Genomic DNA, 230,686 nt, shown 5'->3' on the forward strand with positions numbered 1-230,686 from the left:
TTATCATTGAAGCTACATCTAAACCTGAACATCCTGCCAAAGCAGATAACATTAAAGCTTTAGGTCTTAATCCATCTCCATTTCCTCCATCGTCTGGACTTGCATCGATAATTAATTCTCCTGCTGGATTCGTAGAATGAAATTGCATATTCTTTTTCCAGGTAGTAATTACGGTATTTGTAGTTCCCATTTATATGAATTTAAAGTGAACTTCAAAAATACGCATTCTACTAAGAATACACTTTGTTTTTATAGCTGCTTCCTATAAAATTGTTTTTATTTTTTGCTGAAAAACGGGTAACACAGTGGCTTCAAACCACTTATTTTTTGCCATCCAAAAACGATTGGTAGGTGAAGGATGTGGAATTGGAAAAATCTCTGGAAGGAAATCATTATAGTTACGTACTGTTTCTGTAAGATTCTTATGAAACCTGTCTCCCAAATAATTTTTCTGAGCATACTGTCCAATTAATATTGTTAACGATACATTTTGCATCTCGCTCAATACTTTGTCATGCCATTGCGGTTTACATTCTGGCCTTGGAGGTAAATCTCCAGTCTTACCTTTGCCAGGGTAACAGAATCCCATTGGCATCACGGCAACTTTTTTAGTATTATAAAAATCTTCTTCGCTAATTCCCATCCAAGAACGGAGCTTTTTCCCACTTGCATCATCAAAATCTTTACCACTATTATGCGCTTTAATTCCTGGTGCCTGACCAATAATTAATATTTTGGCTTCTTTCGATACTCTAAGAATCGGTTTTGGAGGTAAAGGCAGAAAATCTACACAGACTTGACATTTACTTATTTCATGTAGCAGCTTTTCCATATCCCCAAGGTAAGCATATTATTTATTCTCCCAATGAGTTTAATACTAGGAGATTAAATCTAATCATGAAATTACCGTGTTTTTTGGCAACTATTTCTTTCCAGCAACCACCACAACAAACTCTCCTCTTGGTGCATTTTCTTCAAAATGTTGGATAAGCTCTTTTACGGTTCCCCTTATTGTTTCTTCATGTAGTTTTGTAATCTCTCTGGAAACGGAAGCCATTCTATCTTCTTCTAAATAAGTAGCAAAATCTTTTAAGGTTTTTAGAAGCTTGTGAGGAGATTCATAAAAAATCATAGTCCTTGTTTCTTCAGCTAAAAATTTAAGTCGTGTTTGACGTCCTTTTTTTACGGGTAAGAATCCTTCAAAAATAAATTTATCATTTGGGAGTCCGCTATTTACTAAAGCAGGCACAAAAGCTGTAGCTCCAGGCAAACAATCTACTTCAATACCTTTTTCAATACATGCTCTTGTCAAAAGAAAACCAGGATCGGAAATTGCAGGTGTTCCAGCATCACTAATTAAAGCTACTGTAGTTCCAGATAAAATTTTATCACAAATACCATCAACCGTTTTATGTTCATTATGCATATGATGACTTTGCATATGTGTCTGTACCTCCAAATGTTTTAAAAGCTTCCCACTGGTACGAGTGTCTTCAGCAAGAATAAGATCTGCTTCTTTAAGCACTCTAATAGCTCTCAATGTAATATCTTCTAAATTACCGATTGGTGTTGGAACAATATATAATTTGGACATAGCGAATCCTACAATGTAGATTTATAATTTACAAACACTCAGATTTAATATTGAGTGCCTTTGTTTCTTGTTTTTACATACTACACAAATTAGTGTTATGCTGTAAACGATTACAAAGGTAAAAAGGAATTAAAGAACAACCCTCTTTTAATTTTTTATTATCCATGGACGCACTTGCCTTCCTAAAAAATACGAAACCATTAAAAGCACCAATGCAATTATAGCTCCCATACCTTCGCCATCTCCTAATACATAATGGGTAATAAAAGCTAATACAAAATTAAAAAACAATCCTGCATATGCCCATTCTTTAATGGTTCCCTTTATATTCGAAAGGATTGCAATGACTCCTAATACTTTTCCTGTTATTAAGATGTAAATAAGGTATTCTGGATAGTTATAACTCGCTAGCATTCCTTGTACCATTTCAAACTTTGAAATGTACATATAAATAGCGTTCATTAATAATAAGGACAGCAGACCTGTGGAAACCCAATATAGTATTCTTTTAACTTTCATTTTTTTATAGATCGAATTAAAGACAAATAACGCACTATTGCAGTTGATTTTAAATGATAAATTACGAAAATTTGTTTTCTATAATTTCTAAAAAACGATTTTCATAGGCTTCTTTTCCTTCCCAATTATTATAGTCTGGTTTTATCATTGTAGTTATAAAACCTCTTGCATCCTCAAAAGTATCCATGGTACTTATTTGAGAAACTACTCTTATATAATCTTCATTGCTATTATTAAAAAGATGCTTTACAAATGCAAGTTTATCATTTAAACCTATTGCCAATCCAGATTTTAACTGATGATTTCTAGAACGCACTTTTTTCTCTACAACCGAAGTTTCTTTAATCTTTGGAGTCACCAAATCCATATCTCTTTTTACAAAAGTAGGATCGGGTGTAATTCCAGACAATAACTCTTCCAGAGATTCTGCTTCCGGCATTTCTTGAACAATATCCCGAATAGAATCTATAACGGGAGTCATTATAGCATCTTCATGTTCATTAGGGTTTGATTCCGGAACATCGGAATTTCCTTTTAAAACTGAATTTGCTAATACTTCAAACCTATCTGCAACTTCACTTTTTACATCAGAAGATTGGAGTTCTCCAAAATGATCTTCCACATATTTTAAAAGTGTAAGTTTTTCGTACAATTTTTGGGCATCCGACTGTAAAGCGGCTAAATCTCTTTTTCCATTCTGCCTTATTATTCGTTGGGATATACCTATTAATTCTGCTTCTAATTTCTTCTTCATAGTTAATATTATAATTTAAGTGCTGTCTTTCAACAGTAAGCACAAATTTTTATAATTATAGTTACTAAACACGCATAAAAGATAGCTATTTTTTTAATATTTTTCGGTGTAAATCCTTTTAAAAATAAAACTAAATGCGAGTAAGTAAATATAAAAAAACTTAATTTTTGTTGATATTATTTCTGCTTTCTTAAATCCAACTTTAAATATTTGCTTAAGTTTGTTTAGTTTTTCTAGAGAAGGGAATTCTTTCCTTCTCAGTATAGAAAATTACAAGATGTTTCTCGAAAATACAGTAAATCATAAAGAGCAATTTGGCTGGATAGAAGTCATCTGCGGATCGATGTTTTCCGGTAAAACCGAAGAATTGATTCGTAGGCTCAAACGCGCCCAATTTGCAAAGCAAAAAGTTGAGATTTTCAAACCTTCCGTAGATATTCGCTATGATGAAGATATGGTAGTTTCTCATGATTCTAATGAGATCCGTTCTACACCTGTTCCTGCTGCAGCGAATATCCGCTTATTAGCCGATGGTTGTGATGTAGTTGGTATCGACGAGGCACAGTTTTTTGATGATGAGATTATATCTGTATGTAACGATCTTGCCAATAAAGGAATTCGTGTGGTTGTTGCAGGATTAGATATGGATTTTAAAGGAAATCCCTTCGGTCCGATGCCTGCACTAATGGCTACTGCCGAGTATGTTACAAAAGTACATGCCATTTGTACACGTACAGGAAATCTTGCTAATTATAGTTTTAGAAAATCTACAAACGATAAATTAGTATTATTAGGGGAAACGGAAGAATATGAACCTTTAAGTAGAGCTGCTTTTTTTAAAGCAATGTTACGAGAAAAGGTACAAAAAATGGAAGTTAAAGACCCCGAAGAAATTATTTCTAAAGAAGCTGTAAATAACATTAAGGATGACAAACATTCAGGAGACAACATTGGAAATTAGTCTTCCAGCACTTACTAATAATTACAAATTTCTACGTTCAAAATTACAAGAAACTACCAAATTAATGGCGGTAGTAAAAGCATATGCCTACGGAAGTGATCCTGCAGAAGTAGCTTCTTTTTTAGAAAACTTAGGAGTAGATTATTTTGCCGTTGCTTATACCGATGAAGGGATAACTTTAAGAAAAGTAGGAGTTACTAAGCCAATTTTAGTGCTGCATCCGTTGCCTGTACATTTTAAAAAAATAATAGATTATAAATTAGAGCCTAGCATATATAGCTCTTATGTTTTAAATGCATTTTTAAAAGCTGCTGAAAAAGAACATGAGTATCCTGTACATCTTAAATTTAATACTGGATTAAATAGACTTGGTTTTACTTTGGATGAAGTCGATGCTATCACTGATACATTATCAGAAAATAAAGAACTTAAAATAGCTTCTATATTTTCCCATTTAGGGGCTTCAGAAGACCTTTCTGAAAAAGAGTTTACACTGAAACAGATTCATACTTTTAAAGAAATTGCCGAGAAATTACTTTCTAAACTGACTTACAAGCCAATGTTACATATTCTAAATACTTCAGGAATATTAAACTACGCTAAAATTGCAGAGTTTGATATGGTGAGAAGTGGAATTGGGCTCTACGGTTTTGGAAATGATGTTCGTTTTAACAAACACCTAACTCCTGTAATCTCTTTAAAAAGTGTCATCTCTCAGATTCACCATATTTCTGCAAATGAAAGTATAGGTTATAATAAAGGTCATATTGCAAAAACAAACATGAAAACAGCCACCATTCCGATTGGTCATGCAGATGGTATTGGAAGACAATACGGAAAGGGAAAAGCTTTTCTTACAGTAAATGGCGTTAAATGTCCAATTATAGGAAACGTTTGTATGGATATGCTAATGATAGATGTTTCTAATGTGGATTGTAATGAAGGAGACGAGGTTCTCGTTTTTGGAGAGCATCCCACTGCTAGTGAATTTGCTGCCACCGCAGGAACTATTTCTTATGAACTTATAACGGCAATTTCGCAACGTGTAAAACGAAAAATTATATTATAGTAGACCTCATTTAATTATAATCCTTACGCATCATAACTATAAAATGATTTAATACGAATTCATCATTACGGAGTAAATAAATTTGGAATGACTCAAGCAGACAAATACTTTGAATCATTTTTTAAATATTTTGATATTATTACCTAAAAAATCATCCGTTTAAAAACTATTAAAAAAATTTATATCTTTAAAAGATACTAATCAAGTAATCAAATAACATGGGATTTTTTAAAGATTTTAAGTCTTTCTTATTGAAGGGAGATATAGTAAACTTAGCCACTGCGGTAATTGTAGGTGGTGCATTCGGTAAAATAGTTACCTCCTTTACAAAAGATGTATTAATGCCACCAATAGGTATGCTCCTTGGAGGTGTGAAATTTACAGAGTTAAAATATGTACTAAAAGAAGCTGTTGTAAACGGAGACGAAGTCGTTTCTGAAGCTGTTACCATTAATTACGGAATTTTTATCCAAACTATTATGGATTTTATCATTATTGGTTTCTGTATTTTTATGATTCTAAAGGCTTACGAAAAGTCTAAAAAGAAAGAAGAGGAAGCTCCAGCAGCACCTGCAGGACCAACTCAAGAAGAGTTATTAGCTGAAATTAGAGACGAATTAAAAAGACAAAACACTAAATAATATTTCTTCTATTTCTATAAAAAGTAACAAGGATGCCACCTGCTTCTAAAGTAGGTGGTTTTTTAGTGACAATCTTAAATGTTATTTTTATAACAATCTGTTATATTTTTTTGAAGTTTTGCATTTTAGCTTGTACACATGTGAATATTAATTACTTTTGTCTTTCAGAATGAGAATTAATTAATCGGTTAATACACCATATTAATAAGATAGAAAATGAAAATAGCCGTTGTAGGAGCAACCGGAATGGTTGGAGAAGTAATGCTTAAAGTTTTAGAGGAACGCAATTTCCCTATTACAGAATTATTAGTTGTAGCATCAGAGAGATCAGTAGGAAAAGAACTTTCTTTTAAAGGAAAAACATATAAAGTAATCGGTTTACAGGATGCCGTTGCTGCAAAACCAGACATCGCTATTTTTTCAGCTGGTGGAGGAACATCTTTAGAATGGGCTCCAAAATTTGCTGAAGCAGGAATTACGGTAATCGATAATTCTTCAGCTTGGCGTATGGATCCAACAAAAAAATTAGTTGTTCCAGAGATCAATGCTAATGAGCTTACAAAAGAAGATAAAATTATTGCGAATCCAAATTGCTCTACTATTCAATTAGTAATGGCATTGGCTCCGTTACACAAACAATATAAAATGAAGCGTGTTATCGTTTCTACTTACCAATCTATTTCTGGTACAGGTGTAAAAGCTGTAAAACAATTAGAAAACGAATTGGCGGGTGTAGAAGGAGAAATGGCATATCCTTATCCTATCAATCAAAATGCATTACCTCATTGTGATGTTTTTGAAGAGAATGGATACACTAAAGAAGAAATGAAATTAGCTCGTGAACCGCAAAAAATATTAGGAGATAAATCTTTTGCTATCTCTGCAACAGCGGTAAGAATCCCTACTTCTGGAGGACATTCTGAATCAGTAAACGTACAATTCGAAAGCGATTTTACATTGGCAGACGTTCGAAGAATATTAAACGAAACTCCAGGAGTCGTAATTCAAGATAATCCTGATACAAACACTTATCCAATGCCAATCTACGCACATGATAAAGATGATGTTTTTGTAGGGAGAATCCGTAGAGATGAATCGCAGCCAAACACTATAAATATGTGGATTGTAGCAGATAACTTGCGTAAGGGTGCCGCTACAAATGCAGTACAGATCGCTGAGTATTTACTAGAAAATAAATTGGTGTAATTAGGATACCATAAAAATATGTTAAAAAAGCCCTTGATATTAAGCTATCAAGGGCTTTTTCTTTAAATTATCATCGCTAATTACTAATCTAAACATAATGAAGAAACTCATCACTTGTGTGGTGGTTGCAACAAGCATTTTAAGCTCGTGCGACACTACAGAAACTAAAAAAGATTTAACATTGAAATATCCCGCTACTAAAAAGGTAGATACCGTAAACACATATTTCGGTACAGAAGTAAAAGATCCATACCGCTGGCTTGAAGACGATCGCTCTGATGAAACTGCAGCATGGGTTAAAGATGAAAATGAAGTTACCTTCGGATACCTAGAAAAAATTCCATTTCGAGATCAGCTAAAACAACGTTTAGAGAAATTATGGAATTACGAAAAAATATCTGCTCCCTTTAAAGAAGGAGATTACACCTATTATTATAAAAATGACGGACTACAAAATCAATATGTAGTATACCGCAAAAAAGGAGACGACGGAACTGAAGAAGTATTTCTAGATCCTAATACTTTTTCTGAAGACGGAACAACCTCTTTAGGTGGATTGAGTTTTTCTAAAAGTGGAAAGCTAGCTGCTTATTCAATTTCTGAAGGAGGAAGCGATTGGAGGAAAGTAATTATAAAAGATGTAGAAACTAAAGAGATTGTTGAAGATACTATCGTTGATGTAAAATTTAGCGGACTCTCTTGGAAAGGAGACGAAGGTTTCTTTTATTCTAGTTACGATAAGCCAGAAGGAAGTGAACTTTCAGCAAAAACAGATCAGCACAAATTATACTATCATAAGTTAGGAACTTCCCAAAAAGAAGATCAGCTTATATTTGGGGGTACAGAAGCCGAAAAACACAGATATATTGGAGGAAATGTTACCGAAGACAATAATTACTTACTCATCAGCGCTTCAATTTCTACTTCTGGAAACAAATTGTTTATTAAAGATCTTACCAAAGACAATTCCCCTTTAGTACCGATTATAGAAACTACGGAAAGTGATACCTATGTAATCGAAAATGAAGGGTCTAAACTTTATTTAGTTACGAATTTAGACGCCCCTAATAAAAAGATAGTTACTGTTGATGCATCAAATCCAACTCCAGAAAATTGGGAGGATTTTATTCCTGAAACAGAACATGTTCTAAGTCCGAATACAGGAAGCGGTTACTTTTTTGCTGAATATATGGTGGACGCCGTTTCTCAAGTAAAACAATACGACTACGAAGGGAAATTAATCCGCGAAGTTAAGTTACCTGGACTCGGAAGTGTTGGTGGCTTCGGAAGTAAAAAAGAAGACAAAGTAATTTACTATTCTTTTACCAATTACAATACACCAGGAAGCACCTATACTTTTAATCCTGAAACTGGAGATTCAGAAGTTTATTGGACTCCAGAAATCGATTTTAATTCAGACGATTTCGAATCGAAACAGGTTTTTTATACTTCTAAAGACGGAACTAAAGTTCCTATGATTATCACCTACAAAAAAGGAATTGAGCTTAACGGTAAGAACCCAACGATTCTTTATGGTTACGGCGGATTCAATATTAGTTTAACACCATCCTTTAGCACGGCTATGGCTGTTTGGTTAGAGCAAGGTGGTGTGTATGCTGTTCCAAACCTTCGTGGAGGTGGAGAATATGGTAAAAAATGGCATGACGCAGGAACTAAACTTCAGAAGCAAAATGTTTTTGACGACTTTATTACAGCTGGAGAATATCTTATCAAAGAAAATTATACTTCATCAGATTATTTAGCAATACGTGGTGGATCTAATGGAGGTTTATTAGTTGGTGCAACTATGACACAGCGTCCAGATTTAATGAAAGTGGCATTGCCTGCGGTTGGTGTTTTAGACATGCTGCGTTATCATACTTTTACTGCTGGAGCCGGTTGGGCATATGATTATGGAACTGCAGAAGACAATCAAGAAATGTTTGAATACTTAAAACAATATTCACCTGTTCATAATGTAAAAGAAGGAACTAAATATCCTGCTACCCTTGTTACAACTGGTGATCATGACGATCGTGTGGTACCTGCTCATAGTTTTAAATTTGCCGCAGAATTACAAGAGAAACAAAGTGGAGAAAATCCTGTTCTTATAAGAATCGAAACCAATGCTGGACATGGAGCAGGAACTCCTGTAAGCAAAACAATCGATCAATATGCAGATATTTTTGGATTTACTCTTTATAATATGGGTTATGAAGAATTACCAAATAAAGCTGCATTAAAAGAATTTAAAAAATAAATATATAGAACGTGATTAAAAAAATAAATCTATTATCTGCATTCTTTATAATTACTAGCGTTTTACACGCACAAACTGATAAAGAAGTTATTGATAAAATTGTAAATGAAGCTTCTCAAAATTCGCAATTAAAAGAACTAGCCTACGAACTTATGGACGGTATTGGTCCGCGTTTAGTAGGGACTCCACAGATGCAAGAAGCACACGATTGGGCTATTAAAAAGTTTGATTCTTGGGGAATTTCTGCTGAGAACGAAAAATGGGGAGAATGGAAAGCTTGGGAACGAGGAATTACACATATCGACATGGTATATCCTCGTGTAAAATCTATTGAAGGAATGCAATTGGCATGGAATCCAGGAACTTCTAGTAAAGGTGTTACTGCGGAATTAGTAGTGCTCCCTTCTGTTAAAGATTCGCTAGCTTTTGATAAATGGTTAAAGTCTGTTAAAGGTAAAATTGTAATGGTTTCTATGAACCAAATTACAGGAAGACCAGATGATAACTGGGAAGAATATGCAACACCAGAATCTTTCGAGAAAATGAAAGCGGAGCGAGATGCTTTAGAAGAGGCTTGGCAAACTAATATGAGAAACTCGGGCTATACTTCTAGAACACTTCCTGAAGCATTAGAGAAAGCAGGTGCTGTAGGAATAGTGCAATCGTATTGGTCTAAAGGCTTTGGAGTAAATAAAATTTTTAGCGCTCGAACTAAAAAAATTCCAATGGTAGATGTTGCTCTTGAAGATTACGGAATGCTATACAGAATGGTAGAACACGGAGCAAAACCTCAACTTAAAATTGTAGCTGAAGCTAAAGATCTTGGCGTAGCTCCTACCTTTAATACTATCGCAACAATTAAAGGAACCGAAAAACCTGATGAATATGTTATTCTTTCTGCACATTTCGATTCTTGGGATGGAGGAACTGGTGCAACAGATAACGGAACAGGAACTATAACAATGATGGAAACAGCAAGAATCTTAAAGAAACTGTATCCTAACCCAAAACGAACTATAATTATTGGTCTTTGGGGAAGTGAAGAGCAAGGTTTAAATGGTTCTCGTTCTTTTGTAGAAGACCATCCAGAAATAGTAAAAAATGTACAAGCTGTATTTAATCAAGATAACGGAACTGGAAGAGTTGTTAACCTTTCCGGGCAAGGTTTTTTACATTCTTATGAGTATTTAGGAAAGTGGCTTAAAGCAGTTCCTAAAGATGTTACAAAACATATCGATACACATTTTCCTGGAACTCCGTCTAGAGGAGGCTCCGATTATGCATCTTTTGTAGCTGCTGGTGCTCCTGCTTTTTCATTAAGCTCATTAAGTTGGTCGTATTGGAATTATACATGGCATACCAACAGAGATACTTATGATAAAATTGTTTTTGATGATGTTCAAAATAATGTTATTCTAACTGCTATTTTAACTTATATGGCTAGTGAAGATCCAGAAAAAACATCAACAGAAAAAAGTGTTTTACCAATTGATGATAAAACTGGAACTCCAAGAGAATGGCCTTCTCAAAAAGAGCCAACTAGAAAAGGTGGTTTAGATTAAACAATACCATTTTTAGAATAAAAAAAGGTTTATTAAAGAGATCATATTTAGATTTTTTTAATAAACCTTCTTTTTTATACAATCCTTCCTTCTTTAAGCTACACCTCTTTATTCTACTTCTTATATTTGCTAAAACCTAATATCTATGCTCGAAGTAAAAAAGGTATCCTTTCAATATCACGAAACTCCTATTTTAAAAAATATAAACTTTACTTTACAAAAGGGAGAACACTTATCTATTATTGGGGAAAGTGGCTCTGGAAAAAGTACTCTATTAAAGATTATATATGGACTTTATCATTTAGAGAAAGGAAAACTCTTTTGGAATAAAACGCCAATGTTAGGACCTAATTATAACATTGTTCCTGGAGAGCCTTTTATTAAATATGTAGCCCAAGATTACGATCTTATGCCTTTTATTACTGTGGAAGAAAATATAGGGAAGTTCCTATCTAATTTTTATCCTCGGAAGAAGAAAAAAAGGATTGCAGAGCTTTTAGAACTTGTTGGTATGACAGCATATGCTAAGATCAAACCAACAGAATTAAGTGGCGGACAACAACAGCGCGTTGCCTTGGCAAAAGCTTTAGCAAGAGAACCTGAATTGCTTTTATTAGACGAGCCTTTTAGTAACATTGATAATTTTAAGAAAAATCAGTTAAGGCGTGATATTTTTGGATACTTAAAGCAAGAAAACATCAGCTGTATTACTGCCACTCACGATAATACCGACAGCCTCTCTTATGCGGATATTACAATGGTTTTAAAGCAAGGGAAATGCATTGCGTTAGACAATCCTGAAACGCTTTATAAAACGCCTAAAAATAAATATGTAGCCTCTCTCTTCGGAGAAGTAAATGTGCTTCCTCTGAATTTATTTTCCAAGGAGGAAACAAGTAGTAAGAAAGTTTTATTATATCCACATCAATTGGAAGTAACTAATGCTTCAGCAATAAAAGTAAAGGTTAAAAAATCATATTTTCAGGGAACTCACTATTTAATAGAAGGTATTAGAAATAGAAAAACGATCCTTTTTAATCACACAAAAGAAATTCCAGTAGATAAGGAAGTAAATATTAAAGCAGTTTACGAGTTTTAGAAGAATTGAAAAATCAATAAAAAAGCCGACATTTAAAACTTATTAAATGTCGGCTTTTAACCTAAAACTTACTTATATTTTCTTAGTTAGCAGGCTCTATTTCCGCTAGCTTTTGAGAGTACGTGTACGTAACAACAATTTGAATTTGCTGTCCGCTTGCATCTGTTGCAATCCCAGAAGTTTGAACTGTATATTCTGTTTCTTCTGCATTGAACTCAAGAGTTTGAATCGACTCATAACAGTTTGTAACAAGACCAAGCGTTGTTCCTCCAAGCTTCCAACTTCCAGAGAAATCTTCAGTAGCTTCACAATCTTCAACTACACCCCCTTGCTCATATGTATAAGTTCTATCAGAATTAAAAGTGTACACTATATCATTCTGACATTCTGTTTGTTGAGCATAAATATCTGTACTTGGGTTGTCTTCCTCATCATCAGTTAAATCGATCTCTTCATCAGATGTTATTCCTGTTAACTCCCAACTTCCTACAAAAGTAGTCTCTTCATCAGAAAGAGCTCCTGTGTAATCTGGTGTACAACTTACAGTATCGTCGTCATCACAACTAATAAATAATCCTGTTAGCGCTACAAATAATGATGCAGCAATTAATTTTCTTGTTTTCATTAAGGTTTTTGCTTTTATGTTATGCTATATATAATAGAAGCAAAGCTTAAGAAATGGTTGCGTGGAAGATTGTTAATTTTTTAAACTAATAGAATGATTAAGGAAAGTTCACTTAGAATTCTACTAATAAATAGCTTGAATTTTTATATTGGAAGTTTGAAAAGTAACCTCATCATCAATCCCTTTTCCTAATAAAAGCTTTCCGATTGGAGACTGTGCAGAAATACAATATACATCTGTATTATCTATGGTTATCTGACCTAAAGAAACGGATATAAAGTAGTTAACGACATTTGTTTGCACCAAGCTTCCCATTTTTACGGCTTTTTCTGCTGAAGTATTCCCGAAATTAATTCTCGAAAATGCATGATGCATCATCTCAACTTCTCGCAAGCGGTTGCCAGCTTTCTCTCTTTCCAACTGAAGCATAGCACGCCCTGTTTCATGCTTATCTCCAGCACTGCTTTTAGTTTCGGAAGCAAAAGATTCTTCTATAGTTGCAATTGCCTTTTGAACTTGATACAACCGTTCATTTAAAAGTTCTTGGCATTTATTTACTAACTGCTCTTTAATGCTTTTCATTATAAGAATTTATTCAAAGATAAGGGAACATAGGCATATTATAAACACTATATAACTATCAAAGCTCTACAACAAAATTTTCCTCTCTTAAAACTGTAGAATTATTACTATATTCAATATCTTTAAAACTACACCGCCAAAACTAATTTATAAAATGGAATTCTTACAAACTCTTTACCAGGAGATTATAAACTTTCTTGGAGTTACGCAAGCATGGGAAATTCTCCGAGAAGGTAATTACGAAGCTCTTAAAACATACAAAGGATTTACGGCTTTTATACATCCTATTATTCCCATTCTAATAATTTTAGAATTTATACTTGGGCTAATCTATAAAAAACCACAAACAAAAGTATACAAAGTAAATTTCCTAATCTATGTTTTCAATCGTATAATAGGGAGATTTATAGCCATTGCTATGGTTACACTCATTATAGGGAGTTTACAAAAATATGCTCCTTTCCAAACCTCCCTTACATGGTATTGGTTTATATATGGATATGTAGTTTGGGAATTCGGTCACTTTTTATATCATTATTGGGGACATAAAGTACGGTTATTTTGGTGCTTACATTCTACACATCATGCTCCAGAAAACATGAATCTTTCTGTTACTCATGCGCATTTTTTCTTAGAAGCTCCATATGCAGATGCTATACGTACAACCGTATGTATTCTTGCTGGAGTACAACCAGAAATGCTATTAATAATTATGCTTATAGATGGAACATATGGAGCTTTTATTCATATTGGAGAGAATTTATTAAAAGACGGTAGACTTGGTTTTTTAAACAATATTATCTTAACACCATCTCACCATCGGGTACACCACGCTAGAAATCCTTTATACATGGACACCAATTTCTGTAATCTTTTAAACATATGGGATAAAGCCTTTGGAACATTTCAAAATGAAGAAAAGGAGGTTAAAATTGAGTATGGAATAACTAGAGAAATGGATTCAGGCAACTTTGTTGATGTTTACTTTGGAGAAATTATTGCACTTTGCAAGGATATTTATAAAGCTCCAGGGATTAAAAATAAAATTTTGTATATCGTAATGCCACCAGGTTGGAGCCACTCTGGAGAGCATAAAACAGCAAAAATAGCAAGAGAAGCTTATTTAAATAACAAGTAAAAGTTCTTATAAATGGGCTTAGTTAAAAATATGAATCCCAATTACTTTTAAAACACTCAATATTCCAAGTCCTAATGTTAGTAATACAATTATGAGTCCCAATACATTTTGAAAAAAGGTATTCTTATATGATTTTAAAATAGAGGTTCTATTAACTGCCCAAAGTAAAAAAACTGCAATTATTGGTAGTAAAATTCCGTTTGAAATTTGTGCTATCTTTATAACTTCAATTGGCTTGATTCCGAATGACATAAAAATAACTCCTAGAATTACAATAAACATCCAAACGGATTTAAAGCGTTTATCTTTCATAGAAGCATTCCATCCAAAGCAACTATTAGCAACAAAAGCAGCCGCTAAAGGAGCCGTAATTGCAGAAGTTAATCCTGCTGCAAAAAGACCAATTCCCATAAAATATTTAGCACTATTTCCATAAATAGGCTCTAAGCCTTTTGCTAAATCTAATACATTTTCTATCTGTAAATTTTGTGTTTTAGCCGCAGTAATCATTATAGCTATAGAAACCATTCCTCCCAAAGAAATAGCAAGGAAGGTATCTCTCCGAGCATATTTTAAATCGCTCGCTAAATGCCATTTTTTACTCACCAATGAAGCGTGTAAAAACAAATTGTAAGGTACAATAGTCGTTCCAACCAAAGAAATTATAGTCAAGAGGCTGTCTTTAGGAGCTTTTGGAACGAAGAGTCCGTTAATAATATCCATTATATTTGGCTTGGTAACTATTGCTGTTAGCATAAATGATATACTCATTAATAACACTAAAGAAACTAGAATTTTTTCTATCGATTTATAGTTCCCTATATAAAGAAATACAAACGCTAAAATTCCAATTATTAACGGGTAAAAACTTGTATAAGTAGTTCCAAATAATGCTTGAAGACCTAATGTTGCCCCACCGATATTTCCGCCTTCATAAGCAGCATTTCCAATAACAATAGCTCCTAAAATTAAAGCTATAACCAACCATTTTAACCAAGGTTTTTCGATTTCTGTGGCCACCACATCTCCCAATCCCTTTTGAGTGATGATTCCTATTCTTGCGGCCATTTCTTGTAGAATTATGGTTGCTACAATAGAGAATAGCATTGCCCATAATAGCGAAAAACCAAAAGTATTTCCAGCCAACATACAAGCCGTAACTGTTCCAGGCCCAATAAATGCCGCTGCAACCAAAACTCCAGGACCTATTCTTTTAAACATCTATTCGCTTACATGGTTTAAAGAATACAATGCAAAAGTTCCTAACCAATGCGTTCCGCTATAATTATCATCTACAATATTTGGAAGCGAATAATTTATATGCTGATTTGCAATGTTTTTTAAATGCGAATATTCTGGTAAACTCTCTGCAATACCATAAAGACACCAAGCACGACTAAAGTTCAAACCATCTAAATGAACTAATTTACCATCTGCTCTGTCGCCAACTTTACCTGGTTCTAATTCGAAGTTTTTATCAGCTAATTGAGGTAGGAAATTATCAATCCATATTTTAAAATCGTCCTTGTTATATACTTTTCTTACCAAGTTTGCTTCCTCTAAACATGGGGAAAGAAAATCATGACCACTAGGCTCCCAAGTAATCGGACAATCAACATCACCTTTATAAAAACGATTTACAGTTTCTGTAATACTTTGCTTGAATTGATTATTTCCAAGCGTGTTTGCATAATCCCAAGCCAAAGACAATCCGAAGGCAGTATTAGCATGCTCTCCAACGCGAATTGGATAATTTAATTTTGGCAGAAATGTTATATAAGCATTTACAATATAATCTGTAAGTGGTTGTAAATTTGCCTCTAGTTCTTTTGCCATAGGATCATTCCAATTATGTAACTCTTCAACAAGTTTTAGCGTCCATGCCCAACCATAAGTACGCTCAAAAGAAGCGTTCCCTTTCATCTTAAAATAGGCAACCTCAGCTTCTATATTCTCTTTAGAGATATTTGCTTTTAACTTCTCTCGGATAGAAGATGCATTTTCTAAATTAGGAAACTGCTTAAGAAGCGAAATAAGCGACCAATGTCCATGAACTGAAGAATGCCAATCGAAGCATCCATAAAAGGCAGGGTGCAACTTCTTTGGTGTTGCTAAATGTGTACTATCTTCTAAAGTTTGATTTAGCTTATTAGGAAACTCAGTTTGCATACATTCCAAAGGTAAAGAAGCAAGTCTATTTGCTTCTTCTATATTTAAAACAGGCGTAGGTGCAGTTTCTATAGTTGTTTTTTCTGAAGTCTTAGCATCTTTACAAGCAACCGTAAACGCAAGTATAATTAAAAGACAAAAGAGTGGTTTTTTCATTTTAAAAGATTTCATTATAAACTGTTGATTAGTGTCATTATTATATGATTCGTAAATATAAACTTTTATTTATAGTTACTTTTATTTTCATTTTGAAGATTGAAAGCACCGTAATATTCCATCTGCTTTAAAATCCATTTTTCCCTTTGTTCAATGTAACTTGTAGCTGGAGAAGCCCTTAAAACTAATGGATTTGGTAGTATGGAAGCAATCGCAGCAGCCTCTAACTTAGACAGCTTGCTAGCGCTTTTATTAAACCAAAATTTTGAAGCAGCTTCAGCTCCATAAATTCCATCCCCCATTTCGATACTGTTCAAGTATACTTCTAGAATACGTTCTTTACTCCAAAGCTGTTCTATTAAAAAAGTAAAATAAGCCTCAAAACCTTTCCGAAGCCAACTTCTCCTAGGCCATAAAAAAACATTCTTTGCTGTTTGCTGACTAATAGTACTGGCTCCTCTTAATTTTTTTTCTTCTGAAGTATTTCTTATTACTTTCTCTATGGCTTGTACATCAAAACCATTATGCTTTTCAAACTTTTGGTCTTCACTACAAATAACAGCTAATTGAAGATTTTTTGAAATATTATCCATGGACACCCAATCGTGTTCCCAAACTAATTCTTGTTGCTTTTCATTCTGTTGATAAGCACGAATTGCCATTAATGGAGTTACAGGAACAGGAAGCCATTTGTAGAGCAAAACCCAAATAACAGAGATTGCCACAAACCACAAAAAGCATTTAAAAAGAAAGCGAAATATCCTCATATACCTGTAAAAATAAAAAAACCCGTATCAAATGTATTAAATGATACGGGCTTATATTATAATAATCTGCAAGAAATTTATTCTTCCTCTACTTTAGGTTTCATTTTGAAATCCTCCATAAATTTAGTTGTATAATTTCCAGCGATATAATCTGGTTCATCCATTAATTGTCTATGGAAAGGAATTGTTGTTTTTATTCCTTCAATTACAAACTCATCAAGAGCACGCTTCATTTTATTGATAGCTTCTTCTCTAGTTTGCGCTGTTGTAATCAACTTTGCAATCATAGAATCGTAATTTGGAGGAATTGTATACCCACTATAAACGTGCGTATCTAAACGTACTCCATGTCCTCCTGGAGCATGTAATGTAGTGATCATTCCTGGAGAAGGTCTAAAATCGTTGTAAGGATCTTCCGCATTAATTCTACACTCTATAGAATGTAACTTAGGCGTATAATTCTTTCCTGAAATTGGCACTCCAGCAGCCACAAGAATCTGCTCACGGATTAAGTCGTAATCTATTACCTGCTCGGTAATTGGATGCTCAACTTGAATACGTGTATTCATTTCCATGAAATAGAAATTCCTATGTTTATCTACTAAAAACTCTACAGTTCCAGCTCCTTCATATTTAATATATTCTGCTGCTTTAACTGCTGCATTCCCCATTTTTTCACGGAGTTCATCCGTCATAAAAGGAGAAGGAGTTTCTTCTGTTAATTTTTGGTGACGTCTTTGTACCGAGCAATCTCTTTCTGAAAGGTGACATGCTTTTCCGAATTGGTCTCCTACTACTTGTATTTCTATATGGCGAGGCTCTTCAATAAGCTTTTCCATATACATCCCATCATTACCAAAAGAAGCAGCTGCTTCTTGTTTAGCACTTTCATAGGCTTTCTGTAAGTCTTCTTCTTTCCAAACTGCACGCATCCCTTTACCACCACCACCGGCTGTAGCTTTAAGCATAACAGGATACCCCATTTCTTTAGCTAATTTCTTGGTTTGGTCTAAAGATTCTAAAAGTCCTTCTGATCCAGGAACCGTAGGTACCTTAGCATCATTCATAGTTCTTTTAGCACTTGCTTTGTCTCCCATTCTTTCGATCATCTCAGGGCCAGCACCAATAAACTTGATACCATGCTCCTTACAGATTCTCGAAAAGTTAGCATTTTCAGATAGAAATCCGTAGCCAGGGTGAATAGCATCTGCATTTGTAATTTCTGCAGCAGCTATAATACTAGATATTTTAAGATAAGAATCTTTACTAGGCGCTGGTCCTATACAAACAGCTTCATCTGCAAATCTAACATGCAGACTTTCTTCATCGGCCTTAGAATATACAGCAACTGTTTTGATCCCCATCTCTTTACAGGTTCTAATAACACGAAGTGCTATTTCTCCTCTATTTGCGATCAATATTTTTTTAAACATCTTCTGAAATTTTAATTTTTGAATTCTAAATTTTTAGGTTTTGCGAATGATGGGTTATACACCTTCATTCTACAATTTACAATTCTAAATTTCTTATGATGGATCTACCAAAAATAATGGCTGATCAAATTCTACTGGAGAAGATTCATCAGCTAATACCTTAACAATTTTACCTGAAACTTCAGATTCTATTTCATTGAAAAGTTTCATCGCTTCGATAATACATAAAACATCACCTACTGCAACTGTATCTCCAACTTCTTTGAAGTTAGGCTTGTCTGGTGAAGGTCTTCTATAGAAAGTACCTATAATTGGCGATTTTATGGTAATATACTTGCTGTCGTCTTCTGTTGCCGCTGCAGGTGCTTGTCCTGCATCTGCTGGTGCAGGTGCTGGCGCTGCTACAGGCTGTGGTGCCATTCCCTGTTGCATTGGCTGATTTACAGGTATTTGTTGAACATAAGTAGTGTTGTCACTTCTTTTTTCATCATCTCCTGTTCTAATAGTAATCTTCACATCCTCCATTTCAAGCTTTACTTCGCTTGCTCCAGATTTTGCCACGAATTTTATTAAACTTTGAATCTCTTTTAAATCCATGATTGAGTTTTGTTAGTTTTGAGTTTATTATTATGAGTTATATGCCCATTTTAAATAAATGGACCCCCAGGTAAATCCACCTCCAAAGGCTGCAAATACTAAGTTATCACCTTTTTTAAGCTGCTTTTCGTAATCTCTAAGCAACAAAGGTAATGTAGCCGAAGTTGTATTACCATAGTTTTGAATATTAACCATTACTTTAGAGGGGTCTAAATCTACACGATTAGCAGTAGCATCGATAATACGCTTATTAGCTTGATGCGGTACTAACCATTGTACGTCTTCTTTAGTAAGGTTATTGCGGGTCATTATTTTTTCTGCAACATCTGCCATATTAGAAACGGCAAATTTAAATACTGTTTTTCCGTCTTGGTAGACAAAATGTTGCTTATTTTTCACGGTCTCTTCGTTTGTAGGAAGGCGAGAGCCTCCTGCTTCGATTCTTAAGAAATCTCTTCCGATACCGTCACTTCTCAAATATTCATCTTGTAATCCGAGTCCTTCTTCATTTGGTTCAAAAAGTACTGCTCCAGCACCATCACCAAATATAATACAAGTTGCTCTGTCTTCATAATCTATTATTGAAGACATTTTATCAGCTCCAATAAGAAGAACCTTTTTATAGCGTCCGCTTTCAATGTAGCTTGCCGCTGTAGACATTCCAAACAAAAAACTAGAACAAGCTGCTTGCAAATCATAAGAAAAAGCATTTACAGCTCCTATTTCTGAAGCTACAAATGCAGCAGTAGCAGATACAGGCTGATCTGGAGTTGCAGTTCCTACAATTACCATGTCAATCTCATTAGCATCAACTCCACTTTTTCTAAGCAGGTCTTCCGCAGCTTTTATAGCCAAGTAAGAAGTTCCCTGTCCTTCTTCTTTTAAAATGCGCCTTTCTTTAATTCCTGTTCTGGAGGTTATCCATTCATCATTTGTATCAACTAAGGTTTCTAGTTCCTTATTTGTTAATATATAATCGGGCACATATGCTCCTACAGCTGTAATAGCTGCTTTAGGTCTATTCATAATTCGCTTAGTTTTTATCAAAAACGTGCAAAATTCGATGAAAATTAATCAAAACTACTAATTTTCGATCAAATAGTGGTGCAAAATAGGGTGTTTTTGACTTATAGAAAAATTTTGAATAAAAAAACTCTCACTTCTGTGAGAGTTTTAACTTTTTACTAAAATTTTGCTTTACGCTACTTCTTCTACAGTGTTATCAATAAGAACTTGACCTCTGTAATAAAGTTTACCTTCATGCCAGTGAGCTCTGTGATACACGTGTGCTTCACCCGTTGTAGGGTCTGTAGCGATCTGAGGAGTAGTAGCTTTGTAATGCGTTCTTCTTTTATCTCTTCTTGTGCTGGACTGTCTTCTTTTAGGATGTGCCATTTTAAATATTATTTATCCGTTAATAGTTTTTTCAATTGATCCCATCTTGGATCTGTTTCTCCGTCGTTACTTTCTTTTTCTTCTTTTGGTTGAAACGCTTCCAGTTTCTTTAAAGTCTCTGTTGCCAATGTTCCGTCTTCTACTCCCGGATGAATCCTTTTATTAGGAACCGAAAGTACAATCATCTCATAAATGTATTGTGCTACATTTATTTGATGTTCTGAATGTGGTATAATAAGGATCTCTTCATTATCATCATTATACTCTTCTCCAAACTGAACCAACAGATGCAATTTCCCTTTTACTTCTTGATCGTAAGGCTCATTGGATAAATCACAATAAACATTTACAGACCCATTTGCTTTAAAGGTTAATTCCAACATATTACTCTTTTTGTCTAAAGTAAATTTAACAGCTACTGCTGCATCATTAAAATCTTCAAACTCAAAAGCATCAAAGAACTTTTTGTCTATTTCAAAGTTGAACTGGTGTTTCCCTTCCTTTAATCCTATAAAAGGAATGTCAAACTCCTTTAATTTCTTCATTTTGAACATCAGTTTTAAAAGCCTATACCTCAAGTATAAGGCGGGTGCAAAGATATAAATTTTTATTTATGATAATAATGTTATTAACTTTTTTTTGTTTATAACTATTATTTCTCTCAACGCTATAGCTCATTCCCTTTTAGAACACTAGAAAACACTAGCGTTTAGAGGTGATTGGCTGATATAAATGTCATCTTAAAATAGGACTGTAATTTACATACATCCTTTTTAATAATTGGTTTTCTTACAATTATTTATCAAAATAATTGTTTTAAAAACTCACTTAAAAGCAACTAGTTCCTGTCTGGAGTTTTTCTACTTATCTTTTTTAATGGATTTGCTGTTAACTCCTTATATTCTTCTCTATTTTTAAAGATAGTTATTGCCGTGAACACAGCCTCTTCAAACGATTTATGATTTGCTTCTCCCTTTCCTGCTATTTCAAAAGCAGTTCCATGATCTGGTGATGTTCTCACTTTAGAAAGTCCAGCAGTATAATTTACTCCTTTACCAAAAGAAAGTGTTTTAAAAGGAATAAGACCTTGGTCGTGGTAAGAAGCTAAAATAGCATCAAAATTAAAGTGCTGACCTGAACCAAAAAAGCTATCGGCAGCATATGGCCCATAAACCAATTTCCCTGTATCGTTAATTTTGGTAATAGCTGGACGTAAAACCTCATCATCTTCTTTTCCTATTACTCCGTTATCTCCCGTATGTGGATTTATCCCTAAAACAGCAATTTTCGGTTTACGCACTTTAAAATCTTGCACTAAAGAGTTGTAAATCTTACTGACTTTTGTTTCTACTAACCTAGCTGTGATTTTTTTACTGACGTCTTTTACTGGAACATGGTCTGTTAACAAGCCTACTTTTAGAGTATCCGTTACCATAAACATTAACGCTTCTCCTTCTAGTTCTTTGGCTAAATAATCTGTATGCCCTGGGAAATTAAACTCTTCCGATTGTATGTTGTGTTTATTAATAGGCGCTGTAACCAATACATCTATTTCATCATTTTTTAAAGCTTCGACAGCTGCTTTTAATGATAAAAACGCATATTTCCCACCTTCTTCTGTTTCTTTACCTGGCTCTATATTTGGGGTTTCCTTCCAAACATTAACAACATTTATTTTCCCTTCTACTGCTTTATTAACAGTATCTATACCATTATATGCCAGCTCCATTTTAAGCATTTTACGCTGGTAGTTTATAACCTTTGTAGAACCAAAAATTACAGGCGTACAAAATTCTAACATTCTACTATCTTCAAAAGTTTTAAGAATTACTTCGCAACCTATACCATTTAAATCTCCAATGGAAATTCCTACTCTTATGCTGTTATCTGCTTTCATTTTGCTTGCTTTGTACTTGTAACAATTAGTTTATAAAACACCTATTGCGGATTATCGTTATCTTTAGTAGGTTTGTTTAATTGTATTCGACTATAAGGAATACATGCAAATTTAATTAATAAATATACAAATGTTTACGGGAATTATAGAAGAGTTGGCACGAGTTACAAATATTGTACAAGAAGCAGATAATTTACACCTTACTATAAGGAGTACAATTACAAACGAACTAAAAATAGACCAAAGTGTAGCTCATAATGGTGTATGTCTTACTGTAATTGCTATTAATGGCAATGAATATACAGTTACTGCTATTAAAGAAACCCTAGACAAAACTGCTATCGGTAAACTTGCTATTGGCGATGAAATCAATTTGGAGCGTGCCATGAAAATGGGAACACGCCTCGACGGACATATTGTACAAGGCCATGTTGACCAAACTGGGATTTGTAAAAATATCTCTCAAGAGAATGGTAGCTGGAGATTTACTTTTACCTACGATACTTCTAAAAATAATGTGACCATAGAAAAAGGCTCCATAACTATAGACGGCACTAGCCTCACAGTTGTAGATTCTAAAACCGATGAATTTAGCGTTGCAATAATTCCTTATACTTTTGAACATACCCGTTTTAAGAATTATAAAATTGGAGATGAAGTAAACCTTGAATTTGATGTGATTGGGAAATATGTATCTCGATTAATGGGATTACAGAAATAAGCGTTTTATATTCATTCTTATTAAATATACACACCAATTTAGACTCTATTATTTATTCTTTCTTGGATGTTGTCTCGTATCAAAAACTCTAACTATATAAATATGAGTGTTCCCTTCCCTGTAAGTTATCTTACAATGGTGACTTATAAGTTTACGATAATCGAACTTTAGGTGCGTAAAAGTTTCATCTACTGCACCTATTTTTAAAGTATCTACATTATTATTTTGCAATATCTCCGTGCTTTTACGTAGTTCAGTAGCTATTTCCCTTGCTTTACCACGCCCATATATACCGATATAGAATTTTGTTATTTTTTCTAAATCTTTAATGGCCCTTAGAGACCAAACAACAGACTTCATTCTTTAGTCCAGTCTTCAATCATTTTTTGAACATCACCCTGACTATGCACACGATTAGATGCAATGTCATCTTCACCTTCTACAATCATCTCATCAAGTTGATTTTGCTCTATATATGATTTTGCTGTTTTATATAAAACGTCCAAGAGATTTTTATCTCCTTCTTCTATATATTTTTGGAGCTCTTCTCTTAATTCTAATACTCCCATAACTTTTTGTTTTAAGAATGTATAAAGATACAATTTCTCTATCACACACTTAAGTTACAACATTGATTGTTAGCAGGAATGCTTTTAGATACATTTTATAAGGCATGACAAATATTACTTTACACTATTAATTAATATGTATCTCAATTAATGAGATTACAGAAATAATTATTCTTCATTAAATAGAAAAAATCGGTATTTTAGTTTTAAACAACTGAGTATGCGCTTATTTCTATTTTTTGTATTGATTTCTGAAGTATTATTTGCTCAAAACCAACTCCAGGCTGTAATATTGGATAGCGCCACGAAGGCTCCTTTAGAATTCGTAGATGTATATAACCACTATAATTACACGTCTACCAATGCCGACGGTTCCTTTTTATTTACTTCTGAAGGAGATTCGGTTTTTATAAAACACCTTGGATATAAACCTCTGCGGACAACTTTTAATAAACTTTATAATAAAGAAAACATCTTTTTAGTTGAAGAAACTATTGTTTTAGATGCAGTCGTATTGACCAAAAAGAATGATGTTTATAGCAGGATAGTTAAGAGCATAGAAAGCAATTATCCATTTTTCCCTTATGAAGAGCGTTTTACATTGCGCGCTTTTTTAAAGAAAAACGATTCCGTTTTAAAACTCCAAGATCTTACAGGTAAGTTGAAACGAAAACAACTCTTTGCTACCAAAGAACATTCTATGCCTAGAAGAAATTACGAGGTAGAGCTTTCTAATATGCGAAAAGCAGGGATTAAAGAAGAGGATATAGAGTTTATGTTAGGCGATTTCACAAAAATCTTAGATTGGTGTATCCTTCACGCTCCACTGAAAAAAGACAAATACGATGTTAAATCGGGGGTTATAAATGACACCGTAAGCATTGTGGAGTTTACTGTTAAAGACTCTATTGTCAAGGCAACCAACAGCAATAACAGTGGTTATTTAAAAATTAATACTGAAAACAATGCTATTTTAGAGAATTATTTGGTTTTAGAAAGAGACTCTGTTGACTACGAAAAATCTGGTCCATATAGATACAGAACTAACTTTATGAAAATTAATGCTTTTTTTGAGCAGGCAACCAATAAAAAGTATTTTTTGAAAAACGCCAAAGTGGAAGCAGTTTTAGAGGTTATAAACATAGAAACTTCAAAAAAGGACATATATAGTTGTTCGTATATTTTAACTACTCAAGACAATTTCAAAGAATTAAACATCAAAAAGAATGCGTCGGTTAAGAAAGATATTTTTAAGCTGAAATATCCTTATAATTCTGTTTTCTGGGAGAAACAGAATCAGTTGTTGCTTACCAATGAAATGCTTGATTTCTTGAAAACCGTTAATGATGAGAATAATGAATATCGTGCTATTTCTAACTTAAATTAGCATGAGGGATTGAGCGGTATGTTTGAGCTCTCCAGAAAACAACGTGTCTGGAAGCGAGTAGCGAAAGCGCGACCCAAAGGGGCATGCCATAAAAACACTTATCGTTATTTAGAAATTTTAAATTCTGACCTACGATTTAACTTATAAGATGACTTGCTACAAGGGCCGTTGCTAAAGCAGTCGTTTGAAAGTTGTGCCTCCCCTTTTCCAACGGCAGTGATTCTACTGGTAGAAATTCCTTGAGAAACAATATAAGCAGCTGTTGCCTGCGCTCTTCTTTTGGAGAGTTGTAAATTATAATTTTCGTTCCCAATACGGTCTGTAAATGCAGCTATTTCTAGCTTATAATCAGAATGATTTTTTAAATACGCTGCTATTTTATCGAGTTCTATTTTAGCTGATTCTTTGATTGTACTCTTGTCGAAATCGAAGTAAATCTCTTTTAACGTTAGTAATTCATCTAAACTTTGCGAAGTTAATGTGTAATTAAATATGTTTTTAGCCGTATCAACATCGGTTTCTGTTATAGGGATATAACCCTCTTTTTCTATTTGAAGCGTAACTTCTTTCTCACAAGAAATGTAATCTTTAAATCGGTAAGCTCCCGAAACATCTGTATTTGTAGTTGCCACAGACATTCCGTTTACCAATAGCGTAACAAAAACATTTTGTAAAAGTTCTCCTTTCTGATTCTTAACAGTTCCAGCAACTTCTGTAACACAATTTTCAGTGAATTTATAAATATTGCTATTTCCGTTTTTTGTAGATGCAAAATAACCAATGTTCTCGTTTTCTGCGATAGAGATACTAAAATCGTCTTGAGAAGAATTGATACTCGACCCTAAGTTTGTGATTTTTCCAATCTCTAAATTAGAGTCTATTTCTACAGAAAATATATCGAAGCCTCCCAAACCTGGGTGTCCATCACTAGAGAAATAAAGAATTCCATTTTTACCAATAAAAGGGAAACTCTCACGAGCTTCTGTATTAATTTTATCTCCTAGGTTTATAGGTTCTGTATACGAGCCATCTTCAAGAATGGAAACGGCATATAAATCTGACATTCCTTTTGTTCCTGGCATATCTGAAGCGAAAAATAATGTTCTACCGTCTGGTGTTATTGCAGGGTTTGCCACAGAATATTGATTGCTATTAAAAGGTAATTTATTTATGTTCTCCCAATTACCATCTGCATTTATAGCTGCCTGATATAATTGAAGTCTATTTATTTTATCATCTCCCTTTATAAGTTTATTTTTTTCTGAATTACTTCTTGTAAAATATACCTTTCTATCTTTCTCTATAAAAATAGCAGCCGACTCATTGAATTTAGAATTGATGTTTTTGGAGAACTTAATTGCTTTATTTCCACTTTTAGGATCTGCAATATATAGGTCTGTAAAAGGTTTATAATTCCACCGTTGTATATTTTTAGCTAAAAATCCTGTGTCTCGGGCAGAAGTAAAAACTATTTTGTTTTTATAAATAGAAGGCGCATAATCTTCATAAGGAGAATTAAAATTTACAAGAGCTACTTTATATTTAACGGCATCTTTATAAATGGCATTTAAATACTCAGGATTTTTACTGTATAAAATACCTCTAATATCTTCTGGATACTTCTTATGCAAGTCTTTTAAAACAATATTAGCCTGCTCATAATATTCATTTGCTTTTAAAGAAAGGGAATACCTGTAGTAATATACTGACTCAAGAATGCTGTCTGAATTTACTAACTTCTCGTACCATTGCATCGCCCTTTTGGAATCGCCCATATAATAATAGGTGTCTCCTAATTTTTTATATAATTCTGGCGAATTATACCCATTGTCTGCAATTCCTTCATAAATCTTTGCCGCCTTTACATAATCTAGTTGCTCATAAGATTTATTAGCCTTTTTTAAGGCCCTATTTTGCGCAAACAAGCTCGTTGAGAACAGTAAGAATAAAACGGTAATATTGGCAAGCAGAAATTTCATAGTATTTATGAACGTATGTTCATATACGTTTCATCTTCATAAGGTTAAATCCGCCTTAAAGATTGAATAAAATCTTTTTCTTTTTACGTTTTATTAGTCAAAATACAATTTTTTAAGTTAAAATGTAAAATATGTATTGTTCGGATATGTAAAACATTTAATCTTCCCATCCACAAAGAGTTCTTTTCTTTTGAATAGCTACATCTAACGTCACTTTTTCTATTGCCTTAGAGCAGTTTGACAAACCTCTACATGTTTTAGTATAATGGTATTTTTTACTGTAATTTCCATTACATATAAAAACTGATCTCTCTGTTGAAAATACACTAGAAAGGCTCAGAAATATATATAATGAGCAGGTTATTATTATCCAAAAAGTCTTCATAAGTCTTAATTATTATTTTATCAGTCTAAAAAAGCAAAGGCCATCCAAAAAATGTAATAAAACATGTTTTTAGACAGCCTTTAAGAAACAGTACCGAAACAAGTTTTAGTTACCAGTAAATTCAATTACTTGACCTGATGCAAAAACTTCGTATGTTCTTACAAACGGAAAAGCAGTGTGTTTTAACTCTACAGTTTGGTTTATAACAGCACGAGAAGCTCCTTCTGTATCTGCATTTTCAAACATCTCAGCTTTGGCTTCATTAATCATTCCTTGTTTAGAAAGCCCCCCAATTCCTAGAATATAGGTAACTCGAGAGTATCCTTTCGCATTACCAATTACTTTAAAATTGTTTTTTGATAATACCACTTCTGTAGTTGTATTGTTTGTGTTTGAGGTAAGTCCGTTATGCAAAGCACAACTAGAGCATAAAATGGAGAATAATAGCATTGCTATTCCCGCTTTTTTCATAATAGTTAGGGTTTTAAATTAGAGCTGGCGAAGCTAAGTTTTCTAATAAAAAAATCCTTACGGAAAACCGTAAGGACCCTTTTCTCCTCAAAATATTTAGCCAAAATAATCTAAATATATCTTTCAATGTTATTAAAAACCAATACCTTATATGATTCCCAAATCTTTAGAAATAGCAACCAAATGAGTAGAATTTTTAGCTTTAAACGAAATTCTTAAACCACTTATACGTTTTTCAATAGCACTCAGGCTACATGGTTTTATATTTTCATTTATAAATTTCTTTCTAATATCTTCTTGAGAATTCCCTTGAGATAGCGCTTCTAGTAATAGAATATCATAATCTTCAATCTCTAAATTCTGAGTTTCTTTGATAGCATATTCTAAATCTGAAGAAACAAACTTTTCATTATTATACACGCTTTCTATAGCAGTAACCATTTCTTTAGTGCTATTTCTCCCCTTACACACATAGCCATCAATTAAAATAGTATCAAAGAAAGATTTTATTAATTGCGGTCTGTCTTCCACAGAGTATATAATTACGGAAATGTCTGGCTGCTCCAATTTTACTTTTGCTGCCAGCCGCTCTCCAGAATCGATTAAGGATTCTCTATGGTCTTGCTTAAAAGAAAGGTCCGTAATCAAAAGATCATAAGGTGTATTGTTTAGCAATCCGCTTTTTATCTTTAAAAAAGCATCATCACAATATTTAGCATGATCTATTTCAAAATCATAAAACGCTCTCAAAGTATTTACCAACCCTAAGTTAATACTATCAATATCTTCTGCAATAAGTACTTTTTTAAACATTGATTAAACTGGTATTGTTATGTTTGCTTTAAATCCTTTTCCAAGTGATGAGTCAAAAGTAAAACTTCCTTTAATGCCATCAATACGGTTTTCCACATTTACCAATCCATTCGTCACAAAATCTCTCGTAAGGTCGACTCCACAACCATTATCAGAATAAGAAATTTGTATATCTTTTTTTTCAGAAGTGAAATTTAACACTACAACAGATGCTTTACTATGCTTTTTCATATTTACTAAAAGCTCTTGCAGTGATCTATAAATCACTCTCTTTTTATAGGTAGGAACTTCTTCCCAAACAATTCTCGATAAACCACGATTTAATATATTCACAGTATCATTTCGATAACTATTTATGAGTCCTATAATTTTTTCTGAAAATTGCTCATCGATATCTAACCTTGCATTATCCCGAGCTATATTTCTGGTTTTCTCGTAAACTCCTTCTAATTGATAAAGAATATCATCCTTTGTCTTATTTTCTAAAGTAGAATTCTCGGTATAAGCAATAATATTAAACATATCATTAGCAAGCTCATCGTGTACTTTTTTAGAAATCAGCATTTCTGTTTGGTAAGCTTGATCTGCCTTTTCCCGTTGGTGTTTAGCTCTTAAAAGCAAATAAAAAATATAGCTAGCTATGACTATTATAACAATAACAACTCCCAAAGCTATATTGTTATTATGCTGCTTTTCTATACGGAGCTGATTAATTTTAGCCTCATTAAGGAGCTTTAAATTTTCTTCTCGATTTTTATCACTTTCGTATCTAATTTTTGCAAATGTATTTTTTAATCGGCCTTGAGAAGTTGTTATACTATCGTTTAGCTTCTTGTAAACCATAGCATATGTCCTAGGATTATTTGATGAGGCTATCAACAAAGACAAGGCCTCCATAGTATCTTCATTACTTTTTGTTTGCTGCGCTAATTTAAACCCCAACAATGCCATGGAAGATGCTTTATGTATTTGATTATTCTTTAAGTAATGATTAGATAGATGCAAATAACTAGTTGCTTGCCCAGAAGCGTCATTAATATCTCTCCTGATTTCAAGCGCCTTTTTTAAACCTTCTTCTGCATCAGGATACTCTAAAAAACTAGCTACATTGGCCTTATTATCTATATTTCTTGCTTTCAGTTCTAAATTATCTTCATCTTCAATAATGTCTTGCTTAGATAATTCATCTAACAATTTATACGCCTTTTTATAAGCTCCTTGCTCTGTATATACAACCGCTATGTTATTTTCTACTTTTGACTTTGTAATAGAATCGCTTGCCACATTTAAAGCTTTATTATACCAATGGAGGGCATCTCCATATATTTTTTGCTTTTTTGATGCTATAGCAAGAGCATTATAAATTCCTGCTACATACTTTCTATTCTTAGTATTCTCCAAATATTGTAATGCTCTAACACCAGTCTGTTCTGCCTCATTATAGTTACCAATTGCATTTAAAAGATTAGTAAGGTTTAATAATTTCATACCTGCTTCAATAGTATCTTTTACGCTTTCATAAGTTTTTATAGAATTATAATAAGCAGCTAGCGATTTATCGATTTTATTATTCTTTCTGAAATAAAATCCTAGTCGGAAATAAGCATCTGCAATAGCTAAGCTATCTTTTCTTTTTTGCTGAAGCTGAAGTAATTTCTCAGTGTAGTAAGTAGTGCTATCTAAATTTGTTTTACGAAAAAGAGAAGCTCTTTGCATTAATAAATCAGCTTCCAGAGAATTATCATAATCACGAACATCTTCGAGTAATTTTTTATTCAATTGAAGCGCACTATTTAAAGAGCTCTTTTTTAAGATGTTTACCTCTTCAAATTTACTATAGAGACTGTCTTTTTTAGGAAATTCATGTGTAGTCACTTTTTTATCACAACTGATAAAACAATAACTTATAAAAAAGAAAAAAGGGAATGAAACTAGTAGCTTTTTCATTCCCCAAAATTAAAAATTTATCGCACTTAGAAACATAATTTGATTAAGGTTTTATGCTCAGCTACCTTTTTGTCATTCCTTATAATTACATCCGAAGTATGATTCTTAAAATTAGTCGTTCTTTGTTGGTGTTTCAGGTTCATCAGGCTTATCTGGATCTGCATTAATTTCAGCATCTTCTCCAGTAGAACCTTGTTCATTATAAAGTGCATCTGTAGTTGCTACGCTCTCTTTTGTACAAGACTGTAAAACGGCATTTAAAGAAATAATGGTAAGTATTAAAAATATTTTTTTCATGATTTAATGTTTTAAAAATTAAACAATAGTGCTGCTGTCCGCTCTTGCAGATATCATTTTTCAGCAACTAGAATGGTTAAGGAGAAACTCCTTTGCTTTTTGGGAAGTAGAAATCCAAATGCGATACTAAATAGTTTCTTCCCAGCTACTCTATTTCTCACATTGTGGATTCCCGTAAGAAAAGTTGATGCGCTTTAGTTATGTTAGCTATACATAACCTCCACTTTTCTTACAGGCAAATTAAGCGTGGACTTACTGTTTAATTGTGGACAAAACACGGAAAAGAATGTCCGACAAAAATGTCCACTCTTTGTCTAAATATTTTTACTTTTAAAGACCTGAACTTAATACAATTATGAAGAGTCCACATGAAGAACTTATAATGCGTGTTTTTGATAAAGCAAAATCCAAAAGCGGTAGTGATACCAAAAATGGGCAAGCAACACATCTAGCGGCAACTTTCTCAGACGATTTCCATCATTCTATTTCAGTAAAAACACTAACTACTATTTATAACATCTATATTTTAAAAGACACGAGCAGATCAGCTACTTTAAAGCCAGAGTTGTTATCTGTTATGGCTCGCTATATTGGATATGATAATTATGAAGAATTTGTAAGCGAGACCGATATTGTAGTTCCACCAAAGAAAATAAGAGTGAATAAACTTGAACGAATAACACTTATTTCTTTAGTGATATTATTATTTATAGGACTCTCTTATACATTAGTTTTTAGTTCTGAAACAGAGAAATGCATGAGTTGGAAAAAAGTAAATTATGAAATCGTTTCTTGTGACATTAGTGAAGCTGAAACTCCTAATCAGATTATTATTTACAATAAGGCTTTGTATAAAAAGCAACGTAAAATCTCTCCTGCAGATGTGAAAATAGGAGAATCATACTATTGCAAAATGAATGATAATTCTATTGAATATTTCTCTTATTACGGGCAGCATCCTATTACCAAAAAGCACCTTAAGCCTGTTACGGAATATATCTATAAAAAATATGTGACTCCATTATTAGAAAAGTAAGCAAATAGAAAAAGCCGCTCTAAAGTTACTCTAGAACGGCTTCGTTGGTTAATGCATCATTGCTTGGTTAGTCTTTATAGGTGTATATTACTTTATATGTATTAGTTTCCCCTTCTTTAGCATCTGAAGTAGTAATATCTGCTGATAATGGATACCTATCCTCATCATAGTCATATTCAGCATTATATATGTATATTATCTCATTATTCTCATTTTTATAAGTAATTCTTGTAGGGTTATTATTTGGAAAAAGAGTTCTTGCTGCTACAACTTCTGAAGCTTGTGGACTCATACTAAGATTAAGCTGAACTTTATCCATAGCCTCAACAAATCCTGCCGCTTCTAATGTATAGAAATAAGGGTTTGGAACATCGTCATAAGTTATTTCAGCAGTATATTGCTCATAAGTATAATCTTGAGTATTGTAATTATACTCTTCTTCTATAAATGATACTATTTTTGGATTCTTATTTTCATCATACTCTTCTACAGTTGCTACTTCAAAAGCGTCATAAGGTGACTTATAAAGTTCATTTACATCAAAAGCATCACTACCTCCTCCAGTAATGTCAGATAAACTACCATTTTCATAAACAAAAATGCTACTTTCTTCTCCGTTAGAAACAGTAGAAACACGACCATCTGCATCATAACCTATTGTAATATTTCTGTTGTAATATTCATCTTTAGGTGAAAATGTAGAAATAGATTTTAATAGTTTCACTTTTACATCTCCATTAACTTCTTCAAATTCATCAGAAGCTGAATCACTACAACCAACCATAAAAAAGGCTATTGACATTGATAAAATAGATAGATTTCTAAAATTCATTTTTGTTTATTTAAAATTATTTAGGGCAAAAGTAAATTTCCTTTATCGGCATTCCTTACGGAAAACCTCAATCCAGTGTTTTTTATATCCTTTTTAAAAACATCAATGGGATTCCATGAGAATAAATTAGATTTGTAGCTCGGAAAAAATTAAGAATCTTAAAAAACTACAGCTTATATATGGGAATGTTCGTGATTAGCAAACGATCTAATGGAGATTATAAATTTGTATTTACTTCGAGAAGAGGTAAAACTATTTTTACTAGCATTGGTTGTAAGCAAAAATCAGATTGCGAATTAATAATAGCTGCAATCAGAGAACATATCGAGCAATTTACTTTTACAAAAAAGAGCACTCCCTCCCGAAAACATTTTTTTAGACTCTCTAAAAATGGCCTTGTGTTGGCTACCAGCAGAAAGTACTCTACAGAATTAAGTCTTGAAAAAGGAGTTAATGAAATTCTAACCTATATTAAAGAAGCCGAAACATTGGATTTTTCTGAAAATGAAAATGTTTTTAAAGATGAAGCTGCTGTTTTTGGATAAGATTATTCTTTTGGGATTGATTAAATATAGCTCCTAAAAATAACTTATTGGAACCCTAAAAACAACAAAAGCCTCACAGAAATGTAAGGCTTTTGTGTAATTGTGGTCCCACATGGGCTCGAACCATGGACCCCCTGATTATGAGTCAGTGAAAATAATTTTCTTTTATTTACTTATAACTTCTTTTGATTTGAAAATCAGGTAGTTAAAAAATAATATTTTTCTTAAAGTTTCTTTTAATTACATTTATTCCTTCAAATGTTGTACATATGTTGTACTGATAATAAAAGAATATGGCTAGTATAAAAACTGTATTAAGAAAAACACAACTCTCTGATGGTAAGTATCCTATCTGTTTGAGAGTCACTAAGGATAGAAAATCTAAATTTTTTAAAACAATTTATAATGCCAGTACAAAGGAATGGAATAAAAATGAAGGTAGATTTAATTCAAAGAAAAAAGATCACCTAAAGCATAATGAATTCCTCAGTGGTTTTGAAAATAGAGCCGCCAAAATATTAGGTGATTTAGACCTAAACAAAGAGTTTTATACACTGGATGATTTTGAAAAAGAGCTAAGGGTCAATACGAATCCTCTTAATAAAAATGTTTTCATACTATGGGATGAACTAATTAAAGAAATGGAATTAGCAGGAAGAATGGGGAATGCAAGAGCTTATCAAGACACGTATAACTCCGTAAAGCTGTTTAATAATAAGTCTAATGATTTATCTTTTAACGACATAACTCCTGCGTTTCTTTCAAAGTATGAAGCCTTCTTAAGATCAAGAGGAGGGACTGACGGTGGTATCGGAGTAAAAATGCGAGAAATTCGTGCGCTCTATAATAAAGCTATTGAAAGAGGAATTGAAAAAAAAGTGAATTATCCCTTTAGTAAGTATAAAATATCGCGATTAAAAGGAAAGGGAATAAAGCGAGCTTTAGGAATAAAGGATGTTCAAAAAATAATTAATGTTGACCTCTCTAATCATCCGCACTTAGTAAACAGTAGAAATTACTTCGTATTTAGCTTTTACACTAGAGGTATGAATTTTGCTGATATGATGAAACTACGGTTTGAGGATATATCTGATGATCGGATATACTATATACGTTCGAAAACTAATGGCAATTTTATTGTAAAAATACTACCTCCAGTTCAAGATATTATTGCTCATTATAAATATAGAAAAATAAACAAATATCTATTCCCTATTCTTTTAAAAGAAGACCTAACCCCTCAACAGTTAGAAAATAGAAAGAAAAAAGTTTTAAAAAAATATAATAAAGATCTTAAAGAAATTGCCAAAATCTGTAAAATTGACAAGCCAATTACAAGCTATGTCGCAAGACATAGTTATGCTAATTGTTTAAAGGAAAAAGGCGTTTCTACAGATATTATAAGCGAATCAATGGGACACCAAGATTTGGCAACTACAAAAGCTTATTTAAAGGAACTTGACAGCTCTTTACTAGATCAGGCAAGTGAACTATTGTTATAGTATAATATTCAAAAAAATATCAAAAAACAACTAATGAACATTATGGAATTCCACATTTGTGATAGTAACGAAAGCTTTATATTTACCAAAGTAACCTAAATACCTTTTAATATGATTGGTAGAATTAGAAGACGTACATTTATAATGACGTCTTTACTTTTGACCTTTATTTCAGCACTTCTTTATTTTAATTATAAAATTAAAACAGAAGAAGACCTTCATTTCTTATGGTTTATTTGTTTAGTAATTATAATAATAAGTATGCTTATAAGCATTGGAAGATTAAAAGATATTAATTTATCAGGTTGGTTAGTTATTTTACTATTTATTCCTATAATTCAATTTGCATATATATTATTGTTTTTTATCGACGGAACAGTAGGTGAAAATAAATATGGTTCAGATCCAAAAGAAAGATTAAAAAAAAGTATTTCTTCAGCACATACAAATGATTCTAAAACAACAAGTAGTAGCATACTTGAAAAAAAGTTAAAAATTGTCGAAGATAGCTATAAAGAAGGACTATTGACTGCTAGTGAATATACATCTAAAAAGGATCAAATCAACAAAGAAAAACAGCACTATAACAATAAGCTCCTCAAAAAAGAAGAGTATATCAGTAAAAAAGGTAGATTAAAAGATTTGTATGCGAATGGTATTATCTCTAAAGATGAATATGATAAAAAAAATGAAGTTCTAGAAAAAGATTATAGAATTAATAATTATACTCAAGCAGAAATTAACTTAAATACAATAGCATATTATGCATCAAAAGGCAAAGAGCACGGACCACATCGAATATATGAAATCATTCAATTAGTCCAAAATAAAAAAATCAACCCAAATTGCTTTATTAGGTTCGAGCATGAGGATACTTATACTAAACGAGCCAATGAATTGCTAGAAATTAAATAGTTGCTCATTGTTTATAATTCAATTTCTAGGTACAACTAATTCGGATTAGTATCATGATAGAGAACATGTATGAATTTCATCTTTGGTTTTTTGAACAAGGGGGTGAAATTTACTTTTCATAGTTTAAAAAGAGTATCAGAGATAAATCAATTTTGACTATACTTCTTGAAATTTTCGGCTTGCTCAAAGATTTCTTTATAAACTTCATCACGTTCTACTGGCGGATAACCATGCTCATCTAATAGAAGAATTAAACCTACTTTTAATGCGGATTTAATATCATTTCTTTTATTCCAATCTGGAAACTTAGCTTGACCATCAACCAAACCTTTTACAGCACGTGCGAGATCAATTAATTTATCTTCTGGGTATGAGAAGTCATATTTTACACAAAGCTCTTTTAGTATGTCGTAGAATGCCTTTTCTTCAAAATCAATCCCCAAATTATCCCCTGCTTTAAACTCTTTATATACGTCCCAAATTAAATTAGTTAACTGTTCCGCCATATCTTCGTACACTTCACTTCTTAGAATATCATTTTCATCACGCTGATTGTACTTTTGAACCAGGGACTCCATTTTTTTGGTAAAATCAACACCTTTTACCTTATTGACCTTTTTCATTTCACCTATGGCCTTTGCCAGTAGCTGCTGTAATAATTTAATTTTTGTATTAGGTAGTTTGATTTTGTCAATTTTAGCTAAGTAATCTTCATCAAATAGGTCTTGTTCTTTTTCAGTACCATCACCCATTTTAAATATTTCATCTACTCCGTCGCTTTGTAAGGCATTTTTAATCATATCCCTTACTTTAGCATTCATTTGGGCTGTATCTGGAGCATCACCCTTGGTAAGTTTAAACACAATAGAACGAACTGCTAAATAAAAATGCGTGTAATCTCTCTCTTGTTGCGTTAATTCTTCACTTCCTGCGCAAATATCATAGGCTGCTTTTAAACGCTTTACTAAACCCATAAATCGAGTTTCCATATCTTTAGTAAGCTGAACAAACTCTGCTGCCATATTAAGTGAATTCAATTGCTCTAATGCACTACCATTGAAATATTTTGAGTTATCAAATTTATGTAAGAGTTTGGCTAATAGGTCTAAATGATTCCTAACCACTACTAACGACTGTTGTATGTCTTCAAAGTTATCACTTTCACTCTCAGAATACTTTTTAAGGGCTAAATTCATTTGTTTCTTAATACCAATATAATCGACAACTAAACCTTTATTCTTCCCTTTAAACTTACGATTTACACGAGAAATCGTTTGTATTAAGTTATGTTGTTGAATAGGTTTATCTATGTATATGGTGTCTAAAAAAGGAACATCAAAACCAGTTAACCACATGTCAACGACAATGGCTATTTTAAAATTAGATTTTTCGTTTTTAAACTGTCTATCTAATTCTTTGCGGTATTCTTTATTCCCTAATAAATTGTATAATTCCTTTGGATCATCTTTCCCTCGTGTCATAATCATTTTGATCCGCTCCATGGGTTTGATTTCTTTCTTGTCCTTGTCCGTTAAAACAGCTCCGTCTTCAGCAACTTTAACTTCATTCCATTCAGGTCTGAGTTCAATTACATTTTTATAAAACTCATAGGCAATGTTACGAGAACTGCTAACAAACATTGCTTTTCCTTTTACTGTTGCACCCTCTGAAACTCTATTTTCGTAATGCTGTACAAAATCGGCTGCTAATTCTTTTAATCTGTTTGGATCGCCAAGAATGGCATTCATATTTGCAGATTGTTTTTTGCTTTCTTCTATCTGATATTCATTTGCACCAGCTTCAGCAGCTTCTTCATAATACTTTTCTATTTTCTCTAATTCAGCATTCTGTAAGGCAATTTTTGCAGCTCTACCCTCATATACAATACGAACCGTAATTTCATCTATTACCGATTCAGTCATAGTATAGGTATCGACAACTTTTCCAAACACATCCAAAGTAGCATCTACTGGCGTGCCTGTAAAACCAACATATGTTGCGTTAGGTAAAGAATCATGTAAATACTTAGCAAAGCCATATGACTTTTTCACACCTGTCTCTGTTACTTTTACTTTTTGGTCTAAGTTAGTTTGACTTCGGTGAGCTTCATCAGAAATACAAATTACATTGGTACGATCAGACAACAGTTCAACATCCTCTGTAAACTTATGAATAGTTGTTAAAAACACACCACCGCTGGCGCGACCTTGTAATAAGGATCTTAGCTCTGCTCTGCTTTCAACACTTGTAATAGTATTATCGCCAATGAATGTTTTTGCATTGGTAAACTGTCCTGAAAGTTGATCATCTAAATCTGTTCGGTCTGTAATAAGTACTATTGTAGGGTTTTCAAAGTACTTACTTTTCATAAGTACCCGAGTAAGATAAAGCATCGTATAACTTTTACCACTACCAGTTGCACCAAAGTATGTTCCTCCTTTTCCATCCCCGTTGGGTTTTTGCGCCTTTTTGATATTATCATATAAAGCATTTACGGCGTAATACTGTGGATAACGACATACGATTTTTTCGTCTTTTTTAGAACTATCAGGAATGTAAATAAAGTTTTGAATAATATCGCTCAATCTATCTTGATTAAGCATTCCTTGAATAAGAGTAAACATGCTGTCAATACCATCTACATCCTGAGCAGAACCAGAAACTCTACGCCACGCATAGAAAAACTCATACGGAGCAAAAAATGATCCAGCTTTGTTGTTTACTCCATCACTAATTACACAAAACGCATTGTATTTAAAAAGCTCTGGGATATCTCTTTTATAGCGAGTAGTTAATTGAGTATAAGCATTATGAATGGTGCAATTTTCTTGAATTGCGGTTTTGAATTCAAATACAACAACAGGAATTCCATTGATATATATTATACCATCTGGGATACGTTTTTCTGTACCTATTATTTCAAGTTGGTTAACGAACTTATATGTGTTATTGCTTCTGTCAGAATAATCAATTAGATAAATCCATATATCTTTTTGGTTTCGATCTTCTCGCTTAAAGCTAAAGCCATCGGTAAGCCATTGGATTATTTTCTTATTGGTTTCATATAAATCAGAAGAAGGTAAGGTTTTTAATTGCAACACTATAGATTTAGCTTCCGTTAGCGTTAAGCCTTCCTTTGTGTATTGAGTTAATAAAAATTCAATTAAATCTTCCTCAATTAATACTTCTTCAGGAATACGATTTATGCTATTACCCAAAAAATGTGGATAACCCTCATTACTTAATAACTCAGTAAATGCTTCCTCTAATTTGGCTTCGGTGAATTTCATACGTTGTTAAATCCGTTTTCAATATCCTTTATTCTTTCTAATAATTTATTCCAAGACAAGCTTTTTCCCACAATCATGTTTTCCTGCATTGTTTTATAGTCTTGTTCCCATAATTTTTCAATTTCTTCTGGTGGCATAATGCTTAATCTACCTTTATGGTGGTTTGCATAGTCTATTCCACGTAATGGTGTTACGTGCTTTCTGTGCTCTACAATAGTTTTAAATAATTGTTCATCTTGTAAAGCAGCTTTACCAAAACCGGTGTCCACTAACTTTTCTATATCATACAAGTGCCTTGTTAAACGATCGGTTCTAATTTTGTCTACGGGTTTAGAAAATTCTTCGTGTAACAACAATACTTTCTCGATAAATGTTCGTGATGGCAAAACCACTTGAACATCAAAAGATTTTTGGGTAAACGGCAAAGTATGTAATTGTTTATCTATAAATGAAACTATAGGTTTTGCTTCGCTTGGTTCTGTAAGTGAGCGAGCACCAAGCTCTAATAAAACTCTAGGCTGTATGTAGTTATTTGTTGCTGAAACTATGGATTGATAATAAATCTCTAATGTATTGGGATCGCTGGTATCATCAACTTTTTCATTATAATTTATTTTATACAAATCGCGATTTACCCCTAATGCATCCAATTGTTTTATCAATTCTTCTCTAAATTCATTGATAATAAAACTACCCGAAGCTTTTCGTAATTTTTTTATTTGAGTTTTTGACTTCAATTCATTAAAACCCAATAAATGTCTATCTATGATTAAATCGATATCTTCAGAAAATCGTTCTATTAATTGGTAAGCTTTGCTTAAAGAAGTACCCCCTTTAAAAATAATAGCATCTGCATATTTAGATTGAAAAATAGCACGTAGCGTAACACATACCCACCAATCTTTTTCAATTACATACGTAGGCAATCCTGTTGCTGTACTTACTTGTTGTAATGTTTGTTCTTGTTGTTCAGGAGATAAATCAATCCACATGGCTCGAAGGTTTATGGAGTTGTTTTATTAATTTTTGAATCCATACGGGAGCGAACCTCAATTCTTTTTCCAATACATTATTTGGTAGTTGTTGTACCTTGGGTTGAAGTTGTTCTTTATGACGATCTGTAATATTTTTTTGCCCAATCTCTTTGCAAGCTTGCACTATAAGTTGTAACAATTCGTTTTTTATTGCAAAAGTTTTAGGTACTGTTTTTTTAAATTTAATAACGCTATTTCCGATTTTAATTTTGCGTTGAGATCCATCTGTTAGATACACTACTCTTAAAGGAATTTGTGTGGTAAGTCCTAAACTGTATAGGGCAAAAACACCTGTTGGAGCTATACGAGCCTTATCTCTTTTCGCAATTTGTTTTGCAATTTCTTCTAAACTTGGATATATAACACCAATTAGCTCACTTTTTTTTGGTTTTAGATAGATGCCTTGTGCCACACGAACCAAAACCCCATCTTTTTCCAAGCGCGATAAGCTTTGGCGGATATTGTCCGACGAAGTGTAGTTAGCAAAATCTTCAGCGAAAAAAAAAGTTCCTTTGGAAGATTTCAATACTCTATTTTCTATCTTATCATGAGGCATTTACAGAGTTTTTACTTTGATTTATTGTCACAAATTTAGTGAATATTTGTGACAAAGTATGTTTTTCAAATTCAAGGGTGTTTTATTATTGGTTTCTGCCATTGTTTTATTTTTTTATTTTTTTAAGTCCCTTTACCATCTTGTCAAAGTCAGATTCTATTTTTTGGGTTTTGTTGAACTTATCATATTCCGAAAAGGCTTTGTTTTCGGCTTGTTTTTTTGACTTTTTGCCTAAACCCTCTAACACCTTGTATTCGTTAAACGCTAAAAACTTGTTTACACTCAATGCCAAACCTTTCATTGTAAAGGTGTTCTCACGCTCTATAAGTCCTTCGATGTAATCAAAATACCCTGTTACGGCACGCTCCAATTGTTTAATTTCTTTTTCTTCCAAGTAGTTTTTGGCAATTGCAGTATCTGACTTTAAAACTCTACCATCGGGTGCATTTTTAAAAGTGGTTAAACCCATTTTAGGCTTCGAGCTATCGGCTTTTAAGTAAATGATTTCGGCTGCTGTCTTACCGGTAATGGCAAAGTGGAATTTATTTTGAACCGTAGCATAGAATTTTTTGGTGATGGGCGATTGCGGATCGTAATCGATACTACATTCGGCAAAAATATCGGTGACTTGTTGGTAAATTCTACGTTCGCTGGCACGTATGGAACGCACACGTTCTAATAACTCCCTAAAGTAATCTTTACCAAATGTGGTTTTCCCTTGTTTTAAGCGTTCATCATCTATGGCAAAACCTTTAATAATGTACTCTTTTAAGGTTTTTGTAGCCCAAATTCGGAATTGTGTAGCCTTGGCAGAATTAACACGATAGCCAACAGATATAATGGCATCTAAGTTGTAATAATCTACCTTGTTGGTCTGGGTTTTCCCAGCCATAGCACCATGGCGAGTGGTTGTTTCCAAATTGGAAATAACCAGTTCTTTTTGAAGCTCACCACTATCAAAAATATTGCTTAAATGCTTGCTAATAGCAGGCACACCAACCGAAAACAATTCTGCCATAGCCTTTTGCGAAAGCCAAATATTTTCGTCCATTAACACTACATCTAAACGCACATCGCCAGCAGGTGTGGTGTACAGTAAAAAATTAGATTCTTTCATAACTTGTTGCTTTATATTCTATGCGGTTGGTTTCTATCATAAATATTCTTTTAATTTTTGATTACGCTGCTATTTGCTCATCCATCATCATCTCATAATGCTCCTTACCAATTGTTTTAAATATGGAGAGAAATACATCGAATAATACTTGAGGCTGCTCATTTATTATTTTTTGATAATAAATTCCATCAAGAGCCGAAACTTTATGGCTTTCATCATTTATGGTAGATATAAAAGCACATTTAATGTAGTAGGTTGGTAAATCTTTATCTTCATTTAAAAGAACAGACCAGGCTTCAGTTCCTAAACCAATAAAGTTTACATAACTTTCAATTATTCTCCTCATTGTATTTGAAATAAAGATGTTATTAGAATTTCCATTTTGAAGATTCTCTTTGGTTTCTTTCAAGCTCGACCAAAGTAAAGAATAGTCATCTTTTATAGTTCTTTCGTGTTGACCACTTATTGATGTATTGTTTGTGGTCTTTTTGAGGTTAAAATGATAACGATGTGTACAAATCAATCTTTTCTCAAAAGACACTTCTTTGTAGAAGTAGAAATTGTGAGTTAAGATGAAAACCTGACTAATATTTTGATTTAAAAAGGACTGTCTATCAGGCTTATTACTATTGCCTTTTCTTTGGATTAACTCTCTAATTAAGGTGGTGATAATAAAAAGAGCTTGACTGTCTAAACTAGAAACAGGGTCATCAATGACTATTATTTTCTTTTTATTACCATTGCTTTGGAGGTCATCAGTTCCCAAACACAACCTATAAAAATATAAGAACGAAATAAAATTCTTTTCACCTTCACTAAGAGTTTTGAAAATTTGCTCACTATCCAGTGTTTGAGGACGCTTTAAGTAGTATCTGGAAATATTATTTACCTTATCTTTTTCAGCAATTTCAAAACCTGTAAAACCTGCATTTTTCAGTATATCATTAATATAATCAACTGCTTCTTTTGTATCTGCCGTTTGGTTTCTTAGGATTTCAATATTTTGCTTTGCTACTGTAATTTTGCCATCATAGTAAGTTTTCAAATGACCAGCTAACTGTTTAATACTGTCATACTTAGCTTCTCTATCTGCAAAACCATCAATTTCGTCTTGACAATTATTGGCTATATTCTTCCATATATCACTAAGTAAAGTTTCTTTATTGACATCTAAATCAGAGAATAGAACATTATTATCTTTTATCAGTTTTATAATTTCAGACAAAGCAGCTTTTTTTGCGTGTAAGCTGGTGATTGTTTTCTTTTCGTTCGAGTGTTCTATCTTATAGCTTATTATATCAACATTATCGTCAAATAAAGCTGATAAGGCTATTACAAGGTTAGAAACTTTATTTTGAGGATTGAACTCATTTTGGATTTGAGAAATATTGGAAATAAAAACATTAGCCTTTTCTCTATATGAAGCTTTCAATGTTTCCAGTTCGGCTATTTTTTCTTTATACGTTTCATCAAAAAACTTAGAAAACTGTTCCCTTAATTCTGCATCAATTGTCTCTTGCTGACAGAAGGGACAGGTACTATCTGAAGATTCAATATAATCTAACCCTTGCTCAACCCAATTTCTAGAATTAAGTGTTTGTATTAATCCAGAAATATTAACGTCTTCATTTCCAACTATCACTTTTTGTAAAAGGGTATTAATCTTTTCTTCTAACTTGCGTAATTCCCAATACACCTTAGCATCAATACTTATTTGAATTTCTTTAAGTTCCTTTTCATATAAGCTTTGGTAGCGTTCCGTCAGGTCGGTAATCGTAGGAATTGTTCCTAAAGGATTTTGTAATAACCGTTTGACTTCAGTTAAATGGTTAGAACTACTACCAGAGTGAGCTAATCTAACTTTTGTAAAACTGTCAAAAGTTTTTCGTTGATTCCAACAGTGATTCACTAAATTGGTTTGCCTTGTACTCTTATCTGTATCAATAGCTTCTATCTTAGCTTTATACTTACCAATCTGCTTCTTAAAATCTTCAACATTATCTTCTTCATCTCTAATTTGTTGGTCTATGGTTGCATTCGATTGATTTAAAGAAAACACTCCTTTTAGGTCACCATTAGTAACAAAGTTCTCCTCAATAAAATCTTCGTTGAAGGTTAAAATTTGATGCTGAGTTTCATCATATCCAACGTGAGTACACTGGTTGAAATCTGAATTTTGACTATTTGTATCTAAACTCAGATTATGTAGGTACTTACCAAAGGTTGATTTTCCTGAACCGTTAAAACCAAAAAAGAAATTGACTCTTTTTAAGTTATTTATCGTAACACCATTAACGGCATCATAAGTGGCAATATTTTTTATGTTTAAAGTCGTTATCATACGGCTGTCTCCTTTTCCTCAATCCTTGTCATTTTTGAAAGAATAAATTCTTTCAACTTTAATAATTTTATATTTGAGTTGAATCGTTTAGACTCATCCAAAGTTTTTCCTATCTGCTGAAATTTTTCCATCACTTTATTTTCTGGCCTTATTACAACCAATCCCTTTATTTGGTCTGGAGAAATATTTGCTTGATTTGCACTTCCCGTTGACGCATTTAATAACTCTAAATGTGTTTCTTCATTAGAGATAAATTGATAAATATATTCTCGAAGTGTCTCTTTCTTCGGCTCTAGCTTGCAAACTCGTTGATTCAGTAGTGATTCCTTTGAGTTGTAATACTTACCAACCTGTCCTACAGCGGATGCCATTTGATTAGCACCTGACCCCGTCATTGAAATTAGAATATCATTTTTCTTTACAAGTACTCGTTCCAATTTGCGCGTAAGATTTCCTTCAAAAAATTGACAATCTGATAATTCAACAAATGGAGGCACAACATTCTTAATTTTGATTATTGGAAAAGCTCCTGTATTAGTAAAATGATTGCTTTTAAAGGCATATCCGTTTATTGTATCAAGAAGCTCTCCAACTACACCAATTTCCCACCCCTCCGGAATCTCTTTATCCAACTCCTCATTAAAGACCATTTCGCCACCAGACGATTTATAAGGTTTACCTTCTTCGTCAGGAAATTCAAAATCAACAAACCAATATTTATACAAGGCCTGTGCAGTTTCTTCTAATTTTTGGTTGAGTTGTTCGTTGAGCTTAATTTGGTTAATAACGGTGTTGTATTCGTTTACAATTTCTTTTTGTTTTTCTATGGAGGGGATAGGGAGTTTAAGGTCACAAAATGCTTCCCAAGCTAAACCTCCTCGAACGTCAGCATCGGTATGAAACCAAGCATTTCTATCATATTCCTTTCTGCGAAACCACATCATTAAATATTCAGGTAAAAGCTCATCTGTTTTATCAATTTCAAACACGTCATAAGCGGGTGAAACTAAAAAAGGAGTCTCTTTTTCAGATAGCGCAACAGGAATTCTATAATCTCTCCCTACATGCATTCTATTGCAAGCAAATTGTCCATTTTCAACAATTTTGTAGTTTTTTAGATTAACGCCGACGGTATTTGCAACGGAAGGCATAAAGAATTTATCTATGTTAATTCCGAGAAGTTCCGAATACTTCCCTTCTTTATTTTTAACTTTTACCTGTTGAATGTAATCTCCAATTCTTTTATAATTTGAGCTCATAACCTAATTCTTTAAACACATTCAATAATTCGGTTTTGCTCTGGGCTTCTTGTTGCAACAAGTCACTTAACTCGGTTTGTAAAACCCTCATTTTCTCATCAAAATCAATGTTCTCATCACGGTTTACAAACTCGATATATTTGCTGGGTACTAATGAAAAGTCTTTTTTAGCAACCTCTTTCAAGCTTGCACTGTAACAATACTCAGGTACGTCTTGATAATTGGTGTTCTTTTGTTGCCATTGGTGGTAGGTGCTGGCTATTTCTTGGATATTTTCTTCTGAAAATTGGATAAATTTCTTTTCAAAGGGAATCCCTATCTGACGTAAGTCCATAAACAAAATTTCATTCTCACGCTTGCGGTAGTTTCGTGTTGTATCAGGTAATTTAACAGTGCGTTCGTTTTTATTTTTGTTTAAAATCCAAAGTGTTACACTAATATTGGTAGTATAAAACATATTTTGCGGTAATATAACAATTGCTTCTACCAAGTTGTTTTCAATAAGCTTTCTTCGAATTTTATATTCTTCTCCTCCTCCGGATAATGCACCATTTGCCAGAATAAATCCTGCAACACCATTTTCCGATAGCTTGCTTACCATATTTAATATCCAACCATAGTTGGCATTGCTTTTAGGTGGTACATCATAGCCTTTCCAACGTGGGTCGTCTATTAGCTCATTTTCACCTCTCCAATCTTTTTGATTAAAAGGTGGGTTTGCCATAATAAAATCGGCTTTTAAATCTTTGTGTTGGTCTTGGGCAAAGGTGTCAGCTGCTTTATCACCAAGGTTGGCAGAAATACCGCGAATGGCGAGATTCATTTTTGCCAACTTATAGGTGGTATTGGTGTATTCTTGTCCGTATATTGAAACTTCCTTTTTATTTCCGTGGTGGCTTTCAATAAACTTTATGGACTGCACAAACATACCTCCCGAACCACAAGCAGGGTCATAAATAATCCCTTTGTATGGTTCTATCATTTCTGCAATAAGGTTAACAATACTTTTTGGAGTGTAAAATTCCCCTTTCCCTTTTCCTTCTTTTAAAGCAAAATTTGCTAAGAAATATTCGTAAACACGCCCAACTATATCCTGTCCTTCATCAACTAAAGTATCTATCTCATTAATTTTGTCAAGCAAAGAACCTAATTTAGATTTATCGAGACCTAAACGAGAAAAATAGTTGTCGGGTAAAGCACCTTTAAGAGAAGGATTATTTTTTTCGATGGTGTGTAGTGCTGTATCAATTTTTATAGCAATATCATCTTGCTTTGCATTTTTACTGATGTACGACCAACGAGAAACTTCTTCTAAAAAGAAAACATTTTTCATATTGTAGAAATCTTTCATTTCTACATATTTTTCTTTGCCTTCAGCAATTAGTTCCTCTCTACGTTGTTCAAATTTATCACTGGTAAACTTCAAAAAAATTAACCCTAACACTACGTGTTTATATTCTGAGGGTTCAACAGAACCTCTTAATTTATCGCAGGCTTGCCATAGGGTTTCTTCTATGGATTTAGTCTTTTCTACTTTCTTTTTGGCCATTAAATTTTACAGATGAATTTATATATGCTTTAAAAGTAAGAAAACCCTTTTATATATAATTATGGAATTCCACAATTATATAAATCTAGAATTATATAAAGTAGGAAAATAAGAGGTAATGAATTAGGATAGATTACCCCAGTTCATTAATTACAAAGTATATTTCTCCAATTTTCACAATTTCCCTTTAGAAGTATTTGAAGGAATTTTATGTGCGACATGAACAATAGCACTCCTAACTTCTGGAGTGCTATTGTTCTTTATTCATTTTATACTCAAAAATCAGATTTTCAGCAGTATCAAACACCTCGACTCAAAGTCTATATAAAGAGAATAGTACCCTCTCATTTAAAATGATTTTTAACAATTAATAATCTTATTAAAAACAATAAAGTTTCTCGCTTAAATATGATGATTTAAATTTATTGAAGAGCTCCTCATATAATGTATCAAAATCCTTTTCGGAAAGATGCCCATGCTCATCTAAAAACTCTCCATGTTCGATATTAAACTGTTTTAAAATATCATCTAAAATTATGGACTGATATTTTTCTTTGAAAGAATTATAATCTTCAGCCAAACCAACATACATTTCCTTTAGAGTTTCTAATTGAGAGTATTCTTTTTCTTCTGTGTGTTCAAGGTTTTGAATTGCTGTTAATACAAATTCTGCTGCCCAGCTTCCAATTCCTGCATTAGAATTCCATTCTGGAAATGCAAGATTCATGAAATGATTAATTTCTTTGTATAACTCCGTTTCAGTATACTCGTTTATAAGAATGTAATAATCATGATGCTCTTCTCTGAAATCTATATAGTCCTGTATTTCTGATGGTCTAAACATGTTTGTTGATCTATATTTATATAAAACTATCTTTATATAATGTGAATAAATGGATTGACAAGTAAGTTAAAAATAAAAGTTTTGAACTTAGAATATGCTTCCTAATTGGTTCTGTTTTATTTCAATTTGGTCTTTTATTTCAGCTTCATTGTTCTGGATAAACTCCTGTACGATGTTATGAACTACCTGGGTCTTATTAACATTGAATATATCCGCCAAAATAGATACTCTATCATGTGTTATAGAATTAGTGTTCAATATTTTACGGTCACGTTTTTCGCTTTCAGGAACTTGTTTACTAAGAATTCTTTTTAAACTCATTTTCTTAAAATTAAAAAAGCGTGGAACTGAATCTTGATTGTTTTAGAGGTCTCGCCAGAAACCCTTCCACCAAAACAAGAACAGCCCACGCAGAACGTGGGCGTCTTGGCTCTGATTGTGGTGGAAATAAACCTGGCGAGTTTCTAAAACCAAATCAAAAGCTAAACGCTTTATATTAATATGTCTTTTTACATTATAAAATGTATTGCAAGATACATAGATATATTTATTTTTAATATTTGGTTAGTCTGTATTTAAATACATATTCAAGGCCTTATTAATAGTATTTTTAATGCTCTCATTATCATCCAATGCTCGCTGCTTCAATTGCTTTAAAAGTGTTTTCTCTAAGTAAAATGAGAATTGTACTTCCTCTGTAGCTTTGGTTGTAACCGGAGTTACTTTTTGAATTGTGTTTTTTTGATTTTTAGCTTTGGCCTTACTAATAAGATCATTAAAATTTTGTTTTTCCATAATTATATAATTCTAGATCTATATAATCATACAATTGTATAACTATATAAGTTTGGTTAATACTTCTTCTGTGAGTTTATTTATTTGTTTTTGGGCATTTTTATCACTTTCAACTCCCTTAACAAGAACAGATCTGGTAAAAGCTACTAAATCGCTAATATGCGTTTTAGCAATAGGGATATTATACTCTTCTAATCCTATGAGAATATCTAAGGTTAAAGTGGTATTGGCTTTTATCATATTAAATACCACCAATGCGTTTTCCGATTTTTCTTCTTGTTTAATTAGTTCCAAGGTGCTTTTTATAGCTAATAAATCTAATATTCCTGCTTTTGTAGGAACAATAATAAGGTCTGCCAGTTGAATCAACTGCGGTAAATGATTTGATAAATAAGGCGGGGTATCAATAAATATAAAGTCGTAATCCATTTCAGAAATAGCTGTTACGTTTTCTGTAAACGGAATAATATCAATATCTGTTACCAACTCGGATAATTGAGATAAGCTGCCCTGCAAATCGAAATCTAATACCGCAACTTTAGTGCTTTGGGATAAATTTTGAGCCAAGTTAAAGGTAAGGGTAGATTTTCCAACGCCCCCTTTTTGGTGGGTAATTAATATAATCTTACTCATAAATTTTTACAATTATATTTTTATATAAAAGGAAAATAAAAGTTTGGAACTATAATATGTATACAGGTCTTGGTCTTTTTCGTCATTCTGTACACATGTTACATATTCCAAGTTTATAATAGCCTTCTTTTTTTCTTCTTTTTACGTAGGTCCTCCTGATAATCATTTTGGTTTGGGGAAGGACTCGACATTAGTATTTTGTCTATCTCATGTGGAGAACCATTTTTAAGAATGTTTTGAGTTTCAAATCTCTCCAGCTTGGGTCTATTGTATTTGAAAAGTTTATCAAATGATTCTTCGTTAAGTTTAATCCAATTGTTTCTATTGAACCCAACTGTATACGGATTATCCCCAATTTTTCTTTTTGTAAATCGCTCTTTAGTGGTCGGATCTAATTTCATTTTTTGAGTAACATCTTTTCTTGATACAATAATGTGAATATGGGATTGTAATCCTGGCTTATAATCTCCAGTTTTGGAATTTCCGTTTTTTACCTCTTTATCTATCCCTTTATATTTTCTGAAGTGTTCAACTTTTCCGAAATATAAAAGATCGGAACCATCAACTAATCCCTTGTGCCGTCTATTAAAATTAGTAGCGTAATTATCCATAGCTTCTCGAGCATATTGAATTAATAGATTATTATACTGTGTAAACTCTTTTGGAGTTAAATCAAACACAGAATTGATATCGCCTTTGTTGGTGACTTTGCTGACAAGATGCTGTTGTTCATTTTTGCTAAAGCTTATCGTTGGGGCAAAAAATTTAGCGTCTTTTTTTCCAAGTTTGGAAATATTTTTATCAATCGAACCAACAACTTCTATAAATCCTACATTAGTTTCTATAGAAGTAAAGAAATTTTGCTTCATTGTTTCGAGTAAGTCTCTTCGGTTTTTGGAAACTTCATTTTTAATCATTTGATCTATTTCTTCATTTTCCTTTTCTAAATACTGAGCTAGTTTGATACAACTGTCCTTATTTTTGGAAGCGAAACTACTATGAGGTTTACTAATTGGCATCATTCAAATATTTTTTTAATACGATCATGAATTCCCGATTTGTTATGTTGATCTAGAAATGTTAATATCTCTTGAATTGCCTCATGTTGTTTCTTCATTTCATTTAATACTGCATTAGTTCTTTTGCTATCCATTTTATCCAATTGAAGAATCAATTTTTCATAAGTCTGATTCATGATCTTAAGCCTTCTATTCTGTTTACTATAATACTCATAAACTTCACTTCGAAGTGGTTTTAAAATATCTCTTTCCTGTACTTTAAGAAAGGAAACAATTCTTTTGTCTAATGCTTTTACCATTGTAGAAGGATTTTCATTAATAGCATTATTCGGATTAATTCCTGTACGCTTAAAGTAGTATATCATACTTTCTACTAGGCTTCCGTAGGAACAGTTATGTTCGTTAGAAATCTTAGTTAATTCTTTATGTGCCTTTTGGTTTATAATTATACTTTTTTTGTTCATTTTATAAGTTTTAACATTGGTTATCAGTATTTTATATGTGATTTTATAATTTTCACATAAAACTTTATAATATCTTTTTTCTTTGTGATGTATAGAGTTTACAATGGTTAAGCCTCGCAGAGCAAGTCGGATGATAGGGGTTCTGCCCCTGTCCGACTTGCTCTATATATCATAGACTTAAACCTTCCCTTGGTTCTCTATTTAACCACCATTCATTTATATCTTGAAACCCTTCGTATAGCGGAGACATATCTAGACATTTGTGCGAGGATTTTAATAAGGTTTCAGTTGCTTTTAAACCTGCGTTATCTCGATCTAGATAGAGTTCTATACAGTAATAATTTTCTACTTCTGGAATTATCCTTTTTACAAATGAGATTGAATTCAGAACTAGGATATTTGTCTTTTTTGATAAATTTTTATGGTGGCTTGCTAATGTGAGTAAATCAAACATCCCTTCACAGATTACAAGATTCTTCGTCTCATTCTTTATTAAAGTGATGTCTTTAGGAGAAGAACTATTCTTATATATTTTATTTCGTAATTCAAATCCTCCAGAGATGTTCTTTAAGCCAATAGCGAAATAATTTTTATCCTTAAAAGAGTAGTGTACTTCCATGCAAAATTCATCGGCTACAGATAACTTTATACCTCGACTTATCAAATATTGAATCAATGCAGGGTGTTTAATTCTAATTGATTTGGTGATTTGAAGACTTGTCTCTTTTTCTAAAGGATATGGCTGCTGAAAAGAAAAAGAAGTATTCTCCTGGTCTAAAACCAATAATGCTTCTTTTATAGAGCATTGTTTTATTAGACAAACTAGGTCTATTACGTTTCCCCCTATTCCAGCACCATGATCATACCATCTATTTAATGTTTTGGAAATCTTAAAAGAAGCCTTGCTTTCGGATCGAAATGGACTTAAAAACCAAGCTTGCTTTTCATTCTGTTGACTTGGGTGATACCCAAGTTTTTTTAATGCTTCTATACAGCAATAATTTCGTGCTATTTCACATGTTATTTTATGAGTTTTCATTTGCAGATGTTTTTTGAATAATTTTTGATGAATTGATGCGGAAACCTCCATATCCCTTTGTATATAGTAGATAACGGCCGCATCATTTTCGCATCAATTCATCACTTTTGTCATTTTTTTTACTTTTATACGCATCACTTTTATTTTTGATGACATTTTGATGCGGTTTTGATGCGCTTCTTATCCCTTGTTATTATTGGGATACGAGAGGTTAAACTCATTCTGGCATCAATTCATCAAAATTTTCGGTTAAAAAATCCTTTTTTATAGAATAATACCTTCCTTTCGCCTCAATCAAAGTGATTTCTCCATCACTCCAGATCACGAATTTTTCATAGCTTTTTGAGTTTGGTTCTGGAGTTAATTTCCATTCTTTTTTCAATAGCCTTCTCAACTGAGTAAGATCCGTTTTAACCCGTGTTTTATTCAGTGCATTTAATGCATCCATCGGGCATAGTTTAACTTCGTCTATGTCAAACTTTTCCATGACACTTACTAATAAGCTTACAAGCTCTTTTTCCACTCGATTTCGATTATTTTGCATCAGCTTAATAAGGGCAGGGGTTTTAATTTGTTCTGGAGTAAACCACATTCGGGTCTTTCTTATGGTGTGTATTTCTCTGTTGAGAAGAAAAAACATGAATGCAGGGATTTCAGCAGTTAATTTACCTAAGAAGTCGGTATCTTCAATTTGGATGGAATTGACTTTAACGACCCAAAAACGTGTTTCATTTGCATCTATTTTTATAAAGCTGTCTTCATTATTACTGCATAAGATAAATTTGCCAAAAAACTCTACTTCCTTTTTATCTTTACCTTTTGCTTCTACTTTATTTTTGTTTGTGGTGCTTAAGTACTTTATACGTTCCGTTAGTTCCTCTCTATTAAAAAGTACTTCATCGATGCAGATGAGTAGCATACTAACCCAATCAGCATTAAATTGACTGTGAAAACCTTCGTTTGTTAAATAGGTAAGATTATTTTCAAAAAACTCTTTTAACCATTTCAAGAAAGTGCTTTTCCCAGTGGAACGTTCAGAAGACACTAAACATAATATAGGGAGAGTTTGAATTGGTTTTGTGTACAAAAGCTGAATATAATCCAATCCTAGTTCGTACTGTTTTCCGAAAATGTGTTTTAAAAATTTAATCGTATTTGAAATATCTCCCTTTTTAGGTGCTTTGCTAAGAGGGGAATACTTGTTATAAAACCCAGAATGGACTTGTTTGTAATCAATATGGTTTGGAAAGCAAGTAAAACCATCATACTTAGGTATTTTACTTAGGTATGTTTTTCCGTGATCTTGTCTAATCGTTTCGATACTCCAGGGAATCAATATCTCATTGAAAGTACCGGAAAGTGTGGGTGCTTTTACTTTTTTAAAATAAGTAGTAGCCACCCGGATATAAGGTATATCGTTCATATACAATTTGATTTAGAAACCGTATATTTGCTATACAGTTTATTATAGGAAATAAATTGAGTAATAAATTATAAAGCGTAGGATTCAACTACGCTTTTTATTTTTTAAGAGCTGTGTATTGAGCTGGTTTTCAAGCTCCTCATTAGAAGTAGATTCATCATATCCTAATAACCATTCTTCAATCACTTCTCGATCAAAGAATTTTTGTCGGATATCTTTATTATTTCCTGTGGGAATCTTTTTAAGGTGAGTAAGATCATAGATTTTACTTTTGGATAAGCCTGTATAAGAAGCAAGGTCTTCTACATTTAATACTTTTTTGTTTAAGAATAGTAATCTCTTAATTTCTTTAAGTAGATTAACTACGTTTTCCGAATCATTCATACTTATAATTTTAATGTTAATTATGAGTAGATGGCCACCTACTATTTGTTGAATTCGGAAACTAAAGTAACTAGAAGAAAAGAGGTATTTGGGATATATACCCTATTGAAAAATCATTTATACCCCAATTTTTTTACAAATGCTATCAATTTCATCCGTAAAATTCTGACAGGGGGGATTATCATAAAACTTTTGAGATAGAGTTCTCGCTATTATTGGTTTGCCTTTATGTAGAATTCTTCCAGACCTTTGAAGTTTTGCTAAAGATAAATTTTTGTTCCAAATCTTAAATTTGTCAAGCACATACTTGAGCTTCGGTTGCGTCAAATTGAAATCAATCTTGGATTCATGCCTTTGTAATGAAGTAGTAAATACATTTAAAAAGTCTTTTAATGTTGTATTCTCTTTGTAGATATAACCTGAATTTGACAATTCAGTATAGATATTAGTAAAAATTGTTTGATTCAAATCGATTATTAAATCCTCATTTTCTTTTTCTTCATGTTTTCTATAGAGCTTTTTCTTCCACTTCTCCTTACTAATCGAATAAACACATAGTAGCCAAAATATGGTAGTTGATATAAGCATTAGAACAAGACCTATTGTATTTAGATCTTTATTAAAGATCACTAAGTAAATAAAGATATTTAGGGAAACAACTAATAAAAAAGAGGCGCGAAATCTGTTTAATCTTTCATTCTTACCCGAAAAAATTTGGTTAGAAAACTTTGTACTAATACCATTTTTCCAAAGAGAAAACTTGACTAGATAATCTGAAAATAAATCTGTAATTCGATCCATTTAATTAGGTTTTAGAAACCTAAATATATAAACAAATAAAACTAAAAGAAAATCGAAGTGTTGTACATATGTTGTACTTGCTTGAAAACAAAAAAGCCACTCAATCTCTTGAATGGCTTTCTATCATTGTTGTGGTCCCACATGGGCTCGAACCATGGACCCCCTGATTATGAGTCAGGTGCTCTAACCAGCTGAGCTATGGGACCTGCAAATTGCGGATGCAATATTACTATATATTTTTATATTCTGCAAGTAGATCCCTTAGTTTTTATAACTTTAAAGTTCTCAACATTTATATCGTTCAGGTTAAGAGCTCTTTATTACATTAATCTATCTCTTGGCAAAGCTCTATTAACACTCCGTTTGTAGTTTTAGGGTGTAAAAAAACCACCCACTTATTATCAGCTCCACGTTTAGGTTTTTCATTTATAATGGTAAATCCTTCTTCCTTTAAGCGCTTTACTTCCGAAAGAATATCTGCTACTTCAAATGCTATATGGTGAATTCCTTCTCCTTTCTTTTCTATAAATTTCGCAATAGCGCTATCACTATTTGTAGCTTCTAATAGCTCAATTTTACTTTCTCCCGTCTGAAAAAAAGATGTTTTTACTCCTTCAGAGGCTACTTCTTCCATTTTATAATGTGCAACACCAAGCAACCTATGAAAAAGCGTATTCGAAGCCTCCAAGTCTTTTACTGCAATCCCTAAATGTTCAATCTTATTCATCTTATAGCTTTTTTCATTAAAAATAGTGTTCAGATGCCTTTTACAGCTTTCATATACTTAAATAACCATTAGAAACTGCCTAAAAGTTATCTCTTATGGATACCATCAAAAATAATACTTTAAATTGTAATAATTATTCTCGTACTTTTGCATTATGGAAACAAACAGACAGAAAAAGATTGGTGGCGTTATACAACGCGATTTGGCAGAGATTCTACAGAAAGCTGCAAAGGAAGGTGGAATGTCTGGAACTCTAATTAGTGTTACCAAAGTAAATGTTACTACAGACCTTTCTAGAGCAAAGGTGTATGTAAGTATTTTCCCTATAGCGAAGGCCGATGAGCTAATTGTTGGGATTCGTTCTAATCAACCGCTTATAAAGCATGAATTATCTCAGCGCACAAAAAATCAGCTGCGTAGAGTGCCGGAGTTAGAATTTTTTATTGATGATTCTTTAGAATACATCGACCGTATCGATAAATCACTAAAAGGAGATGATAACCCTATAGACAATCCAGATTTATTAGATAAAAGAAAGAAGTCTTAATTTTTGAATATCTCCCTTTACATAGCCAAAAGATATCTGATTTCTAAAAGTAGTCAGAATGCTGTTAACATCATTAATTTTGTTACGTTCTTGGTGATTGTAATTGGTGCAGCATCCTTATTTATAGTACTTTCTGCTTTTGACGGCTTGAAGACATTAAGCTTGTCTTTCTCTAATTCTTTTGATCCTGATTTGAAAGCAGTTTCCGCTGGAGGAAAATTCTTTGAATTTACAGAAAACGATAAACAAAGTCTTCTTAATATTGAGGGAGTAGCAGATTATTCTAAAGAAATCGAAGAACGAATTTTCCTGACTTTCAAGCAGAAAAACCATATTGCATATATAAAGGCTGTAGACAGTAATTATACGAATGTTACAGGTGTAGATAGCCTTCTTTATTACGGGAGTTGGATAGGGAAAGATCCTTATCAAGTAGTTACTGGAATTGGAATTGCAAACCTCTTGGGACTCGGAATAAATGATTACCGCAATCAACTTAAAATATTAGCTCCCAAGCCAGGGAAAGGAAGTGTTACAAGTGGTATTTCAGGGTCTAATAAACCATACAACGAACTTTCGGTAAGTGTTTCTGGTGTGTATGCTGTAAATGATGAATTGGATAAAAAGTATGTTTTTGCTCGCTTATCTACCGTGCAGCCATTATTAGAGAAAAACGAGAATCAGATTACAGGAATTAATTTCAAAATAAAACCTACTGCTACCCCAAGTGTTGTAGGGGCTGAAATTGAAAAGGCATTAGACGGAAAAGTGAAAATTAAAACACGTGCTCAGCTTAACGACACCCTTTATAAAATGCTGAACACAGAAAATCTAGCTATCTACCTCATCTTTACATTGGTATTAATTATTGCCCTTTTTAATGTTGTAGGTGCAATTATTATGATGATTTTAGATAAGAAAAGTAATGCCGCTACTCTTTATAGCATGGGGGTTTCTATAAAAAATTTAAAACGGATATTTTTCCTCCAAGGACTTCTCGTTACTACTGTTGGTGGAATCACAGGGATTGTACTTGCCTCTATTTTAGTATGGTCTCAAATCTCCCTTCAATGGATCAAACTTACTCCTAGCCTAGCTTATCCTGTGGAATATAACCTAATGAATGTAGCGGTTGTATTTGTTACCATTTTTGTATTAGGATTCTTAGCTTCTAAAATTGCTGCTAATAGAGTAAATAAAGATATTATAGCCTTCAACTAGGAATAGTGAAATGGATAACTAGGTGACGCCTGACGCCTCTTAGGGAAAAACTTTTCTGGTTTCAACCTTACAACTTCAAAATTCTGCAAACTTTCTACTTTAAAAGCTTTTCTCTTTACAAAGCTACACTACACAAACTGGAAATCGGCAAATTTATCTTCTACCTCATCAAAAACAGCAAAAACATCTGGAGATTCATCACTGGTAACCATTTTCATACGGTATTCTTTAAAATGTGGAATCCCTTTAAAGTAATTCGTATAATGCCTTCTTGTTTCAAATACTCCAAGCTTTTCTCCTTTCCAAGCTATAGACATTTCTAAATGCCTACGTGCTGCGTCTACGCGCTCTTGAATAGTTGGCGGTGCTAAATGTTCTCCAGTTTTAAAAAAGTGCTTTACCTCTTTAAAAAACCAAGGATATCCAATAGCTGCTCTTCCAATCATAGCACCGTCAAGACCAAATTCATCACGCATTTTAACAGCCATTTCTGGAGTATCTACATCCCCATTTCCAAAAACGGGAATATGCATTCTTTGGTTGTTTTTAACTTCAGCAATAGGAGCCCAATTTGCATTTCCTTTATACATCTGTACACGCGTACGTCCGTGGATAGAAATTGCTTTTATTCCAACATCTTGAAGTCGCTCTGCAACCTCAACAATTTTTATAGAATCGGCATCCCAACCTAATCGGGTTTTTACGGTAATAGGAAGATCGGTACGCTTTACCATCTCTTCAGTAAGTTTTACCATAAGGGGGATATCCTTTAAAATTCCGGCACCAGCATTTTTGCTAACTACCTTTTTTACAGGACATCCAAAATTAATATCGATAATATCTGGCTTCGATTTCGCAACAATATCTATAGATTCCAACATAGAATCTAGATTCGCACCGAAAATTTGTATCCCTACGGGACGTTCCTTTTCATAAATATCGAGCTTCATCACACTTTTAGCAGCATCACGAATAAGTCCTTCCGAAGAAATAAACTCCGTATATACTACATCTGCTCCCTGCTCTTTACATAACGCACGGAAAGGAGGGTCGCTCACATCTTCCATAGGCGCTAATAAAAGCGGAAATTCTCCTACATCTATCGTTCCAATTTTTGCCACAGCTTTTCTTTATTAATTTTAAGTTGCAAAGATACGGATTTAAAAAAAACCCGCTAAGCGGGTTTTAGAATTTCTGCTATTTGTAAAGCCAATGCTTAAAGCAGTTATATATTTAAAATATCCTTAGAAAATATCTTTCTTATCTAAGTAAAGAAGTCCTTTAGAATCTTCGTTTAAAATACGTTTTGTTCTTAAGTAACGATTGTAATTATACGCATCATAATTATCAGCATTTTTATCCATACTACTAATATGCACACGACCAGCAGAATGAATAAACTCATTATTTCCAATCCACATTCCTACATGAATAATACGTTCTTTAGAAGTTTCCGTTGCCCTTTTTCCAAAGAAAAGTAAATCTCCAGGAATCAGTTTATCAAAATCTTTAGTATCGTCTATTAAAACCCCTTCGTTAATCTGCTGCGAAGCATCTCTAGGAATTACCATTCCGTTTAAAAAATAAACGGTTTTCGTAAACCCACTACAATCTACTCCTTTAGCAGACGTTCCTCCCCATAAATAAGGTAATCCCATAAGCGACTTTGATGTAGCCACCAAACTCTCTTTGGTATGTGCTAAAGAACTTAACCACTCTTTATACGGCTTCGCCTCTTCCTTTATAAGGTATGCAATTCTTCCATCAGGATATTCAACCTCATAAAAAGCACCTTTATCTGCTACAAGCTTTAAAATATTACCCGCAACAAGATCAGAAACTACTTGCGAGCTCTTATCTGCTTCTGTGAAAGAACTTCCAGATGTTTCTGTATATATTATTTTTTCTGACGCCTTCCATGCTTCAAACTCTTCATTATTCATTGGAGCAACACCGCCATAATCTACCCAGGCAATATATTTATCTGGAGTTTGAATTAAATACCAACTCCCTTTCTTATCAAGAATATTTACTGGCATTCCAAGAGTTCCTTGCGTTACCAATTCTGCAGAATGTTTAGGATTTCCTCTTAAATTTGCTGCTGAAATTTTTAAAACTCCTTTTGTTTTACCTTCTAATTCTTCAGCAGGTAAAATCTTTATACTGTCTATAAAACTAATATTCTCGGCCTCAAGTTCCTTCTGAAAAGCACTTACAGCGTCTGGAAGATTAGAATTCCCCTTTACCACATAACCATCTTTAGTAGCAACAGCTTCAACATCAAAAAGAGCTACACGTTTATCTGGCGCAAATTCTTCCTTTACAGATGTAATTATCGGATCTACTTTATTATCTGCAGCTTCCTTTTTTGAAGCTTGCTCACAAGAAATAAATACTGCTGAAACTCCTAAAAGTAAAAGTGCATTTCTTTTTATAAAATTCATAACTAAAATTATTTAGAATTCCACTGAGGGGATTTGTTATTCAATTGAAAATGATAAATTAACGTAGTATTTTTCAACCACTTTTTGTAATTCTGAAAATAAAGTTCGAAAATACAAAATCAACACCCTTGGAGCAAGTCTCCTCGTTATCTATTTTATAATATTTAACCATTCGAAATAAACAAGAGAACTTAATCCATTAATTCATAAAGTAGCAATAGAAGTGTTATTAAAATTCAGCCTCTTCATTTAAGCGCTCTTCTTCTTTAAAATCTATATTTCTCTTATTATCTGCAAGTCTAAAGTTTCCAAACTTATAAATAAAACCAAGACTAAAAGTTCTCTTCTCTGGCTTTGCAAGGTATCCGTTATCTTGATTTAAATAGCGCGAAGTAAATGGAACATTAAAAGTATTAAAGACATCGCTTAAATTCATATTTAAACTAGCTCTCCCGTTCCATAATTTTTTTCTTAGTCCGATGTTTGTCTTAAATCTATCCTTCATTAAATAACTCCCATTATAAAACCTAGAAACATACTCCAAGTATAAATCTGCAGAAAGCGATCTGTCTTTAGATATAGTAAAAGAATTGTATAATTGCCCGAAGTAGCCTACCGTATTTTTTGTTTGCCTAACATCATTACTTTCTCTAGCTATAAATTCAATTTCATAGAAAAATCCAGACATATACGTACTCAAATACCACCATTTGGTTACAGATCTATAATGAACAAAATCAATACTGTATTGATATGATTCTTCAACATTAAAAATAGAATTATAAAGTATCTGATCTTCATTTCGCTGAAAAGTAAGATTCGTTAGATCATTTTTTTCTTGCTGATAATAAATTTCAAAAATGTAATTCCCATTAAATGTATAATCAAATCCTATTTTACTTTCTATGGAAGGTTTTAAAAATGGATTCCCAGCCACAAAATTATTTTCATTTATATAATATCTAAATGGATTTAAACTTTGGTAACGAGGTCTCTCAATAGCCCTTTTATAGCTTACTCCAACTTGGTGCTTTTCTGAAATTTGATGCTGTAAACTAAACGTTGGGAATAACTCAAAATAATCCTGCTTATTAACTTCACCTAAAACAATAGAATTACCTATTGCAGTTGTATATTCGCCTCGTAAACCAGCCACCAAAGACCATTTACCCCAATCGCGATTCATATTAACATAAGAAGCCCAAATATCTTCATCGTAACTAAAGTTATCATCAGTAGAAAAATCTGGCATATAATCTCCAGAAAAAACAACCCTACTATTGCTACTAATATTAGAGTATTTAGCTCCAAATTCTATATTACTTTGCCACAAAGAGGCTGTATAATCTAGCTGTCCAGTAAAAATGTTATTTTTCTGTCTTGATTCTGTATCAAATGCATTTGTATAATCGTATGCGTTATTTGCATCGTAATAATCGGTTTCCAAAACTTGCTGTTCCTCATCATCATAATAAACAAAATTTGTTTGGATACTTAAATTTGCTCCGTTATCGCCTATTTCTCGATTGTAAGTAGCATTTAGGGCAATATTTGTATTGTCGTTCTCTAAATTACTATCTGTAATAAAGCTACCCTCTTTTATCTCTTCAGTAGAAAAAATATTGGTATCTACAGTATTATCTATGCTTTTATTTGGGCTATAAGAAATATTAGAAGTAAAGCTCAACGTATTTTTATCGTCTAGAGTAAAGTCAAAAATCGTATTGAAATTATGTGCTTTAGAGCGGGTTGTTTTATAAAGTGAAGTTTCCCATTCATCGCTTGGGGTATTCCCATCAAAGAAATTTACATAGCTGTCACTTCGTTTATAATCTTTCCTTGGGCTATAGGAATAACCTGCATAGAGATCCAAGAAATTATTTTTATAATAATGACTAGTTCCAAGCAAATATTTAGGGAAAATTGCTTGCTCAAAAGTTCCGTTTACGGCTCCTTTATATCCAATAGAAATATTCTTAGAAGTTATAATATTTAGTACGGCGCCACCTTCCGCATCGTATTTTGCAGATGGATTAGAAATCACTTCTATCGATGCAATATTCTCTCCCGAAAAATTCCCTAAAAGGTCTTTTAGCTCATTTGCAGCTAAGTAAACCTTCTTGTCGTTTATATAAACCGTAGTTTTTAAGTTCTTTACTGAAATCTCATCATTTATAGAAATCACCCCAGGTGTTCGTTGAAGGATTTCAAATGTATTCATTGAAGAGAGCGTAGAGTTTTCAACTTCAAAAACAAGCTTCCCTCCCTTTTTATGTAACTTAGGTCGCTGTTGTGTTACTGTGACGCCATCTAAACTTTCTATGTTTTCCTTCAGAATAATGGTTCCTAAATTAAAATTGCTGTCTAGTGTAATTTCTCTATAAACACTATCGTAACCAATGTAAGATGTCTTAATAAAATAAGTTCCTGGATCAATATTATTTAAAGCAAAATATCCATTGCTTTCTGTAGAAGTTCCAGCAATAGATGTAGAATCTGAATGCTTGAGAAGCATTATGTTTACATAAGATAAGGGCGTCTTGTCCACATCTTCTACAATCCCTTCAATCTTATAATCTTGAGAGAAAATAAAATGGACTGTAAAAGACAGAATTAAAAGAAGTCTATATCTACAAATAGGCATATTTAGGTAAATTTAGGGAGATAAATATAGCTTTTTTTTCATTCATTGCTACTTTCAGCTCCTATATTTACATCATCGTAGGTATAATCTTTCTAATAATACTCAATATCTTATTTAGGCGTGTTAAAATAGTTTATATTTGCTGATTGAAAATTTGCATTGATATACGGCTATGAAGCACATAAGAAACTTTTGTATAATCGCTCATATTGACCACGGAAAAAGTACGTTGGCAGATAGATTATTGGATTTTACCGGATCGGTTACTGAGCGAGAAAAAAAAGCACAACTTTTAGATAGTATGGATTTGGAGCGTGAACGTGGGATAACCATTAAAAGCCACGCTATCCAGATGGAATATATCTATAAAGGGGAAGAATACATTTTAAATCTTATTGATACTCCTGGACACGTAGATTTCTCTTATGAAGTTTCGCGTTCTATCGCTGCCTGTGAAGGAGCATTGCTTGTTGTAGATGCTGCTCAAAGTATCCAAGCACAAACAATTTCTAACTTATATTTAGCTTTAGAGAACGATCTTGAGATTATCCCTGTACTCAATAAAGTGGATCTTCCGAGTGCAAATCCTGAAGAAGTTACTGATGATATCGTAGATTTATTAGGTTGTGATGCTTCTGAAGTAATTCCTGCAAGTGCAAAAACAGGAATTGGAATCGAAGAAATACTTTCTGCTATTATTGAAAGAATTCCTGCGCCAAAAGGAAATCCAGACGAACCATTACAAGCTTTAATTTTTGACTCTGTATATAACCCATTTAGAGGAGTTGAAACTTATTTTAGAGTTATTAATGGAGAGATTTCTAAAGGACAAAAAATAAAATTTTTAGCTACTGGAAAGACGTATGATGCTGATGAAGTAGGAACCTTAAAACTTATTCAACACCCAAGAAAAGTTGTTAAAACTGGAGACGTTGGATATTTAATAACAGGAATTAAAGACGCTAGAGAAGTTAAAGTTGGAGATACGATTACAGATGCTGTAAATCCAACTCAGAATATGATTGCAGGTTTTGAGAATGTAAAACCTATGGTATTTGCGGGGGTTTATCCTGTAGATACAGAAGATTATGAAGAGCTTAGAAGTGCAATGGAAAAGCTTCAATTAAATGATGCTTCTTTAGTTTTTACTCCTGAAAGTTCTGCTGCACTTGGTTTTGGTTTCCGTTGTGGGTTCTTAGGAATGCTTCACTTGGAAATTATTCAAGAGCGTTTAGAGCGTGAGTTTGACATGACGGTTATTACTACGGTACCAAACGTTAGTTACCATGCTTACACTAAGAAAAATCCAGATGAAAAGATAATATTAAACAATCCTTCTGATCTTCCTGATCCTTCTAGTATCGATCGTGTTGAAGAACCTTATATTAAAGCAACAATTATTACTAAAGCCGATTTTGTTGGTCCTGTAATGTCATTGTGTATAGAAAAAAGAGGGATTATTACCAATCAAACTTATTTAACGCCTGAGCGTGTTGAACTTTCATTTGATATGCCATTAGCAGAAATTGTTTTTGATTTCTATGATCGCTTAAAAACAGTATCTAAAGGATATGCTTCTTTTGATTATTCGCCTATTGGAATGCGCGAATCTAAATTAGTAAGAGTAGATGTTCTTTTAAATGCAAATTCTGTAGATGCGCTTTCTGCATTAATCCATGCCGATAATGCTTATAATATCGGTAAGAAAATGGTAGAGAAATTAAAAGAATTAATTCCAAGACAGCAATTTGATATTCCTATTCAAGCGGCAATTGGAGCTAAGATTATTTCTAGAGAAACGGTAAAAGCATTAAGAAAAGATGTAACTGCAAAGTGTTACGGAGGAGATATTTCTCGTAAAAGAAAACTTTTAGAGAAACAGAAAAAAGGTAAAAAACGAATGCGTCAAGTAGGGAATGTAGAAATCCCTCAACAAGCATTTATGGCTGTATTAAAGCTAAATGATTAAATAAAAAAAGGCTGTCTAAAGTAGACAGCCTTTTTTATGCTTTTTCTCTATTTATTCTTCCGAACCTAAGAAATCGAAATCAAATTCTCCTGCTGAACATAGTGCATCTGCAACCGTTTCAAAACTTTCTCCTTCGAGGTCAACCTCTTGAGATTCTCCGCCAGCAATAATACTTAATGTCCCGTTACCGTTATTACGAATTACAACTTCTTGTCCTAAGAAATTACATTCCCTTTCATTACTTGCTCCATCATCATCATTAGAACATGCAGTTAAACTTAGGGCAAGAAAACATACGCATACGTAGATTAATTTTTTCATATTTTAAATATATTTAAAGATTATTTACTATAAATATATGTAAAATAAACCATATGTGGTTAAATCATAAAAAACTTTCAGTAATAGCTTTAGACACGTTCTATATAATAATCTCCACTCTTGTCTACAATAAGTTCATAATCAAAAAAGGTTTCTTTAGTGGGATTGTAAAAAACTACAGAAAATACAACTCGATCATCTACAGAAGCAATTTCATTAAGTTGAAAAGATTGCATCTGCGCATTTTTTAAAAACTCATCTTTATCATTTATAAAAGTGTCTCTTTCGATTCGCTTTTTAAAAATAAGCTTCTCATCATAGCAAATAGATACATCTGAATGAAACTGCTTATAATCAGTTTTATTTAATACGCCTCTTCCTGTCTTTTCTAACTTCAGAATTTTATCATTTGTAGAATGGTAAAGAGAACTCACCACAAAATTAGTAGTCAAAATAGTATCGGTAGCAACTTCTACATAACCAGAAGGTATCTGCTTACTTTCTATATCTGTTGTGGAAGTATATGAGTTTCCAAACAACTTATTCCCTTTGTTGCGTAAGCGCGTTTGATCGCATCCCGAAAGCCATAAGACTGCCGCAAATAAGAGGAATACTTTTAAAAACATATTAGATTTCATAGTCTAACGGTTTTCGCTTACTTTCTCTTCTTCAGGTTTACTACTTTTTACATCCATCACATCTTTAGGCTTTCCTAAATACACCAATTTATCATCTTCTTGGATTTCTCTTTCTTTGGTGTAAGAAGCTATAATATGTAGATTTCCTTTTCCGTCTTTTATAAAGATTGGAATAGCATCTTTTTCTTTATTAAGCATTTCAATCTCTTCAAAGAAATGTTGTTTAGATGTAATATTAACTTCATTAATCTTAGGATAATCTCTTGCAACTTCACTTAAATTAATAAAGTCATCTTTTCTAGAGAATAGTAATTCTACCATCTCTAAGTGGTCACTCTTCATTTCATCAGTAGTAATTAAACGGAAAGCTCCGTTCTCTCCCAACTGGTCTCTAAAGCGCTCGATGGCATGTTTATTTACCTCTTCACTTCCTGTAAGTGCCATTAAATATCCAATATCGTTAAGCTCTATATTATTAGCTAAATCATCAGAAAAAATATTAGCTTCCTCTGCATCTAGATCCATTCCTCGAGCTCTTTCTATATTCTCCTTATTGCTATCTATAAGCACTACATGACGACCATTTTTCTGTAAATATTTAGCAATAATTCTAGAAACATTCGAAGCACCAACAATCAAAATCCCTGTAGATTCTTTTAAGAAAACTCCAGATATTTTTGCAAACATTCTTGCCGTTGTTGCATTAAGAAGTACCGTTCCTAAAACAATCATAAATACTAATGGTGTAATATATTCTGCTCCTGGCTCTCCTTCCAATACCAATCGATTTCCAAAAAGAGATGCGATTCCTGCCGCAACAATACCACGAGGTCCCACCCAACTTATAAATGCCTTTTCATTAATTTTTAATCCAGAGCCAATGGTACTTAAAAGAACCCCAATTGGTCTTATTAAGAAAACTACACAAACAAAAAGTATTAATGTATTCCAATTATAAATCAATTCTAAGTCTTGCATATTGATATTTGCAGACAGAAGAATAAAGAGAATTGAAATAAGAAGTACACTTAATGATTCTTTAAAATATAGTAATTCTTTGATGTTCGGGAGGTCTATATTTCCTAATACCATTCCCATTACCACAACAGAAAGTAACCCGGACTCATGAGCAAATTGTTCTGATAACACATAAACACCCAATACAAATGAAAGTGAAACTACATTCATTAAAAAATGTGGGATTGCATTCTTTTTAATAGCAAAATACAATGCATAGGCAAAAGAAAATCCTATGGAAAATCCAACAACTACTGTTTTTCCAAATTCTATAAATGCTTGTTGTGTATATTCTGATCCTTGTCCTATGGATATAAATTCAAATACCAAAACCGCAGCAACAGCTCCAATTGGGTCTATTAAAATTCCTTCCCATTTTAATACTGCTGAAATATCTTTTTTAAGTGGGATATTTCTTAATATTGGCGTAATTACTGTAGGTCCAGTAACGATTATTAATGCAGAAAACAAGAAAGATACTGGCCAACTAAGACCAAATAAAAAGTGAGAAGCTATACCTCCTCCAAGAAAAGTAACAATGGCTCCAACCGTAATTAATTTAAAAATTACGGGTCCTACGGTTAAAACTTCATTCTTTTTTAATGTTAATCCCCCTTCAAAAAGAATCACACTAATGGCGAGTGACACAAAATGAAATAAGGATTCCCCTGGAAACAACCCTTTTTTTAATTGTGGATTCCAAATAGGTTCTATAAGCTTAGTCCCATCTTCCGTAAATAATGTAGAAAAAGGCCCTACGAACATCCCAATAAGGATAAGCGGTAGGATTGCAGGGATCTTAAATCTCCAAGCTACCCATTGGGCAATGATACCCAAAATCACAATTCCAGCAAGTTCTATCATATATTATTTTTGATTGATAAGCGAATATAGTTTCTAAAAAGTATAAAAATGTTAAAAAACATTTAATAAAACAAGTGTTTCTAATGATTGTTATTCCCTTTTCTTAATTTGCGAAGCTTTATAACTATAGTATTTACATGAAATTATATACAATTGAAACAGGAAATTTTAAATTAGACGGAGGAGCAATGTTTGGCGTTGTCCCAAAATCGATTTGGAATAAAACAAATCCTGCCGATAATAATAACATGATAGATATTGCCGCAAGGTCTTTATTAATCGAAGATGGCGACAAACTCATCCTTATAGATACAGGCTTAGGAAATAAGCAATCTGATAAGTTTTTTGGGTATTATTTCCTATGGGGAAATGATAATCTAGACGATTCATTAAAGAAACATGGCTTCCACCGAGATGATATTACAGATGTATTTTTAACACATCTACATTTTGATCATTGTGGAGGATGTATTCAGCTAAATAAAGAAAAAGGCATTTATGAGCCTGCGTTTAAAAATGCACGCTTTTGGAGTAATGAAGATCATTGGCAGTGGGCTACAAAACCTAATGCCCGCGAAAAAGCTTCCTTTTTAAAAGAAAATATCCTGCCTATTCAAGAAAGTGGTCAGTTACATTTTCTTCCAGTCCCTGAAAATGGATTATTAAAAAATACCGACCTTGGTTTCGATGTCCTTTATGTAAACGGCCATACCGATAAACAGATGATTCCTATCATTAAATACAAAGGAAAAACACTTGTTTTTATGGCAGATTTATTGCCTACAGTAGGTCATATTCCGCTACCATTTGTAATGGGTTATGATACTAGGCCTTTATTAACTCTAGAAGAGAAAAAGAACTTTTTAGACATCGCTGTAGATAATAACTATCACTTGTTATTAGAGCACGATGCCCATAACGAAGTATGTACACTTCAGCAAACAGAAAAAGGAGTACGTTTAGAAAACACCTTTGCATTCAACGAATTATTTTAACTAAAAACCGAATGATGACAATTAAAAAATCTGTTGCATATTGCGCAATTGCAACAACTTTACTAGTAGGATGTGGATCTCCTGCCATTTTATTAACTCCTGAAGAAAATATAGATGCAACGCCACTAAAAGTTACTGAATTAACAGATTCACAGCTTAAACACTGGGGTCACGATGATTTATTATCGGATACCATTCCTGGAATGAGTGTGGATAAAGCATACACTGAAATATTCAACAAAATAAAAGAGCTTACACCAACTACTGTAATTGTAGGGGTTTTAGATTCTGGTGTAGATATTGAGCATCCAGATCTTAAAAATGTAATCTGGACAAATGAAGATGAGATTGCTGGAAATGGAATCGATGATGATAAAAATGGTTTCGTAGATGATATTCATGGATGGAACTTTTTGGGAGAAGCTAATAATGAGCAATTAGAGTTTGTACGTATTTTAGCTAAAGGTGATGATGGTTCTGAGACTTATAAAAAAGCAGCTGCAGAATATGAAGAAAAATACCAAGAGGCAGTTCAGAATAAAACACGTTATGAGCAGATTTTAAACTCGGTAACGCAGGCGGATGAAATGCTACAAAAAGAGCTTGGTAAAGAAACATATACAAAAGAAGATTTAGCAACGATCAAGTCTGAAGATCCTAAAGTACAACAAGCAGTTGCTGCAATGACGCAAATGTTTACTTTTGGAGAGGATGTTCCTGCTCTTAAAAAAGATCTTAAAGACGGAATTGAGTACTTCACAGACCAATTAAACTATAACCTTAATAAAGATTTTGATGGAAGATCTATTGTTGGAGATAATCCAGATGACCTTACTGATATTGGTTATGGAAACAACGATGTTATTGGAGATAAAGACCATGCAAAACACGGAACTCACGTTTCAGGAATTATTGCTGCAGAACGTAACAACAATGTAGGAATGGATGGTGTTGCAGATCACGTTAAAATAATGGCTGTAAGAACTGTTCCTAACGGAGATGAGTATGATAAAGATGTAGCGCTTGCTATTCGTTATGCTGTAGATAATGGGGCTAAAGTAATCAACGGAAGTTTTGGTAAATACTATTCTCCTCATAAAGAATGGGTTTGGGATGCTATAAAATATGCAGCTTCTAAAGATGTTCTTATAATTAAAGCGGCAGGAAATGAATCGTTAGATTTAGATGAAAACAATGTTTACCCTAATGATAATGAAAACAATACTGCAGAAATAGCTGATAACTTCTTAACAGTTGGAGCTTTAAATTACACTTACGGACCAGAAATGGTAGCTACTTTCTCTAACTTCGGAAAAGATAATGTAGATGTTTTTGCTCCTGGAACTAAAATTTGGTCTACAACGCCAAATAACGGTTATGAGTTTTTACAAGGAACTTCAATGGCTGCTCCTGCTGTTGCTGGTGTTGCTGCTTTAATTAGAGCTTATTATCCTAAGCTTAAAGCGGAAGAAGTAAAACAGATTATTATGCAATCTGGACTTACCTCAACTACAAATGTTATTTTAGGAGGAAATCCAAACTATAAAAAACCTTTTACAGAAGCTTCTAAATCAGGGAAAATGGTGAATTTATACAATGCCATGATTCTTGCTGATAAAGTTGCTAATGGAAAAGCTAAATTATAATTCATTAAAGAAAGTAATTTAATTACAAACCATGTCTTAATTGAGTGTAGCTGAAATTTAAGGTTTCTAGAAAAGCTATATTTTTTAACTACACTCAAAAAAGGCAGATTAAATTTCTTTTAAAATACACTAAACTCAAAACACAAACATATATGAAACGAAGATTTATCACTGCTTTAGGTTTAAGTGTTGCAATGCTTTCTCAAACATTTGCTACCACTACACCTAACAACAGTACAAAGTCTGAAACGACGCAACCTAGTCCATCTACATATTGGCAACAACATGTTGACTATAAAATGGATGTTGATATGGATGTTAAGACTTTTCAATATACTGGAACACAAGAATTAAAGTATACAAATAATTCTCCAGACACTTTAAAAACTGTCTTTTACCATTTATTTTTTAATGCTTTCCAACCAGAAAGCGAAATGGATGTTAGAAGTAGAACTATAAAAGATCCAGACAGAAGAGTTGGTGATAGAATTAGTAAACTATCTCCTTCAGAAATAGGATATTTAAAAGTAAGTAGCTTAAAGCAAGATGGAACTGCAATTAAATACAATGAAGAGGGAACTATTCTTGAAGTTACACTAAACAAGCCTATTCTTCCTGGACAAACTGTTAAGTTTGATATGGAATTTAACGGTCAGGTGCCAAAACAAATCAGAAGAAGCGGACGTGATAATGCAGAAGGTGTTGCACTTTCTATGACGCAATGGTATCCTAAATTAGCTGAATATGATTTCGAAGGATGGCATGCAGATCCATATATTGGACGTGAATTCCAAGGAGTATGGGGAGATTTTGATGTAAAACTTACATTAGATAAAGACTATGTTGTTGGAGGAACAGGATACATCCAAAACCCTGAAGAAGTTGGTCATGGTTATCTTCCTGAAGGAACAAAGCAGAAAAAAGTAAAAGGAAAAACACTAACATGGCATTTTGTTGCGCCAAAGGTGCATGATTTTGCTTGGGCTGCAGATCCAGAATATATTCATGATACGTTGGAAACTCCTAGTGGAACAACACTTCATTTCTTCTACAAAGACAATGAAGAAATCAAAGAAAACTGGAAAAACTTACAGCCTAAAGCAGCTGAAATGTTAGATTTTTTCAATAAAAACGTAGGTAAATATCCTTACAAACAATACTCCATAATTCAAGGTGGAGACGGTGGTATGGAATATGCTATGTGTACACTAATTACTGGAGAACGTAAATTTGGTAGCCTTGTTGGAGTTACTGCACATGAGTTTGCTCATTCTTGGTTTCAACATGTTCTTGCTTCAAACGAGTCTAAAAACGAATGGATGGATGAAGGATTTACTTCTTTTATTTCTGATTTATGTATGAATCAAGTAATGGGAGAGAACAAAGCTAATCCTTTTGAAGGTGCTTATAAAGGATATATTTCTTTAGCAAATTCTGGATTCGAGCAACCACAAACTACACACGCAGATAGATATGCATACAACCAAGCTTATAGTATTTCTGCTTACAGCAAAGGAGAGGTATTTTTAGCGCAGTTAGGATATATTATTGGTCAGGATAACGTTATGAAAACGCTTCGTAAATATTACAACGATTTCAAGTTTAAGCACCCTACACCAAATGATATCATGCGTACTGCTGAAAAAGTTTCAGGAATGCAATTAGATTGGTATTTAACAGATTGGACAAAAACCACTAATACTATCGACTACGGAATAAAAAGTGTTACTGAAGAAGGTGGTAAAACAACTATCGAAATGGAGCGCATCGGATTAATGCCAATGCCTATAGATGTAATGGTTTTATTTAAAGATGGTTCTGCTAAGTATTTCTATGCTCCATTAAGAATGATGCATGGTGAGAAAGCAAATCCTTTTAAAGGTGTTGAAAGAACTGTATTGCCAGATTGGCCATGGGCTTTCCCAACGTATAGCTTTACAATCGATACTCCAAAAAGTGAAATTATTGGAGTTGCTATAGATCCTTCTGGATTGATGGCAGATGTTAAAAGAGAAAACAACGAATACCAAGCAAATTAATTGCTTTAAAGATATTTATCTAGACAACATATAAGTCTTTTTAAAAAAATCAGACTTACATATCTAAAAGAAAAGGCTTTTTAAATAAAGCCTTTTCTTATTTTTACACCCAATTAATTATTATATGGATCAGTCGTTCCCAACAAAAGAAAAGCTTAAAAGCGCTATACTTGTTAGTAAATTATTTACTGAAGGGAGTTCTGTATCTAAATATCCTATCCGTTTGGTTTTTATGAAACTTGCCGATGAAGATGTAAAAATAAAAGCAGGGGTTTCTGCTTCTAAACGTTCTTTTAAAAAGGCTGTAGATAGAAATCGAATTAAAAGACTCATGCGGGAGGCTTACCGACTTAATAAACATTTGTTTTTTGATACTATTGAAGAAGGTACTTACGGGTTTATGTTTTTATACACCGGAAAAGAAATGCCTACATTTGAAAAACTAAATACTGTGATGCAAAAAATTCATCAGCGGTTTGAAGGGCATTTAAAACAGTAATTTTCTATTCTATTCCTCTCACAACAATCAAATTTTTCTTTATTACTGATACCTTTCAGAAGAAAAACAATACGTTTTAAACATTCTCAGAATAACAAATACTTCTATTGATTGATTATATTTTTTATATTTAAATAATTGAAGCAGCATCAACTTGCTAAACTTTAATGAATCTAGTACCTTGTACTTCTCTATTAGAATCCCTTAAATGATTACAGTATCATTTCAGAAAAATATATGATGAAATTATGAAGAAGAAAATTATAATTCCAGCACTTGCAATAATCCTCTTACTGGTTGGAACTAGTTTTAAAAATGATTTTTTTGAAATTGCGAAGCAAGTAGAAATATTTACCACGCTATTTAAGGAACTCAACATGAATTATGTTGATGAAACAAATCCTGGGGAACTTATGGACACTGCTATAAAAAGCATGTTAGAAGATTTGGACCCTTACACCAACTTTATGAATGAACAGGACGTAGAGGGCTTTAAAATTAGCAATGCAGGTGAATATTCTGGAATTGGCGCTGTTGTGAAAAGTTATGACGATAAATTACTAATTATAGAACCTTACAAAGGATATCCTGCAGATAAAGCTGGATTAAAAGCTGGGGATGAAATAATAAAAATTGGAGATATTAATGTGTCGGATTTTAAAGAAGACGCTACAGAATTATTAAAAGGAGCTACAAAAAGTGAAGTTTTTATAACTTATTTAAGACAAGGAAAAACAGGTACAACTTCTGTTTCTAGAGATGAAATTGAAATCGATGCTGTTCCTTATTTTAATATGATAGATGCTGAAACAGGATATATTGTACTTTCTAAATTTAATAGTAAAGCTTCCAAGCAAACAGAAGATGCTCTGGAAGATTTAAAGAGTAAAGGGGCAAAAAAGATAGTTTTAGATCTAAGAGGAAATCCTGGAGGATTATTAACGGAAGCTATTAATGTTTGTAACCTTTTTGTTCCTAAAAAGGAGCTTATTGTAAGTACAAAATCGAAAGTTAAAAAATTCAACCAAGAATATTACACTCGTAAAAATCCTGTAGATACAGAAATTCCATTGGTTATTCTTATCAATGGAAGAAGTGCTTCTGCCAGTGAAATTGTGAGCGGTGCTTTGCAAGATTTAGATCGAGCTGTTATTGTTGGAGCGCGTAGCTTTGGGAAAGGCTTGGTACAACGCCCAATAAAACTCAACTACGGTACACAACTAAAAGTAACTATTTCTCGTTATTACACGCCTAGTGGACGCTGTATCCAGTCTATGGATTATTGGAACCGTGATGATGAAGGGAAGGCTGTTGTTAAGAAAGATTTTAATGAGTTTAAAACCCGAAGCGGAAGAAAAGTTTATGATGGCGGTGGTGTGTTTCCAGATTTAGAAGTTAAACACTTAAAAGGCAATAGCCTTACTGCTGCTCTTGTGCAAAACAATGTGCTTTTTGATTATGCTACGGAATATTACTACAGTCACCCGACAGCGAGTATAAGCGATTTTAATTTTACAGAAAGCGACTACCAAGACTTTAAAAACTATGTTACTAAAAGTGGTTTTACTTATGAAACTAAAACAGAAAAAGCACTTAAAAAGGTGATGAATAGTGAAGAAATTGATGAGTTTGGGGAGTCTGTAAAAAATGATTACAAGAAACTACTAAACGATATCAATCAAAGTAAATTGGCTTCTTTAGATGAATACCAAGAGAATATCGAAAAGAATATTGAAGACGAGTTAATAGTGCGTTATTTTTACCGTGATGGTCTTTATGATTATTACTTACAAAATGATGAAGCTATAAAAACAGCATCAGCTATTTTAAAAGATCAAGCTAAGTATAAAGGTATTTTAAAATAAAAATAGATTGTTATAAGAGCTTCAAATCTTGTTGTACAGAATTATTCTTCAGCAGGATCATCCACAAAATCTAAGTAACCCCGTCTGAGGAGTTGCTCAACACGTCTTCTATCTGGAGTACGATGAATGGCTTTATATTTTTCAGAAATATAGTAACAAAACAATCCCATTTGATCTCTAGGAACATCCAAATCGTTAAGAATAAAGTCTTTATAATTGTCTTCCAAAAAACCAACAATTATATTTTTTGTTTCTGCTCTTAACCGGCGCTTTAGTGTCTTTGTACGTCCGCTAATGGCATTTATTAAAGGATCCAAACTCAAAGACATTCCTCCGCCTTTATAATGATATTTTGTAGCTGCTGCTAAACGTCTTTCTGCTGGTGTGTAGGTTTTGGGAGTATTATCTGTAAACTTACCGTAAGAAAGTTTATAATCTGTTAAGACCACTTCTTCCAGTTGAATGACTCCATCTTTGGTATACACCTCAATTTTCTTATTATTTATATCTTCTGTGGTAACAAGCTTATAAAAATTCTTAATATCATCTGATGCGATAAATAATTGATCTCCTTCTGAAGCTATAATCGTATGAAATTCATCTTCATATTTACCTTCCGTACTTCTGGTTAAATTGGCGATTCCAAAATTGGTTACAGCCCGATCATCTTTATAAATAAAGACTTTAAGCACTGTTCCTTCTTGAGAAAAAACAGGTAATACTCCTAAAAATAGAAATATAAAAGGGAGTAAGTAGTTAGGTAAATTTATCACATGCATATTGTTTTAGGAGCAACCAATATATCTTATTCCCACACTGCATGTATTTCCTTTAACAGTAATTTCACTGCAATTTGTGATACTTTTTGTAAAATATATAAAACCTTAAGAGTTTTTTAATAATTCCAGTAACTTTATCGAAACCTAAAAAGTCAAAACGTATGCCCAAATCGTTTAAATTATGCTTAACTATGGCTGGTGCCGTTTCCGCAGGTTCATACACTGGTGGAGTGTTGGATTATTTAATAGAAACTTTAACCCTCTGGGAAGAAGCCAAAGCTACCAATAGAAAGTTAGGAATTAATCATCCAGCATATAACCATTCTGTTCCGATGCACGATGTAGAAATTGATGTGTTAAGCGGTGCCTCCGCTGGCGGAATTACAGGAACTCTTACCCTTTTAAGTTTGCTGCGTAAAAACCATAAACCTGTTAATAGATTAAACCCAAAAGGAGATGATAATTTGTTTTATAAATGTTGGGTAAAAATGGCCGATGATGAAGAGAGCAAAACACTTCAAAAACTATTAAACACAGACGATTTATCAAAAAATGAAATTCCAGAATCGCTATTAAATAGTATTGCCATCGATAAAATTGCAAACGATGCTTTAACGGTGAGCAAAGTAGTTCATTACCCGCCTTTTGTTTCTAAAGATTTAGATCTAATTCTAACAACTACGAATCTTCGGGGGCTTAATTTTAAAGTAGATTTTAGTGGTGATAGTAAAACAAATTCAGCAAATGTAATTACCAATCATGGAGGTTTTTTTAGATATAAAGTAAAAAATGAATTGTTTGAAAGAGGCGTTCCCTCCAATGAAAATTCTCTTTATTACGTCCTCGATCTTAAAGAAAATCAAGATATCGATTACCTAAAAGATGCTACACTTAGCACTGCTGCTTTCCCAATTGGATTAAAATCTAGGGAAATAGAAATCTCTAAAAAATATATTGAGCGCTACCCAAATTATTTATTCGGAAGGAGAAAAGGAATTACTCCATTAATTCTAGATAATGAAGAGAGCTATAAATTTAATTCTATTGATGGCGGACTCATAAATAACGAGCCTTATGGAATTGGACTCAAGGTTTTAAATGAGAAAAATAACGATTTACAGGCAAATGATAATTATGCTGTTGTTATGGTAGATCCGTTTCCAAACCAAGATAATAATCCGTCGTTATTTAATCCTAAACGGGATATTTTAAGCGTTGCTAAAGGCATGTTTAAAGCGCTGAGAAATCAAGTAATGTTTAATCAAGATGGAATTTTAGATGCTTTATCTCTTAGCGATCGCACAAAATTTTTAGTTGCTCCCAGTAGAAAAACAATCATTAATGGAAAAGCTATTCGTGAGCAACACCATTTAGCATCTTCTCCAATTAGTGGTTTTGCTGGTTTTATGGATGAAGAGCTTAGAAGACACGATTTTAATCTCGGAAGAAAAAACTGTCAAGATTTTCTGAGATATCATTTTTCAGTAAAAGAAGAAAATATCAATAAACGATTGGGAGAAGATATTTCTAAGGAAGCTATCAACAGATTTTCTTACAGGATGCCGGCATCAGATAAAAATGGAATGCGCTTCTTCCCTATTATTCCAGATATGAAAACGATAAATGCTTTTTCTGAAAAATTCGATTTTGAAGCGTATGGAACAGATGCTACAATTGATTACCCGAAGTATCCGAAAATAGATTTAAATGCTTTTGAAGATCAATATAAAGACGCTATTAAAAAGCGCGTTAGAAGTTTGGTGCGAAGTGTTTCTAGAAATGGTTTGTTAACGTTTGCCTTTAGGGTTTTATATCAGCGGAAAACATATAATATGGTTATAGATACTGTAAAAAGCAGTCTCCATGAAGCTGGTCTTATTGATAATGCAGATGCAACTACTACAAAGAAATAATGTAGGTACGGGGGAATCTATACTGTTGAATTTACAAACATCATAGCTTCCTCCATTTGAGAAATATCAAAATAACGTTCATAACGTCCTTCACTAGCACGTTGAAAGAAAACATTATCTATAGGAACGAGCGCTTTAACAATATTAGCATGTGCCACAATTGCAAGGTGACCCATTTTTTTATAATTACGAAGCGACCATAAAATATCTTGAAAGAAAGCTTTTGTACTACTTTTAGAAATTCTCATCTCATCCAACTTTACAAGAACATTAATTTTTGTGAAGCCGCGTTTCAATTTATCTTCAAATAATTTCTGACAAATTTTCTCATCTTCCTTTGTAAAACCATCAAACACTTCAATGGCTAGTACATTATTTTCAAAGGATTTTAACTGCGAGATCATAATCTATTGGTTTTACACTCAAATTTAAGCAAAATAGTTTTTCAAAATCAAGTATTAACACTATTTAACTAACTGATAATTGGATATTTACAATGTTTTTTGTATACTACTATTATGATAAGTACAGATAAAGAAAATTACACAGAGTTTTTAAGTCGTTCGGTTAGTTATTTAGAAAATCGAGGATACGATAATATTAAAGCCGATTTAGAGGGTTTTGAAATACCAAAGTCTTTTATAAAAAAAGGAAGCGATGTTACGATTACTCCAGATATTGTAGCTGATAAAAAAGGAATTAAGCATTTCTTCGAAATCAGTGTAAAATCTGACAAACCACATTTGCTAAAATCAAAATGGATGTTTTTAGATGTGTTGAGCAAAATGAAATCCTATCGCTTTAAAATAATTAGCACTAAAGGGCATTATAAGTTTACAACAACCATGTTAGACGACTTAAATATGGATAAGACAATGATTAAGATTAACTCTTAATCATTCTTATGTGCGGTATCCCGTCCTCTAAATATTCTTCTCCTGTTTGAGTAAACCCATACGAATTATAAAACTTTTTTAAATAGCATTGGGCTGAGATTTCTATGTCTTGTTTTCCGTAGTTATCATAAATAGCAGCAACAGACGCTTTCATAATGTCATGACCGTAACCGTATTTACGTTCGCTATTACGAACTACTACTCTACCAATACTTGGTTTGTCAAAATAAGCACCAGAATTAAAAATTCGAGTATAGGCAACTAACTTCCCTTCTTTTTTTCCTAAGATATGCAATGCCTTTTGGTCTTTATAATCGATGTCTTGGTATACACAATCTTGTTCCACTACAAAAACTTCACTTCGGAGTTGTAATATTTCATATAATTGATCTGCTGTGAGCTCAGAAAATAGCCTTATTTCCGTTTCTAATTTCATTTCATTCCTTTGGATACAAAAGTATAAAGTCTAATGTTTATTTCGGCTTCAAAAAGACTTATTGTTTAACTGTTGAGGAGAAATTGGCTTTTAAAGTATTCAGCAAGAAAAAAGTTTACAACAGCGTAATTATATAACGAGATGACTATTTTATTACACACATCACAGTCTGTTATAAAAACTTTCCTTATTCATTCATTAACCGTATTTTTGCAACTTCTTAGAATTAGATTAGGAGATTCAGAACAAAAAAAATAACAATGAAGTACAATTTCAATGAAATTGAAGCCAAATGGCAAAAGCATTGGGCAGAAAATCAAACGTTTAAAGCGAGTAATAATTCCGATAAACCAAAATATTATGTGTTGGATATGTTCCCTTACCCTTCTGGAGCGGGGCTACATGTAGGACACCCATTAGGATATATTGCTAGTGATATTTATGCGCGCTACAAACGCCACAAAGGCTATAATGTACTTCACCCAATGGGTTATGATAGTTTTGGATTACCAGCGGAGCAATATGCCATTCAAACTGGGCAACATCCTGCGCTTACAACCGAAACTAATATAAAACGCTACCGCCAACAATTAGATAAAATAGGTTTCTCTTTTGATTGGAGTCGAGAGGTACGCACCTCTACACCAGAATATTATAAGTGGACACAATGGATTTTTATCCAACTTTTTAATTCTTGGTATAATAAAGATTCTGATAAAGCTGAGAATATTTCTACGCTTATCGATAAATTCGAAGCTGAAGGAAATAAAGCTGTAAATGCTGTTGCCGATGATGCTGTAGAATTTTTTACTGCTTCTGAATGGAAAGATTTTTCTTCAGAAGAAAAACAAGAAATTTTATTACAATATAGACTTACCTATTTAGCAGAGACTGAAGTTAATTGGTGTCCTGCATTAGGAACTGTTTTAGCTAATGATGAGATTGTAAACGGGGTATCAGAACGTGGTGGACACCCTGTAGTTCGTAAAAAAATGAAGCAATGGAGTATGCGTATTTCTTCCTATGCAGATCGTATGCTTCAAGGATTAAATAAACTTGACTGGCCAGAGCCATTAAAAGAAATTCAACGTAACTGGATCGGAAAATCTGTTGGTGCGCAAGTGCAATTCAAGGTACAGAATTCAACATCTAAAATCGATGTTTTCACCACACGTCCAGATACAATATTTGGTGTTTCATTTATGACGTTAGCTCCAGAACATGAGTTAGTCAATAAAATTACTACGCCAGAACAAAAAGAGGCTGTTGAATCTTATGTTGAAGCTACAGCAAAACGTAGCGAACGTGAACGTATGGCGGATGTAAAAACCATTAGCGGTGCTTTTACTGGAGCCTATGCAGAACACCCATTTACAAAAGAACCTGTGCCAATTTGGATTGGAGACTATGTATTGGCAGGCTACGGAACTGGAGCTGTAATGTCTGTTCCTTGTGGCGATCAAAGAGATTATGATTTCGCTAAGCATTTTGGAATCGATATTCCTAATATTTTTAAAGGAGTAGATATTAGTGAAGAGGCTTTTGCTGATAAAGAAAAAACCATTCTTGCTAATAGCGATTTCTTAAATGGATTAAGTTATAAAGAGGGAACTACGAAAGCGATTGAAGCTTTAGAAAAAATAGGCCAAGGAAAAGGAAAAACAAATTACCGCCTTCGTGATGCTGTTTTTTCTAGACAGCGTTATTGGGGAGAACCTTTTCCTGTGTATTATGTAAACGGATTGCCGCAAATGATCGCTGATGAGCATTTGCCTATAGAATTACCAGAAGTAGAAAAATACCTACCTACAGAAACGGGAGAGCCGCCTTTAGGGAATGCTACACAATGGGCATGGGATACAGAAACATCTACTGTGGTAAGCAATACGTTGATTGATAACAAAAAAGTTTTTCCATTAGAATTGAATACTATGCCAGGTTGGGCTGGAAGTTCTTGGTATTTTAACCGTTATATGGATGGCGGAAATACGGAGGAATTTGCTTCTCAAGATGCTTTGAATTATTGGCAAGATGTAGATTTATATATTGGTGGTAGCGAGCATGCTACTGGTCATTTATTATATGCTCGTTTTTGGCAGAAATTCTTATTCGATCAAGGGCTTTTACCTGTAGATGAATTTGCAAAAAAACTCATCAACCAAGGGATGATTTTGGGAACTAGTGCTTTTGTTTATCGATTACAAGATAAAAACACATTTGTATCTAAAAATCTTGTTGGTGATCAAAATGTACTTCCATTACACGCAGACGTTTCATTTGTAAACGCTTCTGGAGAATTAGATATCGAAGCTTTTAAAAATTGGCGTGAAGAATTTAAAGATGCTGAATTCATTTTAGAAGAAGGAAAATATATTGTAGGAAACGAGGTCGAGAAAATGTCGAAATCGAAATACAATGTAGTAAGTCCAGATGAGATTTGTGAAGATTATGGTGCAGATACACTTCGTATGTACGAAATGTTTTTAGGGCCATTAGAACAAGCAAAACCATGGAATACAGCTGGAATTACTGGAGTTCATAATTTCTTAAAGAAACTCTGGAAACTTTATGTTGATGATAATGGAATAAAAGTTACAGATAGTGAACCTTCTAAAGAGAGTTTAAAAACATTACATAAAACCATTAAAAAAGTAGAAGAAGATATTGAGAATTTCTCTTTTAATACTTCTGTATCTACATTTATGATTTGTGTAAACGAACTTACAGCACAAAAATGTACTAGTAAGGAGATTTTAGAGCCTTTAGCGGTACTTCTATCGCCTTATGCTCCTCATATTGCTGAAGAGCTTTGGAGCATGTTAGGAAATAGCGAATCTATTTCTACAGCAGCTTTCCCTGTTTTTGATGAAAAGCATTTAGTAGAAAGCAGTAAAACATATCCGATTTCCTTTAACGGAAAAATGCGTTTTACATTAGATCTTCCTGCAGACATGAGTAAAGAAGATATAGAAAAGGTTGTAATGGAACATGCTAAAACAAAGGCACAATTAGAAGGGAGAACTCCTAAAAAGATAATTATCGTTCCAGGAAAGATCGTAAATATTGTTGGATAAGATAAAATAGAAAACTGTCGGAACGTCAGTAAGTTAAAACCCTGCTAAATTTGGCGGGGTTTTTGCTTTTTATATTGTAAATTTAATTTGAAAAAATTATTGTTATGGGAATAGGATATTGGATTATTATAGGGGGAATCGGACTTCTGAGTATGCTAGTAAGTTCGAAATTAAAAAGCAAATTTAAACACTACTCGAAAGTTCATCTTAGAAATGGAATGAGTGGTGCTGAAATAGCACGCAAAATGTTAGCAGATAATGGTATTACAGATGTAGAAGTAATTTCAACCCCTGGAATGCTTACAGATCATTATAACCCTTCAAATAAAACAGTTAATTTAAGTGAAGGTGTTTACAACCAACGTAATGCTGCAGCTGCAGCTGTGGCGGCTCACGAATGTGGACATGCCGTACAACATGCTAAAGGATATGAATGGTTGCAACTAAGATCAAAATTAGTTCCCGTAGTTAGTGTAGCTTCTGGAATGTCTACATGGGTAATATTTGGTGGTTTAGTTCTTGGAGCTACTTCCGGACTTGGTTATACCGTGGCAGTAATTGGACTTATAATGTTTGCTTTAGGAACACTTTTTAGCTTTGTTACATTACCTGTAGAATACGATGCTAGTAATAGAGCCTTAGCTTGGTTAAAAAATAGAAATATGCTTGCTCCAGAAGAATATAATGGAGCTGAAGATTCTTTAAAATGGGCCGCAAGAACATATGTTGTAGCCGCAATTGGGTCGTTGGCTACGCTGTTGTATTTCGCAATGCAAGTTTTTGGAGGAAGAGACTAACAGCTATTAACTGTTTTTGGTTTCATATGAATATTACTTGTATGTAACAATCTGTGATATCGTATAACAACACCTGAATTGATAATTTTGTATCTTTGAGTAAAGACATATAAAATGGATTTAGAAGCAAGAAAAATATCATTTGTACAAGAATTTTTAAGACTCCAAAACGAAGAAATCGTTAGTGGACTTGAAGAATTATTGCGAAAAAGAAAAATTGAATTGATAGAAAAAAGCTTCAAGCCAATGTCAAAGGAGCAATACGATAATGAAATTGATCAAGCAATGAATGACTCCAAAAATGGTAGAGTTATAAAGGCTACAGATTTAAAGGCTAAAATCCAGAAATGGAGTTAGAAGTTTATTGGTTAGAATTTACAGAAAATAAACTTGAAGATATCTATAGTTATCATCTAATAAAAGCGAGTAAAATAGTTGCTGAAAAATTAGTGAATGGAATTGTAGATACAACGATTGGAATTGAAAAACATCCAGAAAGAGGGCAAGTCGAATTCAATTTAAAACACAGAAAGCAGGAATTCCGTTATTTACTTTTTAAAAATTATAAAATTATTTATTGGATAAATTATGATTTTAAGCGCATTGAAATTGTAAATATTTTTGATACAAGACAAGATCCTGGAAAAATAGAGAAAACATAGTGATCTCTTAAGAGTAATAAATTTTAAACAAAATTAAGCCTGCTGAATAAATTCAGCAGGCTTAATTTATTTATATGCTTATCTGTCTGTCGATCTGCTGATTTAAAGAGATAAAGGTTTCTGTTCTAGAAACCCCTTCTATAGATTGTACTTTATGGTTTAATACATTCATTAAATGCTCATTGTCCTTACAAAGGATCTTAATTAAAATCGACCAATTCCCTGTTGTATAATGACATTCTAAAACTTCTGGAATCTCCTTTAATTGCTTTACAGCTTCAGGGTTTCGCATCGCTTTATCCAAGTAAATACCTATAAAAGCCATTGTATGATATCCTAAAAGCCTTGGGTTAATTACAAACTTAGAGCCAGAAATAAGTCCAGAATTCTCTAGCTTTCGCAATCGCTGATGAATAGCAGCACCAGAAATTCCTATCTTTCTAGCAATTTCTAAAATAGGTTTACGAGCATCTTCCATCAAACTCCTAAGAATCTCTTTGTCAATCCCGTCTATTTCTACAGTTTCATTAGTGAATTTCATCTATAACGTTTTAAATATCAACAAAGATACTTAAAAGCAGTTATAGATTGTAAGTATGCATAGCTAGGATTATTCTTTTATATAAACACAAAGATTATTGCAAGAATATACTATCTATACCAAATAAAACATGTACAATAACCCAATACTAAACTTATTTTCTACTTACTGCGCAAGCGGATATTCCCTAACTTTGCAGTATGTACGCACTTGTTGATTGTAATAACTTTTATGCTTCTTGTGAGCGGGTTTTTCAGCCTCAGCTCAACAACAAGCCTATTGTTATACTTTCTAATAACGATGGGTGTGTAATTTCGCGTAGCGATGAAGCTAAAAAAATTGGTGTTCCAATGGGAGCGCCTGCCTTTAAATACAAAGATTTCTTTAAGGAAAATCATATTCATGTCTTTTCATCAAATTATCCTTTGTATGGCGATATGAGCTCTCGGATTATGAATATTTTAAGGCAATTCACACCTCTTGTTGAACATTACAGTATCGATGAAGCTTTTTTAAAGTTTGAAATGTATGCAAGAATCGATTTTTCTTCTGAAGGAAAAGCAATTAAAGATCGGGTTTTTAAATGGACAGGAATGCCCATTAGTATCGGTATTGCTCCCACAAAAGCCCTTACAAAAGTTGCTAATAAAATAGCTAAGAAATTTAAAGAGCGTACCAATGGAGTTTATGCAATAGATACCGAAGAAAAACGTATTAAAGCCCTCCGATGGACTAAAATTAATGATGTTTGGGGTATTGGCAGCGGTAATACCCGAAGATTGGAGGTGCGTGGTGTAAAAACAGCCTTAGATTTTACGCTTTTAGATGATGCTTGGGTACGTAGTAATTTAGGAGTTGTAGGACTTCGTTTGAAGAAAGATTTACAAGGAGAGCCTACTTTAGCATTAGAAAATGATGTTACCGCTCCCAAAAAAGCAATTGCTACTACGCGGAGTTTTGAATATACTTTTTCTGATCTTGATAATTTAAAAGAACGCATTTCTACTTTTGCAGGCAGCTGTGCCGAAAAGCTTAGAAAACAACATAGTAGTTGTAATTTTATATATGTTTTTTTAAGAAGCGATCGTCATAAAAAAGATGAACAACAACACAGACCAGGATTATTAATTACACTGCCCTATCCTACCGATTCTACACTAACGCTCATAAAATATGCTGTTCAAGCAGTAGAAAGTATGTACGAAAAGGGAATAAAATATAAAAAAGCAGGTGTAGTAGTTTCAGGATTAGTACCCACCAATGCGCGACAATTAGACTTGTTTATTGAAGAAAATCCAAAGCATCATCAGTTGATGAAAACTATTGATGGAATCAATAAAAAGTATGGAAATTTAAAAATTCGTATTGCGAATCAAGATTTAAAACGAACATGGAAAATGCGTCAAGAACATCTCTCGCCTCGCTATACAACAAATCTTGATGAGATTATAAAAGTGCGATAATAATACGTACTTTATCTACAATAATAATGAACAGATGAAAGAAGATAAGCTGATATTTTTTAAACCTGATGCAAATGCCTCTTTAGAGCTACAACTAGCAGAAGGTGGAATTTCCGCTGGATTTCCATCCCCTGCAGAAGACTTTAAAGAAACAACGATTGATCTTAATAAAGCTTTGATAAAAAATAAAGACGCTACTTTTTATGCCCGTGTTAGCGGTCAATCTATGACAGGAGCTGGTTTAGACGATGGCGATTTATTAATAATTGATAAAAGTATAGAACCTGAAAACGGAAAAATAGCAGTGTGTTTCATCGATGGAGAGTTTACTGTCAAGCGACTCAAAATTGAAAAAGATGAGCTCTTTTTAATGCCTGAAAACAAAAAATATAAACCCATAAAAGTCTCCGAAAATGAGCAGCTTATTATTTGGGGTATCGTAACTTATGTGATTAAGAGTTTAAAGTAAAAAAGTTAAAAGTTAAAAGTTAAAAAGAAGATAGAAATATAAGATACGAAGTTGTTATTACTCTGCTTAATATTAGTTCTATTTATTTTGACTGTTTAATGTCTATTATTTATTGAATTGTAAATAGCAATTTTTATTCTTCGCCTAACGCCTAACGCCTATTTTAAAAACAATCAGCCAACAACATATCTACAATTCCAACAAGAGTTGTATTTTAGTCGTATGATTTTAGTAACTGGAGGAACAGGACTCATAGGCGCACATTTGCTTTTAAAACTTTCTCAATCTGAAGAAAACATAAAAGCTATTTATAGAAATGAAGCTAAGCTCAGCTTTATAAAAAATTTCTTTTCTTCGGAAGAAAGTGCTTCTCTATTTGATAAGATAGAATGGATTCATGCTGATATCACGGATATTCCTGCCTTAGAAACTACTTTTAAAAATGTAACACATGTATACCATTGTGCAGGCCTTATTTCTTTTGATCCCTCGGCATATCGCCAACTCAGAAAAACCAATATAGAAGGCACTGCAAACATTGTAAACCTTTGTATTGCAAATAATATTAAGAAACTGTGTTACTTAAGTTCAATTGCTACTTTGGGAGATAAAGTAACCCAAGGCCCTATCGACGAAACTACTTATTGGAACCCAGAAGCAGAGAACAACCTGTATGCTATTACTAAATATGGAGCAGAAATGGAAGTTTGGCGTGGCACACAAGAGGGATTGCCTGTAATTATTTTAAATCCAGGGGTTGTTTTTGGAGAAGGTTTTAAAGATGCACCAAGCAATGCTTTTTTTAAAATGATGAAAAAAGGAATCTCCTATTATCCTCCCGGAAGTACAGCTTTTGTAGATGTTAAAAATGTTGTGGACGCCTTGATAAAAGGAATGCAAACTAATATTATAAACGAACGTTTTATTGTAGTAGGAACAAATACAAGCTATAAAAAAACGCTAGATACGATCGCTGAAGCATTAAATAAAAAGAAGCCTAGCAAAGGGTTGGCAAAATGGCAATTAAGCTTGCTATGGCGCTTAGATTGGTTCGTAGCACTATTTCCTGGTAGAAATAGAAAGCTAACAAAGAATGCAGCAAATTCTTTAATTACCAATACAACGTACAGTAATACTAAAGCTAAAGAGCAATTAAATATTGAGTTTATTCCTCTAGAGGATACGGTGAATAGAATTATAAGTAAAGAAAGCTATTAAGCGGTTATTTTACAGCTTTAGCCTTTTCTTCAGGTTTTTCTTTTATAGTCTGTTTTTTCTTTAATTTAGAATCTAGCGTGTCTTTAAATTTTTCAAGACGCTCTTGTACCTCTTTAAACATTTCTAATTGTTTTGAAGGGTACGAAGTATAATAAATACTGCTTTGCGATAATTGAGCACTATCGATATCATATTTTTTAAATAAATACTCTTCAGGGTCAATATCATTCTCTTCGAGCTTATTTGTAGCTGTAGATTTTGCAGCATTTAAAATAGAAATATCATAATAGATATCTACCATTTCATCTTCAGAAATAAGATTATCGGGTTTATCAACAATGCTTTCTGCACATGATGAAAACCATAAAAAAGCACATAAAATAAAGACACTTTTTTTCATGATTAAGCTCTATTAAAAGTTAGCCTCTTTACATTTCTTTTATCGGATATTTTGCCGTTTTGGTACGCTAAGTTTCCATTTACAAATGTATGTGTTACTTGCGCACTAAAAGTAGTCCCTTCAAAAGGAGACCATCCACATTTGTAAAGGATATTATCCTTATTTACAGTCCAATTACTATTTCTATCAACCAAAACTAAATCTGCATAATAGCCTTCTCTTATATATCCTCTTTTTTCAACATTAAAAAGAATAGCAGGATTATGACACATTTTCTGAATCAGTTTTTCCAAAGATATTTTACCTTCTTTTACTTTTTCTAAAAGTGCTGCTAACGTATGTTGAACTAAAGGCCCACCAGAAGGAGCGTTGGTGTATATATTTTGTTTTTCTTCTAAAGTATGTGGCGCATGGTCGGTTGCTAAAACATCAATACGATCATCTAATAAAGCCTCCCAAAGTCCATCTCTATCCGCTGCTGTTTTAACTGCTGGATTCCACTTTATAAACGTTCCTTTTTCAGCATAATCAACATCAGAAAACCAAAGGTGATGTGTACAAACTTCTGCAGTAATTCTTTTTTCTTCTAATGGAATATCATTTCTGAATAGATTTGTTTCTTTTGCTGTAGAAACATGAAATACATGTAAGCGTGCATTTGTTTTTTTAGCTAATTCGATTGCTCTTGATGAAGATAAATAACAAGCCTCTTCACTACGAATTATAGGATGGTATTTTAAAGGAATATCATCGCCAAATTCTGCTTTATATTTTTCTAAGTTGTTTTTTATAGTTGTTTCATCCTCACAATGGGCAGAAATAACAAGTTCAGTATTAGAAAAAATATTTTCGATAACCTCTTCATTATCTACCAACATATTTCCTGTAGAAGACCCTAGAAAAAGTTTAACTCCAGCACATGCATTTTTATCTAGCCTTTTAAGTTCTTCTAAATTATCATTCGTACCACCAAACATAAAAGAGTAATTAGCAAAGGAGGTCTGCTTTCCTATTTCCATTTTTTCTTCTAACTTTTCAATAGTAACCGTCTGCGGATTGGTATTTGGTTGTTCTACAAAAGTAGTTACACCTCCAGCAATAGCGGCTCTACTTTCTGAAGCAATATTTCCTTTATGTGTAAGACCAGGTTCTCTAAAATGCACTTGATCATCTATTATTCCAGGCATTAAGAGTTTCCCTTTTGCATCGATAACCGTTGCATTTTCAGCAGAAAGGTCTTTTCCTATTTTTTTTATAAACTCCCCTTCAATCAATACATCTCCTTCAAATACTTGAAATTCGTTTACAATAGTGGCGTTTTTTATAATAGTTCTTTGCATTTCTTATTTTTTACTTAGTAGTAGCTATTTTTATTATTTCTGATACTTGGATTAAGCGGATTTATTAAAAAGACTGTTCCATTTTAATGAAAGGACACCAAAAACAGCTTCGTTAATAATTTTTCCGTTCATCTTAGATTTTCCAAGCGTTCGGTCTTTAAAAATAATAGGCACTTCTATCATTTTAAACTTATGTCTATGGGCTTTAAATTTCATTTCAATCTGAAAAGCATACCCAATAAATTTTATATTATCTAAATCGATTTTCTCGATAACTTCTCGCTTATAACACATGAATCCAGCAGTAGGATCATGAATTTTCATTCCTGTAATCAGTTTTACATAAACAGACGCTCCATAAGAAAGTAATATTCTTCGTAGCGGCCAGTTTACAACATTTACTCCATTTACATAGCGTGAACCAATGGCTACACTGGCTTTTTCACTAACACATGCATTGTAAATACGAATAAGATCCCGCGGATTATGAGAGAAATCTGCATCCATTTCAAAAATATATTCATAATGGTGCTTTAATGCCCATTTAAAGCCATGGATATAAGCCGTACCCAAGCCAGATTTTTCTTTTCGTACCTCCAGATGTAAAATACCTGGATATTTACTTTGTAATTCTTCTACCTTTTGGGAAGTACCATCAGGAGAATTATCATCTACAACAAGTAAATGAAAAGATTTTTTAAGCTCAAATACAGCGGTAATTATAGCCTCTATATTTTCAATCTCGTTATATGTAGGGATAATTACTAAACTATCTGATTGCATGTTCTCTTTCTTCAAGACACAAAAATAGCATTTAATAAAAAGTATTTGCGATATCTTTTAGTTTTTTAAGCTGATTTTAAGGATTTTTGCAACTTTATAATTACGTATTTTTACCTATATCTAGAAAATTGTTATGATTGATAAGGCACTTTCAAATAAAATAATCTTTGCTTTTGTATTAATAGTTACGCTTATTAACCTTGTTCAAAGTGCATATACAGGTTTAATATTCGATGAAGCTTACTATTGGTATTTCGCTCAAAACTTAAGTTGGGGTTATTTTGATCATCCTCCAATGGTTGCACTATTAGTGAATATTGGAACTCATATTTTTGATGGTGAACTCGGAGTTAGATTGGCATCTCCATTTTTATATGCTGCTAATGTGATTTTATTGTGGTTACTAATAGATACAGATAAGAAATATAAATATACGTGGCTTTACATAGCTTTTGTAAGTAGCGTTGGTTTAATGACAGCCTACGGATTTATGATCCTTCCTGATACGGCTTTACTTTCTTTTAGCTTACTTTTTTTATGGGCTTATAAACGTTTTCTTACTAAGGAAGATCTTCTTTCTGTTCTTGTTTTAGGTATTAGTATGGCTGGAGTAATGTATTGTAAATATCATGGGATTCTCCTTATTGGTTTTGTATTTATCTCTAATCTTGCCATCTTAAAAAAAGGAAAATTCTGGTTAGCAGTAATCGTTTCTTTATTGCTTTATACACCTCATTTATTATGGCTTTATGAAGTAGATTACGCTCCTCTAAAGTATCATTTATTTGAACGTGCTAATAGCGCTTACAGAATTAAGTTTACAACAAATTATTTAGTAAACTGTATTGCAGTTGCTGGATTAGGATTTCCACTTATGTATTGGGCATTTTATAAATTTCCTTCAAAAAATAAGTTTGATAGCGCCTTGAAGTTTTTAGGATATGGCGTTTTTATATTTTTCCTTTTTTCAAGTTTTTCTAGAAAAACACAAGCACAATGGGTAATTTTAATGGTAATTCCTTTAATTATTTTTTCTCTAAGATATGCTTATACACATACTAAATACAGAATATGGCTTTTTAGAATTAGTATTTTCTCTTTAGTATTAATATCTTATTTAAGAATTGCGCTTATGTATCAGCCAATATCTCCACTTAAATATGAATCTTATGGAAATAAAGACTGGGTTACAGAATTAAAAGACAAAGTGGGTGATATTCCTGTAGTTTTCCATAATTCTTATAGAGACGCCGGTATGTATGGTTTTTATTCTGACGGAGCAACTGTTTTTTCTTCTAATGACTTAGATGCTAGACAAAATCAATTTGATTTAGATAGTTCAGAATTTAAAGTACGAGGAAAGAGAGTAGCATATCTTACTGGAAATCATAAATATTTAATAGATTCTACAATCTCTGTAATTAGAGAGTTTAAAGAACATAAAATTCGAGGTACTTTTATAGACAATCTTAAAACTTATAAAAAAATGAAGATTGTAATTCCTCAAAATACTTTTAATGATAAGATTCCGTTACATTTTTCTGCTGAATTATATAACCCTTATAAAGAATCTATTCCAACTGATTCATTGAAGTATGCAGCCGTGTTTTATGATAAATATAAAAGAGATATTAAGAAGTTTCCGTTACTAGTAGAAACCTCTTCAGAAGCTATAAAACATGATGAAACAGTAACTCTCAATATAAAAATTCCAGATACAGTTACAATTCCACCAGTTACATATTTTAGAATGGGAATTATTAATAACGGAGCATATGCTGGATTTCAAGGGGAAATGATAAAGCTAGATAAGTAGTGAACGAAGTTTTAAGACATACCAATTTTCATACTACAGAAACGATATTGCTTTTTTCTGCACTATTGAGTTTATCAATTGCTAAGTTAATTAATGAGCAGAAGTTTCAAGCGTTTATATTACTATTTGTTAATTACAAGTACTTAAAAATTTATAGTAAGGAACCCAATCAATCTACCAGTGTTTTTAATTTCTTTTTGTTTATCCCACAACTTGTATGTTTTTCTCTAATTGTTTGGATTACTATAGATTACTTAAAAATACCATTCACATTGAATCCAATGTTGATATTACCGTTTCTTTTTCTCTTCATTCTTTTTAAATTTTATGTAGAGAAAATTATCGCAGCAATTTTTGATATTATTCCATTTGTTGAAAGCTTCCATTTTCATAAAGTTACGTACAGAAATCTATGTTCCTTAATTTTACTGCCTTTAATTAGTTTATTCATTTACAGTGATTTAAGAGGTAACATTATGTTTTTTTTAATAATAGCTGTTTTTCTTTCGTTGAATCTTATTTCTACAGTCCTTATATTAAGAAATCATCAAAAATTAATAGGAAAATATTTATTTTATTTTATTTTGTATCTTTGCACGCTAGAAATAGCCCCTTATTTGATACTAATAAAATTTTATTTTATTGATAAGGCTTCAAACTAACGGATATTTATGAAAGTTAAGACAATTTTAGTTTCACAACCAGAGCCAAAAGTGGAAAATTCTCCTTACTTAAGGCTGGTTGAAAAGCAAAAAATAAAGGTTGATTTTAGACCTTTTATTCATGTAGAGGGAGTAAATGCAAAAGAAGTAAGACAGCAAAAAATTGACTTAGCACAGTTTACAGCTATTGTTTTGACCAGTAGAAATGCTGTGGATAATTTCTTTAGAATTGCTGATGAAATGCGATTTAAAGTCCCAGATTCGATGAAGTATTTTTGCCAATCGGAAGCTGTTGCATACTATTTGCAAAAATATGTTGTATACAGAAAGCGTAAGATTTATGTTGGTAAGCGTACTTTTCAGGAATTAGCGCCTATTATTAAGAAGTATAAAGACGAAAAGTTTTTATTGCCTTCTTCAGACGTATTAAAACCATTAATTCCTGAAACATTAAACGAACTCAAAGTAGATTGGAAGCGTGCAATTCTTTACAGGACTGTAATAAGCGACCTTTCTGATCTTAGAGATGTTTATTATGACATTCTAGTTTTCTTTAGTCCTTCTGGAATAGAATCTTTATTAAAGAATTTTCCAGATTTTGAACAAAACGATACTAGAATTGCAGTTTTTGGAAACACAACTGTAAAAGCTGCTACAGAAGCAGGTTTAAGAATCGATATAGAAGCTCCAACTCCGGAGACACCTTCTATGACCATGGCTTTAGAAAAATACATTGCTAAAGCTAATAAGAAGTAAACGTATTTTACATACCAATAAACAAAAAGCCTCTGGAAATCCAGAGGCTTTTTTACTAACTATTTGGCAAGCTTCGAAAGGTTTCCCTTCCTATAAAATAATATCAAACCAAAGGACCGCCGTCCTTTGTCTCTTTATTAGCATAAGACGCATACTTTTTAAAGTTCTCATTAAAAGCTGCTGCTAACTGATGTGCTTTTTCATAATAACCCACATCATTATTCCATGTTTTTCTTGAACTCAATATTTCATCTGGCACATTAGGACAAGTCCTAGGCTGTGCTAAACCAAATACCGAGTGAATATGATAATTCTCTTTATTTATCTCTCCTAATTCGTTGTTCATTGCGGCAGTAATCATTGCGCGTGTATATTTTAAAGCCATACGCTTTCCTACACCATAAGGACCGCCAGTCCAACCTGTATTAATTAGCCATACATTTACATTAGACTCCTTCATTTTCTCACTTAGCATCTCAGCATAGGCTGTAGGGTGTAATGGCATAAAAGGCGCTCCAAAACACGCAGAAAACGATGGCACTGGCTCATTAACTCCTGCTTCTGTACCAGCTACTTTTGCTGTATATCCAGAAATAAAATGATAAGCTGCTTGACCAGGTGTTAACTTAGCTATTGGAGGTAAAACTCCAAATGCATCAGCAGTTAAGAAAAATATATTTTTAGGAGTAGTTCCAACAGATGGTTTCTGTATGTTTTTAATATGATTTATTGGGTAACTAACTCTTGTATTTTGAGTAATTGAAGTATCATTAAAATCAACTTCCCCATTTGCATCTAAAATAACGTTTTCTAGAAGTGCTCCTTTCTTAATAGCGCCATAAATATCTGGCTCATTTTCTTCTAATAGATTGATTACTTTAGCGTAACAACCTCCTTCGAAATTAAATACACTATCATCTTTTGTCCATCCATGCTCATCATCTCCTATAAGTTTACGCTTAGGATCTGCTGAAAGTGTAGTTTTTCCCGTACCAGAAAGGCCAAAGAAAATAGAAGTATCTCCTTCTGGCCCTACATTTGCACTACAGTGCATTGGTAAGGTGTTTTGATATACAGGAAGTAGGAAGTTTAAGGCTGAAAAAATCCCTTTTTTAATCTCACCAGTATAACCAGTTCCTCCAATAAGAACAACTTTTTTTGTGAAATTAAGAATAGCAAAATTCTCTTGTCTTGTTCCATCAGTAGCAGGATCTGCTTTAAATCCAGGCGCATTGATAACTGTCCATTCTGCATTAAAGTTTTCTAACTCACTATTTTTAGGTCGTAGAAACATGTTATAAGCAAATAGATTGCTCCATGGATATTCATTGATCACGCGAATATTTAGCTTGTAATTTTCTTCTGCACAAGCGTAACAATCGCGAACATAAAGTTCCTTTTCCGATAAGTAATTGGTAACTTTTTCTTGAAGAGCGTCAAATTTATCAGCATCAAAAGGTAGATTTATATCTCCCCACCATACTTTATCATTTGTAATGTCATCTTTTACAATAAATCGATCTTTAGGAGATCGTCCTGTAAATTTACCAGTATTAATAGCTAAAGCTCCAGAAGAGGCTTCTTTCCCCATCCCTTTTTCTAAAGTGATGGCGTGCAATTCTTCAGGACTTAATTGATAATTAACCTTGGCATTTAGAATTCCGTACTTTTTTAACGAAATCGTTTGCGTAACAAGTGTTTTGTCCACCGTCATTTTATTGTATTGTTGTTAGTAGCTAGCACAAATTTAAAAAAAATATCCAACTACAACGTTTGAGTTTGGAGTTTTTTATCAATTTATGAGCATATTTAACGCTAAAGCAAAATTTTACTTAACGTTTATCAAAAAAGTATCAATTAATCTTAAGGCGGATGAATTTAAAGATTAAAATTCCCCAAGAGATAATAAGTAGTTTTCCACTAATTGGAGTAATAAAACCTATCTTTTAAACTAATTCTAGTTAATCGTATAGATCCATATTTAAAGCTTAAACAACCTTAACAGCAGTAAATATTATCGTAAAAGCATGTTGTTGTTCTTATACTTATTATTAAACTGATGTATCATACCAAAAAATATTCGTACTGAATTAAGAACATTGATTATTATTTAAGTATTGTTATAAATAATTAAATCTTTTATAGTAAATTAAACTGCCATATTAAGTAAAGTTATTTCATGCGGTTATTTTTTATTTTATTTCTAATTTCTCAATTTATTAATTCTCAAAATCAGCTAGAGGGTATTATTTTGGATAGTGCAACTAATAATCCAGTAGAATTTGTAGACATTTACAATGTACATAATTATACCACCACTAATACTGATGGTTCTTTTTTGTTTACTTCGGAAGGAGATTCCATTATAATTAAAAAATTAGGCTACCAAACAATCCATAGTACTTTTCAATTACTTCATAAAAGGGATACTATATTTTTAAATGAAACCTCATTTAAACTAGACGAGATTGTATTAATTGAGGGAAGAAAGCAACTCATAGATGCTTTAAGCACTTTAGATAAACAATATTCTTATACTACTTATGAAGAGCTTTTTACAATGCGTGCGTTATTAAAAAAAAATGATTCTATATTAAAATTAGAAGATCTCTCTGGAAAATTAAAAAGGAAACAATTGTTTTCTACAGAGCAAAATAAAATGCCTAATAGGAATTATAAAGTGGAGCTTTTAAATTTAAGAAAGGCAGGTCTAAAGGAACAACAAGTAGACTTCATTTTTAACAGTTTTAAACAGATCTTTGATTGGATGGTTTCTATTGCTATTAATGATAAAATTTATGAAATTAATACGGAGCCAATTGAAGATAACATTACTAAAATTCATTTTAGATTTAAAGATTCAATTTCACAATTAAAGAATGAAATTAATGAGGGCTATTATGTTTTTGATAGCAAAAACAGGGCTATTCTAGAGGCAAAGAGAAAAATTGAAGCTCCAATTTCTGTTTTATATAAGAGTAAAGATTATTTCTTTAGGACAACATATTTTGATTTGAACAGTTTTTTTCAAAAAAATGAAGATGGTAAGTATTTCCTAAAAAATGCAAGAATTAGTGCAAAAGTAGAAGTGATTAATGCTATCACAGGTAAAGTTTCCATGTATACGTGTGTGTATATTTTAACTACTCAGGACAACTTTAAAAAATTAAATACAAAAGCTAATGTATCAGTTAAAAAAGATATTTTTAGAATAGAATATCCTTACAATCCAGATTTTTGGGAAAAACAAAATCAGTTGTTGCTCACGGAGGAAATGTTAGACTTTTTAAAGACTGTTAAAGATGAAAATAATGAATATCGCTCTATTTCAAACTTTAAAAATTGATTTTATTCAAATCTGTATTTTTTTATGTATCAATTAATCTTAAGGCGCATGAATTTAAAGATTAAAATTCCCCAAGAGATAATAAGTAGTGTTCCACCAATTGGAGTAACAAAACCTATCTTTTTAAAATCGAAAGAAGTCAATGCATTGGTTGCCAATCCATATATAGAACCTGAAAATAAAATAATTCCTATTACAACAAGATAGAGGATGGTGTTTTTTGTACCATTACTTAAAAAAGAGCTCCCTCCAACAAATAGAAGAAGTAATGCGTGGTACATTTGGTATTTTACACCTGTTTCAAACGTTTTTATTGCTTCAGCATCTAATGCATTTTTCAACGCATGAGCTCCAAAAGCACCTAATATTACTGCTAAACATCCTAATACTGCTCCTGCTACTAATAATCCCTTATTCATAATTCTTTAGTTATTTAATTGTTATACTTATAACATTTTAATACATTAGTGTGAAATAATTATATATAATTCTCTTATGCGTACTATCTTATTAATCGGTGCTGGAAAATCAACTTCCTATTTGCTTAAGTTTTTAATTGAAAAAGCAAATGCGGAAAAGCTACATATTCTAGTGGGGGACATCAATTTAGACAATGCTAAAAGCTTGCTTAAAGAACAGCCCAATTGCACTGCCATAAAATTAGATATTTTTAACGAAGAGGAAAGGAAAAATGCTATAAAAAAAGCAGACTTGGTAATCTCTATGCTGCCGGCAAGATATCATATAGAAGTTGCTAAAGACTGTTTATTGTATGATAAAAATATGGTTACAGCTTCTTATGTAAGTAAAGAAATGGAAGCTTTGGATGATAAGGTTAAAAAGAAGGGACTTATTTTTTTAAATGAAATAGGGGTAGATCCAGGGATAGATCATATGAGTGCCATGAAAGTACTAGATAATATTAGAAACAAAGGTGGCAAGGTAATATTGTTTGAATCTTTTACTGGCGGGTTAGTAGCTCCAGAAAGCGACACCAATTTATGGAATTATAAGTTTACTTGGAATCCTCGTAATGTTGTTGTAGCAGGGCAGGGCGGTGCAGCTATGTTTATCCAAGAAGGAAACTATAAATACATACCATATCATAAACTTTTTAGGAGAACAGAATTTTTAGAGATTGAGGGTTATGGGAAGTTTGAAGGCTATGCAAACCGAGATTCTTTAAAATATAGAACTGCTTATGGCCTAGATGATGTGTTAACATTATACCGTGGAACCATCCGTAGAGTTGGTTTTTCTAAAGCTTGGAATATGTTTGTTCAATTAGGGATGACAGACGATACTTTCACTATTAAAGAGTCTGAAAACATGTCTTATCGTCAATTTGTAAATTCCTTTTTACCATATTCACCTACCGATGCGGTGGAATTGAAACTGCGCCATTACTTAAAGATAGATCAAGATGATATTATGTGGGATAAATTAATGGAACTCGATTTATTTGATGATACAAAAAAGATAGGAATAAAAAATGCAACACCTGCTCAAGCATTACAAAAGATCTTAGAAGATCATTGGTTACTCGATGAAACCGATAAAGATATGATTGTAATGTATCATAAATTCGGATATATTTTAGATGGTAAAAAGCATCAGATAGATTCGAGTATGGTTACTATTGGTAAAGACAAAACGTATACAGCAATGTCAAAAACTGTAGGATTACCACTAGGAATCGCAGCATTAAAAATTTTAAATAAAGAGATTACTGCAACTGGAGTTGTAATTCCTATTCATAGGGATATTTATGAGCCTGTTTTATCAGAATTAGAAAATCACGATATTAAGTTTATTGAAAAAGATGTTCCATATATGGGTTACAATCCCAATAACGTAGCTGGATAAACAAATATCAAACAGCTTTATTCGTTATTAATTTTAGTCTTTTAATAAATTCATTCGGTAGCTAATCATTTCTTTAATTAGTGTTTTTGGCAATGGTTTATTTATAGGAAACTGCACAGAGCCTTTTCCTTTTTTAAATCCGATTAATGCGGAATCAAATTTTTCCATTGTTGTTGGATGAGGATACAATCCTACATGATTTTTATAGGCTGCAATCATAATTTGCTGTTCTCTTTTACCTCCTTTTATCAATGCATAGGCTGGAATATTATAATTTATTAATTCTGTAGCATCTGGTGCAACTTCTAAAATACATTCCCTTAATTCTCTTAGGACTTGCTTGGTTTCTTTAGACAAAGCATCAAAATAAGCTTCCACCGTAATTAATGCCTTTTCATCATTATTTTTATCATTCATTTTCAGTACATTATTTATAATTCATATTTATTTCTTCACATTACATATCATTAAAAATAAATCAAATTAAATTATCTTGCAGCCTAATATCAATAAACCGATTTGATGATGAGAATAAGAAATATCTTATTTACCTGCTTTATAGCTTTATTAGCTAGTTGTTCTTCAGTAAAAAATAAACCTACTGCAGACACAAAATTGAAGTTTTTAGATGAATATATTTTCCCTGCAAATGTAGTAATTGCAGATGCTGAGGTTGGTGGACTCTCTGGAATTGATAATTATAAAGACAACTATCTTTTAGTTTGTGACGACTCTAGAAATCCAAGGTTTTATACTGCTGAAATTAATATCAATAATAAGAAAATAGATACCGTTATTTTTACTGATGTTACTTTCTTTAAGCCTGATGATCCCTTTACTGAAACCACATTTTTAGATTTAGAATCTATTTTATATCATCCTGAAGAAGATGCTGTTTTAGTTTCTAGTGAAGGTAGTATTAACACTAGTAGAGACCCTTCTATTTTTAAGGTTACGGTAGATGGTAGCTTTATAAATAGCTATGAAATCCCTTCTTATTTTTATGCTGAAAGCGAAGCAAAACCTCGACATAATGGTCTTTTTGAAGGATTGACGAAGAGTGTAGATAATAATGGTTTCTGGGTAGGAACAGAATTACCATTAGAAACTGATGGAGAAGAGCCAACTACAAAAGAGAATTATTCTCCTGTAAGGATTACCTATTACGATTGGAAATCGGAAAAGCCTAAATTTCAATTTATATATCCGCTTGATAAGATTGAAAAAGCACCGAAAGGAGACTTTGCTGTAAACGGACTTTCTGACTTATTTGCGATTTCTGATAAGAAATTTTTAGTATTGGAGCGTTCCTATTCCTCAGGTTGGGGAGATGAGTCTAACGGACTTAAAATATACGAGGTAGACCCTTCTAACAGTGAGAATACATTGGATACTCATAACTTAGCTGAAAACAGATTAAAACCAGTAAGTAAAAAGCTTGCATTCGATTTAGAAAGTATTAGAAAAGGATTACAAGAGAACACAATTGATAATATCGAAGGGATTTGCTACGGACCAACACTTCCAAATGGAAATAAGACTTTGATATTGATTTCCGATAATAATTTTAATTCCTTGAATCCGCAGATAAATCAGTTTTTATTATTTGAAATTGTAAAGTAGTAAGCATTCAGTTTTTTAAAAAGCAATTAAAAGTTAAAATAGATAATAGTCATGCTAAGTGGAGTCAAAAACAATATCATACTCTGTATGTTTAACTTTCTCTACTTAGCACTTAAAACAATACACTTTTATACTCCCAGACTTTAGCTACAAAAATTACTAAAAAGGCTAAAGCCACTATTAACTTTAAAAAAGTTCCTGTTAAAAAGCCAAGGAAAGATCCAAAAGCTGCTTTTAGTGCTGTTTTACTATCTGCTTTATTTATAAGTTCTCCTATAAAAGCTCCTACAAAAGGCCATATTACAATTCCGAATAATCCTAGAATTGGAAAAACTATAGACACAATAAGACCAACCGTTGTGCCTATCATTCCATATTTACTGCCTCCAAAACGTTTGGTGCCAGCAACGGGGATTATATAATCGGCAATAACAACAGCAATGGATATAATAAGAGTTATTCCCAACATCCACCAATCGTTTGGGATTACTTTTGTAAGATATAACAATAATAGACCAACCCAGCTTATTGGCGCGCCTGGAAGTACAGGTAAAAAGCTACCGATAATACCTGTTATAACACATAAGAATCCGATAACGACAAGAAAAATATCCATAAGTCTTATTATTTATAAAACTAATATACGTAGTATTTGTTACATTTTTTATAATGCTACATCCTTCCTATAAAGCTTAGAAAAACGTTATATAACTCCCTAAAAGTATATCCAACATATTGCACCGAAAATAAAGAAGATTCGTTTTTTATAACTATAAAATTAGTTTAAACTAAATATTTAGTTATATTTGTTATAATAATTCAACTAAAAAATTAGTTAAATGAAGCAACTTACAAAAGCAGAAGAAGAAGTAATGCACATATTATGGCAATTAGAACGTGCCAATGTTGCTGCCATTATAAAAGAATTACCAGACCCGAAGCCGGCATATAATACGGTTTCTACCATTGTAAGAATCTTAGAAAGTAAGGGTTTTGTTGACCATGAACAGGAAGGGAAGGGATATATTTATTTTCCTCTTACCAAGAAATCAGAATACAGTAATCAATCAATCAACAAATTGGTTGATGGTTATTTTCAAGGTTCATTTAAAAGTATGGTATCATTTTTTGTAAAGAAAAATGACATCAGTTTAAAAGAAATGGAGGCTATTTTAAAAGAAATGGAAAACGAAAAATAGATAATTATGAATTACATTATCCAAACCATCGCATTTCAATTGTTGTTTTTAGTTATTTATGATTTCTTCCTGAAAAAAGAAACATTTTTTAACTGGAATCGTGCTTACTTACTGCTAACACCGGCATTATCTATTGTTTTACCGTTTATACAATTAGAGAGTTTTAAAACCACTGTACCTCAAAATTATGTGTTTTTACTTCCTGAAATAGTACTTACACCAAATAATAATTCAACAACGGTTGTTGAATCTTCTCTTGTACCGTCCTTGAATCTTTGGCAATGGATGTTGATCTGTGGAAGCTTACTAAGTTTAGTATGGTTTTTATATAAATTAATACAAATCTATCTTCTTAAAAAGGAAGGCGACACCCGATATTATAAAAATTATACCCGTATAGCGGTTAATAAAGACGATACTGCATTTTCATTCTTTAAAAATATATTTATAGGTAAATCACTTTTAAAGAAACAACATCAACATATTATAGAGCATGAGTTGGTTCATATAAAGGAAAAACATTCGTTAGATCTTTTATTTTTTGAAGTGTTACGAATATTATTTTGGTTCAATCCACTTATTTATATCTACCAAGCTAGAATTACCGAATTGCACGAGTTCATCGCCGATGCAAAAACTGTTAAGAACAATAAAAAGGAGCATTATCAACTGTTATTAGAAGAAGTTTTTAAAACAGAAAGAATCTCCTTCATCAATCAATTTTTTAATCATTCATTAATCAAAAAACGAATCGTTATGTTACAAAAATCAAAATCTAAAAAAGTATGGAAGCTCAAGTATCTATTAATGATACCATTAGTTGTAGGTATGCTTTTTTATACGTCTTGTGAAAAAGAAGAAGATAGTGTAGTTACAGAAAAACAACTTTCTATTGAAGAACAAGTTAAAGAATTACAAGCAGCTATAGAAAGTTCAGATGAAGAATTGTCTCCAGAACTAAAAAAGAAGATATTTTCATTGGCTCATACAGCACGAAAAAATGATTATACCACTTCTGGTAAATTTGATGCAAGTAAAATAGAACAAGGCGAAGATATTCCTTTTACTGTAATTCCAGTAAAACCTATGTTTAAAGATTGTGATGGCGTTTCTAATGAACAACAGTTTGATTGCTTTAAAGAAAAATTAGACAATCATGTAAGAGCTACATTTAAATATCCTCAAGAAGCACAAGAAGCTGGTATCCAAGGAAGAGTATTTGTATTATTTAGGATTAATATAGATGGAACTGTAAGTGTTACAAACTCACGCGCACCATCAGAAATTTTAGATGCGGAAGCAAGACGTATTATTGAATCTTTACCAACTCTTATTCCTGGAAAAGATGAATCAGGGACTGCACGCCCAGTGACATTTGCATATCCTATTGCATTTAAATTGAAATAAAAGATGCATAAAAACATCATTTATATTTTACTATTTAGCTTTATAAAAGTTGGGGCACAAGCTCCAACTTTTGCTTCTGCAGAAAATGAATATAAAAAAGGAAATTATGCATCTGCAATAAATTTATATTCCAAAACCCCTACAATAGCATCTCAATTACAAATTGCAAGAGCTTATAATGCACTAGGAAATTATGATAAAGCAGAAAAGCAATACCTAGAAACAATAAAATTAGATTCTACATTATTTGTTGCACAGAACGAATTAGGGAAGTTATATTTTAAAATTTCAGCTTTTAAAAAAGCTAAAATGGTATATTATAGTTTATTTACAACCGACAAACCAAATCCTTTTTACTTATACCAACTCGGACTCTTGGAAGACATTGAAGGAAAGCCTTTTCAAGCTATTAGCTTCTTTAAAGAGAGCTATAAATTAGATAGCACAAATATTAAAAATATCTATCAAATAGGGAAACACCATTTAATACAAAGGCAATTAGATTCTGTTCATAAATATGCTAATATTGGTTTAAAAATAACTCCAAATTCGATTGATTTAAACAATCTTAAAGCATTGGCTTATTTTAATAATGGAGAAAAGGAACCTGCTATTCCTTATTTCGAAAAACTAATAGAATTAAATCAACACAAAACATATATCTATAAAAATTTAGCCGAATGTTACCAATTTGTTTGGAAGTATGATGAAGCCTTTGAGTGTTATAAAAAAATAATTGAAATAGATAGTGGTGATCCCGATGGTTATCGTGGTTTAGGGAAGCTTTATTGGCGTGAAAAAGAATATGATAGTGCTAAGATTAATTATAAAACAGCAATCGCTATTCAAAAAATAAATTTTAATAATGAATACACAGCATTGGCACAAATAGCATTAGATGAGAAAGATATAAAACTAGCTATAGATTACTATAAGAAGGCTTATGCTCAAGATGATAAAAATTATTTTACGCTGTACAATGTTTGTTTTTATTCTGATAAATATTACAAAGATGCGGGTTATAGGCTTCAATTGTTTGAAGATTTTATAGATAAATTTCCAAACAAAAAATTCTATAGTGAATATGCAAAAAAACGAATTTCAGAATTAAAGGAAGAGATTCACCTTACTGCGAATTAATAAAAATAGCAGCTAAAGCTTCATTTTTTCCCAATTACCCTAAAAAAATTGTAATTTTCGGCTTTAAAGTATTTTCATGCAGAAGTTTGGGGTAATTCTTTTTTGCTTATTATTGGTTTCTTGTGAGCTTTTTACTTCAGAAAAAGAAGCGAAAGAAGAGATTATAAAAAGGGAACGACAGAGTATAAATTGGAACGATGTCGATCAATACCCGCTATTTGAAAATTGCGACGAAACAGACGATAGAAATACGCAACGTATTTGCTTCCAAGAGACTTTTACCAATCATTTTTTAGCTACGTTAACCAACAATCATTTAGTTACACACAAAAATCTAAACGATACTATAAACGTACAACTTCTTATTGGTAAAGAAGGAAATGTTACTATACTTCAGATTAAAAAAAATAAAAGAGTTTCTAAAGAAATTCCAGAAATAGATACGCTAATTGCACATACCGTAGAAACGCTACCGCGTGTATATCCTGCGCTAAAAAGGAACATTCCTGTAAATATGAAAATACAACTCCCAATTATCTTAAAAGTAGAATAGTTTACATAGATAATAACTAGCTTTGTGGCGTACTAAAATTATCCTCTTTTAGGATTTAAAAACATAAAACTTGTCTAAAAAAGAACGTATTATATTAGGAATAGACCCAGGAACAACAATTATGGGATTTGGTCTTATTAAATGTGTAGGACCAAAAATGGAACTGATACAATTAGACGAATTGATTTTAAAAAAGTACACTGATCATTACTTAAAACTTCAGAAAATTTTTGAACATACCATAGGAATTATAGAAGCACATCATCCTGATGAAATTGCTATTGAAGCTCCTTTTTTTGGTAAAAATGTTCAATCGATGCTTAAATTAGGTCGCGCACAAGGAGTAGCAATGGCGGCAGGATTATCCAGGCAAATTGCAATTACAGAATATTCGCCAAAGAAAATTAAAATGGCAATTACAGGAAGCGGAAATGCAAGTAAAGAACAGGTAGCTAAAATGTTACAAAGTTTACTGAGTTTAAAAAAATTACCCGATAACTTAGATGCTACCGATGGATTGGCAGCTGCTGTTTGTCATTTTTATAACAGTGGAAAAATAGCTACAACCAAAAGTTATTCTGGTTGGGATGCATTTGTAAAACAGAATGAAGCACGCGTTAAGAAATGAAATTTGATTTTATAAATAGTAATCAGCTTTTAGAAATAGCTTCTGAAGAAAAGCTTTATGATAAATTAATCTTTCAACTAAATAAAGATTTAAAACTTTCTAATTTAGAAGAAGAATTTGGTAGTTCTATTTCTCCTGAAAAATTAAAGAGAGATCTCCACGAGCTCATTTTTATACTTATAAACGATCGTTTTGCCGATTATTTGAATTTTTTATACATAATCGATGTTTCTGAAAATGAAATAAAATCTTTGGATGGAAGTGATGTCGTTAAACTTTCTGAAGAGGTAACCTTTTTAGTGCTTAAACGCGAATGGCAAAAGGTTTGGTTTAAAAATAAGTATAGTTAATTGAACCTTTTTTGAAGTGTAAAATAGCTGAGTTGCTGAAATTATCTTATTTCAACAACTCAGTAGAAAAATAAATCTTAAAACGGGATATTACTACATAAATAGTAACGAATTAATTCAATATTCATCGAATTAAAGAATTCTATATGTTATTAACAGTGTAGCGATATTTTATCAATTCTATTTTGATGTCTTCCTCCTTCAAATTCAATATTTAAAAAAGTTTCTACCATTTCTATAACTTGTTGTATTGCTGTAAAACGAGCAGGAACACAAAGAATATTAGCGTTGTTATGTGCTCTTGTTAAAGCTACAATCTCTTTTGTCCAGCATAAACCTGCACGAACATCAGCGTATTTATTTGCCGTCATTGCAACACCATTTCCACTTCCGCAGATAAGAATTCCGAAATCTACTTCTTTATTATGTACCGCTTTTGCAACAGGATGTACAAAATCTGGATAATCTACACTAGAAGCTTCGTCTGTACCAAAGTTTTCTACTTCAATATTCTTTTCTTTTAAGTATTTTGCAACTGCAAACTTATAGTCAGTCCCTGCGTGATCGTTACCGATTGCTATTTTCATGTTTTTCGTTTTATATTAACAAAGGTAATAAATAGTAAACTACCTCACAGCAAGCCTGCTAGGCATTATTTTAAAAAATAAATTGATTTTAAATTCTTGCTAAGACCACAGTTTTCATAATTATAAACACCGTTGTTAACTTAAATTCATAATAAGATAACAGTCAGTTAATTATAAAAACATACTAATTGTTGATATTTATGTGGTGAAATCTATCAACTAAATTTGCATATATGATAAGTAGTTTCAATTTGTAAAATTAATTGAATTATGCAAGTTGAAAATGTATTTTTTAGTTGACATTTCATTAACTACTTATCAACACTTATTAACATAAAACTGGGGTGCTACTTATTAAAAATTCTCTGTTAATTGAGTTGTTGACAACTGTGAACGAAATCTTAAAATTTGTTCTTTTCCAATGCTTTATAAAAATATAAGTTGTTAATAGCTTTTTATAAGTTGGGATAATTAAAGACAACTAACAAACTACAATAAAGTTTTGCTACATATAAACACACTATAATAGTCACCATTTAATTTAAAATTTATAAAAAAGAAAAAGATATATATGTTAATAGAGTTAATAACTAAAACTGATTTTAAGTTTTTCTATTTTTAAAAAGAAGAGAATCTATTTTTCTGAATATTGAAAATGAAAAAAAAAATTGATTGTACTTTTACAAAAAGTTTAAAGTAAAAAAGATGACGCTTAATTAAACTATTTTTAAGTTTGTATCTGGAGTATCCAATTCTTTAATTAATTCTTTTACGTAGTCTGCGTAGTCAACATGAACGCGTAGTTTAATTCCACCGAGGGCATTAGAGTAAAAGGGAGAAATACCAATCATCGTTTCATTTTCAAAAAAGAAAGGTATCTCCTCATCTATAAGTAAATACTTAAGAACAAGATATTCATGAGGATATGTGTATGTAGCAACTAAAACAAAATTTTTCATTCTGATAAAAATTAACTTGCTAATAGATTTTTTAAACCTTGCCTTACTATGATTCCAAACATTATAAAATTATTTAATTTTAATATTTAAAATACATCAATAGAAGTAGTTGACTTAAATATAGGTAAAATTTTCTTTTAAAATATAGAATTTATATCCCAAAAGGTGTATTAATATTTTGTAGCTTAGTTAGTATTAGAAATACTTTTAAATTAATAACTAGCACGTTATTAACAACAGTAATCAGTTTTATAAAATTTCTTTATTTAGAGTATCATTTATAGTCCTTGCAGTTTCCAAATGTTCCTTTTTTTCCAAAGAATAATTGATGTAACCAGCAAACGACAAAATCCCTGCCAAGAAGACAAGAATAAAGAAGATTAATATTTTATAAAATTTTTTCAATGTTTAACAGAATGATTACTATTTATATAGACGACGCAAAAGTAGTATTGTTACACAATATTTAATAAAACTTTAACTTTTAAAATTAATTAGAGTACTACTATAATAATTTGTACTTTACTTGAAGAATTAATATTTATGACGAAAAAGAAAAAAAGAGCCCTAAAGCATAAAAAAAATGAGCTTACAAAAGGGATCTTTACTGTACTAGAAAGTAATAGAGATCAGAGTTTTAACTATAAACAAATAGCTGCAAAATTGGATATTAAAGATACCGAAGGCAGAAACTTATTGATTAAAAAACTAGGGCAGTTAAAAGATAAAAAAAGAATTGAAGAAGTAGAAAGAGGAAAATATAAAGCATTACCTTCTCAAAACTATCACGAAGGTGTGGTAGACATGACTGGAAGGAATAACGCCTATGTTATAACAGACGATTTAGATTCTGATGTTTTTGTACCCTTTAATCTATTAAACAAAGCCCTTCATGGCGATGTTGTAGAAGTTTATGTTTTTCCACGTAGAAGAAGTGGTAAAAAGATGGAAGGGGAAATTACTAAAGTAATAGAACGTAAGAAAACTACTTTTGTAGGAATCGTTCAATTACAGAAAAGTTTTGCATTTGTAAAACCTACAGATTTTAAAATGTATACCGATATTTTTGTTCCTAAAAATAAAATTGGAGGAGCAGAAGATGGTGATAAAGTTATTGTAGAAATTGAAGATTGGCCTAAAGATACAGATTCTCCAAACGGGAAAATTGTACAAGTTTTAGGTAAACCAGGTGAACATGATACTGAGATTCATGCTATTCTTGCAGAATATGGATTGCCTTATACTTTTCCGGAAGAAGTAGAACATTATGCTAATAAGTTAGATACTTCTATTACAAAAGAGGAAATTTCTAAGCGTAGAGATATGCGTGATGTTCCTACTTTTACAATAGATCCTAAAGATGCCAAAGATTTTGATGATGCCTTATCTTTTAGAATTTTAGAAGATGGAAATTATGAAATAGGGATCCATATTGCTGATGTTTCTCATTATATCGATTTGAATTCTGTTTTAGAAGAAGAAGCTTATAAACGAGCTACTTCTGTATATTTAGTGGATCGAGTAGTGCCAATGCTTCCTGAGGTTTTATCTAATAATGCTTGTTCTTTAAGACCTAATGAAGAGAAACTTACCTTTTCTGCAGTTTTTAAAATGAGTAAAGATGCTAAAGTTTTAGATAAATGGTTTGGAAGAACTGTAACCTATTCTGATAGGCGTTTTGCATATGAAGAGGCACAAGTAATGATAGAAAATCAAAACAATATTGTTCCTGCTGATATTTCTCTTACTGGAGAAACTTATGAAGTAGAACAGCATATTTCTGATGCTATTATTACATTAGATAATATGGCCAAACTGATGCGTTCTCGACGTCTTTCTGCTGGTGCTATTTCTTTTGATAAAGTAGAGGTTAAGTTTGAACTTAATGATGAAAGTGAACCAATTGGAGTTTACTTTAAAACTACAAAAGATGCTAATAAACTTATTGAAGAGTTTATGTTACTTGCCAACAGAAAAGTTGCTGAATATATTGGAAAGCAGAAAAAAACATTTGTTTACCGTGTACATGATGAGCCAGATGAAGAGAAATTAATGACTTTACAAGGAGTTATTTCTAAGTTTGGATATAGTATAGATATGAAAACTAAAAAGGCTGTTACAAGCTCTTTAAATAGTTTATTAGAAAAAGTGCAGGGTACCAAAGAACAGAATTTGGTAGATACGCTTACTATTAGAACAATGAGTAAAGCTGTTTATACAACCGATAATATTGGACATTATGGTTTAGCTTTCGATTATTATACACACTTTACATCGCCTATTCGTAGGTATCCAGATGTTATGGTGCATCGTTTATTACAGCATTATTTAGATGGCGGTGCTTCTGTAAATGCAGAAACTTATGAGGAGAAATGTAAACATTCTTCGAGTATGGAATACCTTGCAACTAGCGCCGAACGAGATTCTATTAAATACATGCAGATTAAATTTATGGAAGGTCGTTATGACGAAGAGTTTATAGGTGTTATTTCTGGAGTTACAGAATGGGGAATCTATGTAGAACTTATCGATAATAAATGTGAGGGTATGATCCGTACAAGAGATATTAAAGACGATTATTATGTTTTTGATGAAAAGCAATACGCTTTAGTAGGGGAACGTACCAAGAATATGTATCAATTAGGGGATGAAGTTTTCGTTAAATTGAAAAATACAGATCTTGTAAAAAGACATTTAGATTTCGAACTTACAGGTAAGAAAATTAATAGTTAATTAATTCCATCTGCTATTAACATTTTTTATCATTTTAAATTTCATATTCCAGTTAATAGTAGGTTATCTTTATAAAACTAAATTAAGTCCCAATAGCTATTGTTCATTGGGATTTGATTATAACAAATAAGTGGAATTAAAAATTAATTATGAAAAATATAATTTTAGTAAGTGTTTTATTTTTAACCTCATTAGTATTTTCTCAAGATAATGTTACTAAAGAGCTTGGAGACTTTCACGAAGTTAAAGCTTATGATGGTTTGTCGATAACTATTAAAAAAGGTGATAAAAACAAAGCCGTTATTTCGGGTAAAAATTCCTCAGAAGTAATTTTTGTTAATAAAAACGGTAAGTTAAAAGTCCGTATGAATATTAACGAAGTCTTTAATGGTTATAAAACTTTTGTTGTTCTTTATGCAAAAGATTTAATTGATGTAATTGACGTTAATGAAAATGCTTTTGTAACAGTAAAAGATAATATCGAACAGATAGATTTAGAACTTAGAGCTCAAGAAGGTGCTAAGATTGAAGGAGATATAAAAGTAGATCGTTTAAGATCTAAAGCCGTTACTGGTGGTGTTATTACTTTAACTGGTGTTGCAAAAAATCAGGAAGTAGATGTTAATACTGGAGGTAGATTTGAAGGTTCAGAATTAATTTCCGAACAAACAGATGTAGATGTAAAAGCTGGTGGTATTGCAGACGTGCACGCTACACAATTTGTAGATGCTAAAGTTAAAGTAGGAGGAACTATAAACGTTTCTGGGAAACCTAAAGTAATAGAAAAACAAACTTTTGTTGGTGGTACCATCAATGAAGAATAAGTAATTACCAATATAAATAGTATTTAAAATCATCATAATTGCTAATAAGTTATGATGATTTTTTATTTTTACATTATAATTTTACCCTTAGCAACCAATTCTTAATTTAACTGTTATTCGATACCTTATTTTTTAAAAAATTTAGGTAGTTAATTACTTCCAGTTTCTAGCTGGAGTTTTTTAATTTATTTTTAATGATAGAAGATGTTTTTAAAGCAATACCGCTCGGAATCCTTTTGGCATTTACAATTGGTCCGGTGTTTTTTGTTTTATTAGAAACCAGTGCAATTAAAGGATTTAGAGCTGCTATAAGTTTTGACTTAGGAGTTGTATTGGGTGATATAACTTTTATTTTAATTGCTTATTACAGTACCAATAAAATTCTGCATAAAATTAAGGACGATCCATCTTTATTTATTTTCGGCGGAATTTTATTAATAACCTACGGAGTTATTTCTTTTATAAAATGTAAAAGCGATTATAAAAAAGATATCCGTAATGCAATCAATCAAGTGGTTGTAAAACGTAATTATTTCAAACTTTTTCTTAAAGGTTTTCTGCTTAATTTTATCAATGTTGGAGTACTTGGTTTTTGGCTAGGAATCATTATAATTTTTGGTCCTAAGTTAGAAATGAATGATGATCGAATTTTTGTATTTATCAGTACGATACTTATTACATATTTAATAGTAGATTGTATTAAAATATTATTAGCAAAACAATTACGTAATAAGCTAACACCAAAACGTATTTTTAAAATTAAAAGAGTAATTAGTTTAATTCTCATTCTATTTGGCTTTGTTTTATCATTACAAGGCTTTTTCCCGGACGAAAAACAAAAGATAGAGAATGTTATCGAAGATATTAGAAATCGTTAGTATGGACGCTTATTTTACCCTTTTACCAATTATAGGACTATTACTCTTTATTGCGATTACTTTTTTATTTAGTTTTTGGGATAAAATCTCTGATTGGAATGGTAATCTAACATTTTTAAGAAGTCATTTTGCTAAAACTTCCGTCGTTCCTTTGTTGCCATTCACACTTTTAGTTATTACTATTTTGGAATTTGTAGCTGGAATTTTCGCTTTGTTAGGAATCTATTTTTTATTCTCAGATCATTATTTTATTGCAATCTTAAGCTGTATATTATCTTTAATTGTATTGTTTATTTTTTTAATAGGACAAAGAATAGCTAAAGATTTTGATGGCGCTATGAAGATTACAGTTTATATTATTCCTGTAGTTTTTTGCCTTTATTTACTTACTTCAATATAGACTGGATTGTTCCTTCTTTTACGCAAAGCCAGAAGTAATTAAAGAATGATTTTTGTTTATTACGTTTTACTTCAATTGGTACTTTTGTGTTTTCTTTCTTTGAATTTCCAACAAAAAGATTAGCAATTCCTGTAAAGAATTTATTTACAATCTTTTCATTCTTACGTAAGATGGTTACTTTAAAATCATCATATTTTAAGTTGAATGTTCCTGTTGCAACATTTTCATTTGCACCAATATCAAAAACAATACTTGTAATAGCTCCCTTTGTAGTTACATTCATATTCGGCTCTATAAAATCATTTATTTTTTCAGCATTTAAATGTTTCATATTACCGTGTAGTGTAAAGTAATCTGCTGTGTTGTTAATATCAAATTTCCATTGTAAATGAAAATCTGCATCTCCCATAAATTTAGAAGTTATATCTATAAAAGTACTTCCATTTCCTTCTATGGTATTTACATTTTTTATTTTACTATTCACATTCGTAAATACAATGCTTCCAGGTTCATCATAATTTTTTACCCTTTCTTGGTATTCAATTCTAGACTCTTCAATCGTTATACTATCTACAATTAAATCAAAAGGTAATTCTCTCAATGCTTTGCTGTAAAGTGGTTTATATTTTTTTGGTTCTGGAAGTAATTTATCTTTATAAACTTTTAAATCAGCATTTATTATTTTAATATTTTCTGCTGCATAGGAGTTTTCATTTGTATTTCTTTTGTAGTTGTTAACAACTAAAGAATCAACTACTAAATCTATCCAATCTGTTTGTACGCTTACTTGTTTCTGAAGTTCTTCCTTTGTATAAAGCGTTTTAATAGCTACAGTTCCAGTATTTATATTTTTTTCGTCAACTACAGCTTTATTTATTTCAAAATCTTGATAACTATTAATTGGAAGTGTCAGTTTATCAAAAGCTATTTTTAAATCATCATAATTAAAAGGTTTTTCTTCTGCTGAAGTGTCTACCGTTAGATTTTTAAACTTGACATTTATATTAGAAGTAGTAATAGGTTTTTTATCCGTAGCAGATTTATAGCTAATGTTAGTGCTATCTATTTCTATTTCATCAATCGTAAATCGTAGTTGCTTTTTTTGTTTTGTGCTATCTTTTAATTTTTTCTTATTCAGATTAAAATCACCTTTATTAACAGCAACCTTACCTATGTTTATATTTTTTTTATTGAATAGGAGCATAGGGGAAATGTTAGAAACAGTAACTTTTTTTATGGTACCGAAATCACTTCCCTTTGAAAATATTTTTATAGAATCGAAGGATACAGATCTGCTTAATAAACTAACATCAACGTTTCTAACTTTTATAGAATAATCAGAATCGTTTTCTATTAATTTCTTCTCTATAAAATTACCCAACATATAGTTTCCAATAATAACTGCAACAGCTAGAATTCCTATTATTAGTAAACTGATTTTTATAAATTTTCTCAACTATAATTTTCTTGGTTAATCTAGTTTCAACTTAAACAGATATAATCAAATGTTTAAGCAGTCAATTGAAGATACAAAAAAAGACGCTTCATAGAAGCGCCTTAACTTTTTGTTGTGTATAATGTTACTAATTATTTAGCTTTATACTCGTCGTTTAATGCTTTTAAAACTTCATCAGTAATATCTTTTGATTCCTCTCCGTATAAAACACTGCCAGCATCATTAGCTCCTAATACAAAAGTATATCCTTTATCTTTACTATATCCTTTTACAAAATCTCTAACTTTATTAATTAAGCTATCAATTTCAACTTGACTCGCTTGAGAAATTTTTTGCTCTTCTAATTGAAGTTGTTGAGCAACACTTTGTCTTTTTTGCATCAAAGCGCTGTATTTTTCTTGAGCAACACTTTGTGCTAATTTATCAGCTTGCGCCTGGAAAGCTTGTGCTTCTGCTTGAAAAGCTTGAGCAACACTATCCGCTCTTTTATCAAAAGTTTCAATCTGACCTTTGTATTTTGCTTCGATATCAATTTTCTCTTGATACTCATTTATCAATTTCCCATTATCTACAAATGCAATTTTATTTTGTTGACAAGATATAGTTGCAAAAGCAACAGCAGCGATTAAAAGTATTTTTTTCATTTTTATGTAATAAAATATTGTTTCGAACAAAAATAGGAAAGTAAATGGATTTTTAACTTTTTTCTCTATCGATTGTTTGTATAAGATATTATTATGGTAATTTTTTTGTTTATAGATTTACCTTATAAATAAGACCTTTTTTATTTTTATTTTAAAGCAGTTTTATAAAATCTACGACAACTATATCTATTCATGATATAAAAAGCTCTTAAATAGCTTTAAAATCGTTTTTACTACCTTTTTTGGATATATATATTAAAGATGAATACTCTCCAGAGGATTTTGCTTTCCAATTTGATTTTAGACCAATAAAAAAAGAATTTATAAGATTTGATGTTCCACGCTTTATTTTTTCTGAAAGCATACTTACATAAAATGAATCAAAAATTAAAGGTAAGATTTTTACTACAAACATATTTTGATTTTTTAAAACAGTTTTCATTGCTGATTTATTAAAATGCCACAAATGACGTGGAACATCATAAGCAGCCCAAGCCTCTTTGTAATATGTTGCATCATAAGAATTGTAATTTGGAACAGCTATAATTAGAATTCCATTTTCATTTAGCATTTCGTAAATGGAAGATAATTGATAATCTAGATCATGTACATGTTCTAATACATGCCACATCATTATAATATCATATTTTTTTAATGAAAGATCTTCTATTTTTTCAACTACTTTATTTCCTTTTTTAATCGATAATTCTCTCGCTTGTAAATTTGGTTCTGTACCATAACACTCAAATCCTTTTTTACAATATGAAATTAAATCGCCAGTTCCGCTTCCAATATCTAAAACTGTTTTTGCTGCTGGATTATTTTTTTTCAGTAAATCGTATTTCTTTTTAAGCGAATATGATTTCACTATTTGATAGATTTTATCAATAAAAGTTTTCTTCGAATCTGTATGAGAAATATAATTTTCACTTTGATAATACTTACCAATTTCTGAAGAGGATGGAGTAGGGGTTGTTTTTAAAAGTCCATTTATATTTGTTGTAATAATCGTAAATTCTTCTTGAGTAACAAGATGATCTTTTGCCTTAATATATATACTATTGTCAATTATTTTTTCCATAAAGATTTAAAAGCTGCAAGATAATATTTATTGTTTTAGCATGTATTGTCGACTGTAATTTTATTAAAATAAAAAGGGTTCCACGTGGAACCCTTTAAAATAATTATTATAAATAATTTTAAATCTTCTTAGAATTTATCTCCCCATGTAAACTAATAATACACTAATATCACTTGGAGAAACCCCACTAATTCTTGAAGCTTGTGAAAGTGTTCTTGGTCTTATCTTTTTTAATTTTTCTGTAGCTTCAAACGATAAAGATTTTAATTTACTGTAATCAAAATTTTCAGGTATTTTGATATCTTCTAGTCTATTTAATTTAGCTGCATTATTCTTTTCTTTATTTATATAACCAGAATATTTTACCTGTATTTCTGTTTGATCTAATACTTCTTGATCCAATTCATTTTCCTTGATATAAGTATCTACTTCTTCAACCTTTCTAATTAGATCCAACGTAATATTTGGTCTTGCAAATATTTTAAACATCTTATCAGATTGTTTCATTGGAGAAGAATCTACCTCCTGTAAAATAGGATTTATAACTTCAGGCTTAACACTTGTTTCTTTAAAGAAGTTCACAAATGCATTAGAAAGATCCTGCTTTCTTTCCATACGTTTTAGTTGCTCCTCTGATGCTAATCCTATCTCAAAACTTTTAGGAGTTAATCTTAAATCAGCATTATCTTGTCTTAATAGAGTTCTGTATTCTGCTCGAGAAGTAAACATACGGTAAGGTTCTTCTGTTCCTTTTGTAATCAAATCATCAATTAAAACACCTATGTAAGCTTCATCTCTGTTTAATATAAAAGCATCTCTTTCTTGTACTTTTAAACTAGCATTTATTCCAGCCATTAATCCTTGAGAAGCTGCTTCTTCATATCCTGTTGTTCCATTAATTTGTCCAGCAAAATATAAACCATCTACAAGCTTAGTTTCTAATGTATGTTTTAATTGTGTAGGAGGGAAGTAGTCATATTCAATAGCATATCCTGGTCTAAAGAATTTTACATTTTCAAATCCAGCAACAGAACGTAAAGCTTTAAATTGTACGTCTTCTGGTAATGAAGTTGAGAATCCATTTATGTAATATTCTACTGTATCCCATCCTTCTGGTTCTACAAATAATTGATGTCTATCTTTATCTGCAAAACGGTTTATCTTATCTTCTATGGAAGGGCAATATCTTGGACCTGTACTTTTAATTCTACCATTAAACATTGGTGATCTATCAAAACCTTCACGCAGTAAATCATGAACTTCATTACTGGTGTAAGACATATGACAATCTCTTTGTTTTGTTAGTGGTTTTGTTTTGTTTGAATAAGAGAATTTCTCGGGTCTTTCATCTCCAGGTTGGACAGTCATTTTACTGAAATCTAAAGATCTTCCATCCACACGAGGAGGAGTTCCTGTCTTCATTCTTCCAGCTTCAAAACCTACATTAATTAAATCTTCAGTAATTCCAGTTGCTGCTCTTTCTCCTGCACGTCCTCCACCAAAATTCTTTTCTCCAATATGAATGAGTCCGTTTAAAAAAGTACCATTTGTAAGTACAACAGACTTACTTCTTACTTCAATTCCTAAAGAAGTTTTTACACCTTTTACCTTACCATTTTCAATAATAAGACCAGAAACCATCTCTTGGTAGAAATCAAGATTTTTAGTTTGCTCCAACATCAATCGCCATTCTTCAGCAAATCTCATTCGATCACTTTGCACTCTTGGAGACCACATTGCAGGACCTTTAGATTTGTTAAGCATCTTAAATTGAATGGCAGTTCTATCTGAAACAATTCCAGAATATCCTCCAATAGCATCAATTTCCCTAACAATTTGTCCTTTTGCAATTCCACCCATTGCAGGATTACAAGACATTTGTGCAATGTTTTGTAAGCTCATTGTAATAAGCAGGGTAGAGGATCCCATATTTGCTGCCGCAGCTGCTGCTTCAGAACCTGCGTGTCCACCACCTACAACAATAACATCATATTCTTTATCAAACATAAATAATGAATTTCTAAATTATATTACCTCCCATTAATGGGATTTATAACTTGAGGTTTCCCTCTAATCAATAAAACTTTATAATTAAAAACGCTGTGGGCTCGCCACTAGGTTTTCGATTCGTTCCACGTGAAACTGCTTCGGAAACCCTTGCTATTTCACTAATCTTTCGTGTAGTCTATTTAAATAATGCGATTTTTTCTTCTTCCTTTTCTCGCATTAATTTACTGTCCTCTTCGCTTTTGTCTTTATATCCGCAGTAATGTAAAATACCATGAGCCATTACTCGTTTTAATTCAGTATCAAAAGCAACATTATATTCGTCGGCATTTTCTGTAACCCTTTCAATAGAAATAAAAATATCCCCAGAAATCGTATGCGCATCAGAATAATCAAAACTGATAATATCTGTAAGCGTATCGTGATCTAAATAATCAACATTTATTTTGTGTAGATATGTATCGTCACAAAATATGTAATTGATCTCACCGACTTCCTTGTTTTCAGATGTAATACTTTCTTGTATCCAATCTATAAAACGATCTTCATTTTCAATCTTAAATTCGGTCTCGTAATTAAAACTAATCATCTTCTTTAAAATAAGCGTTTACTTTTTGCTTGTAATTTTGCCGCAAAGGTAAGGCTTGTCTGTTTAATATTTCAACTTCATTAAAATATTGTTGTATTTCAGGTAAATTATTGGTAGACGGGTTTTTAAACTCTTTATTATTGGTGTTACTTTCGCGTTGTTCTTTCTGTCCTTGTTGGAACGATGCATCTTCCATTTTTAGCAATTGATGCTGTAATTGCATCATTTTTTGTTGCGTTGCATTATTAAATCCTTTTTCTAGTAAATCATTTTCAATTTGCTCCATTTGTTTAGCTAATGCCTTTGCTTGATTTTGTGCACCAGCTCCTTTTAAATTCTTTAATTGCTGTTCTAAAGCATTTCTCAATTGCTGTTGTTGCTTGTATATTTCAAAGAGTTCTCCAGACATTTGTTCATTTCCTAAGCCTCCTTTTTTCTGTTCGCCGTTTTCTTTCTCACCATTTTCTCCGCCTTCTTTACTTCCTTCACCTTTATTTTCCCCCTCTTTTCCTTTCTTCATTCCTTCTTCCATTTGTTTATTTAACTGCTCTTGAGATTGAATAATATCTGGTAGCTGAAAATTTTTATTTCCTTTTCCTCCTTTTCCTCCTTTTCCGGATTGCATACTTTGTTGCATATTATCTGCTACTTCACTTAAAAAATCTGCTAACTCATTTGTTGCAGTAAGTGTATATTGCTGATGAGAAATTCCTTGATAATATTGATTTTCGGCAAATTGTTCTAACGTTTTATCTATATTATAATAGATGTCTTCAATGTTTCCATTTATCTTTTCAGACAGTTTTGGTTGTCTTAATGAGAGTGCAAAAAGACTATCATCCACATGTTCAAATACCGATCGTAATTCATTTTGCTTTTTTAAATATACCGAAAGGTTTGAACTCTGTCCATCATACGCTTGAATTCGTTCCATTATCGTTTCTTGATCAAAAGAAAATACCAGTAGGTTATCCAATATTTGGCGGAGCATTTCCATATCCTCTTCCATACTTTCTTCACCGCCGGCTTGCATCATTGCTTGCATTTGTTCAGCCATTTCTTCCATCTTTTTGGCCGCATTTTTTTGCTTTTTCTTCGCATCATTTTCCGACTCACTACTTTCGCTTTCCTTACTATCACTGCTAGACTCTTGCTCTTCCTTTTCCTGTAATTTTTCAGTAGCTTTCTCTTGTTCAGATTTTACTTCATCTTCTAATTCTTTATCCGTTCCTAAGTCCATAGGTTTTTGCAATTCTTTATTTTGCTCTTCTAGACCTTCAATATCTTCTTGGATTTTCTCGAATTCTTGATTTAGTTTTTCTTGCTGTTCAACAGTATTTTCTTTCCCTTTTTTTGTTGATAGATCTTCTTGTTTTTTAGCCAATTCTTCTAAATCATTTTTAATTTTCTCTGCTTTAGCCGAAGTATAATACCGTTTGGTTAATTCTAAAATCTGCTCCAAACTTCTGCTGTCTTTTTTCTGCTGTTTTGCTAATTGTTCTAAACGTTCTGCTAATTTTTCTTTGTTTATTTTATCAGAGATTTCCTTTAACTCCTTCATTAACTTTTCGTTCTTTCCGAGTTCTTTTTTCTGACGTTCTAAACGCTCTTTAAGCAGCTCATTGAATTCTGATTCTTCCTTATTTTCTTTCTGAAACTCTTCAAGATTCTGTTGTAAATCTTCATGGAATTTCTTCATCATTTGATCTTGCTGTTGTTGTCTTTCTAGATAGTTTTCAATTTTCTTTTGATCATTAAAATTCAACTGACTCTTTTGCTTATTAGTTTCAGAAATTTTTTCTAATTGCTTTTCTTGCTCTTCAAAAGTGCCAAGAGACTTTTCCATTTCCTTTATATTCTCTTGTTGCTGCTTTAATTGCTCATCTTTTAAAGCACTTTTTGTTAATTTTCGGTACCCATAAACATTGCTTTTAGATTTCTTACCTCCATGAATGGCGTCATTATCACTTACTTCAAAATAAAATTCATAATCTATACCTTCTTTTAGAGGAAGATTTTCGGGAAATATATAGGCAAACCTATCGTAGCTTCCCTTTTTAATGGGAATTTCAACTTTATTAATACTATCTGTTCCTCTAGGATAATAGGCTACAGTTAATTTTTGCAGTCCATAATCATCAGAAACTTGTCCGATATAAATCTTTTTATTTGTTCGTAAACTGTCTATTTTCTCGGTAACTTTTATATCAGGATATTGATCTTTAACTACAGAAAGGGAGAACCCTAACTTTTCATAATCTTTTAGGTTTTTATTGCTAGTAGCTATGGTATAATTAATATTCGAATAGATTTTTTTAGACAATGAAAATGCATCAGACTTCTTTTCAAAATTTAAAATAGTATCTTTTAGTTTCAAGGAAACAGCATCTGTCTTCGCTGTTTTTAATTGCCAATTTATAGTTGTTCCTTCCGGAATAGTAGCATTTCCAGTACTTTTAATAATTTCTGATTTTTTACCAGTATACCTAGGATACTCAAGAAACATTTCAAAAGAAAGCAGGGAAGGCGTTGGTATTATTTCTAGGGTATAAGGAATTGAAGTAACATCGTTGGCTACTAATTTAAAATCAATATTTTTTTTAGGTTGGGTAAATACATATTCAAATTTACCTACCTCTTTTTGCTGCATTAAAAATGGACTCCCATCTATTGTTATTTGTACATTTTCTGGAATTACATTTCCTGCAGTGTTTACGTGTAAAGTATAGGCTTGTCCTTCTATGGCTTGAAGTGAGTCATTCATTATAAAAAAACTAAATGGCGCTGGTGGTTCATAAGCTGTTTTATAATCTATTACACGTTTGTAACTATCTGTAAATAAATTACTTTTATCTAAAAATATAACAATCAGTATAAAAAATAATGGAATTATTGCATACCAAACATATTTTAAACTGCTTTTAAAGTTTATAGCAAGTTGAAAGGGAATTGGAGTCAGATTTTCGCTTTTCTGTTCGATGCTAGCCAAAAGTAAATCTGATTTTTCACTGTTTTCAGATAATTGTAATATGTTTAGCAACTTATCATTTACAGTTGGGAAATGATTTCCAATAATCTCAGATGCTTTTTTATAATCTATACCCTTTCTAATTTTAAATAGGTAGGATAGCGGACTCACAATAAATTTTAGAAATAAAAACACTTCAACAGCAATAAAAAGCCAAAACAAAATAAGGCGACCAGTAGTGCCGAACCATATAAAATATTCCAATAAAACCGTCAATATAAAATACAATAATCCGATACCGATAAATAGTAAAACCCCTTTTATCAGTTCGTTGGTATAGTATTTTCGTAAGAAACCTTCTAATTTTAGCTTTATTTTTTGCAGTGCGCTCATTCGTTATTATTGGGTATGCTTAAATTTTATGACTTTTGAAAGTAATAAAAATCGATTAAAAAATATTTAATGTAAATTATGAATTTTAAGCGAGTTAGAAAATAGCTATCGCTTAGGTGGTTTTATAAGATCTCTATTGATGATAAATTGAGTATAAAAACAAAACCGAAGGCCTTGTTTGGTTTTCAAATAAATAAAACTCTATTTTTATACAGAATTTTAATTTCTAAAATATGGCATCAGGAATTTTTGCAATTCTCGACGATATCGCTACACTCATGGACGATGTAGCTGCAATGAGTAAAATAGCTGCTAAAAAAACAGCAGGAATATTGGGAGACGATTTAGCTGTAAATGCAGAAAAAGCTTCTGGTTTTGCGTCATCAAGAGAGATTCCTGTTCTTTGGGCAATTACCAAAGGATCTTTATTAAATAAACTGATTATTCTGCCTATTGCTTTCTTATTGAGTGCATTTTTACCTTTGGCTATTGATATTATTTTAATAATTGGGGGTGTTTATTTAGCTTTTGAAGGAGCAGAAAAGATATATCATTACTTCGTTCCTCATCATAATTCAAAAACGGAAGAACTTAAAGAAGTTCAAACAAAAGCGGAAATTTTAGCAGTAGAAAAAGAGCGTATTAAGTCGGCCATTGTAACCGATTTTATCCTTTCCATAGAAATTGTAATCATTGCTTTAGGTACAGTAACTAAAGAACCTATTTTGGAGCAAATTCTTGTGGTAAGTGTTATAGCACTTATTGCAACGGTTGGTGTTTACGGTATTGTAGCACTAATAGTAAGAATGGATGAAGCAGGTTATAAACTAATTGCAAAGAGCAAAAGTGAAACTAGTTTTTTACATAACTTCGGCCAGTTGCTTGTAAATGCTTTACCAAAAGTGATTAAAGCGCTTAGTATTATTGGTACCATTGCTTTATTATTGGTTGCAGGAGGAATTTTTAATCATATTGAGTTTATGCATGATTTATACCCTTCGGTACCAGGTATTATTAAAGATTTCCTTGTTGGTTTTATTGTTGGTTTTGTAGCATTATTTTTATTTCAAATAGGGCAAAAAATATATCAGAAACTAGTTAAATAACATCGACTCCAATAATAACATTCTTACAAAAATTTTAAGAATACAGTGTTTATTTATTCGGTACCTTGCTTCGTTTAAAATTTATAACCCATGAATAAGTTTATCGTAGCAGCGGCGGCTGCAGTAATTTCGGTTGGAGTACAAGCCCAAGACGATCTTATTAAATCGCTAGATGGAAACGCAAGTTTAACGGCCAAAGAAGGTTTTATATTCGAACCCATTGTTAATTTGGAAAGAACATCCGTTAAAAATCAAGGTAGTAGCGGTACATGCTGGAGTTACTCCGGAAATTCTTTTTTAGAATCTGAAATGATCCGTGAAGGGAAACAACCTGTGGATATTTCAGAAATATATACCGCACGTTGTGTTTATATTGAAAAGGCTAAAAATTATGTCCGTATGCACGGAAATTTAGGCTGGGGAGATGGAGGAGAGCTTCATGACGTTATCAATATTTACAAAAAATATGGAGCACTTCCGCAAGAAGTTTACAGCGGATTAAATTACGGTACAGATACCAATCGTTTTGGAGAGATGCAATCTGCATTAAAAGGTTTATTAGACGGTGTTATTCAGAATAAAAACGGAAAATTAACGCCAAATTGGATTACTGCTTTTACTGCTGTTTTAGATAGTTATTTAGGGCAAGTTCCAGAATCTTTTGAATATAAAGGGAAAACGTATACTCCACAAAGTTTTGCTAATGAGGTTATTGGAGTAAAAGCAGATGAGTATATCGAATTAACTTCCATTCCAAATGAGCCTCTTTATGAAGATGTTTTTTTAGCAGTTCCAGATAATTGGAGCTTTGATTATGCTTATAATGTAAGTACAAACGATTTAATTTCTACGATTGATAATGCTCTAAATAATGGTTATACCGTTGGTTGGGCTGCAGATGTAAGTGAGAAATATTTTAGTTGGAAAAATGGAATCGCATATGTTCCAGAAATAGAATATTCTGAGATGACTCCAGAAGAGCGCGAAACCTTATTTAATGGACCTAAAGAAGAATTAAAAATTACGCCAGAATTAAGACAACAAGCGTTTGATAATTATTCTACAACAGACGATCATGCTATGCAAATTGTAGGTAAAGCGAAGGATCAAAACAATAAAGAATACTACATTATTAAAAATTCTTGGGGTACAAAAAATGACTATAATGGTTATTTATATGTTACCAAAAATTATGTAATGTATAAAACTACTGCATTGTTGCTTAATAAAGGGGGAGTTCCAAAATCGATCCTTAAAGGTTAAGTCTAAAAATATTCTTTTAATAAAAAAGGAGCGCAATCGTTTATTTATACCGATTGCGCTCCTTTTTGTAATTTGGTTCTCTATCTAAAATTAATTTTAGCTTCTGTAATTATTCATTTGAATATAAATCATTCTACCTCCATAATTTTGGTTTCATTAACTTCAAAATCCAAATCCCATTTTTTATCATTATAAATCACTGAAATAGAATTTTTATCATTTGATTTTATGGTAAAAGAAGTTAATTTATTGTGCTCCCAATTCATGGCAATTTCAAAATTTCCACGAGCTATTAATCCAGAAATACTTCCTTTATCCCAAGAATCTGGAAGTGCAGGTAACAGTCTAATTGTTTCTTTTTCATAAGATTGCATTAACATTTCTGCTATCCCAGCTGTGGTTCCTAAGTTTCCATCTATTTGAAAAACTCTCCTTCCTATTAAATCAAATAAATTAGGACTTACTTGATGTTTTAGTAACTCGTTTGCATGGTGTAAAGCCGTGTTTCCATCCAATAAACGGGCATAGAAATTGATCGTCCAAGCACGGCTCCATCCAGTTTGGCCACCTCCAGATTCTAATCTTTTGTCAATAGTTTTCTTAGCCGCATTAAAGTAATTAGTATTACTAGGCGCAAATTGATCTGATGGATATAAAGCATACAAATGAGAAACATGGCGGTGAGCAGGATCTACATCTTCATAATCATAATACCATTCTTGGATTGTCCCATCTTTACCAATTTTAATTTCTGGTAATTTTGGTAATGCTTTTTTAATTTTATCTGAAAGATGATTAATTCCAAGTATTTTTTCAGCTTCTAAACAGGTGGAAAACATATCATTAATAATTTCAATATCTATTGTAGAAGCTACTGTATTTGTATAGTGTTTTCCCGTTTCTGGGTCGATATACCTGTTTTCTGGAGAATAGGAAGGAGAAGTTACCAATTCTCCTTTTTTATTTTCGATTAAAAAGTCCAGAATAAACTGTGTTGCCCCTTCAATTATTGGATAATTTTTCTTCAAATAATCAATTTTTTTTGTGTATTGGTAGTGTCTCCACAATGATAAAGAGATCCATGCTCCCGCCAAAGGAAATGAATATCCGTTTGCCACTTGTGAACCAATTGTGGATCCAGAGGGAGTAGTTCTTCCATAGGGATTTGCCACATGATGGGCTACCCAGCCTTTAGAACCAATAAACTTATCTGCAGTAATTTTTCCTGCTTCTGCCAAGCGTTCCATATAATTGGTTAGCGGCACAAAAGTTTCTGATAAGTTAGTAACATCAGCTGGCCAATAATTCATTTGTAAATTTATATTTAAATGAAAATCGGCTTCCCAAGCTGCCCACATTTCATTGCTCCATATTCCTTGAAGATTAGCGGGTAATTTCGCTTTAAAAGCAGCACTACTTGCTAGTAAATACCGTCCATATTGAAAGAAAAGTACATTTAGATACGGATGAGAATTACCTTCATTTATATTCTTTAATCGGATGTCCGTTGGGATTGTATCTTCTGTAAAATCTCCAAGATTAAACTCAACGCGATTCATTAGTTCAGAAAAGGTTGGAATATGTTTATTTTTAGCCGCTTCGAAAGTTATATCACTTGCATTTTTAATAGTTTCATGCACTATTTTATTTGCATCTACAGAATCATCAAAATTTAATAGCGCTAAATTATAGTTTGTTGCGGCACCAATAATAAGGGTAAACTTCTTAGCGTCTTTTATCTGAAGACTGTTATTTAGTCCTTCACTTACTTCGCCAGAAGAAGTAATTACTTTTACATCAGAAGCAAATTTTAAATGATAACCACCTTTACCAGAACCTCCTGCATTGTCATCATATCCTTCAGGATCGTCATATATCTGACCTGTAATTGAAATCGTATTGTTATTTATAACGGCTTGTTTAATATCTTTTTCTCTCTCAAAATGTACTTCGCAAGAAGTGGCATTTCCTTCTAAAACCTCAAACTGATAAAAAATAACATCATAAGCGCTAGAAATAAATGTCTGGCGTCTGTATTTATTTTCCCCGATTGTATAAGTAACTGTATTAATACCATTTTCTATGTTTAATTCTCGCTTATAATTGGTTGCTGAATCACCATGATTAAATTTTAAAAATACATTCCCTAAAGGCTCATAAGAACGAATAGAAGTTGGAGAAGCTGCTAAATATTTCTTCCCAAATGCTGCTGCTTCGTCATATTTTCCCTCAAGATTAAGGCGTTGGTATTCTTTATAATTTGACTTTATATTTTTTGGATAAGGATTTTCTGGAGCTCCAGCCCAAATACTCTCTTCATTAAGTTGTAATTGCGCTGTTTCTACACCTCCAAAAGCCATTGCACCCAACCTTCCATTTCCTATTGGCAGTGCTTCCAACCATTTTTTAGCGGGTTGATTGTACCAAAGTTTGAGATCACTTTTTTGTTCCTGAGAATATGAGTTTTGGAATACTAATGTGTTAAATAGCAATAAAAAACAAAGGCGATTCATCATATTTATTGGTTGTTATGGTTAATTTTCTCTATAAATGTAATTATTACATTTTTATGTTCACGCTTCTATGTTATTTTCTTTCTTTTAATTATTCGCTTTTCGAGTTAATTCATTGCTATAGTTAGCATGTATATGTTTCTTATTATAGAATTTTAATTCTTAGCTGCCCAACATCATTATAAGATAACTTCGTTACTCAATTGAAATGAAGTATCTTTGCCAAAAATTTAAGTGATGAGTACAAAAGTGCGTGTGCGTTTTGCACCTAGTCCAACAGGACCGCTACATATTGGTGGTGTTAGAACTGCTTTGTTTAATTATTTGTTTGCCAAAAAACACGGTGGAGATTTTATTTTGCGAATTGAAGATACCGACCAAAATAGATATGTAGAAGGAGCTGAGCAATATATTATAGATTCGTTGAAATGGTTAAATATTCCTTTTGATCAAGGACCAGGTTCTTCTAATGAAATAGAAGAGAAATACGGACCTTTCCGCCAAAGTGAACGTAAGAATCTTTATAAAGCTTATGCCGATCAGTTAATCGAAAAAGGTTGGGCATATTATGCTTTTGATACTGCTGAAGAATTAGATGCACATCGTTCGGAACACGAAGCTCAAGGAAAAACATTTATTTATAATTGGCATAATCGCTTGAAACTCAATAATTCGTTAGCACTTTCTTCAGAAGAAGTTGAAAAACGAATTGCTGCTGGTGAAGATCATGTTATTCGTTTTAAATCTCCTCAAGATGAAAAGTTACATCTGCAAGATATAATTCGTGGTGATATCGAAATTGATACCAATATTTTAGATGATAAAGTATTATTTAAAAGTGATGGTATGCCTACATATCATTTGGCTAATATTGTAGATGATCATTTAATGGAAATTTCTCACGTTATCCGTGGAGAAGAATGGTTACCGTCTATGGCATTACACGTATTATTATATCGTGCTTTTGATTGGCAAGCGCCTCAATTTGCTCATTTACCACTTATTTTAAAACCAACAGGAAAAGGTAAGTTAAGTAAGCGTGATGGTGATAAATTAGGTTTCCCAGTTTTCCCTATGGAATGGAAAGATCCTACAACTGGCGATGTTTCACGTGGATATAAACAAGATGGTTATTTTAATGATGCTGTGATTAATTTCCTTGCATTTTTAGGATGGAATCCAGGAACAGAACAAGAGATCTTTAGCTTAGATGAATTAATAAATGCTTTTGAACTTGAAAAGGTTCATAAATCTGGAGCACGTTTTGATCCTGATAAAACCAATTGGTATAATCACCAATACCTTCAACAAAAAGAAGATAAGCGTTTAGCTGAAGATTTTATAGAAATTATTAAAAGTGATGAAGCCATTTCTGCTGAAGTAGAAAAAGCGGGTACTTCTTTATCTTTAGAATTTGTAGAAAAAGTGGTTGCTTCAATAAAAGAAAGAGCTAATTTTGTTTCTGATTTTTGGGAGCTGAGTAACTTTTTCTTCGTAGCTCCATCATCGTATGATGAAAAAGCTAGTAAAAAGCAATGGAAGGAAAATACCAATGAGTATATGAATGAATTAGCGGAGGTGATTAATGGTATCGACGATTTTTCTTCTGAAAGCATTGAAGCTGTAGTTAAACAATGGATTGCCGATAAAGAATTAGGTTTCGGAAAAATAATGGCTCCTTTACGTCTAGCTTTGGTAGGGGAATTAAAAGGACCGCATGTTTTTGATATTATTTCTCTTATAGGAAAACAAGAAACAGTGAATCGTTTACACAAAGCTGTAGCGGTTTTAGGATAAACAGATAGTTTTTACTTTATAAATAACCCCAATTGTGTTCGTTTTACGATTGGGGTTTATTTTTATAATTCCTTCAGAAGTAAGAAAAGTCTTTTATTAAATTTTCAGTATAAATTATTTTCTAGCTATCCGTGTAAAATTCTCTATTTATTTGTACTTTACATGAATAAACTTGATAAATTTTATATCCTATGTATTTTTTAATACCTATTGCATTCTTTGGAATAATTATTCTTTTTAGCGCCTTTTTTGTGGTGAAACAGCAAACTGCTGTAACTGTTGAACGTTTCGGAAAATTTCACAGTATTCGTAATTCCGGATTACATTTAAAAATTCCTTTAGTAGATCGTATTGCTGGTCGTCTGAGCTTAAAAATTCAGCAACTAGATGTTATTGTAGAAACCAAAACATTGGATGATGTTTTTGTTAAGCTTAAAATATCTGTGCAATATGTTGTTCTAAAAAGTAAAATATATGAAGCTTTTTATCAATTAGAATATCCACATGAGCAGATTACTTCTTATGTATTTGATGTAGTTCGTGCTGAAGTTCCTAAAATGAAGTTGGATGATGTTTTTGTGAAAAAAGATGATATTGCGATTGCCGTAAAAGAAGAATTACAAGACGCGATGCTAGATTACGGTTATGACATCATTAAAACGCTTGTAACAGACATAGACCCTGATGCACAGGTTAAGGAAGCTATGAACAGAATTAATGCCTCAGAACGCGAGAAAATAGCTGCTCAATTTGAAGGGGATGCTGCTAGAATATTAATTGTAGAAAAAGCAAAAGCGGAAGCAGAAAGTAAAAGACTTCAAGGACAAGGTATTGCCGATCAACGCCGTGAAATTGCTCGTGGATTAGAAGAATCTGTAGAAGTACTAAATAAAGTAGGAATCAATTCTCAAGAAGCTTCTGCATTGATTGTTGTTACCCAACATTATGATACACTTCAATCTATTGGTGAGGAAACGAATAGTAATCTTATTTTATTACCAAACTCGCCACAAGCTGGAAGTGATATGTTGAATAATATGGTTGCTTCTTTTTCTGCAAGTAATCAGATAGGGGAGGCGATGAAGCGCCAACGTGAAGAACAAGATAACGGGAACGCTAAGAAGAAATAAGTTTTAAGTCAAATACTTAGAAAACAAAAAGGGTTGTTGAAATTAATTTCAACAACCCTTTTTTCTTCCTTCTACATCATCTTCAACGTAATCTAAGCTTGGGAAGATATTTTTATTTGAAGAGTTTCTTTGATAGTTTTAAGGCGAGTACATTTTTAATAACAAAATTTGCAGCCTTACCAACCACACTTAAAAACCCAAGATCTTCTTTTAAACCGTTATAGTTCAATTTGATTTCCTCCTTAGAAATATCCTTCTTAAGACGGAGTATCTTTAGGTCTTTATCAATCTCTTCAAAAGAAGTATAAACTTTCATATTTTTTTAGTGTTATAAAATAAGTTGGTATTAATATTTAAATCAGCGATTTAAGACGTTAATCTAGATTGTTTCAAGATCTAATCTTCGTCAAAAAAGTCGCTAGATGCTTTCATTAATACTTTTCTCTCTATAGTTTTTCTAAAGCCATAATAAACAATTACAGCAATTAGAATGTAAGAAGCCCCAAGGATTAAAAATCCTAATCCTAAGTTATCTAACCAAGCGCCTAAAAATAAAGCGATGGAAAAAGTAAGCAAAAGCATGGCTCCAAAAAGGATTGCTCCAATGATTATGAAAGTAATCATTGAAGTAGTCCCTTTAGTTAATTTTTTAAATGCACTTAAACGATAGTAGTCATAATTAGTTTCCAAGAATTCTTGGGCGCTTTTATTAAGACCTTCCACGTTATCTGATATGTTGTTTAAAGACATAAAATATTGTCTATTTTGTTGCGTTACTTACTTCCTTTTGAAGTTTTGCATTTTTAGATCTTAAGTCTTCTAACTTTTCTTCTAGTGCTACAAGAATATCATCTGCTTTGTAGCTCATTGTAGATAATGTGTCTTCCAATTTAGCTTCAAACTCTACTCTTGCCTTATCAGCTTTACTTCCTAATTGAGAAGTTGTTTTTTTTAGCTGTTTTTCTAACTCTTTCTGAGTCTTTTTAGCATTTTTCTTTATGTTTTTTCTTGTAACATCACCTTTTTCTGGAGCATATAAGATACCTATCCCAGCACCAATTGCTGCTCCTGTTAATAATGCTAATAGTGTATTTCCTGTGTTGCTTGACATAATTGTATGAATTGAATTTATAATATGTGTTAATTGATAGTATCTAAGATACATAAAATGAGAGAATTTTACGAATAAAATACTGTAATTAGCCTATTATTAACACTGTATGTTAAAGAAATAAAAAAAGCACCCTATAAAGGATGCTTTTAGAATATAATTTATATTTATTTTAGGACTTATCTAATTTTGCCCAGCTATCGCGAAGTCCTACTGTTTTATTAAAAACAATATTGTCTTTTGTAGAATCTTTATCTACACTGAAATAACCTATTCTCTGAAATTGGAAATGATCACCAGCTTCCGCAGTATTAATACTAGGCTCTACATACCCTTTAATTACAGTAAGTGAATTTGGATTTAAAAACTCCATAAAATCCTTTCCTTCATGTCGGTCTGGCTCTGCTTCTGTAAATAAGCGATCATATTGGCGCACTTCTACTTCTGTTGCGTGTGGTATAGAAACCCAATGTAGCGTACCTTTTACTTTACGTTGGCTTTCTTCTGTTCCACTTCCACTTTTACTCAACGGATCGTACGTACAATGAACTTCTATAATATTACCTTCATCATCTTTAATAGCCTTTTCAGCTTTTATAATGTAAGCACCCTTTAATCGAACCTCTCCTCCTAATTTTAAACGGAAGAATTTTCTGTTTGCTTCTTCTCTAAAATCTTCTTGTTCAATGTATATTTCTCTTGAAAAAGGAACTTTTCTGTAAGTAAGTACTTCTGCTTCAGGATTATTCTCTGTTTCAATATACTCATCGGTATTTTCAGGATAGTTAGTTATAACAACCTTTAGAGGATTTAAAACAGCCATAATACGCGGCGATTTCTTATTTAAATCTTCACGTGCATGAAATTCTAATAAAGAAACATCAATAAGGTTGTCTCTTTTTGCAATACCGATAGTTTTAGCAAAATTCTTTATAGATTCAGGAGTATATCCTCTTCTTCTAAGTCCAGAAATAGTTGGCATTCTTGGATCGTCCCAACCGTTTACAACACCTTCTTCTACCAAACGAAGTAATTTTCGCTTACTAACAATAGTATGACTTAAATTTCTTCTAGCAAATTCGCGCTGTTTTGGTTGCACTTTAGAAGGTTCTGTAACTTGTTCTAAAAACCAGTTGTATAATTCACGGTGCATCCCAAATTCTAAGGTACAAAAGGAGTGAGATACTTGCTCTATATAATCGCTTTCTCCATGCGTCCAGTCGTACATCGGATAAATACACCAATCGGTATTTGTTCTGTGATGAGCTTTGTGTAGAATACGATACATAATTGGGTCTCGCATCAACATATTTGAAGAGCTCATATCTATTTTAGCACGTAATACGTGTGCTCCAGAATCAAATTCCCCATTTTTCATACGTTGAAAAAGGTCTAAGTTTTCTTCTACGGAACGATTTCTGTATGGACTGTCGGTTCCAGGAGTTGTAGGAGTTCCTTTTTGAGCTGCTATTTCTTCTGAAGTCTGACTATCAACATAAGCCTTTCCATTTCTAATAAATTCTACAGCCCAATCGAATAATTGCTGAAAATAGTCGGATGCATAACGCTCTTCTTTCCATTCATAGCCTAGCCATTCTACATCTCGCTTAATAGCATCTACATATTCTTGTTCTTCTTTGGCTGGATTTGTATCGTCAAACCTAAGATTTACAGGAGCATTATATCTTTCTCCAAGACCAAAGTTTAAACATATAGAACTTGCGTGCCCTATATGTAAATAACCATTTGGTTCAGGAGGAAAACGAAAACGTAATTTCTCCTTATCGAAGCCCTCTTTAATGTCGTCTTCAATAATATGCTCGATAAAATTTAATGATTTTTCTTCTTCTGCCATTTTATATAAAACTTATGCTTGCAAAATTACGTAAATTTTACAGTGATTTTTAATGTTCATCCCTATTTAAATAGTGGAACTCCGTCAGGAGGTATGAAATTTCGTTAAATAAATCAATTCCTTTTGTTTTAAACAAGAATTTATCAGCAAAAAGAGCTTATTTTTCATTTTTTAAACCTCAAAATTTCGAGTTATCAACAATTTTAAAGCTGTTTTTCTTTTAATTGATGAAAAGCAAAAACTTCTAAAAACCGCTGTATTTGTGGGGATAATATTACAAACCGATTAGTATCTTTTGAATACTAATTGTGGATAACTTTACTAAAGACACTCTAGACATATAAAAATGCTCGTTTCACCACAAAACATCAGAAGTGTTGAAAAAATCTAATAACTTTGGTTTTCTATAATAGAAAGTTGTTACTTTGTGATTGCCCAAATTAAAAAATGAACTAATGAATAGACCTTTACCCAAAAATTCTATTCGTCTTTGCCTACTGTCTCTCCTTATGGGAGTTACAACTGCACAAGCGCAAGATTTAAAGAAGCCTATTTTAGGTTTCTCAGATGCTTGTTCATCCAAAGACTTTAATAGTTTTACAGTCCAATTTAAGTGGGATCCTACTCCAATCGTAGCTTCCGACAACGAGTTTATTATAGAACTTTCTAGTGCAGATGGAAGTTTTAATTCTCCAAGAACACTTGCAAGTGTAAGTGACAAAAACACCACATTCGAGTTTAGTTTTGAATTCGCAATGCCCGAAGATGTACGTGGCGAGAATTACAAAGTTCGCGTTCGCAGTACAAATCCGAAACAGGTAAGTCCAGAAAGTAATCCTTTTGGGGCATATTTCCTTAACGTTTCCGAGCCTTTAGTAGTTAATAATTTTGAAGAAGCTTCCGTTTGTGAAGCTACTACCGTTTATCTTGAAGTTGATAATTATCCAAATGAAGGTGCCTACAACTGGTACAAGGATATGTCGCTACTTCCAGGGGAAAATGGCCCTTCAATAGAAGTGTCTGAACCTGGAATTTACTTCGCAGAAATAGATTACGGTACATATTGTTCTACTTCTACAGCTTCAAATTTGGTTGAGGTTTATATAGAAAACTCCATTGGTGTTGAATTAATAGGGGCTAAGAAAGTATCGCTTTGCGAAGATCAAACTTATACATTAACTACCGATCTTGTTGATGAAACGGTAATTTATGCATGGTATAAAAACGATGAACTTATAGTCAAAAATAATAGCAATACGCTAGAAGTAAAAGGTAACGACCCAGGTTTTGCGGGAGATTATTATGTAGAAATTGAAAGACCGGGAGGGTGTAATGAGAAAACATCTGTCGTTCAAATAAATGCTGGGAGCTTTAATCTTGCTTTAGAGACACCACAAGGAACTATGGTTTTGCCACAGCAAACGATAGAAATAATTGCAAATACCAATGCAGTATCACCAACATATGCTTGGTATAGAAATGGTACTTTATTAGCTAATGAAACAAATAGTAAGCTTTTAGTTTCTGTAGGTGGTGATTATTATGCAAAGATCACACAAGAAGAAGGTTGTACCGCAAGCAGAACAACAGATGCTATTACTGTTACGGAACCAACAGATTACACGGCTTCTATTGCTGCTGAAAATTATACTGCTTGCCAAAGTAATTCAGTAAGTCTTATTCTTGGAGATGTAGAAACTACAGACTCCGATGGAACACCATATGTTTTACCAGAATCAGCATTAACATCTGCTAAATACCAATGGGTATATAATAACAATCCTATTGCTGGAGAAACAGGATCAAGCATCACTGTTTCTGATGTGAAACTTAGTGGAGCATATTCATTAAGCATAACTTTAGAAGGTGGAATAGCAGTTACATCAAATACTTTTGATGTGAAATTAGGAGTTCAAGAATCACCAGTATTAACAGGAACGGGAACGGTTACTTGTGAAAATGGCGAAATGATAGAAATAAATTCTTCCGTAGTAAATAGCGAATATAAATATGTTTGGTATCGTAATGGTGTGGAGTTAACAGAGTCATCACCAAGTTTCACTACAAATCTTTCAGGAACATATCAGTTAGAAATAGCTGCGTACGGTTGTTCTGTTACTTCAAATGAATATATAATAAATCAATTTGACGATTCTGTAGTTACTATTGATGCTTCACAAACTATAGCAATTCCAGAAGGAGATAGTAAAGTAGTTACAGCTGCTGGAGGAGATTCTTATCAATGGTTTAATACCGAGAATGAACTTATTAGTAATGGTGCTTCGGTAACATTATCTGAAGTTGGAGAATATATAGTATTGGTATCGGTTGGCGATTGTCAAGTATCAAAAAAGGTAACAGTAACAGACGTTGTTAGTTTGGTGGTGCCAAATGTAATTACTCCAAACGGAGATGGTTATAACGATCTATGGATTATTCCTAGCTCTTATGCATATCAAGAAAATATTACTATAAACATATACGAACAATCAGGGGCTCCTGTTTATTCAACAAACGATTATCAAAATAACTGGCCTGAGTCTTCAAGTATTACCTATTCTGGTGGTAGACCGCCTATTTACTACTATAAAATAACAAAAGGTAAAGAAACTTTGAAGCAAGGAACCATAACTGTAATTAAATAAAAAGAATGAAATACAGGTTCATATTAATCCTACTTATGCTGTCATCTTTCTGTGTCTCCGCACAGGAAGATGCGCCTGTGGCTTCTATTAATATCCCTGCACAAAACTTATTAAAGTTTAATCGCTTCGTTATTAATCCAACCTTTTCTACCGTACATGAAGACAATTCATATTTAAACCTTTATCATAGAAATCAATGGGTAAGTTTTGATGATAATTATCAAACTTATTTAGGAAGTTATTCAGGAAGAATAGGCGATCGTTCTGGATTAGGTTTAAGCGTTTATCATCAACGTTTTGGAACTATTGCCAACTTTGGTGTGATGGCAAATTATGCATACGGAATACGATTGTCCGAAATAAGTAATCTTACTTTTGGTTTTAATGTTTCTTATTATAATAGTGGTGTAGATAAAGGTAATATCAATTCATCTCAGCCAGATGATCCAACCATTGCAAACTTACAAGATGGTTCTTTGATATCTTTTCAACCAGGAATCAACCTTTCTATAGGGAAGTTTGATGTTGGTTTTTATGCTGAAAATGCATTTGATTATAACTTAAGAACAAGCGAATCTCTTACCGATTTCCAAGATAAAACTTTTACGGGTCACTTAATGTATACCAATCGGTTTGAAAATGGATCTGGAATTATGAAAGATGCTAGATTATCTGCTTTGACAAGAGTTAGAAGAGTGGGAGAAGAAGACCTAAATTTATCTGGAAGTATCATTCTAGACTTACCAAAATTAGGATGGGTTCAAACAGGATATGATGATTACTACGGACTGGCTGCTGGTTTAGGATTTAATATTACAAACAGACTTTCTCTAGGTTATACTATTGAAAAAGGTATAAGCGGACAAGTTTCAAATTTTGGTGTTACTCATGAGGTAAACTTTGCATATTCATTCCAGCCTACACTTAGTGAAAATCGTGTTTTTGAAGATTTAGAGGAAGATGAAAACCTACTTTTAGTAGATAATGAAGAAGTTCAAGACACAATTACAGATAAAGATGCAGAAATAGCACGACTCAGAAATCTAGTTGCAGAAAATAACATGATCATAGATGAGATGATGTTCAAACAAGATTCGATGGAAGAAGCTAGAAAGAACGACATTAATAAGCGTTTTGCATATATAATTAAGTATGTAAATGATAACAAGGGCAAAGGTAATGAGCAAGAAGTAAAAGCTCGTGCAGTTGCTATGATGAAAGAAATAGATAATGATGCCTACAAAAAGGCGGAAGCAAAATATAACAGTGATTATAATGATATTGGGACTGCTAATAAGCGTTCCTATGCGAAAGCAAATACCGTAAATAATAATGAGGTTTCCCCAAAACCGAAGCGTGGCAAAACTAACGTAAGCGCTACTAAAAAATTAGTAACATCTACTACCAACCTAACCGACGTAGAAAATGGAGCTTACGTTATTGCCAACGTTTTTAAAAGCGATAAATACCTTAACGAGTTTCTTCAAGATTTAGAAAGTAAAGGAATTTCTGCCGGCTATTTTGAGAAGGGCGATTTGAAATATGTGTATATAAAAAGATACTCATCTGTAGCAGATGCTAATGCAGCCTATGCTTCTCAGTTTAATGGTTTATATGATGGAGATGTATGGGTAATGAATATTAAAAACGATAATGCATCTCAACAGAAGCCAATGTCTAATACAGCATATGCTCATGCAGACAATAGTACTGAACCTATTTTTAATAAAGAAAATACAAACCCAAATATCAATACGGAAGTAGCTATTTTAAACAACGGATTATCTCAATGTACCAATCGGTATGTTAACCGTATATTTAAATCGGATCACATTAATCTTGTAGAGGAAGCTATTGCCGTAGATAATGATATTACTAGTAATCCTAATAAAGGATATTACTTAATAGCTAATGTTTTTTCTGATGAAGAGAATGCCAAGCGCTATTTAAAAGAATTAAAGAGTGAAGGTTATGATGCAAATATTTTTATCAATCCAAAAAATAATTATAAGTATGTGTACCTAAGTAAATATGATACTTGGCAAGGAGCCAAAAATTCGTATCGCACAAGCGTTAATTATAAGAATGATATATGGATTATGCCCATGAAAACCTAGTTATAAAAGAATAATAAAGACATACTAATTACATATTAATAGTAACAAGTCCCCAAAGCTTAACACTATGAAAAACAACTACTTTACCTTAAATAGGTGTATCCTATTTGCATGCATGTTTTATGCATGTATTTCTTCTTTATCTGCTCAAGTTAAAAATGACTTCGACGTTAGATATCAAGATAATATCAAAGGAGAGATTATTCTTATTGGAAATAATATTGTAAATCGTAAAACTGAAGGTCATTACGAAGGTAGTTGGTGGAATCAAAATTGGGTCGATGCAGAGGAGCCTAATGAAGCATATGATGGAAGCACTAGTAATGATAACTTCAATATGCAATATATAGATGTTGATTCTGATGGATCTACATTTAGTTCTAGTAGTGCTAATCTTTCTGTTCCAGATCCAGATTGTAGTAGAGTAGTTTATGCCGGGTTATATTGGTCTGCTGTATACAAAAAAAACAATCGTAATAATATTGATAGGGTAAAATTAAAAACACCAGAAGGGGGATATCAAAATTTAATAGCAGATGAGGTTTTATTTGATGGACATAATGACTCCGATTTTGGAGAGTATAGCCCATATGCATGTTATAAAGATGTTACATCTATAATCGGGGAATTAAATAGTCCTAGTGGGGAGTATACAATAGCTGATATGCTGGCAAGTTCAGGTAGTTCTATTAAAGGAGGAGTTTCTGGAGGTTGGTCTATTGTTGTTATTTATGAAAATCCAACTTTAATAGGTAAAAAAATTACCACTTTTGATGGTTATGCGGGGATAAAATCAGGGGAATCTCTAGACATACAAGTACAAGGGTTTAATACTCTTCCAGCTCCATTTCCAGTGAATGCTAAAATGGGGGTTATGACTTTAGAAGGGGATAAGGGAATATCAGGAGATCAACTTCAAATAAAAGCTAATTCTAAGAATTCGTTTACGAGACTTTATAATGATGTAAATCCAGGGAAAAATTTTTTTAATGGAAGTATTTCTTGGGAAGGAAATGGAAATGGCGGTGATATAAATCCGAATAGGAATCCAAATAGTGAAAATACACTTGGATGGGATGTTGATCTATTAGAAATAAAAAATAGCAATTTATCTGTTATTCCGAATGATGAAACAGGAGTTACTTTAAGAGCAATTTCTACGCAAGATAAATACGACATCTTTTTTACCTCATTTGATGTTGAGATTATAGAGCCCGATATGCAGCTTACTAAAGAGGTTTACGATATTAACGGAATTGATATTCAAGGAAAAGAAGTTTCTTTAGGTCAGCAAATACAATATGTATTAACATTTGATAATGTTGGAAATGACCATGGAACAAACTATACATTAAAAGATGTGCTTCCAAAGAATGTTGACTTTTTAAGTGTTGAGCTTCCTCAAAGGATTAGCGGAAACTCTGTGAGCTATACGTATGATTATAATACAAATGAATTAGTATTTAATATTCCAGACATATACATTCAAACAAATAGAAATCCTTATACAATAAAAATAAATGTTAGAGTTCAAGAAGATTGCGATAAGCTTAGAGATGCTTGTTCTAATATTATTCAAAATCTTGCTTATTCTACATATAGAGGGGTTTTAAATAATAATGAAATAACAAATGACCCTAGTGTTCGGGGATATGACAATTGTAATTTCGCAGAGCCAGGATCAACGAATTTTTTACCTAATCTCGATCAATGTAATTTTGAAAGAGAAATTGCTATTTGTGGAGACTCTGTAGACTTAATTGCTGGTGAATATTTTGATACTTACCAATGGTTTTTTCAGAATCCAGATGGAACTTATAGAGCATTAACAGGTGTTATAGAAGGTTCTGAGGCAAATATCTATACTGCTACTAACTTCGGAAAATATAAAGTTGAAAAGAAAATAACTGAGCCTTGTAAAGACTTTGATGAGTTTATTACTGTAATCCCAAGAAGTAATAACCTTGAAAGTCCATTTGCAGATGTAGCAGATGAAATAGTTACCTGTACAAATGATGGAACGCAACTTCCAAAATTCTTTTTATGTGGAACCAATGACGACAGAAATCTTAATGTTAGTTTCCCAGATGCTATAGAATTAGTATGGCAAAAAGTAGATGAAAGCTGTGCTGCACTTTCTGATGTTGAAGATTGTCCTACAAGAGATAATTCTTGTACTTGGAATACTGTTGGAACTGGAGATCAGTATTTATTAGATGGTCCTGGAGAATATAGATTAGAGGTAAGATATCAAAATAACTGTTTTAATAGATTCTATTTTAAATCTTATGAAAATTCTGTAGATCCAAAAATCGCTACACAAGATATTATTTGTAAAACTAAAGGAAAAATAGAAATTTCTGGAGTTGGTAATGGTTATGAGTATGCTATTGGATTGGCATCTGCAGCATTTAATTCTTCTACTGCTGCATGGCAAACAACAACGTCTTTTACTGTTAATGTTGCAGGAACTTATAATGTTTATATCAGACAAGAAGGAATCGACATTAATGCGGGAGATAGAGAGCCTTGTTTATTTAAATTCGAGAATGTAATAATTGCAGATAGAGCTTTTGATGTTAGTGCAACTCCTAAAAACGCACTATGCTTTGATGATAAAGGATCTATTAACGTTACCGTAGATGATGCCAGAGCATGGTATACGTATGTTTTAACAGATAGTGATGGAGATATTGTAGCTGAAGAAAGACAAACAGATGATAATAATTTTGTGTTTGTAGGTTTAGATCCTGGAGATTATAAGGTAAAAGTTACTACAATCGATAAATGTGAAGACATTATAGATGTAACACTAACAGCACCAACAGAATTAAAATTAAACGCAGTTATAGATGAGAACGTTGCCTGTAATGACGGTAAAATATCTTTAACAGCAAGCGGAGGTACTCCTAGTTATTCTTATGCTATTTGGAGCTATGTTCCAGCTGCTAGCGCAACAGCTTCAGCAATAAGTTATAGCGATATTGATGATATTCCTGCTTCAGAATATGACATAAATGATCCAAATGATGAATTTATAATTAGTCACGGAGCGGAAGGGAAATATATCTTTTTAGTTACTGATAAAAACAATTGTAATACATTTTCAAATGAGGTTACAATCGCTTACAATCCTCCAATAACATGGAGTTTAGAAAGAACAAATTTAGGTTGTTTTCAATCCAATGATGGAATTATAAAAGTTAATCATGGTTCTAAGAATGGATATTCATTAACATATGTGCTTACTAAACCAGATGGTTCAACAGTAAATTCTTCAGATGGTAATTTTACAGGATTGGCAGCAGGAAGAAATTATGAAGTTACCGTAACTCAAAGTTATGGAAGTCAGACTTGTTCTACTTCAGATAAAATAACATTAACAGAGCCAGATAGATTAACAGCTTCTGCTGGAGTATCTAAATTACCTGGTTGTAATTCTAGTGATGAAACATTAGCAGAAGTTAGAATTACAAATCCGTTAGGAGGAACACCTCCATATACATATAGTTTTGATAACGGTTCTAGCTATGGGAATTCAGCAATAGGAAATCTATCTGCAAATACACACACATTATATGTTAAGGATAGTGAAGATTGTACTTTTCAAATGACAGTTACAATTCCTAAACTACCTGTTGAGCCAACCGCAGAGGTAACTTATACTTATAATTGTGATGGTTCTGGTAACATAGTTTTAACGCCAAGTGTTCCAGATTATGAATATGATTATGATTTAAATGGAGTTCCTACAGATTCAGGAAGTACTTTAAATGTAAATGATTTACCTAATGGTGAGCATACAATTACTATTCATTATAATAATCCAAATTATGTTACTTATTCTAATCTCTTAAATGAAGATTTTGGACAGGGAGCTAATACTTCTAGTCCATATATCGACCCTAAATATTGTTATGAGTCGCAGTATCCAAACGATCCGAGTTCTTGTGATCCTGGGGGAACTAACAATAGAGAAATAAATGATGGAGAATATAGTGTTACTTCTAAAATAGATCCAGGAAAAGGATTATTCTTAGGATGGATTTCTCCAAACGATCATACCGATCCTACTAACCCTAATGGTCGTTATATGGCGATTAACATTGGAGGTGTAGCAGGAGTTAATGGTGTAATTTTTAAGAAAAGAGTTTATGATGTAGTTCCAAATCAAGACATTAGTGTAGAGTTAGAAGCATTTAATTTAATTGGAGAAGGAACTACAAATAGAGATGATCCATTTTTAGTAATTCAATTAGTAGGAACAGATGGAGCTGTAATTGCTGAAACAAATACTGACCGAATTCCCAGACATACCGATGCCAATACTTGGATTAATTATGCGGTTGAATTAAACCCTGGAAATAACGACGAATTAGATATCGTAATTAGAACACAAAATGACGAGGTTAGTGGGAATGATATTGCTATTGACGATATTCTTGCGTATCAAGTTCCAGAGAAATGTGATTTAACTGTAGATATTGATATTATTATTGATGGTGAAGGTTTTGCAGCTAATTTAAACGGAGTTACAGATGCTAGTTGTAGTGGAGAGAACGAAGGAGTTATAGAGTTTGAAGTTGAGAATTTCGATACTACAGAAGGATTTCAGTACTCGATTGATAATGGAGTTACTTGGTCTACAACGCAAACATCTTCTCCTCTTAAAATAGAAAACTTACCAGCTGGAATTTATAATGTACAAGTACGAGATGTAAGAGATACAGCTAATTGTGTAGCAGATTTTGATGCTACAATAGAAATGCCAGATCCTATCACAGTTTCTGCAAATGTGACTTCTCAAATGACTTGTAGTAACAACTATACTGCTGTAATTACTGCAAAAGCAGAAGGTGGAGTAGGAGTTTACGAATATCTGTTAGAAAATACAGGAGGAATAGTAACCGCTTTCCAAGCAAATAATAAATTTACTATAACAGGAATAGCTAATGCTGGAGATTATACAATAACTGTTAAAGATGAAAATGGATGTGTTAGCCCTGTACAGGCAAATGTTACTGTAAACCCTCCAAAAACTGTTGATTTTGATCTTTCTGCTGTAGAATGTTACAATGGAAAAAATGGGGAAATTACAGTTACAGTTAAAGAAGGTAACGGAAATTATCAGTTTAGTTTAGATAATAGCACTTGGCGTAATGCAAGTGCAGCTACACCATTATTATATACATTTAATAATCTTACTCCTGGAACATATAATGTGTATGTAAAGGATGGGTCCGGATGTTCTGAAACAAAACAAATTAAAATTAACGAACAGCTAAGCTTATCGGTTTCTTCTCAAACTAATATTTCATGTTTTGAAGTTGCAGATGGTGCAGCTACAATTACAGTAGAATATTTTGAAACTTCTTATAGTTATACTTTAGATGGAGGAGCTCCAGTTTTAAATTTAACTTCACCTTCATTTGATATAAGTTCATTGACAACGGGAAATCACCAAGTTGTAGTTTCTGATGGTAATGGTTGCTCAGAAGAGATCACTGTTTCTATTGAAGAGCCTACAGCTAAACTTACTTCTTCGATTGTTGTTAAAGATATCACATGTACCAATAGTGGGAGTGTAAAAGTAACTGCTGAAAATGGTTGGGGTTCTTATTCTTATTTATTAGAGTCTACGGACGGAACTATTTCTGTAGGACCACAAAGCAATCGTACTTTTAATAGTTTAACTGTTGAAACAGATTACATAGTTACAACAATCGATGCAGGAGGATGTGAATCTAAAAATCCTTTTACACTTAAAAAAGCAGCATTGCCAGAAGTAACTGTTGCAGCTACTTCAGATTTATGTTATGCTGATGGAGGCGTAAGTTTAACAGCTACAGCTACAGGAGGATTGGCTCCATATCAATATAAGATTAATGGCGGAGCATATCAAACGGCTAACGTTTTTAATAATTTGACTCCAGGTTCATATACCGTTGAGGTTACAGATGCTAACGGATGTTCTGCTACAAGTAACACTCCAATAGTAATTAATGATAAAATTGCAGCGAATGCTAACCTGATTAAAGATTTAGATTGTAGTGCTACAAATGATGCCGAAATTGAAGTAACTATTACAGATGGTTATCCAGGGTATACTTATCAAGTACTTTTAGATGGAGCTTCTCAAGGAGCTGATGCTGCAGTTACTTCGAATCCGTTTACATATACAACTACATCTGTTGGTTCTTATACATTTTTAATAACAGATACAGAAGGATGTACAGTTATAACAAATGCAGTTGTAGTCACAGAAAACACGCCAGCTACAGTTAATCCTTTAGTTACAGAGCCATTGTGTAGTGATAGTACTGATGGAGTGGTAGAATTACAAATTTCTGGAGGGAATGCTCCATATAGTATTGTTTTTAATGGAGGAACAGCATCCTCGCAAACTAAATATGCAGGTCTTGCTGCTGGAACATATGCATACACAGTAACAGATGATAAAGGTTGTGTTACTAGTGGTAACGTTACAGTAAATGCTCCAGATCCTATTATTCCAGGAACAGTAAGCCTTGTTACAGATTACCGTTGTGACAATAGTTCAGCAACTATTCAATTGACAGGATATTCTGGAGGAACACCAGGAACTGCTGGATATCAATTTAGTATTGACGGAAATAATTTCCAAACTTCAGATACTTTTAGTACTGGAATTACTGCTGGAACATATACAATTACTGTAAAAGATGAGAACGGATGTGAAGCTACTGCTTCTATCACTATAGATCCATTAAATAAACCAACAAAATTAGACTTCACTGCAACAGCACTTACATGTCCAGCTGTTCAGGCAGATGTTGAAGTTTCTGTTGTAGGAGGAAATACACCTTTTAATTATGAAATTACTGCTCCATCAGGAAGCGTAGTAGATAATGGAACAAATAATATATTTTCTAATCTAGTAGTTGGAACGTACACTTTTAAAGTGACTGATGCTAAAGGTTGTGAAATAGTAGATACTTTTACTATTAACGATATCCCTAGAGTTGCAGTAAGAATATCAGATTCTTCAGATGTAATTTGTAATGGAGCTTCTGACGGAGAATTTATTTTTGAAGTAAGCGATTTTGTTACTACGTATTCATACGATGTTACAGATGGAGCATCGACTTCTATCGATTCTAATACGGGAGTTTCGACAGCCACAAATACAATTTCAAATTTATCTGCTGGAACTTATACAGTTACAATTACAGATGAAACCACAAATTGTACTGTAGATACTTCAATTACAATTAAAGAACCAGTTGCATTAGACTTTGGAACCACAATTACTGATGTAACATGTCTTACTAATGGATCAATAACTGTAAACGCAACTGATGGATGGGGTAGTTATGAATATCAATTATCAGATGCTGCAGGAACTACGGTTATTAAAGGATATCAAAAAAATAATACGTTTACAAATATCGCTGCAGGAACATATACTGTTTTTGTGAAAGATGGAAAAGGTTGCGAAATAAGTAAACCAATTACTTTAGACCCTGCAACACCGCCATCTATTGCTATCGAAACTTCTTCTATTGTTTGCTATGACTCCACAAATAGAGCGTCATTAGACATTAGTGTAACGGGAGGAATAGCTCCATTTACTTATACAATAAATGGAGGAGAATCAAATGCTTTAACACTTACAGGTGGAACTTTTACAATTTCAGATCTATTACCTGGAGCTTACAATATTGAAGTTATTGATGCATACGGATGTACTTCTAGTGCTGTATCCACTACAATAGAGACTCAACTATCAGCTAGTAGTTTAATTACAAAAAGTTTAGATTGTACCGCTTCCCCTAATGCTGAGATACAAGTTACTCTAACAGGAGGTTACACTCCATACGCAGTTTATGAAGTAAGTACTGATGGAGGCTCAACTTGGTTTGGATCTACTACTTTTACAGGAAATATGTTTACATATAATCCAGCTTCTGAGGGAACCTATATGTTTAAAATAACAGATGCTCAAGGTTGTGAGGTAACAACTCAGAAGGAAATAGCACCGATTTCTACTCCAGTAATTTCAAATGTCATCCCTACAAGTGTTACTTGTAATGGTAGCGAAACAGGATCTTTAGAGGTTCAAATTGATAATTCTGTGGGAGTTTCTCCTTTTACAATAGAGGTTTTTGAAGATGACGGCGCAGGAAACCCTGTAAATTCCAAAGGGACCCAAACTACTAATTTACCAGCGGGAGAATATATTGTTATTATAACAGATGCTAAAGGTTGTGAGTCAGCACCATTTAATGTTGAAATAACAGAATTAGCGCCTATTGCAGCAAATGCAGTAAAAGTTGATATCACCTGTGGCGGCGTAGGAGTAGGAATGAGTTTAGGATCTATAACTATAGATGCTACAGGAGGAACAGCCCCTTTTACATATGAAATAAGAAAAGATGATTATTCTTATTCTGATAGCCATAATACATCTTTAAGTTCAAATAGTCACATTTTCGATAATCTTAATTATGGTGATTATATTATAAGAGTTGAAGATGCTAATGGATGTGATTATACAGAAACAATAACTGTAGGAAATCCACCTAATTTAATACTATCAGCATCTACTATACCTGCATGTTTACCTGGAACAGGGATTATGACAGTAGAGGCAAATACTACAGATGGGAATCTAACTTCGGGAGATTTTTATTTTGCTACATATCCAAATGTAGACCCATTTTCTCCAACAAGTTCTAATTGGTATAAAGCCACAGATGACCCTAAAAACTTAGGATTTAATACAGCTTATACATTTACAAATTTAGATCCAGGAGTTAGTTATACATTTATAGTCCATGATGCAAATACAGGATGTGAATTTGTAGAGGAAGCTTCGGTAGATGTGGCGGCTAATTCATCATTAGTGGCTATTATAGATGCACAAAGTAATGTTACCTGTGTAAACGGAGGTGACGGTTCAGTAACTTTTACTGTCGACCCATCTTCAACAGATGCAACCTCTATTAATTATGAAATCTATGATAATAATAATTATACAGGAACAGCCATAACAGGTTCTACTACAGAAGGAGTAGCAACCACACAAGGAGGGCTTGCTCCAGGAGAATATTATATTTATTTCGAAGAAATTGGAGGTACAAACTCAGGTTGTAGCAATGCTTCAGATACATTTATTATTAATGAATCTCCAAGAGCTTTAGAACTATCAGCTGCTGCAACAAATGATAATTGTGCTACAAATGCGGGTGTTATAACAGCAACAGCAAAATATGGTACAGCACCTTATGAATATCAGTTTTTAGATAGAACGGCTGCAATTCCAAGTGCAACAGATGGAGGTTGGACTACCAACTCTACAGCAAATGTAGAAGCTGGAGACTATACGGTTTATGTAAAAGATGCTAATAATTGTATTAAAGAATATGATGTATCGGTACTTTTAGATACAACTCCAACTATATCGGCAACTACAACCAACCAATGTACAGCTGCTGAGAGTAATTTCAATGTAACCCTAACATTGGGTACAGAAGGAGTTGCTCCATATTATGTAAGTGTTGATGGAGGAGCCTTTATTGAAGTAACAAACTTTACTAGTACCGGAAGCACACAAGGATATTCGCTAGTAACTTCTGGCACACATATTTTTGAAATAAAAGATAGTAATGGCTGTGGAGAAATTATCTCTACGGAAGTATATGCTCCGTTAGATATAGAACCTTCAATTACTGCATCAGAAACTTGCGTGCCAGGAAATTCCGGAGAAGTAACAATTACAGTAGCTGGTGGTTCAGGGAATTTCTCTTTTGAATTAATTGAAACAGGTGCAACAAATACAACGGGTATTTTTACTGGTTTAGATGATAGTACATCATATAATTTTAATATAACAGATGTAGATTCTGGTTGTACTGAGCAAACCACAATTACGTTACCAACACCAGTAGCGCCAACATTTGCTTTAGTAGGTACAGATATAAGTTGTAATGCAGGTAATGACGGAACAATAACTGTTAATCTAGATCCAGGGAATGTAGATGTACCATATACATACACATATGCCCTTAAAGGATCGGTAGCAGGAACTCCTGTAGCTAGTAATCATTTTGATGGTTTAGAAGCTGGAACTTATGAGGTTACTGTTATTTCAAATAAAGGATGTCAAACAACTAAAGAAATTACTTTAGGAGAGCCATCACAATTAGCGATCACTGCTTCAGCAAGCGCTTATACTTGTGATGAGAGTGCTAGCGTTGTAACTGTAAATATTATAGACGATGCCTCTGGAAACCCTTCAGGAACGGGACCTTATTTATACAGTTATGACGGAGGAGCTACTTTTAAATCAGAAAGTACATTTAGTGTAGCTTATGGTTCGCCTTCGGTTAGTGTAGTAGTAAAAGATGCTAATGGATGTGAAGATGATGTATCAGTTACTATTCCAGCAATGCAAAAAGTTACTGCCTCTATTTCAACTAAACAAGGAATAGATTGTAGTAATGGTGAAGAAATTATATCAATTGATGTAACAGGAGGATCCACAAATTATACATATACCGAATTGCCTAACGGAACGCCAGTAGCAGACCCAACAAATATTGTTATTACATCGCCTGGTAAATATGTTTATGAAGTTTATGATACTACAACCAATTGTTCTGCTATTGTAGAACATACCGTTGCACCTTACGATTTAATAGGTGTTACAGCAGAGGTTACAGTAGACGAAACGTGTAGCAATAGTAATGATGGAGAAATAACTGTAACAGTTACTGGGTATACAGGAACATTTAGTTATCAAATATTAGATAGTGCTGGAGGTTTTGTAAGTGGAGGTTCAGGAAATGAAACTGCAACTTCTGATCCTTATACCTTTATTGCTTCTTCAACATTAGACAGTGGAATCTATTCCGTACAAATAACAGAGACTGAAACTCCTTTATGTAGTGAAATCTCTAATAAAGTAACAATAGACGCTCCAGAAGAGATAGCTCTTCAATTAATATCGAATACCAATGCAAATTGTAATGAATCTAACGCTATTGTAACGGTTCAGGCAACAGGAGGAACAGCACCATACACTTATGAGGCAGTAGCTCAAGGAGTAGGAGAGCCTAATACTTTTACTTCGGATAACACGCTAGAATTAGATCCAGCAACGCCATCATGGGATATTTATGTTAAAGACTCTAAAGGATGTATTGTAATATCTCCATTAAATGTAAATGTTGCTACTGAAACTATTCCAGATATCACTTTATCCCTTGTTGATGAATGTGCTGTAGAAGGAGCATTCTCAATCGAAGCAACTTTAACAGATGCAGTAAATGTAGGAGTGCCTCCATATAGAATTAGTTTAAATGGAGCTCCTTTCCAGAATGTTACTGCATTCCCAGTAGTTTTCTCTGGATTAAAAGCACAATTACATTCAGTAGAAATAAAAGATATTAATGGGTGTGGAGAAACAGAAACACTTACCATTTTACCAGAATTAAAATTATCAGCTTCTGTGAATACACAACCTATTTGTGGAACAGGAGGAATAATAAATTATACAGTTTCTGGAGGATCTGGAACAAATACGGTAGAATTATTTAAAGCTGATGGAACTGGATCTGGAATTACTGCCACTGGAAGTCAGTTTACAACAGTTCCAGAAGGAAATTATATTGTAAGAGTAACAGACGGAACAACAAACTGTAGTAAGGAGCAAACAATTTCTCTTGAAGCTCCAACTCCAGTTGATTTTAACCTTGATAAGAAAGATATTTCCTGTCATGATGCAACAGATGGTTCTATAGAAGTATTATTAGATGCTTCGAACGATCAGCCTCCTTACACCTATAATTTATATGAAATAGATGCCCTTAATGGTAATTTAGTAAGTGGTGGCGTTGTTGCTACTCAAACAGGGAACAATACAGTGTTTACTAATCTACCTGCTGGTTTTTACAGAGTTATCACTACTTCTAATAGAAGTTGTGAGGACATAAAAGAAATAGAAATTATTAACCCGCCTGCATTAGCAATTAGCGCAGCGGTTACAGATAGTTGTGATCCAATTAATGGATATGACATTACGGTAACACTAACAGATATAGGAACACCTCCATATAGTTTAACGGTTAATGGTGCTGTTAGAAATGTAACTTTTGAAACAGATGACACTTATGAAATCCATGGACTGAATCCTGGGAATCATACTATTGGGATAATTGATGCTAATGGTTGTTCTTATACCACAGCAACTGCGATTACTATTGTCCCATTAAATTTCAGTGCGCAAGTAACTACGTTGTTAGATTGTGAAATGCCAACGCCAGCTGGAAATGCAGTAATTACTGTAGCTGACATAGCAGGATCTGGAGATTATGACTATTCTATTGTAGGACCAAATGGTGTAACTGGAACAGGATCTGCATCTGCAAATACTTTTACTTGGAATGGAGCTTCAGAAGCAGGAGATTATATTATAACGGTAACTGATACTAATGTTGGTTGTGCGATAGAAAAAACGGTAAATGTTCCTGAAAAACTATTTCCACAACTTTCTATAACTAAAGAGGATGTTACTTGTTATCAAGCAGAAAACGGAAGTATTACAGTTGCTGCAATAGATAATGGGACGGGGCCATTTACCTTTGAAATTACAGATATCGATGGTCTGACAGTTTCAGTAGCTCCAGATAATACAGCTCCAAGTTATGAAGCTACTTTTAGTGATCTAAAAGGAACTGAAGCAGGAACATCATATACAGTAACAGCAACGTCAACAACAAATGCTTGTACTGAAACGATTTCTGAAATAATTACACAGCCAACAGAAATAGTAGGACTTACTGCTTCTGTAGATCAGTTTACATGTACTCCAAGTACTAATATAAACTCTATTGCAAAAGTAATTGCAACTGCACCAATTGGAGGAACAGGAAACTTTAGGTATGAGTTTGTATACGATAATGGAACGCCAAGTGACCTTTCTGATGATAAAACACAGAATTCAACACGCTTAGAATATTTAGTCTCTAATCCAATTGGAGGAGAAGTAACAGTAAGCGTATTTGATGAAAATGGCTGTTCTCCAGTAAGCACTTCTGTAACAATAGATCCTTATGTAGGATTAGATGCTTTAACAACAAACGTTATTCAGCCTACATGTAATACAGGAGATGGAGAAATTACAGTAAATGCTGTATTAGAATCGTCTATTGGTAGTGCAAACTTTATATACGAAATACGTAAGCCAGATGGAAGTACAGAAGCTTCTTTACCTGTAAATGCTGATAATTATACATTCTCAGGTTTAAATAAAGGAAATTATGTACTTACTGTTACAAATGTTGCTACAGGTTGTCAATTAAAAACAACAGCGGCACTTAAAGATCCTAACACATTTGAAGTTGAGGTTGAAAAGATCCAAGATGTATTGTGTTTTGATTCTGAGACTGGAATTGTAGATGTTAAACTTATAGATGCTACTTATACTGGTAACTTTACTTGGAGTATTTATAATGCAGAAGATGATTCTTTCGTGAAATCTGGAAACCAAGCTGATAATAGCGGAATTAATTTATTTGCAGGAGCTTATTATGTTGAAGTTTCGCAAACAGATACACCTTTCTGTAGCAATAGAGCATATTTCACTATAAACCAATCAGAAAAACCATTAACACTTGATGCTGAGATTTCAAAATTCATCTCATGTACAGACAGTGGTGAAATTACAGCTTCGGCAACTGGAGGATATGGTTTCTTTGAGTATCAGTTAGTAGATGATTCTAACGGAAACGTACTTCAGTCATGGAGTGAGGATAATGTATTTGAATCACTTTCAGCAGGAACATATAATGTATATGTTAGAGATTATGAAGGATGTGATAATGTCTTCACAACATTATTACTTGAGCAGCCAAATACCATTGCAGCATCAGCAATTCAAGCAGATGTAATTCAATGCGAAGGAGAAACTACAGCAAGCATTACAGTAAATAGTGTTACTGGAGGAAGACCAGAGATAGATCCTTCAGCAAACTATCTTTATATTTTAAACATTTTAGATGCTAGCGGAACTATTGTAAGTAGTAATGCTGCACAGACATCTAATACGTTTACAGGACTTCAAGAAGGAAACTACAGTGTAACCGTAACAGATAACTATGGTTGTGATTCTGATACGAATCCTGTAACTATTACTGCGCCGAACGAAGTTGTTTCAGCATTAAGAATAGATAAAAATAATACATGTAATACGGGTGCTACCCTAGAATTAACCGCTAGTGGAGGTACAGGAAGTGGATATGAATATAGTACTTCTGCAAACGGACCATGGGTTAGTATGGGAGGAAATAGTATTAATATTTCTGTACCACAACCAATCACTACGGAAGTAACACATCAATACTTTGTTAGAGACGGAAATCAATGTATTTCTGATGTTTCTAATGCAGTAGTAACGAAACCAATTCAACCGATAAAAATTACACCTACAGTAGTAACAGATGTAAGTTGTTATGCGGAAGCTACAGGATTTATAAAAGTAGATGTTGCTGGTGGTTTAGGAGATTATTTATATACGTTATATGATGTCTCTGGAAGCGTAGTTGTGGTGCCTCAGCAAGAAGAAAATACGTTTAGCAATTTACCTGCTGGTGTATATTATGTGGAAGTTGAGAGTGGAGATTGTATTGCTGAAGAGCGTGTACAGATAGAAGAAGGAAACGAGTTAACTTCTAAGGAGCCTGTAATTACCAATCCTATGTGTTCTGATGATTTGGGTAGAATAGAACTTGAACTTCAAGGAGGTACAGGAGAGTATCAATATGCTATTTCGCCAAATCTAGATCAATTCCAAAGCAAAAATGTTTTTGAAGATTTAGAGCCTGGAACGTACACTATAATTGCTCAAGATTCTAAAGGATGTAATCCATTTGTTTATAAGAAAGAGATAAAAGCACCAAAAGCTATCTCCGCAAAAGCAAATATCTTAGAGAAAGAATTTTGTCAAGGTGATAAAACAGGAAGCTTTGAAATTAATATTGAAGGAGGAACAGCGCCTTATTACACGGCATTAAATACACAAGATGACGATAAGTTTGAATTGAGTAAAACGATGTTTGAAGGTTTAGAAGGAGGAGAAACTTATGTTGTCTTTGTTAAAGATGCTAATGGATGTTCTACGAATGTTATTGTAACGTTAGATAAATCTGTTGACCTTTCACCTAAAGCTGAAGTAAACCTTACATGCTTAAATAATAGCTCAGCAAATGAGGTTGAAATAACGTTGGCTGAAGAAGGGTTAGAAGACATTATTTACAAGATGGATGATGGCGAAGATCAATTTGAAAATGTATTTAAGAATGTTGCGCCTGGAGAGCATACTGTTACTGTTTCTTATTTTGGATGCGAAAGAAAAGTTGACTTTACAGTAGACGCTATCGATCCATTAAACTTAGCTGTAGGACAGAGTAATATTAACCAGTTTACAATAGAGCCTTCTGGAGGATCTGCTCCTTACGAGTATTTTATAGATGGAGTTTCTAATGGTAGCGATCCTGAATATGTAATTAGAGAAACGGGTACTTATCAAGTTAAAGTTATTGATGCTAATGGCTGTGAAGTAATGGCGCAGATAGCAATGACATTCATTGATATTGATATTCCAAATGTATTTACTCCTGATGGAGATAATAACAACGATACATGGACTCCTGGAAACACACTCCTATACCCAAATATTGTCACTAAGATTTACGATCGTTACGGAAGAGTTATCGCAGAACTTCGCATCGGAGACGAATGGGATGGTACTTATAACGGATCACTATTACCAACAGGAGATTATTGGTATGTTATCAAGCTTAATGGAGCTAGTGACGATAGAGAGTTTGTTGGACATTTTACACTTTACAGATAAAGAAATAATGATGAAAAAGTATCTTTTTATAATAGCAATCACCGTAGGAATTTCTGTTAAAGCCCAGGAGTTAACGCTTCCTACGTTTACGCAATATTTAGCAGATAACGAATTTGTAATTTCCCCAACGTATGCTGGAATTGGAGATTATGTAAAAATTCGTGGAAATGCTTTAACACAATGGGTGGGTATCGAGGATGCGCCAGATACCCAAACCCTTGTTGGGGATGTTCGTTTAGGACAAAAATCTGGGGTAGGAGCCTTATTTTATAATGATAAAAATGGAAACACAAGGCAAATGGGAGCACGACTTTCTTTTGCGCATCACCTTACAATAGATGATGCTGAAGACCGCTTCCTTTCCTTTGGAATCTCTTATAATATTAATCAGTTTCGTCTTGATATTAATAACTTTAATGTTTCTGGAGACCCAAGTATTACGGATGATAGATCTACTACAAATCATAATTTTGATGTCGGTATTTTGTATCGTAGTGGCGGATTCTTTGCTAGTTTCAATGCTTCCAATATTTTAAATAAAGAGCTTAATGTATTTGCTATTAAAGAACCAAATCGATTAAGAAACTACTATGTGTACTCTGGGTATCGATATAAAAAGAATATCCGTTCTGATTTTGAATGGGAACCATCTGCTTTCTTTCAGTATTTTGAAAGTGATGGAAGGTCTAGTACCGATATTAATATGAAAGTTCGTTATTGGGACTTTGAGGACTATTATTGGGCAGGAATAAGCTACCGCTTCTTAAACGATCAGTTCTTTAGTCCATTAAATATCGGACCAATGGTTGGATTGAAAAAAGGAAGCTTTTACTTCGCTTATTCGTACCAATTAATTCTGAATGATATTCAAGCATACAGCACAGGAACACATATGGTAACTATTGGATTAGATATCTTCCAAGGACTTAGTAATTGCCGTTGTACGATGCGTTAATTTCTTAACTGCCGACTTTGTATAACTAAGAATTGGTAACAAGCATCGCTTTTTTAATAGCTAAAATTAGATTTGATAATAGAAATCTTTATTCTTTAGTTTTACTAAGTTCTTTTATGTTTTTAACTAGTAATGGAAATGCAGGCTCCGTCATTCCATGTCCGTAGCCATCCATTTCGTATAACGTAGTGTTTTTATGCCCTGCAACTTTCATCATTCGCATTAAATAAGCATTTTCCTCATACCTCCCGAGCATTTCTAATTCTCTATCTCCTGTAATTAATAAAAGGGGAGGAGCATCCGCTCGAACATGATACAAAGGAGCTAAACTATCTACAATGGGCTGTGTACCAGGAATTCCTCTTTCTTCTCTTACTGTAAAATGGGTAATTGTATGTCCGCTAAATGGAATCAATCCAGCAATATTATTAGCATCAACTTCAAATTTTGCTAAATAAGATTTGTCTAAACCAATCATACTTGCCAAATATCCGCCTGCAGAATGACCAGAGACAAAAATTAATTGAGAGTTTCCATTATAATCGTCAATATTTTTAAATACCCAAGCTACAGCTGCCGCTGCATCTTCAATATATTTTGGAGCTTTTACTTTAGGGTACAAACGATAATTTACCCCAACAACTGCTATGCCTTTATTTTTTAATGCATCAGGTACTTCCTTGGAGCCGCCCGTTAGTCCGCCACCATGAAACCAAACTACTGTCGGATAGTTTTTTAAATCTTTTGGGTAATATAAATCTAATACACAACGCTCGTTAATATATTCATCAGTTGCATTTGTAGTTTCATTGTAATAATGAATATCATTTTTTGTTGTGTAGGTTGTTTTTTGTGCAACTCCAAGAGCAATATTCAGTAAAAGAAATAAAGCGAATAATATTTTTTTCATGATAGGTTGGTTGGTTATAATTTTTTAGGAAAGAACTTCTTCAATTTTACTAATTACTTGTTCGGGTAAAATAGTTCTCATTACGTCTTTATAATCTTCAGGAGCTTTATTTCCGTAGATAGAAGTTGGTATGAGCGGATATTTTTCTTTATCGGAAAGTAATGCAGAGCTTTCTGGTTGCTTGTAAGGATAGAATCCAGCATACGGATGCGTAACTCCCCAAAGTGTGATTGTTTTTACGCCAAACATAGAAGCTAAATGACCATTTCCACTGTCCATAGAAATCATTAAGTCTAAATGAGCTATAAGTTGTAATTCCTCTTCAAAAGAAATCTTTTTAAACGTAAAAATAGTATTCGGATATGTTGAGGTGAGTCTCTTTAATTCAGTTTCATCTTTTGGACCTCCAAAAAGAATAATTTTGTAGTTGTTACTTTTAGATAAATAATCAATAACTCGCTCCATTAAATCTATCGGATACATTTTCGTGTCAAAAAAGGCAAAAGGCGCAATGCCAATCCATTTCTTTGTGTCTTTTCCGAGTAAATCGTGGATTTTAGATGGTAAATTAAGCTTTTCAGGAAAGATATCTTTAGAAAGGTCTACTTGGCAGCCCAAAGCTCTAAAAACGTCTGCATAACGCTCTAAAGTTGTTTTTAGAGGTTTAAATTCTTTTCCCGAAACTAAATTTCTTTTATCCGTTCTGCCTTTGTCGATAGTTTTAGAAGAAACACCCTTTAATTTGAAAAGAGATTTTATCACATTGCTTCGTAAAGACCCATGTAAATCTGCTATTTCTGTGTATCCGTTGTTTTTTATTTCTGAATAAAATTTAAGCAATCCTTTTAAGCCTTGGTGTTTCTCGCGGATATCTGCAGTAACAACATTAATCCCTTTTACTGTTTCAAAAACGGGTTTTAAAAAGGATTTTGTAGCTACCGTTATTTTGATATTTTTATTTTGCTGAAGCACACAGCGAAGTACGGGTACAGCAATGGCTCCATCTCCAATATCAGAAAAACGAATTACTAAAATATGTTTTGTGGGATTCATAAAATTAATTTCTCCTCGCTTATATATGTAGCGGCTATTTACATAAAGAATGCCTTTTGTCCAAGCGAATTATGCTGGTTATTTCCAATAATCGGCTACCCATTTTGCAGGACGTACATAGCGATACCATTTTCCTTGTCCGCCTTTAATAGCTTTGTGAGGATTGATTTCCCCATGGAAAATAATAATTTTTGATCCCTCAGGAATTTCAGGAACTTTCCAAAAAGCAAACGGAATTCTAGATACACAATCGTATTTATAACTTGGGCACCATTCGGTAGGCCAGTAGTTTAACATTCCTTTTTCATGAACTGCCCAAGACAAATACTCTTGTTCATTTCTATGATCTTTTCTTATCGTATCAAAATTTTCAACAAAATAATCATACACATATCCGTGTTTTCCAATTTCAAATCTATAAACAGATGAATTACCTGTAATTCGCCATTGTTTATTGTAGTCTTTAATAATCATAAAAGGATTGTCATCTTCAAAAAAGCAATCAATATTATCTACAATAACAACATCTAAATCCAAGAAAAGAGCCGTTCCTTCAAGGCCATAAAGATCTTCTTTTAATGTGGTAAGTTTTTTCCACATACGCTCAGGCAAATTGGATTTTAACTTCACCTCAGGAATCGGAAAACACTTAACATCATCGTCAATCCCTTTTTCATCATCAGTAAAACAAACCATAGTAAATGGCAACGATAAATTACGTTTTACCATGCTGTGTAAACGGTTTACATAAGTGGCGTCGTATAAAGTACCCCATTTCATGCAAAAAATATGTATGTCTTTTTTATTATCCATTTTATATTTTATTTCTTGTACAATACAGGGTTTAAATTTTCGTCGTTGTACATTTTCATCTGCTTGTACACCTTCATATATTTATCTCCTGATTTAATATCCGCTAATAATTGATCGATTGCTAAAGAAAGATCTTCCTTTTGTTCCAGTAGCACGTCTAATTTTGTTTGACATTGCTTTTTATGAGCTTCAGAAGCATTTTCTCTTGTTGCTTCTTCTTTCATATGATAAATCTTTAATGCCAGAATAGAAAGACGGTCAATCGCCCAAGCGGGACTTTCAGAATTAATTGTAGCATTTTCTTTTACAATAACATCTTTGTATTCTTGAAGGAAATAGCTGTCTATAAATTCTACGGTATCTGTACGATCTTGATTAGAAGCATCAATTTTACGCTTTAAAACAAGGGCTTCTTCTGGATTAATATTAGGATCCCTAATAATATCTTCATAATGCCATTGCACCGTATCAATCCAATTTTTTCTGTAAAGAAGGTGCGTAATAGCATCTTTTGGATACGGATTTTCAAAGGGTTGATCTACCGTATCTTTTATATGATACTTTTTAATACTCTCTTCAAAAACATTAAAAGCAAGTTCGCTAAACATTTAATTTTGACTTTAGAGTACAAATATACTTATTTAAAGTACGTTGAATTTAGAGAATGCCGTAAATTTGAAGTATGTATTTTTAAATCTATTCGTCATGACAATTCATAATTTAAGTAAAGAAAATTCTATTGTTAATCATTTTTTAGCTGAATTAAGAAATGTAGATACTCATAATGATAGAATGCGTTTCAGAAAAAATATAGAACGTATAGGAGAAATCTTAGCTTATGAGATGAGTAAAAGTTTACATTTTTCTTCTGAAGAGCTAGAAACTCCTTTAGCAAAAACTACTTCTAATCTTATAGATGATGAGATCGTAATATGCTCCATTCTGCGAGCAGGAATCCCTTTACATAACGGACTTTTAAATTATTTTGATTGGGCAGATTGCTCTTTTATATCAGCATATCGTTACCAAACTCCAGAGGATGAATTTGAAGTTAATGTAGAGTACCTTGCCTCTCAAAGCTTAGATAATAAAGTTCTGATTCTTGCAGATCCTATGTTGGCTACTGGGCAATCTATTTTAGCAACTTTCGAAGCATTAACAAGAGTAGGTTTGCCTAAAGAAATCCATATAGTTTCTGTAATTGGAGCACAACCCGGGATAGATTTTTTAAAAGGGAAGCTTCCAAAAGACACAAAATTATGGATAGGAGAAATAGACCCCGAATTAAATAAAAAAGGATATATTGTTCCTGGTTTAGGAGATGCTGGAGATTTAGCTTACGGAGAAAAACTACAGAAATAAAACAATAAAAGGAAGCAGAATAAAGGACCAAAGAATAAGTTCTTTTATCCATACCCTTTTTAAATTCTCTACATATCTAGCTATAATAACCGATAGTGGAAATATCCAAAAAATAAGTTCTGAGGTATTTGCCGTTTCAGAGAGAATAGCTATTATAATTCCTATAATTAGCATAAGCATCACAAGAATCCCTGGGACTCTGGTAACAAAGGATTTACTTTGCTTTTTCACAAAAAAGAATAAAGAACACCAACCTCCCATAACACACACAAAAACAAAAGGGACAGTATACTTAATGTTTTCAAACTTTTCAATTACAAATTTCGGAGAGAACTGTAATAAAGAAAAGAACTTATCTAAATCTTCCGTTAGATAATAATATGTAAAGGTGATAATGAGTACAGTAAAAAGTGCTGTTAATGGAATTAATAAATTCCTATAATCATTCTTTTTATATAAGAAAATACCAGCATAAACCATTATAATAAATAGGAGTGACCAGCTATAAAAATAGGTGGCCACAAACACCCAAAGAGAAGCATCGAAGATTTTTATTTCAATATCTCTATTAGAACGAATACTCACTAATCTTCTAAACGACAACAGTATAAAAAGATTCGCCAACAGTAAATTTAACTGATTGAAAATTTTGGGAAATAAGCAGAAAAGTAACACAAATAAAAAAATTGTATAGGAGTTACTCTTGGTCAATGAGTTTTTTCTGTTGATAAAGTCTACAAGGAATAATGATATAATAACTACAATAATAGATTCAATAAGATTGAAAATTACACCCTGGTTAAAAGGAGCATCCAAATAGAAAAAGTAACCGCCAATTAAAAAAAAGGAGATAAAAACACCAAGAATTATAAAATTTATAGGATTAGTTCTTTCAAAAATGCTTGATATCATGACAGGTTTTTGTATTTTTGTGCTGTAAATTTAATATATCTTTTACTGATGAGTGACTTTTTCTATGGTATTCAGGATTTGTTTGAGAACATTTTGTTCATTCCTTTAGACGCTTTACGATTTTTAAATAGTTGGTGGTTATCTAATATTATCAACTGTATCTTTATAATCATTGGATTCATTGCATTCTTTTTATGGATGAAGCAAATGATAATTTATAGCGAAGAAGAAAAAGATCCGTATTATAACTCTTAATATTGTTATCAAATAACGAATCATAAAAAAATCCTATCAATTTTAATTGATAGGATTTTTTTATGATTATACTTTTCTCTAAGCTCTTTCTTGTTTAGCGTATTCTTTTAGGAATTTATTAAGTTCTAATAATGATAGTCCTAATAATACCAATCCTAATAACGCAATTGGAATTAAGAATTTATAACTTTTAATTAATCCTTTTGCTTCCACACCTCTCCTTGGGAAATCGGAAATTACGTTTACAATCTCAGATTTATTAGCTTTCTCTTGATTAAGATCTACAATACTTTGTTTTATAAAATCAATTTGTCTGATTAAAGCCAATTCTTTGTTCTGTTCCGAATTACCACTTTCACCCAAACTTATGTTTGTTCCTTGCATTGGCTTGTCAGCCTCTTTTTCCATTACTCTCTTGTATAATCCTTGTAAAGAGTCAATCTCTACTAATTGCGTACGTAAGATGCTATCTTGAAGCGTTAAGTTAGTTTGTCTAATGTTCTTCTGAATTTTAAAATAATCGTTAGAAGATATGGATCTTATAATAGGAGCTTGAATTTTCTTGGCTACCTTATTATCAGTTGCTCTAACAATAATAGTATGAAAACGAGCATCGAAAGAATTAAAGTTTTCTAGATATTTTTCCATATCTATAGCTTTCCTAGTGGTAGTATCTAGACTCCTTATGAATTGATCAAACAATTTTATTTTCTGATTCTCATCAGAATATGAGTCAGCTTCAATTTCTTTAATGCTTGCAGCTTCTTTCGGACTTATATTAAATGCTTCTGCCAATGCAGAAGAGTCTTTTGCTTCGGCTAATTCATTATAAAATTTAATGTTATTGTAAAGCTGCTGTACACTCTGGAAATTTGGTTCCAAAACCATTGTAGAAACATAAACAGGCTCTTTTTTATAATCTAGATAGCTACCTATTATAACACCAACAACACCAGCTATAATAAATTTGATAATATGCTTTTGGATAAAAAGCATAAAACCAATAAGAAGGCCAAAAATGCCTTTAAAAATATTGCCGATAAATTTGAAGAATTTTTTAAATCCATCCCCAATTAATTTGAATAATTGACCCAAATCAATCTCTTCAGAATTGTTATTCTGATTGTTAGGTTGAATATTTTCACTCATGCTGGTTAGTTGTTTTTGAAAATTTGTTCTAAAATCTTTCTTGTTATTAAATATGTAGGTTTAACACCTGTAATTCCTAATCCTCCAGAAGCTAATGTACTTCCAGTTTCTAATGGATTGTCAGAAGCATAATATGCATAGCGTACCTTTACATCTTCAGAAATACTCTTACGTATTTTTGAAGCCGATTGGATAGCCTTTTGGTAATGCGCTCCTTCCATCTCTAATCCGATAACGTTCCATGTACTATCGTAAAAGAATTTCAATATGTCTTTATTTTGTAGGGAAGTTCCAAGAACACTTATCATTGTTCCTTCGAAAACGCGTAGATCGTTTCCTTCAAAATCTTCCGCACAAAGTTCATTTTTAAATGGATAATTATCTGCTGTTCCTTCAAAAATATGGGCATTCGGAATCATTAAATCCCCTTTTCCTCCTTCTAAAATACCAGCTTTTCCCATAATAGAAACAGAACCGATATTCAAGAATTCATTTTTCTCTCCCTTTGTTTTGAATGGTTTTAGAAGCTCGTCTATTGTTTCATAGGCTTGCTCTCCAAAAGCATAATCCATTACAAATAATACTGGCATATTATCTTTGTCAGTATCGGCATCAAAAGTAAAATTTATTTTGTCAAAATCTATCTTTGATGTGTCAAAAATTTGAACATCTATATTTGTACCCGATGTATCGTCTATTGCAATCATTCCACTTTTCTCAGCATAAGTACGTACTTTCGTTCTAAGCGTAGAGTTTGCGGGCTGACTCAGCAACTCATAAACGTCATAATCGTTTTTCTGACTGCTGAATTCTTTCTTTAAAACTGCCGATGCAAATAGAGAATTCATAACACTATGCATGTTTGCACTTATAATATGAATCGGTCTGTGTAATAAATTATTCTTTTTTAAGATGCTTTTTATATTGTTAGCCCATATCTCTCCATGGATATGATGCCCCAAACGCTCTCTTAAAACTGGGCTAAAAGTAATAGTCCGTTTATTGCCGTCTATTAATTCTTCTAGCGCGATTTTTCCCATCCAGTAAACTATTTCTAAGAAACGTTCTGGATTGTCTTTTGTAGCGAAAAGTTTATGAGCTGCTAAACATTCTTCAAATGTTCTTCCTAGAATATTGGATGCATGACTTAAAGCAACTTCCCTTTCAGGTTGCGTAAGTTTATTCTTTAAAACTGCTTCTTCTAATTTTTTCCAATCGCGAATCGTTTGTCCTGATTCTTCGATAAATACATTTCCTGCAATTTTATGAGATTCTATAAATAAAAATGTAAGATGCGTTAAGATGTCATAAATATCAGATCGTCCTCTGGTAATCTCAATATTCATCTGATCATCATCTATTCGGTAGCAGTTTCTTCTCCTTTTTGGAGGGACAATCACCTCAAAACTCGAATTCTTATAACCTTCTTCCGAAGTTAAATTTATATATCGACATTGTTCTATTCCAATAGGTAGTCGGTCAAGGATATACACCAAACCGTTGAGTTCTACTTTTGGTTCTGCAACAGAACCATAAATTTCTGGTCTTAATTGTAATAATGACTCTCGTAATGTTTCTCCAGAGACTCCCATTGGTTTATAAAAACCACGATTAAAAAGGTGTCTCATAGCGATATACATTCGCTCTATAGCTCCTGAAGATTCTTGAGCTCTCGTTCTAGATTTTATTTTACTCATATGATATTTTACTGCACAAAAATACAAGTTCTTTTTTAAATCTCACTATTTGAGTTTAATTCCTTGTTAAGTTATATCGAAAATGAGTTAAATCTTCTGCGGAAAAATGAAATAAATACGACCTTTAATAGAATTTATTACTGCAACCTGTCAATTGTTTTATGACTTTTGAAACTTTTTTAGCTCATCGGCTATCTTTCTATCATTCGCTAAACGTTGGATTTTATTTTGCCCTCCTAATTTCCCTTGAGATTTCATAAAATCAGAAAACGCCCCTGTTTCTAAAGGAGTAATTTTTAATTGTTGTAATACTTTCCCTTGAATTAAATCGTAGTAATAACTGTTTTGCTCTTGTAAAGTTTCATCTATTTTTTTGGCAAAAGCTTCCATATCATTTGGAGGTGTTTCAAATTCTATAAACCACTCATGATATGGTAATCCTCCCCCTTCTGGAGTAATTTGAGGAGCAACGGTAAACTCATTAATAGAAGTATTATAGGCTTTTGTTGCTGCTCGCATAGATTGTTCTACTTCTTTGGCAATAACATGCTCTCCAAAAGCAGATATAAAATGTTTAATTCTACCAGAAACAATAACACGATATGGATTTTTAGAAACAAACTGAATAGTATCTCCAACATTATAACCCCAAAGTCCAGCATCTGTAGATATAATCATTACATAATTTACATGCAACTCAACGTCTTCAATAGTCAGTCTTTTTGGATTTTCTGTATGGAATTCATCTGCTTTTATAAATTCATAAAAAATTCCTGAATTCAGCAGTAAAAGCATTCCCTTTTCTTTCTGAGAATCTTGATATGCAAAAAAGCCTTCACTTGCAGGAAATAACTCTATGCTGTCTACTTTTCTTCCTATTAATTCCTCAAATTTTGCTCTATACGGTTCAAAATTTACACCGCCATAGATAAATAGATTGAAATCTTTAAAAACGTCACCTACTTTTTTAGATGTTTTCTGCTGAATCCTCTCGAAATACATCTGTACCCAAGAAGGAATCCCGCTTATAACAGTCATATTCTCTGGGAGTGTCTCTTCAACAATAGCATCGACTTTCGTTTCCCAATCATCAATACAGTTGGTCTCCCAACTTGGCATTCTATTTTTCTGAAGGTAACCAGGAACATAATGAGCTACAATCCCAGATAAACGGCCTAATTTAATCCCATGTTTCTCTTCTAGAATGGGACTTCCTTGTAAGAAAATCATCTTACCATCTACAAAGCTTGCATTTCCAGTTTCATGGATATATGCTAGAATCGCATTTCTAGCAGCCTCAATATGATGAGGCATAGAATCTTTAGTAATCGGGATATATTTCGCTCCCGAAGTTGTTCCAGAAGTTTTAGCAAAGTAGCTAGGTTTTCCAGGCCATAATATATCTTTTTCTCCCTTTACAACTCTTTCTACATAGGGTTTTAAATCCTCATAATCTCTTACAGGGACTTCTTTAGCAAAATCGGAATAAGAATTGATTTTATCAAAATGGTGGTCTTTACCAAACTGCGTTTCTTTAGCATCTTTAATAAGCCTATTAAAAACTGATTTCTGAGTTTCAACAGGGCTATCGATCCATTTTTGGTCTTTATAATGGATGTATTTGGCAAATAATTTGGCGGCAAATGGCTTTAATGACATATAGTTTTATTGAAAATCAATATAATCTTTTGGATCTACTGGATACCCTTCACTCCATAATTCAAAATGTAAGTGTGGTCCAGTTGTTAGCTCTCCGGTATTTCCGATAATAGCTATTACTTCTCCTGCTTTTACTAAATCCCCTTGTTTAACACTCAATGAAGAATTATGTTTATACGCAGAAGTGAGTCCAGAACCGTGTTCTATAATACAAACATAACCAGTTTCTGATGTCCATTCAGCAAAAATAACCATTCCATCTGCTGCAGATTTTATTGGAGTGTCTTTTGGTGCTAGAATATCTATTGCATAATGCTTTTCTTTTGCATTATATGACTGAGATATTGTTCCGTTTACGGGAGGAAATAAAACAAAATCTGATCGTGTAGAAGCAGATTCAAATAAATTGTATTTATCTTCCATTGCTACCCGTTCTCTCAATAGCGAATCTTGCTTACTCGGATTTAGATTTACAGCGATGGTATCTTTTCTAAATTCATTGAAAAGAGAATCTTTATCTATTTCTTGCGTGTTTATCTCTCCTTTTAATACCTTCTGAATCTTATCATAATACAATTCATTAGCTCGAAGTTTTGCAGTTAACGAATCTGCTTTATAAGTAAGATCGATGGCTCTTCTTTTAAGTGTTGTAGAAGAATAGCCAGGAATATACTCACGAAGCGGAGTAAAGGCTATTAATACAGTTGTAAAAGCAATGATAAATACCGAGAAAAGAGTTCCTAATACAAAAACATTCAGCCTGTTTAATTTAAATGATAACTTCTCTTCAAAAGTATCTTCATTTAAAATAACAAGTCTGTATTTATGGAGCAGCTTCTTTTTAATCTGCTTTCTTTTCTTTTTTTTCTTGGCCATCACAAGCAAATATAATTATTAGGATGTTACATAGCTTTCTGTTAAAGGAAATTTGTTTTTTTTTAACGCATCAAAACGTTAATTTTTATATTATTCCTACATAAAGTGATGATTTTAAGAAAAAAGATGATTTTTTGTATTCATTTCTTATTACCTTTGTTATCTAAAATTATATTAAAATGATATCATTAAACATTTTTCTAGGAATGATTGGTCCATGGCAAATCGCGATAGTAGTTATTTTAGTACTATTATTGTTTGGAGGTAAGAAAATACCAGAATTAATGCGCGGACTAGGAAGCGGTATCAAGGAATTTAAAGATGCCTCTAAAGAAGAAGATGAACCTACAGTTGATCAGAAAAAAGAGAACAACTAATTTATATTAGTTTATTCCTAAAATAAAATAAAAATGCCGAACTATATTTAGTTATAGTTCGGCATTTTTGTTTGCTTAATTGTAAGCTTATTCTGCTTTAGCAATGTCTTTGTTCTGATCTGTAAACTTCAATGTTTTTAAGATAGCTTCCAACTCAAACATATAATCTCTTTTGTTTGTAGACGGTGCAAAAGTAAATCCTTCAACTACCAATAGTCGGTTATTAGGTTTGTCTTCTACAATATAGTTTATAAAAGGTCCAGCCATAAAGAAGTTCTTAATTTCCCACATACCTTTAGTTTCAATAGCCTTTCTTCCAGCCACTTCAGCATCAAACACATAAGGAGCATATGCTTCTTCAGTAATCATATACATTCCTTCTTTTCTTCCTGGTACATACTTTTCTCCAATAGAATCACGCATTTTTATGATAGCATCTACACGAGAAGAATCGTTTGGAATACTGTTTAAAGGCATTTCATATACCAAGATATTCATAGTTCCTTTACGGATTTGGCGCTCTATCCAGAAGAAATTCCCTTCTTGTTTCGCAATTTTATAAATAGAAGGCATCGTTAAAGAAATACCTAATTCTTCGGAAAGTGCTGTCTCTCTGTTTAGAGAACGTGTAAAACGCTCCTGACTTTCTTTAATATCGTTTTTCTTAAAAGCTTCTATTATTTGCGGAGCAGCTTCTGCTAGTTTCTCAATTATTTTATCTTCGGTAGGTGCTTTAATGATCCCAACTTTTTGTGGCTTGGCATATAAATCGGTTCTTAATCCCGATACTTCTGCAGTATCTTTCTTTATAACCAATACATTACGACTATTTCTAGTGGCTCCAGTAAAAACCTCAAAAGGAATCTGATGAATGGTAAATAGTGGCTCTATCATTGGAAGTCCTAAGACCTCATCTGCATAGTATTTTCGGATAGAATCTCCAACACGCCCATTCCACATATCGTTATCGATTACAATAGACAAGGTGTTAATGGCACCTACAGAATTTGGAAGAAATTTCTCCTCTTTTTTACTTTCTTTACAGGAAAGCACTAATAAGAAGACCATTATTCCCATTAAAATTTTTTTCATCGTTTTAGGTTTTTTGATAAAACTCCCACACCATAGCGCGAGAATTAAAAATAAGTTAATTTGGTGTCGGTACATTTGTAAAACAAACCCTTGTTAGGAAGGTTAGCAATTACAAAGAACCAATTTAATACCAGGTTTTAACTTACTCCCTCTAATATCGTTCCAATCTTGAATATTTTTAACAGAAATTCCAGGAAATTTATTTGCGATGCTCCAAAGTGAGTCACCACTTCTTACAATATATTCCTTGGAGGCGCTAGTTTTACTGCTGGTTGTAGACTTTGAGCTACTCGAAGCAACAGGCTTTTTAGGATAGATAATTAATCGTTGTCCGATACGAATATTATTGTTTCTTAATCCATTCCAACGTTTTAATTCGCTAACACGAACACCGTACTTCTCAGCAATTTTTCCTAACACATCACCACTTTTTACTCGATAACGAATCTGAGAGCTCGTTTCTACAAGCTCAGGAAGTGGTTTTTCTCTTAGTAGAAGCTCTTTTTCAACACGTGCATATATAGAGTCTTCATTGGCAACAAACCTTCCAATAGCTTCTCTTGGTAATCGTAAGGTATAGTTTTTATCATCTATAAAAGGAATGATATCCAACTTATAAGAAGGATTAAAGAGCTGTACTTCTTCACGATCGATTTCTAAATACTCTGAAATCTGATCAAAAGAGATTAATTTTTTAATTCTTACCGTATCTGTTTCAAAGTAAGCAGCCTGCGCACCATAATCTTCAAAACCATGTTCTTTAGCATATTCCATAATATACATGGTTGCTAAGAAAGCTGGTACATAACCTGCTGTTTCTCGTGGTAAATAGGTACGTAAGTTCCAATAATTGCTTGAACCTCCGCTTCTACGGATGGCTTTATTTACATTTCCAGGTCCAGAGTTATAGGCTGCTAAAGCAAGATCCCAATCACCAAACATCTCATATAATTTACCTAAATATTTACAAGCAGCTTCCGTAGAACGCATCGGATCGCTACGCTCGTCTACATAACTACTTACATCCAGTCCGTATGCTTTCCCTGTTGGGTACATAAATTGCCAAATTCCCGTTGCTCCAACTCTCGATTTTGCCTTTGGATTTAATGCAGATTCTATAACCGCTAGGTATTTCATCTCCAACGGAATATCATAATTATCTAATTGCTGTTCGAATAAAGGAAAATAGAATCTACTACGTGCCATTACGCGAGATAAGAAACCGCGTTTATTCTTTAAAAACATTTTAATAACACTTTCTAAAGAAGGGTTGTATTCAACATTAAAAGGGGTTTTCTGATTCAGCTTAGCTAATCTAACCTTTAAAGTATCGGTAGGGAGGTCTACATAATCTACTCTTTCAAAGGTTAAATTGGTAATATCAGTATAGATAGTATCATATAAACCAGCGTTTAGAAATTCGTTCATCCAGATGCTATCTATCTTCTGAGCCTCTGGGTGATCTGCATATCCGTATGTAAATTCTTTTTCTTCAGCAATAACAAAGCGTTCCCCATCTATAATGAGAGAATCCGACTCTTTTAGAGCTTCTGTGGCTACAATATCTAAGGTATCGCTAGAAATTTCTAACGGTATTGTATCTATTTTAGTATTTGGTTTTTGTTGCTGGGCATAGGTGAGGGAGCCAAAAGCACTGACCAACAGTGCAGTAAAAACTTGCTTCATGAATCAATATAAATTTTCATTAGAACGAACAATTTGTAAAAATCGTGTTTTTTTGAAATAAAAACATATCAAATTTGTTAAAAAAATTAGCCCCTCCTTTTTTTAATTAGGAAGGGCTTGGCTAAAATCAAATTGGTTAATGATTATCGTGATAACATATCCTCAGGAGTACTCATTAAATAAACCTCAGAACCGGCCATTAAAAATGCACCGACTCCATACTTCTGCGTCATGTTTTTAGTTACAGATTTTGGTGAAGCTCCCACAGGCTGTACCCATCCTAATTTACCTTCTGTGTTTACAGCAGATACCAATGCGCTCCATCCTTTTTCTGCGGCTTCTTTATATTCTTGTCCTTCTAATAAACCGTTGTTTATACCATATGCAATACCATATACCATAAAGCCTGTAGCGCTCGTTTCTGGCACAGGATACGATTCTGGATCCAATAAGCTGGCATGCCAGAATCCTTCTTCATCTTGCAAACCAACTACTCTTTTACACATATCTTTATAGAGGTTTTCATAATAAGGGCGGTATTTATTTCCTTTTGGTACGGCTTTTAAAATGTTTACTAAACCACCAATAACCCATCCGTTACCGCGACCCCAAAATACTTTCTCTCCATTTGCTTCTTTCATAGATGGAAATCTAAGATCTCTGTAGAAAAGCGATTCGTCTTCGTCATAAAGAAAATCATAGGTTATTTTAAACCCATCATCCATATATTTCAAATACTTCTTATCTCCCGTAGCCTCATATAATCCAGCATAAACAGGAGGTCCCATAAATAGCGCATCACACCAAGACCACCTTTTATGGTTTCTTCTAAAATTATCTTCGGTATTATTCTTATCCCATTTCGGGGTGTTTTCTATTACCCATTCTGTACGTGCTATTGTTGGGATCAGAATATCATCTTTCTTATATTTTTTATAAAGTTCAAGGTATGTTTGCCCAATACAGATATCGTCGGCATGATACATACGTTCTCCCACTTGCCAATAATTTTTCTTTCCGATGGTATGCAACCAATCGTAATAAGACTCGCTATCTGCCATCTTTGCCCATTGAGACATTCCGTAGAAAAGTGTTGCATTTACCCAATACATACTAACATTCCCTTTTGTAGCCTCAGGAAAATTTTCAATCTGCCAATCTGCAACTTCTTTCATAACATGCTTAACGTCTTCTTTTTTAAAGGAAGCGCTAAATCCTTTAGAAACATCGTTTACTCTTATTGTTGAATGGTAATTTGTAAACCCTGCGTAATCGTGATTATACATCCAAAATACTTTCGAATTTGGATCGTTTAAGGCTACATAAGGGCGCACATTGTCTTTAGAAGAGTTTTGCGTAATACTATCTATTTCCCACTTATTACCATAGTCCTTGGTGGTCCATTTCTGAATCTCAAAAACATCGTTAACAGGTTTTGATAAGTAAACAACATCGGGGTTGTTATGATCTAAGTATAAACCACCAGAATAGTGAGGCTCATCCTCTTCATTTTCCTTCGGGTCGTAGTTTCTCTGAAACCATCTCCCAGCATCTGTTATTTTATGATTCTGCCATTTCTCACCATCCCAACGCGCATACCAATATTGGTGCTTTAATTCGCTTACAAACTGCACATAGGCAATCACTGGGTAGTCGTTTGCATCATAAGCTACATCCCAAACCCATGCTCTGTGCTTAGACTTTCCTGCATCGTATACCAAATCTGCTTGCTCATGAGTATATGGAGCATCTTCTAGCGCACCAATTTTATCACCATTTGCTTTACGCAGCGCACCGTCTTTATAACTCATATAATAAATAGAGTTTAGGTATTTTTGTCTTGGATGCCCGTTTGTAAATGCAAAATGAATTTGGTCTTTACCATTGTTAGCCACTTTTAAATAAGGTCTTCCGCGTGGTCCCTCTCTAGAATCTTCTGCGTTCTTTATTAATGTTTTAGCTTCCGACCAATTCTCTAAATCATCAGAATACATAAAGTTTGGTTTGAAGTCTGTACCTCTAAAGAACAGAAACAATCGATTGGATTCTTCGGATAAGCTTACAGGATTGGAATAGGTAGCTCCAAAAGAACCATTACCATAATTACTTATTTCTTGAACAGGTTCCCATTCTGTTACGTCATATTTATTTTTACTGATACGGTAGTACATTGGCTTTTTGTCGCCATGTGCTGTAAAGAAAGTAATGAGTCTGCCATCTTCTAAAGTAGTGATAGATGGATTTGCATGATCATCTTGATCTAACTTTTCCATGTGGGTTACATGCTTCGTCTCATTCGTTTTAGGGTTATAAGAAAAGCTTTCTATATCTCCTTCACTGTTTACATACCCGCCAAAATACATATCGTTAGCGTATAGTACTCTTGGATCAGAAAACCAACACCAAGCGCCATCATCAGTAATTTTTACATAGTCTTCTGCGGGATATTCGGTTTCTTGGGCAAATGCGGAGATACTTATTAAAAGCAGGCAAAATGCATTCAATACTTTATTCATATTTAGTTTTAGGTTGATTGAATTCCAAATATATAAAAATATTAAGGTGAATTTTACTTTTAACAGCATCAGTTATGTTAAAGTATTGATTATGTAAGGGTATTCAGCCAATGAGACGCGAATTAAATAGCTCTGGCGTAAGAGGTATAAAATAAAACAGGCCTTCGGATGACCGAAGACCTGTTTCTATAATTGTATTTTAAATAAACAATCTTTGGGCGAGCCTTAGTTGTTTATTTAATGTATTTATTTGCTTGTATTAGTCTAGAATAGCAGCAATTCCAGGAAGTGTTTTCCCTTCTAAGCTCTCTAGCATTGCACCACCTCCGGTAGAAACATAACTTACTTTATCTTCAAAACCGAATTGCTTAACAGCGGCAACAGAATCTCCACCACCAACAAGAGAGAACGCTCCTTTTTTAGTAGCCTCTTCTATAAAACTACCAATTGCGATGGTTCCTTTTGAGAAAGTTTCCATTTCGAAAACTCCAATAGGACCATTCCAAAGAATAGTTTTAGAATCTAAAATAACTTGCTTAAAATTCTCTAATGTTTTAGGACCAGCATCTAAACCTTGCCATCCGTCTGGAATCTCACTTACAGGAGAAATTTGAGTCTCAGCATCATTATTAAAATCATCCGCAGCAATTACGTCTACAGGTAAATGTACTTGAACTCCTTTTTCTTTAGCTTCTTTTAAAATACTAAGAGCCAACTCTTGTTTGTCATCTTCACAGATAGAATCTCCAATCTTTCCGCCTTGAGCTTTTACAAAAGTATATGTCATTCCACCACCAATAATTAGGTGATCTACTTTATCCAAAATGTTCTCGATGATTGTAATTTTAGACGATACTTTAGATCCTCCAAGAATAGCAGTAATTGGCTTTTCTCCAGTTTCCATTACTTTTCTGATCGACTCAATTTCTTTCGCCATTAAGTATCCAAAACATTTGTTTTCACCAAAAAACTTAGCTACAACAGTTGTAGACGCATGCGCACGGTGAGCAGTTCCAAAAGCATCATTTACGTAAATATCTCCTAGTTTAGAAAGTCCTTCAGCAAAAGTTTCTTCTCCCTTTTCTTCCTCTTCATGGAAACGTAAATTCTCTAGTAATAATACCTCTCCTGGTTGTAAAGCAGCAACAGCCTCTTCAGCAACTCTACCTACACATTTATCGATAAATTTAACTTGAACTCCAATGATTTCAGAAGCCTTACTAGCAAGGTGCTTTAAAGACATATCGTCTCTAACTTCCCCTTTAGGTCTCCCTAAATGACTCATTAAAACAGCGCTTCCACCATCTTCAAGAACCTTAATAACAGTTGGTTTAGCAGCCTCTATACGATTGGTGTCTGTAATATTAAATTCAGCATCCAATGGCACATTAAAATCTACACGGATTAAAGCTTTTTTATTTTCAAAATTAAAATCGTCTATCGTCTTCATCTTATTCTTGGGTTAATTAAGGCGCAAATTTAACTATTTATCGTTACCTAAGAAAACACAAAGAGTTATATAAAGTTAAATCGATATTAAATTCGTTACAATGTTAATTTTCAACGGTAGTTTAAAGGGTTATTGCTGAATTATTTTCAACTGAAATGTATTTTACGACACGTTTGTTAATTCGAAATACATTTTGATTCAATGTAACTTTTTCATAATAAAAATATAAACTACATTGAGCTTAAATTAAACCAATCAATTTTGAAAAAGGCATTATTTCTTTTATTATTAATAACGAATGGAATCATATTTTGCCAAACAAAAGATTATACCGGTACTGTAAAATCAAAAAGCGAAAACCTCCCTCTTCCTGGAGTCAATGTTATTATAAAGGGGACAAAAATTGGAACTCAAACAGATATTGATGGGAACTTCAAAATATCAGTTCCCGATTCTTTAGAGATATTAAGTTTTTCTTTCCTTGGAATGATAACTTTGGATTACAAGCTCAATGATGAAAAGAATATCGAAATACTTTTAAAGGATGATTGTAATATTGATTGGTTTGACATTAATCATGTAGGTTTTTATTTAAATAGTGGGCTTATTAATAATCCAGTTGGAGGACTGTTCCACTTTTCTTTTAAACCACATTATGATTGGCCAAATATTAAAACAGGAATTAGTTATCAAACCAATCTTAAAGAAAATGTGTTTATTAATGCTTACCTAAACCTACATCATCTTTTTGTAAGCTGTAATTTTAATGCTGATATTAATTCTTCCTATAGAAGCTTGGACTATGATAATAATATTGATTTATCTGCTTATTCAGTGGAAACAAGCCTTAACTTCAATAATTTTAGTGCGATAGTAGGTGTAAGTACTATTAACTTTAATAAAACATCAACAAATGAAAATATAAATTCTATTGGCCCAACAATAGGAGTTGGAACATGGATTGGACAACCTTTTTTAATGTCCGTATCTGCGAAAACTACGATTTACAAAAACTTGAATGAATACCATGTTGAGGTTAAAAAGCAGTATAAAGGAGTTTATGGATTTCTAAAATATTATAAAGTGAATGACTTTAATGAATTGAGCTTAGGGATTGGAATCGAACTGAGTTATTAAAATGCTAAGGTAAGGCACGTACAAGTAATCAAAATATCATTTGTAGAAACAAAAGAGAAAAGTTACTTTCACACCGTAAAGAAGAAAATATGCTTTTCAGCGAAGTTTTAGGGCAGGCTCATATAAAAAAACATCTAACGTATAGTGCCGATAATAGCAGGATACCACACGCACAACTATTTGTTGGGCCAGAGGGTAGCGGAGTGTTACCAGCGGCAATAGCATACGCACAATATGTTTTATGTGGCAATACAGATAGTGAGAACACTACAGGAAATGCTTCTTGCAACCTAAAATTTAATAACCTTACACATCCAGATTTACATTTTGCCTTTCCGGTGGCTACCACAGATAAGGTAAAGAAAAATCCCGTTAGTAATCACTTTTTAACCGAATGGAGAACCTTTGTAAAAGAGCAACCTTATGGTAATCTTTTCGATTGGTATCAGATTCTAGAGATAGAAAACAAACAAGGACTTATTGGTGTAGATGAGGCGCAAGATATTGTAAAATCATTATCGCTAAAAGCCTATGAAGGAGGGTATAAGGTGATGATTATTTGGATGGCAGATAAAATGAATACTGCTGCTGCCAATAAATTACTAAAGCTTATTGAAGAGCCTCCTAGCAAAACCTTTTTTATTCTTATTGCTGAAGATGAGGAGCAGATTATCCAAACCATTCGCTCTCGTTGTCAGATTTTACATTTCCCACCATTAGCAGAAAACGTAATAACGGAAGCCTTACAAGCAAAAGGATTGGATGCCAATGCGGCGCTTAAAATAGCACACCAAGCCAACGGAAATTATAATAAGGCGATAGATTTGGTGAACCGCGATTCTGAAGATTTGGTATTCGAAAAATGGTTTGTAAGCTGGGTACGTGCTGCATTTAAGGCGAGAGGAAATAAAGCCGTTATTCACGATTTACTTTCGTGGAGTGAGGAGGTTGCCAAAACAGGGCGCGAAACACAAAAGAAGTTTTTACTGTTCTGTATTGATGTTTTTAGGCAAGCAATGCTAGTAAATTATCAAGCAGGAGAGCTCGCCTTTATGGATTTCTCTGTGGAAGGATTTAAGCTAGAAAAATTTGCACCTTTTGTACATGGAAACAACATTCTCGAAATCACGGAAGAGCTTGAAGACGCCATTTACCATATTGAGCGTAACGGAAATTCTAAAATTATACTCACAGACGTTTCCATTAAACTTACACGCTTACTTCATACCAAAGAATAGTAGCTGTTTAAGCATCAGAATATCTTTTAACCCTCTTTAAGGGTAAATATCTCATGTAAAATACCAATACATTACACTACTTAGGGGTTTCCCCACAGGGTAGATAAGCTCCCCCACACCCAAAATAGTGCTCCCCACACGTATGAGAGGCTTCCCCACGCATAGTAAAGCCGTCCCCACGGGTAGAACACCATTCCCCACCGCGGGGAAAGACAAACTTGGTGTGGGGGAGGTTTGTGGTGATGTTATGATAGGCAATTAGTTACTGGGGAAACTTTTTTACTTGTGTGAAAAGTATAAAAGTCCATTTTGGTTTTAGTTGGTGTGGGTTTGTATACTACAGTTTTTAGGGTTTTTAATAATCTGTATAATATTTTCCTTCTGAAGGATTATGAGTTGTTAAAAAAATGTAAATTACTAGAAAATTTAACCATTATAAATCTATATAGTTACCTCTGCTGTAATGTTATACTGATAACTTGCTAATAGGTAATTATAACATAAATAAAATTAGCTACTTATACCCCATATTTATGCTTAAAAATACCGCCCTAATCTTGCTTCTTCTTTTTTTTAGATACGCTGAAGCTCAAATTACATTGACCCATAACATTGGGAACAAGCCTGTAAAAACTAATATTTCATCCTGTGAATATGAGGAATATTGGGCAAGGACATTTAAACTTTCTGATTTTGGAATATCCTCGGCAGATCAATTTATTATCAGATCTTCTCAAGTGGCTGTTAGTAATGCTTATAATGGTGCCATACTTCAGTTTAACTTCTATAGTATAGATTCAAATTTTCCTTACTCAACACCAAAATTAATAAGTTATGGAAATGTGGTAACTACTCCTTTAATTGGTGATACTCCTGAAATAGTTCAGATAGACTTTGATACGCCTATTGTTGTTCCTGCTGGTGTAGTAGGAATTTTAGTAGAAGTTTCTCAAAATAGTGATACTTATAATTCAGAGTATGCTAAAGTATCTATAGCTGGTACAAAACAGGATAATGACACTTCTTGGTTTAAGGGATGTAGAGAATTGTATACATATACTTCTACAGCTAACCTTGATATTCCTGTGCCAGATGCAAATTTTTATATTAACGTAACTGGAGAGACGAAGGCTACATCTAACTATGGGGCTAGTGCTACTTTAACACATAACATTTGTGATGATGTAATAGAAACAAGAATTTATTCTTGTAAGTCGTCTTATATATATTGGGCCAGAACTTTTGATTTGGAAGATTTTGGGATATCTACCAATGAAGAATTTATAATTAATTCAGGTCAAGTTGGAATTAATAAAGTAGGTTGGTTGCCTGAAATTAGTTTTAATATTTATAAGATTGATGATAATTTTCCTGCTTCTTTTTCAGAAACTGACTTAATAGGGAGTAGTCAGTACCAGCAGTTACCGCATGTTATAGGTACTAAATCTAGAATCATACAGGTGGATTTTGATACTCCTGTAGTCATTCCAGCTGGTGTTGAAAAGATATTGGTTGAGGTATATAAGGGAATTGTATATGGTGATGGATTAGCTTTTATAGCAGGAAGCACCCAAGATAATGACTTATCATGGCAAAGAGGGTGCGTACCAGGCGGGGCGAAGGGATATTTCTCTACTGCGGATTTAGGATACCCAGATGCAAATTTTTACATTAATGTTACAGGTAAAATAAACCATGTTACCAATAATTTTGATATGAATATTTCAAATATTTGTTCAGAGTTTTTAAAGGAATTTAGTGTAGAGAATAAGTCTAATATAGCATCTATAGCATGGGATTTTGGAGATCCATTGTCTGGAGCAAATAATACTTCTACAGATTTATCACCATTCCATGATTTTTCAGCAGATGGTAATTATACCATTACTGCTAAGGTAACTGCGATAGATGGAAGCGTAGAGTGGTTGACAGAAGATATTTATGTTAAAGAACCACCATATGCATATGGGATTAGTGATGTTTACGCTTGTGAAGATAATTTCAATTCGGGCATTTCTTCTTATTTTAATCTTTCAGAAGTAAAACAACAAGTTTTAAAAGGGCAAGTTAATAAAGTAGTTACTTTTATAGATGGTACAGGTAAAGAGTATAAAACAATCCCTAACCTTTTTACTAATACAATAAAAGACAGAGAGACAATAACAGTAAGAGTTGCTCATAAAGAAAATCTCTGCTGTTATTCTGAAACTACCTTTGATTTAATTATTAATAAACTGCCTGATTTAACAGCTGTTTCAGATTTGAGTGTTTGTGATGATGATAACGATGGTTTTTCAATCTTTAATTTAGAGCAAATGGAAACCTTAATTATAGGTGCTAACGCTAACTTAAAAGTGGAGTTTTATCATGAAGATGGAATACAAATATTAACGTCTTTAAATGCTGTTAATAATAAAATAGCAAATGAAGAAATGATAAAAGTCAAAGTTATTAATACTGATACAGATTGTTTTAATGAAGAATACTTTAAGCTAAAAGTAAATACACTACCTATAGCTAACTCCCTTCCAGAAATTATAGGTTGTGATGAGGATAATGATGGAATTTCGGAGTATTTCGATACTTCTAATGTAGCGACTTTAGTTTCTGGAAATCAAACTGGTGTAGAAATATCCTATTACGATTATAATGGAAAACAGCTACCAAATCCCTTACCAAATCCTTATACTAATTTGATACCATATCAAGAGGATATAACGGTTAGAGTGACTAATCTTATTACAGGATGTTTTGCAGAAACTTTATTAGTATTAAAAACATCTATAAAGCCAAAGGTTACTCAGCCAAACTCCTTATATGCTTGCGATGAAGGAGAAGGGTATGGTCTGTTTGATACCTCTGCATTAGAAAATGAGCTTATTGGCAACCAAACAAGTTTGACAATCTCGTATTATGATTCTAAAGGGGTTGCATTACCTAGTCCATTACCCATGCTTTTTAAAAATACGGAACCCTGGAATCAAACCATTTCAGTTAAAGTGGAAAATTCATTTAGTAACTTATGTGTATCAGAAACCACAGTTGACCTTGTCGTTCAAGCGCTTCCATCGATTCAAATGGAAAAGACATACTATTTATGTAATTTAGAACCATCATTACGGTTGTCTGTAGCTTCTAATTTAGATAATTATGAATGGAAGTATGAGAATGGTGATGTAATAGCTACTACAAGTAATGCAGAACTTATAAAGGCAGGTGATTATAGTTTAAAAGTAGGGAAGTTAAATAATGGTGTTTACTGCGAGAGTGAGTATAATTTTGAGTTAATAAGATCAGTGCTTCCTAAGATTGATGATGTAAAATATCAAGAATTATCTAGTAACAATTATATTGAGATTTTGGCTTCTGGAGACGGAGATTTTGAGTATTCTATCGATGGAATACACTATCAAAAAAGTAATTTATTTGAAAGAATTTCTGGAGGAAAATATATTGTTTATGTTAGAGATATCTTAGGTTGCGGGGAAGATTTTAAAGAAGTAACTTTAATAGATTACCCGAAGTTTTTTACCCCTAATTTAGATGGATATAATGATTATTGGCATATTAAAGGAATTAAAAAATACCCTAGATCAAGCACTTCAATTTTTGATAGATATGGAAAGCTATTAGCAAATTTAGATGCTAATTCTATGGGTTGGAATGGTTTGTATAATAATGTATTACTCCCACCTTCTGACTATTGGTTTAAAACAGATCTTGGAGACGGAAGAATATTTACAGGACATTTCACTTTAAAACGTTAATGTTACAACCAAAAAGCCACTCTGCAAGGAGTGGCTTTTTGATTTTAAAAATTATAATTTATGAAAGTCCTTTTTTGGATTCTTTAATAGCATGGTCGCAAGCTCTTGCTGTAAGCGCCATATAGGTTAACGACGGATTTTGTGTGGCTGTTGAGGTCATACAAGCGCCATCTGTTACATATACATTTTTACAGGCGTGTAGCTGGTTCCATTTGTTTAGAAGCGACGTTTTTGGGTCGTTCCCCATACGGACACCTCCCATTTCGTGGATATCAAGCCCTGGAGCTTTGTCTGGTACATCATGAACCTTAATATTGGTAAATCCTGCTACTTCAAACATTTCTGTAAACTGCTCTACATAATCGGCAATCATTTTTTCATCGTTATCATCATAATCTAAATTGATGCGTAACTGTGGGATTCCGTATTGATCTGTTTTTTCAGTATCCAAACTCAATGTACTTTCTTCTTTCGGAATGGTTTCTCCCATCATATGCGATCCTACACGCCAGTTTCCGTACTTTGGATTCACCAAGTTTTGTTTTAAATCTTCGCCGAGACCATCAGAATTCTGAATTATTTGTCGGTTAGCACCAAAGCCAGCAGCATACCCCCTTAGGAAGTCGGTTTCTTGCTTATGTACATTTCTAAACCTTGGTACATAGCCGCTTGTTGGTCTTCTTCCTTCCGTAGTAACATCTAAATTGCCATCGTATTCGGCACTCATGCTTACTCTATAGTTATGGAAAGCAATGTATTTTCCTAGCAGTCCGTTGTCGTTCCCCAATCCGTTCGGAAAGCGATTCGATTTAGAGTTAAGGAGAATCATATTCGAATTAAAAGCACTTGCATTTACAAATATAATAGGTGCAAAATATTCGGTTGTTTCTTTGGTATTAGCATCTATTACTAACACTCCCGTAGCCTTTTCTTTCTTATCATCATAAACAATAGAATGTACAACGGCATCGTGTTGCATGGTAAGGTTACCAGTTTTTTGCGCCCAAGGAAGGGTACTAGAGTTACTACTAAAGTAACCTCCAAACGGACAGCCACGACGACATAAATCTCGTGTTTGACACATGGCTCTTCCTTGTTTCATGAAGATGTCTTTGTTCTCGGTAATATGTGCGCAACGCCCATAGATTACATGACGCTCGTTATTATACTTTTCAGCAATAACCTTTTTAAAATATTCTTCCGTAGGATTTAACCCCATCGATTTTAAGAACTCCCCATCTGGAAGCACATCTATATTATCATATTCCCCAGAAATCCCAACGAATTTCTCCACATAGCTATACCACGGCGCAAGGTCTTTATAGCGGATTGGCCAGTCTACAGCGAAATCATCTCGCGCAGGACCTTCAAAGTCAAAGTCGCTTAAACGCTGTGTTTGTCTAGCCCAAAGAAGCGATTTACCTCCCGTTTGATACCCTCGAATCCAATCGAAAGGCTTCTCTTGAATATAAGGTTGCTCCTTATCTTTTGTAAAAAAGTGCTGTGAGTCTTCTTTAAAATTGTAACATCTAGCTGCTATTGGGTTCTCCTTTTGCGTATCGAACGTAGTTTGATTGGCATGCTTCATTTCCCAAGGCTGCATGTTGGTGGTTGGATAGTCTTTTATATGAGTTACATCTCTTCCGCGCTCTAAAACCAATGTTTTTAATCCTTTTTCGGCAAACTCTTTTGCGGCCCAACCGCCACTCATTCCTGAACCGATAACAATCGCGTCAAATGTATTTTTCTCTTTGCTGTCTATATTGAAGTTAGGCATTTATGTTTATTTTATCGGAAGCGTTAATCGTTTTAGTTTTATAAGAAAAAGAGCCAGGAACAAGTTTATATGGCATTAAGTTCGTCATATAATACTCACTGTTTTTATAACCCCAAACAGCAGTTTGTTTGGTGGTATGTAAGAAGGCAACGAGGTCTTCGTTTAGGCTTTCATCTTTAAATAGTTGTTGTAGGGTGGTAAGTTTTTCTTCAGCATTGAAATCTGAAAACTCATCTCCATATTTTTCTTTCACAGTAGGGTTAAATAGTCTTAAGCCTCTTAAGAAAGTGTCTTGTTTCTCTTTATCCGCACAATCGTCTAGCATTACCCAAACAAAATTCTGAATTTTTAGGGAAACGCCACCCGGAGTATCGGTTTCTGGGAGCATGGTATCAACAATTTCCTCGAATAATATTTCTTCGTCTTCTGTTATCTTTAGCTTATTAAGAACAATAGGAGTCCTTTTGTCTAAAAAACTACAAGAAGGCATAAGCATCATACCTCCGGTTAGTAGTCCTAAGCTTTTAATTGCATTACGTCTGTTCATTCATTTCAGTTTAGGTAGATTTTTATGTAGATTGATATAAAATCAGCAGTAAATATAATTATAAAGTTGTATAAATGTAAGAAAGCCTTTTAATTTTTGCGGAATTGAAAACTATATAGTTAAGAAGTTTCTTTGTTATGAAGTGTTGAAGGAGTAAAACCCTCCTTAATATGTGGTAAAACCTTTCAAATTTGTTAAATCTGCCTTTCCATTTTCTTGAAAAAGCGGTATTATTGCAGCTAATTTTAATTAGTCTAAATAAGATGAAATATCTTCTATGTTTATTTCTCCTAACATCGCTTTCTGTATTTTCACAAGATTATATTATTGAGGGTGTTGTAACAGGGGAGTCGAGTACTCCATTATCAGGAGTAAATGTTTCAGTTTTAAACAGCCATATAGGAACAACTACAGATTCTGAAGGGCATTTTACCTTAGCATTTGAAGCGGAGGGAACTTATCAAATAGTATTTTCTCATATGGGTTATCAAGCTATAAAGAGAGAAGTTAGTTTTACTGAAACGCAATCTAAAACCATTAATATTGTTTTAAAAGAAGATAACTATAGCCTTGATGAGGTAGTTATTGTTACAGAAAGTAGAGTGCCAGAAAGTCTTTCTGAAGTACCAAGTACTGTAAATGTTATTAGTAGTGAAGATATTTTTGAGCAATCTGTTATTGATGATAACCTCCCGAATATATTGGCATATAAAGTACCAGGATTATCGCCAAGCGAAGAAAGTCAGAATGCAATATCTACAAAACTAAGAGGGAGAGATCCTTTGGTGTTGATAGATGGGATTCCTCAGACGTCTCCATTGAGAGATGGGTCTAGAGATTTACGTACAATATCTTCTCAAGTATTAGAAAGGGTTGAGGTTATAAATGGTGCCAGTGCAACTTATGGAAATGGTGCTACAGGTGGAGTTATAAACTATATAACAAAGAAGCCTTTAATGGAAGATGGTACAAAGTTTATGCTTAATACTAAAGGTTCTTTTAACCTTGTTAATGTTGATGAAACCTTAGGGTTTTCTGTTAATCCATCGCTTTTTGTTAAAACGAATGATTTTGATATGGTTTTATCTGGAGAATATGGAGAAACAGGCGTACAGCGATCTGCAGACGGAGAAGTAATAGGGCCACTTTATGGATTAGGAGAGACAACATCTATTAATTTCTTCGGTAAGTTAGGGTATCAAGTTGCCGATAAGCATCGTTTGGAGTTTATGGCAAATACATACCATAGCGAGCAGGATAGTAAGTATATTACTCAAGGAGGAACTTATGGCGGTGAGCCAGCAATTGGAGTTATTGGAGATTCGGATATAAAAGGAGGAACACCAAAAAATATAAACCTATATTTTAAATACTTAGGGGAAGATATTTTTTGGAATACCGATCTTAATGCTACAGCTTATTATAATGATTCTGATAATGTTTTTGAAGGTTACAATAAAATATTAGCTACAAACCAAGGATTGCGCTTCAACTTTAATACTAATGTTAGCGTTAGTCAAAACGCTAATTTATCTCTTACCTATGGATTGGATTTATTAGACGATTTTACTGTGCAAAAAGGACTGGATGAGAGTTTGGTTACACCAGAAATAGATTTAGAAAGTGTAGCTCCTTATGCGCAAGCTAAATTAGTGTTTAGCTCAGGTTTTGTTGTGAAAGGAGGGATTAGATATGAGGATTTAAATGTTAATATCGGGGAGTACCCTTTTGAAGGAGAACTTTTAGATGGAAAATCTTTTAATGACCATGCTCTTGTATTTAACGCTGGTTTAAAATACAATAAATGGAAACCGCTTAAGCCGTTTGTTAGTTTTTCTCAAGGATATACCATTGGAGATATTGGTTTGGCGCTTAGAAATGGATTATCTGTAAATGATTTTAAAGTGGATCCGGGGATTACAAATAATTATGAAATCGGATTTGATGGAGATTTAGGGATTTTTAATTATCAAGTGGCTGGTTATTATAGCACGTCAGAAAAAGGGGTTCGTTTTATAGAAGTTTCACCAGGTACTTATGAAACTAGTATACAGCCACAAAAAATATATGGAATTGAGGCTATTGTATCTGCACCAATTGGAGATAAGCTTACATTATCTACATCTGTTGGATATGTAGATGGGAAAGAAGATAGCGATAACGATTCTAGTTATGAATCTGAGTTGTATAATGCCATTGTTCCGCCATTGAAATTAACAGGTTCTGTGAATTATATGATTTTAGATAATTGGAGTGTGTTACTTCAAGCCCTTCATATAGGTAGTAGAGATGTTTTTTCTGATGATGAATTAGGTCAATATGGTAAAAATCCAATTACAGGATATACGTTATTAGATTTATATACTGGATATACTATGGATAAAGTGAAATTCACGATGGGTATTAATAATTTGTTTAATGCTGATTATTTCCCAGTTAATTCTGAAGTACGAGGAACTGGACCATATTACCAGAAGGGGCGTGGGATGACTTTAACGCTAGGAGCTGTGCTTACAATTGATTAAGAAGTTCTTATAGAAACTATATAAAATGAAAAAATCCATCTGAAAAGATGGATTTTTTTTTGAGGCATCGAGCGGATTCGAACCGCTGTACAAGGTTTTGCAGACCTCTGCCTAGCCGCTCGGCCACGATGCCTTTTTACAGTGCGCAAATGTAATAAAAATATTGCTCTTTATCCAAAAGTATTTTTAAAATTGAGAATTGCTTCTCGATTCTACCTTTTTTATTATTGAAATATTAAGTCTAATACTTTTTATATAAGTGAGTTACGCTTGTTTTGTAAGATTAATAATCAATAGAGAGTTACCTCGTAATTGTCATCTGTATGGTAACTTGTTCTACATTGCCGCCAATTGGAGGATTGATTTTAGAAACTTCTACAGTAGCTTCTTCAGCAATATTTATCTCATCAAGAATTCTATCTAAAATACGTTTCCCTACATGTTCTAATAGTTTGGAACGGATAGCCATTTCTTCTTTTACAATCCTATTTATCTGTACGTAATCTACGGTGTCTTTAAGATTGTCTGAGGCTGCCGAAGGCTGTAAATTAGCTTTTACAGCTACATCTACACGGTAATCGCTTCCTATTTTACCTTCTTCTACCAAGCATCCGTGGTAGGCGTAGACTTGTATATTGGTAACTTTTATAATTCCCACTATCGTATTGTTTTATGCGTGCAAAGATACAAACTAAAGTGTATTGTAGTCCATTTCCGCTAGATGCTTTTGTTTCTTGATCTAATTAAAAAACGCAAGAATCGAAATCCTTGCGTTTAATAGTTTTACTTTTTAATTCTACCTGGCTCCCTATTTTCGCTTCCTTCGGTATTTGTTAAAGCATCTCCTAACTCCGCTCGTTTTGCATCGGCAAGCTTTGTTATCTGTTTAACAATATCAGGGTGTTTGTCTATTACATTTACAGTTTCAGAAGAATCTGTTGCTAGATCATAAAGTTCCATTTTCTCCATGTCTATAAACTTATAAGACCCCGGCAGACCATCTTTTCCTTGTGGTTGCCCATCCATAGTTCTATAATTGTGTGGGAAATAGAGCTTCCAGTCTTTATAACGCACAGCATGCAATTCGTTTACACGGTAGTAGTAGTAAAATGCATCGTGTGGAGATTCTGTTTCTTCTCCTTTAAATACATCCCATACATTCATCCCGTCAATTTTTTTCTTCGGAAGATTACTATTCGTTACTTTAGCTATAGTCGGTAAAATATCGATAGCCATTACAGGTGTACTTATTGTTTTGTTTGCTGGCAATTCCCCTGGAAAACGTGCTATAAAAGGAACACGCTGACCACCTTCCCAAGAAGTTCCTTTTCCTTCACGGAATGGTAAAGCCGAACCTGCATGGTTTCCGTAGGCTAACCACGGACCGTTGTCTGAAGTAAAAATTACAAGCGTATTATCGTCTATTCCTTGTTCTTTAAGTGTTTTTAGAATCTGACCAACACTCCAATCGATTTCCATAATAACATCTCCATAGAGACCTCTTTCTGATTTCCCTTTGAATTTATCTGACACAAAAAGTGGAACATGAGGTTGCGGATGTGCAACATATAAAAAGAAAGGATTCTCTTTATTTTTTTCAATAAAAGATACCGCATGCTCTGTAATCTGTGTTGTTAATTGTGATTGATCGTTTAGCGTATCTATAACCTTATCATTTTCATACAAGGCAAGAGGTTTAAAGTTAAAAACAGGGCCTTGTTGCGGATGATTAGGCCACATATCATTAGAATATGGGATTCCGAAATACTCATCGAAACCTTGATTGGTAGGCATAAACTCAGGAGCATCTCCCAAATGCCATTTTCCATATATAGCAGTGTTGTAACCTTGTTCTTTTAGCATTTCTGCCAATGTAGTTTCCTCAGGATTTAATCCGATGTCTGCATCTGGCATAAGTGCATTGTGGATTCCTACACGGTTAGGATAACAACCCGTAAGGTAACTCGCTCTTGAAGCAGAACAGATTGGCTGTGTGGCAGAAAAGTCTGTTAGTCGGACTCCCTCTTTTGCCATTTGATCTAAATAAGGTGTTTTAATGTCTGGGGAACCAAAGCAAGCAAGGTCTTCATAACCTTGATCGTCTGTAATAACAAGAACTACGTTTGGTGGATTCTTCTCTTTAGTTACGGTTTCAGTTGCTTTTTTTTTGTCTTCTTTACATGATAAAAATAAGAATGTAGAAGAAAGTAATAATAAAAAAGCTGTTTTAGTAGTGGTATAATGTTTCATAAAAACAAAAATAGCTTAAAAACCCGAAGTTTAAAAGCTATGATTGTAAATCTATTTTTATGTGATTTTTGTTATTTAAACATCATCAAAATCGATGGAGATACTATCTGTTGTAGGATGCGCTTGGCACGTAAGGATAAGTCCTTCTTCAATCTCTCCGTCTGTTAGAATCTGATTTTTAATCATTTCTACTTTTCCTTCTGTTAATCGTGCTACACAACTACTACAAACACCACCTTGACAAGAATATGGAGCGTCTAGATCTTCCGCTAAAACAGCATCGAGTACACGCTGTTTTTTATCCATTACAATCTCCGTTTCTTCATCGTCAATAAGAACTTTAACCTTTGTTTTTCCATCTTCAATAGAATCTGGAACTTCAGAATGATCGTCTGAAGTGGTAAAGTGCTCAATATGAATTTTGTCTTGAGAAATACCGTTTTCTTTTAAGGTTTCTGAAGTACTTTCAATCATTGCTTCTGGTCCGCAGATATAGAAAGCATCTATTGGAGTGTCTTTATGCTTGTTTTTTAGAATGAAGTTGATTGTAGAGCGTTCTATGCGTCCAAATAAAGAATCAACCTCTTCTGTCTGACTGTAAATGAATTGCGCGCTTAATCTATCTGGGAATTCTTGTACTAATTCTAAAAGATCTTTGTGGAACATCGTTTCTTCTAGCGATTTATTTCCATAAACAAGTATGAAATTATTATCGCTATTTTGCAATGCATCCTTTACGATACTCATTATTGGGGTTATTCCACTTCCTGCAACAAAGGCAGCAATATTTTTACCTTTATATTGAGTAGCATCAAAAGTAAATCGCCCTTCTGGTGGGTGAACTTCTAACACATCACCAACTTTAATAGTCTGTGCATACTTAGAGAAAGTTCCGTTAGGCATTTCTTTAATTCCAACAGAAATAGTAGCTTCATTTTTCCCAGAACATATAGAATACGAACGACGTAACTCTTTCCCGTCTATTTCTTTTTTGATAGTAATGTATTGCCCAGGAGTAAATTTGTATTTGCTAGCCAGATCTTCTGGAATTTCAAAAGTTACAACTACGGCTTTTGGTGTTATTTTGTGTATTGCTATTACTTTAAGCGAATGAAAATGAGTCATCAATAATATTTTTGGCAAAAATAGACATTGCTAGCACTTAAAAAAATGACATTAAGAAAAATTTATACATAACTTTCTTATGTATGTAGCTATTTTCTATACTTTTTAAGTGTGTTGAATTGATATTACGGTATTTCTAAACTTTAAATTGGAAATATAGACGATAGTATCTGACATGAAAGCAACAAAGGATTTTCAGGAAACTTATGAATGTGATAATCAATTTTTGTCGGGTATATCCAGAATATAAACTATTAAAAGCGTAGTTTTTGTAACAAATTAATAACTTACGCTACTAACATATAGAACATAACCACCAATTTTATGATAAAACACTTTTTTACACTTCAGTGGAAGGCTTTTTTTAGGTCTGCTTCCTTTTCATCCAATCTTGTGATGAAAATCTTCATGGGTTTTATGGCGCTTTATATGATTGCTACCTTTTCTGTAATGGGAGGCGCTGCCTATTATGTGATTGAAGAGAAGCTTGAATTAAATGCTTTGGAAGTCGTTAGTCGATTTCTAATGTATTACTTGGTATTGGATTTACTTTTTAGATATATGCTGCAGAAAATGCCTGTAGTAAATATCAAACCATTATTATACCTGCCTTTTAAGAAAGGGAAGATTGTTCAGTTCAGTTTATGGAAAACTGTTTTTTCGTTTTTTAATATCATCCATATATTCTTTTTTCTCCCGTTTTCCGTAGCCTTAATAATGAATGGCTATGAACCGATTCAGGTTTTTACATGGTTTATAGGAGTTTTTGCGCTTGTTTATTGTAATAACTTCATTAATATTTTTATGAATGGCGTTGGGGTGTTGTTAGCCATTGTTTTTGCAATAATAGTTATGATGGCGGGACTTCAATATTATGAAATTTTTGATGTTACCTTATATACAGGGCAGGTTTTTCAAGCGTTTTACGGAATTCCATATTTAGCTCTTATTCCGATAGCCCTTTTAATAACATTGTATTTTGTAGCTTTTAATTATTTTAAAAAGAATCTATATCTCGATGCAGGTCTTGCTACAAAACATCAAGAGGCAAAAGCAGAGAATTTAGATTGGTTGAATCGCTTTGGAAGTATTTCTGTGTTTCTTAAGAATGATATCAAACTTATAAAGAGGAATAAACGCTCTAAAACAGCTGTTTTTATGAGTTTTCTTTTTGTTTTTTACGGGCTTTTATTTTTTTCCAATGCCATCGAAGTATATCAAGGTGCTCCGTGGAGAATCTTTGCCGCTATTTTTGTAACAGGAGGTTTTCTATTTAGCTTCGGACAGTTTGTGCCGAGTTGGGATAGCTCCTATTACCCATTGATGATGAGTCAGAATATACGTTACCGCGATTATCTAGACTCTAAATGGTGGCTCATGGTAATAGCAACAATTATAACCACTATTGTAGCCTCTTTCTATTTGTATTTCGGTTGGGAAATTTATCTCGCTGTTATCACTGGAGCTGTTTATAATATAGGAGTGAATTCTCATATGGTTTTATGGGGAGGTGCTTATATAAAAACACCAATTGATTTAACGAGTAATAAAAAAGCTTTTGGCGACTCTCAAGCCTTTAATGCAAAGACGCTTTTACTTACAATTCCTAAAATGATTCTTCCAGTGTTACTTTATGCGCTTGGTCATTATACCGTTGGTCCTTTTTTAGGATACGGATTGGTTATTCTAGCAGGAATAGCTGGTTTTGCTTTAAAGGAAAAGGTATTTAATAAGATCGAGAAAGTTTATAAAACAGAGAAGTACAAAACATTAGCCGCTTACAAACAAAAAAATTAAGACCATGATTACTATAGAAAATCTTTCAAAAACATATAACGGAAATACAGTTTTATCAATTGAGCAACTTCAAATCCCAGGGGGGCAAATATTCGGTTTAGTTGGAAATAATGGAGCAGGAAAAACTACACTTTTTAGTTTGTTGCTTGATTTAATTCAACCTTCTACGGGTTTTGTAGAAAATAACGGTTTTAAAGTCAACGAAAGTGAAGATTGGAAGCCATTAACTGCTGCATTTATAGATGAAACCTTCTTAATAGGCTATTTAACTCCAGAAGAATATTTTTATTTTATCGGGGAATTAAGAGGTCAGAATAAAGAAGATATCGATGAGTTTCTAGTTCCTTTTCAAGAATTTTTCCACGGAGAGATTCTAGGAGGTAAAAAATACCTTAGAGATTTATCAAAAGGAAATCAGAAGAAAGTTGGAATTGTGGCTGCTTTTATAGGGAAGCCAAAAGTGGTGATTTTAGATGAGCCATTTGCAAACTTAGATCCTACAACGCAAATCCGATTAAAAAAATTAATAACTACCTATAAAGACGATGCAGAAGTTACCGTTTTAGTTTCTAGTCACGATTTGGCGCATGTTACAGAAGTTTGCCAACGAATTGTAGTTTTAGAAAAAGGAAAAACGGTAAAAGACATTCAGAAATCGGAAGCTACTTTAAAAGAGTTAGAAACTTTTTTTTCTGAAGAGATTTTAAATGAAACTGCTGCTGTGTTGCCGGAAGAATATAAGGACTAAAGGTGAGGTTTTTGCAAAGAATTATGTTATAAATAAAGCTAAAGAATAAATTGAGTAATTGTATCAACCTAGAGTGATGTTTAAAAAGTATTTCATATTATCAGTTTTATTTACAATTTACTTTTGTCATGCAGGCTTTTCTCAAAAAATCCTAAAAGGTGAAGTTGTAGATGCTAAAACAGCTGAGGCAATTCCGTATGTTAGTATAGGTGTTTATGGAGAAAATGTTGGCACAATTTCCAAGGAAGATGGTTCATTTAATTTATCTCTTGTAGAGAATAACATGGCTGTATCGATTACTTTTTCATGTATTGGATATAAAAGCAAATCCGTTCCTATTTCAATTTTAAAAGCAAATCCTAAGGTGTTTTTAGAACAAGAAATTTTACTTCTGGATGAGGTTGTTTTGGAAAAATCTAAAAAACTTAAGCAAGAGAACAAAAAGATTGGCGGTTATAAGCAGTCTATATATAATACCGGCGAAGCCAATACTGACGCTTATGGTAAAGGAAAAGAATATGGTATAAAAATAGATAATACAGGTTTTGAATATAAAATTGATAAAATAAATTTTTCCTTAAAAGAGAATACGATAGATAGTATTTTATTTCGAATGAATTTGTATAAACTTTCTTCTGATGGTTTACCTAAAGAATCAATTTTAAAGAATCAGCTTTTTGTAAAGAGTTATAAAAATGAACACTTAATAACTATTGATGTTTCAGATGAGTCGTTGTTTGTTAATGAAGATGTCGTTGTAACCATCGAGCCTGTTCGTCTTTGGTACAAGTCTAGTAATGATAATATGCTTTTTTATGCACAAACAAAGGGGCGTAATATTCAGACTTTTCTACGAGAAACAAGTATGTCTAATTGGATTGTAGGTGAGCTTCCTCCGTTTTCTATATTTTTCGATATCACTTATTATAAATAGTAATAAGTAATTTACATTTCAGTTTTATTCTATTCAGCAGGATTATTAAAAAATGTAATCCTTGTCTTTTCGTAGAATAAAACTATAGAATCTTCTATGTTTAAATTTAAAATTGATATTGGTTGTAAGTACTACGAGTTTAAAGACCCGAGTATAGTTTTTGTGAAATCAATTTATAGGAATGTTATTGGGAGCAGAAAGGAGTTAACAATGCTAAGTTAACTTTGTATTAGTGATTTTAGAAAGTAAATAAAGTGTTTATAATAAAGAACATCCACATGTTGTAAACTTTTCCTCTTTATAGGTTTCATCAAGATTTATTAATTCATAAAAACGGTGTGAACAAAAAAATAATGTATTTTTACCTCATATCAGCAATAAATAGTCAACTTCAAAGTTACTCACTTGGGGTTTAGTATTTTGGTGATGGTGTTTAAAATGAAATGTTTACCGTATAATAATGTTTCGAATAAGTGTTTCGAGGCAGTTTATAATTGCAACTAATAGGCTTTGAATAAATACCTTAAAATAACTACGTATCTTCTTTTTATGGTGCTCGTTTTAGTGGCGTGTTCTACCAAGAAAGATGCTTTTGTTAATAGAAATTGGCATGCATTAAATACAAAATTCAATGTCTTGCACAATGGAAAAGAAGCACTTGCTAAAGGGCAAGAAGAGCTTATAACCAATTACGTAGATAATTACTGGGAATTGCTTCCTGTGGAGCGAATGGAAATTCGTGAGGAGATAATTATTGATACTGCTCAGTTAAATCCAAACTTTAGAAGAGCTGAAGATAAAGCTACCAAAGCAATCCAGAAACATGGAATGAATATTGGTGGTCAAGAGCGTAATCCGCAGATCGATGAGGCTTATTTGCTTCTTGGAAAAGCTCGTTACTACGATCAGCGTTTTGTGCCTGCGTTAGAGGCTTTTAATTACATCCTTTTAAAATATACCGATAGCGATATTATCCACCAAGCAGCCATTTGGCGTGAGAAAACCAATATCCGAATGGAGAATGAGGAGGTGGCAATTACCAATTTAAAGAAAGTACTTCAGTTAGACATTACAGAGCAAGAATATGCAGATGCTTCTGCAATGATGGCGCAGGCGTATATTAATTTAGAACAAAAGGATAGTGCTATCTTCCGATTAAAATTAGCTTCCAATACTGCTAAAAATTACGAAGAAGTAGGGCGTTATAACTATATAATAGGTCAGCTTTACGATGAGAAAGGGGAGTTGGATAGTGCGAATATTGCGTTTGATAAGGTTATCGCGTTAAAGAGAAAAACTCCACGTGTTTATATGATTAATGCTTATGTGGAGAAGATTAAAAATTTATATGAAAGAGGAGAAGAGGACTCAACTTTATTGGCAGCTCTTGATAAGTTAGAACGAAATCGGGAAAACAGACCTTATTTAGGTAAGTTGTATCGCTTGAATGCTATGTATTACCTCAATAATGAACAATATGATTGGGCGCAGTATTATTTAAACGAATCGATTAAGAATACGGTTAACGATCCTAATTTATTGGCTTTAGATTATGAAAACTTAGCCACCATGTATTTTGATAATGCATATTATGCAGATGCTGGTGCTTATTATGATAGTACACTTACTAATTTGAATGTGAATTCTAAAAAATTTAGAACGTTAACTCGAAAGAGAGAAAATCTAGAAAGTGTTATAAAATATGAAGCTATTGCAGCTAGAAATGACAGTATTCTTTATATCGTTGGATTGCCAGAAGGGGAGAGAAAAATGTTTTATCAGCGGCATATAGATTCCTTAAAAGTAGAAGAGGCAAAAGCTAAAGAAAGAGCGGAAATAGCGCAGTTACAAGAAAATAGTTATGCTGGAGCATCAGGCTTTAGGAATAATAATAAAAGCGGAGGCTCCGATTTTTATTTCTATAATCCTTCAAGTGTGCAATATGGTGTTCAGGAGTTTAAGAAAATCTGGGGAAATAGAACCTTGGAAGATGATTGGAGGCTGAATAATAAAATGACTTCTGTGCAAGAAACCGCAATTGCTTCAGAAGAAATAAATACAGATAATGCCGATTATTATACGGTGGACTATTATTTAGACCAACTTCCTCAAGATCCTTCAGCAATAGACAGTATAAAAAAGGATTATAATTTTGCTAACTATCAGCTTGGGTTAATTTATAAGGAGAAGTTTGTAGAATATGAATTGGCGGCGAATAAGTTAGAAACACTACTTGATAATGATCCTGAAGAGCGTTTGGTACTTCCTGCCAAGTATAATTTGTATAAAATCTATCAACAATTAGAATCGCCATTAGCAGATCAGTATAAAAATGATATTATTAATAATCATAGCGGATCTCGATATGCGGAGCTATTAGAAAATCCATCTGCTATTCTTGCTGATGATGGAACGAGTCCGAGTACAGTTTATGCTACTCTTTATGATGATTTTGAAAATCAAAACTATGAAAAGGTAATTGCTGAAGCAGACAAGAATATCTCTAAATATAATGGAGAAGATGTTATGCTGAAGTTTGAAATGTTGAAAGCTTCTGCTAACGCAAGATTATATGGTGTTGATGCTTATAAAAAGTCATTAAGTAGCATTGCTTTAAACTATCCTAATTCGCCAGAAGGGGCAGAGGCGCAGCGAATTATAGACGAGGCGTTGCCTATAATTGCAGATACAACTTTTAATATGGATCCGATTGCTTCTAACCAATGGAAAATTATTTATCCTTTTGATAGAAATAGTGATGCAGCAATCAAAAAGCTTACGGATAAGATAGACCGTTCTTTGAAAGACCTTAAATACACACATGTAACGTACTCTAAAGACGTTTACAATCCTAATAAAGTATTTTTGGTGGTTCATGGTTTTGACACGAAGTTACATGCAGAAGGATACGCGGAGCTATTAAACATTAACAAAGATTATTTGGTTGACAATGAGAAATTTGTAATTTCGTCAAGCAACTATAAAAAAGTGCAAATACATAAGAACCTAACTTCTTATTTGTCTGATATAGAGAAAAGTAAAATCAATAACCCAAGTCTTAATAACTAATAGAGATGTTCGCAGAATCAAAGAAAAACAGAGTAGAGCCTGTTTCAGGACAAACAAATAGAATTGTAGAAAACACTAAAATTAAAGGAGATTTAACTTCCGAAGCAGATATCCGTATTGACGGAGAATTGGAAGGGAGTATTATTGCAAAAGGAAAAGTAGTAATAGGAAGATCTGGAAAAGTTAGCGGAAAAATACAATGTATGAATGCTGATGTAGAAGGGAGATTTGATGGAGATCTTAAAGTTGAAAATGTACTAACCCTAAAAGGTACTGCGGTAATAGAAGGAGATGTTGTGGTAGGTAAATTGGCTGTGGAGCCAGGAGCTACTTTTAATGCTGCTTGTTCTATGAAAGGTGCTTCTTTAAAATCTTTAAAAGAAGATGAACAAAGACAACCAAAAGCAAACGAAAAATCAGCTTAGTTCTTGGGTAAAGTTTACTAATATTGGTTTGCAAATGGGTATTATAATTGCAGCAGGTGCTTTTTTTGGTGTCTGGTTAGATGAAAAATTCCCGAATGATTATTCTGCATACACCATTATTTTTTCCCTATTAGCAGTTTTTATATCCTTGTATAATGTATATCGCCAAGTAAAATCACTTGGAGAAAAAGAAAATTAGCAACCCATAACTACTATGGGTTTTTTAAAATGAAACAGAAATTAATTCCTTTTTTAAGCGTACTGATTCCACTTACAATTATTCTTGCAGTCGCTCAGTATTTTATTCAAGCAAATATCTTCCCAGAGACAACGTTCTTTTATAGTACGTGGATTATTTATACATTTCATTTTGTAATCACCCTTATTATATACATATCTATATTGGCAGTTCATAATGTGTTGCCAGATAAAACAGGTCTCGCATTTTTAGCTTTTACTGGCTTAAAGATGTTTGCTGCGATCGTTTTTTTGATTCCTTTATTTCAAAATGATATGGCTAACCCTATTCCAACGGTGTTTAGTTTTTTTATTCCGTACTTCATCTATTTGTTTTTAGAAGCTTTTTATGTTATAAAACTCTTGAAATGAGGTCTTTTTGATATAAAAATTTCTTTTCGCTTTATATAGAAAAAAAAATAGTTGTTAACTTCCTAATGTGAATAAATAATGTACCTTTGCACCAAATTTTTGAGGAGCATATATTTTATTTTTAATTAGGTATGAGGATAGCACAGAAATCTATCAAGAGATTTTTTCTTTTAGCAATGTTTTTTGTTTCTTTAGGAGCAAGCGCTCAGGAGCACGAAAACGCTCATAGTGAGGACACTACAGATGAAGCTTTTAATCCAACGGATTTAATAAATCATCACATATCGGATTCTCATGAATTCCATATTGCAGATGTGGGCGGAAAAGCAATTTCCATGCCACTTCCTGTAATTTTATGGACAGAGAATGGTTTAGTAACATTTATGTCTTCAGAATTTCATCATGATGAAAATGGAGAAGTTATTGTAGAACGTAACGGACAAAAATTTGCACGTGTTCATGATGAAATATATTATGCAGATGGAGGTTTGTCTTTTGATGAGGAGCATCATGTTACAAATTCACGTCCTTTAAACTTTTCGATTACAAAAAATGTATTCACTTTAATGGTTACAGCAATATTAATGTTGTTAATATTTATTCCTGTAGCTAATTCTTACAAGAAAAATAAAAGAGCACCAAAAGGTATTGCAGGTTTTATGGAGCCTTTAATCGTTTTTGTTAGAGACGATATTGCGAGACCTAATATTGGAGAGAAAAAATACAAAAAATACATGCCGTATTTATTAACTGTATTTTTCTTAATCTGGATAGGTAACCTTTTCGGATTAATTCCATTTTTTCCTTTCCAAGGAACACTTACAAATGATATTTTATTTACAGGAGTATTAGCAACCTTTACTTTCTTGCTTACTATTTTTAGTGGTAACAAAGCATATTGGGGGCATATATTCGCAACTCCAGGAGTTCCAAAATGGTTATTACCAATTATGATTCCTGTGGAGGTTTTAGGAATGTTTACAAAGCCTTTTGCTTTAATGATTCGTTTATTCGCTAACATTACAGCAGGACATATTATTATATTGAGTTTAATGTCGTTGATTTTTATTTTCGAATCAGCAGCTGTATCACCTATATCTATAGCATTTTCATTGTTTATGTATGGATTAGAGTTATTGGTAGCGGCATTACAAGCGTATGTGTTTACGTTACTATCTGCTTTATTTATTGGGCAGGCGGTAGAAGACCACCATTAATATTGAGTTTTATTTATTAACTATTATAAATTTTTTATTATGATTTTAGCTGGAATAGGAGCTGGATTAGCTGCCATCGGTGCAGGTTTAGGTATCGGTAAAATTGGTGGATCTGCAATGGATGCTATTGCACGTCAGCCAGAAGCGGCTTCAAAAATTCAAACTGCCATGATTATTGCTGCTGCACTTATTGAGGGTGTTGCACTTTTCGCAGTGGTTGTTGCGTTAATCGCAAAATAATTTTTGACAAAAAACAAACAACGCTACAACGGTTGGTTGTAGCGTTGTTTACTCATTAAGTGAGTTTTATGCTTTAAATATTTGATTTATAAATGATAAAGTGTCATTTTTACAATCGTTTTAATTTAAAGTGTATGATTACGTTCCACGAGAGTTAAGATTTATCAGTGGAAATTAAAAACTAGAAAACGTTATTTAATATTTTTTATAATGAATATTACACATCCTGAAAGTTTAATTTTTTGGTCTATAATAGTTTTTGTAATTCTATTTATACTATTACGTAAGTTTGCTTGGAAGCCAATTTTAGGAGCTGTTAGCACAAGAGAAGAGTCTATCAATAAGGCTTTAGAATCTGCTGAAGAAGCTCGTAAAGAGTTACAAAATCTTCAATCTGATAATGAGAAATTGATTCAAGAAGCGCGTGCAGAAAGAGACACTATGTTGAAGGAAGCACGTCAGATCAAAGAAGCTATGATTGCTGAAGCGAAAGAAGAAGCACAGGCGCAAGCTGATAAAGTTATCAAGCAAGCACAGCAAACAATTCAAAGTGAAAAGCAAGCTGCCGTTGCTGAATTGAAAAATCAAGTAGCTAATTTATCAGTAGAAATAGCAGAGAAAGTAGTTAAATCTGAGCTTTCGTCTAAAGAAAAGCAATTACAGCTTGTAGACGATATGTTAAAAGAGGTTACTTTAAACTAATTTGTAAGAAGGAATACCATGAAAGGTACCAGAGCAGGAAATAGATACGCGAAAGCTGTTTTAGATTACGCAAAGGAGCAAGATGCTCTTGATGTAGTTGGAGCAGATATGAAAGATATCTATAATACTATAAACGGAAATGAAGAATTGGAAGGGATGCTTCAAAGTCCGGTTATCAAATTATCTGATAAGCAAGCAGCATTAAACGAAATTTTTTCTGGAGTGAATCCTGTTTCTTTAAGGCTGATAGCTGTGCTTATAGAGAACAACCGTATTAATTTATTAAAAGTGGTTGCTGAAAAGTATATCGTATTATATGATAAATTGAGAGGAAAAGAGCTTGCAGTAGTTACAACGGCAGTTCCTTTATCATCAGAATTAGAGCAAAAAGTTCTAGACAAGGTAAAAGAGCTAACGGGTAATACCGCAACAATAAAAAATATAATTGATGAAAGTATTATCGGTGGATTTATCCTTAGAGTAGGAGATTTACAGTATAATGCTAGTATAGCAAACCAGTTGAGTAACCTTAAGAGAGGTTTACATAACAACGCATACGTTTCTTAATAACTAAAATAAAAAGGTAGGATGTTTTAATTTTAAAGCATCTAAAATCTAAATACTAAATAAAGATGGCTGAAGTTAAAGCGGCTGAGGTATCAGCAATATTAAAAAAGCAACTATCAGGATTTGAAGCGAAAGCTTCATTGGACGAAGTAGGAACTGTACTCCAGATAGGAGATGGTATCGCCCGAGTTTATGGATTGTCTAATGCACAATATGGTGAGTTAGTACAGTTTGAATCTGGGTTAGAAGGTATCGTACTTAACCTTGAGGAAGACAATGTTGGTATTGTTTTGTTAGGTCCTTCAAAAGGAATTAAAGAGGGTGATACTGTAAAGCGTACACAGCGTATCGCATCTATTAAAGTAGGTGAGAAAATGGTAGGTCGTGTAGTTGATACTTTAGGAAATCCTATTGATGGTAAAGGTCCTATTGGTGGAGATCTTTATGAGATGCCTTTAGAGCGTAAAGCTCCTGGAGTTATCTTCCGTCAACCAGTAACAGAACCATTACAAACAGGTATCAAATCTATCGATGCGATGATTCCTGTAGGTAGAGGACAACGTGAGTTGGTTATTGGAGACCGTCAAACTGGTAAAACTACCGTTTGTATTGATACCATTATCAACCAAAAAGAATTTTACGATGCTGGTAAGCCAGTATTTTGTATATATGTTGCGATTGGACAAAAAGCTTCTACAGTAGCTGCAATTGCTAAAACTCTTGAAGATAAGGGAGCGTTAGCATATACAGTAATCGTAGCTGCAAATGCATCTGATCCTGCTCCAATGCAAGTTTATGCTCCTTTCGCAGGTGCTGCAATTGGAGAGTACTTTAGAGATACAGGAAGACCTGCATTAATTGTTTATGATGATTTATCCAAACAAGCAGTTGCTTACCGTGAGGTATCTTTATTACTTCGTCGTCCACCAGGACGTGAAGCATATCCTGGAGATGTTTTCTTCTTACACTCAAGATTATTAGAGCGTGCTGCAAAAGTTATCGCTGATGATGGTATTGCAAAAGAGATGAATGATCTTCCAGAATCTTTAAAACCAATTGTAAAAGGAGGAGGTTCTTTAACAGCCTTACCAATTATTGAAACACAAGCGGGAGACGTTTCGGCATATATCCCAACAAACGTGATTTCGATTACAGATGGTCAGATTTTCTTAGAATCAGATTTATTTAACTCTGGGGTTCGTCCTGCAATTAACGTAGGTATTTCTGTATCTCGTGTTGGAGGTAACGCACAGATTAAATCGATGAAGAAAGTTGCTGGTACATTAAAATTAGATCAAGCACAGTTCCGTGAATTAGAAGCGTTTGCTAAGTTTGGTTCTGATTTAGATGCCGCTACTATGAGTGTAATTAGTAAAGGTAAAAGAAACGTTGAGATTCTTAAGCAAGCTCAGAATGATCCTTACACAGTTGAAGATCAGATTGCAATTATCTACGCAGGTTCTAGAAACCTTCTAAAAGACGTTCCAGTAGAAAAGGTAAAAGAGTTCGAAAAAGACTTTTTAGAGTTCTTAAACGCTAAGCATAGAGGAGTATTAGATACATTGAAATCTGGTAAATTAACAGATGAAGTAACAGATACACTTTCTCAAGTAGCAAAAGAGCTTTCAGCAAAATATAAAGGGTAATTAGATTTTAGTATCGAGTATTGAGATTACAGAATTTCAATACTCGGTGCTTCATACTCAATTCTTAATATAGAATGGCAAATTTAAAAGAAATACGTAGCAGAATTACATCGGTTGGTTCAACGATGCAGATAACTAGTGCCATGAAAATGGTATCAGCTGCAAAGTTGAAAAAAGCGCAAGATGCTATTACAGCAATGCGTCCTTATTCCGATAAACTTACCGAGCTTTTACAAACGCTTAGTGCTACACTAGAAGGTGATGCAGGGAGTGTGTATGCAGAGCAAAGAGAAGTTAAAAGTGTACTTGTTGTTGCAATTACTTCTAATAGAGGTTTATGTGGTGCCTTTAATACTAATATTATTAAAGCATCTAATCTTCTTGCGCAGTCTACATACGCAGGAAAGAAGGTTAGTTTTGTAACTGTTGGTAAAAAAGGAAACGATATTCTTAAGAAAAACCATTACGTTACACATAATAACAACGACATTTACGACGATCTTACTTTTGATAATGTTACTGTTATTGCAGAGCGATTAATGACATTGTATAGAGAAGGAGCATACGATAAGATTGTTTTGGTTTACAACCATTTCAAAAATGCAGCTACGCAAATTGTTAAAACGGAAGATTTCTTACCTATAAAACCTATTGAAAGCGAGGAAACAAATAATAATTCAGCCGATTATATTTTCGAGCCTTCAAAAGAGGAAATTATAGAGACGTTAATTCCAAAGTCATTAAAGACACAATTATATAAAGCTATTCGTGATTCTTTTGCTTCTGAACACGGAGCACGTATGACGGCAATGCATAAAGCAACCGATAATGCTGCTGACTTAAAAGCAGAATTAACACTTACATACAATAAAGCACGTCAAGCTGCAATTACTAACGAGATCCTTGAGATTGTTGGTGGAGCAGAAGCTTTAAATAACTAAGAAGTTATTACTTAAATAATATATATAAACCCCAAAGGCTTTTGCTTTTGGGGTTTATCTTTTTATAATATTTACTGAAGGAAAGTATTGTGGCATTTAATTTTGTAGTTAACATCATGTTCTGTTAATTATCGTAGTAAAAATGGTTATATTTTGTTAAACCTTTGTGAAGTTATAGACTTTATAGTCAGATTTTTTTTGTGTCTTACAAATTTATTTAATCTTGCTTATCTAGATAACTTAAAAGAGATAACATGTTAGTATTAAAAAGATTAAAAATAGTTTTTCTATTCGTCGCATTATTAGGAAGTGTGAGTTCCTTTGCGCAAGTACAAGCGCCAGCACCAGCACCAGCAGAAAACATTTCTGATGCCGAATTACAACAATTTGCGGAAGCTTATATGGGAATTCAAATGAAAAACCAAGAAGCGCAACAAGCAATGACCACTACCATAAAAGATCATGGAATAGCGTTAGATCGCTTTAATGAGATCCAACAAGCTTCTATGGATCCTAATAAGGAAGTAGACGCCTCTGAAGATGAGTTAGCGAAGCATAAAGCTGCAATTGCAGATTTAGAGAAGTTACAACCTAAGTTTCAGTCGCAAATGGAAACTGTTATTACAGATACAGGATTGTCTATAGAGCGTTACCAAGCAGTAGCTAGTTCTGTACAAGCAAGCAAAGAATTGCAACAAAAACTACAAGGCATTATGGTGAAAATGCAACAAGGATAATTATAGATCGTTTTATACTAAGAAATCCCCCACCTTGGTATACTATTTACATATAAAACTCCAAAGGCAATTGTCTTTGGAGTTTTTGTTTGAATTAAATTTGGCATCAATTTTGAAATCCTACCTTTATAATACCAATAATTTTGAAGTTTTAGAGTTATACCTAATAAACCGACTTAAAGGATACTTTCCTTAGTCGAGTGGTAACCATATTAGGTGTTAGATTTGATTAACCATAGTAAGTTTATAAAACAAATATGATACGATTTTTAAATATCTTTTTTGGCATTTTAGTTGTTTTGGGGTTTTCTCAATGTGGGACTTCGAAGCAGCTTATAAAAGATCCACCCTTTAGTGTAAAAGAAGCAAGTATAGAGGCTTGGACAGCTGGCGAGAATAAGAAAGTGAAAGGTGAAAACATTTACTTAACATTCTCTATAGAGGACTTAAAAGGAAATATATCTTTTGATAGCTTGTATTATAAAGGACAAATGGCGCCTTTAGAGCATTATAAAAAGGGAGACATCTATATAGGGCGCTTTTCAGATGATAACATAAAATTTAATGACCTTATTATGCATGCCGACCCAAAAATGGAATTTGGAAACATGCCTCCTAAAGCGACTGTAAAACCACCTTTTGAAATCGAAGAAGAGCAAGTGCTATTATGTTATACTTATAACGATGAAAAGCAATTTTACGTAATAAATGAATTCGAAGTAGTTGTGCCTATTCATTATAAAGAAAGTCCGATAATTAAAAAGTAAAACTTTTGTTAGCTCTTTATAAATCGATACTTTTAGCACATTAAGAAAAACATGTATTGGGGTCGCTAAAAAAACTATTTAAGCATACATTTATCTATGGGCTGGCTACGGTATTACCAAGGTTGTTAAGCCTAGTATTAACGCGCCTATACACCGATAAGCTTCCTACAGAAGATTATGGAATTTATGCGTCTTTATATGTTTATTTAATTTCAGGAAACGTTCTTCTTTCCTATGGAATGGAAACTGCTTTTTTCCGATTTATGAATAAAAGTGAGCGAAAATCGGAAGTTCAATCTACCGCATTAACTTCTATTTTTGTTACTTCAGGTTTGTTTTTAGTATTTTCTCTATTATTCAAAGATAGTATTGCTTCCTTTTTAGGGTTTAAGCCCGAGTTTATAGTATACGGAATACTAATTTTATTTTTTGATGCACTTTGTGTAATCCCTTTTGCTTGGCTTCGAAACCAAGAAATGCCTTTAAAATATTCATTTATAAAAATAACAACCGTTATTGTAAATCTAGGATTAAATTTATTTTTCTTCCTTGTATTGCCGTTGCTCATTTCTGATAATGAGACTTCTGTTTTAAATGGATTAGTATTTGAAAATAAGGTGAATTATATCTTTATTTCGAATGTTTTAGCAAGTTTCTTCGGACTATTACTTATCCTACCTCTTTATTTTAGAATCCGATTGAGGCTTGATTTTAATTTATGGAAGAGAATGATTCGCTATGCTTTTCCAGTATTAATTGCAGGGATTGCATTTTCTATCAATGAAGGGTTTGATAAAATAATGCTGAAATATTTACTACCCGAGAATATAGCGGAAGAAACAGTTGGAATCTATGCTGCTTGTTATAAGTTAGGAGCTTTTATGACTCTCTTTGTCACTGCTTTTAAATTGGGTGTCGAACCGTTTTTCTTTAGTAATGCCAACAAAAAGAATGCTAAAGAAATCTATGCAGACACAACGTTGTATTTTACCATTTTCGGATCGCTTATATTTTTGTTTGTAGTGGTTTATATTGACGTGCTTAAAAAGATATTAATTCATAATTCAGCATATTGGGAGGCTTTATGGGTAGTTCCATTCATTCTATTAGCAAATTTATTTTTTGGAATTTACCACAACCTTTCCGTTTGGTATAAGATAACAGATAGGACAATTTTTGGAGCTTATATTTCCGTTTTTGGAGCGATTGTAACACTAGCTTTAAATTTCATTTTAATTCCTATTATAACGTATAAAGGGTCTGCTATCGCTACTTTGGTAGCCTATGGAAGTATGATGCTTTTATCTTTTTACTTCGGACAAAAAAATCATCCAATCCCTTATAATTTAAAGAAAATAGGAAGCTATTTAGGAGTATCTATTCTCTTTGTTTTTCTATCTTTTTATGTATTCGATAGAAATCTAATTATAGGAACACTCTTAGTTTTAGTATTTTTGATGCTGATTTATCGTTTAGAGAATAAACAGCTTAAAGAAATGGTGAAATCTATTTCTATTAAAAAAAGAAAATAAATTTAAAAATGACAGTAAAAATAGTAAATAAGTCCGAGCATCAATTACCAAGCTATGAAACCATAGCCTCCGCTGGGATGGATATTAGAGCAAATATAGAAACACCAATAGTTTTAAAACCTTTAGAGCGAGCAATCGTAAAAACTGGATTGTTTATAGAGCTTCCAATAGGTTCTGAGGCTCAGGTAAGACCTAGAAGCGGTCTGGCTGCAAAGAAGGGAATTACTGTTCTTAATGCTCCAGGAACAATCGATGCAGACTATAGAGGAGAAATTGGCGTTATCTTAGTAAATCTTTCAAATGAGGATTTTACTATTGAAAACGGAGAACGAATTGCACAATTAGTAATTGCAAAACACGAACATATTAGCTGGGAAGAAGTAGAAGTTCTTTCAGAAACAAAAAGAGGAGAAGGCGGTTTCGGTAGTACTGGTGTAAAGTAATGCCTACAACTTTGGTATGTCTCTTGTGAAAATGAGTAACCCTCTTGGATAAGGTAATTTTGTATTATATAAATAGCACTCTTTTTAAGAGTATTAATAAAAATAGCTTTCTGCTTAGGCAGATTTAATTAACAACATTAAAAATAAGATTTCTGCTTACGCGGGAATATGAGATTAGTATGAAAATAATAGTACCAATGGCTGGACGTGGATCCAGACTTAGACCACACACTTTAACAATACCAAAACCACTAATTCCGATAGCGGGAAAACCTATTGTACAGCGTTTGGTGGAAGATATCGCCAAAGTACTTGATCAAGATATTGAAGAGATAGCATTTATAATAAAAGACGATTTTGGTGCTGAGATTGAAGCTAAATTAAATGAAATAGCTGCAAGTCTAAATGCTAAAGGAACTATTTATTACCAAGATAAGCCTTTGGGAACTGGACATGCGATTATGTGTGCAAAAGAGTCGCTTTCTGGGCCGTGTGTAATAGCATATGCGGATACACTTTTTAAAGCAGACTTTAATTTAGATCAAACTGCAGACAGTGTAATTTGGGTAAAACAAGTTGATAAGCCGGAGGCATACGGTGTTGTAGAACTTAATGATGAAAAGAATATTTCTGGATTGGTTGAAAAGCCAACAGAATTTGTTTCAGATCTAGCAGTTATTGGAATTTATTATTTTAAAGAAGGGGAGCAGCTTAAAGCGGAATTACAAAAGGTTTTAGATGCGAATATTCTTCATGGAGGCGAATACCAAATTAATGATGGTATAAAAGCAATGATGGCTCAAGGAAAGAAATTCGTCCCTGGAAAGGTAGATGAGTGGATGGACTGTGGAAATAAGAATGTTACTGTAGAAACTAATAGCAGAATGCTACAATTCTTACATGAAGATGGAGAAAATTTAGTTTCTAGTACCGTTAAACAAGAGAATGCTACAATTATTCAGCCTTGTTATATCGGAGAGCATGTAGTTTTAAAAAATGCATCAGTTGGGCCTAATGTTTCTATTGGAGATGGGACTGTTGTAGAGAATTCAACCATAAAAAATAGCTTAATTCAAACACAGTCGGTTATTAAAAATGCTGATTTAGATAATGCTATGATTGGGAATTTTGCCAAGTTTGATGGGAAATTTACAGATGTTAGCATCGGAGATTATTCTGTTTTAGAGTAATTTATATATTTTTTACTGAGTAAGTTTATATTTAAAATTAGTCTTTATTCTTACATTTATAATTCGAGAGATTTTAGATCAGAGATAGTATGATCAAGAGGGTTTTTTTACGAGCGTTGATTATGATGGTTTATATAACCTCTACGCTTGCAATGGCTCAAGAATCTGCTGCTGATGTTTCTAATGAAACTAATGAAGATGCTTTTCAAGAACATTTTTATGAATCATTGAAGCAAAAGGGAATCGAGAATTATGATAGAGCAATTACTGCTCTTTTGGTTTGTAAAGAATTGGAACCAGCTAACGATGTTATAGATTATGAGCTTGGTTTAAACTATATGTATCAGCATAAATATGTACAAGCACAACCTTATTTAGAGGCTGCAATATCAAAGCGTAGTAATAATAAGTGGTATTTAGATGCGCTTTTAACATGTTATAAAAACCAGCAAAATATAGCCAAAGCAATTGAAGTTGCTTCAAAGTTATCTGCTACAAATCCTAATTATAAAGGTGTTTTAGCAGATTTATATATCGAGCAGCAAGAATATGATAAAGCGCTCGTTGTAATAGATGAGATGGATGCAAATGGTGTTCAGAGGGCAGAGGCAGCGCAAAAGCGGTCTAAAGTTATAATGTTGCAAAATATTAGTGCTTTAGCAAAACCTAAATCTGCTGAGAGATCCAGTTCTGTTAATAATCCAATCGACGATTATAAAAATCAAATTCTTAAGCAACAAGAGCGAACGGATTATAAAGAAATGCTGAGTGTAAGCAGTGATGCGTTGGATAATTTCCCTACGCAACCTGATTTTTATTATTTAAAAGGAGTTGCTTTAAATAAGCTTCAGGAGTATAAAATGGCTACAGAAGTTTTGGAAGAAGGGCTTGGATATTTGTTGGATGATAAACAACTAGAAAATAATATTTTTAAAGAGCTTATGTTCGCTTATAATAAGTTGGGTGAAACAGAAAAATCAAATGAGTATCAGTTAAAAATAGATGCGAATAATTAACTTAATTTGAATGAAAATAAACGCTAAGTTTTCAATATATATAATGTTATTATCATTGTTTTTTGTTTCCTGTAAATCTAAAAATGTTTTAGGGGCGGGGGAGTTAAAAAGTGATGTTTCAGCAAAAAATGTTATTTCAAACCATTATAAAAATGAGTTAGATTTTAGCACACTTACTGGAAGGATGAAAATTGACTATACAGATGGTGATGAGTCGCAAGGAGTAACGGTAAGTTTCCGAATGAAAAAGGACGAAACCATATGGATGAGTGCTCCTTTATCTGTAGTAAAGGTTTTAATTACACCTACGCGGGTTAGTTTTTATAATAAATTGGATAATACATATTTTGATGGAGACTTTTCTTATTTAAATAATTTGTTGGGTACCGATTTAGATTTTAAAATGGTTCAGAATATTCTGTTGGGGCAAGCTGTTTTTAATCTTAAAAGTGAGCCTTATTATGTAGCTTCTGTTGCTAATAAATATCAGTTAAAACCAGAAAAGCAATCGGAGTTATTTAAAACACTATTTTTGATTGATCCTACATATTATAAAATGAGTTTACAGCAAATATCTCAACCGGAGAAAAATCGTTTATTGAGTATCGATTATCAGAATTATCAAAAAGTAGGAGGTAGGATTCTTCCAAATGAGATTGAGATTAATGCAGTGGATGAAAAACATAGAAATCGCATCAATATAGAGTATAATAGTGTTGAGTTTGATAGAGATGTGAACTTCCCGTACAATATACCAAACGGATTTAAACAAGTAGAGATTAAATAATATGAGTAAGCAAAATTTCTTCTTTTTAAGCTTTTTAATTGCTTTCCTATCATTTGGCACACTCCAAGCTCAAAGTGAAGAGCAAAAGGAATTAGAGGCAAGAAAATCTAGACTCCAAGAGGAGATTCAGCAGTTCAACACATTGCTTTCTCAAAAGAGAAAAGAGAAAACAAGTGTTTTAGAAGATGTTGAAGATTTAGATCATAAAATTAAAATAAGAAAGGAGCTTATAAAAGTTACCAACCAGCAAGCGAACTTAATCAATCGTCAGATAAATAATAATATTAATAAAATCTCTAAGCTTCGAGACGACTTAAAGGAGTTGAAAAGTGATTATGCGGAGATGATTCGGAAATCATATAAAAGCAATTCTCAGCAAAGTAGATTAATGTTTTTACTTTCTTCTGAAGATTTCTTTCAGGCCTACAAGAGGGTTCAGTATATGAAGCAGTATACAAACTACCGTAAAGAACAGGCTGATGAAATTCAATCTAAAACAAAGGAATTGCAGCGGCTTAATGATGGTTTAGTAGGTCAGCGTAAAGAGAAAGAAACGCTTATTGCTGAAAATCGTAAAGAACAAGCTTCTCTTGAACAAGAATTAAGCAGTCAGCAAGGTCTTATAGCAACGATTAAGAAAAAGGAAACTGAATATGCCAATCAGATTCGCGATAAACAAAAGCAAGCGGATAAGATAGATAAACAGATAGATAAAATTATTCGTGATGCTATCGCCAAAGCCAACGCTGCCAATAAAGAGACTACAAAAGAAACTAGAGAAAGTGCAACCAAATCATCCAATTTTGCTTTAACTGCGGAAGCTAAGCTTGTGGACACCGACTTTAAAGCAAATAAAGGGAAGCTACCTTGGCCCGTTGAAAAAGGAGTTTTGAAAATGCGCTACGGGAAGCAACCGCATCCTATTGTAAAATCTGTTACCATCCAGAGTAACGGAGTTCGTATTGCAACAGAAAAGGGATCTAAAGCACGTGCAATTTATCGTGGAAAAGTATTGGCTGTACAGGCAATTAAAGGAGGGAATAAGGCTGTTTTAATCCAGCATGGTAATTATATATCGGTTTATAATAATTTGGGTAAGGTGTACGTAAAAGAAGGCGATAATGTAATTACTAAGCAAGAGATCGGTGAGGTCTTTACGAGCACTTCTAATAATGAAACGGTACTTAAGTTTATGATTTATAATAATGATCATACCGATAATCCTGCAAATTGGATTTATAGAATGTAGTAAAATCTAGTCCAAGTATGCTTATTGTTATGCCCTAATAGGTATTTTGTCACTGATTTTTTGTTAATAGGATTTTGTATGTTTTATAGTAAAGTTAATTTTCTGCATTTTATCTAACAACTTTCTTCTAGTTACTTTCTTTATTTTTCTTTTGATGTTAATTATATGTGCTTTCTAAGGTTTTTTTTCATTTAGATGTCGTATTAGTATATAATCTATAAACACATGACATAAATCATCTTTTAGGTTCTGTTTAGTATATACTTTTGTTTCAACTTAAAAAATGAAACAATGAAAAAAATAGTTCTATCCTTATTAGTAGGGTGTTTTGCAATCTCTTTTGCAACTGCCCAGGAGTCAAAAAAATCACACGATAATAACGATTTTTATAGATGGCAAATTAGAGCTCGTGGTATTTTAGTTACGCCAGATGAGAGTGCTAATATTAGCTTGATTGGTGGTGATGCAGAAATCACAAAAGCCTTTATGCCAGAATTAGATTTTACTTATTTTTTTACTAAAAATTTCGCTGCAGAATTAATCCTTGCAACTACGCGTCATGGTGTTAAAGCAACTAATACTGCTGTTGGTAATTTAGATCTTGGAGACGTTTGGTTATTGCCTCCTACGTTAACGTTCCAATATCACTGGAATGTAGAAGAAAATGTAAGACCTTATGTTGGAGCTGGGATTAATTACACAATTTTTTATGGAGAAGATAATGGTCCAATTGCAGATAATATGAAGTATGATAATACTTTTTCTCCAGCAATTCAATTCGGTATAGACTTCGATATTAGTGAGCGTTGGTTTATTAATGTAGATGCTAAATATTTATTTATGAGTACAGATGTTGAGGTAGATGCTACTTCTGCTTTAGGTGCTGTTGTGGATGCCGATGTAGACATCAATCCTTTTATTGCTGGGATTGGAATTGGGTTTAAATTATAGAATAACGATTCATTATTTTGAATTAGCTTTAGTTTAGTTAAGTTTAGTTAGTTAAAAAGCTCTGGGTTTTCCAGAGCTTTTTTGTTGAACTAAATCTAATAGTTATATTAATTATAGTGTTTGTTGTTTATGATAATGCAAAAAAAATAAGGGTTAAGATTTTTAAAAATCTTAACCCTTATTTTTTTAAACTTATAGTTGTAATCTTACTTCTTCATATTAGCAGAAAGATACTCTCTATTCATTCTTGCAATATTCTCTAAAGAAATCCCTTTAGGGCATTCGATCTCACAAGCTCCAGTGTTAGAACAGTTTCCAAAACCTTCTTCATCCATCTGTCTAACCATGTTAAGTACACGATCGGTAGCTTCAATTTGTCCTTGCGGTAACAAAGCAAACTGAGACACTTTAGCGGATGTAAATAACATCGCGCTCGCATTCTTACATGCAGCAACACAAGCTCCACATCCAATACAAGTAGCAGCGTTAAAAGAATCGTCTGCATTGTCTTTGTTTACTGGAATTGCGTTTGCATCAATCGTATTCCCAGAAGTATTTACTGAAATAAACCCTCCTGCTTGTTGAATTCTATCAAAAGAAGAACGATCTACAATTAAATCTTTTATTACAGGGAAAGCGGTTGCTCTAAACGGTTCGATAGTAATTGTATCACCGTCATTAAACATACGCATATGTAATTGGCAAGTAGTAACTTTTCTGTCTGGACCGTGAGGCTCTCCGTTTATCTGAAGCGAACAAGCTCCACAGATTCCTTCACGACAGTCATGATCAAACTCTACAGGCTCTTCACCTTTATTTACGAGTTCTTCATTTAAAACATCCAGCATTTCTAAGAAAGACATGTCTTCTTCTACACCAGATATCGGGTAGTCTACCATCTTTCCTTTCGTGTTGGCATCTTTCTGACGCCATATTTTAAGTTTTAAATTCATCTTATTTAGATTTTAGTATTGAGTATTGAGTATTGAGCAGTTATCTAACATCTCTTTTCTCAACACTTGCATCTATTTGTATGAGCGTGTTTTAAGCTCAATGTTTTTATATTCTAATTCTTCTTTATGTAATACAGCCTTGCTAGGTTCTCCTTTATATTCCCAAGCGGCTACATATTTAAAGTTCTCATCGTCTCTTAATGCTTCTCCTTCTTCTGTTTGGTACTCTTCTCTAAAGTGTCCTCCACAAGATTCGTTACGATGTAAAGCGTCTTTTGCAAATAACTCTCCTAATTCTAGGAAATCTGCAACTCTTAATGCTTTCTCTAATTCGCTGTTTTTACTATCAGCAGAACCAGGTACTCTTACATTTTTATGGAAATCTGCACGTAATTCGGCAATCTCAGTAATTGCAGAAGCTAAATCTTCAGCGTTACGAGCCATTCCGCATTTATTCCACATTATTTTACCAAGTTTCTTATGGTAGTGGTCTACAGAATGTTTTCCTTCATTATTAACAAGACTAGCAATTTGATCTTTTACATTTTTCTCAGCAGCATCAAATTCAGGAGTATCTGTTGGGATTTTTCCTGTTCTAATATCGTTCGCTAAATAGTTTCCAATTGTATAAGGCAATACAAAATAACCATCAGCTAAACCTTGCATTAACGCAGAAGCTCCAAGTCTGTTTGCTCCGTGATCAGAGAAGTTAGCCTCTCCAGCAGCATAACATCCAGGAATGGTTGTCATTAAGTCATAATCAACCCAAATACCTCCCATTGTATAATGTACAGCCGGATAAATCATCATTGGAGTTTTGTACGGATTCTCGTCAACGATCTTCTGATACATTTGGAAAAGGTTTCCGTATTTGTTCTCAACAACTTTTTCTCCTAATTCTCTTATTTCTTTTTCTGAAGGATTATGATTTCCATGGATAATAGCTTGCTCTTTTCCGTAACGCTCAATTGCTGATGCGAAATCTAAGAATACAGCCTCTCCAGTTTTATTCACTCCAAATCCAGCATCACAACGCTCTTTTGCCGCTCTAGATGCAACATCTCGAGGAACTAAGTTACCAAATGATGGATATCTTCTTTCTAAGTAATAATCTCTATCTTCTTCCGCTATTTCCGTAGGCTTTAATCTTCCTTCACGAATAGCTATTGAATCTTCTTTTTTCTTGGGAACCCAAATTCTACCATCATTACGAAGTGATTCTGACATCAATGTCAGTTTCGACTGATGATCTCCAGATACTGGAATACAAGTTGGGTGAATTTGTGTGTAACAAGGATTTGCGAAATAAGCTCCTTTTTTATGGATTTTCCAAGAAGCAGTTACATTACTTCCCATTGCATTTGTAGATAAGAAAAATACATTTCCGTATCCTCCAGAAGCAATCACAACAGCATGTGCAGAGTGACGCTCAATCTCTCCTGTAACTAAATTTCTAGCAATAATTCCTCTTGCTTTTCCGTCGACAACAACAACATCAAGCATTTCATGACGATTGAAAGATTCAATCTTCCCACGATTAATTTGACGGTTCATGGCAGCGTAAGCTCCCAATAAAAGTTGCTGTCCAGTTTGTCCTTTTGCGTAGAAAGTTCTAGAAACTAGCACTCCTCCAAAAGAACGGTTGTCTAACATACCACCATATTCACGTGCAAAAGGAACACCTTGTGCAACACACTGATCGATGATGTTAGCAGAAACTTCTGCCAATCTGTAAACATTGGCTTCACGAGAACGGTAATCTCCTCCTTTTACAGTATCGTAAAACAATCTGTATGTAGAGTCACCATCTCCTTGATAGTTTTTTGCTGCGTTGATACCTCCTTGCGCTGCAATTGAATGCGCACGACGTGGAGAATCTTGATAGCAAAAAGTTTTTACGTTATATCCTAGCTCTGCAAGTGTTGCAGCAGCAGAACCACCCGCTAATCCTGTTCCAACAACAATAACATCTATATTACGTTTGTTCGCAGGGTTAACTAGGTTAATACTATTTTTATAATTGACCCACTTATTAGCTAAATCGCCTTGTGGTATTTTAGAATCGAATGTTGCCATAATACTTAAATCTTTATTGATTAAAATGATGGAAAAGGGCGATGAAAATAAATCCTAATGGAATGATAATCGCAAAGTACTTTCCAAAAGTTTTAAGTCCCGGAGTGAACTTGTTATTGAAACCAACCGACTGAAATGCAGATTGGAAACCGTGAAGTAAGTGTAACGCCAATAATACAAAAGCAATTACATATGCTCCGACACGAATAGGATTATGAAACTTTTCTACCATCTCACCATAATATCTCGTTGGATCTTCTGGAGCAAACGCTATGTATTTATGGTTTATTTCTGGAAACCAAAAATCTACAAAGTGTAAAATTAAGAAAGCCAAAATAACCAATCCGCTGTAGATCATGTTTCTCGAAACCCAAGTTGTGTTAGCACTTGCATTAAAGCTCTTGTAACTGATGTTTCTAGCTCTTTTGTTTTTTATTTCTAAAATAAAACCCATCACAAAGTGAAAAACAACCGCAAAGATTAAGATTGGCTGCATTAGAAACTGAACTAAGAAGTTCGTTCCCATGAAGTGAGATATTTCATTAAAAGTATTCTCGCTTATTACAGATGTGAAGTTGATGATAAAATGCTGTAATAGGAAAATCAATAAGAATATAGCCGAAAGAGCCATGGCTACTTTTCTTGCTATCGTTGAATTTAACATTCCGCTCATTAGAAAATTTTTATTTAATACGCACAAAAATACAGTACGATTAAGTTATTAACAAACTTTCGATTCTGTTTTAATAGCAATTTAGAATGAGTTTAAAGTAACTGTTGCAAATTCCTCATTTTAAACGCTACAACGTTATATTTAAGTATTTTTACGTAGTATTATTCTTTACTACTTACTTTTAAACCTCTTAATCCCATATCTATTAAGTTTTCTCCGGCTGCTGGTTCGTACTTTCCGTCTTTATTTACTTCCGTCCATTCGAAGCTATTGTTGATAGAGAAAGATAATGTAACTACAATATCTTCCGTTTCTTCGCCTGTAATTTGGAAGCTGTTTTCAAATTTTCCTGTAAGTACACAAGAACCTTGAGGAATTGGAGAGGTTTCGAAAATTGGATTTGGAACTGTTACTGCGCCTTCTGGAGCCTGACCAGTTAGTGTGTATCCTTCTGCTTCAAAAGCCCAAAATCCTTGTAGCTTGTTATCGTTTACTTCAATCGTATTTCCATTTATGTCGAAAGATTCGATGTATTGGTTATAACCGATAAAGCCTGCAATAGTGGCATCGTATTCTTGTCCTTCGTTTAAAAGTTTAATAGTTCCGTTTTGATAGGAAGCAGAAATACGAACCCATTCATAGGTTCCTGTTTTTACTTCACTTAAAGGGATTTCTATAAAAGTTTCGTCATTTTTTATAAGTGTTGCTTTAGAGAAGTCGATGGCTTTATCTCCTCCTTTTGTAGTTTCTTCACCTTGGTATATTATTGTCCCTTCACCTAAAAGAGTTGTTGCAGTTGGCGCTAACTCTAAATAATGTGCGCTAAAAGCATTTAAAGTTGGAGTTTGGGCAGCATTTCCTTCTGCAATCGTAGATGGTCTTCCTAAGTTATCTAGTCGCTCTTGATTTTCATCAAATTTAATTTTTACGATGAGATTGTTCTTAGTAACTCTTGTGTCATCAATATCATCATCGGCACAAGAAATTAATAATAGCGTAGTACTAAGCAATAAAGCTAGTTTTTTCATGATTCTAAAATTTGGGTTTCTAGGTGGTAAAAATAATAATGTTTTTCAATATTTCTGAATAAAATAGGATTTGTCTATAATGATTACTATTCTGTTTTGTTAAACTTTATACGAAGTTTAACAAGAAAAAATTCTATTCTTATTAATTTTGACGAAATTCAAAATATACACAAATGAAGTACGATTTAATAGATAGTAATCTTTTTATAAAAAACCGTCAGAAATTTATGGCTAAGATGAAGCCAAATAGTATTGCGGTTTTTAATTCTAATGATATATATCCAATTGGTTCTGATAGTACGTTGCCTTTTCAGCAAGCTAGAGATCTTTTCTATTTAAGTGGTGTAGATCAAGAGGAGAGTATTTTGGTCTTATTTCCAGATGCTCATGAGCAGAAACATAGAGAGATTTTGTTTGTTCGTGAAACAAACGATCATATTGCCGTTTGGGAAGGAGAGAAGCTTACTAAAGAAAAAGCGTTAGAAACTAGCGGTATTAAAACTACTTATTGGTTGGGAGATTTTAATAAAATCTTCTTTGATATAATGACAGAGGCAGAAACTGTATATTTTAATACAAATGAGCATTACCGCCAGTCTGTAGAAACAGAAACACGTGAAGATCGTTTTATCGATTGGTGTAAAAATAAATTCCCAGCTCATAAATGGGAAAAAAGTAACCAGATTTTACAAGAATTAAGAGGTACTAAAGAGCCTCAAGAGATTGCATTGATGCAACAGGCTTGTAATATTACCGAGAAAGCTTTTAAACGTGTATTGCAGTTTACAAAGCCAGGTGTTTGGGAATATGAAATTGAGGCGGAGTTTATACATGAGTTTACTAGAAATAGATCTCGTGGTTTTGCATATACGCCAATTATAGCTTCTGGAAACAATGCAAATGTTCTTCATTATATTGAAAACAAAATGCAGTGTAAAGAAGGTGAGTTGTTGTTAATTGACGCTGGTGCAGAGTATGCAAATTACGCTAGTGATATGACGCGTACTATTCCTGTGAGCGGAAGATTTACAGATAGACAAAAAGAAGTTTATAATGCTGTTTTAAGAGTTAAGAACGATGCAACAAAAATGCTAGTTCCTGGAACAATGTGGAAAGAGTATCATGAAGAGGTTGGTAAATTAATGACGAGTGAGCTTCTTGGTCTTGGTTTATTAGACAAGGCAGATGTACAGAATGAAAATCCAGATTGGCCAGCTTACAAAAAATACTTCATGCACGGTACAAGTCACCACATTGGTTTAGATACACATGATTATGGACCGTTGAAAAAACCAATGAAAGCAAACATGGTATTTACTGTGGAGCCAGGAATTTATATCCCAGATGAAGGATTTGGAATCCGTTTAGAAGACGATTTAGTAATTCAGGAATCTGGAGAACCATTTAATTTAATGGGAGGTATTCCTATTGAAGTCGATGAGATTGAAGATTGGATGAATAAATAATTTTAGAATTATAAATTTGAATGTTGATTACATATAGCAACATTCAAATTCACGATAATCCTGTCACATTGAGCGCGGTCAAATAATTATTGATTGCGCTCAACTTGGCAGTTTTGTTTTTATATAATGACTCATAAATGACGCTAAATTATAAAGGCACAGCTATTTTTTTTGAAGATGAGGGCAAAGGCTCAGCTGTAGTTTTGCTTCATGGTTTCTTAGAAAATGCCACGATTTGGAATCCTTTAAGGGAAGTGTTGTCTAAGCGAAATCGTGTAATTACGATCGATTTACTTGGGCATGGTAAAACGGGTTGCTTGGGTTATGTGCATACCATGGAAATGATGGCAGAAACGGTAAAAGCTGTCTTAGATCATTTAAAATTAAGACGAGTTTCTTTAATTGGTCATTCTATGGGGGGTTATGTTGCTTTAGCTTTTGCTGAAGCTTATCCAGATGATGTAAAGGGATTGGTTTTGGTGAATTCTACAACAAGCGCAGATTCTGAAGAAAAGAAAAAAAATAGAGATCGTGCCATAGAAATGGTAAAGCATAATCATAAGAGTTTTGTTCGGATGGGGATTGCTAATCTATTTAGGCCTAAAAATAGAAAGCTTTTTGCTGAAGAAATAAAGGCGCTTAAAAAGGAAGCATTGAATACTCCTTTGCAGGGAATTGTAGCTGCATTAGAAGGGATGAAAATTAGAAACGATAGAGAAGTTTTACTCCATTTTACGCCCTTTGCTAAAATGATGATTATTGGTAAAAAGGACCCTGTGTTAAATTACGATTCTTTAGTAAGTCAAACACAAGAAGCTGATGTGAAAGTAGTTGAATTTCCTGATGGACACATGAGTTTTATTGAGAACAAATCGCAATTCATCGATAATATCAATGAATTTTTGCGAAAAATTTGATTATTAGGTAAATAATGTATAAGTTCACGATACCCAAAATTTACATATCTAATGAAAACCTCAAATTCTACAGTAAAAAAAGCGCTGTGCTCGATGTTTGGACATCGATATAGAGTGTCGAAAAAAGTAACTTCTCACATTACAGAATATCAATGTAAAACATGTAAATGTGAGCTCACAACAAACGAAACTGGACACCTGGATATCTTAACTCCAGAGTTGAAGGAAATCAATGAAACCCTTGCTAGATTTTATAAAAAGAGAAGGGCTGCGCATACAGTTGCTTAATTTCTAAAACACTCAATAAGAACTGCTGCATATTCCAATTTTGGATTATGTATAGGGATTTTACGGCCTGTAATTTCCGAATTTCACACAATTGTGTTATTCGTTCTCTTCTTCATTATCCTCAAACGAATTCCATCCTCTTGCTTTAAGAGGTATTTTTGTGTTTCCACGAGTAATTAAATGCATTCCTTCACTTTCTTGTGTCATATGACCAATTATTGATAGATGTGGATTTGCTTTAATTTTTGGGAAATCTTCTTGAGAAATTGTGAATAATAATTCATAATCTTCACCGCCACTAAGAGCAACAGTTGTGCTGCTAATATTGAATTCTTCTGAAGTAGAAATTACTTGTGGGTCTAATGGGATTTTGTCCTCATATAGATTACAACCTACTTTAGACTGCTTGCACAAATGAATTATCTCTGAAGAAAGTCCGTCGCTGATATCAATCATAGAAGTTGGTTTAACCTCCAATTTTTTTAATAATTCAGGGATGTCTTTTCGAGCTTCAGGCTTTAGCTGACGTTCGATAATATATGTATATGGATCTAAATCCGGCTGATTCTGAGGATTCACCTTAAAAACTTCTTTCTCTCTTTCCAATATTTGGAGTCCGAGGTAAGCAGCTCCTATGTCTCCAGAAACTACCAATAAATCGTTAGCTTTAGCTGTATCTCTGTAAACTAAATCTTCTTCATCGGCTTCTCCAATTGCAGTAACCGTAATTAAGAGTCCTTTATTAGAAGAAGTAGTGTCACCACCAATAAGATCTACTTTATAAGCGTCGCAAGCTAGTTTTATTCCTGCATATAATTCTTCTAAAGCTTCTAATGGAAAGCGATTAGAAACAGCGATAGAAACGGTAATATGTGTAGCCTTTGCATTCATTGCATACACATCAGATAGGTTGACCATAACAGCTTTATATCCTAAGTGTTTTAGGGGCATGTAGCTAAGATCAAAATGCACATTTTCCACCAAAAGATCGGTAGTAATAACTGCTTTCTTGTCTTTAAAATCAATTACAGCAGCATCATCACCAATTCCTCGAACGGTGCTTAATTGGTTAATATCAAAATTCTTGGTTAAATGGTCTATTAGACCAAATTCTCCTAATTCAGATATCGATGTGCGCTTTGGGTTTTTGTCTTCTATCATGATGCAAAGATAGTTAAAGTTGAAGGTTTATAAAGTAAAAAAATAAACTACTACTAAGCTTAAGTTTTGATGTTTTGGTTAGTTAAAAAGTTGAAGGACGAAAGTTTAGGTTTTTTTCTGGTTTGATTTTGTTTTCATAGGTTTTAAAAATAGTATCTCAAACTCGTGAGTTTTTAATTTTTTTTCAGCTGAAAAGTTAAATGCATATTAAGAAAGAAATGAAGTCTTTTTTGATAATAAAATTGATTAAATTTGAGAACTACTTAAATTATAAGAAAACAAAATATAGGGGAGCTGTTTTTGTGTAGTAATTAACCGTAAAAACATAGCTTTTATACTCATATTCTTTTTTGTTTTTAAATGGAATTTAAAGCTCGCATACGTTATCTGCTAATCTCATTGAGACTGCTACTGTGTGGAGATGAAAGCCTGTTTGTGCTGTTCAGTAAGAGGGTGAAAGTGATTGCAATTATTACTATTAAAAAAGCTTCTTAGAGAAAATGTAAGGAATTACTAAAAATCATAACAAATCTCTATGAAAGGATATAATATAATAATGCAATAAGTATGGTAAATCGTGACGAATATCATATTTTTGTAAACTATTTAGAAATAACAATTTTATTATGATAAAAGTTTCTGAAACAGCGAAAAAGAAAATTTCTGAGTTAATGTCGGACGGTGGTTTTGATGTAGCTCAGGATTTTGTGCGCGTAGGTGTGAAGAGTGGAGGTTGTAGTGGCTTGTCATACGATTTGAAATTCGATAAAAGCAAAGCAGACGAAGATAAAATGTTTGAAGACAATGATGTAAAGATTGTTGTGGACAAGAAAAGCTTCCTGTATCTTATCGGAACCGTCTTAGAATATTCTGGCGGTTTAAATGGTAAAGGTTTTGTTTTTAACAATCCGAATGCTCAAAGAACCTGCGGTTGTGGGGAGAGTTTTTCGTTGTAGAATTATAAAGTTAAAGAGTTAAAAAAGTAAAAAGTTAATGTAATAAAATATGGGGAGTACAACTTTTGAAGATTTAGAAGTTTATAAATTGACCCTACTTTTTACGATTAATATTTTTGACTTATTGAATGAAAAGCAACTCGAAAAAGAGTTTTCTATTAAAGACCAATTAAAACGGGCAACTCTTTCTATTTCCAATAATATCGCGGAGGGATTTGAAAGAGAGACGGATAAAGAATTGATACGGTTTTTATATTTTTCTAAAGGCTCCTCTGGAGAAGTGAGAAATATATTAAACATTTTAAAAGAGACAAATTATATAAATGAAGATAAATGGTTGTCGTTAAGAAGTGAAGTTATAGTAATATCAAAGCAACTTTCTAATTACATTAAGTACATTAAAAGGCGCTAATAAAACTCCTTAACTTTTTAACTGTTTTCTTATTTACTTAGAATAAAAGTATGGCATATACCGAAGAAGAATTAAAAAAAGAGCTCGAGACGAAGGAATATGAGTATGGATTTTATACCGATATTGAATCGGATACTTTTCCTATTGGATTAAACGAGGATATCGTTCGAGCAATTTCAGCAAAGAAGAATGAGCCAGAATGGATGACCGAATGGCGTTTGGAAGCTTACAGAGCTTGGACGAAAATGGACGAACCTGAATGGGCAAATGTAACTTACGAGAAACCAGATTTTCAAGCTATATCTTATTATTCGGCACCTATGAAAAAGCCGAAATACGATAGCTTAGATGAGGTAGATCCAGAATTACTAGACACGTTTAAAAAGTTAGGTATTTCTGTAGATGAACAGAAAAAGCTAGCTGGTGTTGCAGTAGATATCGTAATGGATTCTGTTTCTGTTGCAACGACTTTCAAAAAGACTTTAGGAGAAAAAGGAATTATATTCTGCTCTATTTCTGAAGCTATTCAAGAGCACCCAGAATTAGTAAAAAAATATATTGGAACTGTAGTTCCTGAGAAAGACAATTTTTATGCAGCATTGAATTCGGCAGTTTTCTCTGACGGTTCTTTCTGTTATATACCTAAAGGGGTTCGTTGCCCAATGGAATTGTCTACATATTTCCGTATTAATCAAGCAGGAACTGGTCAGTTTGAGCGTACCTTGGTTATTGCAGACGAAGGGAGTTACGTAAGTTACTTAGAAGGATGTACAGCGCCAACAAGAGATGAGAATCAATTGCATGCTGCAGTGGTAGAATTGATTGCATTGGATGATGCTGAAATAAAATATTCTACTGTACAGAACTGGTATCCTGGAAATAAAGATGGTAAAGGAGGGGTTTTTAACTTCGTTACCAAAAGAGGATTGTGTGAGAAAAATGCTAAAATTAGCTGGACACAAGTAGAAACTGGATCTGCAGTAACTTGGAAATATCCTTCTTGTATTTTAAAAGGAGATAATTCTGTTGGAGAATTTTATTCTATTGCGGTAACTAATAATTATCAGCAAGCAGATACAGGAACGAAAATGATTCACTTAGGAAAAAACACTAGAAGTACGATTATTTCTAAAGGTATTTCCGCAGGGAAATCTCAAAATAGTTACCGTGGTTTAGTTCAGATAAATAGTAGAGCAGACAATGCTCGTAATTTCTCTCAATGTGATTCTCTATTAATGGGAAATGAGTGTGGAGCACATACGTTCCCATATATCGAAACTAAAAATAAAACGGCTCAAATAGAGCATGAGGCTACAACTAGTAAAATTGGAGAAGACCAAATTTTCTATTGTAATCAACGTGGGATTGATACAGAGAAAGCAATTGCATTGATTGTAAACGGATTTAGTAAAGAGGTTTTAAATAAACTTCCGATGGAATTTGCCGTTGAGGCTCAAAAATTACTGGAAATTTCTTTAGAAGGTTCCGTAGGATAAATATAATAAGGTATTGAGTTTGGGAATTTATTTTTAACGCAAACTCGGTAACAGCATAACTTGATAACAAGATAACAGCATAATTAGAAGTATATGTTAAAGATTGAAAATTTACACGCTAGCGTAGAAGATAAAGAAATTTTAAGAGGAATTAACCTAGAGGTGAAACCAGGAGAAGTTCATGCTATAATGGGACCTAATGGTTCTGGAAAAAGTACATTATCGTCTGTAATTGCTGGTAATGAAAACTTTGAAGTTACAGAAGGAAAGATTAGTTTCTTAAATGAAGATATTGCGGAATTGGCACCAGAAGATAGAGCTCATAAGGGTATTTTCTTATCGTTCCAATATCCAGTAGAAATCCCTGGAGTTTCTGTTACTAACTTCATGAAAACTGCAATTAACGAAACACGTAGAGCGCAAGGATTAGAAGATATGCCAGCAAAAGATATGCTGCAAAAAATCCGTGAGAAATCTGAATTATTAGAAATCGACCGTAAATTTCTTTCTCGTTCTTTAAACCAAGGGTTTTCTGGGGGAGAGAAAAAGCGTAACGAGATTTTCCAAATGGCAATGTTAGAGCCTAAATTAGCTATTTTGGATGAGACAGATTCAGGATTGGATATCGATGCTTTACGTATTGTTTCTGATGGTGTTAATAGATTGAAAAGTAAAGACAACGCTGTAGTAGTAATTACTCACTACCAACGTTTATTAGAATATATCGTTCCAGACTATGTTCACGTTTTATTAAACGGTAGAATTGTAAAATCTGGTGGAAAAGAATTAGCATTAGAGCTAGAGGAAAAAGGATACGACTGGATTAAGCAGGAAGTAGCGGTATAAGCATTATAGTTTGAGGTGTTAGTTTTAATACTCGATTGCAAAAGAGTTGTATTAGATTCTAACTACTATTTTGTTGGTTATGCTTGTCGTAGTAGCAAAATGGATATAAAAAAAAGCTCTCAGGGCTTTTATTAAATAAAAATAAAAAACTGGATTTCTAAGCTTAGGACATAGTCATTTTCTGACTATCAGTAAACGTGAAAACCAGAAACTAGCATACAAAATGGAATTAAAAGATAAATTAATATCATCGTTTATGGCTTTTGAAAATCGTGTGGATGTTCATCATCCAGTACACGATATTCGTACGGAAGCAATAAAGGTCTTTGAGGAAAAAGGATTCCCTTCAAAAAAGGATGAAGCTTGGAAGTATACCTCGCTAAATACATTATTGAAGAATGACTATAGTGTGTTTCCTAAGGAAGAGTCAGCTTTAGAATTTAAAGATGTAAAGAAATATTTTATACATGATATAGATAGCTATAAGATTGTATTTATAGATGGTATCTATAGTTCTCATTTATCACAAACATCGCATGAAGGTTTAGATGCTTGTTTAATGAGTTCTGCGCTTACAAAGCCTAAGTACAGACTTATTATTGAGAATTACTTTAATAAGATTGCAAAAAAGGATGAAAGTCTAACAGCGCTGAATACAGCTTTTTCTCGTGAAGGTGCTTTTATAAATATACCTAAAGGAAAGGTTGTAGATAAACCGATTCAGATTATTCATTTAGCTACAGGAAAAGAGTCTTCTATTATGTTACAGCCTCGTAGTTTGGTTGTTGTTGGAGAGAATGCTCATGTTCAGATTATAGAACGTCACCAGAGTTTAACAGACAATCCTGTGCTTACAAATTCTGTTACAGAAATATACACTCATAAACGTGGTATTGTAGATTATTATAAGATTCAGAATGATAATGAAAATGCTTCATTAATCGATAATACTTATATTTCTCAGCAAAAAAATAGTCATGCTTCTGTGCATACTTTTTCTTTTGGAGGGAAAATAACACGTAATAATTTACAGTTCCTACATAATGGAGAATATATAAATTCTACGTTAAAAGGAATCACAATTACTCAAGATAAGCAGCATGTAGATCACAGTACACTTGTGCATCATGCAACGCCAAATTGTGAGAGCCACCAAGATTATAAAGGGATTTATGCTGATAAAAGTACGGGTGTTTTTAACGGTCGTATTATTGTAGAGAAAGAGGCTCAGAAAACCAATGGTTTCCAACAGAGTAATAATATCCTAATTGATGAAAAAGCAACTATCAATGCAAAGCCACAATTAGAGATTTTTGCTGATGATGTAAAATGCTCACACGGTTGTACTATCGGACAATTAGATGATGAAGCTCTATTTTACCTACAATCTCGTGGAATTCCTAAAAAAGAAGCACGTGCATTAATGATGTATGCTTTTGCAAATAACGTACTAGAAAGCGTTAAAATTCCAGAAGTAAAAACACGTATTAATAAATTAATAGCCCTTAAGCTAGGTGTTAATTTAGGTTTCGATTTATAAAAGAAACTTTTAGAAGTTTAAAACCCGAATATTCATTATGAGTATTCGGGTTTTTTGTGTTTCTTACTTTCCTATACATGATTTTATTAATGAAAAACAACTGTAGAATGAGGGAGTTTATAAAAGAAGAAAGAGAATTATATTAAAAGTTCAAAATTTCTTCTAAATTAACACGTTTATTAGCTGTCATGAAAATTCTAATAATAGAGGATGAAGTTGAACTAGCAGAAGATATAATTAATTATCTAACTGGAGAGCAGTACCTGTGCGAATGGGTGTCAGATTATCCATCCGCTATACAGAAAATTCATGATTATAATTACGATTGTATTTTATTAGATATAATGTTACCAGATGGTAACGGATTAACAATCTTAGAAACACTTAAGAAAATAAATAAGCAAGACGGCGTTATTATTATTTCTGCTAAAAACTCTACAGATGATAAGATAAAGGGTTTAAAACTAGGAGCCGACGATTACCTTGCTAAACCCTTTCACTTAGCAGAATTAGCTGCAAGAATTGAATCTTTAATACGGAGACAGCAATTTGATAGTAGCAATTTAATTATGCAAAATGAGTTAACGGTCGATTTAAATGCTAAAATAGTAGCTGTAAATAATTCCAATATTAATCTAACAAAAAAGGAATATGATTTACTGCTTTTCTTTATGGGAAATAAAAACAAGGTGCTTTCTAAAGGAGCTTTAGCAGAACATCTTTCTGGAGATTTTGCAGATATGTTTGATAGTCATGATTTTGTTTATGCACATGTTAAAAACCTAAAGCGAAAATTAAAAGAACAATCTTATGGGGAGTATATAAAAACTATTTACGGAACAGGATATAAATGGGAGTCATGACAAAGTTACTTCACAAGCCTCTAAAAGCATTTGCTATATATGCTTTGATAATTTTAATTGTGAGTATTCCTGTGTACGTATTAGTGGTGGATTATATATGGACAACGGAGTTGGATGAAAATAACTGGCTTACACTGCAACATACTAAACAAAAGCTTCAGTCTAAAAACTTTACTACTGATGAGGTGGAGCAGATAAATTACATTTGGGGGCAGCTTCAGCCTGGAGTATCAATAAAGAAATCAATAAACAATACTGTTTTTAAGGATAGTATTTACGAAGTAATTAGAGCTAATAAATACGACTTTGATAATGGGGAAGATAGATTTCGTGGTTTAACATCTCATGTTGTGATAAACGGCGAGCCATATGTTGTGACTATAGAAACTAATGTTGAAGAATCTAAAGAAACCTTTATTGCCATAGCTTCTATAACGCTGGTATTTTTTGTAATTCTGATAGTTGGATTCATACTATTAAATAAATATATCGCCGCTAAAACGTGGAAACCATTTTATAATACACTGCGAGTGTTACAGACTTTTAAAGTTTCTGATGATAAGGAAATTAAATTTTCGTCTACAAAAATTGAAGAATTTAAAGCTCTAAACGATACTTTAGAAGTTATGATAAACCATAATATCGATCTTTATAAACAACAGAGGTCGTTTATTGAAAATGCTTCACATGAGTTGCAAACACCTATTGCACTACTTAAATCAAAAGTTGATTCATTGCTTCAGCAAAAGGGGTTAGACTCAAGCACATCCCAGATTCTTAATAATATAGAGGGGCCTCTTTCACGATTATCAAGGATTAATAAAAATCTATTGGTACTAGCCAAGGTTGATAATTATTCATATGGTGAAAAAAAGGATCTTGATGTAAAAGCCTTAATACAGGATACACTTTTGTTGTTTGAAGATTATATAGATGAAAAGAAGCTTTCTCTTAAAAATAAGATACAAGAGTCTATTATAGTTAATACAAATACGTTTTTATTAGAAACGCTTATTCATAATCTGCTTTCCAATGCAATTAGACACACTGCTTCAAATGGAGAAATTATTATTACTAGTGATGATTCTACAATTGAAATCATGAATTCTGGAGCTGAAGAATTAGATAATAATAAGTTGTTTAAGCGGTTTTCTAGTACTTCTCAGAAAAAAGTAAGCAGTGGCTTAGGGCTTGCTATAATTAAAGAGATTACTAATAAGAGTAACTGGGATGTAACATATAATTTTAAAGACTCGTATCATATTTTCACAGTAAAGTTTTAGGCATTCTAAATTTCTTCTAATTCTTGTTTGATGTTTGTCGTTCCAATATCTTTTAAAGGTGTTGTGAGTATGAGTAATTAATATCAATTCAATCGCCAAATGTCCAATACAATAAAGTATCTAAGAACGTTAAAGTTCGATTATCGAGTAAGAACCAAGGTTGCCATATTATTTTATATGCTTCTGTTTTTTGCTTACGGAAATGCACAAGATTCCCTAGTGAACGTTTCAGGAAGTATAAAAGATGTAGCTTCAGGAGAAACACTCCCTTTTGTAACTGTACAAATAAAATCGCCAACAGGAACTAAACTTATCGAAGGAACTATTTCTAATGATAATGGATTGTTTACTTTTTCTGAAGTAAAATCTGGAGATTATGTTTTGGAACTTTCATATACTGGATACAAAAAACATGTAGAGCCACTATTTATTGGTGCTAATTCTAAATATATCAACATTGGTGTTATAGAAATGGAAGCTCAGATTGAGCAATTAAACGAAGTTGTTCTTACTGCAAAGCAAGAAGCTATTGTAGGAGCTATGGATAAAAAAACTTACGGAGTAGCTGATAATATTAGTCAAGGTGGAGGAAGTGTTTTGCAATCGATAAGTAATCTCCCAGGAATAACTACTCAAGATGGACAAGTACAGCTTAGGGGTAGTAGTAAAGTTGTCATTTTGATAGATGGTAAGCAAACCGCAATAACTGGTTTTGGAAATCAGAGCGGACTTGATAATCTCCCTGCTTCAGCAATAGAAAAAATTGAAATAATTAATAATCCTTCAGCAAAATATGACGCTAATGGTAATGCGGGGATTATCAATATCATATTAAAAAAAGAATCAGAAACAGGATGGAGTGGTAAAGTAGGTATGTCGACAGGACTTGGAGCACTTTGGGAGCGTAAAGAGAATCTCCCAGGAATCCGACCACAATACAAAATGACTCCCAAGATTAATCCTTCCATAGCACTTAACTACAGAAAGGAAAAGGTGAATTTCTTCTTGCAAGCAGATAATTTATATACCGAAACTTTAAATAAGAATGAGTTTGTTACTAGAATTTACGACGATGGTACTATTACTAACCAACAGCTCAAGCGAAATAGAAATACCAATTTTTTCACAACCAATGCTGGGGTAGATTGGTTTATAAATGATTATAATACACTAACAGTGTCAGGTTTTTTTAGTCAGGAATCGATTAAAGATTATGGTGATCAACCTTTTTTTGATGGTTATACAAATGAGCGCCTTCGACTTTGGCAATTTTTAGAAGATGAAGTGTTAACTGCTTTTATGGGGTCTGTTGCTTTCGAGCATAAATTTAAACAGCCAGGCCACACATTAGACGTCGCTTTTAATTACACTTTTGATAGGGAAGATGAAAAATATTTTTTTGAAAACACAATGCCTTCATTTACTACAGAAGAATCCTTTTTCTTGATTGCTGATCAAAAAGTAGCAGATTTTACTTTAGACTACACAAAGCCATTAAAGCATGGTCTATTAGAAACTGGTTTTAAATTTCGTAGCAGGACCATTCCAACAGATATGCAGTTTAATCCATCTGAAGAAAATTCTGTATTAGATACTGGAGCTGATGGAAAGGCTACTTATAAAGAGATAATCCCTGCACTTTATGGTAACTATACATATGAAATAAAAAAGTTAGAAGCTGAAATAGGAATGCGATTAGAATATGCAGATTTGCAATATGATGTAGATCCAAACCATAATACTTACCAAAGTGATGGATATGATTATTTAGAACTATTTCCTAATGCTCGTTTAACATATAAAATTAATGATAGTAACAAACTTTCTGCTTTTTATAACAGAAGAGTGGATCGTCCTGATGAGGTAGATATTAGAATTTTTCCAAAATATGACGATGCTGAAATAATTAAGGTTGGGAATCCTAGTTTACAACCTCAGTTTACCAATAGCTTTGAGTTAGGTTATAAAAAGGATTGGAGCGCTGGTTATTTTTATGGAGCAATATATCATCGTGCTTCTGAAGGAACGATTACAAGAATTGCTACTACTGTAGATAATACCAATCTTATATATAACATTTCTCAAAATGCAGGTAATAGTTATAATTCAGGAGTTGAAGTTGTAGTAAGTCAGGAATTAAATGATAAAATAGCTTTGGATTTAAATCTTAATGGCTATTATAATCAAATAGATGCTTTTACGGTTGTAAATCAATACCCAGTAGAGAATTCTTTTACTGCTGATGAGCAAGATATATATTCGGGAAATATAAAATTAAATGGCAAGTTTAAAATAGGAAATAGTATCGAAGCACAATTAACAGCTATTTATCTTGCTCCCGATATTATTCCTCAAGGGACTATAGATAGTAGATTCTCTTTGGATACAGGAATAAAAAAGATTGTTCAAAAAGGAAAAGGTGAATTTTATTTTAATGCTACAGATTTATTAAATACAATGGTTACAAAGAAGGAGATAGAAGGAAATGATTTTTCGTATACTAGCTCCGATTATTACGAAACGCAGGTAATTCGATTTGGTTATAATTATAAATTTTGAAGTATGCTAACTCAGATATAAAGGCCTAAAAACCCATTATCCAATTACCTTTCTAAATCTTTCGGGTAGCTCGTTTTTTAAACATAGCTTTTGTTGGGTAAAAGGATGCGTGAATTCTAAAGAATATGCATGGAGATATAAGCCCTTTCCATTTAGAATTAAGCCTTCTTTTCCATATTCTTTATCTCCCAGAATAGGATTACCAATACTGGCCAAGTGAATTCGTAACTGGTGTTTTCGTCCCGTTTTAGGTTTTAGTTTCACTAAATTGAGATTTCCAAATCGTTTTGAAGGCACAGTTTTTAGAACTTTATATTTCGATTTAGACTTTTTCCCGTCTATGGTAGCTGTAATTACCCCTTTAGAATCCATTTTACCAATGGTAATAGCAAAATATGTTTTTTGAATCTTCTTATCTTCAAAAAGTTTGTTCAGTATACGAATACTATTGCTTGTTTTTCCAGTCAATAAAATACCAGTTGTGGGATAGTCTAACCGGTGTACAGGCTGAGGAATAGCAGCGTCGATAAGCGTGCTTTTCTTTAAGTTTTGAGGCAAAGCATTCGCGATTGTTTTAAAGCTATTTCCGCTTACTAAAATACCTGCAGGCTTATGGATAACCGCTAGGTATTCGTCTTCATATAATACAGGAAGTGGAAAAATAAGTTCTTTCTTCGCTTTTGTTGTTTCGGGAATAGAGATTTGAATAGTTTCTCCTCCTTTTATAAAAGTTGCTGTGCTAGCAAGAGCTCCATTTATGGTAATAAGTTCTTTTTTTATAGCCTTTTTTAATGCAGATTTAGTGAGGGCACTATTAAAAATCCCGACACCATATTCCTGTAATCGAATTGGATGAAGCAGCTCAGGGACAATATGTTTTTCTGTTTTATTAATGGGAGTTTTATTTTTTAAAAAGCTCTTTTACGGCACTAAGATTAGTGTCTTTATTTACGGGGTAAAAATAATCAGTTTGCCATTGCTGACTTCTTTGTGCTTGTTTGTTCTGTGGCCGGTCCCAAGGGGAATAGACTCTAAAAGCTCTTTTTCCTTCTTTATGTTCAGTAGAAATAATTCCTTTTCTTATTAATACTGATTTAGGGAATACAAATTGCCCTATCTCATTTGCTGATTTTACGGTGACAACAAAAAAATCAAATTCATCAATTGTATGAAAAGGTGCTATTGACTTATTCTCAATTCGTTTCCAAAAAGTAACAAATTGTCCAGCCTTTTTAGGAGTCACTTTACCGTCTCTATAGATAATATTTAGGCCATTAAGTTTAAAAGTACAAGCACTATATTCTTTACTTTCTAATGCAGGTTTAAAATCGGAAAATTTAAAATTGCATGGCGCGTAAACTTCGGCCTTTATCGTTTCGAGACTTTTATTCATTTTTAGAGTTTATATCTTTTAGCTGAAGAGATTTCTCTTCTTGCGCCTTTTTAATAATCGCTTTTAGGCGCTCTTTATGTTGGAGTTTTTGCTTCTTTTGTTTATTGATTTTCTGATTCATCAACTTGGTATGTTTGGCCTTGTTGACAGTGTTTTTTGCTTTTCCCTTTTTTGCCATCTCAATAAATTTAAAATTTCGCTATAACTGCTTCAGCACAGCGTTCTCCATCCATAGCTGCAGAAATAATTCCGCCAGCATAACCTCCTCCTTCTCCACACGGAAATAAACCTTCAATTTGTGGATGTTCTAAATTTTCCTTTCTCGGAATATTTACAGGAGATGAGGTTCTAGATTCTACACCTACAATATTAGCTTCGTTGGTATAATAACCATGCATTTTATCTCCAAAAGCGGCAAAACCTTTACGCAATCTACTTCCTATAAGTTTAGGTAATAATGAATGCAGTGGTGCTGATTTTAATCCCGGTTGGTATGAAGTGTCGTTTAAAGTAGGTGAAATTTTACCTTCTACAAAATCTACCAAACGCTGTGCTGGTGCTACTTGACTCCTTCCTCCAGCATTGAATGCTAATTTTTCTAAATCTTTTTGGTATTCTAACCCTTTTAAAGGACCGAATTTATCATATTTAAAGAGGTCTTTTTCTATGTTTATTTCCACAACGATTCCAGAATTTGCAAACCTATTGTTTCTTTTGCTAGGAGACATTCCGTTTACAACAACTTCTCCATTGGCAGTAGCTGCTGGGACAATAAAGCCACCAGGGCACATACAGAAAGAATATACGCCACGTTCGTTAACTTGATGAACCAAACTATATGCCGCAGCTGGTAATAATTCGTCTCTTTTTCCAGAACAATGATATTGGATGCTATCGATAATCTCTTGCGGATGTTCTACACGTACGCCCATGGCAAAAGATTTTGCCTTTAAAGCGATGTCTTTTTTGTGCAATAGATCGTAGATATCTCTAGAAGAATGCCCTGTTGCCAATATAACAGCATTAACAGAGAGTTCCTTACCGCTTTGTAATTGTATAGCTTTTAGTTTGTTGTCTTTGATTATAAAATCCACAACTCGGGCTTCAAAATGTACTTCTCCGCCATATTTTATAATGTTCTCACGGATATTCTGAATGATTTTAGGGAGTTTATTGGTTCCAATATGAGGATGCGCATCTACTAATATCTGGTCTGTAGCTCCGTGGTATACTAGATTCTCAAAAATCCTTCTTACATCTCCACGTTTTAAGCTTCTAGTATATAGTTTCCCGTCAGAATAAGTTCCAGCGCCGCCTTCTCCAAAACAATAGTTAGAATCCTCATTTACAAAATGCTCCTGATTTATAGCTTTTAAATCGCGCCTTCTGTCTTGTACATTCTTACCACGTTCTAAAACTATCGGTTTGTAGCCTAATTCTATGCATCGAAGTGCTGCATACATTCCAGCAGGTCCAAAACCAATAATGTGTACCTCTTTTGCATTGGAAACATCTTTATAATCGAAAGTATAAGCAGGGTTGTCAGAGGGTTTCTCTCCTAAATAAACCGCTACTTTATAATTAAAGATAATATCTCTTTTACGAGCATCTATAGATTTTCGCAATACTTTTACTGCTGAAATCTCTTCTTTAGAAACTCCTAATTGCTTGGATGCTTTATACAATAAAATATCCTCTTGCTTTTCTTCAGTAAGGTTAACACGGAGTTGAATCTCTTTTATCATGAAGCAAAATTACGCAAATGAAATCAGTTTTTGTCAGCATAAAATTTTTAAAGCTATGCAGGTCAATCTAAAAGTGTATTTCCTCTTTTATTTTAGTGTAAAATAAACAAAAGCAGAAGTTTATTTAAATTGCTTTAAGTGTTCTAGTAGAAGATTTTTCGACTAATAATCAAAGCCGCATTGTTATATAGATCTACTTTTATCGCTATAGTCAAGGGATAATTCGTTGTTGTTTATTTTGTAAATTAGATCTTCTACTTCACCACAATTACAACATCTAGTTCCTGTTTTAATATAAAAAATACCGTTTATGGTATATGTGGTCAATTTCTGTAGTGAGCACGCACCTGTTAATGGATATACAAGGTCATTATAAATTGCAAATCGTGGTCCCGATGTAGAGCCATCCGAAGAGCGGTAGGAAGCTATTGTTACCTCAATATGTTTGTTTTTTGCGACATGCATTTCTGGAAACCGACTAACAGCCGCTTTATTTAGTTCATTGGAAAGTGAAGCTAGATTCGCAGTAGTCTTTAACCGTTGATCCATTTCCTTTCTAGTTTGCTCATCGGTTATGATATGAGTATCTATCAGTTTAAAATCTATATTTTTTGTGTTAGGAATAACAGCGATGTCTAGATTTATATTATCTCGAAATAGAGAAGGCTCAATCGCCGTAAGTTCTAGTTTTCCTAAGATAGGATCTTCTTGAGTGGCATGCGTTGTTGTTTTTACCTTATGCGCTTTCCCAGATTTAAAATTTAGAAGATATAAATGTTTATTAAGAGGTTGATTTCCCCATAACATCAATGTGTCCGTATTCCAAAAGGTTAAAGAAAATGTATTTTTTAGAGCATCTTCCCCGATTAATGTACCTTCATTATCAATTGAATACTCCAAAGTATCAGCCGACGAAAAATAGACATCATCTAATTTTAAAGGAGTGCTTTTCTTAGTTTCGTTACAGCCAATTAGAAGAATAATTAATAACGATAGTGGTATAATATTGCGCATTATTGCTATGAATTTGAATTTAAGGGGAGTTCAAATATAGTCAATAATCTACATTTTTATTTATTTTTTTGATGAATTATTCCTGAATTTGTAGGAAATAGGACTTCTGTTACTTCTAGTTTTTAGTGCTAATTACCACCCAATGCTACTAACTTTAAAACGGTTTTCCAGTTCCTAGTTGTTGCTTCAACTTTTAATTTTTTCTCAAAAAAGGCATTTGATAATTTTGATTGATGGTATTTCCCTTCGCAATAAATAAAAACATCTTTATCCTTAATTGTAAACAAATCTGGTGCGTAATCATAACGCTCTGTTTCCTTTATATTTTCTTCGGAAGGAGATTCATTTAAGAAAGTAAGGTGGAGTTTATTTATATCTGAATTACTAGTATAATATGGATTTGAATCTGTTGCTTGTTTTAATTCTTTTACAGTTCTTATTACCACAGGAACTTCAAATCCAAATTTGTTTTTTATAGCACCTCTTATTTGTTCCGCTAGTTTTGTATGTGCTGATTCTTTAGAATCGAAAATCACATTTCCGCTTTGGATGTATGTAACGACATTAGAAAACTCCAAGGCTTCAAACATCGCTTTTAAATCCGACATCAATATTTTTCTCTTTCCTCCAACATTTATCCCTCTTAGGATTGCAATTTTTCGCTGCATATAATTGTTTCTTTTTATGTCTATTATTATTTATAATCCTCAGGAGTTACCTTAATGTTGAATAAGAATACGCCTTTTTTATCTTTATAATCGTATTTTAAAGTCACTTCATTTTTTCTAAAATCGGCCATATCTGGATTCGTTTTCACAGAATTTATAATATTTGGCTCGATATTGCTTTTAAACTCATCGATATTAAGTTCAGATTTTTCTAGATTCACCAATGTATAATTATACTGAAGTGTATTGTTTGGGAGGACCACAGAATTATCTAGCCGCGTGTCTTGATCGACCATAAACGGACAAGTTTTATTAATTTCGTTGGAAACCTGCACTAATACTTCATCATAAGCAGAAGGACTAAAGAGCTTTTGAACAAAATAAAAACTTAGAATAGCAGCTATTACCCCAACTATAATAGAAGTGATTTTCTTTGTATTACCCTTCTTTTTATTTTCTTTTTGTGGAGTTATATATTCAGTCGTTTCTAACTTTTGTTTCGGCAAAGTATGACCACATTTTGAGCAATATTTTGCATTCGCAAAGTTTTCAACATCACAATTTGAACAATTTATTTTTTCCTTTGTATCCATTTATCTACGGAAGAGCTCCTTATTTTATAGTTAAACTTAATTTATTCCTTTAGAAATACCGCCTAAAAACCAATCAAAATCAAAGGCATCGCCAGAAGCTAATCCCATTCTTACTACAACAAGATCTTTTGATGGAACGATATACACACGCTGGCCTTGAAAACCATCGGCATAATAGGTGTCCATTGGTGCATGAGGCATTTTATCTGGTGTATTGAGCCAAAAATGTGCTCCGTAGAGGCCATCAGAATTTGGTGCTGGTTCCGCTACATAATCGCTCCAATTCTTGTCAAATAACTGATCGCCGTCCCAATTTCCATTGTGGAGATATAGCAAACCAAATTTCCCCCAATCGCGAGTAGTTGCCCAGCCATAAGAAGAACCTACATAAGTTCCAGCAGCATCAGTTTCAATAAACATACTTTTCATTCCAATTCTATCGATAAGCTTTTGGTACAGAAAGTTTAGATATTCCTTATAGCTATTAAATTCTTTTCGCAATAAAGAAGACAATAGATTTGTAGTTCCAGAGGAATAATTCCATTGTTTATTTGGAGCAGCTTCTGCTAGTTTTTCTTCTTGTACTTTTCCCATATTATCTGTTAGGAAAAGCATTTTGGTGACATCAGAAATGGTGGCATAATCTTCGTTCCACGCTAAGCCGCTGCTCATGTGTAACAAATCGTTATACGTAATTTTTGCACGTTCATCGTTTTGCCAAGCTTTAATATTTGTAGGGTCGTTTACATTGAGCTTCCCTTCATATTGGAGAATCCCATAAAGTGTAGCCATAATACTTTTTGTCATCGACCAACCGAGGAGTTTAGAATCTTTGTTTAGGGAGTCGGCATATTTTTCAGCAATAATCTGATTTTTATAAATAACCAATACAGAACGTGTTTTCTGAATCTCATTGTTGTCGAAAGAAGCATTTACAATCTCATCGATTTGCTCATAATCTATATTAGAGAAGAAAGTATCTTTTTGCTGTAAATCACCATACGGATACGGCCGATTAATTTTCTCCGTATTTCGGATGGGTGTTTTCGCACTTTTAATTTTTTCTACATCTGAATTTATTGGTAGTAACACACATCCTAATCCTTTACGGTAAATGGCAGTACGCGATTTTAATCCGTAAACACTAGCGGTAACCGAATTGGCTGTTTTATTAATCTTATTCTTT

General features: G+C 33.0%; 197 protein-coding genes and 2 tRNA genes (2 of these 199 running past the window's edge). 95 read left to right on the plus strand and 104 right to left on the minus strand.

Features of this window, described 5'->3' with window-relative positions; genetic code table 11:
• The 5 genes from ACN0TY_RS02535 to ACN0TY_RS02555 form a co-directional block, all read right to left on the minus strand.
• Nucleotides 1-190 carry the beginning of an OsmC family protein gene (locus ACN0TY_RS02535; RefSeq protein WP_236957488.1) on the minus strand. 236 nt of this gene lie to the left of the window's left edge, so only the first 190 of its 426 coding nucleotides appear in the window; the start codon lies at nucleotides 188-190; the stop codon falls past the left edge of the window.
• 72 nt (nucleotides 191-262) lie between these two features.
• Nucleotides 263-832: a uracil-DNA glycosylase family protein gene (locus ACN0TY_RS02540; RefSeq protein ID WP_236957489.1), complete on the minus strand. Its 570-nt coding sequence runs from the start codon at nucleotides 830-832 to the stop codon at nucleotides 263-265.
• A 90-nt stretch (nucleotides 833-922) separates the two neighbouring features.
• Nucleotides 923-1,594, minus strand: a complete 672-nt coding sequence (gene rsmI, locus ACN0TY_RS02545; RefSeq protein WP_417443239.1) for a 16S rRNA (cytidine(1402)-2'-O)-methyltransferase — start codon at nucleotides 1,592-1,594, stop codon at nucleotides 923-925.
• A 147-nt stretch (nucleotides 1,595-1,741) separates the two neighbouring features.
• Nucleotides 1,742-2,113, minus strand: coding sequence for a DoxX family protein (locus ACN0TY_RS02550; RefSeq protein ID WP_417443240.1), 372 nt, complete (start codon nucleotides 2,111-2,113; stop codon nucleotides 1,742-1,744).
• 61 nt (nucleotides 2,114-2,174) lie between these two features.
• Nucleotides 2,175-2,867 (minus strand): hypothetical protein, encoded by a 693-nt coding sequence (locus ACN0TY_RS02555; RefSeq protein ID WP_417443241.1) that lies wholly within the window; start codon nucleotides 2,865-2,867, stop codon nucleotides 2,175-2,177.
• Between the two features lie 277 nt (nucleotides 2,868-3,144).
• On the opposite strand from ACN0TY_RS02555, the gene ACN0TY_RS02560 reads away from it, so the two are divergent.
• The 7 genes from ACN0TY_RS02560 (at nucleotide 3,145) to ACN0TY_RS02590 (ending at nucleotide 11,665) form a co-directional block, all read left to right on the plus strand.
• Entirely contained in the window at nucleotides 3,145-3,828 is a 684-nt protein-coding gene (locus tag ACN0TY_RS02560) for a thymidine kinase (protein ID WP_417443242.1), read from the plus strand.
• A complete protein-coding gene (gene alr, locus ACN0TY_RS02565) occupies nucleotides 3,794-4,897 on the plus strand; it encodes an alanine racemase (protein ID WP_417443243.1) in 1,104 nt (367 codons plus the stop codon). Before ACN0TY_RS02560 ends, alr begins: the two co-directional genes overlap by 35 nt.
• Before the next feature lie 218 nt (nucleotides 4,898-5,115).
• Nucleotides 5,116-5,538 carry a large-conductance mechanosensitive channel protein MscL gene (gene mscL, locus ACN0TY_RS02570; protein WP_236957497.1) on the plus strand — a complete coding sequence of 141 codons (423 nt, stop codon included), beginning with the start codon at nucleotides 5,116-5,118 and terminating at the stop codon, nucleotides 5,536-5,538.
• Nucleotides 5,539-5,754: 216 nt separating this feature from the next.
• The gene (locus ACN0TY_RS02575) at nucleotides 5,755-6,744 is read left to right on the plus strand and encodes an aspartate-semialdehyde dehydrogenase (protein WP_417443244.1); all 990 of its coding nucleotides are present in this window, start codon (nucleotides 5,755-5,757) and stop codon (nucleotides 6,742-6,744) included.
• 97 nt (nucleotides 6,745-6,841) lie between these two features.
• Entirely contained in the window at nucleotides 6,842-9,004 is a 2,163-nt protein-coding gene (locus ACN0TY_RS02580; protein WP_417443245.1) for a prolyl oligopeptidase family serine peptidase, read from the plus strand.
• Nucleotides 9,005-9,015: 11 nt separating this feature from the next.
• Complete coding sequence (locus ACN0TY_RS02585; protein ID WP_417443246.1) at nucleotides 9,016-10,566, plus strand: M20/M25/M40 family metallo-hydrolase; 1,551 nt, start codon at nucleotides 9,016-9,018, stop codon at nucleotides 10,564-10,566.
• 145 nt (nucleotides 10,567-10,711) lie between these two features.
• Complete coding sequence (locus ACN0TY_RS02590) at nucleotides 10,712-11,665, plus strand: ABC transporter ATP-binding protein (RefSeq protein WP_417443247.1); 954 nt, start codon at nucleotides 10,712-10,714, stop codon at nucleotides 11,663-11,665.
• A gap of 82 nt (nucleotides 11,666-11,747) precedes the next feature.
• Here ACN0TY_RS02590 and ACN0TY_RS02595 read toward each other — a convergent pair whose 3' ends face one another.
• Nucleotides 11,748-12,290, minus strand: a complete 543-nt coding sequence (locus ACN0TY_RS02595) for a DUF5004 domain-containing protein (RefSeq protein WP_417443248.1) — start codon at nucleotides 12,288-12,290, stop codon at nucleotides 11,748-11,750.
• Between the two features lie 123 nt (nucleotides 12,291-12,413).
• A complete protein-coding gene (locus tag ACN0TY_RS02600) occupies nucleotides 12,414-12,872 on the minus strand; it encodes a GreA/GreB family elongation factor (protein WP_262911712.1) in 459 nt (152 codons plus the stop codon).
• A 154-nt stretch (nucleotides 12,873-13,026) separates the two neighbouring features.
• Between ACN0TY_RS02600 and ACN0TY_RS02605 the strand changes: the two genes are divergently transcribed.
• Nucleotides 13,027-14,010: a sterol desaturase family protein gene (locus tag ACN0TY_RS02605; protein WP_417443249.1), complete on the plus strand. Its 984-nt coding sequence runs from the start codon at nucleotides 13,027-13,029 to the stop codon at nucleotides 14,008-14,010.
• Between the two features lie 18 nt (nucleotides 14,011-14,028).
• Here the strand turns inward: ACN0TY_RS02605 and ACN0TY_RS02610 are convergent, their stop codons facing one another.
• The 9 genes from ACN0TY_RS02610 to pdxA form a co-directional block, all read right to left on the minus strand.
• A complete protein-coding gene (locus ACN0TY_RS02610; protein ID WP_417443250.1) occupies nucleotides 14,029-15,231 on the minus strand; it encodes an Nramp family divalent metal transporter in 1,203 nt (400 codons plus the stop codon).
• Nucleotides 15,232-16,335 (minus strand): DUF2891 domain-containing protein, encoded by a 1,104-nt coding sequence (locus ACN0TY_RS02615; protein ID WP_417443251.1) that lies wholly within the window; start codon nucleotides 16,333-16,335, stop codon nucleotides 15,232-15,234.
• Between the two features lie 65 nt (nucleotides 16,336-16,400).
• Nucleotides 16,401-17,102 carry a monofunctional biosynthetic peptidoglycan transglycosylase gene (gene mtgA / locus ACN0TY_RS02620; protein ID WP_417443252.1) on the minus strand — a complete coding sequence of 234 codons (702 nt, stop codon included), beginning with the start codon at nucleotides 17,100-17,102 and terminating at the stop codon, nucleotides 16,401-16,403.
• Between the two features lie 77 nt (nucleotides 17,103-17,179).
• The gene (gene accC, locus ACN0TY_RS02625; protein ID WP_236957507.1) at nucleotides 17,180-18,535 is read right to left on the minus strand and encodes an acetyl-CoA carboxylase biotin carboxylase subunit; all 1,356 of its coding nucleotides are present in this window, start codon (nucleotides 18,533-18,535) and stop codon (nucleotides 17,180-17,182) included.
• 93 nt (nucleotides 18,536-18,628) lie between these two features.
• Nucleotides 18,629-19,132, minus strand: coding sequence for an acetyl-CoA carboxylase biotin carboxyl carrier protein (accB, locus tag ACN0TY_RS02630; RefSeq protein ID WP_417443253.1), 504 nt, complete (start codon nucleotides 19,130-19,132; stop codon nucleotides 18,629-18,631).
• Nucleotides 19,133-19,162: 30 nt separating this feature from the next.
• Nucleotides 19,163-20,158, minus strand: coding sequence for a beta-ketoacyl-ACP synthase III (locus tag ACN0TY_RS02635; protein ID WP_236957509.1), 996 nt, complete (start codon nucleotides 20,156-20,158; stop codon nucleotides 19,163-19,165).
• A gap of 171 nt (nucleotides 20,159-20,329) precedes the next feature.
• The gene (gene rpmF / locus ACN0TY_RS02640) at nucleotides 20,330-20,527 is read right to left on the minus strand and encodes a 50S ribosomal protein L32 (RefSeq protein WP_236957510.1); all 198 of its coding nucleotides are present in this window, start codon (nucleotides 20,525-20,527) and stop codon (nucleotides 20,330-20,332) included.
• Between the two features lie 8 nt (nucleotides 20,528-20,535).
• The gene (locus tag ACN0TY_RS02645) at nucleotides 20,536-21,072 is read right to left on the minus strand and encodes a YceD family protein (RefSeq protein WP_236957511.1); all 537 of its coding nucleotides are present in this window, start codon (nucleotides 21,070-21,072) and stop codon (nucleotides 20,536-20,538) included.
• 293 nt (nucleotides 21,073-21,365) lie between these two features.
• Nucleotides 21,366-22,424 carry a 4-hydroxythreonine-4-phosphate dehydrogenase PdxA gene (pdxA, locus tag ACN0TY_RS02650; RefSeq protein ID WP_417443254.1) on the minus strand — a complete coding sequence of 353 codons (1,059 nt, stop codon included), beginning with the start codon at nucleotides 22,422-22,424 and terminating at the stop codon, nucleotides 21,366-21,368.
• A gap of 130 nt (nucleotides 22,425-22,554) precedes the next feature.
• Between pdxA and ACN0TY_RS02655 the strand changes: the two genes are divergently transcribed.
• A complete protein-coding gene (locus ACN0TY_RS02655; RefSeq protein ID WP_417443255.1) occupies nucleotides 22,555-23,145 on the plus strand; it encodes a riboflavin synthase in 591 nt (196 codons plus the stop codon).
• A gap of 48 nt (nucleotides 23,146-23,193) precedes the next feature.
• On the opposite strand, the gene ACN0TY_RS02660 is transcribed toward ACN0TY_RS02655, so the two are convergent.
• Together ACN0TY_RS02660 and ACN0TY_RS02665 are read right to left on the minus strand one after the other, a co-directional pair.
• Nucleotides 23,194-23,505 carry a type II toxin-antitoxin system RelE/ParE family toxin gene (locus ACN0TY_RS02660; RefSeq protein ID WP_417443256.1) on the minus strand — a complete coding sequence of 104 codons (312 nt, stop codon included), beginning with the start codon at nucleotides 23,503-23,505 and terminating at the stop codon, nucleotides 23,194-23,196.
• The gene (locus tag ACN0TY_RS02665; protein WP_417443257.1) at nucleotides 23,502-23,714 is read right to left on the minus strand and encodes a hypothetical protein; all 213 of its coding nucleotides are present in this window, start codon (nucleotides 23,712-23,714) and stop codon (nucleotides 23,502-23,504) included. Before ACN0TY_RS02665 ends, ACN0TY_RS02660 begins: the two co-directional genes overlap by 4 nt.
• Before the next feature lie 220 nt (nucleotides 23,715-23,934).
• Here ACN0TY_RS02665 and ACN0TY_RS02670 point away from each other — a divergent pair, with 220 nt between their 5' ends.
• Entirely contained in the window at nucleotides 23,935-25,101 is a 1,167-nt protein-coding gene (locus ACN0TY_RS02670; RefSeq protein ID WP_417443258.1) for a hypothetical protein, read from the plus strand.
• A 104-nt stretch (nucleotides 25,102-25,205) separates the two neighbouring features.
• Here ACN0TY_RS02670 and ACN0TY_RS02675 read toward each other — a convergent pair whose 3' ends face one another.
• The 5 genes from ACN0TY_RS02675 to ACN0TY_RS02695 form a co-directional block, all read right to left on the minus strand.
• Nucleotides 25,206-27,080: an OmpA family protein gene (locus ACN0TY_RS02675; RefSeq protein WP_417443259.1), complete on the minus strand. Its 1,875-nt coding sequence runs from the start codon at nucleotides 27,078-27,080 to the stop codon at nucleotides 25,206-25,208.
• Between the two features lie 490 nt (nucleotides 27,081-27,570).
• Nucleotides 27,571-27,936, minus strand: a complete 366-nt coding sequence (locus tag ACN0TY_RS02680; RefSeq protein ID WP_236957518.1) for a DUF6567 family protein — start codon at nucleotides 27,934-27,936, stop codon at nucleotides 27,571-27,573.
• Nucleotides 27,937-28,083: 147 nt separating this feature from the next.
• Nucleotides 28,084-28,749 (minus strand): response regulator, encoded by a 666-nt coding sequence (locus tag ACN0TY_RS02685; RefSeq protein WP_417443260.1) that lies wholly within the window; start codon nucleotides 28,747-28,749, stop codon nucleotides 28,084-28,086.
• Nucleotides 28,750-28,752: 3 nt separating this feature from the next.
• Nucleotides 28,753-30,696 (minus strand): hypothetical protein, encoded by a 1,944-nt coding sequence (locus ACN0TY_RS02690; RefSeq protein ID WP_417443261.1) that lies wholly within the window; start codon nucleotides 30,694-30,696, stop codon nucleotides 28,753-28,755.
• 111 nt (nucleotides 30,697-30,807) lie between these two features.
• A complete protein-coding gene (locus ACN0TY_RS02695) occupies nucleotides 30,808-30,993 on the minus strand; it encodes a hypothetical protein (protein ID WP_417443262.1) in 186 nt (61 codons plus the stop codon).
• 355 nt (nucleotides 30,994-31,348) lie between these two features.
• Here ACN0TY_RS02695 and ACN0TY_RS02700 point away from each other — a divergent pair, with 355 nt between their 5' ends.
• Nucleotides 31,349-32,029 carry a hypothetical protein gene (locus ACN0TY_RS02700; RefSeq protein ID WP_417443263.1) on the plus strand — a complete coding sequence of 227 codons (681 nt, stop codon included), beginning with the start codon at nucleotides 31,349-31,351 and terminating at the stop codon, nucleotides 32,027-32,029.
• Between the two features lie 67 nt (nucleotides 32,030-32,096).
• Here ACN0TY_RS02700 and ACN0TY_RS02705 read toward each other — a convergent pair whose 3' ends face one another.
• Nucleotides 32,097-32,861: a hypothetical protein gene (locus tag ACN0TY_RS02705; protein WP_417443264.1), complete on the minus strand. Its 765-nt coding sequence runs from the start codon at nucleotides 32,859-32,861 to the stop codon at nucleotides 32,097-32,099.
• Between the two features lie 179 nt (nucleotides 32,862-33,040).
• Between ACN0TY_RS02705 and ACN0TY_RS02710 the strand changes: the two genes are divergently transcribed.
• The 3 genes from ACN0TY_RS02710 (at nucleotide 33,041) to ACN0TY_RS02720 (ending at nucleotide 35,823) form a co-directional block, all read left to right on the plus strand.
• Nucleotides 33,041-33,406, plus strand: a complete 366-nt coding sequence (locus ACN0TY_RS02710; protein WP_236957524.1) for a YegP family protein — start codon at nucleotides 33,041-33,043, stop codon at nucleotides 33,404-33,406.
• Nucleotides 33,407-33,699: 293 nt separating this feature from the next.
• Nucleotides 33,700-34,908, plus strand: coding sequence for a site-specific integrase (locus tag ACN0TY_RS02715; protein ID WP_417443265.1), 1,209 nt, complete (start codon nucleotides 33,700-33,702; stop codon nucleotides 34,906-34,908).
• A gap of 111 nt (nucleotides 34,909-35,019) precedes the next feature.
• Nucleotides 35,020-35,823 carry a DUF805 domain-containing protein gene (locus tag ACN0TY_RS02720; RefSeq protein WP_417443266.1) on the plus strand — a complete coding sequence of 268 codons (804 nt, stop codon included), beginning with the start codon at nucleotides 35,020-35,022 and terminating at the stop codon, nucleotides 35,821-35,823.
• Nucleotides 35,824-35,969: 146 nt separating this feature from the next.
• On the opposite strand, the gene ACN0TY_RS02725 is transcribed toward ACN0TY_RS02720, so the two are convergent.
• The 18 genes from ACN0TY_RS02725 to mce form a co-directional block, all read right to left on the minus strand.
• Complete coding sequence (locus ACN0TY_RS02725) at nucleotides 35,970-39,113, minus strand: type I restriction endonuclease subunit R (protein WP_417443267.1); 3,144 nt, start codon at nucleotides 39,111-39,113, stop codon at nucleotides 35,970-35,972.
• On the minus strand, nucleotides 39,110-40,105 hold the full coding sequence (locus ACN0TY_RS02730) for a nucleotidyl transferase AbiEii/AbiGii toxin family protein (RefSeq protein WP_417443268.1): 996 nt from the start codon (nucleotides 40,103-40,105) through the stop codon (nucleotides 39,110-39,112). The genes ACN0TY_RS02725 and ACN0TY_RS02730 overlap by 4 nt, the downstream gene beginning before the upstream one ends.
• A complete protein-coding gene (locus ACN0TY_RS02735) occupies nucleotides 40,095-40,703 on the minus strand; it encodes a DUF6088 family protein (RefSeq protein ID WP_417443269.1) in 609 nt (202 codons plus the stop codon). The genes ACN0TY_RS02730 and ACN0TY_RS02735 overlap by 11 nt, the downstream gene beginning before the upstream one ends.
• A gap of 106 nt (nucleotides 40,704-40,809) precedes the next feature.
• On the minus strand, nucleotides 40,810-41,820 hold the full coding sequence (locus ACN0TY_RS02740) for a virulence RhuM family protein (RefSeq protein WP_417443270.1): 1,011 nt from the start codon (nucleotides 41,818-41,820) through the stop codon (nucleotides 40,810-40,812).
• Nucleotides 41,821-41,881: 61 nt separating this feature from the next.
• Nucleotides 41,882-44,161, minus strand: coding sequence for an AAA family ATPase (locus tag ACN0TY_RS02745; protein WP_417443271.1), 2,280 nt, complete (start codon nucleotides 44,159-44,161; stop codon nucleotides 41,882-41,884).
• Nucleotides 44,158-45,420, minus strand: a complete 1,263-nt coding sequence (locus ACN0TY_RS02750; RefSeq protein ID WP_417443272.1) for a restriction endonuclease subunit S — start codon at nucleotides 45,418-45,420, stop codon at nucleotides 44,158-44,160. Before ACN0TY_RS02750 ends, ACN0TY_RS02745 begins: the two co-directional genes overlap by 4 nt.
• Complete coding sequence (locus ACN0TY_RS02755; protein WP_417443273.1) at nucleotides 45,404-46,969, minus strand: N-6 DNA methylase; 1,566 nt, start codon at nucleotides 46,967-46,969, stop codon at nucleotides 45,404-45,406. The genes ACN0TY_RS02750 and ACN0TY_RS02755 overlap by 17 nt, the downstream gene beginning before the upstream one ends.
• 379 nt (nucleotides 46,970-47,348) lie before the next feature.
• Complete coding sequence (locus ACN0TY_RS02760; RefSeq protein ID WP_417443274.1) at nucleotides 47,349-47,813, minus strand: hypothetical protein; 465 nt, start codon at nucleotides 47,811-47,813, stop codon at nucleotides 47,349-47,351.
• A gap of 564 nt (nucleotides 47,814-48,377) precedes the next feature.
• Nucleotides 48,378-48,608: a hypothetical protein gene (locus tag ACN0TY_RS02765; protein ID WP_417443275.1), complete on the minus strand. Its 231-nt coding sequence runs from the start codon at nucleotides 48,606-48,608 to the stop codon at nucleotides 48,378-48,380.
• A 42-nt stretch (nucleotides 48,609-48,650) separates the two neighbouring features.
• Nucleotides 48,651-49,241 carry an AAA family ATPase gene (locus ACN0TY_RS02770; protein WP_417443276.1) on the minus strand — a complete coding sequence of 197 codons (591 nt, stop codon included), beginning with the start codon at nucleotides 49,239-49,241 and terminating at the stop codon, nucleotides 48,651-48,653.
• Nucleotides 49,242-49,354: 113 nt separating this feature from the next.
• Nucleotides 49,355-50,263 carry a DUF5712 family protein gene (locus ACN0TY_RS02775; RefSeq protein WP_417443277.1) on the minus strand — a complete coding sequence of 303 codons (909 nt, stop codon included), beginning with the start codon at nucleotides 50,261-50,263 and terminating at the stop codon, nucleotides 49,355-49,357.
• A complete protein-coding gene (locus ACN0TY_RS02780; RefSeq protein WP_417443278.1) occupies nucleotides 50,260-50,724 on the minus strand; it encodes a BfmA/BtgA family mobilization protein in 465 nt (154 codons plus the stop codon). The genes ACN0TY_RS02775 and ACN0TY_RS02780 overlap by 4 nt, the downstream gene beginning before the upstream one ends.
• Nucleotides 50,725-50,893: 169 nt before the next feature.
• Nucleotides 50,894-51,763: a toprim domain-containing protein gene (locus ACN0TY_RS02785; RefSeq protein ID WP_417443279.1), complete on the minus strand. Its 870-nt coding sequence runs from the start codon at nucleotides 51,761-51,763 to the stop codon at nucleotides 50,894-50,896.
• Nucleotides 51,764-51,980: 217 nt separating this feature from the next.
• The gene (locus ACN0TY_RS02790) at nucleotides 51,981-53,186 is read right to left on the minus strand and encodes a primase-helicase family protein (RefSeq protein ID WP_417443280.1); all 1,206 of its coding nucleotides are present in this window, start codon (nucleotides 53,184-53,186) and stop codon (nucleotides 51,981-51,983) included.
• Nucleotides 53,187-53,270: 84 nt separating this feature from the next.
• Nucleotides 53,271-53,570 carry a helix-turn-helix transcriptional regulator gene (locus ACN0TY_RS02795; protein WP_417443281.1) on the minus strand — a complete coding sequence of 100 codons (300 nt, stop codon included), beginning with the start codon at nucleotides 53,568-53,570 and terminating at the stop codon, nucleotides 53,271-53,273.
• Nucleotides 53,571-53,687: 117 nt separating this feature from the next.
• Nucleotides 53,688-54,371, minus strand: a complete 684-nt coding sequence (locus tag ACN0TY_RS02800) for a hypothetical protein (protein WP_417443282.1) — start codon at nucleotides 54,369-54,371, stop codon at nucleotides 53,688-53,690.
• Between the two features lie 132 nt (nucleotides 54,372-54,503).
• Nucleotides 54,504-54,577, minus strand: a tRNA-Ile gene (locus tag ACN0TY_RS02805).
• Nucleotides 54,578-54,696: 119 nt separating this feature from the next.
• Nucleotides 54,697-55,098, minus strand: coding sequence for a methylmalonyl-CoA epimerase (mce, locus tag ACN0TY_RS02810; RefSeq protein ID WP_417443283.1), 402 nt, complete (start codon nucleotides 55,096-55,098; stop codon nucleotides 54,697-54,699).
• A 154-nt stretch (nucleotides 55,099-55,252) separates the two neighbouring features.
• On the opposite strand from mce, the gene rbfA reads away from it, so the two are divergent.
• Together rbfA and ACN0TY_RS02820 are read left to right on the plus strand one after the other, a co-directional pair.
• Complete coding sequence (rbfA, locus tag ACN0TY_RS02815; RefSeq protein WP_236957528.1) at nucleotides 55,253-55,645, plus strand: 30S ribosome-binding factor RbfA; 393 nt, start codon at nucleotides 55,253-55,255, stop codon at nucleotides 55,643-55,645.
• A 3-nt stretch (nucleotides 55,646-55,648) separates the two neighbouring features.
• Complete coding sequence (locus ACN0TY_RS02820) at nucleotides 55,649-56,866, plus strand: ABC transporter permease (RefSeq protein WP_417443284.1); 1,218 nt, start codon at nucleotides 55,649-55,651, stop codon at nucleotides 56,864-56,866.
• A 128-nt stretch (nucleotides 56,867-56,994) separates the two neighbouring features.
• Here the strand turns inward: ACN0TY_RS02820 and dusB are convergent, their stop codons facing one another.
• The 3 genes from dusB to ACN0TY_RS02835 form a co-directional block, all read right to left on the minus strand.
• Nucleotides 56,995-57,987 carry a tRNA dihydrouridine synthase DusB gene (dusB, locus tag ACN0TY_RS02825; RefSeq protein WP_417443285.1) on the minus strand — a complete coding sequence of 331 codons (993 nt, stop codon included), beginning with the start codon at nucleotides 57,985-57,987 and terminating at the stop codon, nucleotides 56,995-56,997.
• 123 nt (nucleotides 57,988-58,110) lie between these two features.
• On the minus strand, nucleotides 58,111-59,310 hold the full coding sequence (locus ACN0TY_RS02830) for an NlpC/P60 family protein (RefSeq protein WP_417443286.1): 1,200 nt from the start codon (nucleotides 59,308-59,310) through the stop codon (nucleotides 58,111-58,113).
• Between the two features lie 229 nt (nucleotides 59,311-59,539).
• Nucleotides 59,540-61,954, minus strand: a complete 2,415-nt coding sequence (locus ACN0TY_RS02835; protein ID WP_417443287.1) for a TonB-dependent receptor domain-containing protein — start codon at nucleotides 61,952-61,954, stop codon at nucleotides 59,540-59,542.
• 172 nt (nucleotides 61,955-62,126) lie between these two features.
• Here ACN0TY_RS02835 and lepA point away from each other — a divergent pair, with 172 nt between their 5' ends.
• On the plus strand, nucleotides 62,127-63,923 hold the full coding sequence (gene lepA / locus ACN0TY_RS02840) for a translation elongation factor 4 (RefSeq protein WP_236957533.1): 1,797 nt from the start codon (nucleotides 62,127-62,129) through the stop codon (nucleotides 63,921-63,923).
• A 51-nt stretch (nucleotides 63,924-63,974) separates the two neighbouring features.
• Here the strand turns inward: lepA and ACN0TY_RS02845 are convergent, their stop codons facing one another.
• From ACN0TY_RS02845 to ACN0TY_RS02855, 3 genes are all read right to left on the minus strand, one after another.
• Complete coding sequence (locus ACN0TY_RS02845; RefSeq protein WP_417443288.1) at nucleotides 63,975-64,244, minus strand: hypothetical protein; 270 nt, start codon at nucleotides 64,242-64,244, stop codon at nucleotides 63,975-63,977.
• Between the two features lie 89 nt (nucleotides 64,245-64,333).
• Nucleotides 64,334-64,882, minus strand: a complete 549-nt coding sequence (locus tag ACN0TY_RS02850) for a hypothetical protein (RefSeq protein WP_417443289.1) — start codon at nucleotides 64,880-64,882, stop codon at nucleotides 64,334-64,336.
• A 3-nt stretch (nucleotides 64,883-64,885) separates the two neighbouring features.
• A complete protein-coding gene (locus ACN0TY_RS02855) occupies nucleotides 64,886-66,763 on the minus strand; it encodes a cation:proton antiporter (RefSeq protein WP_236957536.1) in 1,878 nt (625 codons plus the stop codon).
• Nucleotides 66,764-66,900: 137 nt separating this feature from the next.
• Here ACN0TY_RS02855 and ACN0TY_RS02860 point away from each other — a divergent pair, with 137 nt between their 5' ends.
• The 5 genes from ACN0TY_RS02860 (at nucleotide 66,901) to ACN0TY_RS02880 (ending at nucleotide 73,807) form a co-directional block, all read left to right on the plus strand.
• A complete protein-coding gene (locus ACN0TY_RS02860; protein ID WP_417443290.1) occupies nucleotides 66,901-67,758 on the plus strand; it encodes an MBL fold metallo-hydrolase in 858 nt (285 codons plus the stop codon).
• A gap of 14 nt (nucleotides 67,759-67,772) precedes the next feature.
• Complete coding sequence (locus tag ACN0TY_RS02865; protein WP_236958054.1) at nucleotides 67,773-69,404, plus strand: S8 family serine peptidase; 1,632 nt, start codon at nucleotides 67,773-67,775, stop codon at nucleotides 69,402-69,404.
• Between the two features lie 152 nt (nucleotides 69,405-69,556).
• Nucleotides 69,557-71,443, plus strand: a complete 1,887-nt coding sequence (locus ACN0TY_RS02870; RefSeq protein ID WP_236957538.1) for a M1 family metallopeptidase — start codon at nucleotides 69,557-69,559, stop codon at nucleotides 71,441-71,443.
• Nucleotides 71,444-71,567: 124 nt separating this feature from the next.
• Nucleotides 71,568-71,942, plus strand: a complete 375-nt coding sequence (rnpA, locus tag ACN0TY_RS02875; RefSeq protein WP_417443291.1) for a ribonuclease P protein component — start codon at nucleotides 71,568-71,570, stop codon at nucleotides 71,940-71,942.
• 248 nt (nucleotides 71,943-72,190) lie between these two features.
• On the plus strand, nucleotides 72,191-73,807 hold the full coding sequence (locus ACN0TY_RS02880; protein ID WP_417443292.1) for a S41 family peptidase: 1,617 nt from the start codon (nucleotides 72,191-72,193) through the stop codon (nucleotides 73,805-73,807).
• Between the two features lie 41 nt (nucleotides 73,808-73,848).
• Here ACN0TY_RS02880 and ACN0TY_RS02885 read toward each other — a convergent pair whose 3' ends face one another.
• Nucleotides 73,849-74,580 (minus strand): hypothetical protein, encoded by a 732-nt coding sequence (locus ACN0TY_RS02885; RefSeq protein WP_236957541.1) that lies wholly within the window; start codon nucleotides 74,578-74,580, stop codon nucleotides 73,849-73,851.
• Between the two features lie 167 nt (nucleotides 74,581-74,747).
• Between ACN0TY_RS02885 and ACN0TY_RS02890 the strand changes: the two genes are divergently transcribed.
• The gene (locus ACN0TY_RS02890; protein WP_417443293.1) at nucleotides 74,748-76,499 is read left to right on the plus strand and encodes a hypothetical protein; all 1,752 of its coding nucleotides are present in this window, start codon (nucleotides 74,748-74,750) and stop codon (nucleotides 76,497-76,499) included.
• A 17-nt stretch (nucleotides 76,500-76,516) separates the two neighbouring features.
• On the opposite strand, the gene ACN0TY_RS02895 is transcribed toward ACN0TY_RS02890, so the two are convergent.
• A complete protein-coding gene (locus ACN0TY_RS02895) occupies nucleotides 76,517-76,903 on the minus strand; it encodes an STAS/SEC14 domain-containing protein (protein WP_417443294.1) in 387 nt (128 codons plus the stop codon).
• Nucleotides 76,904-77,017: 114 nt separating this feature from the next.
• Here ACN0TY_RS02895 and ACN0TY_RS02900 point away from each other — a divergent pair, with 114 nt between their 5' ends.
• Nucleotides 77,018-77,395 (plus strand): hypothetical protein, encoded by a 378-nt coding sequence (locus ACN0TY_RS02900; protein WP_417443295.1) that lies wholly within the window; start codon nucleotides 77,018-77,020, stop codon nucleotides 77,393-77,395.
• On the opposite strand, the gene ACN0TY_RS02905 is transcribed toward ACN0TY_RS02900, so the two are convergent.
• Nucleotides 77,385-77,831, minus strand: a complete 447-nt coding sequence (locus ACN0TY_RS02905; RefSeq protein ID WP_417443296.1) for a GNAT family N-acetyltransferase — start codon at nucleotides 77,829-77,831, stop codon at nucleotides 77,385-77,387. The two genes, ACN0TY_RS02900 and ACN0TY_RS02905, sit on opposite strands and share 11 nt — an antisense overlap.
• A gap of 260 nt (nucleotides 77,832-78,091) precedes the next feature.
• Here ACN0TY_RS02905 and leuS point away from each other — a divergent pair, with 260 nt between their 5' ends.
• From leuS to ACN0TY_RS02925, 4 genes are all read left to right on the plus strand, one after another.
• Nucleotides 78,092-80,905 (plus strand): leucine--tRNA ligase, encoded by a 2,814-nt coding sequence (gene leuS, locus ACN0TY_RS02910; protein ID WP_417443297.1) that lies wholly within the window; start codon nucleotides 78,092-78,094, stop codon nucleotides 80,903-80,905.
• A 104-nt stretch (nucleotides 80,906-81,009) separates the two neighbouring features.
• Nucleotides 81,010-81,702 (plus strand): zinc metallopeptidase, encoded by a 693-nt coding sequence (locus ACN0TY_RS02915; protein WP_236957547.1) that lies wholly within the window; start codon nucleotides 81,010-81,012, stop codon nucleotides 81,700-81,702.
• A gap of 114 nt (nucleotides 81,703-81,816) precedes the next feature.
• Nucleotides 81,817-82,059: a hypothetical protein gene (locus ACN0TY_RS02920; protein ID WP_417443298.1), complete on the plus strand. Its 243-nt coding sequence runs from the start codon at nucleotides 81,817-81,819 to the stop codon at nucleotides 82,057-82,059.
• The gene (locus ACN0TY_RS02925) at nucleotides 82,050-82,364 is read left to right on the plus strand and encodes a type II toxin-antitoxin system RelE/ParE family toxin (protein WP_417443299.1); all 315 of its coding nucleotides are present in this window, start codon (nucleotides 82,050-82,052) and stop codon (nucleotides 82,362-82,364) included. Before ACN0TY_RS02920 ends, ACN0TY_RS02925 begins: the two co-directional genes overlap by 10 nt.
• 70 nt (nucleotides 82,365-82,434) lie before the next feature.
• On the opposite strand, the gene ACN0TY_RS02930 is transcribed toward ACN0TY_RS02925, so the two are convergent.
• Nucleotides 82,435-82,905, minus strand: a complete 471-nt coding sequence (locus ACN0TY_RS02930) for an Lrp/AsnC ligand binding domain-containing protein (RefSeq protein ID WP_236957550.1) — start codon at nucleotides 82,903-82,905, stop codon at nucleotides 82,435-82,437.
• A gap of 200 nt (nucleotides 82,906-83,105) precedes the next feature.
• On the opposite strand from ACN0TY_RS02930, the gene ACN0TY_RS02935 reads away from it, so the two are divergent.
• The 3 genes from ACN0TY_RS02935 (at nucleotide 83,106) to ACN0TY_RS02945 (ending at nucleotide 86,055) form a co-directional block, all read left to right on the plus strand.
• Nucleotides 83,106-84,368, plus strand: a complete 1,263-nt coding sequence (locus tag ACN0TY_RS02935; protein ID WP_417443300.1) for a Y-family DNA polymerase — start codon at nucleotides 83,106-83,108, stop codon at nucleotides 84,366-84,368.
• Between the two features lie 34 nt (nucleotides 84,369-84,402).
• Complete coding sequence (locus ACN0TY_RS02940) at nucleotides 84,403-84,837, plus strand: LexA family protein (protein ID WP_417443301.1); 435 nt, start codon at nucleotides 84,403-84,405, stop codon at nucleotides 84,835-84,837.
• Between the two features lie 222 nt (nucleotides 84,838-85,059).
• Nucleotides 85,060-86,055 carry an NAD-dependent epimerase/dehydratase family protein gene (locus ACN0TY_RS02945; RefSeq protein ID WP_417443302.1) on the plus strand — a complete coding sequence of 332 codons (996 nt, stop codon included), beginning with the start codon at nucleotides 85,060-85,062 and terminating at the stop codon, nucleotides 86,053-86,055.
• 4 nt (nucleotides 86,056-86,059) lie between these two features.
• Here the strand turns inward: ACN0TY_RS02945 and ACN0TY_RS02950 are convergent, their stop codons facing one another.
• Genes ACN0TY_RS02950 through ACN0TY_RS02960 form a run of 3 tightly spaced genes read right to left on the minus strand, consistent with a single transcriptional unit; the run spans nucleotide 86,060 to nucleotide 88,578 of the window.
• Nucleotides 86,060-86,455: a DUF4296 domain-containing protein gene (locus ACN0TY_RS02950; protein ID WP_236957554.1), complete on the minus strand. Its 396-nt coding sequence runs from the start codon at nucleotides 86,453-86,455 to the stop codon at nucleotides 86,060-86,062.
• Nucleotides 86,456-86,457: 2 nt separating this feature from the next.
• Nucleotides 86,458-87,795, minus strand: coding sequence for a dihydroorotase (locus ACN0TY_RS02955; protein WP_417443303.1), 1,338 nt, complete (start codon nucleotides 87,793-87,795; stop codon nucleotides 86,458-86,460).
• 51 nt (nucleotides 87,796-87,846) lie between these two features.
• Nucleotides 87,847-88,578 (minus strand): polyprenol monophosphomannose synthase, encoded by a 732-nt coding sequence (locus tag ACN0TY_RS02960; protein ID WP_236958055.1) that lies wholly within the window; start codon nucleotides 88,576-88,578, stop codon nucleotides 87,847-87,849.
• Between the two features lie 133 nt (nucleotides 88,579-88,711).
• Here ACN0TY_RS02960 and ACN0TY_RS02965 point away from each other — a divergent pair, with 133 nt between their 5' ends.
• The 3 genes from ACN0TY_RS02965 to ACN0TY_RS02975 are packed head-to-tail and all read left to right on the plus strand — an operon-like array spanning nucleotide 88,712 to nucleotide 91,812.
• Nucleotides 88,712-90,394 (plus strand): ArnT family glycosyltransferase, encoded by a 1,683-nt coding sequence (locus ACN0TY_RS02965; RefSeq protein WP_417443304.1) that lies wholly within the window; start codon nucleotides 88,712-88,714, stop codon nucleotides 90,392-90,394.
• Complete coding sequence (locus ACN0TY_RS02970) at nucleotides 90,394-91,056, plus strand: DUF4271 domain-containing protein (RefSeq protein ID WP_417443305.1); 663 nt, start codon at nucleotides 90,394-90,396, stop codon at nucleotides 91,054-91,056. Before ACN0TY_RS02965 ends, ACN0TY_RS02970 begins: the two co-directional genes overlap by 1 nt.
• Before the next feature lie 9 nt (nucleotides 91,057-91,065).
• Complete coding sequence (locus ACN0TY_RS02975) at nucleotides 91,066-91,812, plus strand: uroporphyrinogen-III synthase (protein ID WP_236957558.1); 747 nt, start codon at nucleotides 91,066-91,068, stop codon at nucleotides 91,810-91,812.
• Between the two features lie 103 nt (nucleotides 91,813-91,915).
• Here ACN0TY_RS02975 and pckA read toward each other — a convergent pair whose 3' ends face one another.
• Nucleotides 91,916-93,526 (minus strand): phosphoenolpyruvate carboxykinase (ATP), encoded by a 1,611-nt coding sequence (pckA, locus tag ACN0TY_RS02980; RefSeq protein WP_417443306.1) that lies wholly within the window; start codon nucleotides 93,524-93,526, stop codon nucleotides 91,916-91,918.
• 465 nt (nucleotides 93,527-93,991) lie between these two features.
• Here pckA and ACN0TY_RS02985 point away from each other — a divergent pair, with 465 nt between their 5' ends.
• On the plus strand, nucleotides 93,992-95,158 hold the full coding sequence (locus tag ACN0TY_RS02985) for a hypothetical protein (RefSeq protein ID WP_417443307.1): 1,167 nt from the start codon (nucleotides 93,992-93,994) through the stop codon (nucleotides 95,156-95,158).
• A gap of 29 nt (nucleotides 95,159-95,187) precedes the next feature.
• On the opposite strand, the gene ACN0TY_RS02990 is transcribed toward ACN0TY_RS02985, so the two are convergent.
• Nucleotides 95,188-95,577, minus strand: a complete 390-nt coding sequence (locus ACN0TY_RS02990) for a DUF423 domain-containing protein (protein ID WP_417443308.1) — start codon at nucleotides 95,575-95,577, stop codon at nucleotides 95,188-95,190.
• Nucleotides 95,578-95,653: 76 nt separating this feature from the next.
• On the opposite strand from ACN0TY_RS02990, the gene ACN0TY_RS02995 reads away from it, so the two are divergent.
• Nucleotides 95,654-97,024, plus strand: coding sequence for a saccharopine dehydrogenase family protein (locus tag ACN0TY_RS02995; protein ID WP_417443309.1), 1,371 nt, complete (start codon nucleotides 95,654-95,656; stop codon nucleotides 97,022-97,024).
• Nucleotides 97,025-97,057: 33 nt separating this feature from the next.
• Here ACN0TY_RS02995 and ACN0TY_RS03000 read toward each other — a convergent pair whose 3' ends face one another.
• Nucleotides 97,058-97,441 carry an iron chaperone gene (locus ACN0TY_RS03000; protein WP_417443310.1) on the minus strand — a complete coding sequence of 128 codons (384 nt, stop codon included), beginning with the start codon at nucleotides 97,439-97,441 and terminating at the stop codon, nucleotides 97,058-97,060.
• Nucleotides 97,442-97,546: 105 nt separating this feature from the next.
• Between ACN0TY_RS03000 and ACN0TY_RS03005 the strand changes: the two genes are divergently transcribed.
• Nucleotides 97,547-98,647: an esterase-like activity of phytase family protein gene (locus ACN0TY_RS03005; protein WP_417443311.1), complete on the plus strand. Its 1,101-nt coding sequence runs from the start codon at nucleotides 97,547-97,549 to the stop codon at nucleotides 98,645-98,647.
• Nucleotides 98,648-98,759: 112 nt separating this feature from the next.
• Here the strand turns inward: ACN0TY_RS03005 and ACN0TY_RS03010 are convergent, their stop codons facing one another.
• On the minus strand, nucleotides 98,760-99,263 hold the full coding sequence (locus ACN0TY_RS03010) for a DUF456 domain-containing protein (protein ID WP_417443312.1): 504 nt from the start codon (nucleotides 99,261-99,263) through the stop codon (nucleotides 98,760-98,762).
• Between the two features lie 223 nt (nucleotides 99,264-99,486).
• Here ACN0TY_RS03010 and ACN0TY_RS03015 point away from each other — a divergent pair, with 223 nt between their 5' ends.
• The 6 genes from ACN0TY_RS03015 to ACN0TY_RS03040 all read left to right on the plus strand — a co-directional run bounded on the left by ACN0TY_RS03015 (nucleotide 99,487) and on the right by ACN0TY_RS03040 (nucleotide 103,924).
• On the plus strand, nucleotides 99,487-99,846 hold the full coding sequence (locus tag ACN0TY_RS03015; protein ID WP_236957565.1) for a BlaI/MecI/CopY family transcriptional regulator: 360 nt from the start codon (nucleotides 99,487-99,489) through the stop codon (nucleotides 99,844-99,846).
• Nucleotides 99,847-99,852: 6 nt separating this feature from the next.
• A complete protein-coding gene (locus tag ACN0TY_RS03020) occupies nucleotides 99,853-101,253 on the plus strand; it encodes a TonB family protein (protein WP_417443313.1) in 1,401 nt (466 codons plus the stop codon).
• A 3-nt stretch (nucleotides 101,254-101,256) separates the two neighbouring features.
• Nucleotides 101,257-102,393 (plus strand): tetratricopeptide repeat protein, encoded by a 1,137-nt coding sequence (locus ACN0TY_RS03025; protein WP_417443314.1) that lies wholly within the window; start codon nucleotides 101,257-101,259, stop codon nucleotides 102,391-102,393.
• Nucleotides 102,394-102,469: 76 nt separating this feature from the next.
• Nucleotides 102,470-102,946, plus strand: a complete 477-nt coding sequence (locus ACN0TY_RS03030; RefSeq protein ID WP_236957568.1) for a hypothetical protein — start codon at nucleotides 102,470-102,472, stop codon at nucleotides 102,944-102,946.
• 70 nt (nucleotides 102,947-103,016) lie between these two features.
• Entirely contained in the window at nucleotides 103,017-103,574 is a 558-nt protein-coding gene (gene ruvC / locus ACN0TY_RS03035; protein ID WP_417443315.1) for a crossover junction endodeoxyribonuclease RuvC, read from the plus strand.
• Complete coding sequence (locus tag ACN0TY_RS03040; protein ID WP_236957569.1) at nucleotides 103,571-103,924, plus strand: hypothetical protein; 354 nt, start codon at nucleotides 103,571-103,573, stop codon at nucleotides 103,922-103,924. Before ruvC ends, ACN0TY_RS03040 begins: the two co-directional genes overlap by 4 nt.
• Nucleotides 103,925-104,076: 152 nt before the next feature.
• Here ACN0TY_RS03040 and rpiB read toward each other — a convergent pair whose 3' ends face one another.
• A complete protein-coding gene (gene rpiB, locus ACN0TY_RS03045; protein ID WP_417443316.1) occupies nucleotides 104,077-104,511 on the minus strand; it encodes a ribose 5-phosphate isomerase B in 435 nt (144 codons plus the stop codon).
• A gap of 716 nt (nucleotides 104,512-105,227) precedes the next feature.
• Nucleotides 105,228-105,470: a DUF2007 domain-containing protein gene (locus ACN0TY_RS03050; RefSeq protein ID WP_236957571.1), complete on the minus strand. Its 243-nt coding sequence runs from the start codon at nucleotides 105,468-105,470 to the stop codon at nucleotides 105,228-105,230.
• Between the two features lie 543 nt (nucleotides 105,471-106,013).
• On the opposite strand from ACN0TY_RS03050, the gene rnr reads away from it, so the two are divergent.
• From rnr to ACN0TY_RS03070, 4 genes are all read left to right on the plus strand, one after another.
• Nucleotides 106,014-108,203, plus strand: coding sequence for a ribonuclease R (gene rnr, locus ACN0TY_RS03055; protein WP_417443317.1), 2,190 nt, complete (start codon nucleotides 106,014-106,016; stop codon nucleotides 108,201-108,203).
• A 149-nt stretch (nucleotides 108,204-108,352) separates the two neighbouring features.
• Nucleotides 108,353-109,027, plus strand: coding sequence for a head GIN domain-containing protein (locus tag ACN0TY_RS03060; protein WP_417443318.1), 675 nt, complete (start codon nucleotides 108,353-108,355; stop codon nucleotides 109,025-109,027).
• A 194-nt stretch (nucleotides 109,028-109,221) separates the two neighbouring features.
• Nucleotides 109,222-109,905 (plus strand): LysE family translocator, encoded by a 684-nt coding sequence (locus ACN0TY_RS03065; RefSeq protein WP_236957574.1) that lies wholly within the window; start codon nucleotides 109,222-109,224, stop codon nucleotides 109,903-109,905.
• Entirely contained in the window at nucleotides 109,877-110,305 is a 429-nt protein-coding gene (locus ACN0TY_RS03070; RefSeq protein WP_417443319.1) for a DoxX family protein, read from the plus strand. The genes ACN0TY_RS03065 and ACN0TY_RS03070 overlap by 29 nt, the downstream gene beginning before the upstream one ends.
• On the opposite strand, the gene ACN0TY_RS03075 is transcribed toward ACN0TY_RS03070, so the two are convergent.
• The 6 genes from ACN0TY_RS03075 to ACN0TY_RS03100 all read right to left on the minus strand — a co-directional run bounded on the left by ACN0TY_RS03075 (nucleotide 110,292) and on the right by ACN0TY_RS03100 (nucleotide 119,443).
• Nucleotides 110,292-111,761 carry a hypothetical protein gene (locus tag ACN0TY_RS03075; RefSeq protein WP_417443320.1) on the minus strand — a complete coding sequence of 490 codons (1,470 nt, stop codon included), beginning with the start codon at nucleotides 111,759-111,761 and terminating at the stop codon, nucleotides 110,292-110,294. The two genes, ACN0TY_RS03070 and ACN0TY_RS03075, sit on opposite strands and share 14 nt — an antisense overlap.
• A 131-nt stretch (nucleotides 111,762-111,892) precedes the next feature.
• On the minus strand, nucleotides 111,893-112,405 hold the full coding sequence (locus ACN0TY_RS03080) for an OmpH family outer membrane protein (RefSeq protein ID WP_236957577.1): 513 nt from the start codon (nucleotides 112,403-112,405) through the stop codon (nucleotides 111,893-111,895).
• Nucleotides 112,406-112,613: 208 nt separating this feature from the next.
• Nucleotides 112,614-113,486: a class I SAM-dependent methyltransferase gene (locus tag ACN0TY_RS03085; RefSeq protein ID WP_417443321.1), complete on the minus strand. Its 873-nt coding sequence runs from the start codon at nucleotides 113,484-113,486 to the stop codon at nucleotides 112,614-112,616.
• A 135-nt stretch (nucleotides 113,487-113,621) separates the two neighbouring features.
• The gene (mnmG, locus tag ACN0TY_RS03090; RefSeq protein ID WP_417443322.1) at nucleotides 113,622-115,493 is read right to left on the minus strand and encodes a tRNA uridine-5-carboxymethylaminomethyl(34) synthesis enzyme MnmG; all 1,872 of its coding nucleotides are present in this window, start codon (nucleotides 115,491-115,493) and stop codon (nucleotides 113,622-113,624) included.
• A 178-nt stretch (nucleotides 115,494-115,671) separates the two neighbouring features.
• The gene (gene ybeY / locus ACN0TY_RS03095) at nucleotides 115,672-116,082 is read right to left on the minus strand and encodes an rRNA maturation RNase YbeY (protein ID WP_417443323.1); all 411 of its coding nucleotides are present in this window, start codon (nucleotides 116,080-116,082) and stop codon (nucleotides 115,672-115,674) included.
• Entirely contained in the window at nucleotides 116,075-119,443 is a 3,369-nt protein-coding gene (locus ACN0TY_RS03100; RefSeq protein ID WP_417443324.1) for a DUF4175 family protein, read from the minus strand. The genes ybeY and ACN0TY_RS03100 overlap by 8 nt, the downstream gene beginning before the upstream one ends.
• 233 nt (nucleotides 119,444-119,676) lie before the next feature.
• Between ACN0TY_RS03100 and ACN0TY_RS03105 the strand changes: the two genes are divergently transcribed.
• On the plus strand, nucleotides 119,677-120,549 hold the full coding sequence (locus ACN0TY_RS03105; protein WP_417443325.1) for a DUF808 domain-containing protein: 873 nt from the start codon (nucleotides 119,677-119,679) through the stop codon (nucleotides 120,547-120,549).
• A gap of 90 nt (nucleotides 120,550-120,639) precedes the next feature.
• Nucleotides 120,640-121,812, plus strand: coding sequence for an aminopeptidase C (locus tag ACN0TY_RS03110; protein ID WP_417443326.1), 1,173 nt, complete (start codon nucleotides 120,640-120,642; stop codon nucleotides 121,810-121,812).
• Nucleotides 121,813-121,940: 128 nt separating this feature from the next.
• Here ACN0TY_RS03110 and ACN0TY_RS03115 read toward each other — a convergent pair whose 3' ends face one another.
• Nucleotides 121,941-124,328, minus strand: a complete 2,388-nt coding sequence (locus ACN0TY_RS03115) for a glycosyl hydrolase family 95 catalytic domain-containing protein (RefSeq protein WP_417443327.1) — start codon at nucleotides 124,326-124,328, stop codon at nucleotides 121,941-121,943.
• A gap of 234 nt (nucleotides 124,329-124,562) precedes the next feature.
• On the opposite strand from ACN0TY_RS03115, the gene gltX reads away from it, so the two are divergent.
• Both gltX and ACN0TY_RS03125 read left to right on the plus strand, forming a co-directional pair.
• Nucleotides 124,563-126,122: a glutamate--tRNA ligase gene (gene gltX, locus ACN0TY_RS03120; RefSeq protein ID WP_417443328.1), complete on the plus strand. Its 1,560-nt coding sequence runs from the start codon at nucleotides 124,563-124,565 to the stop codon at nucleotides 126,120-126,122.
• A gap of 191 nt (nucleotides 126,123-126,313) precedes the next feature.
• Entirely contained in the window at nucleotides 126,314-127,252 is a 939-nt protein-coding gene (locus ACN0TY_RS03125; RefSeq protein WP_417443329.1) for an SPFH domain-containing protein, read from the plus strand.
• 112 nt (nucleotides 127,253-127,364) lie between these two features.
• Here ACN0TY_RS03125 and ACN0TY_RS03130 read toward each other — a convergent pair whose 3' ends face one another.
• From ACN0TY_RS03130 to ACN0TY_RS03145, 4 genes are all read right to left on the minus strand, one after another.
• On the minus strand, nucleotides 127,365-127,568 hold the full coding sequence (locus tag ACN0TY_RS03130; RefSeq protein WP_236957589.1) for a DUF6327 family protein: 204 nt from the start codon (nucleotides 127,566-127,568) through the stop codon (nucleotides 127,365-127,367).
• A gap of 80 nt (nucleotides 127,569-127,648) precedes the next feature.
• Entirely contained in the window at nucleotides 127,649-128,002 is a 354-nt protein-coding gene (locus ACN0TY_RS03135; protein WP_236957590.1) for a phage holin family protein, read from the minus strand.
• 10 nt (nucleotides 128,003-128,012) lie between these two features.
• Nucleotides 128,013-128,363: a YtxH domain-containing protein gene (locus tag ACN0TY_RS03140; RefSeq protein ID WP_236957591.1), complete on the minus strand. Its 351-nt coding sequence runs from the start codon at nucleotides 128,361-128,363 to the stop codon at nucleotides 128,013-128,015.
• Between the two features lie 172 nt (nucleotides 128,364-128,535).
• Nucleotides 128,536-130,218, minus strand: coding sequence for a glutamine--tRNA ligase/YqeY domain fusion protein (locus ACN0TY_RS03145; RefSeq protein WP_417443330.1), 1,683 nt, complete (start codon nucleotides 130,216-130,218; stop codon nucleotides 128,536-128,538).
• 455 nt (nucleotides 130,219-130,673) lie between these two features.
• Between ACN0TY_RS03145 and ACN0TY_RS03150 the strand changes: the two genes are divergently transcribed.
• The 4 genes from ACN0TY_RS03150 to ACN0TY_RS03165 all read left to right on the plus strand — a co-directional run bounded on the left by ACN0TY_RS03150 (nucleotide 130,674) and on the right by ACN0TY_RS03165 (nucleotide 151,830).
• The gene (locus ACN0TY_RS03150) at nucleotides 130,674-132,863 is read left to right on the plus strand and encodes a gliding motility-associated C-terminal domain-containing protein (protein ID WP_417443331.1); all 2,190 of its coding nucleotides are present in this window, start codon (nucleotides 130,674-130,676) and stop codon (nucleotides 132,861-132,863) included.
• Nucleotides 132,864-132,868: 5 nt separating this feature from the next.
• Nucleotides 132,869-134,980, plus strand: coding sequence for a PorP/SprF family type IX secretion system membrane protein (locus ACN0TY_RS03155; RefSeq protein WP_417443332.1), 2,112 nt, complete (start codon nucleotides 132,869-132,871; stop codon nucleotides 134,978-134,980).
• Nucleotides 134,981-135,047: 67 nt separating this feature from the next.
• The gene (locus ACN0TY_RS03160) at nucleotides 135,048-150,875 is read left to right on the plus strand and encodes a T9SS type B sorting domain-containing protein (protein WP_417443333.1); all 15,828 of its coding nucleotides are present in this window, start codon (nucleotides 135,048-135,050) and stop codon (nucleotides 150,873-150,875) included.
• Nucleotides 150,876-150,885: 10 nt separating this feature from the next.
• A complete protein-coding gene (locus ACN0TY_RS03165; protein WP_236958057.1) occupies nucleotides 150,886-151,830 on the plus strand; it encodes a type IX secretion system membrane protein PorP/SprF in 945 nt (314 codons plus the stop codon).
• An 88-nt stretch (nucleotides 151,831-151,918) separates the two neighbouring features.
• On the opposite strand, the gene ACN0TY_RS03170 is transcribed toward ACN0TY_RS03165, so the two are convergent.
• The 4 genes from ACN0TY_RS03170 to ACN0TY_RS03185 form a co-directional block, all read right to left on the minus strand.
• A complete protein-coding gene (locus tag ACN0TY_RS03170; protein WP_417443334.1) occupies nucleotides 151,919-152,740 on the minus strand; it encodes an alpha/beta hydrolase in 822 nt (273 codons plus the stop codon).
• A gap of 24 nt (nucleotides 152,741-152,764) precedes the next feature.
• Complete coding sequence (locus ACN0TY_RS03175) at nucleotides 152,765-153,793, minus strand: glycosyltransferase family 9 protein (protein WP_417443335.1); 1,029 nt, start codon at nucleotides 153,791-153,793, stop codon at nucleotides 152,765-152,767.
• A gap of 78 nt (nucleotides 153,794-153,871) precedes the next feature.
• Nucleotides 153,872-154,606 (minus strand): glycosyltransferase, encoded by a 735-nt coding sequence (locus tag ACN0TY_RS03180; RefSeq protein ID WP_417443336.1) that lies wholly within the window; start codon nucleotides 154,604-154,606, stop codon nucleotides 153,872-153,874.
• Between the two features lie 8 nt (nucleotides 154,607-154,614).
• Nucleotides 154,615-155,214 (minus strand): DUF4254 domain-containing protein, encoded by a 600-nt coding sequence (locus tag ACN0TY_RS03185; protein WP_236957599.1) that lies wholly within the window; start codon nucleotides 155,212-155,214, stop codon nucleotides 154,615-154,617.
• A 97-nt stretch (nucleotides 155,215-155,311) separates the two neighbouring features.
• On the opposite strand from ACN0TY_RS03185, the gene upp reads away from it, so the two are divergent.
• A complete protein-coding gene (gene upp, locus ACN0TY_RS03190) occupies nucleotides 155,312-155,968 on the plus strand; it encodes a uracil phosphoribosyltransferase (RefSeq protein WP_417443337.1) in 657 nt (218 codons plus the stop codon).
• Here the strand turns inward: upp and ACN0TY_RS03195 are convergent.
• Nucleotides 155,957-156,880, minus strand: coding sequence for a DUF6427 family protein (locus ACN0TY_RS03195; protein WP_417443338.1), 924 nt, complete (start codon nucleotides 156,878-156,880; stop codon nucleotides 155,957-155,959). The genes upp and ACN0TY_RS03195 overlap by 12 nt on opposite strands.
• A 48-nt stretch (nucleotides 156,881-156,928) precedes the next feature.
• Here ACN0TY_RS03195 and ACN0TY_RS03200 point away from each other — a divergent pair, with 48 nt between their 5' ends.
• Complete coding sequence (locus ACN0TY_RS03200) at nucleotides 156,929-157,135, plus strand: DUF6341 family protein (protein ID WP_236957602.1); 207 nt, start codon at nucleotides 156,929-156,931, stop codon at nucleotides 157,133-157,135.
• A 78-nt stretch (nucleotides 157,136-157,213) separates the two neighbouring features.
• Here ACN0TY_RS03200 and ACN0TY_RS03205 read toward each other — a convergent pair whose 3' ends face one another.
• The 4 genes from ACN0TY_RS03205 to ACN0TY_RS03220 form a co-directional block, all read right to left on the minus strand.
• On the minus strand, nucleotides 157,214-158,284 hold the full coding sequence (locus ACN0TY_RS03205) for a hypothetical protein (protein WP_417443339.1): 1,071 nt from the start codon (nucleotides 158,282-158,284) through the stop codon (nucleotides 157,214-157,216).
• Nucleotides 158,285-158,289: 5 nt separating this feature from the next.
• Nucleotides 158,290-159,981: a DUF6909 family protein gene (locus tag ACN0TY_RS03210; RefSeq protein ID WP_417443340.1), complete on the minus strand. Its 1,692-nt coding sequence runs from the start codon at nucleotides 159,979-159,981 to the stop codon at nucleotides 158,290-158,292.
• A 159-nt stretch (nucleotides 159,982-160,140) separates the two neighbouring features.
• Complete coding sequence (locus ACN0TY_RS03215) at nucleotides 160,141-161,640, minus strand: GH3 auxin-responsive promoter family protein (protein WP_417443341.1); 1,500 nt, start codon at nucleotides 161,638-161,640, stop codon at nucleotides 160,141-160,143.
• A gap of 6 nt (nucleotides 161,641-161,646) precedes the next feature.
• On the minus strand, nucleotides 161,647-162,516 hold the full coding sequence (locus ACN0TY_RS03220) for a M23 family metallopeptidase (protein ID WP_236957606.1): 870 nt from the start codon (nucleotides 162,514-162,516) through the stop codon (nucleotides 161,647-161,649).
• A gap of 179 nt (nucleotides 162,517-162,695) precedes the next feature.
• On the opposite strand from ACN0TY_RS03220, the gene ACN0TY_RS03225 reads away from it, so the two are divergent.
• Entirely contained in the window at nucleotides 162,696-162,893 is a 198-nt protein-coding gene (locus ACN0TY_RS03225) for a Sec-independent protein translocase subunit TatA/TatB (RefSeq protein WP_178950225.1), read from the plus strand.
• A gap of 87 nt (nucleotides 162,894-162,980) precedes the next feature.
• Here ACN0TY_RS03225 and ACN0TY_RS03230 read toward each other — a convergent pair whose 3' ends face one another.
• From ACN0TY_RS03230 to ACN0TY_RS03245, 4 genes are all read right to left on the minus strand, one after another.
• Entirely contained in the window at nucleotides 162,981-163,985 is a 1,005-nt protein-coding gene (locus ACN0TY_RS03230; protein ID WP_236957607.1) for a DUF4837 family protein, read from the minus strand.
• 102 nt (nucleotides 163,986-164,087) lie between these two features.
• Nucleotides 164,088-165,671 carry a lytic transglycosylase domain-containing protein gene (locus ACN0TY_RS03235; protein ID WP_236957608.1) on the minus strand — a complete coding sequence of 528 codons (1,584 nt, stop codon included), beginning with the start codon at nucleotides 165,669-165,671 and terminating at the stop codon, nucleotides 164,088-164,090.
• Between the two features lie 143 nt (nucleotides 165,672-165,814).
• Nucleotides 165,815-168,187: a glycoside hydrolase family 88 protein gene (locus tag ACN0TY_RS03240; protein ID WP_417443342.1), complete on the minus strand. Its 2,373-nt coding sequence runs from the start codon at nucleotides 168,185-168,187 to the stop codon at nucleotides 165,815-165,817.
• Nucleotides 168,188-168,446: 259 nt separating this feature from the next.
• Nucleotides 168,447-169,637 (minus strand): phosphoglycerate kinase, encoded by a 1,191-nt coding sequence (locus ACN0TY_RS03245; protein WP_417443343.1) that lies wholly within the window; start codon nucleotides 169,635-169,637, stop codon nucleotides 168,447-168,449.
• A gap of 261 nt (nucleotides 169,638-169,898) precedes the next feature.
• Between ACN0TY_RS03245 and ACN0TY_RS03250 the strand changes: the two genes are divergently transcribed.
• The 3 genes from ACN0TY_RS03250 to ACN0TY_RS03260 all read left to right on the plus strand — a co-directional run bounded on the left by ACN0TY_RS03250 (nucleotide 169,899) and on the right by ACN0TY_RS03260 (nucleotide 175,779).
• Entirely contained in the window at nucleotides 169,899-170,774 is an 876-nt protein-coding gene (locus ACN0TY_RS03250; protein ID WP_417443344.1) for a carboxypeptidase-like regulatory domain-containing protein, read from the plus strand.
• A gap of 89 nt (nucleotides 170,775-170,863) precedes the next feature.
• Complete coding sequence (locus tag ACN0TY_RS03255) at nucleotides 170,864-172,012, plus strand: ATP-binding protein (protein ID WP_417443345.1); 1,149 nt, start codon at nucleotides 170,864-170,866, stop codon at nucleotides 172,010-172,012.
• Nucleotides 172,013-172,545: 533 nt separating this feature from the next.
• Nucleotides 172,546-175,779, plus strand: a complete 3,234-nt coding sequence (locus tag ACN0TY_RS03260; RefSeq protein WP_417443346.1) for a T9SS type B sorting domain-containing protein — start codon at nucleotides 172,546-172,548, stop codon at nucleotides 175,777-175,779.
• A 58-nt stretch (nucleotides 175,780-175,837) separates the two neighbouring features.
• Here the strand turns inward: ACN0TY_RS03260 and ACN0TY_RS03265 are convergent, their stop codons facing one another.
• Both ACN0TY_RS03265 and ACN0TY_RS03270 read right to left on the minus strand, forming a co-directional pair.
• Entirely contained in the window at nucleotides 175,838-177,556 is a 1,719-nt protein-coding gene (locus ACN0TY_RS03265) for a GMC oxidoreductase (RefSeq protein ID WP_417443347.1), read from the minus strand.
• The gene (locus tag ACN0TY_RS03270) at nucleotides 177,549-178,103 is read right to left on the minus strand and encodes a gluconate 2-dehydrogenase subunit 3 family protein (RefSeq protein ID WP_236957614.1); all 555 of its coding nucleotides are present in this window, start codon (nucleotides 178,101-178,103) and stop codon (nucleotides 177,549-177,551) included. Before ACN0TY_RS03270 ends, ACN0TY_RS03265 begins: the two co-directional genes overlap by 8 nt.
• A gap of 263 nt (nucleotides 178,104-178,366) precedes the next feature.
• On the opposite strand from ACN0TY_RS03270, the gene ACN0TY_RS03275 reads away from it, so the two are divergent.
• Nucleotides 178,367-180,628: a TonB-dependent receptor gene (locus ACN0TY_RS03275; RefSeq protein WP_417443348.1), complete on the plus strand. Its 2,262-nt coding sequence runs from the start codon at nucleotides 178,367-178,369 to the stop codon at nucleotides 180,626-180,628.
• 62 nt (nucleotides 180,629-180,690) lie between these two features.
• On the opposite strand, the gene ACN0TY_RS03280 is transcribed toward ACN0TY_RS03275, so the two are convergent.
• The 4 genes from ACN0TY_RS03280 to ACN0TY_RS03295 form a co-directional block, all read right to left on the minus strand.
• A tRNA-Cys gene (locus ACN0TY_RS03280) sits at nucleotides 180,691-180,761 on the minus strand.
• A 168-nt stretch (nucleotides 180,762-180,929) separates the two neighbouring features.
• Nucleotides 180,930-181,286, minus strand: coding sequence for a dihydroneopterin aldolase (folB, locus tag ACN0TY_RS03285; RefSeq protein WP_236957615.1), 357 nt, complete (start codon nucleotides 181,284-181,286; stop codon nucleotides 180,930-180,932).
• Nucleotides 181,287-181,411: 125 nt separating this feature from the next.
• Entirely contained in the window at nucleotides 181,412-182,878 is a 1,467-nt protein-coding gene (locus ACN0TY_RS03290) for a sulfatase (protein ID WP_417443349.1), read from the minus strand.
• 75 nt (nucleotides 182,879-182,953) lie between these two features.
• On the minus strand, nucleotides 182,954-184,003 hold the full coding sequence (locus ACN0TY_RS03295; RefSeq protein ID WP_417443350.1) for a 2Fe-2S iron-sulfur cluster-binding protein: 1,050 nt from the start codon (nucleotides 184,001-184,003) through the stop codon (nucleotides 182,954-182,956).
• A gap of 324 nt (nucleotides 184,004-184,327) precedes the next feature.
• Between ACN0TY_RS03295 and ACN0TY_RS03300 the strand changes: the two genes are divergently transcribed.
• The 22 genes from ACN0TY_RS03300 (at nucleotide 184,328) to ACN0TY_RS03405 (ending at nucleotide 205,570) form a co-directional block, all read left to right on the plus strand.
• The gene (locus tag ACN0TY_RS03300) at nucleotides 184,328-185,800 is read left to right on the plus strand and encodes a DUF5687 family protein (protein WP_417443351.1); all 1,473 of its coding nucleotides are present in this window, start codon (nucleotides 184,328-184,330) and stop codon (nucleotides 185,798-185,800) included.
• A 4-nt stretch (nucleotides 185,801-185,804) separates the two neighbouring features.
• A complete protein-coding gene (locus tag ACN0TY_RS03305) occupies nucleotides 185,805-186,548 on the plus strand; it encodes an ABC transporter ATP-binding protein (protein ID WP_236957622.1) in 744 nt (247 codons plus the stop codon).
• Nucleotides 186,549-186,624: 76 nt separating this feature from the next.
• Nucleotides 186,625-187,482: a carboxypeptidase-like regulatory domain-containing protein gene (locus ACN0TY_RS03310; RefSeq protein ID WP_417443352.1), complete on the plus strand. Its 858-nt coding sequence runs from the start codon at nucleotides 186,625-186,627 to the stop codon at nucleotides 187,480-187,482.
• Nucleotides 187,483-187,992: 510 nt separating this feature from the next.
• Nucleotides 187,993-190,551, plus strand: coding sequence for a tetratricopeptide repeat protein (locus ACN0TY_RS03315; RefSeq protein ID WP_417443353.1), 2,559 nt, complete (start codon nucleotides 187,993-187,995; stop codon nucleotides 190,549-190,551).
• 5 nt (nucleotides 190,552-190,556) lie between these two features.
• Nucleotides 190,557-190,976, plus strand: coding sequence for a bactofilin family protein (locus ACN0TY_RS03320; protein ID WP_236957625.1), 420 nt, complete (start codon nucleotides 190,557-190,559; stop codon nucleotides 190,974-190,976).
• Nucleotides 190,936-191,175, plus strand: coding sequence for an AtpZ/AtpI family protein (locus ACN0TY_RS03325; RefSeq protein WP_236957626.1), 240 nt, complete (start codon nucleotides 190,936-190,938; stop codon nucleotides 191,173-191,175). Before ACN0TY_RS03320 ends, ACN0TY_RS03325 begins: the two co-directional genes overlap by 41 nt.
• A 29-nt stretch (nucleotides 191,176-191,204) precedes the next feature.
• Nucleotides 191,205-191,585 carry a hypothetical protein gene (locus ACN0TY_RS03330; protein ID WP_417443354.1) on the plus strand — a complete coding sequence of 127 codons (381 nt, stop codon included), beginning with the start codon at nucleotides 191,205-191,207 and terminating at the stop codon, nucleotides 191,583-191,585.
• A gap of 131 nt (nucleotides 191,586-191,716) precedes the next feature.
• Nucleotides 191,717-192,802, plus strand: a complete 1,086-nt coding sequence (atpB, locus tag ACN0TY_RS03335) for a F0F1 ATP synthase subunit A (RefSeq protein WP_417443355.1) — start codon at nucleotides 191,717-191,719, stop codon at nucleotides 192,800-192,802.
• A gap of 39 nt (nucleotides 192,803-192,841) precedes the next feature.
• Nucleotides 192,842-193,042: an ATP synthase F0 subunit C gene (atpE, locus tag ACN0TY_RS03340; protein ID WP_008611555.1), complete on the plus strand. Its 201-nt coding sequence runs from the start codon at nucleotides 192,842-192,844 to the stop codon at nucleotides 193,040-193,042.
• A gap of 210 nt (nucleotides 193,043-193,252) precedes the next feature.
• Complete coding sequence (locus ACN0TY_RS03345; protein WP_417443356.1) at nucleotides 193,253-193,744, plus strand: F0F1 ATP synthase subunit B; 492 nt, start codon at nucleotides 193,253-193,255, stop codon at nucleotides 193,742-193,744.
• Between the two features lie 18 nt (nucleotides 193,745-193,762).
• Nucleotides 193,763-194,311, plus strand: coding sequence for an ATP synthase F1 subunit delta (gene atpH, locus ACN0TY_RS03350; RefSeq protein WP_417443357.1), 549 nt, complete (start codon nucleotides 193,763-193,765; stop codon nucleotides 194,309-194,311).
• Between the two features lie 65 nt (nucleotides 194,312-194,376).
• Nucleotides 194,377-195,957 (plus strand): F0F1 ATP synthase subunit alpha, encoded by a 1,581-nt coding sequence (gene atpA / locus ACN0TY_RS03355; RefSeq protein WP_236957632.1) that lies wholly within the window; start codon nucleotides 194,377-194,379, stop codon nucleotides 195,955-195,957.
• Nucleotides 195,958-196,031: 74 nt separating this feature from the next.
• The gene (gene atpG / locus ACN0TY_RS03360) at nucleotides 196,032-196,898 is read left to right on the plus strand and encodes an ATP synthase F1 subunit gamma (RefSeq protein ID WP_236957633.1); all 867 of its coding nucleotides are present in this window, start codon (nucleotides 196,032-196,034) and stop codon (nucleotides 196,896-196,898) included.
• A 254-nt stretch (nucleotides 196,899-197,152) separates the two neighbouring features.
• Nucleotides 197,153-197,635: a DUF4168 domain-containing protein gene (locus ACN0TY_RS03365; RefSeq protein WP_417443358.1), complete on the plus strand. Its 483-nt coding sequence runs from the start codon at nucleotides 197,153-197,155 to the stop codon at nucleotides 197,633-197,635.
• 257 nt (nucleotides 197,636-197,892) lie between these two features.
• A complete protein-coding gene (locus ACN0TY_RS03370) occupies nucleotides 197,893-198,402 on the plus strand; it encodes a hypothetical protein (protein ID WP_236957635.1) in 510 nt (169 codons plus the stop codon).
• A 56-nt stretch (nucleotides 198,403-198,458) separates the two neighbouring features.
• Nucleotides 198,459-199,934, plus strand: a complete 1,476-nt coding sequence (locus tag ACN0TY_RS03375) for an oligosaccharide flippase family protein (RefSeq protein WP_236957636.1) — start codon at nucleotides 198,459-198,461, stop codon at nucleotides 199,932-199,934.
• Nucleotides 199,935-199,942: 8 nt separating this feature from the next.
• A complete protein-coding gene (gene dut, locus ACN0TY_RS03380) occupies nucleotides 199,943-200,377 on the plus strand; it encodes a dUTP diphosphatase (protein ID WP_417443359.1) in 435 nt (144 codons plus the stop codon).
• 179 nt (nucleotides 200,378-200,556) lie between these two features.
• Nucleotides 200,557-201,567: a sugar phosphate nucleotidyltransferase gene (locus tag ACN0TY_RS03385; protein ID WP_236957638.1), complete on the plus strand. Its 1,011-nt coding sequence runs from the start codon at nucleotides 200,557-200,559 to the stop codon at nucleotides 201,565-201,567.
• Between the two features lie 122 nt (nucleotides 201,568-201,689).
• Nucleotides 201,690-202,583 carry a tetratricopeptide repeat protein gene (locus ACN0TY_RS03390; protein ID WP_417443360.1) on the plus strand — a complete coding sequence of 298 codons (894 nt, stop codon included), beginning with the start codon at nucleotides 201,690-201,692 and terminating at the stop codon, nucleotides 202,581-202,583.
• A 10-nt stretch (nucleotides 202,584-202,593) separates the two neighbouring features.
• Nucleotides 202,594-203,370, plus strand: a complete 777-nt coding sequence (locus ACN0TY_RS03395) for a DUF4292 domain-containing protein (protein WP_417443361.1) — start codon at nucleotides 202,594-202,596, stop codon at nucleotides 203,368-203,370.
• A gap of 1 nt (nucleotide 203,371) precedes the next feature.
• Nucleotides 203,372-204,619, plus strand: a complete 1,248-nt coding sequence (locus ACN0TY_RS03400; protein ID WP_417443362.1) for a murein hydrolase activator EnvC family protein — start codon at nucleotides 203,372-203,374, stop codon at nucleotides 204,617-204,619.
• Between the two features lie 291 nt (nucleotides 204,620-204,910).
• On the plus strand, nucleotides 204,911-205,570 hold the full coding sequence (locus ACN0TY_RS03405; RefSeq protein WP_236957642.1) for an OmpW/AlkL family protein: 660 nt from the start codon (nucleotides 204,911-204,913) through the stop codon (nucleotides 205,568-205,570).
• Between the two features lie 206 nt (nucleotides 205,571-205,776).
• Here ACN0TY_RS03405 and ACN0TY_RS03410 read toward each other — a convergent pair whose 3' ends face one another.
• The 4 genes from ACN0TY_RS03410 to ACN0TY_RS03425 form a co-directional block, all read right to left on the minus strand.
• On the minus strand, nucleotides 205,777-206,523 hold the full coding sequence (locus ACN0TY_RS03410) for a succinate dehydrogenase/fumarate reductase iron-sulfur subunit (protein WP_236957643.1): 747 nt from the start codon (nucleotides 206,521-206,523) through the stop codon (nucleotides 205,777-205,779).
• Between the two features lie 72 nt (nucleotides 206,524-206,595).
• Entirely contained in the window at nucleotides 206,596-208,599 is a 2,004-nt protein-coding gene (locus ACN0TY_RS03415) for a fumarate reductase/succinate dehydrogenase flavoprotein subunit (RefSeq protein WP_236957644.1), read from the minus strand.
• Nucleotides 208,600-208,612: 13 nt separating this feature from the next.
• The gene (locus ACN0TY_RS03420) at nucleotides 208,613-209,272 is read right to left on the minus strand and encodes a succinate dehydrogenase cytochrome b subunit (protein ID WP_236957645.1); all 660 of its coding nucleotides are present in this window, start codon (nucleotides 209,270-209,272) and stop codon (nucleotides 208,613-208,615) included.
• 161 nt (nucleotides 209,273-209,433) lie between these two features.
• Nucleotides 209,434-210,300, minus strand: a complete 867-nt coding sequence (locus ACN0TY_RS03425; RefSeq protein ID WP_417443363.1) for a hypothetical protein — start codon at nucleotides 210,298-210,300, stop codon at nucleotides 209,434-209,436.
• A gap of 173 nt (nucleotides 210,301-210,473) precedes the next feature.
• Between ACN0TY_RS03425 and ACN0TY_RS03430 the strand changes: the two genes are divergently transcribed.
• The 3 genes from ACN0TY_RS03430 (at nucleotide 210,474) to ACN0TY_RS03440 (ending at nucleotide 212,971) form a co-directional block, all read left to right on the plus strand.
• Nucleotides 210,474-211,766, plus strand: coding sequence for an aminopeptidase P family protein (locus ACN0TY_RS03430; protein ID WP_417443364.1), 1,293 nt, complete (start codon nucleotides 210,474-210,476; stop codon nucleotides 211,764-211,766).
• A gap of 137 nt (nucleotides 211,767-211,903) precedes the next feature.
• Nucleotides 211,904-212,683, plus strand: coding sequence for an alpha/beta fold hydrolase (locus ACN0TY_RS03435; RefSeq protein WP_417443365.1), 780 nt, complete (start codon nucleotides 211,904-211,906; stop codon nucleotides 212,681-212,683).
• A gap of 51 nt (nucleotides 212,684-212,734) precedes the next feature.
• On the plus strand, nucleotides 212,735-212,971 hold the full coding sequence (locus ACN0TY_RS03440) for a hypothetical protein (protein WP_236957649.1): 237 nt from the start codon (nucleotides 212,735-212,737) through the stop codon (nucleotides 212,969-212,971).
• Between the two features lie 96 nt (nucleotides 212,972-213,067).
• Here the strand turns inward: ACN0TY_RS03440 and thiL are convergent, their stop codons facing one another.
• On the minus strand, nucleotides 213,068-214,132 hold the full coding sequence (gene thiL / locus ACN0TY_RS03445; protein WP_417443366.1) for a thiamine-phosphate kinase: 1,065 nt from the start codon (nucleotides 214,130-214,132) through the stop codon (nucleotides 213,068-213,070).
• Nucleotides 214,133-214,758: 626 nt separating this feature from the next.
• Between thiL and ACN0TY_RS03450 the strand changes: the two genes are divergently transcribed.
• The 8 genes from ACN0TY_RS03450 to ACN0TY_RS03485 all read left to right on the plus strand — a co-directional run bounded on the left by ACN0TY_RS03450 (nucleotide 214,759) and on the right by ACN0TY_RS03485 (nucleotide 224,087).
• Nucleotides 214,759-215,088 (plus strand): HesB/IscA family protein, encoded by a 330-nt coding sequence (locus ACN0TY_RS03450; protein WP_236957651.1) that lies wholly within the window; start codon nucleotides 214,759-214,761, stop codon nucleotides 215,086-215,088.
• A 49-nt stretch (nucleotides 215,089-215,137) separates the two neighbouring features.
• The gene (locus tag ACN0TY_RS03455; protein WP_236957652.1) at nucleotides 215,138-215,500 is read left to right on the plus strand and encodes a four helix bundle protein; all 363 of its coding nucleotides are present in this window, start codon (nucleotides 215,138-215,140) and stop codon (nucleotides 215,498-215,500) included.
• Between the two features lie 50 nt (nucleotides 215,501-215,550).
• The gene (gene sufB, locus ACN0TY_RS03460; protein ID WP_236957653.1) at nucleotides 215,551-216,996 is read left to right on the plus strand and encodes a Fe-S cluster assembly protein SufB; all 1,446 of its coding nucleotides are present in this window, start codon (nucleotides 215,551-215,553) and stop codon (nucleotides 216,994-216,996) included.
• 93 nt (nucleotides 216,997-217,089) lie between these two features.
• Nucleotides 217,090-217,842 carry a Fe-S cluster assembly ATPase SufC gene (sufC, locus tag ACN0TY_RS03465; protein ID WP_236957654.1) on the plus strand — a complete coding sequence of 251 codons (753 nt, stop codon included), beginning with the start codon at nucleotides 217,090-217,092 and terminating at the stop codon, nucleotides 217,840-217,842.
• Nucleotides 217,843-218,065: 223 nt separating this feature from the next.
• Nucleotides 218,066-219,382, plus strand: a complete 1,317-nt coding sequence (gene sufD, locus ACN0TY_RS03470; protein WP_236957656.1) for a Fe-S cluster assembly protein SufD — start codon at nucleotides 218,066-218,068, stop codon at nucleotides 219,380-219,382.
• A gap of 188 nt (nucleotides 219,383-219,570) precedes the next feature.
• The gene (locus ACN0TY_RS03475; RefSeq protein ID WP_417443367.1) at nucleotides 219,571-220,245 is read left to right on the plus strand and encodes a response regulator transcription factor; all 675 of its coding nucleotides are present in this window, start codon (nucleotides 219,571-219,573) and stop codon (nucleotides 220,243-220,245) included.
• Complete coding sequence (locus ACN0TY_RS03480; RefSeq protein ID WP_417443368.1) at nucleotides 220,242-221,528, plus strand: sensor histidine kinase; 1,287 nt, start codon at nucleotides 220,242-220,244, stop codon at nucleotides 221,526-221,528. Before ACN0TY_RS03475 ends, ACN0TY_RS03480 begins: the two co-directional genes overlap by 4 nt.
• 99 nt (nucleotides 221,529-221,627) lie before the next feature.
• Nucleotides 221,628-224,087 (plus strand): TonB-dependent receptor domain-containing protein, encoded by a 2,460-nt coding sequence (locus ACN0TY_RS03485; RefSeq protein ID WP_417443369.1) that lies wholly within the window; start codon nucleotides 221,628-221,630, stop codon nucleotides 224,085-224,087.
• Between the two features lie 36 nt (nucleotides 224,088-224,123).
• On the opposite strand, the gene ACN0TY_RS03490 is transcribed toward ACN0TY_RS03485, so the two are convergent.
• From ACN0TY_RS03490 to ACN0TY_RS03525, 8 genes are all read right to left on the minus strand, one after another.
• Entirely contained in the window at nucleotides 224,124-224,981 is an 858-nt protein-coding gene (locus tag ACN0TY_RS03490) for an RluA family pseudouridine synthase (protein WP_417443696.1), read from the minus strand.
• 7 nt (nucleotides 224,982-224,988) lie between these two features.
• On the minus strand, nucleotides 224,989-225,480 hold the full coding sequence (locus ACN0TY_RS03495) for a MepB family protein (protein WP_417443370.1): 492 nt from the start codon (nucleotides 225,478-225,480) through the stop codon (nucleotides 224,989-224,991).
• Complete coding sequence (locus ACN0TY_RS03500; RefSeq protein WP_236957661.1) at nucleotides 225,473-225,658, minus strand: hypothetical protein; 186 nt, start codon at nucleotides 225,656-225,658, stop codon at nucleotides 225,473-225,475. The genes ACN0TY_RS03495 and ACN0TY_RS03500 overlap by 8 nt, the downstream gene beginning before the upstream one ends.
• A gap of 10 nt (nucleotides 225,659-225,668) precedes the next feature.
• A complete protein-coding gene (locus ACN0TY_RS03505) occupies nucleotides 225,669-227,225 on the minus strand; it encodes an NAD(P)/FAD-dependent oxidoreductase (RefSeq protein ID WP_417443371.1) in 1,557 nt (518 codons plus the stop codon).
• A gap of 183 nt (nucleotides 227,226-227,408) precedes the next feature.
• A complete protein-coding gene (locus ACN0TY_RS03510; protein ID WP_417443372.1) occupies nucleotides 227,409-228,239 on the minus strand; it encodes a hypothetical protein in 831 nt (276 codons plus the stop codon).
• 128 nt (nucleotides 228,240-228,367) lie between these two features.
• The gene (locus ACN0TY_RS03515; protein WP_417443373.1) at nucleotides 228,368-228,907 is read right to left on the minus strand and encodes a DUF1697 domain-containing protein; all 540 of its coding nucleotides are present in this window, start codon (nucleotides 228,905-228,907) and stop codon (nucleotides 228,368-228,370) included.
• A gap of 26 nt (nucleotides 228,908-228,933) precedes the next feature.
• On the minus strand, nucleotides 228,934-229,413 hold the full coding sequence (locus tag ACN0TY_RS03520; protein ID WP_417443374.1) for a hypothetical protein: 480 nt from the start codon (nucleotides 229,411-229,413) through the stop codon (nucleotides 228,934-228,936).
• A gap of 123 nt (nucleotides 229,414-229,536) precedes the next feature.
• Nucleotides 229,537-230,686, minus strand: the 3' portion of a protein-coding gene (locus ACN0TY_RS03525) for a serine hydrolase domain-containing protein (RefSeq protein WP_417443375.1). Its footprint extends 83 nt past the window's final position; only the last 1,150 of its 1,233 coding nucleotides appear in the window; its start codon lies off the right edge, out of view — the gene reads right to left on this strand; the stop codon is at nucleotides 229,537-229,539.

Origin of the sequence: Joostella sp., from assembly GCF_048266025.1 — a bacterium.
Lineage (GTDB): Bacteria > Bacteroidota > Bacteroidia > Flavobacteriales > Flavobacteriaceae > Galbibacter > Galbibacter atrarenae.

Bases quoted from the DNA above. Each gene is read 5' to 3' on its own strand.
- ACN0TY_RS03325 (WP_236957626.1), top strand. From the start codon at position 190,936: ATGAACAAAGACAACCAAAAGCAAACGAAAAATCAGCTTAGTTCTTGG.
- ACN0TY_RS02890 (WP_417443293.1), top strand. From the start codon at position 74,748: ATGCCCAAATCGTTTAAATTATGCTTAACTATGGCTGGTGCCGTTTCC.
- ACN0TY_RS02850 (WP_417443289.1), bottom strand. From the start codon at position 64,882: ATGAAATCTAATATGTTTTTAAAAGTATTCCTCTTATTTGCGGCAGTC.
- ACN0TY_RS02790 (WP_417443280.1), bottom strand. From the start codon at position 53,186: ATGAACGATATACCTTATATCCGGGTGGCTACTACTTATTTTAAAAAA.
- ACN0TY_RS02745 (WP_417443271.1), bottom strand. From the start codon at position 44,161: ATGATAACGACTTTAAACATAAAAAATATTGCCACTTATGATGCCGTT.
- mscL (WP_236957497.1), top strand. From the start codon at position 5,116: ATGGGATTTTTTAAAGATTTTAAGTCTTTCTTATTGAAGGGAGATATA.
- ACN0TY_RS03115 (WP_417443327.1), bottom strand. From the start codon at position 124,328: ATGATGAATCGCCTTTGTTTTTTATTGCTATTTAACACATTAGTATTC.
- ACN0TY_RS02795 (WP_417443281.1), bottom strand. From the start codon at position 53,570: ATGAATGATTCGGAAAACGTAGTTAATCTACTTAAAGAAATTAAGAGA.
- ACN0TY_RS03150 (WP_417443331.1), top strand. From the start codon at position 130,674: ATGAATAGACCTTTACCCAAAAATTCTATTCGTCTTTGCCTACTGTCT.
- ACN0TY_RS02670 (WP_417443258.1), top strand. From the start codon at position 23,935: ATGCGCTTATTTCTATTTTTTGTATTGATTTCTGAAGTATTATTTGCT.
- accC (WP_236957507.1), bottom strand. From the start codon at position 18,535: ATGTTTAAAAAAATATTGATCGCAAATAGAGGAGAAATAGCACTTCGT.
- ACN0TY_RS02710 (WP_236957524.1), top strand. From the start codon at position 33,041: ATGGGAATGTTCGTGATTAGCAAACGATCTAATGGAGATTATAAATTT.
- ACN0TY_RS03265 (WP_417443347.1), bottom strand. From the start codon at position 177,556: ATGCCTAACTTCAATATAGACAGCAAAGAGAAAAATACATTTGACGCG.
- ACN0TY_RS02955 (WP_417443303.1), bottom strand. From the start codon at position 87,795: ATGCAAAGAACTATTATAAAAAACGCCACTATTGTAAACGAATTTCAA.
- ACN0TY_RS02960 (WP_236958055.1), bottom strand. From the start codon at position 88,578: ATGCAATCAGATAGTTTAGTAATTATCCCTACATATAACGAGATTGAA.
- ACN0TY_RS02950 (WP_236957554.1), bottom strand. From the start codon at position 86,455: ATGAAAAAAAGTGTCTTTATTTTATGTGCTTTTTTATGGTTTTCATCA.
- ACN0TY_RS03400 (WP_417443362.1), top strand. From the start codon at position 203,372: ATGAGTAAGCAAAATTTCTTCTTTTTAAGCTTTTTAATTGCTTTCCTA.
- ACN0TY_RS02870 (WP_236957538.1), top strand. From the start codon at position 69,557: ATGAAACGAAGATTTATCACTGCTTTAGGTTTAAGTGTTGCAATGCTT.
- rnpA (WP_417443291.1), top strand. From the start codon at position 71,568: ATGGATCAGTCGTTCCCAACAAAAGAAAAGCTTAAAAGCGCTATACTT.
- ACN0TY_RS02845 (WP_417443288.1), bottom strand. From the start codon at position 64,244: ATGAAAAAATTAATCTACGTATGCGTATGTTTTCTTGCCCTAAGTTTA.
- ACN0TY_RS02990 (WP_417443308.1), bottom strand. From the start codon at position 95,577: ATGAATAAGGGATTATTAGTAGCAGGAGCAGTATTAGGATGTTTAGCA.
- ACN0TY_RS03415 (WP_236957644.1), bottom strand. From the start codon at position 208,599: ATGGCAACATTCGATTCTAAAATACCACAAGGCGATTTAGCTAATAAG.
- ACN0TY_RS03165 (WP_236958057.1), top strand. From the start codon at position 150,886: ATGAAAAAGTATCTTTTTATAATAGCAATCACCGTAGGAATTTCTGTT.
- ACN0TY_RS02785 (WP_417443279.1), bottom strand. From the start codon at position 51,763: ATGAAAACTCATAAAATAACATGTGAAATAGCACGAAATTATTGCTGT.
- mtgA (WP_417443252.1), bottom strand. From the start codon at position 17,102: ATGAGGATATTTCGCTTTCTTTTTAAATGCTTTTTGTGGTTTGTGGCA.
- ACN0TY_RS02610 (WP_417443250.1), bottom strand. From the start codon at position 15,231: ATGTTTAAAAGAATAGGTCCTGGAGTTTTGGTTGCAGCGGCATTTATT.
- ACN0TY_RS03435 (WP_417443365.1), top strand. From the start codon at position 211,904: ATGACGCTAAATTATAAAGGCACAGCTATTTTTTTTGAAGATGAGGGC.
- ACN0TY_RS02605 (WP_417443249.1), top strand. From the start codon at position 13,027: ATGGAATTCTTACAAACTCTTTACCAGGAGATTATAAACTTTCTTGGA.
- rsmI (WP_417443239.1), bottom strand. From the start codon at position 1,594: ATGTCCAAATTATATATTGTTCCAACACCAATCGGTAATTTAGAAGAT.
- ACN0TY_RS03025 (WP_417443314.1), top strand. From the start codon at position 101,257: ATGCATAAAAACATCATTTATATTTTACTATTTAGCTTTATAAAAGTT.
- ACN0TY_RS03030 (WP_236957568.1), top strand. From the start codon at position 102,470: ATGCAGAAGTTTGGGGTAATTCTTTTTTGCTTATTATTGGTTTCTTGT.
- ACN0TY_RS03410 (WP_236957643.1), bottom strand. From the start codon at position 206,523: ATGAATTTAAAACTTAAAATATGGCGTCAGAAAGATGCCAACACGAAA.
- ACN0TY_RS03175 (WP_417443335.1), bottom strand. From the start codon at position 153,793: ATGAATCCCACAAAACATATTTTAGTAATTCGTTTTTCTGATATTGGA.
- ACN0TY_RS03300 (WP_417443351.1), top strand. From the start codon at position 184,328: ATGATAAAACACTTTTTTACACTTCAGTGGAAGGCTTTTTTTAGGTCT.
- ACN0TY_RS03000 (WP_417443310.1), bottom strand. From the start codon at position 97,441: ATGAATGATAAAAATAATGATGAAAAGGCATTAATTACGGTGGAAGCT.
- ACN0TY_RS03180 (WP_417443336.1), bottom strand. From the start codon at position 154,606: ATGGATAATAAAAAAGACATACATATTTTTTGCATGAAATGGGGTACT.
- ACN0TY_RS02685 (WP_417443260.1), bottom strand. From the start codon at position 28,749: ATGTTTAAAAAAGTACTTATTGCAGAAGATATTGATAGTATTAACTTA.
- ACN0TY_RS03450 (WP_236957651.1), top strand. From the start codon at position 214,759: ATGATAAAAGTTTCTGAAACAGCGAAAAAGAAAATTTCTGAGTTAATG.
- ACN0TY_RS02760 (WP_417443274.1), bottom strand. From the start codon at position 47,813: ATGTTTAGACCATCAGAAATACAGGACTATATAGATTTCAGAGAAGAG.
- ACN0TY_RS03200 (WP_236957602.1), top strand. From the start codon at position 156,929: ATGAGTGACTTTTTCTATGGTATTCAGGATTTGTTTGAGAACATTTTG.
- ACN0TY_RS03220 (WP_236957606.1), bottom strand. From the start codon at position 162,516: ATGGCCAAGAAAAAAAAGAAAAGAAAGCAGATTAAAAAGAAGCTGCTC.
- ACN0TY_RS03210 (WP_417443340.1), bottom strand. From the start codon at position 159,981: ATGAGTAAAATAAAATCTAGAACGAGAGCTCAAGAATCTTCAGGAGCT.
- ACN0TY_RS03170 (WP_417443334.1), bottom strand. From the start codon at position 152,740: ATGAAAAAAATATTATTCGCTTTATTTCTTTTACTGAATATTGCTCTT.
- ACN0TY_RS03365 (WP_417443358.1), top strand. From the start codon at position 197,153: ATGTTAGTATTAAAAAGATTAAAAATAGTTTTTCTATTCGTCGCATTA.
- ACN0TY_RS02680 (WP_236957518.1), bottom strand. From the start codon at position 27,936: ATGAAAAAAGCGGGAATAGCAATGCTATTATTCTCCATTTTATGCTCT.
- ACN0TY_RS02945 (WP_417443302.1), top strand. From the start codon at position 85,060: ATGATTTTAGTAACTGGAGGAACAGGACTCATAGGCGCACATTTGCTT.
- ACN0TY_RS02900 (WP_417443295.1), top strand. From the start codon at position 77,018: ATGATAAGTACAGATAAAGAAAATTACACAGAGTTTTTAAGTCGTTCG.
- ACN0TY_RS02735 (WP_417443269.1), bottom strand. From the start codon at position 40,703: ATGCCTCATGATAAGATAGAAAATAGAGTATTGAAATCTTCCAAAGGA.
- ACN0TY_RS03480 (WP_417443368.1), top strand. From the start codon at position 220,242: ATGACAAAGTTACTTCACAAGCCTCTAAAAGCATTTGCTATATATGCT.
- ACN0TY_RS03245 (WP_417443343.1), bottom strand. From the start codon at position 169,637: ATGAAGACGATAGACGATTTTAATTTTGAAAATAAAAAAGCTTTAATC.
- ACN0TY_RS03240 (WP_417443342.1), bottom strand. From the start codon at position 168,187: ATGAATAAAGTATTGAATGCATTTTGCCTGCTTTTAATAAGTATCTCC.
- ACN0TY_RS03295 (WP_417443350.1), bottom strand. From the start codon at position 184,003: ATGACTCATTTTCATTCGCTTAAAGTAATAGCAATACACAAAATAACA.
- ACN0TY_RS03070 (WP_417443319.1), top strand. From the start codon at position 109,877: ATGTTATCGAAGATATTAGAAATCGTTAGTATGGACGCTTATTTTACC.
- ACN0TY_RS03260 (WP_417443346.1), top strand. From the start codon at position 172,546: ATGCTTAAAAATACCGCCCTAATCTTGCTTCTTCTTTTTTTTAGATAC.
- atpA (WP_236957632.1), top strand. From the start codon at position 194,377: ATGGCTGAAGTTAAAGCGGCTGAGGTATCAGCAATATTAAAAAAGCAA.
- ACN0TY_RS02995 (WP_417443309.1), top strand. From the start codon at position 95,654: ATGCGTACTATCTTATTAATCGGTGCTGGAAAATCAACTTCCTATTTG.
- ACN0TY_RS03270 (WP_236957614.1), bottom strand. From the start codon at position 178,103: ATGAACAGACGTAATGCAATTAAAAGCTTAGGACTACTAACCGGAGGT.
- ACN0TY_RS02865 (WP_236958054.1), top strand. From the start codon at position 67,773: ATGACAATTAAAAAATCTGTTGCATATTGCGCAATTGCAACAACTTTA.
- ACN0TY_RS02730 (WP_417443268.1), bottom strand. From the start codon at position 40,105: ATGTGGATTGATTTATCTCCTGAACAACAAGAACAAACATTACAACAA.
- atpH (WP_417443357.1), top strand. From the start codon at position 193,763: ATGAAAGGTACCAGAGCAGGAAATAGATACGCGAAAGCTGTTTTAGAT.
- ACN0TY_RS02925 (WP_417443299.1), top strand. From the start codon at position 82,050: ATGGAGTTAGAAGTTTATTGGTTAGAATTTACAGAAAATAAACTTGAA.
- ACN0TY_RS03080 (WP_236957577.1), bottom strand. From the start codon at position 112,405: ATGAAAAAAATACTTTTAATCGCTGCTGTTGCTTTTGCAACTATATCT.
- ACN0TY_RS02755 (WP_417443273.1), bottom strand. From the start codon at position 46,969: ATGGCCAAAAAGAAAGTAGAAAAGACTAAATCCATAGAAGAAACCCTA.
- ACN0TY_RS02905 (WP_417443296.1), bottom strand. From the start codon at position 77,831: ATGAAATTAGAAACGGAAATAAGGCTATTTTCTGAGCTCACAGCAGAT.
- ACN0TY_RS03390 (WP_417443360.1), top strand. From the start codon at position 201,690: ATGATGGTTTATATAACCTCTACGCTTGCAATGGCTCAAGAATCTGCT.
- ACN0TY_RS02575 (WP_417443244.1), top strand. From the start codon at position 5,755: ATGAAAATAGCCGTTGTAGGAGCAACCGGAATGGTTGGAGAAGTAATG.
- ACN0TY_RS02750 (WP_417443272.1), bottom strand. From the start codon at position 45,420: ATGAGCTCAAATTATAAAAGAATTGGAGATTACATTCAACAGGTAAAA.
- ACN0TY_RS03020 (WP_417443313.1), top strand. From the start codon at position 99,853: ATGAATTACATTATCCAAACCATCGCATTTCAATTGTTGTTTTTAGTT.
- rnr (WP_417443317.1), top strand. From the start codon at position 106,014: ATGACGAAAAAGAAAAAAAGAGCCCTAAAGCATAAAAAAAATGAGCTT.
- ACN0TY_RS03050 (WP_236957571.1), bottom strand. From the start codon at position 105,470: ATGAAAAATTTTGTTTTAGTTGCTACATACACATATCCTCATGAATAT.
- ACN0TY_RS03225 (WP_178950225.1), top strand. From the start codon at position 162,696: ATGATATCATTAAACATTTTTCTAGGAATGATTGGTCCATGGCAAATC.
- ACN0TY_RS02645 (WP_236957511.1), bottom strand. From the start codon at position 21,072: ATGAAGAAATTAAAGGAGTTTGACATTCCTTTTATAGGATTAAAGGAA.
- ACN0TY_RS03425 (WP_417443363.1), bottom strand. From the start codon at position 210,300: ATGAAAAAACTAGCTTTATTGCTTAGTACTACGCTATTATTAATTTCT.
- ACN0TY_RS02660 (WP_417443256.1), bottom strand. From the start codon at position 23,505: ATGAAGTCTGTTGTTTGGTCTCTAAGGGCCATTAAAGATTTAGAAAAA.
- ACN0TY_RS02855 (WP_236957536.1), bottom strand. From the start codon at position 66,763: ATGATAGAACTTGCTGGAATTGTGATTTTGGGTATCATTGCCCAATGG.
- gltX (WP_417443328.1), top strand. From the start codon at position 124,563: ATGAGTACAAAAGTGCGTGTGCGTTTTGCACCTAGTCCAACAGGACCG.
- ACN0TY_RS02690 (WP_417443261.1), bottom strand. From the start codon at position 30,696: ATGAAAAAGCTACTAGTTTCATTCCCTTTTTTCTTTTTTATAAGTTAT.
- ACN0TY_RS03105 (WP_417443325.1), top strand. From the start codon at position 119,677: ATGGCATCAGGAATTTTTGCAATTCTCGACGATATCGCTACACTCATG.
- ACN0TY_RS03505 (WP_417443371.1), bottom strand. From the start codon at position 227,225: ATGATAAAAGAGATTCAACTCCGTGTTAACCTTACTGAAGAAAAGCAA.
- ACN0TY_RS02920 (WP_417443298.1), top strand. From the start codon at position 81,817: ATGGATTTAGAAGCAAGAAAAATATCATTTGTACAAGAATTTTTAAGA.
- ACN0TY_RS03395 (WP_417443361.1), top strand. From the start codon at position 202,594: ATGAAAATAAACGCTAAGTTTTCAATATATATAATGTTATTATCATTG.
- sufC (WP_236957654.1), top strand. From the start codon at position 217,090: ATGTTAAAGATTGAAAATTTACACGCTAGCGTAGAAGATAAAGAAATT.
- ACN0TY_RS02695 (WP_417443262.1), bottom strand. From the start codon at position 30,993: ATGAAAAAAATATTTTTAATACTTACCATTATTTCTTTAAATGCCGTT.
- ACN0TY_RS03085 (WP_417443321.1), bottom strand. From the start codon at position 113,486: ATGGAAAAAATAATTGACAATAGTATATATATTAAGGCAAAAGATCAT.
- ACN0TY_RS03255 (WP_417443345.1), top strand. From the start codon at position 170,864: ATGCTTTTCAGCGAAGTTTTAGGGCAGGCTCATATAAAAAAACATCTA.
- mce (WP_417443283.1), bottom strand. From the start codon at position 55,098: ATGAATAAGATTGAACATTTAGGGATTGCAGTAAAAGACTTGGAGGCT.
- ACN0TY_RS03185 (WP_236957599.1), bottom strand. From the start codon at position 155,214: ATGTTTAGCGAACTTGCTTTTAATGTTTTTGAAGAGAGTATTAAAAAG.
- ACN0TY_RS02830 (WP_417443286.1), bottom strand. From the start codon at position 59,310: ATGAATTTTATAAAAAGAAATGCACTTTTACTTTTAGGAGTTTCAGCA.
- ACN0TY_RS02775 (WP_417443277.1), bottom strand. From the start codon at position 50,263: ATGATGCCAATTAGTAAACCTCATAGTAGTTTCGCTTCCAAAAATAAG.
- ACN0TY_RS02615 (WP_417443251.1), bottom strand. From the start codon at position 16,335: ATGAAAAAACCACTCTTTTGTCTTTTAATTATACTTGCGTTTACGGTT.
- ACN0TY_RS02725 (WP_417443267.1), bottom strand. From the start codon at position 39,113: ATGAAATTCACCGAAGCCAAATTAGAGGAAGCATTTACTGAGTTATTA.
- ACN0TY_RS02555 (WP_417443241.1), bottom strand. From the start codon at position 2,867: ATGAAGAAGAAATTAGAAGCAGAATTAATAGGTATATCCCAACGAATA.
- ACN0TY_RS03135 (WP_236957590.1), bottom strand. From the start codon at position 128,002: ATGTCTTTAAACAACATATCAGATAACGTGGAAGGTCTTAATAAAAGC.
- ACN0TY_RS02705 (WP_417443264.1), bottom strand. From the start codon at position 32,861: ATGAATTTTAGAAATCTATCTATTTTATCAATGTCAATAGCCTTTTTT.
- ACN0TY_RS03455 (WP_236957652.1), top strand. From the start codon at position 215,138: ATGGGGAGTACAACTTTTGAAGATTTAGAAGTTTATAAATTGACCCTA.
- ACN0TY_RS02965 (WP_417443304.1), top strand. From the start codon at position 88,712: ATGATTGATAAGGCACTTTCAAATAAAATAATCTTTGCTTTTGTATTA.
- ACN0TY_RS03005 (WP_417443311.1), top strand. From the start codon at position 97,547: ATGATGAGAATAAGAAATATCTTATTTACCTGCTTTATAGCTTTATTA.
- ACN0TY_RS03330 (WP_417443354.1), top strand. From the start codon at position 191,205: ATGAAACAGAAATTAATTCCTTTTTTAAGCGTACTGATTCCACTTACA.
- ACN0TY_RS02580 (WP_417443245.1), top strand. From the start codon at position 6,842: ATGAAGAAACTCATCACTTGTGTGGTGGTTGCAACAAGCATTTTAAGC.
- ACN0TY_RS03145 (WP_417443330.1), bottom strand. From the start codon at position 130,218: ATGGCAGAAGAAGAAAAATCATTAAATTTTATCGAGCATATTATTGAA.
- pckA (WP_417443306.1), bottom strand. From the start codon at position 93,526: ATGACGGTGGACAAAACACTTGTTACGCAAACGATTTCGTTAAAAAAG.
- ACN0TY_RS03420 (WP_236957645.1), bottom strand. From the start codon at position 209,272: ATGAGCGGAATGTTAAATTCAACGATAGCAAGAAAAGTAGCCATGGCT.
- sufB (WP_236957653.1), top strand. From the start codon at position 215,551: ATGGCATATACCGAAGAAGAATTAAAAAAAGAGCTCGAGACGAAGGAA.
- ACN0TY_RS03130 (WP_236957589.1), bottom strand. From the start codon at position 127,568: ATGAAAGTTTATACTTCTTTTGAAGAGATTGATAAAGACCTAAAGATA.
- ACN0TY_RS02880 (WP_417443292.1), top strand. From the start codon at position 72,191: ATGAAGAAGAAAATTATAATTCCAGCACTTGCAATAATCCTCTTACTG.
- ACN0TY_RS03345 (WP_417443356.1), top strand. From the start codon at position 193,253: ATGAATATTACACATCCTGAAAGTTTAATTTTTTGGTCTATAATAGTT.
- ACN0TY_RS02985 (WP_417443307.1), top strand. From the start codon at position 93,992: ATGCGGTTATTTTTTATTTTATTTCTAATTTCTCAATTTATTAATTCT.
- ACN0TY_RS02720 (WP_417443266.1), top strand. From the start codon at position 35,020: ATGATTGGTAGAATTAGAAGACGTACATTTATAATGACGTCTTTACTT.
- ACN0TY_RS03320 (WP_236957625.1), top strand. From the start codon at position 190,557: ATGTTCGCAGAATCAAAGAAAAACAGAGTAGAGCCTGTTTCAGGACAA.
- ACN0TY_RS02740 (WP_417443270.1), bottom strand. From the start codon at position 41,820: ATGAAAGAATCTAATTTTTTACTGTACACCACACCTGCTGGCGATGTG.
- ACN0TY_RS03440 (WP_236957649.1), top strand. From the start codon at position 212,735: ATGAAAACCTCAAATTCTACAGTAAAAAAAGCGCTGTGCTCGATGTTT.
- ACN0TY_RS02835 (WP_417443287.1), bottom strand. From the start codon at position 61,954: ATGCCTATTTGTAGATATAGACTTCTTTTAATTCTGTCTTTTACAGTC.
- ACN0TY_RS03015 (WP_236957565.1), top strand. From the start codon at position 99,487: ATGAAGCAACTTACAAAAGCAGAAGAAGAAGTAATGCACATATTATGG.
- ACN0TY_RS02940 (WP_417443301.1), top strand. From the start codon at position 84,403: ATGAAAGAAGATAAGCTGATATTTTTTAAACCTGATGCAAATGCCTCT.
- ACN0TY_RS03235 (WP_236957608.1), bottom strand. From the start codon at position 165,671: ATGAAGCAAGTTTTTACTGCACTGTTGGTCAGTGCTTTTGGCTCCCTC.
- sufD (WP_236957656.1), top strand. From the start codon at position 218,066: ATGGAATTAAAAGATAAATTAATATCATCGTTTATGGCTTTTGAAAAT.
- mnmG (WP_417443322.1), bottom strand. From the start codon at position 115,493: ATGTTTGATAAAGAATATGATGTTATTGTTGTAGGTGGTGGACACGCA.
- ACN0TY_RS03140 (WP_236957591.1), bottom strand. From the start codon at position 128,363: ATGTCAAGCAACACAGGAAATACACTATTAGCATTATTAACAGGAGCA.
- ACN0TY_RS02700 (WP_417443263.1), top strand. From the start codon at position 31,349: ATGAAGAGTCCACATGAAGAACTTATAATGCGTGTTTTTGATAAAGCA.
- ACN0TY_RS03195 (WP_417443338.1), bottom strand. From the start codon at position 156,880: ATGATATCAAGCATTTTTGAAAGAACTAATCCTATAAATTTTATAATT.
- rpiB (WP_417443316.1), bottom strand. From the start codon at position 104,511: ATGAAAATAGCAATCGGTAACGATCACGCAGGGACTGACTATAAGTTT.
- ACN0TY_RS03290 (WP_417443349.1), bottom strand. From the start codon at position 182,878: ATGAAACATTATACCACTACTAAAACAGCTTTTTTATTATTACTTTCT.
- ACN0TY_RS02540 (WP_236957489.1), bottom strand. From the start codon at position 832: ATGGAAAAGCTGCTACATGAAATAAGTAAATGTCAAGTCTGTGTAGAT.
- atpB (WP_417443355.1), top strand. From the start codon at position 191,717: ATGAGGATAGCACAGAAATCTATCAAGAGATTTTTTCTTTTAGCAATG.
- ACN0TY_RS02715 (WP_417443265.1), top strand. From the start codon at position 33,700: ATGGCTAGTATAAAAACTGTATTAAGAAAAACACAACTCTCTGATGGT.
- ACN0TY_RS03500 (WP_236957661.1), bottom strand. From the start codon at position 225,658: ATGGCAAAAAAGGGAAAAGCAAAAAACACTGTCAACAAGGCCAAACAT.
- ACN0TY_RS03305 (WP_236957622.1), top strand. From the start codon at position 185,805: ATGATTACTATAGAAAATCTTTCAAAAACATATAACGGAAATACAGTT.
- ACN0TY_RS02635 (WP_236957509.1), bottom strand. From the start codon at position 20,158: ATGAATAGACCTAAAGCAGCTATTACAGCTGTAGGAGCATATGTGCCC.
- ACN0TY_RS03385 (WP_236957638.1), top strand. From the start codon at position 200,557: ATGAAAATAATAGTACCAATGGCTGGACGTGGATCCAGACTTAGACCA.
- ACN0TY_RS02655 (WP_417443255.1), top strand. From the start codon at position 22,555: ATGTTTACGGGAATTATAGAAGAGTTGGCACGAGTTACAAATATTGTA.
- atpG (WP_236957633.1), top strand. From the start codon at position 196,032: ATGGCAAATTTAAAAGAAATACGTAGCAGAATTACATCGGTTGGTTCA.
- lepA (WP_236957533.1), top strand. From the start codon at position 62,127: ATGAAGCACATAAGAAACTTTTGTATAATCGCTCATATTGACCACGGA.
- ACN0TY_RS02595 (WP_417443248.1), bottom strand. From the start codon at position 12,290: ATGAAAACAAGAAAATTAATTGCTGCATCATTATTTGTAGCGCTAACA.
- ACN0TY_RS03060 (WP_417443318.1), top strand. From the start codon at position 108,353: ATGAAAAATATAATTTTAGTAAGTGTTTTATTTTTAACCTCATTAGTA.
- ACN0TY_RS03100 (WP_417443324.1), bottom strand. From the start codon at position 119,443: ATGAGCGCACTGCAAAAAATAAAGCTAAAATTAGAAGGTTTCTTACGA.
- ACN0TY_RS02590 (WP_417443247.1), top strand. From the start codon at position 10,712: ATGCTCGAAGTAAAAAAGGTATCCTTTCAATATCACGAAACTCCTATT.
- ACN0TY_RS02765 (WP_417443275.1), bottom strand. From the start codon at position 48,608: ATGGAAAAACAAAATTTTAATGATCTTATTAGTAAGGCCAAAGCTAAA.
- ACN0TY_RS03065 (WP_236957574.1), top strand. From the start codon at position 109,222: ATGATAGAAGATGTTTTTAAAGCAATACCGCTCGGAATCCTTTTGGCA.
- ybeY (WP_417443323.1), bottom strand. From the start codon at position 116,082: ATGATTAGTTTTAATTACGAGACCGAATTTAAGATTGAAAATGAAGAT.
- ACN0TY_RS03125 (WP_417443329.1), top strand. From the start codon at position 126,314: ATGTATTTTTTAATACCTATTGCATTCTTTGGAATAATTATTCTTTTT.
- ACN0TY_RS02975 (WP_236957558.1), top strand. From the start codon at position 91,066: ATGAAAGTTAAGACAATTTTAGTTTCACAACCAGAGCCAAAAGTGGAA.
- ACN0TY_RS02770 (WP_417443276.1), bottom strand. From the start codon at position 49,241: ATGAGTAAGATTATATTAATTACCCACCAAAAAGGGGGCGTTGGAAAA.
- ACN0TY_RS03515 (WP_417443373.1), bottom strand. From the start codon at position 228,907: ATGCAGCGAAAAATTGCAATCCTAAGAGGGATAAATGTTGGAGGAAAG.
- ACN0TY_RS03110 (WP_417443326.1), top strand. From the start codon at position 120,640: ATGAATAAGTTTATCGTAGCAGCGGCGGCTGCAGTAATTTCGGTTGGA.
- ACN0TY_RS02550 (WP_417443240.1), bottom strand. From the start codon at position 2,113: ATGAAAGTTAAAAGAATACTATATTGGGTTTCCACAGGTCTGCTGTCC.
- ACN0TY_RS03040 (WP_236957569.1), top strand. From the start codon at position 103,571: ATGAAATTTGATTTTATAAATAGTAATCAGCTTTTAGAAATAGCTTCT.
- ACN0TY_RS02560 (WP_417443242.1), top strand. From the start codon at position 3,145: ATGTTTCTCGAAAATACAGTAAATCATAAAGAGCAATTTGGCTGGATA.
- ACN0TY_RS03230 (WP_236957607.1), bottom strand. From the start codon at position 163,985: ATGAAAAAAATTTTAATGGGAATAATGGTCTTCTTATTAGTGCTTTCC.
- atpE (WP_008611555.1), top strand. From the start codon at position 192,842: ATGATTTTAGCTGGAATAGGAGCTGGATTAGCTGCCATCGGTGCAGGT.
- ACN0TY_RS03275 (WP_417443348.1), top strand. From the start codon at position 178,367: ATGAAATATCTTCTATGTTTATTTCTCCTAACATCGCTTTCTGTATTT.
- ACN0TY_RS03155 (WP_417443332.1), top strand. From the start codon at position 132,869: ATGAAATACAGGTTCATATTAATCCTACTTATGCTGTCATCTTTCTGT.
- ACN0TY_RS03510 (WP_417443372.1), bottom strand. From the start codon at position 228,239: ATGCGCAATATTATACCACTATCGTTATTAATTATTCTTCTAATTGGC.
- ACN0TY_RS02930 (WP_236957550.1), bottom strand. From the start codon at position 82,905: ATGAAATTCACTAATGAAACTGTAGAAATAGACGGGATTGACAAAGAG.
- ACN0TY_RS03215 (WP_417443341.1), bottom strand. From the start codon at position 161,640: ATGTCATTAAAGCCATTTGCCGCCAAATTATTTGCCAAATACATCCAT.
- thiL (WP_417443366.1), bottom strand. From the start codon at position 214,132: ATGATAGAAGACAAAAACCCAAAGCGCACATCGATATCTGAATTAGGA.
- ACN0TY_RS03370 (WP_236957635.1), top strand. From the start codon at position 197,893: ATGATACGATTTTTAAATATCTTTTTTGGCATTTTAGTTGTTTTGGGG.
- ACN0TY_RS02895 (WP_417443294.1), bottom strand. From the start codon at position 76,903: ATGATCTCGCAGTTAAAATCCTTTGAAAATAATGTACTAGCCATTGAA.
- ACN0TY_RS02600 (WP_262911712.1), bottom strand. From the start codon at position 12,872: ATGAAAAGCATTAAAGAGCAGTTAGTAAATAAATGCCAAGAACTTTTA.
- ACN0TY_RS02935 (WP_417443300.1), top strand. From the start codon at position 83,106: ATGTACGCACTTGTTGATTGTAATAACTTTTATGCTTCTTGTGAGCGG.
- ACN0TY_RS02780 (WP_417443278.1), bottom strand. From the start codon at position 50,724: ATGAACAAAAAAAGTATAATTATAAACCAAAAGGCACATAAAGAATTA.
- ACN0TY_RS03485 (WP_417443369.1), top strand. From the start codon at position 221,628: ATGTCCAATACAATAAAGTATCTAAGAACGTTAAAGTTCGATTATCGA.
- ACN0TY_RS02665 (WP_417443257.1), bottom strand. From the start codon at position 23,714: ATGGGAGTATTAGAATTAAGAGAAGAGCTCCAAAAATATATAGAAGAA.
- pdxA (WP_417443254.1), bottom strand. From the start codon at position 22,424: ATGAAAGCAGATAACAGCATAAGAGTAGGAATTTCCATTGGAGATTTA.
- ACN0TY_RS02860 (WP_417443290.1), top strand. From the start codon at position 66,901: ATGAAATTATATACAATTGAAACAGGAAATTTTAAATTAGACGGAGGA.
- ACN0TY_RS03010 (WP_417443312.1), bottom strand. From the start codon at position 99,263: ATGGATATTTTTCTTGTCGTTATCGGATTCTTATGTGTTATAACAGGT.
- ACN0TY_RS03310 (WP_417443352.1), top strand. From the start codon at position 186,625: ATGTTTAAAAAGTATTTCATATTATCAGTTTTATTTACAATTTACTTT.
- ACN0TY_RS03160 (WP_417443333.1), top strand. From the start codon at position 135,048: ATGAAAAACAACTACTTTACCTTAAATAGGTGTATCCTATTTGCATGC.
- dut (WP_417443359.1), top strand. From the start codon at position 199,943: ATGACAGTAAAAATAGTAAATAAGTCCGAGCATCAATTACCAAGCTAT.
- ACN0TY_RS03405 (WP_236957642.1), top strand. From the start codon at position 204,911: ATGAAAAAAATAGTTCTATCCTTATTAGTAGGGTGTTTTGCAATCTCT.
- ACN0TY_RS02800 (WP_417443282.1), bottom strand. From the start codon at position 54,371: ATGGATCGAATTACAGATTTATTTTCAGATTATCTAGTCAAGTTTTCT.
- ACN0TY_RS02915 (WP_236957547.1), top strand. From the start codon at position 81,010: ATGGGAATAGGATATTGGATTATTATAGGGGGAATCGGACTTCTGAGT.
- leuS (WP_417443297.1), top strand. From the start codon at position 78,092: ATGAAGTACAATTTCAATGAAATTGAAGCCAAATGGCAAAAGCATTGG.
- ACN0TY_RS03430 (WP_417443364.1), top strand. From the start codon at position 210,474: ATGAAGTACGATTTAATAGATAGTAATCTTTTTATAAAAAACCGTCAG.
- rpmF (WP_236957510.1), bottom strand. From the start codon at position 20,527: ATGGCACATCCTAAAAGAAGACAGTCCAGCACAAGAAGAGATAAAAGA.
- rbfA (WP_236957528.1), top strand. From the start codon at position 55,253: ATGGAAACAAACAGACAGAAAAAGATTGGTGGCGTTATACAACGCGAT.
- ACN0TY_RS03475 (WP_417443367.1), top strand. From the start codon at position 219,571: ATGAAAATTCTAATAATAGAGGATGAAGTTGAACTAGCAGAAGATATA.
- ACN0TY_RS03205 (WP_417443339.1), bottom strand. From the start codon at position 158,284: ATGAGTGAAAATATTCAACCTAACAATCAGAATAACAATTCTGAAGAG.
- upp (WP_417443337.1), top strand. From the start codon at position 155,312: ATGACAATTCATAATTTAAGTAAAGAAAATTCTATTGTTAATCATTTT.
- ACN0TY_RS03495 (WP_417443370.1), bottom strand. From the start codon at position 225,480: ATGAATAAAAGTCTCGAAACGATAAAGGCCGAAGTTTACGCGCCATGC.
- alr (WP_417443243.1), top strand. From the start codon at position 3,794: ATGACAAACATTCAGGAGACAACATTGGAAATTAGTCTTCCAGCACTT.
- accB (WP_417443253.1), bottom strand. From the start codon at position 19,132: ATGGATTTAAAAGAGATTCAAAGTTTAATAAAATTCGTGGCAAAATCT.
- ACN0TY_RS02675 (WP_417443259.1), bottom strand. From the start codon at position 27,080: ATGAAATTTCTGCTTGCCAATATTACCGTTTTATTCTTACTGTTCTCA.